At 69.4% G+C, this 228,659-nt stretch carries 207 protein-coding genes, 4 tRNA genes, 5 pseudogenes and 1 riboswitch (2 of these 217 only partly in view); of the genes and pseudogenes, 84 read left to right on the top strand and 132 right to left on the bottom strand.

The window, feature by feature from the left end:
• From rpsH to ACFVXA_RS03740, 17 genes are all read right to left on the bottom strand, one after another.
• Positions 1-136: the beginning of a 30S ribosomal protein S8 gene (rpsH, locus tag ACFVXA_RS03820; RefSeq protein ID WP_004984520.1), read on the bottom strand. The gene continues 263 nt to the left of window position 1, outside the view; the window shows 136 of its 399 coding nt (coding positions 1-136); it begins with the start codon at positions 134-136; its stop codon lies beyond the left edge, outside the window.
• Between the two features lie 211 nt (positions 137-347).
• Positions 348-533, bottom strand: coding sequence for a type Z 30S ribosomal protein S14 (locus tag ACFVXA_RS03815; protein ID WP_003956452.1), 186 nt, complete (start codon positions 531-533; stop codon positions 348-350).
• Positions 534-538: 5 nt separating this feature from the next.
• Positions 539-1,096 (bottom strand): 50S ribosomal protein L5, encoded by a 558-nt coding sequence (gene rplE / locus ACFVXA_RS03810; RefSeq protein WP_019329632.1) that lies wholly within the window; start codon positions 1,094-1,096, stop codon positions 539-541.
• The gene (gene rplX / locus ACFVXA_RS03805) at positions 1,096-1,419 is read right to left on the bottom strand and encodes a 50S ribosomal protein L24 (protein WP_362018956.1); all 324 of its coding nucleotides are present in this window, start codon (positions 1,417-1,419) and stop codon (positions 1,096-1,098) included. The genes rplE and rplX overlap by 1 nt, the downstream gene beginning before the upstream one ends.
• 2 nt (positions 1,420-1,421) lie before the next feature.
• Positions 1,422-1,790 carry a 50S ribosomal protein L14 gene (gene rplN / locus ACFVXA_RS03800; RefSeq protein ID WP_003998823.1) on the bottom strand — a complete coding sequence of 123 codons (369 nt, stop codon included), beginning with the start codon at positions 1,788-1,790 and terminating at the stop codon, positions 1,422-1,424.
• Positions 1,791-1,890: 100 nt separating this feature from the next.
• Complete coding sequence (gene rpsQ / locus ACFVXA_RS03795; RefSeq protein WP_362018953.1) at positions 1,891-2,175, bottom strand: 30S ribosomal protein S17; 285 nt, start codon at positions 2,173-2,175, stop codon at positions 1,891-1,893.
• Entirely contained in the window at positions 2,175-2,399 is a 225-nt protein-coding gene (gene rpmC / locus ACFVXA_RS03790; RefSeq protein WP_003998824.1) for a 50S ribosomal protein L29, read from the bottom strand. The genes rpsQ and rpmC overlap by 1 nt, the downstream gene beginning before the upstream one ends.
• Complete coding sequence (rplP, locus tag ACFVXA_RS03785) at positions 2,399-2,818, bottom strand: 50S ribosomal protein L16 (protein ID WP_099500627.1); 420 nt, start codon at positions 2,816-2,818, stop codon at positions 2,399-2,401. The genes rpmC and rplP overlap by 1 nt, the downstream gene beginning before the upstream one ends.
• Positions 2,819-2,823: 5 nt before the next feature.
• Complete coding sequence (rpsC, locus tag ACFVXA_RS03780) at positions 2,824-3,654, bottom strand: 30S ribosomal protein S3 (RefSeq protein ID WP_266700850.1); 831 nt, start codon at positions 3,652-3,654, stop codon at positions 2,824-2,826.
• Positions 3,654-4,001 carry a 50S ribosomal protein L22 gene (gene rplV, locus ACFVXA_RS03775; RefSeq protein WP_006604878.1) on the bottom strand — a complete coding sequence of 116 codons (348 nt, stop codon included), beginning with the start codon at positions 3,999-4,001 and terminating at the stop codon, positions 3,654-3,656. The genes rpsC and rplV overlap by 1 nt, the downstream gene beginning before the upstream one ends.
• Before the next feature lie 41 nt (positions 4,002-4,042).
• Positions 4,043-4,324, bottom strand: coding sequence for a 30S ribosomal protein S19 (gene rpsS / locus ACFVXA_RS03770; RefSeq protein WP_005481224.1), 282 nt, complete (start codon positions 4,322-4,324; stop codon positions 4,043-4,045).
• A gap of 12 nt (positions 4,325-4,336) precedes the next feature.
• Entirely contained in the window at positions 4,337-5,173 is an 837-nt protein-coding gene (rplB, locus tag ACFVXA_RS03765; RefSeq protein ID WP_362018944.1) for a 50S ribosomal protein L2, read from the bottom strand.
• A gap of 39 nt (positions 5,174-5,212) precedes the next feature.
• Entirely contained in the window at positions 5,213-5,629 is a 417-nt protein-coding gene (rplW, locus tag ACFVXA_RS03760) for a 50S ribosomal protein L23 (protein ID WP_362018941.1), read from the bottom strand.
• Positions 5,629-6,285: a 50S ribosomal protein L4 gene (gene rplD / locus ACFVXA_RS03755; protein ID WP_362018937.1), complete on the bottom strand. Its 657-nt coding sequence runs from the start codon at positions 6,283-6,285 to the stop codon at positions 5,629-5,631. Before rplD ends, rplW begins: the two co-directional genes overlap by 1 nt.
• Positions 6,286-6,290: 5 nt before the next feature.
• Positions 6,291-6,935: a 50S ribosomal protein L3 gene (gene rplC / locus ACFVXA_RS03750; RefSeq protein WP_362018934.1), complete on the bottom strand. Its 645-nt coding sequence runs from the start codon at positions 6,933-6,935 to the stop codon at positions 6,291-6,293.
• Between the two features lie 17 nt (positions 6,936-6,952).
• Positions 6,953-7,261 (bottom strand): 30S ribosomal protein S10, encoded by a 309-nt coding sequence (gene rpsJ / locus ACFVXA_RS03745; protein ID WP_003948644.1) that lies wholly within the window; start codon positions 7,259-7,261, stop codon positions 6,953-6,955.
• Between the two features lie 709 nt (positions 7,262-7,970).
• Positions 7,971-8,972 (bottom strand): hypothetical protein, encoded by a 1,002-nt coding sequence (locus ACFVXA_RS03740; RefSeq protein WP_383736012.1) that lies wholly within the window; start codon positions 8,970-8,972, stop codon positions 7,971-7,973.
• Between the two features lie 118 nt (positions 8,973-9,090).
• Between ACFVXA_RS03740 and ACFVXA_RS03735 the strand changes: the two are divergent.
• From ACFVXA_RS03735 to ACFVXA_RS03725, 3 genes and pseudogenes are all read left to right on the top strand, one after another.
• Positions 9,091-9,406, top strand: a pseudogene (locus ACFVXA_RS03735) (hypothetical protein); the annotation flags it as partial.
• Positions 9,407-9,625: 219 nt separating this feature from the next.
• Positions 9,626-9,942: pseudogene (locus tag ACFVXA_RS03730) on the top strand (helix-turn-helix domain-containing protein); the annotation flags it as partial.
• 341 nt (positions 9,943-10,283) lie between these two features.
• The gene (locus ACFVXA_RS03725) at positions 10,284-11,510 is read left to right on the top strand and encodes a cytochrome P450 (RefSeq protein ID WP_383736015.1); all 1,227 of its coding nucleotides are present in this window, start codon (positions 10,284-10,286) and stop codon (positions 11,508-11,510) included.
• A 165-nt stretch (positions 11,511-11,675) separates the two neighbouring features.
• Here ACFVXA_RS03725 and tuf read toward each other — a convergent pair whose 3' ends face one another.
• The 4 genes from tuf to rpsL form a co-directional block, all read right to left on the bottom strand.
• Positions 11,676-12,869, bottom strand: coding sequence for an elongation factor Tu (gene tuf, locus ACFVXA_RS03720; RefSeq protein WP_362018916.1), 1,194 nt, complete (start codon positions 12,867-12,869; stop codon positions 11,676-11,678).
• A 143-nt stretch (positions 12,870-13,012) separates the two neighbouring features.
• On the bottom strand, positions 13,013-15,142 hold the full coding sequence (gene fusA, locus ACFVXA_RS03715) for an elongation factor G (protein WP_362018913.1): 2,130 nt from the start codon (positions 15,140-15,142) through the stop codon (positions 13,013-13,015).
• Positions 15,143-15,181: 39 nt separating this feature from the next.
• Complete coding sequence (gene rpsG / locus ACFVXA_RS03710) at positions 15,182-15,652, bottom strand: 30S ribosomal protein S7 (RefSeq protein WP_003992340.1); 471 nt, start codon at positions 15,650-15,652, stop codon at positions 15,182-15,184.
• Between the two features lie 2 nt (positions 15,653-15,654).
• Positions 15,655-16,026 (bottom strand): 30S ribosomal protein S12, encoded by a 372-nt coding sequence (gene rpsL, locus ACFVXA_RS03705; protein ID WP_003948652.1) that lies wholly within the window; start codon positions 16,024-16,026, stop codon positions 15,655-15,657.
• Positions 16,027-16,452: 426 nt separating this feature from the next.
• Between rpsL and ACFVXA_RS03700 the strand changes: the two genes are divergently transcribed.
• The 6 genes from ACFVXA_RS03700 to ACFVXA_RS03675 all read left to right on the top strand — a co-directional run bounded on the left by ACFVXA_RS03700 (position 16,453) and on the right by ACFVXA_RS03675 (position 23,794).
• Complete coding sequence (locus ACFVXA_RS03700) at positions 16,453-17,154, top strand: Crp/Fnr family transcriptional regulator (protein WP_362018909.1); 702 nt, start codon at positions 16,453-16,455, stop codon at positions 17,152-17,154.
• A 281-nt stretch (positions 17,155-17,435) separates the two neighbouring features.
• Positions 17,436-18,323 (top strand): hypothetical protein, encoded by an 888-nt coding sequence (locus tag ACFVXA_RS03695; protein ID WP_390023704.1) that lies wholly within the window; start codon positions 17,436-17,438, stop codon positions 18,321-18,323.
• Positions 18,320-20,548, top strand: coding sequence for a hypothetical protein (locus ACFVXA_RS03690; RefSeq protein ID WP_390023702.1), 2,229 nt, complete (start codon positions 18,320-18,322; stop codon positions 20,546-20,548). Before ACFVXA_RS03695 ends, ACFVXA_RS03690 begins: the two co-directional genes overlap by 4 nt.
• Positions 20,549-20,551: 3 nt before the next feature.
• Positions 20,552-21,931 carry a PE-PGRS family protein gene (locus tag ACFVXA_RS03685; RefSeq protein ID WP_390023700.1) on the top strand — a complete coding sequence of 460 codons (1,380 nt, stop codon included), beginning with the start codon at positions 20,552-20,554 and terminating at the stop codon, positions 21,929-21,931.
• A complete protein-coding gene (locus ACFVXA_RS03680; RefSeq protein WP_390023698.1) occupies positions 21,928-22,461 on the top strand; it encodes a Pycsar system effector family protein in 534 nt (177 codons plus the stop codon). Before ACFVXA_RS03685 ends, ACFVXA_RS03680 begins: the two co-directional genes overlap by 4 nt.
• A 64-nt stretch (positions 22,462-22,525) precedes the next feature.
• A complete protein-coding gene (locus ACFVXA_RS03675) occupies positions 22,526-23,794 on the top strand; it encodes a M48 family metalloprotease (RefSeq protein ID WP_390023696.1) in 1,269 nt (422 codons plus the stop codon).
• A 67-nt stretch (positions 23,795-23,861) separates the two neighbouring features.
• Here ACFVXA_RS03675 and ACFVXA_RS03670 read toward each other — a convergent pair whose 3' ends face one another.
• The 10 genes from ACFVXA_RS03670 to ACFVXA_RS03625 all read right to left on the bottom strand — a co-directional run bounded on the left by ACFVXA_RS03670 (position 23,862) and on the right by ACFVXA_RS03625 (position 37,327).
• On the bottom strand, positions 23,862-27,761 hold the full coding sequence (locus ACFVXA_RS03670; RefSeq protein ID WP_362018891.1) for a DNA-directed RNA polymerase subunit beta': 3,900 nt from the start codon (positions 27,759-27,761) through the stop codon (positions 23,862-23,864).
• 116 nt (positions 27,762-27,877) lie between these two features.
• A complete protein-coding gene (rpoB, locus tag ACFVXA_RS03665; protein WP_362018889.1) occupies positions 27,878-31,363 on the bottom strand; it encodes a DNA-directed RNA polymerase subunit beta in 3,486 nt (1,161 codons plus the stop codon).
• A gap of 661 nt (positions 31,364-32,024) precedes the next feature.
• The gene (gene rplL, locus ACFVXA_RS03660; RefSeq protein WP_362018886.1) at positions 32,025-32,408 is read right to left on the bottom strand and encodes a 50S ribosomal protein L7/L12; all 384 of its coding nucleotides are present in this window, start codon (positions 32,406-32,408) and stop codon (positions 32,025-32,027) included.
• A gap of 113 nt (positions 32,409-32,521) precedes the next feature.
• Entirely contained in the window at positions 32,522-33,052 is a 531-nt protein-coding gene (gene rplJ, locus ACFVXA_RS03655; RefSeq protein WP_362018884.1) for a 50S ribosomal protein L10, read from the bottom strand.
• Between the two features lie 331 nt (positions 33,053-33,383).
• Entirely contained in the window at positions 33,384-34,295 is a 912-nt protein-coding gene (locus ACFVXA_RS03650; RefSeq protein ID WP_384018025.1) for a hypothetical protein, read from the bottom strand.
• 190 nt (positions 34,296-34,485) lie between these two features.
• Positions 34,486-35,211 carry a 50S ribosomal protein L1 gene (gene rplA / locus ACFVXA_RS03645; RefSeq protein WP_362018878.1) on the bottom strand — a complete coding sequence of 242 codons (726 nt, stop codon included), beginning with the start codon at positions 35,209-35,211 and terminating at the stop codon, positions 34,486-34,488.
• 77 nt (positions 35,212-35,288) lie between these two features.
• The gene (gene rplK / locus ACFVXA_RS03640; RefSeq protein WP_095748118.1) at positions 35,289-35,723 is read right to left on the bottom strand and encodes a 50S ribosomal protein L11; all 435 of its coding nucleotides are present in this window, start codon (positions 35,721-35,723) and stop codon (positions 35,289-35,291) included.
• A gap of 189 nt (positions 35,724-35,912) precedes the next feature.
• Positions 35,913-36,788, bottom strand: coding sequence for a transcription termination/antitermination protein NusG (gene nusG, locus ACFVXA_RS03635; protein ID WP_390023694.1), 876 nt, complete (start codon positions 36,786-36,788; stop codon positions 35,913-35,915).
• A 77-nt stretch (positions 36,789-36,865) separates the two neighbouring features.
• The gene (gene secE, locus ACFVXA_RS03630; protein ID WP_153289137.1) at positions 36,866-37,147 is read right to left on the bottom strand and encodes a preprotein translocase subunit SecE; all 282 of its coding nucleotides are present in this window, start codon (positions 37,145-37,147) and stop codon (positions 36,866-36,868) included.
• 107 nt (positions 37,148-37,254) lie between these two features.
• Positions 37,255-37,327, bottom strand: a tRNA-Trp gene (locus ACFVXA_RS03625).
• A 248-nt stretch (positions 37,328-37,575) separates the two neighbouring features.
• Between ACFVXA_RS03625 and ACFVXA_RS03620 the strand changes: the two genes are divergently transcribed.
• The gene (locus ACFVXA_RS03620; RefSeq protein WP_390023692.1) at positions 37,576-38,802 is read left to right on the top strand and encodes a pyridoxal phosphate-dependent aminotransferase; all 1,227 of its coding nucleotides are present in this window, start codon (positions 37,576-37,578) and stop codon (positions 38,800-38,802) included.
• A 185-nt stretch (positions 38,803-38,987) separates the two neighbouring features.
• Positions 38,988-40,016: an adenosine deaminase gene (locus ACFVXA_RS03615; RefSeq protein ID WP_362018869.1), complete on the top strand. Its 1,029-nt coding sequence runs from the start codon at positions 38,988-38,990 to the stop codon at positions 40,014-40,016.
• Positions 40,017-40,064: 48 nt separating this feature from the next.
• Here ACFVXA_RS03615 and ACFVXA_RS03610 read toward each other — a convergent pair whose 3' ends face one another.
• Entirely contained in the window at positions 40,065-40,682 is a 618-nt protein-coding gene (locus tag ACFVXA_RS03610; protein WP_383736245.1) for a TetR/AcrR family transcriptional regulator, read from the bottom strand.
• Positions 40,683-40,835: 153 nt separating this feature from the next.
• Here ACFVXA_RS03610 and ACFVXA_RS03605 point away from each other — a divergent pair, with 153 nt between their 5' ends.
• Positions 40,836-41,468 carry an NAD(P)H-binding protein gene (locus tag ACFVXA_RS03605; protein ID WP_362018864.1) on the top strand — a complete coding sequence of 211 codons (633 nt, stop codon included), beginning with the start codon at positions 40,836-40,838 and terminating at the stop codon, positions 41,466-41,468.
• Positions 41,469-41,549: 81 nt separating this feature from the next.
• Here the strand turns inward: ACFVXA_RS03605 and ACFVXA_RS03600 are convergent, their stop codons facing one another.
• From ACFVXA_RS03600 to ACFVXA_RS03565, 8 genes are all read right to left on the bottom strand, one after another.
• Positions 41,550-42,605 carry a UDP-N-acetylmuramate dehydrogenase gene (locus ACFVXA_RS03600; RefSeq protein WP_390023690.1) on the bottom strand — a complete coding sequence of 352 codons (1,056 nt, stop codon included), beginning with the start codon at positions 42,603-42,605 and terminating at the stop codon, positions 41,550-41,552.
• 202 nt (positions 42,606-42,807) lie between these two features.
• Positions 42,808-44,247 carry a DHA2 family efflux MFS transporter permease subunit gene (locus ACFVXA_RS03595; RefSeq protein WP_390023688.1) on the bottom strand — a complete coding sequence of 480 codons (1,440 nt, stop codon included), beginning with the start codon at positions 44,245-44,247 and terminating at the stop codon, positions 42,808-42,810.
• 170 nt (positions 44,248-44,417) lie between these two features.
• Positions 44,418-44,987: a TetR/AcrR family transcriptional regulator gene (locus ACFVXA_RS03590; RefSeq protein ID WP_390023686.1), complete on the bottom strand. Its 570-nt coding sequence runs from the start codon at positions 44,985-44,987 to the stop codon at positions 44,418-44,420.
• Between the two features lie 477 nt (positions 44,988-45,464).
• Complete coding sequence (locus tag ACFVXA_RS03585; RefSeq protein WP_390023684.1) at positions 45,465-45,923, bottom strand: MaoC family dehydratase; 459 nt, start codon at positions 45,921-45,923, stop codon at positions 45,465-45,467.
• A gap of 1 nt (position 45,924) precedes the next feature.
• Positions 45,925-46,377 carry a MaoC family dehydratase N-terminal domain-containing protein gene (locus ACFVXA_RS03580; protein ID WP_389937382.1) on the bottom strand — a complete coding sequence of 151 codons (453 nt, stop codon included), beginning with the start codon at positions 46,375-46,377 and terminating at the stop codon, positions 45,925-45,927.
• 127 nt (positions 46,378-46,504) lie between these two features.
• Complete coding sequence (gene rpmG / locus ACFVXA_RS03575; RefSeq protein WP_004571794.1) at positions 46,505-46,669, bottom strand: 50S ribosomal protein L33; 165 nt, start codon at positions 46,667-46,669, stop codon at positions 46,505-46,507.
• 88 nt (positions 46,670-46,757) lie between these two features.
• Positions 46,758-46,830 (bottom strand) — tRNA-Met (locus ACFVXA_RS03570).
• Positions 46,831-46,876: 46 nt separating this feature from the next.
• Positions 46,877-46,949: transfer RNA gene (locus ACFVXA_RS03565), tRNA-Thr, on the bottom strand.
• Positions 46,950-47,375: 426 nt separating this feature from the next.
• Between ACFVXA_RS03565 and ACFVXA_RS03560 the strand changes: the two genes are divergently transcribed.
• The gene (locus ACFVXA_RS03560; protein ID WP_383736259.1) at positions 47,376-48,626 is read left to right on the top strand and encodes an amidohydrolase family protein; all 1,251 of its coding nucleotides are present in this window, start codon (positions 47,376-47,378) and stop codon (positions 48,624-48,626) included.
• A gap of 315 nt (positions 48,627-48,941) precedes the next feature.
• Here the strand turns inward: ACFVXA_RS03560 and ACFVXA_RS03555 are convergent, their stop codons facing one another.
• Positions 48,942-50,051, bottom strand: a complete 1,110-nt coding sequence (locus tag ACFVXA_RS03555) for a hypothetical protein (RefSeq protein WP_390023683.1) — start codon at positions 50,049-50,051, stop codon at positions 48,942-48,944.
• 78 nt (positions 50,052-50,129) lie between these two features.
• Here ACFVXA_RS03555 and ACFVXA_RS03550 point away from each other — a divergent pair, with 78 nt between their 5' ends.
• Complete coding sequence (locus ACFVXA_RS03550) at positions 50,130-50,786, top strand: SDR family oxidoreductase (protein ID WP_362018841.1); 657 nt, start codon at positions 50,130-50,132, stop codon at positions 50,784-50,786.
• 67 nt (positions 50,787-50,853) lie between these two features.
• Here the strand turns inward: ACFVXA_RS03550 and ACFVXA_RS03545 are convergent, their stop codons facing one another.
• Positions 50,854-51,066, bottom strand: coding sequence for a hypothetical protein (locus ACFVXA_RS03545; RefSeq protein ID WP_362018838.1), 213 nt, complete (start codon positions 51,064-51,066; stop codon positions 50,854-50,856).
• A gap of 162 nt (positions 51,067-51,228) precedes the next feature.
• The gene (locus ACFVXA_RS03540) at positions 51,229-52,089 is read right to left on the bottom strand and encodes a polysaccharide lyase family 7 protein (protein ID WP_383736266.1); all 861 of its coding nucleotides are present in this window, start codon (positions 52,087-52,089) and stop codon (positions 51,229-51,231) included.
• Between the two features lie 607 nt (positions 52,090-52,696).
• Here ACFVXA_RS03540 and ACFVXA_RS03535 point away from each other — a divergent pair.
• Positions 52,697-53,341 carry a hypothetical protein gene (locus ACFVXA_RS03535; protein ID WP_390023681.1) on the top strand — a complete coding sequence of 215 codons (645 nt, stop codon included), beginning with the start codon at positions 52,697-52,699 and terminating at the stop codon, positions 53,339-53,341.
• 86 nt (positions 53,342-53,427) lie between these two features.
• Here the strand turns inward: ACFVXA_RS03535 and ACFVXA_RS03530 are convergent, their stop codons facing one another.
• The 3 genes from ACFVXA_RS03530 to ACFVXA_RS03520 form a co-directional block, all read right to left on the bottom strand.
• A complete protein-coding gene (locus ACFVXA_RS03530) occupies positions 53,428-53,640 on the bottom strand; it encodes a hypothetical protein (protein ID WP_390023679.1) in 213 nt (70 codons plus the stop codon).
• Between the two features lie 338 nt (positions 53,641-53,978).
• Positions 53,979-55,178 carry a glycoside hydrolase family 3 N-terminal domain-containing protein gene (locus ACFVXA_RS03525; RefSeq protein WP_390023837.1) on the bottom strand — a complete coding sequence of 400 codons (1,200 nt, stop codon included), beginning with the start codon at positions 55,176-55,178 and terminating at the stop codon, positions 53,979-53,981.
• A 1,220-nt stretch (positions 55,179-56,398) separates the two neighbouring features.
• A tRNA-Tyr gene (locus ACFVXA_RS03520) sits at positions 56,399-56,480 on the bottom strand.
• A 200-nt stretch (positions 56,481-56,680) separates the two neighbouring features.
• On the opposite strand from ACFVXA_RS03520, the gene ACFVXA_RS03515 reads away from it, so the two are divergent.
• Positions 56,681-57,169 (top strand): YajQ family cyclic di-GMP-binding protein, encoded by a 489-nt coding sequence (locus ACFVXA_RS03515; RefSeq protein WP_362018774.1) that lies wholly within the window; start codon positions 56,681-56,683, stop codon positions 57,167-57,169.
• A 156-nt stretch (positions 57,170-57,325) separates the two neighbouring features.
• Here the strand turns inward: ACFVXA_RS03515 and ACFVXA_RS03510 are convergent, their stop codons facing one another.
• Positions 57,326-57,592, bottom strand: coding sequence for a GlsB/YeaQ/YmgE family stress response membrane protein (locus ACFVXA_RS03510; protein ID WP_362018773.1), 267 nt, complete (start codon positions 57,590-57,592; stop codon positions 57,326-57,328).
• A 180-nt stretch (positions 57,593-57,772) separates the two neighbouring features.
• Here ACFVXA_RS03510 and ACFVXA_RS03505 point away from each other — a divergent pair, with 180 nt between their 5' ends.
• Positions 57,773-59,017 carry an APC family permease gene (locus tag ACFVXA_RS03505; protein ID WP_383736318.1) on the top strand — a complete coding sequence of 415 codons (1,245 nt, stop codon included), beginning with the start codon at positions 57,773-57,775 and terminating at the stop codon, positions 59,015-59,017.
• A 175-nt stretch (positions 59,018-59,192) separates the two neighbouring features.
• Here the strand turns inward: ACFVXA_RS03505 and ACFVXA_RS03500 are convergent, their stop codons facing one another.
• Together ACFVXA_RS03500 and ACFVXA_RS03495 are read right to left on the bottom strand one after the other, a co-directional pair.
• Positions 59,193-59,759 (bottom strand): SMI1/KNR4 family protein, encoded by a 567-nt coding sequence (locus tag ACFVXA_RS03500; protein WP_383736321.1) that lies wholly within the window; start codon positions 59,757-59,759, stop codon positions 59,193-59,195.
• A gap of 136 nt (positions 59,760-59,895) precedes the next feature.
• A pseudogene (locus ACFVXA_RS03495) lies at positions 59,896-60,198 on the bottom strand (YccF domain-containing protein); the annotation flags it as partial.
• Between the two features lie 118 nt (positions 60,199-60,316).
• Here ACFVXA_RS03495 and ACFVXA_RS03490 point away from each other — a divergent pair.
• The 4 genes from ACFVXA_RS03490 to ACFVXA_RS03475 all read left to right on the top strand — a co-directional run bounded on the left by ACFVXA_RS03490 (position 60,317) and on the right by ACFVXA_RS03475 (position 65,364).
• Positions 60,317-60,718 carry a YccF domain-containing protein gene (locus tag ACFVXA_RS03490; protein WP_362018769.1) on the top strand — a complete coding sequence of 134 codons (402 nt, stop codon included), beginning with the start codon at positions 60,317-60,319 and terminating at the stop codon, positions 60,716-60,718.
• A gap of 359 nt (positions 60,719-61,077) precedes the next feature.
• The gene (locus ACFVXA_RS03485; protein ID WP_389463177.1) at positions 61,078-61,356 is read left to right on the top strand and encodes a tetratricopeptide repeat protein; all 279 of its coding nucleotides are present in this window, start codon (positions 61,078-61,080) and stop codon (positions 61,354-61,356) included.
• Complete coding sequence (locus ACFVXA_RS03480; protein ID WP_390023835.1) at positions 61,357-62,037, top strand: tetratricopeptide repeat protein; 681 nt, start codon at positions 61,357-61,359, stop codon at positions 62,035-62,037.
• A gap of 2,250 nt (positions 62,038-64,287) precedes the next feature.
• Positions 64,288-65,364 carry a trypsin-like peptidase domain-containing protein gene (locus ACFVXA_RS03475; RefSeq protein WP_362018765.1) on the top strand — a complete coding sequence of 359 codons (1,077 nt, stop codon included), beginning with the start codon at positions 64,288-64,290 and terminating at the stop codon, positions 65,362-65,364.
• A 137-nt stretch (positions 65,365-65,501) separates the two neighbouring features.
• Here ACFVXA_RS03475 and htpX read toward each other — a convergent pair whose 3' ends face one another.
• From htpX to ACFVXA_RS03420, 11 genes are all read right to left on the bottom strand, one after another.
• On the bottom strand, positions 65,502-66,365 hold the full coding sequence (htpX, locus tag ACFVXA_RS03470; protein ID WP_362018764.1) for a zinc metalloprotease HtpX: 864 nt from the start codon (positions 66,363-66,365) through the stop codon (positions 65,502-65,504).
• Between the two features lie 227 nt (positions 66,366-66,592).
• Positions 66,593-68,092 carry an NADH-quinone oxidoreductase subunit N gene (locus ACFVXA_RS03465; protein WP_362018762.1) on the bottom strand — a complete coding sequence of 500 codons (1,500 nt, stop codon included), beginning with the start codon at positions 68,090-68,092 and terminating at the stop codon, positions 66,593-66,595.
• On the bottom strand, positions 68,089-69,666 hold the full coding sequence (locus ACFVXA_RS03460) for an NADH-quinone oxidoreductase subunit M (RefSeq protein ID WP_362018760.1): 1,578 nt from the start codon (positions 69,664-69,666) through the stop codon (positions 68,089-68,091). Before ACFVXA_RS03460 ends, ACFVXA_RS03465 begins: the two co-directional genes overlap by 4 nt.
• Before the next feature lie 6 nt (positions 69,667-69,672).
• A complete protein-coding gene (locus ACFVXA_RS03455; RefSeq protein WP_389463176.1) occupies positions 69,673-71,664 on the bottom strand; it encodes an NADH-quinone oxidoreductase subunit L in 1,992 nt (663 codons plus the stop codon).
• A complete protein-coding gene (nuoK, locus tag ACFVXA_RS03450; protein WP_383736336.1) occupies positions 71,661-72,035 on the bottom strand; it encodes an NADH-quinone oxidoreductase subunit NuoK in 375 nt (124 codons plus the stop codon). Before nuoK (ACFVXA_RS03450) ends, ACFVXA_RS03455 begins: the two co-directional genes overlap by 4 nt.
• Entirely contained in the window at positions 72,035-72,838 is an 804-nt protein-coding gene (locus ACFVXA_RS03445) for an NADH-quinone oxidoreductase subunit J (protein ID WP_390023676.1), read from the bottom strand. The genes nuoK (ACFVXA_RS03450) and ACFVXA_RS03445 overlap by 1 nt, the downstream gene beginning before the upstream one ends.
• Complete coding sequence (locus ACFVXA_RS03440) at positions 72,835-73,683, bottom strand: 4Fe-4S binding protein (protein WP_390023674.1); 849 nt, start codon at positions 73,681-73,683, stop codon at positions 72,835-72,837. The genes ACFVXA_RS03445 and ACFVXA_RS03440 overlap by 4 nt, the downstream gene beginning before the upstream one ends.
• Entirely contained in the window at positions 73,683-74,651 is a 969-nt protein-coding gene (locus tag ACFVXA_RS03435) for a complex I subunit 1 family protein (RefSeq protein WP_362018752.1), read from the bottom strand. The genes ACFVXA_RS03440 and ACFVXA_RS03435 overlap by 1 nt, the downstream gene beginning before the upstream one ends.
• A complete protein-coding gene (locus ACFVXA_RS03430; protein ID WP_390023672.1) occupies positions 74,648-75,961 on the bottom strand; it encodes an NADH-quinone oxidoreductase subunit C in 1,314 nt (437 codons plus the stop codon). The genes ACFVXA_RS03435 and ACFVXA_RS03430 overlap by 4 nt, the downstream gene beginning before the upstream one ends.
• Complete coding sequence (locus ACFVXA_RS03425; RefSeq protein ID WP_390023670.1) at positions 75,958-76,698, bottom strand: NADH-quinone oxidoreductase subunit B; 741 nt, start codon at positions 76,696-76,698, stop codon at positions 75,958-75,960. The genes ACFVXA_RS03430 and ACFVXA_RS03425 overlap by 4 nt, the downstream gene beginning before the upstream one ends.
• Complete coding sequence (locus ACFVXA_RS03420; RefSeq protein ID WP_362018747.1) at positions 76,689-77,102, bottom strand: NADH-quinone oxidoreductase subunit A; 414 nt, start codon at positions 77,100-77,102, stop codon at positions 76,689-76,691. Before ACFVXA_RS03420 ends, ACFVXA_RS03425 begins: the two co-directional genes overlap by 10 nt.
• 501 nt (positions 77,103-77,603) lie before the next feature.
• On the opposite strand from ACFVXA_RS03420, the gene ACFVXA_RS03415 reads away from it, so the two are divergent.
• The 5 genes from ACFVXA_RS03415 (at position 77,604) to ACFVXA_RS03395 (ending at position 84,949) form a co-directional block, all read left to right on the top strand.
• Entirely contained in the window at positions 77,604-78,803 is a 1,200-nt protein-coding gene (locus ACFVXA_RS03415) for a sensor histidine kinase (protein ID WP_383736351.1), read from the top strand.
• A 395-nt stretch (positions 78,804-79,198) separates the two neighbouring features.
• Positions 79,199-80,554, top strand: coding sequence for a sensor histidine kinase (locus ACFVXA_RS03410; protein WP_383736354.1), 1,356 nt, complete (start codon positions 79,199-79,201; stop codon positions 80,552-80,554).
• Between the two features lie 444 nt (positions 80,555-80,998).
• Positions 80,999-81,658 carry a response regulator transcription factor gene (locus tag ACFVXA_RS03405; RefSeq protein ID WP_362019020.1) on the top strand — a complete coding sequence of 220 codons (660 nt, stop codon included), beginning with the start codon at positions 80,999-81,001 and terminating at the stop codon, positions 81,656-81,658.
• Positions 81,659-81,945: 287 nt separating this feature from the next.
• Positions 81,946-83,877 (top strand): 2-oxoacid:acceptor oxidoreductase subunit alpha, encoded by a 1,932-nt coding sequence (locus tag ACFVXA_RS03400; protein ID WP_362018742.1) that lies wholly within the window; start codon positions 81,946-81,948, stop codon positions 83,875-83,877.
• The gene (locus tag ACFVXA_RS03395; protein ID WP_362018740.1) at positions 83,870-84,949 is read left to right on the top strand and encodes a 2-oxoacid:ferredoxin oxidoreductase subunit beta; all 1,080 of its coding nucleotides are present in this window, start codon (positions 83,870-83,872) and stop codon (positions 84,947-84,949) included. The genes ACFVXA_RS03400 and ACFVXA_RS03395 overlap by 8 nt, the downstream gene beginning before the upstream one ends.
• A gap of 55 nt (positions 84,950-85,004) precedes the next feature.
• Here ACFVXA_RS03395 and ACFVXA_RS03390 read toward each other — a convergent pair whose 3' ends face one another.
• Entirely contained in the window at positions 85,005-85,358 is a 354-nt protein-coding gene (locus tag ACFVXA_RS03390) for a helix-turn-helix domain-containing protein (RefSeq protein ID WP_362019017.1), read from the bottom strand.
• 201 nt (positions 85,359-85,559) lie between these two features.
• On the opposite strand from ACFVXA_RS03390, the gene ACFVXA_RS03385 reads away from it, so the two are divergent.
• Complete coding sequence (locus ACFVXA_RS03385; RefSeq protein WP_390023668.1) at positions 85,560-86,414, top strand: SDR family oxidoreductase; 855 nt, start codon at positions 85,560-85,562, stop codon at positions 86,412-86,414.
• Positions 86,415-86,587: 173 nt separating this feature from the next.
• Positions 86,588-87,706, top strand: coding sequence for an EamA family transporter RarD (rarD, locus tag ACFVXA_RS03380; RefSeq protein WP_384024789.1), 1,119 nt, complete (start codon positions 86,588-86,590; stop codon positions 87,704-87,706).
• Between the two features lie 80 nt (positions 87,707-87,786).
• Here the strand turns inward: rarD and ACFVXA_RS03375 are convergent.
• A pseudogene (locus ACFVXA_RS03375) lies at positions 87,787-88,881 on the bottom strand (MFS transporter); the annotation flags it as partial.
• A 198-nt stretch (positions 88,882-89,079) separates the two neighbouring features.
• Between ACFVXA_RS03375 and ACFVXA_RS03370 the strand changes: the two are divergent.
• From ACFVXA_RS03370 to ACFVXA_RS03360, 3 genes are all read left to right on the top strand, one after another.
• Complete coding sequence (locus tag ACFVXA_RS03370; RefSeq protein WP_390023666.1) at positions 89,080-89,586, top strand: winged helix-turn-helix transcriptional regulator; 507 nt, start codon at positions 89,080-89,082, stop codon at positions 89,584-89,586.
• Positions 89,587-89,677: 91 nt separating this feature from the next.
• Positions 89,678-90,151: a VOC family protein gene (locus ACFVXA_RS03365; RefSeq protein WP_362018733.1), complete on the top strand. Its 474-nt coding sequence runs from the start codon at positions 89,678-89,680 to the stop codon at positions 90,149-90,151.
• Between the two features lie 336 nt (positions 90,152-90,487).
• Positions 90,488-91,471, top strand: coding sequence for a M28 family metallopeptidase (locus tag ACFVXA_RS03360; RefSeq protein WP_362018731.1), 984 nt, complete (start codon positions 90,488-90,490; stop codon positions 91,469-91,471).
• Positions 91,472-92,007: 536 nt separating this feature from the next.
• Here the strand turns inward: ACFVXA_RS03360 and ACFVXA_RS03355 are convergent.
• A complete protein-coding gene (locus ACFVXA_RS03355; RefSeq protein ID WP_384024785.1) occupies positions 92,008-92,859 on the bottom strand; it encodes a hypothetical protein in 852 nt (283 codons plus the stop codon).
• A gap of 793 nt (positions 92,860-93,652) precedes the next feature.
• Here ACFVXA_RS03355 and ACFVXA_RS03350 point away from each other — a divergent pair.
• The gene (locus ACFVXA_RS03350; RefSeq protein ID WP_390023664.1) at positions 93,653-94,009 is read left to right on the top strand and encodes a hypothetical protein; all 357 of its coding nucleotides are present in this window, start codon (positions 93,653-93,655) and stop codon (positions 94,007-94,009) included.
• A gap of 337 nt (positions 94,010-94,346) precedes the next feature.
• On the opposite strand, the gene ACFVXA_RS03345 is transcribed toward ACFVXA_RS03350, so the two are convergent.
• Both ACFVXA_RS03345 and ACFVXA_RS03340 read right to left on the bottom strand, forming a co-directional pair.
• Positions 94,347-95,078 carry a hypothetical protein gene (locus ACFVXA_RS03345; RefSeq protein ID WP_384024781.1) on the bottom strand — a complete coding sequence of 244 codons (732 nt, stop codon included), beginning with the start codon at positions 95,076-95,078 and terminating at the stop codon, positions 94,347-94,349.
• Positions 95,079-95,146: 68 nt separating this feature from the next.
• Positions 95,147-96,157, bottom strand: coding sequence for a peptidoglycan DD-metalloendopeptidase family protein (locus tag ACFVXA_RS03340; RefSeq protein ID WP_362018726.1), 1,011 nt, complete (start codon positions 96,155-96,157; stop codon positions 95,147-95,149).
• A gap of 205 nt (positions 96,158-96,362) precedes the next feature.
• Here ACFVXA_RS03340 and ACFVXA_RS03335 point away from each other — a divergent pair, with 205 nt between their 5' ends.
• The 10 genes from ACFVXA_RS03335 to ACFVXA_RS03290 all read left to right on the top strand — a co-directional run bounded on the left by ACFVXA_RS03335 (position 96,363) and on the right by ACFVXA_RS03290 (position 105,924).
• Positions 96,363-96,917, top strand: coding sequence for a DUF6668 family protein (locus ACFVXA_RS03335; protein WP_390023662.1), 555 nt, complete (start codon positions 96,363-96,365; stop codon positions 96,915-96,917).
• The gene (locus tag ACFVXA_RS03330; protein ID WP_362018722.1) at positions 96,914-97,183 is read left to right on the top strand and encodes a hypothetical protein; all 270 of its coding nucleotides are present in this window, start codon (positions 96,914-96,916) and stop codon (positions 97,181-97,183) included. Before ACFVXA_RS03335 ends, ACFVXA_RS03330 begins: the two co-directional genes overlap by 4 nt.
• 398 nt (positions 97,184-97,581) lie before the next feature.
• Complete coding sequence (locus ACFVXA_RS03325) at positions 97,582-97,875, top strand: hypothetical protein (RefSeq protein ID WP_362018720.1); 294 nt, start codon at positions 97,582-97,584, stop codon at positions 97,873-97,875.
• A gap of 46 nt (positions 97,876-97,921) precedes the next feature.
• A complete protein-coding gene (locus ACFVXA_RS03320) occupies positions 97,922-98,701 on the top strand; it encodes a hypothetical protein (RefSeq protein WP_389463159.1) in 780 nt (259 codons plus the stop codon).
• A 1-nt stretch (position 98,702) separates the two neighbouring features.
• On the top strand, positions 98,703-99,848 hold the full coding sequence (locus tag ACFVXA_RS03315) for a hypothetical protein (protein WP_362018716.1): 1,146 nt from the start codon (positions 98,703-98,705) through the stop codon (positions 99,846-99,848).
• Positions 99,849-99,955: 107 nt separating this feature from the next.
• Positions 99,956-101,449 (top strand): SCO6880 family protein, encoded by a 1,494-nt coding sequence (locus ACFVXA_RS03310; RefSeq protein ID WP_362018714.1) that lies wholly within the window; start codon positions 99,956-99,958, stop codon positions 101,447-101,449.
• Positions 101,446-102,927 carry an ATP/GTP-binding protein gene (locus ACFVXA_RS03305; protein ID WP_362018712.1) on the top strand — a complete coding sequence of 494 codons (1,482 nt, stop codon included), beginning with the start codon at positions 101,446-101,448 and terminating at the stop codon, positions 102,925-102,927. The genes ACFVXA_RS03310 and ACFVXA_RS03305 overlap by 4 nt, the downstream gene beginning before the upstream one ends.
• 138 nt (positions 102,928-103,065) lie before the next feature.
• Positions 103,066-104,820 carry a TraM recognition domain-containing protein gene (locus tag ACFVXA_RS03300; RefSeq protein ID WP_362018710.1) on the top strand — a complete coding sequence of 585 codons (1,755 nt, stop codon included), beginning with the start codon at positions 103,066-103,068 and terminating at the stop codon, positions 104,818-104,820.
• On the top strand, positions 104,817-105,203 hold the full coding sequence (locus ACFVXA_RS03295; RefSeq protein WP_362018708.1) for a DUF4913 domain-containing protein: 387 nt from the start codon (positions 104,817-104,819) through the stop codon (positions 105,201-105,203). Before ACFVXA_RS03300 ends, ACFVXA_RS03295 begins: the two co-directional genes overlap by 4 nt.
• Before the next feature lie 169 nt (positions 105,204-105,372).
• Entirely contained in the window at positions 105,373-105,924 is a 552-nt protein-coding gene (locus ACFVXA_RS03290; RefSeq protein ID WP_362018706.1) for an NUDIX domain-containing protein, read from the top strand.
• Positions 105,925-106,177: 253 nt separating this feature from the next.
• Here ACFVXA_RS03290 and ACFVXA_RS03285 read toward each other — a convergent pair whose 3' ends face one another.
• A complete protein-coding gene (locus ACFVXA_RS03285) occupies positions 106,178-106,732 on the bottom strand; it encodes a hypothetical protein (protein WP_383904602.1) in 555 nt (184 codons plus the stop codon).
• A 44-nt stretch (positions 106,733-106,776) separates the two neighbouring features.
• On the opposite strand from ACFVXA_RS03285, the gene ACFVXA_RS03280 reads away from it, so the two are divergent.
• Together ACFVXA_RS03280 and ACFVXA_RS03275 are read left to right on the top strand one after the other, a co-directional pair.
• On the top strand, positions 106,777-109,644 hold the full coding sequence (locus tag ACFVXA_RS03280) for a hypothetical protein (RefSeq protein WP_390023660.1): 2,868 nt from the start codon (positions 106,777-106,779) through the stop codon (positions 109,642-109,644).
• Positions 109,645-109,839: 195 nt separating this feature from the next.
• On the top strand, positions 109,840-110,442 hold the full coding sequence (locus tag ACFVXA_RS03275) for a flavodoxin family protein (protein WP_383736391.1): 603 nt from the start codon (positions 109,840-109,842) through the stop codon (positions 110,440-110,442).
• 3 nt (positions 110,443-110,445) lie between these two features.
• On the opposite strand, the gene ACFVXA_RS03270 is transcribed toward ACFVXA_RS03275, so the two are convergent.
• From ACFVXA_RS03270 to ACFVXA_RS03250, 5 genes are all read right to left on the bottom strand, one after another.
• The gene (locus ACFVXA_RS03270; RefSeq protein ID WP_383904596.1) at positions 110,446-111,336 is read right to left on the bottom strand and encodes an ABC transporter permease; all 891 of its coding nucleotides are present in this window, start codon (positions 111,334-111,336) and stop codon (positions 110,446-110,448) included.
• On the bottom strand, positions 111,323-112,324 hold the full coding sequence (locus ACFVXA_RS03265) for an ABC transporter ATP-binding protein (protein WP_383904594.1): 1,002 nt from the start codon (positions 112,322-112,324) through the stop codon (positions 111,323-111,325). Before ACFVXA_RS03265 ends, ACFVXA_RS03270 begins: the two co-directional genes overlap by 14 nt.
• Positions 112,325-112,357: 33 nt before the next feature.
• Entirely contained in the window at positions 112,358-113,566 is a 1,209-nt protein-coding gene (locus ACFVXA_RS03260) for an outer membrane lipoprotein carrier protein LolA (RefSeq protein ID WP_390023658.1), read from the bottom strand.
• A 243-nt stretch (positions 113,567-113,809) separates the two neighbouring features.
• Positions 113,810-114,853 (bottom strand): CHRD domain-containing protein, encoded by a 1,044-nt coding sequence (locus ACFVXA_RS03255; protein WP_390023656.1) that lies wholly within the window; start codon positions 114,851-114,853, stop codon positions 113,810-113,812.
• A 271-nt stretch (positions 114,854-115,124) separates the two neighbouring features.
• Positions 115,125-116,135 carry a polyprenyl synthetase family protein gene (locus tag ACFVXA_RS03250; protein ID WP_362018690.1) on the bottom strand — a complete coding sequence of 337 codons (1,011 nt, stop codon included), beginning with the start codon at positions 116,133-116,135 and terminating at the stop codon, positions 115,125-115,127.
• Between the two features lie 426 nt (positions 116,136-116,561).
• Between ACFVXA_RS03250 and ACFVXA_RS03245 the strand changes: the two genes are divergently transcribed.
• The 3 genes from ACFVXA_RS03245 (at position 116,562) to ACFVXA_RS03235 (ending at position 120,968) form a co-directional block, all read left to right on the top strand.
• The gene (locus ACFVXA_RS03245; RefSeq protein WP_390023654.1) at positions 116,562-117,590 is read left to right on the top strand and encodes a hypothetical protein; all 1,029 of its coding nucleotides are present in this window, start codon (positions 116,562-116,564) and stop codon (positions 117,588-117,590) included.
• Positions 117,591-117,609: 19 nt separating this feature from the next.
• On the top strand, positions 117,610-119,607 hold the full coding sequence (locus tag ACFVXA_RS03240) for a CocE/NonD family hydrolase (RefSeq protein ID WP_390023652.1): 1,998 nt from the start codon (positions 117,610-117,612) through the stop codon (positions 119,605-119,607).
• A 451-nt stretch (positions 119,608-120,058) separates the two neighbouring features.
• Positions 120,059-120,221, top strand: a riboswitch (cyclic di-AMP (ydaO/yuaA leader).
• A gap of 3 nt (positions 120,222-120,224) precedes the next feature.
• Positions 120,225-120,968 carry a transglycosylase SLT domain-containing protein gene (locus ACFVXA_RS03235; protein WP_362018684.1) on the top strand — a complete coding sequence of 248 codons (744 nt, stop codon included), beginning with the start codon at positions 120,225-120,227 and terminating at the stop codon, positions 120,966-120,968.
• Here ACFVXA_RS03235 and ACFVXA_RS03230 read toward each other — a convergent pair.
• The 3 genes from ACFVXA_RS03230 to ACFVXA_RS03220 all read right to left on the bottom strand — a co-directional run bounded on the left by ACFVXA_RS03230 (position 120,962) and on the right by ACFVXA_RS03220 (position 124,724).
• Positions 120,962-121,861 carry an HAD family hydrolase gene (locus ACFVXA_RS03230; RefSeq protein WP_383736415.1) on the bottom strand — a complete coding sequence of 300 codons (900 nt, stop codon included), beginning with the start codon at positions 121,859-121,861 and terminating at the stop codon, positions 120,962-120,964. The two genes, ACFVXA_RS03235 and ACFVXA_RS03230, sit on opposite strands and share 7 nt — an antisense overlap.
• A 289-nt stretch (positions 121,862-122,150) precedes the next feature.
• Positions 122,151-123,392 (bottom strand): FAD-dependent oxidoreductase, encoded by a 1,242-nt coding sequence (locus ACFVXA_RS03225; RefSeq protein ID WP_383736417.1) that lies wholly within the window; start codon positions 123,390-123,392, stop codon positions 122,151-122,153.
• A 27-nt stretch (positions 123,393-123,419) separates the two neighbouring features.
• Complete coding sequence (locus ACFVXA_RS03220) at positions 123,420-124,724, bottom strand: ATP-grasp domain-containing protein (RefSeq protein ID WP_362018678.1); 1,305 nt, start codon at positions 124,722-124,724, stop codon at positions 123,420-123,422.
• Between the two features lie 275 nt (positions 124,725-124,999).
• Here ACFVXA_RS03220 and fahA point away from each other — a divergent pair, with 275 nt between their 5' ends.
• From fahA to ACFVXA_RS03185, 7 genes are all read left to right on the top strand, one after another.
• Entirely contained in the window at positions 125,000-126,223 is a 1,224-nt protein-coding gene (gene fahA, locus ACFVXA_RS03215) for a fumarylacetoacetase (RefSeq protein ID WP_390023649.1), read from the top strand.
• A 435-nt stretch (positions 126,224-126,658) separates the two neighbouring features.
• Positions 126,659-127,438: a GntR family transcriptional regulator gene (locus tag ACFVXA_RS03210; protein ID WP_362018674.1), complete on the top strand. Its 780-nt coding sequence runs from the start codon at positions 126,659-126,661 to the stop codon at positions 127,436-127,438.
• Positions 127,439-127,505: 67 nt separating this feature from the next.
• Positions 127,506-127,733 (top strand): ferredoxin family protein, encoded by a 228-nt coding sequence (locus tag ACFVXA_RS03205; RefSeq protein WP_362018672.1) that lies wholly within the window; start codon positions 127,506-127,508, stop codon positions 127,731-127,733.
• 15 nt (positions 127,734-127,748) lie between these two features.
• Positions 127,749-129,098, top strand: a complete 1,350-nt coding sequence (locus tag ACFVXA_RS03200) for an ABC transporter substrate-binding protein (RefSeq protein WP_390023646.1) — start codon at positions 127,749-127,751, stop codon at positions 129,096-129,098.
• The gene (locus ACFVXA_RS03195) at positions 129,095-129,952 is read left to right on the top strand and encodes an ABC transporter permease (protein WP_389747900.1); all 858 of its coding nucleotides are present in this window, start codon (positions 129,095-129,097) and stop codon (positions 129,950-129,952) included. Before ACFVXA_RS03200 ends, ACFVXA_RS03195 begins: the two co-directional genes overlap by 4 nt.
• The gene (locus ACFVXA_RS03190; RefSeq protein ID WP_390023644.1) at positions 129,936-130,829 is read left to right on the top strand and encodes an ABC transporter ATP-binding protein; all 894 of its coding nucleotides are present in this window, start codon (positions 129,936-129,938) and stop codon (positions 130,827-130,829) included. The genes ACFVXA_RS03195 and ACFVXA_RS03190 overlap by 17 nt, the downstream gene beginning before the upstream one ends.
• Positions 130,830-130,840: 11 nt before the next feature.
• Positions 130,841-133,582: a fumarate reductase/succinate dehydrogenase flavoprotein subunit gene (locus ACFVXA_RS03185; protein WP_390023642.1), complete on the top strand. Its 2,742-nt coding sequence runs from the start codon at positions 130,841-130,843 to the stop codon at positions 133,580-133,582.
• Between the two features lie 208 nt (positions 133,583-133,790).
• Here ACFVXA_RS03185 and recQ read toward each other — a convergent pair whose 3' ends face one another.
• Positions 133,791-135,785, bottom strand: a complete 1,995-nt coding sequence (gene recQ / locus ACFVXA_RS03180; RefSeq protein ID WP_390023640.1) for a DNA helicase RecQ — start codon at positions 135,783-135,785, stop codon at positions 133,791-133,793.
• Positions 135,786-136,123: 338 nt separating this feature from the next.
• Here recQ and ACFVXA_RS03175 point away from each other — a divergent pair, with 338 nt between their 5' ends.
• Positions 136,124-136,711, top strand: a complete 588-nt coding sequence (locus ACFVXA_RS03175) for a hypothetical protein (RefSeq protein WP_362018664.1) — start codon at positions 136,124-136,126, stop codon at positions 136,709-136,711.
• Positions 136,712-136,807: 96 nt separating this feature from the next.
• Here the strand turns inward: ACFVXA_RS03175 and nuoN are convergent, their stop codons facing one another.
• Genes nuoN through ACFVXA_RS03105 form a run of 14 tightly spaced genes read right to left on the bottom strand, consistent with a single transcriptional unit; the run spans position 136,808 to position 152,885 of the window.
• Positions 136,808-138,457, bottom strand: coding sequence for an NADH-quinone oxidoreductase subunit NuoN (nuoN, locus tag ACFVXA_RS03170; RefSeq protein WP_362018663.1), 1,650 nt, complete (start codon positions 138,455-138,457; stop codon positions 136,808-136,810).
• The gene (locus tag ACFVXA_RS03165) at positions 138,454-140,025 is read right to left on the bottom strand and encodes an NADH-quinone oxidoreductase subunit M (RefSeq protein ID WP_362018662.1); all 1,572 of its coding nucleotides are present in this window, start codon (positions 140,023-140,025) and stop codon (positions 138,454-138,456) included. The genes nuoN and ACFVXA_RS03165 overlap by 4 nt, the downstream gene beginning before the upstream one ends.
• A gap of 5 nt (positions 140,026-140,030) precedes the next feature.
• Positions 140,031-141,995 carry an NADH-quinone oxidoreductase subunit L gene (gene nuoL / locus ACFVXA_RS03160; protein WP_390023638.1) on the bottom strand — a complete coding sequence of 655 codons (1,965 nt, stop codon included), beginning with the start codon at positions 141,993-141,995 and terminating at the stop codon, positions 140,031-140,033.
• A 14-nt stretch (positions 141,996-142,009) separates the two neighbouring features.
• Positions 142,010-142,309, bottom strand: a complete 300-nt coding sequence (nuoK, locus tag ACFVXA_RS03155; protein ID WP_004927567.1) for an NADH-quinone oxidoreductase subunit NuoK — start codon at positions 142,307-142,309, stop codon at positions 142,010-142,012.
• Positions 142,306-143,157: an NADH-quinone oxidoreductase subunit J gene (locus ACFVXA_RS03150; protein WP_389463130.1), complete on the bottom strand. Its 852-nt coding sequence runs from the start codon at positions 143,155-143,157 to the stop codon at positions 142,306-142,308. The genes nuoK (ACFVXA_RS03155) and ACFVXA_RS03150 overlap by 4 nt, the downstream gene beginning before the upstream one ends.
• A complete protein-coding gene (gene nuoI / locus ACFVXA_RS03145) occupies positions 143,154-143,795 on the bottom strand; it encodes an NADH-quinone oxidoreductase subunit NuoI (RefSeq protein WP_362018656.1) in 642 nt (213 codons plus the stop codon). The genes ACFVXA_RS03150 and nuoI overlap by 4 nt, the downstream gene beginning before the upstream one ends.
• Entirely contained in the window at positions 143,788-145,161 is a 1,374-nt protein-coding gene (gene nuoH / locus ACFVXA_RS03140) for an NADH-quinone oxidoreductase subunit NuoH (RefSeq protein ID WP_362018654.1), read from the bottom strand. The genes nuoI and nuoH overlap by 8 nt, the downstream gene beginning before the upstream one ends.
• On the bottom strand, positions 145,158-147,662 hold the full coding sequence (locus ACFVXA_RS03135) for an NADH-quinone oxidoreductase subunit G (protein WP_390023636.1): 2,505 nt from the start codon (positions 147,660-147,662) through the stop codon (positions 145,158-145,160). Before ACFVXA_RS03135 ends, nuoH begins: the two co-directional genes overlap by 4 nt.
• Positions 147,659-149,041 (bottom strand): NADH-quinone oxidoreductase subunit NuoF, encoded by a 1,383-nt coding sequence (gene nuoF / locus ACFVXA_RS03130; protein WP_362018650.1) that lies wholly within the window; start codon positions 149,039-149,041, stop codon positions 147,659-147,661. Before nuoF ends, ACFVXA_RS03135 begins: the two co-directional genes overlap by 4 nt.
• The gene (nuoE, locus tag ACFVXA_RS03125) at positions 149,041-149,850 is read right to left on the bottom strand and encodes an NADH-quinone oxidoreductase subunit NuoE (protein ID WP_362019012.1); all 810 of its coding nucleotides are present in this window, start codon (positions 149,848-149,850) and stop codon (positions 149,041-149,043) included. The genes nuoF and nuoE overlap by 1 nt, the downstream gene beginning before the upstream one ends.
• A gap of 29 nt (positions 149,851-149,879) precedes the next feature.
• Complete coding sequence (locus tag ACFVXA_RS03120; protein WP_362018648.1) at positions 149,880-151,223, bottom strand: NADH-quinone oxidoreductase subunit D; 1,344 nt, start codon at positions 151,221-151,223, stop codon at positions 149,880-149,882.
• Positions 151,220-151,960 (bottom strand): NADH-quinone oxidoreductase subunit C, encoded by a 741-nt coding sequence (locus ACFVXA_RS03115; RefSeq protein WP_362018646.1) that lies wholly within the window; start codon positions 151,958-151,960, stop codon positions 151,220-151,222. The genes ACFVXA_RS03120 and ACFVXA_RS03115 overlap by 4 nt, the downstream gene beginning before the upstream one ends.
• Positions 151,957-152,511, bottom strand: coding sequence for an NADH-quinone oxidoreductase subunit B family protein (locus ACFVXA_RS03110; RefSeq protein WP_003998928.1), 555 nt, complete (start codon positions 152,509-152,511; stop codon positions 151,957-151,959). Before ACFVXA_RS03110 ends, ACFVXA_RS03115 begins: the two co-directional genes overlap by 4 nt.
• Before the next feature lie 14 nt (positions 152,512-152,525).
• A complete protein-coding gene (locus ACFVXA_RS03105) occupies positions 152,526-152,885 on the bottom strand; it encodes an NADH-quinone oxidoreductase subunit A (protein ID WP_007383963.1) in 360 nt (119 codons plus the stop codon).
• A 713-nt stretch (positions 152,886-153,598) separates the two neighbouring features.
• Between ACFVXA_RS03105 and ACFVXA_RS03100 the strand changes: the two genes are divergently transcribed.
• Positions 153,599-154,432, top strand: coding sequence for an NlpC/P60 family protein (locus tag ACFVXA_RS03100; protein ID WP_362018644.1), 834 nt, complete (start codon positions 153,599-153,601; stop codon positions 154,430-154,432).
• A 153-nt stretch (positions 154,433-154,585) separates the two neighbouring features.
• On the opposite strand, the gene ACFVXA_RS03095 is transcribed toward ACFVXA_RS03100, so the two are convergent.
• Both ACFVXA_RS03095 and ACFVXA_RS03090 read right to left on the bottom strand, forming a co-directional pair.
• Positions 154,586-156,394, bottom strand: coding sequence for an FAD-dependent oxidoreductase (locus ACFVXA_RS03095; RefSeq protein WP_390023634.1), 1,809 nt, complete (start codon positions 156,392-156,394; stop codon positions 154,586-154,588).
• 249 nt (positions 156,395-156,643) lie between these two features.
• Complete coding sequence (locus ACFVXA_RS03090) at positions 156,644-157,945, bottom strand: geranylgeranyl reductase family protein (protein ID WP_362018641.1); 1,302 nt, start codon at positions 157,943-157,945, stop codon at positions 156,644-156,646.
• A 98-nt stretch (positions 157,946-158,043) separates the two neighbouring features.
• Here ACFVXA_RS03090 and ACFVXA_RS03085 point away from each other — a divergent pair, with 98 nt between their 5' ends.
• Both ACFVXA_RS03085 and ACFVXA_RS03080 read left to right on the top strand, forming a co-directional pair.
• Positions 158,044-158,550: a GNAT family N-acetyltransferase gene (locus ACFVXA_RS03085; protein ID WP_362018639.1), complete on the top strand. Its 507-nt coding sequence runs from the start codon at positions 158,044-158,046 to the stop codon at positions 158,548-158,550.
• 241 nt (positions 158,551-158,791) lie between these two features.
• A complete protein-coding gene (locus tag ACFVXA_RS03080; protein WP_383736469.1) occupies positions 158,792-159,097 on the top strand; it encodes a PASTA domain-containing protein in 306 nt (101 codons plus the stop codon).
• Between the two features lie 159 nt (positions 159,098-159,256).
• Here ACFVXA_RS03080 and ACFVXA_RS03075 read toward each other — a convergent pair whose 3' ends face one another.
• The 4 genes from ACFVXA_RS03075 to ACFVXA_RS03060 all read right to left on the bottom strand — a co-directional run bounded on the left by ACFVXA_RS03075 (position 159,257) and on the right by ACFVXA_RS03060 (position 164,565).
• Entirely contained in the window at positions 159,257-159,949 is a 693-nt protein-coding gene (locus tag ACFVXA_RS03075; RefSeq protein ID WP_383736471.1) for a demethylmenaquinone methyltransferase, read from the bottom strand.
• A 199-nt stretch (positions 159,950-160,148) separates the two neighbouring features.
• A complete protein-coding gene (locus ACFVXA_RS03070) occupies positions 160,149-161,780 on the bottom strand; it encodes an acyltransferase (protein WP_390023632.1) in 1,632 nt (543 codons plus the stop codon).
• Positions 161,781-164,210, bottom strand: a complete 2,430-nt coding sequence (locus ACFVXA_RS03065; RefSeq protein WP_389511879.1) for a glycosyltransferase — start codon at positions 164,208-164,210, stop codon at positions 161,781-161,783. It lies immediately after the preceding gene.
• Positions 164,211-164,229: 19 nt separating this feature from the next.
• The gene (locus ACFVXA_RS03060; RefSeq protein ID WP_383736479.1) at positions 164,230-164,565 is read right to left on the bottom strand and encodes a hypothetical protein; all 336 of its coding nucleotides are present in this window, start codon (positions 164,563-164,565) and stop codon (positions 164,230-164,232) included.
• 391 nt (positions 164,566-164,956) lie between these two features.
• On the opposite strand from ACFVXA_RS03060, the gene ACFVXA_RS03055 reads away from it, so the two are divergent.
• Positions 164,957-166,000 (top strand): chitinase, encoded by a 1,044-nt coding sequence (locus ACFVXA_RS03055; RefSeq protein WP_390023630.1) that lies wholly within the window; start codon positions 164,957-164,959, stop codon positions 165,998-166,000.
• 170 nt (positions 166,001-166,170) lie between these two features.
• Here ACFVXA_RS03055 and ACFVXA_RS03050 read toward each other — a convergent pair whose 3' ends face one another.
• The 4 genes from ACFVXA_RS03050 to ACFVXA_RS03035 form a co-directional block, all read right to left on the bottom strand.
• Positions 166,171-166,812: a hypothetical protein gene (locus ACFVXA_RS03050; RefSeq protein ID WP_390023628.1), complete on the bottom strand. Its 642-nt coding sequence runs from the start codon at positions 166,810-166,812 to the stop codon at positions 166,171-166,173.
• A gap of 7 nt (positions 166,813-166,819) precedes the next feature.
• The gene (gene mqnC / locus ACFVXA_RS03045; protein WP_362018627.1) at positions 166,820-168,019 is read right to left on the bottom strand and encodes a cyclic dehypoxanthinyl futalosine synthase; all 1,200 of its coding nucleotides are present in this window, start codon (positions 168,017-168,019) and stop codon (positions 166,820-166,822) included.
• Between the two features lie 148 nt (positions 168,020-168,167).
• Positions 168,168-168,974, bottom strand: a complete 807-nt coding sequence (locus tag ACFVXA_RS03040) for a prepilin peptidase (protein WP_390023626.1) — start codon at positions 168,972-168,974, stop codon at positions 168,168-168,170.
• Positions 168,975-169,237: 263 nt separating this feature from the next.
• Positions 169,238-172,204: a BTAD domain-containing putative transcriptional regulator gene (locus tag ACFVXA_RS03035; RefSeq protein WP_390023624.1), complete on the bottom strand. Its 2,967-nt coding sequence runs from the start codon at positions 172,202-172,204 to the stop codon at positions 169,238-169,240.
• 323 nt (positions 172,205-172,527) lie between these two features.
• On the opposite strand from ACFVXA_RS03035, the gene ACFVXA_RS03030 reads away from it, so the two are divergent.
• The 7 genes from ACFVXA_RS03030 to ACFVXA_RS03000 all read left to right on the top strand — a co-directional run bounded on the left by ACFVXA_RS03030 (position 172,528) and on the right by ACFVXA_RS03000 (position 178,701).
• On the top strand, positions 172,528-173,181 hold the full coding sequence (locus tag ACFVXA_RS03030; RefSeq protein WP_390023622.1) for a hypothetical protein: 654 nt from the start codon (positions 172,528-172,530) through the stop codon (positions 173,179-173,181).
• Positions 173,178-174,245, top strand: coding sequence for a hypothetical protein (locus ACFVXA_RS03025; RefSeq protein ID WP_390023620.1), 1,068 nt, complete (start codon positions 173,178-173,180; stop codon positions 174,243-174,245). The genes ACFVXA_RS03030 and ACFVXA_RS03025 overlap by 4 nt, the downstream gene beginning before the upstream one ends.
• A 629-nt stretch (positions 174,246-174,874) precedes the next feature.
• Positions 174,875-175,189 carry a hypothetical protein gene (locus ACFVXA_RS03020; protein ID WP_390023618.1) on the top strand — a complete coding sequence of 105 codons (315 nt, stop codon included), beginning with the start codon at positions 174,875-174,877 and terminating at the stop codon, positions 175,187-175,189.
• On the top strand, positions 175,186-176,595 hold the full coding sequence (locus tag ACFVXA_RS03015) for a hypothetical protein (protein ID WP_390023616.1): 1,410 nt from the start codon (positions 175,186-175,188) through the stop codon (positions 176,593-176,595). Before ACFVXA_RS03020 ends, ACFVXA_RS03015 begins: the two co-directional genes overlap by 4 nt.
• Positions 176,596-176,654: 59 nt before the next feature.
• On the top strand, positions 176,655-177,452 hold the full coding sequence (locus ACFVXA_RS03010; RefSeq protein ID WP_390023614.1) for a hypothetical protein: 798 nt from the start codon (positions 176,655-176,657) through the stop codon (positions 177,450-177,452).
• A gap of 29 nt (positions 177,453-177,481) precedes the next feature.
• Positions 177,482-178,102 carry a hypothetical protein gene (locus tag ACFVXA_RS03005; RefSeq protein ID WP_383904521.1) on the top strand — a complete coding sequence of 207 codons (621 nt, stop codon included), beginning with the start codon at positions 177,482-177,484 and terminating at the stop codon, positions 178,100-178,102.
• Positions 178,102-178,701 (top strand): hypothetical protein, encoded by a 600-nt coding sequence (locus ACFVXA_RS03000; RefSeq protein ID WP_390023612.1) that lies wholly within the window; start codon positions 178,102-178,104, stop codon positions 178,699-178,701. Before ACFVXA_RS03005 ends, ACFVXA_RS03000 begins: the two co-directional genes overlap by 1 nt.
• Before the next feature lie 36 nt (positions 178,702-178,737).
• Here ACFVXA_RS03000 and ACFVXA_RS02995 read toward each other — a convergent pair whose 3' ends face one another.
• From ACFVXA_RS02995 to ACFVXA_RS02950, 10 genes are all read right to left on the bottom strand, one after another.
• Complete coding sequence (locus tag ACFVXA_RS02995; protein WP_362018612.1) at positions 178,738-179,175, bottom strand: pilus assembly protein TadG-related protein; 438 nt, start codon at positions 179,173-179,175, stop codon at positions 178,738-178,740.
• Between the two features lie 152 nt (positions 179,176-179,327).
• A complete protein-coding gene (locus ACFVXA_RS02990; RefSeq protein ID WP_362018611.1) occupies positions 179,328-179,759 on the bottom strand; it encodes a TadE/TadG family type IV pilus assembly protein in 432 nt (143 codons plus the stop codon).
• Positions 179,759-180,139 carry a TadE family protein gene (locus ACFVXA_RS02985; protein ID WP_362019006.1) on the bottom strand — a complete coding sequence of 127 codons (381 nt, stop codon included), beginning with the start codon at positions 180,137-180,139 and terminating at the stop codon, positions 179,759-179,761. The genes ACFVXA_RS02990 and ACFVXA_RS02985 overlap by 1 nt, the downstream gene beginning before the upstream one ends.
• Positions 180,140-180,242: 103 nt before the next feature.
• Positions 180,243-180,494, bottom strand: coding sequence for a hypothetical protein (locus ACFVXA_RS02980; protein ID WP_037627216.1), 252 nt, complete (start codon positions 180,492-180,494; stop codon positions 180,243-180,245).
• Positions 180,495-180,572: 78 nt separating this feature from the next.
• Entirely contained in the window at positions 180,573-181,496 is a 924-nt protein-coding gene (locus ACFVXA_RS02975; RefSeq protein ID WP_362018609.1) for a type II secretion system F family protein, read from the bottom strand.
• On the bottom strand, positions 181,493-182,422 hold the full coding sequence (locus tag ACFVXA_RS02970) for a type II secretion system F family protein (protein ID WP_362019003.1): 930 nt from the start codon (positions 182,420-182,422) through the stop codon (positions 181,493-181,495). Before ACFVXA_RS02970 ends, ACFVXA_RS02975 begins: the two co-directional genes overlap by 4 nt.
• Positions 182,423-182,562: 140 nt before the next feature.
• Positions 182,563-183,876: an ATPase, T2SS/T4P/T4SS family gene (locus ACFVXA_RS02965; RefSeq protein ID WP_362018607.1), complete on the bottom strand. Its 1,314-nt coding sequence runs from the start codon at positions 183,874-183,876 to the stop codon at positions 182,563-182,565.
• On the bottom strand, positions 183,873-184,727 hold the full coding sequence (locus tag ACFVXA_RS02960) for a hypothetical protein (RefSeq protein WP_362018605.1): 855 nt from the start codon (positions 184,725-184,727) through the stop codon (positions 183,873-183,875). The genes ACFVXA_RS02965 and ACFVXA_RS02960 overlap by 4 nt, the downstream gene beginning before the upstream one ends.
• 20 nt (positions 184,728-184,747) lie before the next feature.
• A complete protein-coding gene (locus ACFVXA_RS02955) occupies positions 184,748-185,476 on the bottom strand; it encodes a hypothetical protein (RefSeq protein ID WP_362018603.1) in 729 nt (242 codons plus the stop codon).
• 645 nt (positions 185,477-186,121) lie between these two features.
• Entirely contained in the window at positions 186,122-186,736 is a 615-nt protein-coding gene (locus ACFVXA_RS02950) for a hypothetical protein (protein ID WP_389511861.1), read from the bottom strand.
• Positions 186,737-187,098: 362 nt separating this feature from the next.
• Here ACFVXA_RS02950 and ACFVXA_RS02945 point away from each other — a divergent pair, with 362 nt between their 5' ends.
• From ACFVXA_RS02945 to ACFVXA_RS02925, 5 genes are all read left to right on the top strand, one after another.
• Positions 187,099-187,749, top strand: a complete 651-nt coding sequence (locus tag ACFVXA_RS02945) for a hypothetical protein (protein WP_384397619.1) — start codon at positions 187,099-187,101, stop codon at positions 187,747-187,749.
• Complete coding sequence (locus tag ACFVXA_RS02940; protein ID WP_390023610.1) at positions 187,737-188,777, top strand: hypothetical protein; 1,041 nt, start codon at positions 187,737-187,739, stop codon at positions 188,775-188,777. Before ACFVXA_RS02945 ends, ACFVXA_RS02940 begins: the two co-directional genes overlap by 13 nt.
• 114 nt (positions 188,778-188,891) lie before the next feature.
• On the top strand, positions 188,892-189,203 hold the full coding sequence (locus ACFVXA_RS02935; protein WP_390023608.1) for a hypothetical protein: 312 nt from the start codon (positions 188,892-188,894) through the stop codon (positions 189,201-189,203).
• Between the two features lie 7 nt (positions 189,204-189,210).
• Positions 189,211-193,620 (top strand): DUF6531 domain-containing protein, encoded by a 4,410-nt coding sequence (locus ACFVXA_RS02930; RefSeq protein WP_390023606.1) that lies wholly within the window; start codon positions 189,211-189,213, stop codon positions 193,618-193,620.
• A gap of 20 nt (positions 193,621-193,640) precedes the next feature.
• On the top strand, positions 193,641-194,150 hold the full coding sequence (locus ACFVXA_RS02925; RefSeq protein WP_390023604.1) for a hypothetical protein: 510 nt from the start codon (positions 193,641-193,643) through the stop codon (positions 194,148-194,150).
• A gap of 320 nt (positions 194,151-194,470) precedes the next feature.
• On the opposite strand, the gene ACFVXA_RS02920 is transcribed toward ACFVXA_RS02925, so the two are convergent.
• The 6 genes from ACFVXA_RS02920 to ACFVXA_RS02895 all read right to left on the bottom strand — a co-directional run bounded on the left by ACFVXA_RS02920 (position 194,471) and on the right by ACFVXA_RS02895 (position 198,192).
• Entirely contained in the window at positions 194,471-194,683 is a 213-nt protein-coding gene (locus ACFVXA_RS02920; protein ID WP_390023602.1) for a hypothetical protein, read from the bottom strand.
• 78 nt (positions 194,684-194,761) lie between these two features.
• Positions 194,762-195,325 (bottom strand): hypothetical protein, encoded by a 564-nt coding sequence (locus ACFVXA_RS02915; RefSeq protein ID WP_390023600.1) that lies wholly within the window; start codon positions 195,323-195,325, stop codon positions 194,762-194,764.
• Positions 195,322-195,990: a hypothetical protein gene (locus tag ACFVXA_RS02910; protein ID WP_383904498.1), complete on the bottom strand. Its 669-nt coding sequence runs from the start codon at positions 195,988-195,990 to the stop codon at positions 195,322-195,324. Before ACFVXA_RS02910 ends, ACFVXA_RS02915 begins: the two co-directional genes overlap by 4 nt.
• Complete coding sequence (locus ACFVXA_RS02905) at positions 195,987-196,565, bottom strand: hypothetical protein (RefSeq protein ID WP_383904495.1); 579 nt, start codon at positions 196,563-196,565, stop codon at positions 195,987-195,989. The genes ACFVXA_RS02910 and ACFVXA_RS02905 overlap by 4 nt, the downstream gene beginning before the upstream one ends.
• A gap of 50 nt (positions 196,566-196,615) precedes the next feature.
• The gene (locus ACFVXA_RS02900; protein ID WP_383904493.1) at positions 196,616-197,890 is read right to left on the bottom strand and encodes a putative T7SS-secreted protein; all 1,275 of its coding nucleotides are present in this window, start codon (positions 197,888-197,890) and stop codon (positions 196,616-196,618) included.
• Positions 197,887-198,192 (bottom strand): hypothetical protein, encoded by a 306-nt coding sequence (locus tag ACFVXA_RS02895; RefSeq protein ID WP_384397605.1) that lies wholly within the window; start codon positions 198,190-198,192, stop codon positions 197,887-197,889. Before ACFVXA_RS02895 ends, ACFVXA_RS02900 begins: the two co-directional genes overlap by 4 nt.
• A 265-nt stretch (positions 198,193-198,457) precedes the next feature.
• Between ACFVXA_RS02895 and ACFVXA_RS02890 the strand changes: the two genes are divergently transcribed.
• Positions 198,458-198,964, top strand: coding sequence for a hypothetical protein (locus ACFVXA_RS02890; protein WP_390023598.1), 507 nt, complete (start codon positions 198,458-198,460; stop codon positions 198,962-198,964).
• 69 nt (positions 198,965-199,033) lie between these two features.
• Here ACFVXA_RS02890 and ACFVXA_RS02885 read toward each other — a convergent pair whose 3' ends face one another.
• Positions 199,034-199,339, bottom strand: coding sequence for a WXG100 family type VII secretion target (locus ACFVXA_RS02885; RefSeq protein WP_383904484.1), 306 nt, complete (start codon positions 199,337-199,339; stop codon positions 199,034-199,036).
• A 256-nt stretch (positions 199,340-199,595) separates the two neighbouring features.
• Here ACFVXA_RS02885 and ACFVXA_RS02880 point away from each other — a divergent pair, with 256 nt between their 5' ends.
• Complete coding sequence (locus tag ACFVXA_RS02880; protein WP_390023596.1) at positions 199,596-204,200, top strand: FtsK/SpoIIIE domain-containing protein; 4,605 nt, start codon at positions 199,596-199,598, stop codon at positions 204,198-204,200.
• A gap of 167 nt (positions 204,201-204,367) precedes the next feature.
• On the opposite strand, the gene ACFVXA_RS02875 is transcribed toward ACFVXA_RS02880, so the two are convergent.
• Positions 204,368-206,722, bottom strand: coding sequence for a PQQ-binding-like beta-propeller repeat protein (locus ACFVXA_RS02875; RefSeq protein WP_390023594.1), 2,355 nt, complete (start codon positions 206,720-206,722; stop codon positions 204,368-204,370).
• A 201-nt stretch (positions 206,723-206,923) separates the two neighbouring features.
• On the opposite strand from ACFVXA_RS02875, the gene ACFVXA_RS02870 reads away from it, so the two are divergent.
• Entirely contained in the window at positions 206,924-207,442 is a 519-nt protein-coding gene (locus tag ACFVXA_RS02870; RefSeq protein ID WP_362018564.1) for a hypothetical protein, read from the top strand.
• On the opposite strand, the gene ACFVXA_RS02865 is transcribed toward ACFVXA_RS02870, so the two are convergent.
• Positions 207,435-209,246 (bottom strand): protein kinase, encoded by a 1,812-nt coding sequence (locus ACFVXA_RS02865; protein ID WP_390023833.1) that lies wholly within the window; start codon positions 209,244-209,246, stop codon positions 207,435-207,437. The two genes, ACFVXA_RS02870 and ACFVXA_RS02865, sit on opposite strands and share 8 nt — an antisense overlap.
• 330 nt (positions 209,247-209,576) lie before the next feature.
• On the bottom strand, positions 209,577-210,425 hold the full coding sequence (locus ACFVXA_RS02860; protein ID WP_362018563.1) for a menaquinone biosynthesis protein: 849 nt from the start codon (positions 210,423-210,425) through the stop codon (positions 209,577-209,579).
• Between the two features lie 345 nt (positions 210,426-210,770).
• Between ACFVXA_RS02860 and ACFVXA_RS02855 the strand changes: the two genes are divergently transcribed.
• Positions 210,771-210,974 (top strand): cold-shock protein, encoded by a 204-nt coding sequence (locus ACFVXA_RS02855; protein ID WP_010986243.1) that lies wholly within the window; start codon positions 210,771-210,773, stop codon positions 210,972-210,974.
• 238 nt (positions 210,975-211,212) lie between these two features.
• Here the strand turns inward: ACFVXA_RS02855 and ACFVXA_RS02850 are convergent, their stop codons facing one another.
• A complete protein-coding gene (locus ACFVXA_RS02850; protein WP_384019898.1) occupies positions 211,213-213,117 on the bottom strand; it encodes an AMP-dependent synthetase/ligase in 1,905 nt (634 codons plus the stop codon).
• Positions 213,118-213,506: 389 nt separating this feature from the next.
• Here ACFVXA_RS02850 and ACFVXA_RS02845 point away from each other — a divergent pair.
• From ACFVXA_RS02845 to ACFVXA_RS02835, 3 genes and pseudogenes are all read left to right on the top strand, one after another.
• Positions 213,507-213,785 (top strand): annotated as a pseudogene (locus ACFVXA_RS02845) (hypothetical protein); the annotation flags it as partial.
• Between the two features lie 20 nt (positions 213,786-213,805).
• On the top strand, positions 213,806-214,726 hold the full coding sequence (locus ACFVXA_RS02840; RefSeq protein WP_390023593.1) for a MaoC family dehydratase: 921 nt from the start codon (positions 213,806-213,808) through the stop codon (positions 214,724-214,726).
• A gap of 209 nt (positions 214,727-214,935) precedes the next feature.
• Positions 214,936-216,228 (top strand): DUF6716 putative glycosyltransferase, encoded by a 1,293-nt coding sequence (locus ACFVXA_RS02835; protein ID WP_390023591.1) that lies wholly within the window; start codon positions 214,936-214,938, stop codon positions 216,226-216,228.
• A gap of 127 nt (positions 216,229-216,355) precedes the next feature.
• Here the strand turns inward: ACFVXA_RS02835 and ACFVXA_RS02830 are convergent, their stop codons facing one another.
• The 8 genes from ACFVXA_RS02830 to ACFVXA_RS02795 all read right to left on the bottom strand — a co-directional run bounded on the left by ACFVXA_RS02830 (position 216,356) and on the right by ACFVXA_RS02795 (position 222,868).
• Positions 216,356-216,994, bottom strand: coding sequence for a TetR/AcrR family transcriptional regulator (locus ACFVXA_RS02830; RefSeq protein ID WP_383736557.1), 639 nt, complete (start codon positions 216,992-216,994; stop codon positions 216,356-216,358).
• 57 nt (positions 216,995-217,051) lie between these two features.
• Positions 217,052-217,360 carry a DUF4229 domain-containing protein gene (locus ACFVXA_RS02825; protein ID WP_362018556.1) on the bottom strand — a complete coding sequence of 103 codons (309 nt, stop codon included), beginning with the start codon at positions 217,358-217,360 and terminating at the stop codon, positions 217,052-217,054.
• 93 nt (positions 217,361-217,453) lie between these two features.
• On the bottom strand, positions 217,454-217,987 hold the full coding sequence (locus tag ACFVXA_RS02820) for a GNAT family N-acetyltransferase (protein ID WP_389745527.1): 534 nt from the start codon (positions 217,985-217,987) through the stop codon (positions 217,454-217,456).
• Positions 217,988-217,998: 11 nt separating this feature from the next.
• Positions 217,999-219,162 (bottom strand): aminofutalosine synthase MqnE, encoded by a 1,164-nt coding sequence (gene mqnE, locus ACFVXA_RS02815; RefSeq protein ID WP_362018552.1) that lies wholly within the window; start codon positions 219,160-219,162, stop codon positions 217,999-218,001.
• 85 nt (positions 219,163-219,247) lie between these two features.
• Positions 219,248-219,703 (bottom strand): Lrp/AsnC family transcriptional regulator, encoded by a 456-nt coding sequence (locus tag ACFVXA_RS02810; protein WP_362018997.1) that lies wholly within the window; start codon positions 219,701-219,703, stop codon positions 219,248-219,250.
• 87 nt (positions 219,704-219,790) lie between these two features.
• Positions 219,791-220,477 (bottom strand): UbiX family flavin prenyltransferase, encoded by a 687-nt coding sequence (locus ACFVXA_RS02805; RefSeq protein WP_362018550.1) that lies wholly within the window; start codon positions 220,475-220,477, stop codon positions 219,791-219,793.
• Positions 220,478-220,508: 31 nt separating this feature from the next.
• Complete coding sequence (gene mqnP / locus ACFVXA_RS02800) at positions 220,509-221,411, bottom strand: menaquinone biosynthesis prenyltransferase MqnP (protein WP_362018548.1); 903 nt, start codon at positions 221,409-221,411, stop codon at positions 220,509-220,511.
• Complete coding sequence (locus tag ACFVXA_RS02795; RefSeq protein ID WP_383904462.1) at positions 221,408-222,868, bottom strand: menaquinone biosynthesis decarboxylase; 1,461 nt, start codon at positions 222,866-222,868, stop codon at positions 221,408-221,410. Before ACFVXA_RS02795 ends, mqnP begins: the two co-directional genes overlap by 4 nt.
• Before the next feature lie 88 nt (positions 222,869-222,956).
• On the opposite strand from ACFVXA_RS02795, the gene ACFVXA_RS02790 reads away from it, so the two are divergent.
• Entirely contained in the window at positions 222,957-223,349 is a 393-nt protein-coding gene (locus ACFVXA_RS02790; RefSeq protein WP_383736565.1) for a PLD nuclease N-terminal domain-containing protein, read from the top strand.
• Positions 223,350-223,405: 56 nt separating this feature from the next.
• Positions 223,406-224,296 carry a LysR family transcriptional regulator gene (locus ACFVXA_RS02785; protein ID WP_390023588.1) on the top strand — a complete coding sequence of 297 codons (891 nt, stop codon included), beginning with the start codon at positions 223,406-223,408 and terminating at the stop codon, positions 224,294-224,296.
• Here ACFVXA_RS02785 and ACFVXA_RS02780 read toward each other — a convergent pair.
• The 3 genes from ACFVXA_RS02780 to ACFVXA_RS02770 form a co-directional block, all read right to left on the bottom strand.
• Positions 224,184-225,140, bottom strand: coding sequence for a DMT family transporter (locus ACFVXA_RS02780; protein WP_389751442.1), 957 nt, complete (start codon positions 225,138-225,140; stop codon positions 224,184-224,186). The genes ACFVXA_RS02785 and ACFVXA_RS02780 overlap by 113 nt on opposite strands.
• 106 nt (positions 225,141-225,246) lie before the next feature.
• On the bottom strand, positions 225,247-225,360 hold the full coding sequence (locus tag ACFVXA_RS02775; protein ID WP_383736706.1) for a DUF397 domain-containing protein: 114 nt from the start codon (positions 225,358-225,360) through the stop codon (positions 225,247-225,249).
• Positions 225,308-226,267 (bottom strand): Scr1 family TA system antitoxin-like transcriptional regulator, encoded by a 960-nt coding sequence (locus ACFVXA_RS02770; protein WP_384397593.1) that lies wholly within the window; start codon positions 226,265-226,267, stop codon positions 225,308-225,310. Before ACFVXA_RS02770 ends, ACFVXA_RS02775 begins: the two co-directional genes overlap by 53 nt.
• 112 nt (positions 226,268-226,379) lie before the next feature.
• On the opposite strand from ACFVXA_RS02770, the gene ACFVXA_RS02765 reads away from it, so the two are divergent.
• The gene (locus tag ACFVXA_RS02765) at positions 226,380-226,598 is read left to right on the top strand and encodes a hypothetical protein (protein WP_383736576.1); all 219 of its coding nucleotides are present in this window, start codon (positions 226,380-226,382) and stop codon (positions 226,596-226,598) included.
• Positions 226,595-227,008, top strand: coding sequence for a hypothetical protein (locus tag ACFVXA_RS02760; protein WP_390023586.1), 414 nt, complete (start codon positions 226,595-226,597; stop codon positions 227,006-227,008). Before ACFVXA_RS02765 ends, ACFVXA_RS02760 begins: the two co-directional genes overlap by 4 nt.
• Positions 227,009-227,018: 10 nt before the next feature.
• Here ACFVXA_RS02760 and ACFVXA_RS02755 read toward each other — a convergent pair whose 3' ends face one another.
• Positions 227,019-227,354, bottom strand: coding sequence for a helix-turn-helix transcriptional regulator (locus tag ACFVXA_RS02755; RefSeq protein WP_362018533.1), 336 nt, complete (start codon positions 227,352-227,354; stop codon positions 227,019-227,021).
• Between the two features lie 148 nt (positions 227,355-227,502).
• Between ACFVXA_RS02755 and ACFVXA_RS02750 the strand changes: the two genes are divergently transcribed.
• Positions 227,503-228,483, top strand: a complete 981-nt coding sequence (locus ACFVXA_RS02750) for a zinc-binding alcohol dehydrogenase family protein (RefSeq protein WP_384397589.1) — start codon at positions 227,503-227,505, stop codon at positions 228,481-228,483.
• Positions 228,484-228,574: 91 nt separating this feature from the next.
• Positions 228,575-228,659 carry the start of a class I SAM-dependent DNA methyltransferase gene (locus tag ACFVXA_RS02745; protein WP_390023584.1) on the top strand. 569 nt of this gene lie beyond the right edge of the window, so the window shows 85 of its 654 coding nt (coding positions 1-85); its start codon is at positions 228,575-228,577; its stop codon lies beyond the right edge, outside the window.

The following is a 228,659-nucleotide window of genomic DNA, read 5'->3' as shown; positions in this document are numbered from 1 at the left end:
TGAAGCCCTCCTGCTGGAGGATCTCCGCGATGTGCGACTTGATCTTGCTGTGCGGCATAGCCACGGAGTCGTGGTACGCCGAGTTCGCGTTACGCAGACGCGTAAGCATGTCTGCGATCGGATCAGTCATGGTCATGAATTGGCCTTCGGCCTCTCTCGCCGGGGTTTCCTGTATGCGCCATCCCTCTCCCCGCTCAGAGGCGGGACGGGTGCGGTGCGGGGACCTACGGCGTAGTAAGTCGTACGGGCGTCAGGGCGCCCAACCCTCCTAGCCTAAGCCATGAAGGGGTGGGCCCCTGACAGTGCCCTTTGCTTACCGAGAGCCTCTGGAATCCCGAAGTACGGGACTACCAGGAGCTCTTGGTCACGCCCGGCAGCTCGCCACGGTGAGCCATCTCACGAAGGCACACGCGGCACAGGCCGAACTTGCGGTACACGGAGTGCGGACGGCCGCAGCGCTGGCAGCGGGTGTACGCGCGCACACCGAACTTGGGCTTACGAGCAGCCTTGGCAATGAGAGCCTTCTTCGCCATCTCGCTTACGCCTCCTTGAACGGGAAGCCGAGGTGACGGAGAAGGGCACGGCCCTCAGCGTCGTTGGTCGCCGTGGTCACCACGGTGATGTCCATACCCCGGACGCGGTCGATCTTGTCCTGGTCGATCTCGTGGAACATGACCTGCTCCGTGAGACCGAAGGTGTAGTTGCCACGGCCGTCGAACTGCTTGGGGGACAGGCCGCGGAAGTCGCGGATGCGCGGCAGCGCGAGCGACAGGGTGCGGTCCAGGAACTCCCACATGCGGTCGCCACGGAGCGTGACGTGGGCACCGATCGGCTGACCCTCACGCAGCTTGAACTGCGCGATGGACTTGCGGGCCTTGGTGACGGCCGGCTTCTGACCGGTGATCGTGGTGAGGTCGCGGATGGCGCCCTCGATCAGCTTGGAGTCGCGGGCGGCGTCGCCCACACCCATGTTGACCACGATCTTGACGAGGCCGGGAACCTGCATGACGTTCTCGTAGGAGAACTCCTCACGCAGCTTGCCCGCGATCTCCTCGCGGTACTTCGTCTTGAGACGCGGAGTGGTGGTGGTAGCCATCAGATGTCCTCACCCGTCCGCTTGGCAACGCGGATCTTGTTGCCCTCGTCGTCGAAGCGGTAACCGACGCGCGTGACGACCTTGTTGCCGTCCTTCTCCACGACGAGCTGAACGTTGCTCACGTGAATCGGGGCCTCGGTCGTGACGATGCCACCGGCCTGCGAACCGCGAGCGGTCGGACCGGCCTTCGTGTGCTTCTTGACCCGGTTGACACCCTCGACCAGGACGCGCTCGTCGCGCGGGTAAGCGGCAATGACCTTGCCCTGCTTGCCCTTGTCCTTGCCGGTGATGACCTGAACCGTGTCACCCTTCTTGATCTTCATGCTTACAGCACCTCCGGAGCCAGCGAGATGATCTTCATGAACTTCTTCTCGCGCAGCTCGCGCCCGACCGGGCCGAAGATGCGGGTACCACGAGGGTCGCCGTCGTTCTTCAGAATGACGGCGGCGTTCTCGTCGAAGCGGATGTACGAGCCGTCCGGACGGCGGCGCTCCTTGACGGTGCGAACGATGACCGCCTTGACGACGTCACCCTTCTTCACGTTGCCACCGGGGATCGCGTCCTTGACGGTGGCGACGATGACGTCACCGATGCCCGCGTAGCGGCGACCGGAGCCACCGAGCACACGGATGCAAAGGATTTCCTTCGCACCAGTGTTGTCGGCGACACGCAGTCGCGACTCCTGCTGGATCACGTCTATCTCCTGTTTGTCTGCCGGTTCCCGGGGCGGGGCGCCTTACGGCGACCCCGCCCCGAGCCTGGCGGAACGAACCTGAGGGATACCCCTCAGGTGATTACTTGGCCTTCTCGAGGATCTCGACGATGCGCCAGCGCTTCGTCGAGGACAGCGGCCGGGTCTCCATCAGGAGGACGCGGTCGCCGACGCCGGCGGCGTTCTGCTCGTCGTGGGCCTTGAGCTTGCTGGTACGGCGGATGACCTTGCCGTACAGCGCGTGCTTCACGCGGTCCTCGACGGCGACGACGACGGTCTTGTCCATCTTGTCGCTGACGACGAGACCCTCACGGGTCTTGCGGAAACCACGAGCCTCAGCGGTCTCAGTCACGTTGTTCTCACTCATCAGGCGCTCTCCACCGTCTCGATGCCCAGCTCGCGCTCACGCATCAGGGTGTAGATCCGCGCGATGTCCTTACGGACGGCCTTCAGCCGACCGTGGTTCTCGAGCTGACCGGTCGCCGCCTGGAAGCGGAGGTTGAACAGCTCTTCCTTGGCTTCGCGAAGCTTCGCGAGAAGCTCCTCGTCACCCAGTTCGCGCAGCTCGGACGCCTTGGTACCGGCCGACATCACGCTTCACCTGCCTCGCGCTTGACGATCCGGCACTTCATCGGCAGCTTGTGGGCTGCGCGAGTGAGGGCCTCACGGGCGATCTTCTCGTTGGGGTAGGACAGTTCGAACATGACCCGGCCCGGGTGCACGTTCGCGACCCACCACTCGGGCGAACCCTTACCGGAACCCATGCGGGTCTCGGCGGGCTTCTTGGTCAGCGGGCGGTCCGGGTAGATGTTGATCCAGACCTTGCCGCCACGCTTGATGTGGCGGGTCATCGCGATACGAGCGGCCTCGATCTGGCGGTTCGTCACGTACGCCGGCGTGAGGGCCTGAATGCCGTACTCGCCGAACGAAACCTGCGTACCGCCCTTGGCCTGACCGCGGCGCTTGGGGTGGTGCTGCTTGCGGTGCTTGACCCTACGGGGGATCAGCATGTCGGTCAGGCCTCCGTTCCGGTGCTCTCAGCCGGAGCGGCAGCCGGAGCCTCGGCCTTGGGGGCCTCGGCAGCGGGAGCCTGCTGCGGCTTACGACCGCGACCGCCACGCTCGCCACCGCGGCCACCACGGCCGGCCGGGCGGTCGTTGCCACCACGGGCCGGGCGGTTGCCGGCGCGGGCAGCGGCGTTCTCGGCGCGGACCTCGGCGATGTTCTTGACGTCGCCCTTGTAGATCCAGACCTTCACACCGATACGGCCGAAGGTCGTCTTGGCCTCGAAGAAGCCGTAGTCGACGTTCGCACGGAGCGTGTGCAGGGGCACACGGCCCTCGCGGTAGAACTCCGAGCGGGACATCTCGGCGCCGCCGAGACGGCCACCGCACTGGATCTTGATGCCCTTGGCGCCCGCCTTCATCGCCGACTGCATGCTCTTACGCATGGCGCGGCGGAAGGAGACGCGGGAGGACAGCTGCTCGGCAACGGCCTGAGCAACCAGCTGAGCGTCCGTCTCGGGGTTCTTGACCTCGAGGATGTTCAGCTGGACCTGCTTGCCCGTGAGCTTCTCGAGGTCGCCGCGGATGCGGTCGGCCTCGGCGCCACGGCGGCCGATGACGATGCCGGGACGCGCGGTGTGGATGTCCACCCGCACGCGGTCACGGGTGCGCTCGATCTCAACCTTCGAGATGCCGGCGCGCTCCATGCCGGACGTCATCATCCGACGGATGGCGACGTCTTCCTTGACGTAGTCCTTGTACAGCTTGTCGGCGTACCAACGGGACTTGAAGTCCGTGGTGATGCCGAGCCGGAACCCATGCGGGTTAACCTTCTGGCCCATTACCGGGTTCCTTCCTTGCTGCTGACGACCACGGTGATGTGGCTGGTCCGCTTGCGGATCCGGTAGGCACGGCCCTGGGCACGCGGCCGGAACCGCTTCAGGGTCGGACCCTCGTCGACGTACGCCTCGGAGATGACGAGGCTGCCGGCGTCGGTGTGGTCGTAGTTGTGCGCGGCGTTGGCGATGGCGCTGTCAAGCACCTTGCCAACCGGCACGCTCGCGGCCTGCGGGGCGAAACGCAGGACCGCCTGAGCCTCCGTGGCATCCATGCCACGGATAAGGTCCACCACGCGGCGGGCCTTCATGGGCGTAACGCGGATGTACCGCGCCTGGGCCCTGGCTTCCATGGTTGTCCTTCCAGTGTCTGTCATGGTCATTCCACCCCGCGTTAGCGGCGCTTCGACTTCCGGTCGTCCTTGACGTGACCCCGGAAGGTGCGCGTCGGCGAGAACTCGCCGAGCTTGTGGCCGACCATCGACTCGGTGACAAACACCGGAATGTGGGTCTTGCCGTTGTGCACCGCGATCGTGTGGCCGAGCATGGCCGGGATGATCATCGAGCGACGGGACCAGGTCTTGATGACGTTCTTGGTGCCGGCTTCGTTCTGTACGTCCACCTTCTTGATCAGGTGGTCGTCGACGAAGGGCCCCTTCTTGAGACTGCGCGGCATCTAAACCCGCTCCTAGCGCTTCTTGTTCGTCTTGCGGCGGCGGACGATGTACTTGTTCGAAGCCTTCTTCGGCGAACGAGTACGACCCTCCTTCTGACCCCACGGGGAGACCGGGTGGCGACCACCGGAGGTCTTGCCCTCACCACCACCGTGCGGGTGGTCAACCGGGTTCATCGCCACACCGCGGACGGTCGGGCGAACGCCCAGCCAGCGCTTGCGGCCGGCCTTACCCCAGTTGATGTTGCTCTGCTCGGCGTTGCCGACCTCGCCGACCGTGGCGCGGCAGCGCTGGTCGACCAGGCGGATCTCACCGGAAGGCATACGAAGGTGGGCCATCGTGCCCTCCTTCGCGAGCAGCTGCACGGAGGCACCGGCGGAGCGGGCGAACTTGGCACCGCCACCGGGACGGAGCTCGATCGCGTGGATCGTGGTACCGACCGGGATGTTGCGGAGGGCCAGGTTGTTGCCCGGCTTGATGTCGGCCCCGGGACCGTTCTCGACGCGGTCGCCCTGCGACAGGTTGCGGGGGGCGAGGATGTAGCGCTTCTCGCCGTCCGCGTAGTGCAGCAGCGCGATGCGCGCGGTGCGGTTGGGGTCGTATTCGATGTGCGCGACCTTCGCCGGCACGCCGTCCTTGTCGTGACGACGGAAGTCGATCACTCGGTAGGCGCGCTTGTGTCCGCCACCCTGGTGGCGAACGGTCACACGACCGGCGTTGTTACGGCCGCCCTTGCTGTGCAGCGGGCGGACCAGCGACTTCTCCGGCGTGGACCGCGTGACCTCGACGAAGTCGGCGACGCTGGAGCCACGACGGCCCGGCGTAGTCGGCTTGTACTTGCGGATTCCCATTTCTCAGTCCTCGTCCGATATTCGGACCAGGGCGCTCCGTTAGGAGGCCTGGCCGAAGATGTCGATACGGTCGCCCTCAGCGAGGGTCACGATCGCGCGCTTGCTGTCCGCACGCTTGCCGAAGCCGGTGCGGGTGCGCTTGCGCTTGCCCTGACGGTTGATCGTGTTGACCCCGGTGACCTTGACCGAGAAGACCGCCTGGACGGCCTGCTTGATCTGGGTCTTGTTGGCCCGCGGGTCCACGACGAAGGTGTACTTGCCCTCGTCGAGCAGCGCGTAGCTCTTCTCCGAGACGACCGGCTTGAGGAGCACGTCACGGGGATCCGTGAAGGACTTGCTCAGCGGGGTCTCGACGGTGTTCTTGCCCTCGGTCTCGTGGCGCTTCGCCTTGGCGACGCGCGCGACCTTCTTGGCCTTGGCGGCCTTCGAGGCAATGCTCGGGTGACGCGTAGCCATCAGGCTTCGCTCCCTTCGGTGTCAGCGGCCTTGGGGCCAGACACGAAGGACTCGAAAGCGGCCTGGGTGAAGACCACGTCGTCCGAGACGAGAACGTCGTACGTGTTCAGCTGGCCCGGCTCCAGGATGTGGACCTGGGGCAGGTTGCGCGCGGAGAGCAGCGCGGCCTCGTCGGAGCGCTCGATGACCAGGAGCACGTTCTTGCGCTCGCTGACCTTGCCGAGGAAGCTCTTCGCGGCCTTGGTGGAGGGGGTCTCGCCCTCGATCACGCCGGTGATGACGTGGATGCGAGCGTTGCGGGCCCGGTCGGTGAGGGCGTGGCGCAGGGCCGCGGCCTTCATCTTCTTCGGGGTCCGCTGCGAGTAGTCACGCGGCGTGGGGCCGTGGACGACGCCACCGCCGGCGAACTGCGGCGCACGGGTCGAACCCTGGCGCGCGCGGCCGGTGCCCTTCTGGCGGTAAGGCTTCTTACCACCACCGCGGACCTCGCCACGACGCTTGACCTTGTGCGTGCCCTGACGGGCAGCGGCCAGCTGTGCGACGACGACCTGGTGAAGCAGCGGAACGCTGATCTTCTCTACGTCGAAGATCTCGGCCGGGAGCTCAACGGTCCCGGCGGTGTCGCCGGAGGGCGACAGAATGTCAATGGTGCTCATAGTCCTCAGGCCCCCTTGGCCGCGGTGCGGACCAGGACGAGGCCGCCGTTCGGACCAGGAACCGCGCCCTTGATAAGGAGCAGGCCCTTCTCCGCGTCAACGGCGTGAACGGTCAGGTTCTGGGTGGTGACCCGCTCGTTGCCCATACGACCCGCCATGCGGAGGCCCTTGAACACACGGCCCGGGGTGGCGCAGCCACCGATGGAGCCGGGAGAGCGGTGCTTGCGCTGGGTGCCGTGTCCGGCGCCGAGGCCCTTGAAGTTGTGACGCTTCATGACACCGGCGAAGCCCTTGCCCTTGCTCTTGCCGGTCACGTCCACCTTGACGCCGGCCTCGAAGGTCTCAGCCGTGATCTCCTGGCCGAGCGTGTACTCGCTCGCGTCAGAAGTCCGGATCTCGACGAGGTGGCGACGGGGAGTGACGTCGGCCTTGGCGAAGTGGCCCTTGAGGGGCTTGTTCACCTTGCGCGGGTCGATCTCGCCGAAGGCGATCTGGACCGACTCGTAGCCGTCGGAGTCATTCGTACGGACCTGGGTCACGACATTCGGCCCGGCCTTGACGACGGTGACGGGAACAACACGGTTGTTCTCGTCCCACACCTGCGTCATGCCGAGCTTCTCGCCCAGGATGCCCTTGATCTGCTTACCCATTCTCAGATCACCGGCCTTCAGAGCTTGATCTCGATGTCGACACCGGCCGGGAGGTCGAGTCGCATCAGAGAGTCAACGGTCTTGGGGGTCGGGTCGAGAATGTCGATCAGGCGCTTGTGCGTGCGCATCTCGAAGTGCTCGCGCGAGTCCTTGTACTTGTGCGGCGACTTGATGACGCAGTACACGTTCTTCTCAGTGGGCAGCGGCACCGGGCCCGCGACCGACGCACCAGTGCGGGTCACCGTCTCGACGATCTTCTTCGCCGAGGAGTCGATGACCTCGTGGTCGTAGGCCTTGAGCCGGATGCGGATCTTCTGTCCCGCCATGGCTACTCAGTAGTCCTTTGTCTCGTCAAACGCTCTGGTACCCGGGGGTTCGCGTCCTGCTCTCCGACCCACGCGGTCGGGTGTGTCGCGCTCCTGTCGCACAGATATCCGTAACGGATTTCCCTACGAGGGACGCGGCCCGCCCGAAAGCAACCGCAGGACCGGGGGCAAAACACCCACCGGGCGCCTGGTCTGCACCCCGCTGACACTTCCCGGAAGATTCCCGTACGTCCGCCCCAGCGCTGCCTTCCGACAGATTGGGCGACGAGTACTGTGGGACTCGCTTCCAGTCCTCCCGGCGGGAGGCGCGCAGCATCGGCACTCGACCGAGCAACCCCGTTAGTCTGCCATACGGGGCAGGGGCCTGGCCAATCGAGCCGAGGATCGTACCCCGAGGGTGACGCACGTCAAACCCTGGCCCGGACCGGATCGCGGGACTGGGCCGGCGAGGAGCCGCCCCCGGATCACGTCTGGCCCGTCACCCGCGCCTCGCGGGCCCCCAGGGACACCAGCACATAACGGGCCCTACCCGCGCAGGAGCGGCGCCCGCACGGGGCAAGCCGCGCATCCCTGACGGCGCCCTCGGACCTCAGCCACCAGCCCACCAGCTTGTTCCGCACAGTTGTCAGCACCCACTCGCCCTGTGAACCGTGGCGGCAGTGCCAGTCGCACGGGGGCCGTAGTACTCCACTGGCCTGCAGTTGGCGTTTCACTGCAGGACGATGCGGTGCGGATGCGACCAGTCGGAGGGGCAGACGAAGACCATGAGGCGGCCTCCACGTCCCACGACGACCTGTGTCGGGGTGTTCGCATCCGTGTCCGCCACACCGCGGTCCTCGATGGGAACCCAGCTGCGAGTTCCGCTGTCCCATTCCCTGCTGTCGATGGTCAGCAGAAGGTCCATCTGGTGACCGCACTGGCACACGATTTCCTGGGGGCCGGTGAGAGGCCAGGGGGCAAATCCGCCGACCTTCCAGCCGGGCGGAATGGAGAGGTCGGACTGATAGCTGACCGCGTCCTCGTCCTCCCAGTCCTCCCATTCGTCCAGCTGGGCACGGATCGCATAGGGCAGCAGGTCGCCCCACTGATGCTCCGTGACCTGCTCAGGGTGCAACACACAGGGAGCCGGTACGTAATCGTCTCGACCTACGACTTCCGGTTCTGGTTGTTCAGCCAGCACCTCAGAGACTTCGGAGGCCTTTCGCCAGTACAGGTGTACGGCGACATTCCGCTCTTCGCCGTGCGCGTTGAACGGACACCAGAAAACCTGCAGCAGATCCGAGCCACCAGGCAGACTCAGGCCGGGCACGTCACGTGTGTACAACTGGGCCACCCGCATGAGCGGGATCGGGTCCGTGTCGGCAAGCCAGGGCGCATGCCGTCCTCGCTTGAGGGAGCCGAGGGTCTCGAATTCCTCGTCCGTCGGCCCTTCGGGCTGGCCAGGGGCCGGCTGCCTGCTCCACGCCTCGGCAAGGATCTTCCGACGCAGACGGACATCGCTGAGGCGCTCGCCGAACCGTCGTTTGTGCGGTTCGGTGCACATGGGCCACGGCTCGTCCGCGGGCCACAGGAACGGCCCACCGACGGAGCTCTCTCCGGGACCGGGTGCACCTGGCCGTGGGTGCAGTCGGGTAGCGATTCCTCGGTATTCGGCCAGCTCAGGAATGACTTCCTCGATGTCCATGGGGCGCTCGGGGGTGGTACGAGTCATGGTCCTCCTCACGGTGTCCGCACGCCGGCCGCGGGGTTGTCCAGCCAACCGCTCAGCGAGAATCCCTTGTTGCCGAAGGCCTGGAATTCCAGCCGAGTGGGAATCGGGGACACCGAGTCACATCGTGGCCGAGCTCGCGGCCAACGCGGTGGTCCACGGGCGTGTACCCGGCCGCGACTTCCGGCTCACGCTGTACGTCGTGGGCGGCACCGGGTCTGGTTCTAGTCGAGGCGTTCGCGGACCGCTGGGCCGTGGACCTGGGTGCACCGCCGCGCAAGTCGCTCTGGGCCGAACTGGCCGTCACCGCTGCCGGAAACGCGGTCTACCGCGTCCCGGTGAACCGCGACGCGGGCGTTCGCGACATCAAAGCTATCCAATTCCCCAGGGAGAAACCCCTCCCAACTCCACCAGCCTTCCGCCACTCGCAAGGGTGACGATCACCAACTCGGCTGGATTTTCCGCCCGTTGGCACGCATATGCTCACCGCGACAAGCGCAAGAAGCACCACCACAACCGCAGACATGCGACGGCCCCCGGCCGGGTACGGACGATCCCGATCGAGGGCCTGACCACCGAGGAAGTTAAGGCTTTCTGACGGATACGCAGAACTCTAATGCCCTCCGTGCGCCCAACCCGCCCCCGATTCCGCGGGCATCACCCACATCAACGTCCGCCACACCACCCGCTTCACGGTGATCGGCAACCACCTTGCCCAGCACCGCGAGCTCTCCCTCACCTGATCGGCTTCACCGCCCACATCCAGTCGCCGCCCGCCGGTGCCCGCGTCGACATCAAGACGCTCGCGGCCCGATTCCCCGAGGGCGAGACGAGAATCGCTGCGGCGCTGCGGGAGCTGGAGGCGCACGGTCGTCTGTCCCGCAGGCGGGAGCGTCTCCCGAGCGGCCGCGTCGTCACCCGCACGGTGTCGTACAACCAGCCGAACGCGTTGCGCGACCCCGGCCCGCCCCCAGGAAGGAAGGGCCGAAGGAAGGGCCGAGGGAAGGCCGGAGGGAAGGCCGGAGGCATACTGCGCGTCCTGGACCGGGGTGGGATCGCCGTCTCGGACGAGGACCGCGAGCGCATCGCATCCTGCGACGACCTCGACACCCTGGACCGGCGGCTGAATCGGGCCATCACAGCCACATCGGCATCCGAGGTCTTCGCGGAGGGCTGAGGCCCGACGGAGGGCCGAGACCCGACGGAAGGCCGAGACCCGACGAAAGGCCGAGCGCCGGCGGAAGGCTGAGCGCCGGCGTCCGTCTGGAGCACTCCCCCGCGACAGCGCACCGGACGGCGCCCGATCGTGGACCCATGGCAGAAGACAGCATCACCCTGGCCGAGCAGTCCCCTCCCGCCGTGCGGGACTGGCCGGACGTCGGCGTGCCGGGGACCGAGTTCGATCCGGTGCTCGCGGACTTGATGCGGGAAGGGCCGTTGACGCGGATTCGGCTTCCGCACGGGGAGGAGGAGTGGGCGTGGCTGGCAACGCGGTACGACGACGTGAAGATGATCACGAACGATCCCCGGTTCAGCCGTAAGGAGGCCTCCGTACGGCAGTTCACGCGGCTGGCGCCGCACTTCGCGCCGCGCCCCGGTGCGCTGGCCTGGGCCGACCAGCCCGACCACAACCGGCTCCGCCGCGCCGCGTCGACCGCGTACACCGTGAGCGCCGTGAAGCGGCTGCGCCCCCGCGCCCAGGAGATGCTCGACGAGCTGGTCGACGCGATGGTGCAGGACGGGCCGCCCGCCGATCTGATCGAGCGGGTCCTCGAACCGTTTCCGGTCTCCGTCGTCTGCGAGGTCATGGGCGTGCCCGCCGACGAGCGGCAGAAGCTGCACGACTGGACGCGGGAGATCATCTCCACCGCGGGCGGTGCCGAGGCCTCGGAGCGTGCCAAGAAGGGCATGTTCGGGTGGATCGCGCAGGCCATCCGTGACCGGCGGGACAGCGAAGGGGACGACGTCCTGTCGTTGCTCGGCGGCGCGGTGAGGAGCGGGGAGCTCAAGGAGGAGGAGGCGATCAGCGTCGCCGGCCCGCTCCAGATCGGCGGTGAGGCCCTCACCAACAACAGCGGCCAGATGTTCTACCTCCTGATGACCCGGCCCGAGCTGATGGAGCGCGTCCGCGACGACCCCGCGTCACGGCCCGCCGTCATCGACGAGCTCCTGCGCTACATTCCGCACCGCACCGCGGTCGGGCTGCCCCGCGTCGCTCTCGAGGACGTGGTCGTCAAGGGCGTCCGTATCCGCGCCGGCGAGGTCGTCTACGTCTCCTACCTCGCCGCCAACCGCGACCCGGACGTCTTCCCCTGCCCCGACCGGATCGACGTCGACCGGGACTCCGGAGCGCACATGGCGTTCGGCAACGGAGCGCACTACTGCACGGGCGCCGTCTTCTCCAAGATGCAGATCGAGCTGCTGATCGACACCCTGCTGGAACGCCTTCCCGGGCTGCGTCTCGCCGTCCCCGCCGACCAGGTCCCCTTCCGGCAGCGCACGATGATCCGCGGCCCTGAGGCGCTGCCGATCACCTGGTAGCCCAGGAACCAAGGAGCCGGGAACAGCGAGCCTGCTGGCTCCGGAGCAGCGAGCGGAACGGCGAACCCGGTAGCTGCGGGAACAGCGAAAGGGCCCGTACGACCGAAGTCGTACGGGCCCTTTCTGGAGCTCTGTGGAGCTACCAGGCGATCAAGCCAACAAGACTTACTTGTTGATCTTGGTGACCTGGCCGGCGCCCACGGTCCGGCCACCCTCACGGATGGCGAACTTGAGGCCCTCTTCCATGGCGACGGGCTGGATGAGCTCGACCTTCATCTCAGTGTTGTCGCCCGGCATGACCATCTCCGTGCCCTCGGGGAGGGTCACAACACCGGTCACGTCAGTCGTACGGAAGTAGAACTGCGGACGGTAGTTGTTGAAGAACGGCGTGTGGCGGCCACCCTCGTCCTTGGACAGGATGTAGGCCTGGGCCTCGAACTCGGTGTGCGGGGTGACCGAGCCCGGCTTGATGATGACCTGGCCGCGCTCGACGTCCTCGCGCTTGATGCCACGAAGCAGCAGACCGACGTTCTCACCGGCCTGGCCCTCGTCGAGCAGCTTGCGGAACATCTCGATGCCGGTGACCGTGGTGGTGGTCTTCTCCTGCTTGATGCCCACGATGTCGACGGTCTCGTTGACCTTGAGGACACCACGCTCGATACGACCGGTGACGACGGTGCCACGACCGGTGATCGTGAAGACGTCCTCGATCGGCATCAGGAACGGCTTGTCGACGTCACGCTCGGGCTGCGGGATGTTCTCGTCGACGGCCTGCATCAGGTCGAGGACGGTCTGGCCCCACTCCTTGTCGCCCTCAAGGGCCTTGAGCGCCGAGACCTTGACGACCGGCAGGTCGTCGCCCGGGAACTCGTACTCGGAGAGCAGCTCGCGAACCTCGAGCTCGACGAGCTCCAGGATCTCCTCGTCGTCCACCATGTCGGCCTTGTTCAGGGCGACGACGATGTAGGGAACGCCGACCTGGCGGGCCAGGAGCACGTGCTCCTTGGTCTGCGGCATCGGGCCGTCGGTGGCGGCGACCACGAGGATGGCGCCGTCCATCTGCGCCGCACCCGTGATCATGTTCTTGATGTAGTCCGCGTGACCGGGGCAGTCGACGTGGGCGTAGTGACGCGTCTCGGTCTGGTACTCGACGTGCGCGATGGAGATGGTGATACCGCGCTGGCGCTCCTCAGGAGCCTTGTCGATCTGGTCGAAGGCCGAGGCCTCGTTCAGGTCCGGGTACGCGTCGTGCAGCACCTTGGTAATGGCGGCCGTGAGGGTCGTCTTACCGTGGTCGATGTGACCGATGGTGCCGATGTTGACGTGCGGCTTAGTCCGCTCGAACTTCGCCTTCGCCACTGGGTCCTCCTGTGGAGTGGTTCTGGTACGCCTTACTCATCGGCGCCAGGGTGATCTTTGCTGGGATGCCGCCCGCCGGGATTTTCCCTTGCCGGTAAGCCCCGGCGGTCGGTGTCAAGCCTAAAGCGTGTAAACGGTGTGTGTTACTCGCCCTTGGCCTTCGCGATGATCTCCTCGGCGACGTTCCGGGGAACCTCGGCGTAGGAGTCGAACTGCATCGAGTAGCTTGCGCGACCCGAGGTCTTGCTGCGGAGGTCGCCGACGTAGCCGAACATCTCCGAGAGGGGCACGAGGCCCTTCACGACGCGGGCACCGGCACGCTCCTCCATGGCCTGGATCTGACCACGGCGGGAGTTGATGTCGCCGATGACCTCACCCATGTAGTCCTCGGGCGTGGTGACCTCGACGGCCATCATCGGCTCGAGCAGCACAGGGCTGGCCTTGCGCGCGGCCTCCTTGAAGGCCTGCGAACCGGCGATCTTGAACGCCAGCTCGGAGGAGTCGACCTCGTGGTAGCCACCGTCGATCAGCGTCACGCGGACGCCGGTCATCTCGTAGCCCGCGAGGATGCCGAACTGCATGGCCTCCTGCGCACCGGCGTCCACCGACGGGATGTACTCCCGCGGGATGCGGCCACCGGTGACCTTGTTCACGAACTCGTACGCCGGACCGTCGGTCTCGGTGATGGGCTCGATCGCGATCTGCACCTTGGCGAACTGACCGGTACCACCGGTCTGCTTCTTGTGGGTGTAGTCCACACGCTCGACGGCCTTACGGATCGTCTCACGGTAGGCGACCTGCGGCTTACCGACGTTGGCCTCGACCTTGAACTCACGGCGCATACGGTCGACCAGCACCTCGAGGTGCAGCTCGCCCATACCACCGATGATGGTCTGGCCGGTCTCCTCGTCCGAGTGAACCTGGAAGGAGGGGTCCTCCTCCGCGAGGCGCTGGATGGCGACACCCAGCTTCTCCTGGTCACCCTTGGACTTGGGCTCGATGGCGACCTGAATGACCGGCGCCGGGAAGTCCATGGACTCCAGGATCACCGGGTTCTTGTCGTCGGACAGCGTCTCACCGGTGGTGGTCTGCTTCAGGCCCATGACGGCGACGATGTCGCCGGCGCCCACCGACTCGATCTCCTCACGCTTGTTCGCGTGCATACGGTAGATCTTGCCGATGCGCTCCTTCTTGCCCTTGACGGAGTTCAGCACGGCAGTGCCGGACTCCAGGCGGCCCGAGTAGACCCGGACGAAGGTGAGCTTGCCCAGGTGCGGGTCGCTCATGATCTTGAACGCGAGGGCGGAGAGCGGCTCGTCGTCGGACGGCTTGCGCTTGACGACCAGCTCCGGGTCCTTCACGTCGTGGCCCTCGATGGCCTCGACGTCAAGCGGAGTCGGCAGGTAGCGCACGACCGCGTCGAGCAGGGGCTGAACGCCCTTGTTCTTGAACGCGGTGCCACAGAACACCGGGGTGACCGTGGTGTCGTTGGACTTGCCGGACGCGATGGTGATGCGACGGATCGCGGCGTACAGCTGCTCCTCGGTGGGCTCCTGGCCCTCGAGGTACAGCTCCATGATCTCTTCGTCGTTCTCGGCGACGCCCTCGATGAGCTTGCCGCGGTACTCCTCGGCAGCCTCGGTGTGCGTGGCCGGGATGTCGACGACGTCGTACATCTCGCCCTTGGCGGCCTCGGCGGACCACACGAGCGCCTTCATGCGGACCAGGTCCACAACGCCCTTGAAGTCCATCTCGGCGCCGATCGGGAGCTGCATGACGAGCGGCTGGGCGCCCAGGCGGTCCGAGATCATGTCCACGCAGCGGTGGAACTCGGCGCCGGTACGGTCCAGCTTGTTCACGAAGCAGATGCGCGGCACGCCGTAACGGTCGGCCTGACGCCACACCGTCTCGGACTGCGGCTCGACACCGGCGACACCGTCGAACACCGTGACGGCACCGTCGAGGACGCGGAGCGAACGCTCCACCTCGACCGTGAAGTCGACGTGACCCGGGGTGTCGATGATGTTGATCGTGTAGTCGTTGTCCTCAAGCGGCCAGTGACAGGTGGTGGCAGCAGAGGTGATCGTGATGCCACGCTCCTGCTCCTGCTCCATCCAGTCCATGGTGGCAGCGCCGTCGTGGACCTCACCGATCTTGTAGCTGACGCCGGTGTAGAAGAGGATCCGCTCGGTGGTGGTCGTCTTGCCCGCGTCGATGTGGGCCATGATCCCGATGTTGCGGACCCTGGCCAGGTCAAGTGAAGTGGTAGCCATAAGGCTTCGGTCTTCTCTCGGTCTCGATGGGGGTAGCGACTACCAGCGGTAGTGCGCGAAGGCCTTGTTGGACTCGGCCATCTTGTGGGTGTCCTCGCGCTTCTTGACGGCCGCACCGAGGCCGTTCGAAGCGTCGAGAAGCTCGTTGAGCAGACGCTCGGTCATGGTCTTCTCGCGACGGGCGCGGGAGTAACCGACCAGCCAGCGCAGCGCGAGCGTGTTGGCACGACCGGGCTTGACCTCGATCGGAACCTGGTACGTCGCACCACCGACACGGCGGGACTTGACCTCGAGGGTCGGCTTGATGTTCTCCAGCGCGCGCTTCAGCGTGATGATCGGGTCGTTGCCCGTCTTCTCACGCAGACCCTCCATGGCGCCGTAGACGATGCGCTCGGCGGTGGAGCGCTTGCCGTTCAGCAGCACCTTGTTGATGAGGGAGGTCACCAGAGGGGAACCGTAGACCGGGTCGATGATGACCGGGCGCTTCGGGGCGGGGCCCTTACGAGGCATTTCTACTTCTCCTTCTTGGCGCCGTAGCGGCTGCGGGCCTGCTTGCGGTTCTTCACACCCTGGGTGTCAAGGGAACCGCGGATGATCTTGTAGCGAACACCCGGCAGGTCCTTCACACGGCCACCACGCACGAGCACGATCGAGTGCTCCTGCAGGTTGTGTCCCTCACCCGGAATGTAAGCGGTGACCTCGATCCCGCTGGTCAGACGCACACGCGCGACCTTACGCAGGGCCGAGTTCGGCTTCTTCGGGGTGGTCGTGAACACACGCGTGCAGACGCCGCGACGCTGGGGCGAACCCTCGAGTGCGGGCGTCTTGTTCTTCTCGACCTTGTCCTGCCGGCCCTTCCGGACCAGCTGCTGGATCGTAGGCACTACTTCTCCGGTTTCTGTGTGCCGAATGGTGAAGCTAACCTGGAACGTCGCCGACCCACGCGGTCGGGTGTGTCGAATGCTGCAGACTCCCGCCGCAAGGCGAAAAGGGCGCAGATTACGGTGGCCGCTTACGGATCCCCGTACGGTTCGAAGGCACGCACGAGGGCCAGGGCACACCCCAGGCACAAGGTCTGAGCGTACCTACCTCACGGACTTCGGTCAAAACAAATGCCGTGGGGCCCGACACGCCGGACTTGTCACCCTTCTCCTCGGCCCTTCCCGCCGGTCACCCTATGAATCTGTACGGTTTCGCAGCGGTGACGGCGAGCCGTTCAGTACGTTGATCCGTCGCTGTGCATCGGCGTCATCGGCCTCGGCCCATGACGCCGAGCGGGGGACGGTGGACGGGACGGTGACGGGGGGCTCATGGCGGTCGCACATTTACCCGGAGACGAGGGCCTGGACGACCGGGTGCCGTTCCTGGCGCGCCTGGAGACCGACGACCGCTCGGCGCTGCTGGCGCTCGGCCGTGAGCTCTCCTTCGCGCCCCGCATGGTGCTGCTGCACCAGAGCGAGCCGTCCTCGCACGTCCTGATCGTCACCCACGGCTGGACGAAGGTGACCGCGGCGGCCACCAACGGCTATGAGGCGCTGCTCGCGCTGCGCGGGCCCGGCGACATCATCGGCGAGTCGGCGGCGCTGACGGGGCGGCCGCGGTCGGCGACGGTCACCGCGCTGGAGCCGGTCCGCACGGTCGCCGTCGTCCGCGAACAGTTCACCGACTTCCTCGCCCGCTCCCCCGCCGTCTCCTTCGCCCTCCTCGGCCTCACCTCCGACCGCACCCGTGCCGCCGACCGCCGCCGCCTGGAATTCGCCTCCCTGAGCGTCCGCGAACGCTTCGCGGCCCTCCTCCTCGACCTGGCCCGCACCAACGGCCGGCGCACCGAGGAGGGCATCGAACTGTCGGTCCCCCTGAGCAAGCAGGAGCTGGCGGGTTCGGTGGGCGCGTCCCGAGAAATGGTCCAGCGCCTCCTGAAGGAGCTCCGGGAACGGGACGCCGTGGTGACGGGCCGACGCGCGATGGTGATCGTCCGGATGGACGTACTACGACAGATCGCGCGCCGCTGACGTCCAGGGGCGCGGGACCTGCGCGATCCCTTTCGGGGCGTCCGGGGGCGCGGGGAACTGCGCGATCTTTTGGCGGGGGTCTGGGGGCGGCAGCCCCCAGAGACGATGGGGGTCCCCCCTGCTCGAGCGAAGCCGAGAGCTTGGGGGAGGGCAGGGGCGGAGGGGGCGAAAGAAGCCCTCTGTGCACACGGTCACAGTTCAAGTGGGTCATCCGTCCTCACACCCCGGTCGCCGGGCCCGCCAACCTGCTCCCCAGGCGAGGCCCCCACCGAAAGGCGACCATGACCGACCCCGTGAGCCGCACGATCCTCCTGCTCGACATCGAGAAGTACAGCGACCGGGACGACGTCGAACAGGCCTACCTGCGGCGGATGCTGTACGACATCACCGACCGCGCCCTGGAAGGCGCCGGCATCGACGAACGCCTGCGCCTCCGCGCCGACCGCGGCGACTCGGTCATGGAGCTCATCGACGCAGGCGCCTCCGTCACCGCCCTGCTGCGCGCCCTGCTGACCGAGGTCCCCGCCCAGCTCCGCGCGGTCAACCGGATGGCGTCCAGCTCCGCCCAGATCCGCCTGCGCGGCGTCGTCGCGACGGGCTACGTCGCCGTCGACGACCTCGGCGGCTGGGTCGGCTCCGACCTCAACCACGCCTGCCGTCTCCTCGACGCCCAGCTGCTGCGCGCGGCCCTGCGCGAAAGGGCGGACGACTTCGCGCTGTGCGTCTCGGAGAGCGTGCACGCGGGAATCGTGCGACACGGCCACCCCGGGATTCCGGCGGAGGACTTCCACCCGGTGACGGTGCAGAGCAAGAACGGCCCCCTGCGGGCGTGGCTGCACGGCCCGGTACCGCAGGGCACCGACGACCACAGTGAAAAGGGGGGAACCCCGGCGCCGGGCGACTCGGGGGAGAGCCCGGCGCCGGGGGCGGCGGCAGCGGCGGAGCCGGGCAGGGCCGCCGGCCCCACCCGCCCTACTGTGCCCGCCGCCCCTGCCAGTCCCGCCCCCTCCACCAGTCCCACCGCCCCTCCCGGAGGCGTCGTCCTCAACTTCAACGGCGGCTCCCCCAGCTTCGGCGGCAGCCTCGTCACCGGCGACCAGCACGGCGTCTCCGGCGGCCAGGTCACCGGAGACGTGCACCTCGGCGGGTCCGGGGGTGAGTCGGCGTGACGGTGCCCCCATCCGCGCCGCCGGCCCCCGACGACGTACCGCGGCAAGAAGCGCACCCGGTCACCGAGGACGAGGAACAGGAGCGCACCCGGGAGGCCCGCGCCGCCCAGCGCGAACTCGTCGCGCACACCCCGGGGTTCATCTTCAACGAGGCCGCGTCCGTCGGCGGCAGCCTGGTCGGCGGCGCCCAGCACGGCGTGTCCGGCGGGGTCGCCCGTGATGTGTTCATGGGCAGGACGGAGATCCATCACCACGGAACGGCCGCGGCCACGGCGACGTACGCCTCCGGGGAGATCCCACGCCGGCGGCTCGACGCCCTGGCCACCGTCTTCGTCGAGACCCAGGCCTTCACGGCCGCGTCGGCGCGGCTGCGCGAGGAACGCGTCCTCGTCCTCGCGGGCGCCCACGCCACCGGCCGCAACGCCGCCGCGCTGATGCTCCTGCACCGCCTCGGCGTCCCCGCCGTGCACGCCCTCTCCTCGGAGACCAGCCCCGCGGCCCTGAGCGCCCAGCTCACCGCGCCCGGCGGCCACGTCCTGCGCGACCTGCCGCTGAGCCGCAACCGGCCGCTGCGGGAGGCCCAGCTGCTCGCGGCCCGCGACCAGCTGAAGAAGGTCGACGGGTATCTGGTGGTGACCGTCGAGAACTCCCCGTTCCTGCTGGGCGCCACTCCCACGCTCTGGGAGCCCCCGGAGACGGCCGCCGTCCTGCGCGCGCACCTGGCCGGCCGGCGGCGCGCCGAGGACCTCGACGGCCTCCTCTCCCTGGCCCCCGTACGGGACTTCCTCTCCCGCGGGGCCCACCACCCCGCCGAGACCGCCCGCTTCGCGGCGGAGGTGGCCGCCTACGACGGCAGCGAGCAGGCGGCGGCGCGGCTCGCGGACTTCGGGCAGGCCGCGGTGGCGCAGCAGTGCCGGGAGTGGCTGAGCGACCCCGAGACCGGCCTGCGGGACAAGGCCTTCCTCATCTCGCTGGCCGTCTTCGACCAGGCGCCGTACGTCCTCGCCGCCGAGCTCGCGGACAAGCTCTACGTGCACTTCCAGCGGCTCCAGCATCCCGAACAGCCGCCGGAGATCCCGGTGTTCGGGCTCGCCGCCGAGACCCGTCTGGAGCGGGCCCGGGCCGAGGGGGAAATGCGGGACGAGGCGACCGAGTGGGGCGCGGTACCGCAGTTCACCGCGTACTTCCGCAAGGAGACCACCCCGCGCGTGCTGCTCACCGAGGTGTGGACGGGCCATCCGTCGGCCCGGCCCGCGCTGGTCGCCTGGCTGAAGGAGCTGGCCCGCGACGGCCGCCCGGTGGTACGGACCCGGGCCGCCGCGGCCACCGCGCTGCTCGCGCACGCCGATCTGCCCTCGGCGGTGGCGCTGCTGATCGACGGCTGGGCGGTCTCGAAGTCCTTCGGCCCCCGGGTCACCGCCGCGAACACGCTCACGCTGGCCCAGCTCCTCGACGCGCCCGTGATCCTGCGCCTGCTCACGCAGTGGTGCACGGACGCCCACTGGGCCCGCCGCTGGACCGCGATCCGCGCCTTCGGGCTGCTCACACCGCTCCGCCCGGACCTGGTGGCCCCCGCGCTCAGCGCGCTCGCCGCGCGCGCCCGTGCCGGGGACAGCAGCCCGGCCGAGGCGGACAACCTGATCGAGTCGACGGCCCTGCTGCTCTCGGTCGGCGTCCGGCGCGGCGAAATGCTCTCCGAGCTGGTCCGCCTGCTCCACCACGACACGGCCTCGGTCCGCGCGCTCGCGCTGGCCGCGTTCGTCCGCGCCTGCGACAACGACGAGGAGGACGCGCTCGTCGACTGGTACGCCACCACGGGCATGTACGAGACGGACTCGGCCCGCGACCTCGCCGCCCTCTGGCGCACCGCACTCGGCGACCGGGCGCACACCCGCGGCGCCCTGACCGCCCTGCGCACCTGGGTGCACATGGCCGAGCGCCGGGCGGACACGGCCCAGGCCCTGGAGTTCCTGCTCCCCGCCCTGGTCGTGACGGCGGACGACCACAGACGCCTCAGCCACGAACTGCTCAATCTGCGCGCCCCCGACGGCGGCCCGCGCCCCCCGATCGCCGACCGGCTGCTCTGCGTACTGAACCCCTCCACCGCAGACCCAGCAGTCCCAGCAGATCCAGCAGATCCAGCAGACCGAGCACATCCAGCACGTCCAGCACGTCCAGCACGTCCAGCACGTCCAGCACGTCCAGCAGATCCATCGAGGAGTTGAACCATGGCGGAGTTCCGCCGTCAGCCGGAGTGGCAGCAGGACGCCGACTGGCACAGCACGCTGATCGACCCGGTGCTCACCGTGCGGCCCATCGCCCGCTTCGACTACACCGCCCGCAGACCGGTCGCCGCGATCGACCACGCGCTGGTCTTCGTCACCGCCAAGGGCTCGTACGACGTCTACGTGCCGCCGCACCGGCCGAGCCGCTCGGACGCGGCGACCCGCCGCTACACCTCGGTGTACGAGGTGGACATGGGCAGCCATCCGGTGCAGCTGAACCTGGAACTGCCCAGCGACGACGACGCGTTCTCCTTCGGCGCGACGGCGGACCTGACCTGGCGGGTGGCGGACCCGATCGCGTACGTGGCGAGCGGCGAACGGGACGTGCCCACGCGGCTGACCCGTGAGATCCAGCAGTGCGCGCGGCCGGTCAGCCGCCGCTTCTCCGTCGAGGACAGCCCGTCCGCCGAGCGCGCGGTCCAACAGGCCGTGGAGGCGGGCGGTTTCGCGGCGGGCACCGGCCTCGCCGTCACCTGTGTCGTACGCCTTCGTCCGGACGACGAGGCGATCGCGCACCGGCGGCGGCAGCGGGCGCTGCGCTACGAGTCCGAGATGCTGGACCCCGAGCACGAGTTCCGGCTGCGGCAGGCCCGCCAGCAGCACGAGCTGGAGGCCCTGCGCCAGCAGCACGACCACCAGCTGATCGCCGAGAAGATCAACTTCTACCAGTACCACCTCCAGCACGGCGGCGTCGGGGCCTGGGCCCTGCACCTCGCCCAGCACCCGGAGGACACCCGGCTCGTCGTCGGCTCCATCCAGAAGGACCAGCTGTCGCTCATCAAGAGCCAGTTGGAACTGATCGCCGGAGACACCCTGGAGGACTTCCAGCGAGCGGAGTCCGCCCGCTCGACCCTGCGGGCCGTCAACGACCTGATCGAGCAGCAGACACCGCCGGCGCAGGACGCCCAGGGGGCGCTGCCCGCGGGGGCGACGCCCGGACAGCCGTACGTCCCGCCGCAGCCGCCGTATCCGGGCCAGGCGCCGCAACCAGGGCCGCCGCAACCGGGGCCGCCGTCATACGCCGCTCAGCCTCCGTCTCCGTACGCCGGGCCGTCCCCGTACGCCGGCCAGGCGGCGCCTCCCGGGCAGCCGCCGTACGCCGGTCAGCCCGCATCGCCTCCCGCGCCCGTACAGCAGGCGTACGGCTCGGCACCGCCCTACCAGCCACCGGCCCCGCCGCACGGCCGGCCACCCGCCCCACAGACCCCGCCTCCGTACGCCGCCGCGGGCCCCGCCCCCGTCGTCCCCCGGGCGCCCGGCACGGGCGAGAGCGCCGCCCCCGGCGTACCGCCACAGGACTTCCCCGAGACGGGGTCCGCATGACCGCCCCCGGCACCCTGCCCACCCCCGGCACCCTGCCCACCCCCGGCACCCGCACCGCCGAGCGGCTGCTCGCCGAGTTGCGGGACGAGATCGCCCGGGCCGACAGCAAGGCATCCGTACTGGTGGCGGCGCTCGGGATGACCGCGGGGGTGTTCAGCGGGCTGCTGGCCGGGCGGGACTGGACGCCGAGGGACCTGTCCTGGGCCGGGACCGCCCTGTGGTGGGCCGGAGCCACCGCGCTGGCACTCTCCCTGTTCGCGCTGCTGCTCGCCGTGCTCCCCCGCTACCGCAGCGGCTCCTGGGCCCCCGGCCGGCCACTGTGCTACTTCGGCGACATCCAACAGGCCGCGAACGGGGGCCAGTTGGCCACCGCGCTCGCCGACACCGACCGTGACCCCGCCGCCGGACTCACGGCGGCCCTCACCGAGACCAGCCGTATCGCCGCCCGCAAGCACCAGTGGATCCGCACCGGCCTGATCGCCTTCTGCACCGGCACGGCCCTGCTGCCCACCGCGCTGCTCATCGGCTGACGTCCCCGCCACCGGCCGGCGTCCGCGGACCCGGCCGACGTCCCCACACTCGAAGGAGCCCTGCATGACCCAGCCCCCGGGCCCGGCATACCCGGAGCCCCAGTACCCGGGCGCACCCCAGTACTCGGGCACACCCCCGTACCCGGGCGCGGCCACGCCCGGGCCGCAGTACCCCGGTACCGGCACACCCCCGCCCGCGTACCCGAGTGCCGCCGCTCCCCCGCCGCAGTACCCGACCACTGCACCCGCCTACCCCGACACGGCCCCCCGGTACCCGGCCGCGCCCGCCCACCCAGGAGCCTCGGGCGCGGCCCCCCAGGACCCCTCCGCTCCCCCGCGGCCCGCCCCCTTCGTGCCGCCCCAGCCGGCCGCCGCCCCCGACGACCTCGACTACCGGCACCAGGGCTCCCGGATCCATGTCGCGGCCCACCAGCGGGGCGCCGATGCCACGGCCATCGGGCGGCTGGCGGTCCAGATACCGGGATTCCTGGTGAGCCTGGCGGTGGTCACCGCGATCGCGCGGACGCTGTTCGCCTGGCCGGTGGCATGGCTGATCATCCTCGCCTGGCTCGCCTCCGGCGCCCTGGTCTTCCACCGCCCCGCAGAGCGGGTGTTCGCCCGCCGGGTCCTGAAGCTGCGGCCCCCGCTGGAGCGGGAGCGGGCGCGTCTGGAGCCGATCTGGCGCGAGGTGACCGCCCGCGCGGGCGTCGAGGCCCACACATACGAGCTGATGGTGGAGAACAGCGAGGATCTGAACGCGGTCGCCGCCGCCGGCCACCTCGTCGGGGTCACGACGTACGCGCTCAACGAGGTGCCGACCAGCAACCTGGCCGCCGTACTCGCCCATGAGCTGGGGCACCACGCCGGCGGCCATTCCTGGGCCGGACTGCTCGGCTACTGGTACTCGCTGCCCGGCCGGATGGCCTGGGCCCTGATCCGCCGGCTCGCCCTGGCCGCCCTGTGGATCGCCGGCCTGTTCTCCACGGGCGCCTTCGTGATCCTCGCCCTGTTCATGGGGATCTTCCTGGTGGCAGGCATGCTGACCATCCCGTACATCACGATCCCGTTGCTCGTCGGCCCGTATCTGCTGGCCTACGCGGGCCGCCGGGGTGAGCTCCGTGCCGACCAGCACGCCGCGGCCCTGGGCTTCGCCCCGAAGCTCGCCGAGGTGCTGCACCACTTCCAGTACCAGGAGGACACGGCGAAGGCCCACGCCGCGGCGACGGGCCAACAGCTCAAGGAGCCGGGCGCGCTGGCCCGCCTGCTGTCCACCCACCCGGGCAACTACGAGAGGCTCCGGGCGCTGGAGCCGTATCTGGCACCGGACCGCTGAGAAACGCCGAAGGGCGGCCTCCCCGAACTCGGGGAGACCGCCCTTCAGTCACTGCGAAGCGACTCGCTTACTGGTTGTACGGACCGTAGTCGTAGTCCTCCAGCGGAACGGCCTGGCCGGAGCCCGTGCCGAACGGCGAGTAGTCGATGTCGTCGTAGCCGACGGCCGAGTACATCGCGGCCTTGGCCTCTTCGGTCGGCTCGACCCGGATGTTGCGGTAGCGGGACAGACCCGTACCGGCCGGGATGAGCTTACCGATGATGACGTTCTCCTTGAGGCCGATCAGGGAGTCGGACTTGGCGTTGATCGCCGCGTCCGTCAGAACCCTGGTCGTCTCCTGGAAGGACGCCGCCGACAGCCACGACTCGGTCGCCAGCGAGGCCTTGGTGATACCCATCAGCTGCGGACGGCCGGAGGCCGGGTGGCCGCCTTCCTGGACCACACGACGGTTCTCGGTCTCGAACTTCGAACGCTCGACCAGCTCGCCGGGCAGCAGCTCCGCGTCGCCCGACTCGATGATCGTCACCCGGCGCAGCATCTGTCGGATGATGATCTCGATGTGCTTGTCGTGGATCGACACACCCTGCGAGTTGTAGACCTTCTGGACCTCGCCGACCAGGTGGACCTGGACGGCACGCTGACCCAGGATGCGCAGCACGTCGTGCGGGTTGGTGGCACCCACGGTGAGCTTCTGGCCCACCTCGACGTGCTCGCCCTCGGACACCAGGAGCCGGGCACGCTTCGAGATCGGGAACGCCGTCTCGTCGCTGCCGTCGTCCGGGGTGACGACGAGCTTCTTGGTCTTCTCGGTCTCCTCGATCCGTACGCGGCCGGAGGCCTCGGAGATCGGGGCGACACCCTTCGGCGTACGAGCCTCGAAGAGCTCGACGACACGGGGCAGACCCTGGGTGATGTCGTCACCGGCCACACCACCGGTGTGGAAGGTACGCATCGTCAGCTGGGTACCGGGCTCACCGATGGACTGGGCGGCGATGATGCCGACCGCCTCACCGATGTCGACCAGCTTGCCGGTGGCCAGCGAACGGCCGTAGCACATGGCGCAGGTGCCGACGGCGGACTCGCAGGTCAGGACCGAGCGGGTCTTGACCTCCTCGATGCCGTGCTTGACGAGCTCGTCGATGAGGACGTCGCCCAGGTCGGTGTTGGCCGGGGCCAGCACCACACCGTCGACGACGATGTCCTCGGCCAGCGCACGTGCGTACACGCTGGTCTCGACGTTCTCCGCCTTGCGCAACACGCCGGCCGCGTCCCGCTCCGCGATGTGCAGCTTGAGGCCACGGTCGGTGCCGCAGTCCTCCTCGCGGATGATGACGTCCTGGGAGACGTCGACCAGACGACGGGTGAGGTAACCCGAGTCGGCGGTACGCAGAGCAGTGTCCGCCAGACCCTTACGAGCACCGTGAGTCGAGATGAAGTACTCGAGCACCGACAGGCCTTCACGGAAGGAGGCCTTGATGGGGCGCGGGATCGTCTCGTTCTTGGCGTTCGACACCAGACCGCGCATACCGGCGATCTGACGCATCTGCATCATGTTTCCTCGGGCACCCGAGTCGACCATCATGAAGATGGGGTTCGTCTTCGGGAAGTTCGCGTTCATCGCCTCGGCAACCTCGTTGGTCGCCTTGGTCCAGATCGCGATGAGCTCCTGCGTGCGCTCGTCCTTGGTGATCAGACCGCGCTCGTACTGCTTCTGGACCTTCTCGTCCTGCGCCTCGTAGCCCTTGACGATCTCCTTCTTCGCCTCGGGAACGACGATGTCGGAGATGGCCACGGTGACGCCGGAGCGGGTCGCCCAGTAGAAGCCGGCCGCCTTCAGGTTGTCGAGCGTCGCCGCCACGATGACCTTGGGGTAGCGCTCGGCGAGGTCGTTGACGATCTCGGAGAGCTGCTTCTTGCCGACCTCGTAGTCGACGAACGGGTAGTCCTCGGGCAGCAGCTCGTTGAAGAGCGCGCGGCCCAGGGTCGTCTTCAGGCGGAAGGTGTCACCCTGCTGCCACTCCGGCTCGCCCTCCTCCTGCGCCGGCGGGGTCCAGCCGCGCGGCGGCATGGTGCCCACCGGGAAGCGGATGTCCACGCGCGACTGCAGCGAGAGCTCGCCGGCGTCGAACGCCATGATCGCCTCGGCGACGGACGCGAAGGAGCGGTCCTCGCCCTTCACGTTGCGCAGCGCACCGTCCGTGGTCAGGAAGAACAGACCGAGGACCATGTCCTGGGTCGGCATCGTGACCGGGCGGCCGTCGGCCGGCTTGAGGATGTTGTTCGAGGACAGCATCAGGATGCGGGCCTCGGCCTGCGCCTCCGCGGAGAGCGGCAGGTGCACGGCCATCTGGTCACCGTCGAAGTCCGCGTTGAACGCGGTGCAGACGAGCGGGTGGATCTGGATGGCCTTGCCCTCGACCAGCTGCGGCTCGAAGGCCTGGATGCCGAGGCGGTGCAGCGTGGGCGCACGGTTCAGCAGAACCGGGTGCTCCGCGATGACCTCTTCCAGGACGTCGTACACGACCGTGCGGCCGCGCTCGACCATCCGCTTGGCGCTCTTGATGTTCTGCGCGTGGTTCAGGTCGACCAGGCGCTTCATCACGAACGGCTTGAAGAGCTCCAGCGCCATGGCCTTGGGCAGACCACACTGGTGCAGCTTCAGCTGCGGACCGACGACGATCACGGAACGCGCGGAGTAGTCCACACGCTTACCGAGCAGGTTCTGACGGAATCGACCCTGCTTACCCTTCAGCATGTCGCTGAGGGACTTCAGCGGACGGTTGCCGGGGCCCGTGACCGGGCGACCACGACGGCCGTTGTCGAAGAGCGCGTCGACGGCCTCCTGAAGCATGCGCTTCTCGTTGTTCACGATGATCTCGGGGGCACCGAGGTCAAGGAGTCGCTTCAGACGGTTGTTGCGGTTGATCACACGGCGGTACAGGTCGTTCAGGTCGGAGGTCGCGAAGCGGCCACCGTCCAGCTGCACCATCGGACGCAGGTCCGGCGGGATGACCGGCACGCAGTCGAGCACCATGCCCTTGGGGCTGTTGCTGGTCTGCAGGAACGCGGAGACGACCTTGAGGCGCTTGAGCGCACGGGTCTTCTTCTGGCCCTTGCCGGTGCGGATGATCTCGCGAAGGCGCTCGGCCTCCTCGTCGAGGTCGAAGGACTCCAGGCGCTTCTGCAGCGCCGCGGCACCCATCGAACCGTCGAAGTACGTGCCGAAGCGGTCACGCAGCTCGCGGTAGAGCAGCTCGTCGCCCTCGAGGTCCTGGACCTTGAGGTTCTTGAAGCGGGTCCACACCTCGTCGAGACGGTCGATCTCGCGCTGCGCACGGTCGCGCAGCTGCTTCATCTCACGCTCGGCACCCTCGCGCACCTTGCGGCGCACGTCGGCCTTGGCGCCCTCGGCCTCCAGCTCGGCCAGGTCGGTCTCGAGCTTCTTGGCGCGGGCTTCCAGGTCGGCGTCGCGACGGTTCTCGACCTGCTGACGCTCGACGGAGACGTGGGCCTCCAGCGAGGGCAGGTCGCGGGTGCGGCGCTCCTCGTCGACGTACGTGATCATGTACGCCGCGAAGTAGATGACCTTCTCCAGGTCCTTCGGAGCGAGGTCGAGCAGGTAGCCAAGACGCGACGGAACGCCCTTGAAGTACCAGATGTGGGTGACGGGAGCGGCCAGCTCGATGTGGCCCATCCGCTCACGACGCACCTTGGCGCGAGTGACCTCGACGCCGCAGCGCTCACAGATGATGCCCTTGAAGCGGACACGCTTGTACTTACCGCAGTAGCACTCCCAGTCCCGGGTCGGACCGAAGATCTTCTCGCAGAAGAGTCCGTCCTTTTCGGGCTTGAGGGTGCGGTAGTTGATGGTCTCGGGCTTCTTGACCTCGCCGTGGCTCCACTGACGGATGTCGTCAGCGGTGGCCAGACCGATCCGGAGCTCATCGAAGAAGTTGACGTCGAGCACTATGCGTCAATCCCTCTCAGGGTTGTAAGTCTTAGGGGTCTGATACGGGGGTCCTGGGGCCGGCGGGCCTTGATCGCCTTAATTTCAAAGACTTTCAAGGGCCCGCCGAACTCCCGTCAGACCTCTTCGACGCTGCTCGGCTCGCGCCGGGACAGGTCGATGCCGAGCTCCTCCGCCGCGCGGAAGACGTCCTCGTCGGTGTCACGCATTTCGATGGACATACCGTCGCTGGACAGCACCTCCACGTTGAGGCAGAGAGACTGCATCTCCTTGATGAGCACCTTGAAGGACTCGGGGATGCCGGGCTCGGGGATGTTCTCGCCCTTGACGATGGCCTCGTAGACCTTCACGCGGCCGGTCACGTCGTCGGACTTGATGGTCAGCAGCTCCTGGAGGGCGTACGCGGCGCCATAAGCCTCCAGCGCCCACACCTCCATCTCACCGAAGCGCTGGCCACCGAACTGGGCCTTACCACCCAGCGGCTGCTGGGTGATCATCGAGTACGGACCGGTCGAGCGGGCGTGCAGCTTGTCGTCGACCAGGTGGTGCAGCTTGAGGATGTACATGTAGCCGACCGAGATCGGCTCCGGGAACGGCTCGCCGGAGCGGCCGTCGAACAGCGGCGCCTTACCGGTCGGGAGCACCATGCGCTCGCCGTCCCGGTTCGGGATCGTGTGCTGGAGCAGACCCGCGAGCTCGTCCTCACGCGCACCGTCGAAGACGGGGGTGGCGACGTTGGTGCCCGGGGCGACCTGGTCGGCCTGGATGGCCTGCAGGCGCTGCGCCCAGTCGTCCGCGAGGCCGGAGACGTCCCAGCCGCGGCTGGCGAGCCAGCCGAGGTGGATCTCCAGGACCTGTCCCGGGTTCATTCGGGACGGGACACCGAGGGGGTTGAGGATGATGTCGACCGGGGTGCCGTCCTCCAGGAACGGCATGTCCTCGATCGGCAGGATCTTCGAGATGACGCCCTTGTTGCCGTGCCGGCCGGCGAGCTTGTCACCGTCCGTGATCTTGCGCTTCTGCGCCACGTAGACACGAACCAGCTGGTTCACGCCCGGCGGCAGCTCGTCGCCCTCTTCACGGTCGAAGACGCGGACGCCGATGACCTTGCCGATCTCACCGTGCGGCACCTTCAGCGAGGTGTCGCGCACCTCGCGCGCCTTCTCACCGAAGATCGCGCGGAGCAGGCGCTCCTCCGGCGTCAGCTCGGTCTCACCCTTGGGCGTGACCTTGCCGACGAGGATGTCACCGGCGACGACCTCGGCACCGATGCGGATGATGCCGCGCTCGTCGAGGTCGGCGAGGACCTCCTCGGAGACGTTCGGGATGTCCCGGGTGATCTCCTCGGGGCCGAGCTTGGTGTCACGGGCGTCGACCTCGTGCTCCTCGATGTGGATCGAGGAGAGGACGTCGTCCTGTACGAGGCGCTGCGACAGGATGATCGCGTCCTCGTAGTTGTGGCCCTCCCACGGCATGAACGCCACGAGCAGGTTCTTGCCGAGCGCCATCTCGCCGTTCTCGGTCGCCGGACCGTCGGCCAGAACCTGGCCGGCGATGACCCGGGCGCCCTCGTCCACGACGACCTTCTGGTTCACAGAGGTGCCCTGGTTCGAGCGGGAGAACTTCGCGAGGCGGTACGTGGTGTACGTGCCGTCGTCGTTGGCGGTGGTGATGTAGTCCGCGGAGACCTCCTGGACCACACCGTCCTTCTCCGACTTCAGGACGTCACCGGCGTCGACCGCACAGCGGTACTCCATGCCGGTGCCGACCAGCGGCGCCTCGGACTTGATCAGCGGCACGGCCTGGCGCATCATGTTCGCGCCCATCAGGGCACGGTTGGCGTCGTCGTGCTCGAGGAACGGGATCATGGCGGTCGCGACCGACACCATCTGGCGCGGCGAGACGTCCATGTAGTCGACGTCGTCACCGGGGACGTAGTCGACCTCTCCGCCACGACGGCGGACCAGGACGCGGGACTCCTCGAAGCGGAACTCGTCCGTCAGCGGCGCGTTGGCCTGCGCGATGACGAATCGGTCCTCTTCGTCGGCCGTGAGGTAGTCGACCTCGTCGGTGACGACGCCACCGGTGACCTTGCGGTACGGGGTCTCGACGAAACCGAACGCGTTGACCCGGCCGTAGGAGGCGAGCGAGCCGATCAGGCCGATGTTCGGGCCTTCAGGGGTCTCGATCGGGCACATGCGGCCGTAGTGCGACGGGTGCACGTCACGGACCTCGAAGCCGGCCCGCTCACGGGAGAGACCACCCGGGCCAAGAGCCGACAGACGGCGCTTGTGGGTGAGACCCGACAGCGGGTTGTTCTGGTCCATGAACTGCGACAGCTGGCTGGTGCCGAAGAACTCCTTGATGGAGGCGACGACCGGCCGGATGTTGATCAGGGTCTGCGGCGTGATCGCCTCGACGTCCTGGGTCGTCATGCGCTCGCGGACGACGCGCTCCATACGAGCCAGACCCGTGCGGACCTGGTTCTGGATGAGCTCGCCGACGTTGCGCAGACGACGGTTGCCGAAGTGGTCGATGTCGTCGGTCTCGACGACGATCGAGGTGCCGCTGTCACCAACGGTCTCGGTCTCACCGGCGTGCAGCTTCACCAGGTACTTGATCGTCGAGATGATGTCCTCGACGGTCAGGATGCCGGCGTCCAGCGGGGCTTCGCCGCCCAGCTTCTTGTTGACCTTGTAGCGGCCGACCTTCGCGAGGTCGTAGCGCTTGGGGTTGAAGTAGAGGTTCTCGAGCAGGGTCTGCGCGGCCTCACGCGTCGGGGGCTCGCCCGGACGCAGCTTGCGGTAGATGTCGAGCAGCGCGTCGTCCTGGCCCTGGGTGTGGTCCTTCTCCAGGGTGGCGCGCATGGACTCGTACTCGCCGAACTCCTCGAGGATCTGCTCGGTCGTCCAACCGAGAGCCTTCAGGAGAACGGTGACGGACTGCTTGCGCTTGCGGTCGATGCGGACACCGACCATGTCGCGCTTGTCGATCTCCATCTCCAGCCAGGCACCCCGGGACGGGATGACCTTCGCGGAGAAGATGTCCTTGTCGGACGTCTTGTCGATCGAGGAGTCGAAGTAGACGCCCGGCGAGCGGACCAGCTGCGACACCACGACACGCTCGGTGCCGTTGATGACGAAGGTGCCCTTGTTGGTCATGAGCGGGAAGTCGCCCATGAAGACCGTCTGGGACTTGATCTCGCCGGTCTCGTTGTTGGTGAACTCGGCGGTGACGAAGAGCGGGGCGGAGTACGTGAAGTCGCGCTCCTTGCACTCGTCGATCGAGTTCTTGGGAGGCTCGAAGCGGTGGTCGCGGAACGTCAGGGACATCGACCCACTGAAGTCCTCGATCGGGGAGATCTCCTCGAAGATCTCCTCCAGACCGGACTTGGTGGGGACGTCCTGTCCACTGTCCAGAGCCGCCTCGACACGAGCCTTCCACGCGGCGTTGCCGAGCAGCCAGTCGAAGCTCTCGGTTTGCAGCGCAAGAAGGTTCGGAACCTCGAGGGGCTCCTTGATCTTTGCAAAGGAGATGCGCAGCGGGGCGGTGCTGGCGCCGTTGTTCGTATTCGCGGTCGAGGCAGTGCGCGAGGCGGCCAAGAGGGGGTCCTTCCGAGGGCTCGGACTCACTACGCGCGTACCGGCCCCCCACTGTGGGCGCAGAGACGGTCCATTCCCGATATCAGCCAAAAGGCCAGGTCAGGGATGATCCGGTCATCGGTGCTCAAGCGAGGGCATGCCCCTGGTGACGGGCAGGAGGCAGCTAACAGGCAGCGCAAAGGGTCAGTGTAGCCACTAGGCCCACTGATGTCCAGTCCCGGTTTTTTGAGACCATCGTTGTTCTCAACACCTGCGGTAAGCCACGCCCTCAATGCACATCGATACTGCCCTCTTCGCCACCGATCCATGCCTCGGATCCGGATCGTTGTGACGACGCGTCCTGAGAATTGCGCGCTGCGTGCGGTTCGTCAAGGCCCCCCATGCCCTGAGCAAGTGCAGCGATCGTCACGTCCCGCCCGTCTTGCCACCCGCGTTGCAGCCCGTCACAGGGGCGGCTGGAGGCACAACGAAGATCACCATACTCGTCGCCACTCACAGTGCAAGGCAGCCGCTGCCGGACCCCCGGGAACGCCGAAGAGCGACCACCCAGTTGGGTGATCGCTCTTCAGTGCGTCAGCGTTACAGAGCTACTCGTAGCCCGTATCAGCTCGCGTACGAGTCCTCAGCGGACCCGTCGCACGGCCGTAGCCGTACGTCGTACTTACTTGACCTCGACGGAGGCGCCGGCGCCCTTGAGGGACTCGGCGGCCTTCTCGGCGGCGTCCTTGGCGACCTTCTCGAGGACCGGCTTCGGAGCGCCGTCCACGAGGTCCTTGGCCTCCTTCAGACCCAGCGAGGTCAGCTCACGCACGACCTTGATGACCTGGATCTTCTTGTCGCCGGCACCCGTGAGGATGACGTCGAACTCGTCCTGCTCCTCAGCGACCTCGGCGGCAGCGGCCGGGCCGGCGGGGCCGGCAACGGCGACCGCGGCGGCGGCGGTGACGTCGAACTTCTCCTCGAACGCCTTCACGAACTCGGAGAGCTCGATGAGGGTCATGTCCTCGAACTGCGCGAGCAGGTCTTCCTGGCTGAGCTTCGCCATGAGGGGCGATCCTTCCACTAATTCGGCTGGTGCCGGATGTACATGTGAGGCGGGCGTACTTTCGGCCCGCTGCGACCACTGCCTAGGCGGCAGCGATCAATGCGCGAGCCGAATTACTCGGCACCGCCCTGCTCGGCCTGCTTGGCACGAAGAGCGTCCACGGTGCGGACGAGCTTCGAGGGGAGCGCCTGGAAGAGCGAGGCAGCCTGGGACTGCTTGCCCTTGAACGCACCGGCCAGCTTGCTGAGCAGAACCTCGCGGGACTCGAGGTCCGCAAGCTTCTTGATCTCGTCGGCGGACAGCGCCTTGCCGTCAAGGACACCGCCCTTGATGACGAGGTTCGGGTTGTCCTTGGCGAAGTCACGAAGACCCTTCGCGGACACCACCGGGTCACCGGTGATGAACGCGACCGCCGTCGGCCCGTTGAACAGGTCGTCGAGCGTGTTGATCCCGGCCTCGTTGGCCGCAATCTTGGTCAGCGTGTTCTTCACCACGGCGTACTGGGCGTCTTCACCGAGCGAACGACGCAGCGTCTTGAGCTGCGCCACGGTGAGACCCCGGTACTCGGTCAGCACGGCGGCGTTCGAGCTGCGGAACTGGTCCGCGAGCTCGGCTACCGCGGCAGCCTTGTCGGGCCTTGCCATAGAGCGTCGGCCTCCTTCCGGGTGATGAGGACCGCTCGGAAGGGCTCTGACAAAACGAAACGCCCCGGCGCAGGCGCACGGGGCGTAGCTCGACCGGTTCGTCCGCAAGCGGGGCAAGCGAACTCCGGGAGCACATCCACAGTCACCTACGCGGGTCGTCCGCAGTTTCAGCGGATCCTTCGGCCACCACGTCCTCTTGCGAGCACACGGCAACGACCAGCGGTCTTTGGCTTCTGGGGAACAGTACGTGAAACGGACGCTGTCAAGCAAATCCGTGCCCTGCGCCGGGATCCGGGCCGCCCTGCGGGGGCGGACGTACGGAGGTGCGGGCTCAGGAAGTGGCGCCTCCCGTGGCGCCCTGCGACTTCAGCAGCTCCTTGAAGTCGGTGGTGTCGCTCGCCGGAGGCACCTGCGTCTGGACCTTCACGCCGTAGTCGCTGTAGTACGTAGTCGAGGACATCGTGCCGCTGGCCAGCTCGCCCTTGGAGGCCGCCTTGACGAGCAGGTCGTCTCCGTTGACCCAGATGTCGATCTGCTCCGTGGTGATGCCGGCCTGGGTGAACTGCTTCTTCAGATCGGCGAGTTGGCTCGCGGTGAGGTGGGAGCTCTTGGCGGCGAGGTCCGAGACGTTCACCGTGCCCGCGTAGTGGGTGGTCTGCTCGCCGCGCACCGACTCGGTGCCGACCTTCTGCACGTCGCCGGAGGCCAGCAGGAGCTTCACCGACTGGTTCGGCGAGTTGGTCTGCATCTGGTCCTTCAGCAGCGCGCCGGATCCGCCACCGAGCTTCGCCAGGTCGTCGTACCCGTACCTGATCCAGTGCTTGCCGCCGGCCTGCTGGGCGAAGGTCTCGCCCATCTTCGCGTAGTAGGCGTCGGACAGATAGCGCGCCTGCATGGAGGTGCTGCCGGCCTGGCGCATCGTCTCGGCCATCGTGCCGCCGGTGTAGGTGATGGTCATGTCGCCGACCAGCCCGTCGCCCCAGCCCATGGCGCCGGTCGACTTCATGGACATCAGTGAGCCCATGCTCGTCGTGGACTCGACCTTGGCGGAGTCGGCGCCGTCGGTGGACTTCTCGGCGGACCGCAGGGCCGCTACGGGGCTGAGGCGCGTCGTGCCCTTGTGCCCCGCCCTGTCGTCCTTCCCGGAGCTCCCGGAGGATCCCGAGGAACAGGCCGCCACCCCTGCCAGCGCTGTCACCAGCGCTATCGAGAGGGTCACACCGCGCACAGTCGTGCTCTTCATACGTCCCCACCCCTATGTGAATCCTGTGATCTGCACGCTAGCGCAGCCCACTGACACGCGTATCCGGATTACTTCCCCGGACGCGTCCCGGGAACTTCTCCGGACATGGGGACGGGCCCCGCACCTCAAAGGTTGCGGGGCCCGTCTCAGATACGCGTGCGCGACGCGGTCACCGGGGTGAGCGGGAGGCTCAGACGGCGGCCGGGTCCTCCTCGACGAGGAGGTTGCGGGTGCGGTTCGGGTCGACCGGAACGCCGGGGCCGATCGTGGTGCTGATCGCGGCCTTCTTGATGTAGCGACCCTTGGCGGCCGACGGCTTCAGACGAAGGATCTCGTCGAGCGCGGCGCCGTAGTTCTCCACCAGCTTGGTGTCGTCGAAGGACGACTTGCCGATGATGAAGTGCAGGTTCGAGTGCTTGTCGACGCGGAACTCGATCTTGCCACCCTTGATCTCGGTGACAGCCTTGGCGACGTCCGGGGTCACGGTGCCGGTCTTGGGGTTCGGCATGAGACCACGGGGACCGAGCACGCGGCCGAGGCGGCCGACCTTGCCCATGAGGTCCGGGGTGGCGACGACGGCGTCGAAGTCCAGACGGCCCTTCGCCACCTCGTCGATGAGCTCGTCGGAGCCGACGATGTCGGCGCCCGCGGCGGTCGCGGCCTCGGCACGGTCACCGGTCGCGAAGACCAGGACCCGGGCGGTCTTACCGGTGCCGTGCGGGAGGTTCACGGTGCCACGGACCATCTGGTCGGCCTTGCGCGGGTCGACACCCAGGCGGAAGGCCACCTCGACGGTTCCGTCGAACTTGGACGTGGAGGTCTCCTTGGCGAGACGGACGGCCTCGAGCGGGGCGTAGAGCTTGTCCCGGTCGATCTTGGCGTCCGCAGCGCGGAGAGACTTGCTGCGCTTGCTCACTACTGCTCCTGATGAGTTCTGAGGAGTCGTGGTACGGGCCGAGCAGGCCCTGCCACGGGGTGTCCTGAAGGTGGGTGTCAGCCCTCGACCGTGATGCCCATGGAGCGGGCGGTGCCGGCGATGATCTTCGCGGCGGCGTCCAGGTCGTTGGCGTTGAGGTCGGGCATCTTCGTGGTGGCGATCTCGCGGACCTGCGCCTGGGTGATCTTGGCGACCTTGGTCTTGTGCGGCTCGCCGGAGCCCTTCTCGACACCCGCGGCCTTGAGGATCATCTTGGCGGCCGGCGGAGTCTTGGTGATGAAGGTGAAGGAGCGGTCTTCGTAGACCGTGATCTCCACCGGGATCACCCAGCCACGCTGCGACTCGGTCGCGGCGTTGTAGGCCTTGCAGAACTCCATGATGTTGACGCCGTGCTGACCCAGCGCGGGGCCGACCGGCGGAGCCGGGTTGGCCGCGCCGGCCTGGATCTGGAGCTTGATGAGCCCCGTGACCTTCTTCTTCTTGGGAGGCATGTGCTCTCTCCGGGTCCTAGTGAGAGTTTTCAGCTTCCGTCCGGTTCATCCGGATGGAGGCATACCGCACAACGATAACGGGTATCTATGCGCGGCCAAAAACCGAGCAGGTCAGACGGGCTGCGAGAGCCGGTCTGACCTGGTCGGAGGCGTGTGTTCCAGAACGGGCCGGAAGGTGTGGCTTCCGAGCTAGTTCTTCTGGATCTGGTCGAACGACAGCTCGACCGGGGTCTCGCGGCCGAAGATCTCGACGAGGCCCTTGACCTTCTTCGAGTCGGCGTTGATCTCGTTGATGGTCGCCTGCAGCGTGGCGAACGGGCCGTCGGTGACGGTGACCGAGTCGCCGACCTCGAAGTCCAGCACCTGGACCTCGACCTTGCGCTGCGGAGCGGGCTTGCCCTCGGCCTCGGCGGCCTCGCGGGCGGCCTTCTCCTCGGCCTCCGGGGCGAGCATCTTGACGATCTCGTCCAGGGTCAGCGGGTACGGGTCATAGGCGTTGCCCACGAAGCCGGTGACACCGGGGGTGTTGCGCACGACGCCCCAGGACTCGTTCGTCAGGTCCATGCGGACCAGGACGTAGCCCGGGAGCTTGTTCTGCTTGATGGTCTTGCGCTCGCCGTTCTTGATCTGCGCGACCTCTTCCTGCGGCACCTCGGCCTGGAAGATGAAGTCCTCGACGTTCAGCGAGACGGCGCGCTGCTCGAGGTTGGTCTTCACGCGGTTCTCGTAACCGGCGTACGTGTGGATGACGTACCACTCGCCGGGGAGGCTGCGGAGTTCCTCGCGCAGGGCGGTGACGGGGTCGACGGGCTCGGCCTCTACTTCGGGCTCGGCCTCTTCGGCGTCCTCGTCCTCGACGGCGAGGGCTTCCTCGGAGACGTTCTCGTCCTCGACGTCCTCACCGGACTCGTCCTCGACGTGCAGGGCCGCTTCCTCGGCGGGCTCGCCGGCGGCGGCATCGGCAGCCTCGAACTCGTCCTCGACGTCCGCGCCCTCGACGATGTCGAGCTCGTCGTCAACGGACTCGACCGACTCGCTGGCATCGTTCAGGTTCGGGTCAGACACGGTGGCTGCTTCTTCCTGGATACATGGGGGTGGAACACGCGAAAGGGGCGCCGAAGCCGGCGCCCTTCGCTCTCGGCTCAGCCGAAGACGTACTTGGCGGCGTGGTTGAGCCCATAGTCAATCACGGTCACCAGGCCGATCATGATGACGACGAAGACAATCACCACTGTGGTGTACGTCGTCAGCTGGTTGCGAGTCGGCCAGACGACCTTGCGGAGCTCCGCGACGATCTGGCGGTAGAAGGTGGCGAGGCGCTTCAGCGGGCCCTTCTTGGCGCGCTTCCCGCCCTTGCGAGCCTTCTTCTTGGACTCGGGCGCCTCGGCATCAGGCATGTCGATGGAGCCCACGGCGTCCGTCACTCGTCCTCACCTGATTCCGGGTCGTGGCCGTGCCGCGCCCGGTTGAGCCGCACGGCGGTGCATTGCAGTACGTACATGCGCACACATCCTGGCGAAGGAGTGTGTAGCAGGGCCGGAGGGACTTGAACCCCCAACCGCTGGTTTTGGAGACCAGTGCTCTACCAATTGAGCTACGACCCTTTGATTTCCCCCAACGTACCGCATCCGCTCGGGTGCTCGGTGTGCACCGGGTGGGCGCGGCCGGTGAGGGCCAACGAGGTGAGAGTGTACGTGCTCCGCGGCCGGTCGTCGAACAGAAAGTGTCCGTACGGGCCTTGTCCGTCGAAGATCGACTGGTGAGGCGTCCGGATCCGGACGGATGTTCTGCCGATGTTCAGTCTGTGAAACCCGCGTGCCAGGGGCGTTTCCGGTCTGAAACGATGGGACTCATGAGCGCTGCAATCCCTCCCACCGAGCGCCGGGTCTCCGCCCGAGTCGGCGCGATCTCCGAGTCCGCCACCCTCGCCGTGGACGCCAAGGCCAAGGCCCTCAAGGCCGCCGGGCGTCCGGTGATCGGCTTCGGCGCGGGCGAGCCCGACTTTCCGACCCCGGACTACATCGTGCAGGCCGCCATCGAGGCCTGCTCGAACCCGAAGTACCACCGCTACACGCCGGCCGGCGGGCTGCCCGAGCTGAAGGCCGCGATCGCCACGAAGACCCTGCGTGACTCCGGCTACGAGCCCGACGTCTCGCAGATCCTGGTGACCAACGGTGGCAAGCAGGCCATCTACGAGGCCTTCGCCGCGATTCTCGACCCGGGCGACGAGGTCATCGTCCCGGCGCCGTACTGGACGACGTACCCGGAGTCGATCCGTCTCGCCGGCGGTGTGCCCGTGGAGGTCGTCGCGGACGAGACGACCGGCTACCGGGTCTCCGTCGAGCAGCTGGAGGCGGCCCGCACGGAGAGGACCAAGGTCGTCCTCTTCGTCTCGCCGTCCAACCCGACCGGCGCGGTCTACACCGAGGCCGAGACCGAGGCCATCGGCCGCTGGGCCGTCGAGCACGGCCTGTGGGTCATGACCGACGAGATCTACGAGCACCTGGTGTACGGCGACGCGGTCTCGGTGTCGCTCCCGGCCCTGCTGCCCGAGCTGCGCGACAAGTGCATCGTCGTCAACGGCGTGGCCAAGACGTACGCCATGACGGGCTGGCGGGTGGGCTGGATCATCGGCCCGAAGGACGTCGTCAAGGCCGCGACCAACCTCCAGTCGCACGCCACGTCGAACGTCTCGAACGTGGCCCAGGTCGCCGCGCTGGCCGCCGTCTCCGGCGACCTGGAGGCCGTCGCCGCGATGCGCGAGGCCTTCGACCGCCGCCGCAAGACCATCGTGCGCATGCTGAACGAGATCGACGGCGTGCTCTGCCCCGAGCCCGAGGGCGCCTTCTACGCGTACCCCTCGGTCAGGGCCCTGATCGGCAAGGAGATCCGCGGCAAGCGCCCCCAGGACACGGTCGAGCTGGCCGCGCTCATCCTGGAGGAGGCCGAGGTCGCGGTCGTCCCGGGCGAGGCCTTCGGCACGCCGGGCTACCTGCGTCTGTCGTACGCCCTCGGTGACGAGGACCTGGTCGAGGGCGTCAGCCGGATCCAGAAGCTGCTGTCCGAGGCGCGGGACTGACGTTTTCGTACGTCTCCGGGGGCGTCGTTTTCGTACGTCCCTGGGGGCGTCGTTCTGGTTTTCGCGCTCCACGCGCGTGTGCGGGCCGTTTCCCTTCGGGGAGGCGGCCCGCTTCTTCGTGCGAGCAAGACCACTAACGGGGAAAGCGCTACCGGGACGGTGGGAACGTGCGGCAGGATCCTCGAATGGAGCGCGTACGTGATCTCTCTGCACTGCCGAAGGCCCATCTGCATCTGCACTTCACCGGTTCGATGCGGCCGACCACCCTGCTGGAGCTGGCCGACAAGTACGGCGTCCGGCTGCCCGAGGCGCTGACCAGCGGGGAGCCGCCGAAGCTGCGCGCGACGGACGAGCGCGGCTGGTTCCGCTTCCAGCGGCTCTACGACGCGGCGCGGTCGTGCCTCAGAGAGCCCGAGGACATCCAGCGCCTGGTGCGGGAGGCCGCCGAGGAGGACCTGAGGGACGGCTCGGGGTGGCTGGAGATCCAGGTCGACCCGACGTCGTACGCGCCCCGGCTGGGCGGGCTCATCCCGGCGCTGGAGGTCATCCTGGACGCGGTCGACTCGGCCGTGCGCGAGACCGGGCTCGGGATGCGCGTCCTGGTGGCCGCGAACCGGATGAAGCACCCGCTGGACGCCCGTACCCTGGCCCGTCTCGCCGTGCGGTACGCGGACCGGGGGATCGTCGGTTTCGGGCTCTCCAACGACGAACGGCGCGGCCTGGCGCGGGACTTCGACCGGGCCTTCGCGATCGCGCGGGAGGGCGGGCTGCTGTCCGCGCCGCACGGTGGCGAGCTGACCGGCCCGGCCTCGGTCCGCGACTGCCTGGACGACCTGCACGCGTCGCGGATCGGCCACGGGGTGCGCGCCGCCGAGGACCCGCGGCTGCTCAAGCGCCTCGCGGACCGGGGCATCACGTGCGAGGTCTGCCCGGCCTCGAACGTCGCCCTGGGGGTCTACGAGAAGCCCGAGGACGTCCCCCTGCGCACGCTCTTCGAGGCCGGCGTCCCGATGGCCCTCGGCGCCGACGACCCGCTGCTCTTCGGCTCCCGGCTGGCCGCCCAGTACGAGATCGCCCGCCGCCACCACGGCTTCACGGACGCCGAACTGGCGGAGCTGGCACGCCAGTCCGTCCGCGCCTCGGCGGCTCCGGAGGACATCCGGGCGAAGCTGCTGGCCGGGGTCGACGACTGGCTCAGCGGCCCGGTCGCCTGAAACAGCCGTCGCCCGGGCGACGGGCCCCGTGCGGGGCGTGCGGGCGGCTCAGTTGGGGCCCGCGGCCAGGGAGAGACCGCGCAGGAGCGTGCGGGCCAGGGCCGGGGCGAAGGTGTCCAGGGGCGGGGGTGTGCCCTCCTCCGTCGCGTCGTACGCGAAGGCGCGCTGGGCGCAGGCGCCCAGGAGCAGGGACGCGGCCGCGAAGGTGTCGGCGTAGGGATGAACGCGCCCGGCCCGTTGTTCCGCACGCAGATACGCGGCGACACCGCGGATGGGCATGTGCGCGCCGGCACCCATCTGCCGCATGGCGTCGTCGTGCCGGCGCTTGAGCTGCGTCTCGGCATACAGGGAGGCGACGATCGGAAAGCTCTTCTCATAGAAGAGGGCCGCTTGGCGGGCGATCTCCGTGAGGTTCTCCTCGACGGTGTGGTCCTGCTCCCCCGGCTCGGCCATGAGTCGGCTCAGCAGGGGCCCCAGCGTGGGCAGCCGCTCCTCCAGGACGCGGATGAACAGCTCTTCCTTGCTCGCGAAGTACTTGTAGAGCGCCGCCTCGGAGCAGCCGGCCGCCTTGGCGATCTCCTTGGTGGTGGCGCGGGCGAGCCCGACGGTGAGCATGAGCTCGTATGCCGCGTCGAGGATGCGGATCCGGGCCGGTTTCTGCTGCATGGGGACCAAGGATTCCATGGCTGGGCATTTCGAGCTTGACGGGTGGGTGAGTACTTACTCACTCTAGAACCGCACAGGGGTGAGTGAATACTCACCCACCTGGTGGGGCAGGTCATGCCGGGAAGGGCAGGTCATGAACGAGAGGAGCAGGTCATGAAGCTCACCGTCTTCGGTGCCACAGGAGGCATCGGCCAGGAGATCGTCCGGCAGGCACTGGAGTCGGGGCACCAGGTCACGGCCGTCGTACGGGATCCGGCGCGGCTGACCGTCGAGGGCACGGGCCTGGAGGTGTTCCGCGCGGACCTCACCGACCCGGGGGTGCTGCGCCCCGCCGTCGCGGGCCGGGACGCGGTCCTGTCGGGGCTCGGCGCCCGCAGCCGGAAGGACGCCGGGATCGCCGGCCGGCTGACCCGTACGGTGCTGGGCGGCATGGAGGCGGAGGGGGTGCGCCGACTGCTCGTGGTGAGCGCGGGGCCGGTCGGTCCCGAGCCCGAGGGAGCCGGCTTCGCCGACCGTGCCGCGCGCGGGCTGATCTCGGCGATTCTCAAGGACGTCTACGCCGACCTGCGGGAGATGGAGGGCGAGCTGGCCCGCAGCGCGACGGACTGGACGGTCGTCCGGCCGCCCCGGCTGCAGAACAAGCCGGTCACCGGCTCGTACCGCACGACTGTCGGCGGCTTCCCGAGCAAGGGCCGCTTCATCGGGCGGGCCGATGTGGCCCACGCGATGCTCGCGATGATCGACAACCCCGCGACGGTGAAGCAGGGCGTGGGAGTGGCCTACTGAAGAGCGCCGGAGAACAGAGAGTCGCCGGAGGACAGAAGGGCTCCGGAGGACAGAGGGGCTCCGGAGGACACAAAGGCGCCGCTACAGCTGGACGCCGACGGTCACCGGCTCGTTGACCAGAGTGATCCCGAAGGCGTCGCGGACCCCGGCGACGACTTCACGGGCCAGCGCGAGAAGGTCCTCGGTGGTCGCCTGGCCCCGGTTGGTGAGGGCCAGTGTGTGCTTGGTGGAGATCCGGGCGGGCCCGCTGCCGTACCCCTTGGTGAAGCCCGACTTGTCGATCAGCCAGGCCGCGGAGGTCTTGGTGTGCCCGTCACCGGCCGGGTAGGCGGGCGGCGCGGCATCGACGCCGAGCCGGTCCCGCACGCGCGCGTGGAACGCGGCGAACTCGTCGTCCGTGAGGATCGGGTTGGTGAAGAACGAACCCGCGGACCAGGTGTCGTGGTCCTCGGGGTCGAGCACCATCCCCTTGCCGGAGCGCAGCTTCAGGACGGTCTCGCGGGCCTCGGCGAGCGGCACCCGGTCGCCGGGCTCGACACCGAGGGCACGGGCGGTCTCGGCGTATTTGATCGGCGCGCTCAGTCCCCGCGCGTCCTCCAGCTCGAAGCGGACGCGCAGCACGACATGGCGCTCCGGGTCGGACTTGAAGCGGCTGTGCCGGTACGAGAACCCGCACTCGGCGTTCGTCAGCGTGACCGTTTCGCGCGTCTTTCGGTCGTACGCGATCACCTCGGTGATGGTCGACGACACTTCCTGGCCGTACGCGCCCACGTTCTGGATCGGGGTCGCGCCCGCGGAGCCGGGGATGCCGGCGAGGCACTCGATACCGGCGAGACCGGCCTCGACGGTGCGGACGACCGCGTCGGTCCACACCTCGCCCGCCGCCAGCTCCAGCCGCGTACCGTCGAGCGAGAAGCCGCGCGTCGCGATACGCAGGGCGGTCCCGGCGAATCCCTTGTCACCGATGACCAGGTTCGATCCGCCGCCGATCACCAGCAGAGGCGTACCGGTGTCGTCGGCCTCGCGCACGGCGGCGATCACCTCGTCGTCGGTCGTGGCGGTGATCAGCCGGGTGGCCGGGCCCCCGAGCCGGAAGGTGGTCAGCGGGGCGAGCGGGGCGTCGTGGAGTTCCTGCACGGGCTCAAGAGTACGAGAAGGGGCGGGGGCGGCCGGCCACTGGTGCGTCGGCGGGGTGCCGACGGGGTGCTCGGGCCATGGGACGACCCGAGCACCAGCGCGCGGGAGCACGAGATGCGCCCTGCCAGGACGGTCCGGACCGTCCTGGCAGGGCGCTTCTCTGACTTCCTTGGCCGGGCTACCCGATTCCCTGACCGGGCTGCTACTTCGAGACGTTCTCCAGAACCCGGGTCTCGGCCGAGGCCGCCACCAGGGTGTCGGTCGCCGGGCGCCGCCGGGGCAGCAGCGCCGCGGCGACCGCCCCCACGCCGACCAGCGCCGCGCCCACCCACAGCGCGGGCGAGAGCCCGTCCACGAAGCGCTGAGCTGACTCGTAGCCGCCCTGGGCGGAGAAGACCGAGGCGAGGATCGCGATGCCGAGGGCGCCCCCGACTTCGCGAAGGGCGTTGTTGGCACCGGAGGCGATGCCCTGCTCGGAGGGGCGGACGCTGGACATCACGAGGCTCGCGGCCGGGGCGAAGTACAGGGCCATGCCGATCCCACTGATGATCAGGGCGGGGAGCTGGGCGGCGTACGACACGTCGGGGGCCACGACCAGGGCGAACCAGCCGAGTCCGACGGCCTGCAGGGCGAGGCCGGCGGTGACGACCGGGCGGCCGCCGATCCGGTCCGAAAGGTATCCGGCGACGGGGGCGACGATCATCGGCATCCCGGTCCAGGGGAGCATCCGCAGGCCCGCCTCGGTGGGCGAGTAGCCGACGACGCCCTGGAGGAACTGGCTGAGCAGGAAGATCGAGCCGAACATCCCGACGAACATCAGCAGGCTCGCCGCGTTGATCGCGGAGAAGGCGCGGCTGCGGAACAGCCGCATCGGCAACATCGGGTTCTTGGTGCGGATCCCGTGGTGGACGAAGCCGGCGAGGAGCGCGCCTCCCGCGATCAGGCCGGTGAGCACGGGGCCGCTGGTCCAGCCGTCGACGTTGCCGCGGATCAGGGCGTAGACGATGCCGAAGAGGCCGCCGCTGGCGAGCAGGGTGCCGCGGATGTCGAGCGGTGCGCCGGTGCCGTACGACTCGGCGAGCCGCAGCCGGGCGAGCGGCAGCACCCCCAGGCCGAGCGGAACGTTCAGCCAGAAGATCCACTGCCAGGACACGTGCTCGGTGAGACTGCCGCCGATGAGGGGCCCTGAGGCGACGGCGAGACCGTTCACGGCGCCCCAAATCCCGTATGCCATCCCACGCTTGGCGGCCGGGACGGCAGCCGTCAGCAGGGTCAGCGTCAGCGGCATCATGATCGCCGCGCCGACACCCTGGACCGCTCGGGCGGCGATCAGGGAACCGATGCCGGGCGCCATGGCCGCGGCGGCCGACGCACCGGTGAAGACGGTGAGCCCGACGAGAAAGAGCCGACGGCGGCCGAACCGGTCTCCCAGGGCCGCGCCGAACATCAGCAGCACGGCGAAGGTGAGCGTGTACGCGCTCACGGTCCATTCCAGATCGCCCAGCGCTCCCCCGAGGTCCTTGCGAATGGAGGGCAGTGCGGTGGTGACGACGAGATTGTCGAGCGCCGCCATGAATCCGGCGACGCTGGTGATGACGAGGGCCCAGGCCGCTCCCCCGCGACGTGCTGCCTGCTGTGACATCGCTCCCCCTGGAGTGATCGTTGTCGATTGGAGTGATCGTTATTGATGGTTAGTTATTGCTGACTAACTTTTGTGCCCATGAAAAGGCGCCGATCTCCGCCTTCTCCGTCCCGCTCCCCGCCTTGCTTTCTGCCTGCCTTCTGCGTTGCTTTCCGTCTTGCTTCCCTGCCCTACTTCTCCAGCCGGCCCGTGGTGCGCGCCGACGGATAGAGCCCCTCCCAGACCCGGTGCTCGGGCGGGAATCCCATGGCCACCAGGCTGTTGATCAGCATTCCGTACGCCATGAAGGTCGCGGTCTCGTCGACATCCGCCCCAAGCGGTACGTGAACGGTGTCCCAGAGCCGCATCCAGCCGGCCCGCACCGCCTCGCCGAGTTCATGGTCACCGGCCTCCTCGGCCGCCGCCACCGCCACGTACATCTGCATCTGCATGAGCAGCCGCTCCGGCTGCTCCGCGATGACCTTGACGTACGCGTTCGCCATGGCATGCAGGGCCTCCTCGCCCTCCAGCCCTTCGGAGGCCTCTTCGAAGGTGCGCCGGGCGAGCTCCATGCAGTGCTCCGCCGCCGCGAGGAAGATCGCTTTCTTGCCCGGGAAGAGCCGGAAGAGATACGGCTGCGAGACGCCCACCCGCTTGGCGATCGCCTCGGTAGAGGTCCCGTAGTAGCCACCACGGGCGAACTCGCTCATCGCCGCACGGATGACGCTCTCGCGCCTCTCTTCTGCGCTCATCCTGACCATGCGAGTAAGTTAGTACTCAATCACTAACTAGGTCAAGGGTGGGGGGTGGGCGGGATCACGGGGGGCTGGATCGGGGAGGGCGGGATCACGGGGGTGGCAACTGCTGGGATCGCGGGGCGGCGGGGGCCATGGGGGGTGGCGACTGGGATCGCGGGGCGGCGGGAGCCATGGGGGGTGGCGACTGGGATCGCGGGGCGGCGAGGGCCATGGGGGCGCCGACCGGGATCGCGGGGCGGCGGGAGCCGTGGGGGCGCCGGCCGAGCGGGCGCTGTGGGAGGGGCGGCGCACGAGCGGAGCCGGTACGACCGGAACGCCCTACGGGCGAAGAGCGTTGTCGCAGGCAGGGGGCCTCACGCCAGTAAGGGGCGCCCCACAGTGGAGGGCACCCCTTACTTCACGACTTCATGCTTCACGACTTCATGCTTGATGACCGCGCGCTTCATGACCTCGCGTTTCATGACTTCACGCGCGGCGGGTTCAGCCCAGCCGTACGACTGCCCGTGACATGCCCAGGACCTTCTGGCCCGCGCTGGTCGCGGTGAGGTCGACGCGGACGGTGTTGTCGTCGAGCTTGGCGCCGACCTTGGCGCTGACCTCGATGGTCGCGCCCTTGTCGTCGTTCGGGACGACGACCGGCTTGGTGAAGCGGACTCCGTACTCGACGACCGCGCCCGGGTCGCCGACCCAGTCGGTGACGACGCGGATCGCCTCGGCCATGGTGAACATGCCGTGCGCGATGACGTCGGGCAGCCCGACCTCGACCGCGAACTTCTCGTTCCAGTGGATCGGGTTGAAGTCCCCGGAGGCGCCCGCGTACTGCACGAGCGTGGCACGGGTCACGGAAAAGGTCTGGGCCGGCAGCTCGGTACCGACCTCGACGTCCGCGTAAGAGATCTTCGCGTGAGAGATCTGCGCGTGGGAGATCTTCGCCGTCATGTCAGCTCTCCTCCGCCGCGCGCGCCACGAGCTTGGTGACGGCCGTCACGACATGCTCGCCCGCCTCGTCGTGGACCTCGCCCCGGATGTCCAGGATGTCGTTGCCCGCCAGGGACTTGATCGACTCGATGGTCGAAGTGACCGTGAGCCGGTCGCCCGCGCGCACCGGGCGGGTGTAGACGAACTTCTGGTCGCCGTGCACCACGCGGTTGTAGTCGAGGCCCAGTTGCGGGTCCTGGACGACCTGCCCCGCGGCCTTGAAGGTGATCGCGAACACAAAGGTCGGCGGGGCGATCACATCGGGGTGCCCGAGCGCCTTGGCGGCCTCCGGGTCCGTGTACGCAGGGTTACTGTCCCCGACGGCCTCCGCGAACTCGCGGATCTTCTCCCGGCCGACCTCGTAGGGGTCGGTGGGCGGGTAGGACCGCCCCACGAAGGACTGATCGAGCGCCATGGGCTCGGCACCTCCTGGTTGTCGTCGCTGGACGGTCCTGACCGTCTTAGCCGGACGGACTGTCTTCGCTCTATAACGACGCGAGGCCGCCCCCCGCGAAGGGGACGGCCTCGTGTACGAGCCTGATTTATCGCGTTTCGCGGTGCGCGGTGTGCGCATTGCAACGCGGGCAGTGCTTCTTCATCTCCAGTCGGTCCGGGTCGTTACGCCGGTTCTTCTTGGTGATGTAGTTCCGCTCCTTGCACTCCACGCAGGCCAGCGTGATCTTCGGGCGGACGTCGGTGGCAGCCACAGGAGTGCTCCTTGACGAACGGATGGGACGATTAACGCATAGAAGAGTAGCCGATCGAAGGACCGACCCCACAATCGGCTACTGTCAGTAGCGGTGACCGGACTTGAACCGGTGACACAGCGATTATGAGCCGCTTGCTCTACCGACTGAGCTACACCGCTGTGATGCGATCGGATCCCGCCTTGCGACGGGAACCTCACACACCAGAGCCCCAATACGGAATCGAACCGTAGACCTTCTCCTTACCATGGAGACGCTCTGCCGACTGAGCTATTGGGGCGAGCGATGAAGACATTACACGGTAGGCCGCCGATCGCCCAAATCCGTTTCGCGGCACCCGCCCCGGCCTGTTCCCCGGGGTTTCCCCGGGCGTTTCCGTAGGCGCTCAGGAGCCTCTCGGGCACCATGCATCACCCCGGATCACAGCCACGCTGTTCCGATCCTGGCCGTGATCACAGCCCTGCCCGGGGCTTCCCTCCGGGACCGGCGAGCGATGGGGCGATCCGCACGACCCGAGTTTCCGAACCTCACCCGGCAGCCCGATACCGCCGCCAAGGACCACACCGGTACGACTATTGCGCTCCTCCCCGACGCCGGCGGACAGCCGTCCTAGGCTCGACTCACGCTGCGTGATCTTGCCTCCCACCCTTCTCGCCACCCTCCGCAGTCGCCCCTCCCGCAGCCGCCCCCGAACCCCAGGAGCGCGATGCCCGACAGTCAGCCGCAGCCGCCCCACTCCTCGTCGGGACAGACCGACAGGGCCACTCTCCTGCTGTGCGGGGCACGGCTCGCCGACGGCCGGACCGTGGACGTGCGGCTGGGCGGCGGACGCATCGAGGCGGTCGGTACCGCGGGGAGCCTGGCGACGGGCGCCCCCGGGGCTCTCGCCGGGAAGGTGGACCTCGACGGCTACCTCCTCCTGCCGGCCCCCGCGGAGCCACACGCGCACGGCGACACGGCCCTGACGGCCGACGAGGGCGGCCCTCTCACGTACGACACCGAGGAGGTCCAACGCCGCGCCACCGAGGCCGCGCTGCTGCAACTCGGGCACGGCGCGACGGCGGTGCGCTCCCACGTGCGTGTCGGCCACGTACAGGGGCTCGACGCGCTGGCGGCGATGCTCCAGGCACGCCGGTCACTGCGCGGGCTCGCGGAGTTGACGGCTGTGGCGATGCCCCGGCTGCTGACGGGGGTCGCCGGGGCCGACGGTCTCGCGATACTGCGGGACGCCGTGAAAATGGGCGCCTCCGTGGTGGGCGGCTGCCCGGACGCCGACCCCGATCCGACGGGGTACGTGGAGGCGATCCTGGAACTCGCCTCCGAACACGGCTGCCCCGTCGACCTCCACACGGACGGCGCCGACCCCGCCCGTCTCGCCCGGCTGGCGGCGATGGCCGGCGGCCTGCGCCCCGGGGTGACGCTCGGCCCGTGCGGCGGGCTCGCCCGGCTGCCCTCCCAGACGGCATCCCGGACCGCGGACCAACTCGCCGCCGCGGGCGTGACCGTGGTGTGCCTGCCACAGGGCGGCTGCGGGACGGTGGAACAGCGCGGGACCGCGCCCGTACGCCTGTTGCGGGCGGCCGGAGTGCGGGTCGCGGCGGGCAGCGGCGCCCTGCGCGACGTATCGAACCCGGTGGGCCGCGGCGACCCGCTGGAGGCCGCGTATCTGCTCGCCTCGCGATACGGGCTACGGCCCGAGGACGCGTACGACACGGTGAGTTGTGCCGCCCGGGCCGCACTCGGGCTGCCCGAGGTGCGCGTGGAGGCGGGCTTTCCGGCCGAGTTGCTCGCGGTACGCGGGGACGGGCTCGCGGGGGCGCTGTCGTTGGCGTACAGCCGGATCGTGGTGCACCGGGGGCGCGTGGTGGCGCGTACGAGCGCGGTGCGGGAGTACTGCAACTCGGCGGCCACGGCGGGACTGGACCTGCCTCGGCAGGGGCGGGGCGAGCTGTCGTAGGCCGGCTGCCTCAGCACGGGCGGGGCGCGCGGGACGGCGCCACGCGCGCGTGGGTGATCGCGTGGGTGCTTTTCGTACGTTCACGCGCGCGTGGGTGCCTTCCGTACGTTCACGCGCGCCTGGGTGCCTTCCGTACGTTCACGCGCGCGTGGGCGTGGGCCTGGGCGTTTCTGGACTTCCACGCGCGCGTGCACGGCGATTAGTGGCCGCTGCTCCCGGTTGGTGGCCGCTGTGCCCGATGGCTACGGGTGGCCGGCGCGCGGGGGCGCTCACGTGGTGCACCCCGCGCCCCACACACCCGCGCGCCCCCCGTCCTCAGAACTCGCCGCCGCCCAGCAACCCGCCACCCAGCGGGCTGCCGCCCGGCACCTTGTCCGTGGGAATCTCCGTGGCCCCCGACGGCGCGCTGACGTCGCCCGCCTCTGAGAACTTCAGGACCAGCGGCAGCTTGGCGGCCTTCGGGTCGTCGGCCAGGACGGCGAGGTCGACCTTGACCTGGGTCAGGTCGCCGTTCTTGAGCGTGAAGTCGACCGCGACCTGCTTGTTCGGAGCGTCCTTGAGAACCTTGTCCGAGGGGAGGTCCGCACCCGGCGGAAGGTCGGCCTCCAGGGGGCGGAGCTTGTCGAATACTCCCCTGATCAGGTCGCGGAAGTTGCCCTTGGCGACGACGTGTTCGGTGCCGTCGCTGCCGTTCTCGGCACGGAAGGTGATGTCGTCGGCGATGACACCGCGTACGGCTTCCAGGACCTTCCGCTGAGTCTTGGCGTCGAGTTCGCCGCCGGTCCCCTTCGCGGCTCTCTGGGACTTCCGGTCCTTGGCCAGCTTGCGGGTGTCGATCTTCACCCACTCGCCTTCCAGGACCTTCCTGAACTCCTTGGCGCTGTCCGGGATCTGGTCGGCGGTGGGCATGGGAACGCCCATCGTCTTGCCGAAGGCCTTCATGTCGGCGCGGTAGTACGTGAAGTCGCCGACGACCCGGTACTCGGCCAGGACGCCGTCGGACCCCGTGATCTTGAGGCTCGTACCGATGAGGTCCTTCTCACCCGAATCCGCAAGCGCCTTCTTCGACTTGACGGCGACATCGACGCGCAGCCCGCTGACGGCCTTCGCGAATTCGGGCGGGAGGGCCGCTTCGGCGCCTTGGCCGGATCCGGAGCCGGAGCCGCCCGCCAGCGCGGAAATCGCGTCGGGGTCGGCGTCCAGGTCCAACTGGAAGGCGAGCGACTTCTGTTCGCCGAGCCGGTTGACGGCGTGGTCCACCTTCTGTCCGGCGGTGAGGTTCTGGACCGTGCCGCAGGCGGCCGCCGTGGCGAGGAGGACGGCGGCGCAGCCGGCCGCGGTGACGGTCTTGCGTATGACGGTGATGGTGTTCTCCTCTACGACGTCGTGCGGGCCCGCACGACGTCCCCTCGTTCCCTCGTTCACAGTGATCACCCATGTGACACATGAGTTGTCCACAGGGTTGTGCGGCGAACGCGCGCATCCGGGCGTACGGTCGGAAACATGCGCATTGTCATCGCTGGTGGTCATGGTCAGATCGCGCTGCGGCTGGAGCGGCTGCTCGCCGCGCGCGGTGACGAGGTCGCGGGGATCATCCGCCGCGCCGAACAGAGCGACGATCTGCGGGCGGCCGGCGCCGAACCGCTCGTATGCGATCTCGAGTCGGCCTCGGTGGAGGAGGTCGCCGCGCATCTGCGGGGCGCGGACGCCGCCGTCTTCGCGGCGGGGGCGGGTCCGGGCAGCGGCGTGGAACGCAAGCGCACCGTGGACCGGGGTGCCGCCGTCCTCTTCGCGGACGCTGCGGAGCAGGCCGGGGTGCGCCGGTACCTGGTCGTGTCGTCCATGGGCGCGGACCCGGCGCACCCGGGCGACGACGTGTTCGACGCCTATCTGCGCGCCAAGGGCGAGGCCGACGAGTACGTACGCGGTCGTACGGCCCTGGACTGGACGATTCTGCGTCCCGGAACCCTGATCAACGACGCCGGCACCGGTCTCGTACGTCTGGAGGCCTCCACCGGTCGTGGCACGATCCCGCGGGACGACGTCGCCGCGGTCCTCGCGGAACTCGTGGACACCCCGGCGACGGCGCACCTCACCCTGGAGTTGATCAGCGGCTCGACACCGATCTCGGTGGCGGTCAAGGCGGTGGCGGGAAACTAGGGCCCGTCGCCGGTCTGCCTCGGCCAGGGGCGCGCTCGGCGGGTCAACGGGTCAGCGGATCAGCTGCTCAGAACAGCGGAAGCTGCCCGGGGAACTCCGCGACGGCGTACCCGTCCAGCGCGGGCTGAGCCGCCCCGAGCTGCGCCTGCCTGCGCGAACCGGGACACGACACCATCTCGCCACTCCCCCGAGCACCGGGCGGATCATGCCGCGCGAACCGCCCCGCGACGACGGCGATCTCCCGACGACACTCGGGACAGTTCCTACGACGCGATGACATGAGACCAGTGTGCCCGGCGTGCGGGCCCCTACCGCGTTCGGCGCCCGCCACACCCTGAGAAGCCCCCGCCCCAAGAACCCCCCTCCGAACTGCTCGTTCGCAGTTCGGAGGGGGGTTCCTCAGCCGTGGGCTGGTCGCGGCTCGCTCAACTGGTGGGTTCGCTCAACTGTGGGAGACGGTCAGGCCGTAGAAGGCGACCCGAGCACCCTTGGTGGTGCTGTCGGAGGACGACTGGTTGTAGGAGCCGGCCTTGAAGTACTGCTTGTAGGCGTCGAAGGACGACGGGATGGCGTAGTGCGTGGTGCTCCCGTTGACCGTCAGGTCGATGGTGTGTCCGCCCGAGACCGCGATCGTGTAGTTCCAGGTCTTGCCGACCGACACGTGGCCGACGGTGTGCAGTGTCTGCCCTCCGGAGGGCGAGTTCTCCGTGCCGAGGACGATGTCACCGCTCGACCGGTAGTACAGCTCCAGCAGCGGCTTGGTGGACGAGCCTCCCGTGCCGAGGTGGATCTGACCGACGCAGACGTTCGATGTCACGGACACGACCCGCAGCGTCGCCTTCAATTGATGCGCGCCGCTGAGCGACCAGTTGGCGGCGGTGCCGTTGCGGTTCATCTCCCGCAGTTCGGAGCGGGCGTAGTTCGAGTTCGGTGTGGTGACGCCCTTCTCCGGTGCCCAGAAGGTCATCGCGCCGTCACGGGTGTCCGTGTAGAAGTACGAGTCCTGGAACCCGTTGGCCCCCTGAAGCCGGGAGGACGGGATCGTCGTCGGCGAGCCGGGAGAGCCCACCGGCTCCTGAAGCTGCCATACCGACAGGTCGAAATTCCCACCCGGCGCGACGGACGGATCCGCCATGGGTGAGGAAACGACGTTGGTACTGCCCTGGCCGCTGGGCGCAGCGGCTACGGCCGCGGTCGCGGCGGTGGGAAGAGAACTGGCCGGCGCGGCGGGAGCCACAAGGGCCAGTCCGCCGGTGACGGCGGTGGCGGTGGCCAGGGAGGTGAGCAGCGTACGCATGCGCATGGGGGGTGCCTTCCTGTCGGCTCGGTGGACTCGGTTGGCGGACGCGCGTATTTCTCAGCGCCGAGATGTTCATGCTCGTTCATGTAGATGAACTTCATGTTTCAACATGAACGCTTGATGTCGCGACGGTAGGACTGTGGCGCGGCCACGTCAAGGCTGGTGGCGGATCAACTCGCTCGAACCTTTTGAACTCGTCAGAGACCAAGCCAGATACCAAGTCGGACACCAAGGCAGACACTCAGTCACCATGGCGGCGGCGCCCCGCTGGAGCACACCGGGCAGAGCTGGATGTCAATCTCATCCGCTCGCCCGCTCGCCCGCTCATTCACTCACCCACTCATTCGCTCATTCACATCGGTGAACTCGACTTGGAGGTCGTGTGGGTGAAACCGGCTCCCTCGGGCGGGAGGTCGTGGGCGCCGTGATCGCTGTTGCGGAAGGACCTCATCGGGTGGGTGAGTCGCTGCCGGACGCGACCACGCGTCGTCCACAGGCGAGAGAGAGTGCGCCCCCAGGCGGTTGGGGTTCCTGATGGGCGACAGCCCATGAGGGGCGTATCTATGCTGCTCCGACTGCGCAAGAACGCAGCTGACTTGGAGGGGGAGTTGTGGCGATAGCGCCGTTGAGCCATGAGGATCTGCTGCCTGGCGAAGGAATCATCCTGCGCAAGAACGCCAACGCCGTCATCGACGTCCGGGAGGCCGGCCTGTCCCGGTTCGCATTCGACGATCTGATGTGGTTGGTCGGCATGCGCGGGAAGGAGGCCATCGGGGGTCGCGTCTACCTGACGAACTATCGGCTCGTATTCAAAGCTCACCGCTTCAACCGTGTGCGAGGCGCGTTCAGCATCTTCCTGCCCTCCATCGAGGAGGTCCGGGATTCGTCGTTCGCGGTCACACGCCAAGCCACCGTTTCGACGGCGACGCAAGACCTCACGTTCGTCGTCTGGGGCGTCCCCCAGCTCATCGAAACCATCGACCAGTGCCGTGCCGAGTTCGACGACGCGTACATCACCGAGCTGGCCACACTCGTACTGGCCGAGCCCTGGAAGATTGGCCACGGCCTCCAGACTGTCGCCCGCTATGAAGCTCTGAACATGAGCCTGAGCGCCGCGCGCATGAGGGGTGACTTCTCAACCGCCGCAACAACCATCGCCAACATGATCGACAGCCGATTCAACCGAGCTGAGGTGGCCGGAGCTCTGCAAGTAGTCGACCTGCTGACCCGTGCTGGTGAGCGCCCATCCACCTAGCAGACCGCGAGCGAGCAGCCGACGAGCCGGCTTCGCCGACCTGAAGAACTGACGCATCCTCACCAAGGTTCGCATCAACGCCCGACTTACAGGTGCTCCGGCGGCATGGCGTCTTGGAACATGTCGTCGGGGTCGGTGCCGGTGGTAAAGCTGGCCGGCGCGTCGGTGGCGGTCATGCGGGTGTCGGAGGTCATGGAGGGCAGGGCGATGCCCTCGGGTTCTCCCATTCCGATGACGTAGAAAGCGTGGTTCAGGGTGGCCATTCCGGTGTATTCGTCCACCGGCAGGATCTCTGTCATCGGCGCGTCCTTCCTCCGTCATCCGGTGCCGTCGTTGCTCTGGTCGGTCGATGCTCTGGTCGGTCGATTCATCAAGACCCTCCGAGCTGCTCTGGTGGCGGCGCCAGGATTCGAACCTGGGAGGGCTGAGCACGGCAGATTTACAGGCCGCGCGGGAGCCTGCCCCTGACCTGCCGTTTCCCGGCCCGAGGGCGTCCCCGCCCCAGACCGCCCCTGCTCCCGCTCCCGCTCCCGCTCCCGCTCCCGCCGTGAACTGCGCTGCGACCGGGGCCGCAATGCCCTGCGGGTGTGGAGAGGCGTGGCCGGCCCAACCGGGCAAGGGCTGTGTCCGCTCGCGCTCACGAGCAGAGATTCACGTGCCGGACGGCCAGGACGTGCCCCGCCGCGTCGATGAGGCGGCTGCGGGCGAGGTGTCCGCCGGTCACCGCATTGGTGATCGCCGAGGCGATCGAGGACGTCTGGGAGCTGACATTGCCCCCCAGGTCGAACATGACCATGTCGGCACCAGAGCGCAGGGCCTGGACGGCGGCGGCGGGGACGCTGAAGCCGGCGGCGGAGATCGCCTTGGCACTGAGCGAGTCGGTGACCACGAGCCCCTTGAAGCCCAGCTTGCCGCGCAGCTCGTAGCTGATGACGGTGGGTGACAGGCTCGCCGGATTGGTGCCCAGGCCCGGCACGGTGTTGTTGGAGACCATGATGGCCGGAGCACCGGCCTCGATGGCCGCCGTGAACGGCGGGATGCCCACCTTTTGCAGGGTGGACCAGGGCAGGGTGTGGGCGGGGCCGAAGTCGGAGTTGTAGCTGGAGCCGCCAAGGCCCGGGAAGTGCTTGACGACAGGTATCACCTGTCCGGCGCGCAACCCGTTCATGTACGCGACACCGTCCTTGGAGACCACCGAGGTGCTGCCGCTGAAGGACCGCCATCCGTCGGGGTTGGTCCGGCTGGGGGCCACGTTCCTGCCGTCGACGTCGACCACCGGCGCGAGGTCCATGTTCACCTGGACGTCCACCATCTTGCCGGCGACCTTCGTGACGTTCTGCTGGATCTGAGCCGGGGTCCAGTGCGTGCCCATATACGCGGGCCAGGGCAGGGATCCGACGAGATTCGCCATGCGCTGGATGCCACCGCCCTCCTCGTCGGTCATCACCAGCAGACCCAGGTGGCCGGGTACATGGGACTTCAGGTCGGTCAGCCGGGAGCCGAGGTCGGACGGCGCCTTACTGCCGAACAGCAGCACACCGCCCGCACCGGCGCTCACCTCGGAGGTGACGCCGGACACCGAGGTCTCCGACACCGGGACGGCGATGGTCAGCATGGCCAGCCGGCTGTTCGACCATCCGGCCAACTTCGTGCTGTTCGTGCACGCGGTGGCGGCGGTGAAGTCCGGAGCGCGGGACGAAGGGGAGGGGGAAGACGAAGCGGAGAGGGAAGACGAAGGGGAGGGGGAAGGCGTGGCGGGCGGGGCGAGGGACACGCCGGAGCCACTGGAGTGCGGGGACGCCTTGGGGGTGCCCGTGCCACAGCCCGCGAGGAGCATCGCCGCCACAGCGGCAGCGGTACTCAGTCTGCGTGCGGTTGTGGCCCGGCCAGGGAGCCGCGGTGGTGCGGTCGCGCTTCTGCGGTCACGGTACGACGGGACATTCATTGCCCGGCCTCCTTCCGGAAGACGCGACGGTACCCGTCGCGCTGATGACCGTATGAGCCTGAGATGGGCTTCACGAAGCGTGAGATGCGCCGCAGCCCGTATTTGTTCGAAGCTCCGCGGTCGGCGTACCACCAGAATCCCGCGTCTCGGGGTCGGCGGCCCAGAGAGGCGACGGCCCCCGGCGAATTCCGGGATTCGATCGGCGTCTACAGCAAGGTGCCGGACGCGCACGTCGCCCTGGCGGAGCGAACCGGCGCCGGCGAGCAACTACTGGAGCCGGCCCGACACCTCGTAGCTCAGGCGTCGGCGGGCTCGGGATGCCGTACGGCCCGCTTCGCCGCCTGTCCGGCCGGGACCTCTCCCTGCATCCGGTCCTGGCCCGCCAGGGTGTCAAGTCCCGACATTCCGTGCCGTGCCCCGTGCGCCGGCCTGGGGCTGAATGGAGTCAAGGACGACGGCGAAACCAAGGCCGCCAGGCCGCTTGCCCACTCCTTCATCCAAGCCCCTCTGAACAGGTAAGGACCCCACTCCCATGACCATCACAAGGACCCGCCGCTTCGTCCTTCTCATGGCTGCGGCCGCCCTGACTGCCGGAGGAACCTCCCTGTCCACGACCGCATTCGCAGCCCCTGAGAGCCGGACCCCAAGATCCCCGACCGCTGTCGTTGGGTCCTGACCGACGAGGGCAAGAACCCCTGCTACACAAGGGCCGGCCAAGGCGACGGCAACGTCGTAGGCCCAGACCACGCCGGCGGCTACAACCCCCGGGCTCCTGAGGCTCCCGATCCCCACACCGAAGAGACTCCACAGGGTCCGGTGGCTCCCGGTGCTGATGGGGGGCCCGGGCCCAATGACCAGGTCCCCCAGGGTCCCGCTCCTGACCAGGTTCCCCAGGGTCCCGCTCCTGATCAGGGTCCCGGACCCAGCAACGACATCGACTACGACGGCTTGAACGGCGATTCGGCCAACAGCTCCGGTCCCGTCGTCAATTGATCCCGAGATGCCGAGACTCCCAGGGCGATGGAGCGTGAGACATCGCGCTGATCGCCAGGGCACACAACTAGGGCCCCGTGACCTGCTTACTCGCAGGTCACGGGGCCCTAGTTCCCGTGTGGCGGCGCCAGGATTCGAACCTGGGAAGGCTGAGCCGGCAGATTTACAGTCTGCTCCCTTTGGCCGCTCGGGCACACCGCCGGGGTTGCTGCCGTGAGCCCCGCTTTTCGGCGGTGCTCGCTGGCAACGACGTAAACGATACCTGATGCGCGGGGGTGCTTCGCCACCCGATTGATCGGCGCTCGGAGGGGAGGGGGTGGCTAGGCTTATGCGGATGCGGCCAGGGCCTACGCCGGGCTCGACGGCCGCCCCCACGCACCCGATACAAGGAGCCACAGGACATGGCCGACTCCAGTTTCGACATCGTCTCGAAGGTCGAGCGGCAGGAGGTCGACAACGCCGTCAACCAGGCCGCCAAGGAGATCTCGCAGCGCTACGACTTCAAGAACGTCGGAGCCTCCATCTCCTGGTCCGGCGAGAAGATCCTGATGGAGGCGAACTCCGAGGAGCGGGTGAAGGCCATCCTCGATGTGTTCGAAACCAAGCTGATCAAGCGCGGCATCTCGCTGAAGGCGCTGGACGCCGGGGAGCCCCAGCTCTCCGGCAAGGAGTACAAGATCTTCGCCTCGATCGAGGAGGGCATCTCCCAGGAGAACGCGAAGAAGGTGGCGAAGATCATTCGCGATGAGGGCCCCAAGGGCGTGAAGGCGCAGGTGCAGGGCGACGAGCTGCGTGTCAGCTCGAAGAGCCGTGACGACCTGCAGGCTGTGCAGGCCCTGCTCAAGGGTAAGGACTTCGACTTCGCGCTGCAGTTCGTGAACTACCGCTAGCGGTCGGCCGCCGGGAGCGCCAACGGCGTTCGGCGGTCGGTTCGTTGGGCGTTCGAGTTCGAGTACGCGCACGGGTACGAACGCGGGGAGGGTGGGCACCGGAGTGAGTGCCCGCCCTCCCCGCCGCCTGTCGGCTGCGGCCCGCGCAGTACGCGCTCAGCGGCGCGAGTCGCCGAACAGGATGCGGTAGAGGACCAGCAGGACGAGCGAGCCGCCGATCGCGGCGGCCCAAGTGGCGCCGTCGTAGAACTGCTTGGTGATCGGGTGGTCCAGCCAGCGCGCGGATATCCAGCCGCCGATGAAGGCGCCCGCGATGCCGATGAGGGTCGTGCCGATGAAACCGCCCGGGTCACGGCCCGGCAGCAGGAATTTGGCGATGGCTCCGGCCAACAGCCCCAGAATGATCCAGCTGATGATGCCCATGCCGTGAGCCTTCCTCTTCGTACTGTGCCTGTGCTGTGCTCCTGCTCCGGCCGGGCTGTGTCCATGCCTTCAGGCCGGCAAGTGGGAGCAGCCGGTGGTCGGGCTTGTGTTCGCGTCGTGTTGCCGGGAAGGACGCCTCGTCGGCGCCGGTCGGTTGCAGCGATCAGTAGGGTGCGGCGCATGACACAGTCCGCTTCCGAGTTGCGACGCACCCTGGGTGTCGGAGACGCCGTGATCATCGGGCTCGGCTCGATGATCGGTGCCGGGATCTTCGCGGCGCTCGGCCCCGCGGCGCGGGCGGCCGGATCCGGGCTGCTGCTCGGGCTCGCGGTCGCCGCCGTGGTCGCCTACTGCAACGCGATGTCCTCGGCTCGGCTGGCAGCGCTGTATCCCGCCTCCGGTGGCACGTATGTGTACGGACGCGAGCGGCTCGGCGCCTTCTGGGGCTATCTGGCGGGCTGGTCGTTCGTCGTCGGCAAGACAGCTTCCTGTGCGGCGATGGCGCTCACCGTGGGCGCGTACGTCTGGCCGGGGCAGGCGCACGCGGTGGCGGTCGCTGCCGTGGTGGCGCTGACCGCGGTGAACTACGGCGGCGTACAGAAGTCGGCCTGGCTGACGCGGGCGATCGTGGCGGTGGTCCTGGCGGTCCTCGCTTCCGTGGTGGTCGTGTGTCTCGGCTCGGACGCCTCCGACGCCGGGCGGCTGGACATCGGGCTCTCCGCCGGCGCGGGCGGGGTGCTTCAGGCGGCCGGGCTGCTGTTCTTCGCGTTCGCCGGGTACGCGCGGATCGCGACGCTCGGCGAGGAGGTACGGGATCCGGCGCGCACCATCCCGCGCGCGATCCCGCTGGCTCTGGGCATCGCGCTGGTGGTCTACGTGGCGGTCGCGGTGGCTGTCCTTTCCGTGCTCGGGTCGGGTGGGCTGGGGCGGGCCGCGGCGCCGCTGGCCGACGCGGTGCGGGCGGCCGGTGTGCCGGGGCTCGTGCCGGTGGTGCGGGCGGGGGCCGCGGTGGCCGCGCTCGGCTCACTCCTCGCCCTGATCCTGGGGGTGTCACGCACGACGCTGGCCATGGCCCGTGACCGTCATCTGCCGGGCGCCCTGGCCGCCGTACATCCGCGGTTCCAGGTGCCGCACCGGGCGGAGCTGGCTGTGGGCGCGGTGGTCGCCGTGCTGGCCGCGACGGTGGATGTGCGGGGCGCGATCGGGTTCTCCTCCTTTGGTGTGCTGGCCTACTACGCGGTGGCCAACGCGTCTGCCTGGACACTGAGTTCGTCTCCGGCATCGCGCGTGGTGCCGGTGTTCGGACTTGTGGGGTGCGTGACGCTGGCGTTCGCGCTGCCGGGGGTCTCCGTGGTCGTGGGGGCGGCTGTGCTGGCGGTGGGGGCGGCGGCGTATGGCGTACGACGGCGGGTGGCTTCGCGGTAGCCGACGACGCGCTTCGCGCTGCTCTCGATGCCCGCTGGGCTCTGCTTGGTGGGAGCGCGCCGCCGGTTACCTCGAGGGACGGGGCGGAACGCGTCACTCCCTCGGGCGGACGGTGTGGAAAGCCCATGGCTGCGCCCTCGCACCGCGCTCGCTCGTAGCAGGAACCGGGGGCGGGCTATGAGGCCCTCGCCGTCGCCGTACGTATGCGGAAGTCGGGCCAGGGGTCCAAGTCCGTGCCGTCGTCGGACTCCTCGTACCAGCCGGTGCCTTCGAGCCAGGTGTGCAGCCAGGTCGCGAGGTCGGGTGCGTCCACGAACCAGGCGTCGTCGGCCTCGTCGGCGTTCGGCTCGAAGAGCAGGACCGTGCCCTCGGGGCTGTGGCAGTCCACGCACGCGTACATCCCGCAGCCCCAGTGGGATATCGGCAGGATGCCCGAGGGCCAGGGCCAGTCAGGGTCCTTGCGGCCGCTCTTGCGGTTGGCGAGGTACTGCCGGACGGCGGCCGGCTCGCCTGACGGGGAGCCGTCGAGCAGGGGCAACAGGCCATAACTCGGGCCGAATCCGCCATCCCCTATACGCAGGTAGAGTGCCGCGAGCAGCGGAGGCAGGGCGAAGCCCAGGACGGCCTCGGCGCGGGTGATCGCGGCCGGGTCCACGGGTTCGGGGAGCGAAGGCCAGCCCCACGGTCGGGTGTTGCGGGCCTCCGTACCGACTCGTACCAGCAACTGCTCGATTTCGGTCATGGATTCATGATGCAGCGCGCCACTGACAATCGGGCGGCCTGTGGATAACCCTCGGGCGAGACGGACATCCCCGCGTTTTCGGCGAGGAAGGCCGACAGCTCTTCGAAGGTTCAGCGGGGAACGGCCGGCGTGCGGGCTTGAAGTTGGCGACGCCGAAGGGGATGCCGGTGATCGTGATGCCGGTGATCGTGATGCACAGGACGATGCCGGTGATCGTGATGCACAGGAGGATGCCGGGGACGGTGTGGTCGAGGGTGAGCCACCAGCCCGCGAGGGTCAGCCACAGGACGTTGCCGATGCAGGACGGCGCGCCCGCGTCGTAGCGCTCCACCGTCGTACAGCCGAACGGCCACAGGGCGTAGATCCCGATGCGGAAGGCGGCGACGGCGACGGCGACGGCGACGGCGACGGCGACGGCGACGGCGACGGCGAACAGGATCGTCTCGGAACGTTCCCGATCGCGCTACAACGCCCTTGCGGTTCCGCCGTGACGCATGACCAGCTGATACTTGTGGGGGCAGGCAGTGCCGGCGGAGCGACCTGGAGAGGTACCGATCATGAAGCTGTTCAACCTGCTGCTCAACATCCTGTGGCTAGTCTTCTGCGGCATCTGGATGGCCATCGGCTACTTGATCGCTGCGCTGGTCTGCTTCATCTTGATCGTGACCATCCCGTTCGGCATCGCGTCGCTGCGCATCGCCGGGTTCGTCCTCTGGCCGTTCGGCAGGACCACCGTGGAACGCCCGGACGCGGGAGCACCGTCCTTCATCGGCAACGTGCTGTGGGTGATCTTCGCCGGATGGTGGCTTGCGCTGGCACACCTGATCACGAGCATCCCTCTGTTCCTGTCGATCATTGGCATCCCGTTCGGGTGGGCGAACCTGAAGCTCATCCCGATCTCGCTCATGCCTCTTGGGCGAGAAGTGATTGCGACGGATCAGCAGTTCGGTAGGGCCTAATCCTGGGATTTCACGCTGCGAGGCATTGCCCGTCTGGCCACTGATCAACCAGCTCTCAGATCCATCCCAGTTCCGTCAGCGGCCGGAGTCAGCAAATAAATTCGCACCTCTTGCTCGCGACCGGGAAAAACCCTCCCACGGAACATGCAGCCGATTACTCCTCCGCCCGGTGAATTCCAAATTGCTTCCGGTCGACCGATCTTGTATTGCTTCATGCGGGCGAAGGCATATCGCGAAGTGGGGCACCGTCCGCTGTCGTCTCGGGCGACGGGCGAAGGGCGACCTCGGTATCGCCCGACTGGAGTAGGGCGATACACGAGCTGTCGCCACTGACCTGGGGTTACGACAGCATCAAGGGCATGCGATGGCCACGTAGGCGGAAGCAGGGCGATACGGGGAGAGCCCGGGACTGGTATGAGCGGGCTGCGGAGACCGGCGACTCCACCGCGATGTACAACCTTGGTGTCCTGCTGGAGGCGCAGGGGGATTCCGAGGGGGCCCGCGCCTGGTACCAGCGAGCCGCAGACGTCAGCCACCCCGACGCGGGCCCCGACGCCGGCCCCGACCCGGACCCCGACGCCAACCTCAGCTCCCAGGTACACGAGCAGGGGGATGCCACCGAGGAGGCACGCGCCTGACTGCAGCGGGCAGCCGACGCCGACGCCGGCCACCCCGGCGCCATGAACAACCTCGGTGTCCTGCTGTATCACGAGGGTGCGACCGAGCAGGCTCGTACCTGGTACCAGCGAGCCGCAGACGCCGGCGACCTCGACGCCATGGCCAACCTCGGCTCGCTGTTGCACGAGCAGGGAGATGCCGAGGGAGCCCGCACCTGGTGGCAACAGGCCGCAGAAGCCGGCCACCCCGGCGCCATGTTCAACCTCGGGATCCTGCTGCACGAGCAGGATCCCGAGGCTGCCCGCGCCTGGTACCAGCGAGCCGCAGACGCCGACGACCCTGACGCCATGGCCAACCTCGGCTCCCTCCTCCACCAGCAGGGCGACACGGAACAGGCCGCCATCTGGTACCGGCGAGCCGTAGAGACCGACGACAGTCAGACCGGCGCCATGTACTACCTCGGTCTCATCCTGGATGATCAAGGGGAGACCGAGGAGGCCCGCGCCTGGCTGCAGCGGGCAGCCGATGCCGGCCACCCCGGTGCCATGAACAACGTCGGTGTCCTGCTGTATCAGCACGGTGAGACCGAGCAGGCCCGTGCCTGGTACCAGCGAGCCGCAGACGCCGGCGACCACGACGCCATGGCCAACCTCGGCGCCCTGCTGCTCGAGCAGAGGGATGCCGAGGAAGGCAGCACGTGATGGCCACGGGACGCAGACGCCGGCCTTCCGGCGCAATGAACGGCCTCGGGGCGGATGGTGACGCATCCGGGGAAGCTCCCGTCTGAGGTGCGCCGCCTGTCTGGCTGTCTGCTTTCCGCCTGTGCGGCTGTCCCCCTGTGCGGCTATCCGGCTGCCCGGCTGCCCGGCTGAGCCTGTGACCAGCGAGACATCCAGGACAGTCCGCACTGCCCGCTCGGGGTGGAGCGGGCAGTGCGGAGGACGACGAATCCATCACTGACACACCCGGAGGTGATGAACGACGCAGGCGCAGCGCCTGCCGGCCGGTTACACAGGCAGCTGCGGACCGGACGGGATCCCGGGCGCAGGCGGCACCGGATGCGGGATTCCGGGCGCGGGCGGCACCGGATGCGGAATCCCAGGCGCAGGCGGCACCGGATGCGGAATCCCAGGCGCAGGCGGCACCGGACCCGGGTTCGGAATCCCAGGCGCAGGCGGCACCGGATGCGGAATCCCAGGCGCAGGCGGCACCGGACCCGGGTTCGGAATCCCGGGCGCAGGCGGCACCGGATGCGGAATCCCAGGCGCAGGCGGCACCGGACCCGGGTTCGGGGCCGGCGTATCGTGCGTGCCGCTACCGTGGTGCCCCCTCCCCTCCCTGTCACCGTCGTGCCTCTGGCTCGAGCCGCTGTTGCCGTGATCACCGTTGCCGCTGCCGCGATCACCGCTGCCGCTGCCGTGACCGCCGTGATCGGCCGGCGCCGCCGTGGCGGAGGCAGAGTGCTGCTGGGGTACGGCGGCAAACGCGCTGGAGGGAACCAGTGCGCCGCCTGCTGCGATGACGGCCGAGACCGAAAGCATCAAGAATGAGTGCGACTTGGATATGTGAGACATGGTGATTCCCTTTCTCGTGAAATAGGGTCAAACGATTTAGGGGCAGCCCGGTCGATTTATCGGTCTTCCGGCAGTGGCCTTTAGCCGAGCCTGCGGTTTCCCCGGGCGATTGTGGGCCGTACGTCTGCAAGCCCACGTCTCAAGTAAGACCTGACCGCCGGTTCGCGTCACGGCACTACATCTCGGGACTTGACATTTGCGCCCGCCGTGCGCCAGCGGTAATCTTCATCGTTGAAGCCCGTATAACTGACAGAGCATCCGGAAGCGGTCGTCCAGGAACGCACCCGGCGCAAGCAGCGGGTGGCGAAAAGCTCTGCAGGACGCACAGATGACGCACTGGTTGCCGGGGGACGCATCCCCCGCACCCTCGCCGACCTCGCCGACCTCGCGGACCTCGCGGACCTCGCCGAGGGCAACTTGTTCAGGAAGAAGGCAGCCCTCATCGACGCCCTGACCGGACAAGTTCGAAGACCATCACGCGCGTCTCCTACGTGTCCCGCCGGACGCCGCGGACCACCTCACCGCGCAGGTTCACGCACTCGGCGGGCCAATCGCCCAGACCCTGGACGAGATCACCGCCTCGCACGACGACGGCCGAGGGAACCGGGAACCGGTCCAGAACCACCCACCGGCAGTGGAGCGCGCGGGCCCCGGCCGAGAAGCTGGACGCAGCCCGTGGCCGAGAAGCTGGACGCGGTCCCCGGCGTCGGGCCGGCCACCACACAGATCATCCTCGCGAGATCGGTACGGGCATGAGCCGGTTCCCCACCCCTGAACGCCTGGTGTCGTGGGCGAAGTTGTGCGCCTGAACGATCCAGTCCGGAGCGAAAGAACGCCGCAGCTCAGCCAGCAGGGCAAGCCTCGGCTCAAGGGCCCTCGGCGAGGCCGCGCTAACGCCACCGCCCGCACTGACGTCTTCGCGCGCGGCACCAAGCCACCCTCGCACCCGTATCAGCCGGGCCACCCGCCGCCGGAGCTCGACATCCGGTCCGCAAGCGGCCCGGATACTGCCGCCTGCCCTCCGGATCCCGCCGCCTGCCCCCGGAAGACAGATTTTCCGTTCAGCCGCTCCCGCGCCGATGAGTTGGGACTCCCACCACCTCCCTCGACGGCACGGAAGCCTCGTGCGCTACGTGCCCGCCGACGTCCCCCGATCAGTTCAGTCCCGATCAGTGGCCACACTGAAAGAGCTCAGGAGACCGATTGCCGATTGAGTTTCAGATTCAATATCTGACGGGACGCGGACGCGGGCCAGTTGCCCGGCAACGGGAGGTCGTTCGCCGCGACAGGCACTTACCGGCGGGTTACGCTTGAGAAGAGTAGATCTTCTCCCCGGCCTGAGTGTAGACACCTTCGGTCGGGAGCTAGGAGGCCCAAATGAGGCTGATAGCGAGAATGGTCGTCACCGTCGCGTCAGCCATTGCCCTGGGTGGCGGACTCACGGCGCCTCAGGCGCGAGCGGACGACCTGCCGCCGAGTGAGATATTCAAGCGGGTGGCGCCCGCAACTGTGCAGGTACTGGCCGACAATCAGGCTGACGGCACAGGAGTGATCTACGACGCCGACCAAGGTCTCATTCTCACCAACGACCATGTGGTCGCCGGTCAGACAGCCCTCCAGGTCCGTATCGAGGACGGGAGTCCTGTTCCTGTCCGCGTATTGGGCAGTGACCCATGCGAGGACCTGGCCGTCTTGAAACTCGCGACACCACAAGAGGATCTCAAGCAGGTGGAGTTCGGCACCAGCGGGGACCTCAATCAGGGCGACGAAGTCACCGCGATCGGCTACCCCTTGGGAGCCGGAGACACCAGCCATGAGAAGGCCGTCCTCACCACCGGAGTGGTCCAGTCGCCCAACGTTGCCGAGACAGACCAGGTCAGTTCACCCAACCTGCCGTCCACCGTGCAGCATTCGGCGACCCTCAACGAGGGGAACTCCGGAGGTCCACTGCTCAACAGCAATGCGGAGCTGGTGGGAATCAACTCCTTCAGCCTCACCGGCATCGAGGGTCAGTACTACTCCATCAGCAGCGACCACGCCAAGGGTCTTCTCCAAGGACTCGCCGACGGGAAGAGCAAGAACAATCCCGGGTGGCAGGGACTGGTCGCGCTCAGCGACCCCGATTTCAGCTCCTACTTCCCCAGCGACGACCAAGCGGAAGCGCAGAAACTTCAAGACCGCCTCACCGCCAAGAAGATCGACGGTATCTTCGTGGGAAGTGTGGACAGCAAATCCCCGGCCAGTGCGGCGAATTTGGGGAGCGGTGACGTCATAACCGACATCAAGAACACCCCCGTCACAACTGTCGCGGAGGTGTGCGGCGTCCTCCAGTCGTCCGCACCGGGTGAGAAAATCACCGTCGACGGCGTGTACACGGCCCCGGGCGAGAACAACGACGGGACAACCTACGCGTTCGGCGACGCCTGGACCACCGATCTCACGCTGAAGCAATGACACCAGTAATCGGGATGCCGACGATGGTGATGCACAGCGGCTAGCGGCTCAGCGGCACAGCATCACACCGGCGGCCGGATACTCGAGGACCAGTCAGAAGCCGCTCAGGACGAACCGAATGACGTTCAGAATTGGCTTCACCGCTGGCGACCTGCCATCCGCTCGAGCCGGGCGATGCGCTCCGCCATCGGAGGATGCGTGGAGAACATCTTCGACATTCCCTGGCCCGGGCGGAAGGGGTTCGCGATCATCATGTGGCTCGCGGTCTCGATGCGCGGCTCAGGAGGCAACGGCAGCTGCTTGGTGCCCGCGTCGAGCTTGCGCAGCGCGCTGGCGAGGGCGAGGGGGTCGCCGGTGAGCTGGGCGCCGGACGCGTCCGCCTCGTACTCCCTGGAGCGGCTGATGGCGAGCTGGATGAGGGATGCGGCGAGCGGGCCGAGGATCATGATCAGCAGCATGCCGAGGATGCCGGGGCCTTCGTCGTCGTTCGACCGGCCGATCGGGATCAGCCCGGCGAAGTTGACCAGGAACATGATCACGGAGGCGAGTGCGCCGGCGACCGACGAGATCAGGATGTCGCGGTTGTAGACGTGACTGAGTTCGTGTCCGATGACGCCGCGCAGCTCGCGCTCGTCCAGGATGCGCAGGATGCCTTCGGTGCAGCACACGGCGGCGTTGCGCGGGTTGCGGCCCGTCGCAAAGGCGTTCGGCGCCTCCGTCGGCGAGATGTACAGGCGCGGCATGGGCTGGCGGGCCTGGGTGGAGAGCTCGCGGACCATGCGGTACAGGGCCGGGGCCTCGAACTCGCTCACCGGGCGTGCGCGCATCGCGCGTAGAGCCAGCTTGTCGCTGTTCCAGTACGCGTACGCGTTCGTCCCGATCGCGATGAACAGCGCGACGACGAGGCCGGTACGCCCGAAGAAGCTGCCGATGACGATGATGAGTGCGGACAGTCCCCCGAGGAGTACGGCGGTCCTGAGCCCGTTGTGCCGGCGGTGCACGGTACGCCCTCCAAGTGGTGCGGCAGGGGAACCCTTTGCTTACTGATGCTCTGCTTCCACTCTTCAGTGGACCCTCCCGTACTGGTCAACGCCAGACGGGGAGCACTAGTTCCCTTGTGCGCGCACCGGCGCGGGTGGCCGTTCGGGTGACGGCGCACGCCACCCACGCGCGCGCGTGCCCTACGACGCCGGGCTCAGGCCCTGGGAAGGCGCGGCCCCTACGAAGGTCAGAACAGGCCGGTGGCCGAGAAGCGCAGGACCAGCTGGGGTGCCCCCGAGAGAGCGATGCCCAGGACGGCCGTCAGGGCGATCGCCGCGGTGAGGGGGGCAGGGACGCGGTGCTTCGCGGGCTCGCCCTCGGGGGCGCGGAAGAGCAGGGTCGTCCACTGGAGGTAGTAGAAGAGCGCGATCACGACGTTGACGGCCATGACCACGGCCAGCCAGCCGAGCCCCGCGTCGACGGCCGCCGAGAACACGGTGACCTTGGCGAAGAGGCCGATGATCCCCGGCGGGAGGCCAGCGAGGCAGAGCAGAAAGAAGCCGAGGAGGAGCGCGGACAGGGGGCTCGCCGCGTACAGGCCCCGGTAGTCGCTGATGCGGTTCAGGGAGTTCGTGCGGCCGACCAGGGCGGCCACGGCGAAGGCGCCCAGGTTCACCGCCGCGTACATCAGGGCGTACGCCACGGTGGAGCCGATGGCCTTCTGGGCGTCCTTGGAGTAGGCGGCGGCCGCGATCGGCACCAGCAGGTAGCCGGCCTGTCCGACGGAGGACCAGGCGAGCAGCCGTACCGCGCTGTACGCGCGCGTGGCCTGCTGCCGCAGGGCGCCGACGTTGCCCACCGTCATGGTCAGGGCCGCCAGTGCGGCGAGCGCCGGGCCCCAGACGTTCGCGTACGACGGGAAGGCGACGACGGTGACCAGGATCAGTCCGGAGAAGCCGACCGCCTTGCCGACGACCGACAAGTAGGCGGCGATCGGCAAGGGCGCCCCTACGTAGGTGTCGGGTACCCAGAAGTGGAAGGGCACGGCGGCCGTCTTGAAGGCGAAGCCGACGAGGGTGAGGACGACGCCGGCCTGGGCGAGCGTGTGGAACTGTCCGTCGACGTGCTGGATCTTGTCCGCGATCTGGGTGAGGTACAGGGTGCCGGTCGTCGCGTAGACGAAGCTGACGCCCATCAGGCTCACGGCGGTCGCGGTGACGGAGGAGAGGAAGAACTTCAGGGCCGCTTCGGAGGACTTCTTGTCGCCGCGTTTGATGCCGACGAGCGCGAAGGCGGGCAGGGAGGCGACTTCCAGGGCGACGATGAGGGTGGCGAGGTCACGGGAGGCGGGCAGCAGGGCGGCGCCCGCGGCCGAGGAGAGCAGCAGGAACCAATACTCCCCTTCGGGGAGTTCCCTGTTGGCGTCCTTCAGGGCGGTGACCGACAGCAGGGCCGCCAGGAGCGCGCCGCCGAGGACCAGGAACTGGATGACGAGCGTGAATCGGTCCGCCGTATAGCTGCACGCATGCGCGTCGCCGGTCAGACAGAAGGTGGCGCGGTCGCCGTCCAGGATGGGCAGCAGGAGGAGCGCGGACGCGGCTAGTCCGGCGACCGACACCCAGCCGAGCACGGCCTTCTTCGCGTCGCCGAGGAAGAGGTCGGCGACGAGCACGACAAGTCCCACGACCGCGGTGAGGGTGGGCGGCGCGATGGCGAGCCAGTCGACGGACTGGACCAGGGAGCTCATCGGGTGCCTCCTGCGAGGAGCTGCTGAACGGCCGGGTCGGTCAGACCGAGGAGGGCCCTGGGCCAGAGGCCCCCGACGATGGTGAGGGCGACGAGCGGCGTCCAGGCCGCGAATTCGTAGCTCTGGACGTCGGCGAGCTTCGGGCTGCCCTGCTGCGGGGTGGCGCCCATGCAGACGCGGCGTACGACGACGAGCATGTACGCGGCGGTGAGCAGCGTGCCGAAGGCGGCGATCGACATGAACGTCAAGAACGCCGGGCGGCTGAGGTCGGCGGCGGGGTTGAACGCGCCGAACAGCGCCAGCATTTCGCCCCAGAACCCGGCGAGGCCCGGCAGCCCGAGCGAGGCGACCGCGGCGAAGGCGAGCAGGCCGCCGAGGCGCGGGGCCTTGCCGTACAGCGCGGCGCCGGTTCCCTCCGCGAGGGTGTCGAGGTCGGTCGTGCCGGTGCGGTCTTTCAGCGCCCCGACGAGGAAGAAGAGGAGGCCGGTGATGAGGCCGTGGGCGATGTTCGCGAACAGCGCGCCGTTCACGCCGGTCGGGGTCATCGTCGCGATGCCGAGGAGTACGAAGCCCATGTGGCCGACGGACGAGTAGGCGATGAGCCGCTTGAGATCGCCCTTGGCGCCCTGCTTGGCGAGTGCCAGGCAGGCGAGGGATCCGTAGATGATCCCGACGACGGCGAAGGCGGCGAGGTAGGGCGCGAAGGTGTGCATGCCGTCCGGCGCGATGGGCAGAAGAATCCGGACGAAACCGTACGTACCCATCTTCAGCAGCACGCCGGCCAGCAGGACCGAGCCGACGGTCGGCGCGGCGGTGTGCGCGTCCGGCAGCCAGCTGTGCAGCGGCCACATCGGCGTCTTGACCGCGAGCCCGATTCCGATCGCCAAAACCGCGATGACCTGCACGGATGTGCTCAGCGACCGGCCGTTGTCAGTGGCGAGTGCCACCATGTCGAATGTGCCCGCCTTGATTCCGATCAGGAGCAGGCCCAGCAGCATGACGACCGAACCGAGCAGTGTGAAGAGGATGAACTTCCAGGCAGCCGCCTGGCGTTCCGCACCGCCCCAGCGGGCGATGAGGAAGTACATCGGGATGAGCACCATCTCGAACGCGAGGAAGAACAGCAGCAGATCGAGGACGGCGAAGGTCGCGAGGGTGCCGGACTCGAGGACGAGCAGCAGTGCGACGAAAGCCTTCGGGGTCGGGCCCGCGGGCATCTTGAAATAGCTGTACAGCGCGCAGAGGAAGGTCAGCAGCGCGGTCAGGACCAGAAGGGGGAGGGAAATGCCGTCGATGCCGAGGTGGATGCGCACGTCGAGTGCGGGGATCCAGCTGATGTCCGTCGTGGCCTGCATCTTCGACGGGTGGTCGTGGTCGAAGCCGAGCGCGAGGACGATCGCGGCGATGAGCACCGCGCCGGTCACGGTCACGCCGTGCCGCAGCACGGCCTGCTCGGGCGACTTCCCCTTCAGCCCGGGCGGGGCCGGCAGGAGAGCGGCGGCGGCCCCGATGAGCGGGCCGACGACGATGAATGCCAGAAGGATCTGCATCACGGATTCACTGATATCGATCACGCCTGCTCACGCTCCCGTGGCGACGAGGAGGGCGGCGACCACCAGGACGACGGTGCCGGCGAGCAGCGCGCTCACATAGGTCTGCACATTGCCGGTCTGCGCGCGCCGTACGGCGGCGCCGAGCCAGCGGGGTAGGGCGCCCGCGCCGCGTACGTAGGTGTCGACGACCTCGCGGTCGAGGAACCGGACGAGTGCGGCTCCGGCCTGGACCGGGCGGACGAACAGCACGTCGTACACGGCGTCGAGGTGGAAGCCGACGGCCGCGTGGCGGTGCAGCGGGCCGAGCAGCAGCCGTCCCGGGTCCGCCGGATCGGCTGCGTAGGCCACGTCTCCGAAGGCCGGAGCGTGCATCGCGATCGCCTCGGCCTCGACCGTTCCGGCGTCGGCGTCGGGATGGGCCACGACCGCACCCAGGGGGACGCCCGCCGCCATCGCGCTGGTGTGCCGCCAGGCGCCGTAGGTGACGAGTCCGCCGACCAGGGCGAGCCCCGTGCCGAGGACGGAGGTGGTGAGGACCGGCGTCAGGTCGCGGCCGTCGAACCAGTCGGGCAGCGGGCCGTACGCCAGACCGAAGGCGAGCGACGGGACGGCGAGCACCCACAGCACGACCGTCATGGTGAGCGGCTGCCTGCCGTGGTCGGGGGCCTCGGCGCCCCGGCCGCGGAAGGCCAGCAGCCACAGGCGGGTGGCGTACGCGGCGGTGAGTACGGCGGTGATCAGACCGGCGACGAGGACGATCCAGCCCGCGGCGCCGGGGGCTTGCTCGGTGTGGCCGGTAGCGACGTGCTCGGCGGCGCCAAGGACGGCCTCCTTGGAGAAGAAGCCGCTGAACGGCGGGATCGCGACGAGTGCGAGCAGCGCCACGGTCATCGTCCAGTAGGCGTCGGGGACGCGGATCCGCAGGTCCTTCATGCGGGACATGACGGCCAGTGAGTTGGTGCCGGAGGCGTGGATGATCACGCCCGCGGCGAGGAACAGCAGCGCCTTGAAGGCGCCGTGGGACAGGAGGTGGAAGACGGCGGCACCGCGGTCGCCGACGGCGAGGGCGCCGGTCATGTAGCCGAGCTGGCCGATCGTCGAGTACGCGAGGACGCGCTTGATGTCGTCCTGGGCGAGCGCGGCGAGTGCCGAGCCGGCCATCGTGATCGCGGCCATGACGGCGAGGACCACCATCGCGGCCGAGGAGGCCTGGAAGACGGGGAGGAGCCTGGCGACGAAGTAGACACCGGCGGCGACCATCGTCGCGGCGTGGATCAGCGCGGAGACGGGCGTGGGGCCCGCCATCGCGTCGGGGAGCCAGGTGTGCAGCGGGAACTGCGCCGACTTGCCCGCCACACCGGCGAGGAGCAGCAGCGCGACCAGCGTCGGATGGTGCAGCCCGCCGCTCGCGACGGTGCCGAGGACCGTGGTGATGCGGAAGGACCCGGCGTCGGTGGCGAGGGCGAACAGGCCGATGAGGAAGGGGACGTCGCCGAGCTTGGTGACCAGGAAGGCCTTGATGGAGGCGGCGCGGGCCTCGGGGGTCTCCCAGTAGTGGCCGACCAGGAAGTACGAGCAGATGCCCATGATCTCCCAGCCGACCAGCAGCACGATCAGGTCGCCGGAGTAGACGACGAGCAGCATCGCGGAGGTGAAGAGGGAGACGAGAGCGGCGTACGAGGGGTAGCGCGGGTCGTCGCGCAGGTAGCCCGTCGAGTAGATCTGCACACAGGAGGCGACGACGCCGACCAGGACGGCGACGAGGGCGGCGAAGCCGTCGATGTGCAGGGCGAGCTCGATGGGGACCGAGCCGGTGGGAGTGAGCTCGGTGTGGGCGTCGATGGCCTGGTCGCCGCCCTGGTGTACGGCGACGAGCACGGCGAGGACGAGCGACGTGAGGGAAGGCAGAACAGCGAGGGGGCGGACGAAGCCGGGGGCCGCGTGGCCGAGGAGGAGTCCGGCCGCGGCGCCCAGGAACGGAATGAGGGGGACGAGGACGGCGAGGGTGGTCGTGGTCACGCGGTGGCCTCAGCCTTCTCGTCTGCCGTGACGGTGGCTCCTTCGGGGCCGTGCGGTTCGGCGCTGTCGCGGAGCTTGTCGATGTCCGAAGTGCCGCGGGCCCGGTACACGGCGAGGACGATCGCCAGGCCGATGCCGATCTCGGCGGCGGCGATGGCGATGGTGAACAGGGTCAGTGCCTGGCCGGAGTGGAGCGTGTCGCGGGCGGTCTTGGACAGCCACACGTCGAAGGCGACGAGGTTGAGGTTGACGGCGTTGAGCATCAGCTCGACGGACATCAGGACCAGGATCGCGTTGCGGCGCGCGAGGACTCCGTAAAGGCCGGTGCAGAACAGGAGGGAGGAGAGCACGGCGGGATAGGCGAGGTGCATCAGAGGGTCCCTTCCTTGTCGCTCCGGCCGCTGGGGGCGGGGGCAGCCTGGCCGCTCCGGGTGCTCGGCAGGGTCCGGCCGCTCTCGGTGCTCGGGAGAGTCCTGTCGGCGGGGGCGCCCTCGGTGGGCTCACCCGTAGTGGGCCTGCCCGCGATGGGCTCACCTGCGGTGGGCCTGCCCGCGGTGGGCCTGCCCGCGGTGGGCCTGCCCGCGGTGGGCGTCGCGTCCGTCTTCGCCTTGCGGGAGAGGACGATCGCGCCGACCAGAGCGGCGAGAAGGAGAACGGAGAGCGCTTCGAAGGGGAGGACCCAGCTCTGGAACAGGCTCGCTCCGGTCACCTCGGTGGAGCCGGCGGCGGCACCGCCCAGGTCGACCCACGTCGTGCGGAAGGCGTCGACGACGACCCAGACCAGGGCGGCGGCCGCGGCGACGGCCACGGTCAGGGCGGCCCAGCGGTTGCCGGAGTCGGCGTCCGGGGAGCGGCCGATGGGGGCCTTGGTGAGCATCAGACCGAACAGGAGGAGGACGACGACGGAACCGACATAGATGAGGACCTGCACCCAGGCGATGAACTCGGCCGTGAGCAGGAGGTACTCGACGGCGAGACCGCCGAGCGTCACCACCAGCCACAGGGCGGCGTGCACCAGCTGCTTGGTGGTGACGGTGACGATCGCGGCGCCGAAGGTCACCAGACCGACGAGGAGGAAGGCGATCTCGACGCCGGTCGGGGAGAGGAACCCGTGACTCCCGGCGGCGGCGGTCGTCGCCCGCGCCGCGGCGGCCGTTGCTGCTACGAGGGTCACGACTCACCTTCCTGCGGATCGGAGGGGGCGGCCGACGTGCCGGTGGCTGTCGGCTTGGGCTCAGCCGAGGGCTCGGGCTCAGCGGATGCCGAACCCCCGGGCTCTGCCGGTGCCGAGGGCTCGGGCTCAGCGGATGCCGAAGGCTTGCTCCGGGGTGCCTGTTCGGCGGCTTCGGTTGCTCCGGCCGGTCCGGCGGCGTCAGCCGCTCCGGCGACTCCGGCAGCCCCAGCAGCGCCGGCAGCCTTGGTGGCTCCCCCGGCCTCGGTGGCTCGCCCCGCTCCTGAAGTGGCGGCGGCTTCCGCGGCCTCGGACGTCTCCGCTGCCTCGGAGGCGAGTTTGTCGGCGGTTTTGCGGGCGGCGGCCAGTTCCTTCGGTTCCTCGGCGGCGGGGTCGAGGGCGGGCGGGGCCGGGACGGTCCACATCCACTCGCGGAGCCTGTCGCGTTCGTGGGTGAGTTCGTGGATGTCGGTCTCCGCGTACTCGAACTCCGGGGACCAGAACAGCGCGTCGAAAGGACAGACCTCGATGCAGATACCGCAGTACATGCACAGAGCGAAGTCGATGGCGAAGCGGTCGAGGACGTTGCGGCTGCGCTCGCGGCCACCCGGGGCGGCGGCCGGGACGGTCTCCTTGTGGGAGTCGATGTAGATGCACCAGTCCGGGCACTCGCGGGCGCACAGCATGCAGACCGTGCAGTTCTCCTCGAAGAGACCGATGACGCCGCGGGTGCGGGGCGGGAGTTCGGGCTGCGCTTCCGGGTACTGCGCGGTGACGGTCTTCTTCGTCATCGTGCGGAGGGTGACGGCCAGGCCCTTGGCGAGGCCGGAGCCGGGGATGGGGGCCATCAGGAGATCACGACCTTGACGACGCCGGTGAGGGCGATCTGGGCGAGGGAGAGCGGGACGAGGAGAGTCCAGGAGAGTTTCTGGAGCTGGTCCTCGCGCAGGCGGGGATAGGTGACGCGCAGCCAGATGACGATGAAGGCGAGCACGGCGGCCTTCAACAGGGTCCAGACCCAGCCGAGGCCGTCGGCGCCCCAGGGACCGTGCCAGCCGCCCAGGAAGAGGACGGTGGTCAGGCCGCACAGGACGACGATTCCGGCGTACTCGGCGAGGAGGAAGAGAGCGAAACGCAGGCCCGTGTACTCGGTGTACGCACCGAAGATGATCTCCGAGTCGGCGACGGGCATGTCGAAGGGCGGACGCTGGAGTTCGGCGAGACCCGCCACGAAGAAGACGATCGCGCCGACGATCTGCCAGGGCAGCCACCACCACTCGAAGGCGTCGACGATGCCGGGCAGCGAGACCGTGCCGGCCGCCATCGCGACGGAGGCGGCGGTCAGCAGCATCGGGAGTTCGTACGCGAGGAGCTGGGCGGCGGTGCGCAGACCGCCGAGGAGGGAGAACTTGTTGGCCGAGGCCCAGCCCGCCATGAGCGAGCCGAGGACGCCTACGCCCATGACGGCCAGGACGAAGAAGATGCCCGCGTCGACGACCTCCCCGACCGCGCCCTCGCCCGGGCCGATGGGGATGGCGAGGAGGACCAGGAGATACGGGAGGAGGGCTACGGCGGGGGCGAGTTGGAAGATACGGCGGTCCGCGCCCGCGGGTACGACGTCTTCCTTCTGGGCGAACTTCACGCCGTCCGCGACGAGCTGGGCCCAGCCGTGGAAGCCACCGGCGTACATCGGGCCGAGGCGGCCCTGCATATGGGCCATCACCTTGTGCTCGGTCTGACCGACGATCAGGGGGAACGTCAGGAAGACGACGAAGACGACAAGGAGTCGCAGGGCGACGTCGAGAGCGTCGTTCACTGCGTGCCTCCGGTGGGGTCGTCAGGAGTGGGCGTGGGAGTGGGCTCGGACTCGTCGGCCCCACCGGACTTACCGGCGTCGTCGGAGTCGTCGGATTCGTCGGAGTCGGGTGATGCTGGGGGCTTCGCGGTGGCTTCCGGTTTCGGGGCAGCCGCGGGCTCCGGCGTGGCCGCAGGATCCGGAGTGCCTTCGGAGGGCCGCTCCGGCTCCGCCCGCGACTCCGATTCCGGCTCCGGATCCGGCTCCGGATCCGATTCCGGCTCGTCGAAAGCCGGCCGGGCATGGTGCCACGGTGCGTCAGCGCTGCGCGGCGCGGTGCCCCTTGCCGGTGCGGCAGGAACCGCCGACTCGCCAGGTGCGCTCGGCTCGGCGGGAGCGGGCGGCTCGGCAGGTGCGCTCGGCTCGGTAGGAGCGGGCGGCTCGGCAGGTGCGCTCGGCTCGGTGGCCGCCGCGCGTTGGGTCGCCGAGCCCTGGCTCGCGCTGCGCGCACGGCGGGGTCCAGCAGGAGCCGTGGCCCCAGAAGCCTCAGAGGCCTCAGAGGCCTCCGCCTGCTGGCTTGCCGAGCCCTGGCTCGCGCTGCGCGCACGGCGCGGGGGTACCGGGGTCTCGGCGTCGGCAGGTGCGGGCCCGGTGCCGGTGGTCTGGCTCGTGGAGCCCTCCCCCGCCGTGCGGGCGCGGCGTACGGGACGGTCGCCGGCCGCGCGGGCCGCGCCGCGGGCGGGGCGGGCCGGGGCCGGTGGGAGTTGGCCCTTGAGGGGGCCCCATTCGTTGGGGTCGGGCACGCCGGGCGGGAGCATCTGGCGGCGCTTGGGTCCGCCGTGGTCGGACTCGCCGGGCTCCTTCGCGCCGGGCCAGGCCTTGACGACGCGGGCGGCCAGGACGAAGTCCTTGCGGAGGGGGTGGCCTTCGAAGCTCTCCGGCAACAGCAAGGGGGCGAGGCCCGGGTGGCCTTCGAAGGTCACGCCGAACATCTCGTGGGTCTCGCGCTCGTGCCAGGCGGCGCCCGCGTACACGGAGACCGCCGAGGCGAGTACGGGGGTCTCGTGCGGGACCGTCGTACGGACGAGCAGGCGGCGTACCGGGGACAGGGCGACGACGTGGGCCGCGACGCGGAAGCCCGTGCCGGGTTCGTCGACGGCGCTCAGCCAGTCGAAGTACGTGCAGCCGAGCACGTCACGGGCTGTTTCCAGGGCCGCGATCCAGGAGGTCGGGGGTACGTCGACGGTCAGGACCGCGTACGACTCCTCGGCCGTGGCGTCGGGACCGAAGAGTTCCTCGACGGGGGCGGGAAGCCAGCCGACGACGGTCATCGCTCCTCCCCCGGGACGCCCTGGATGCCCTGGCCACCGGGGACGCCCTGGACACCGGGGCCGCCCTGGACACCGGGGCCGCCCTCCCCGGACGACCCGGACGACCCGGACGACCCGGACGGGACCGGCGGCTGCACCAGGCCGCTCTGGAGCGCGGCAGCGGACGGACGCGTCGCGACGCTCCCGTACCGCTCGCCCAGCGACTCGCGCGCGATCTTCTCCTGGAGCTTGAGGATGCCCTGGAGCAGGGCCTCGGGTCGGGGCGGGCAGCCGGGGACGTACACGTCGACGGGGATGATCTGGTCGACGCCTTTGGTGACGGAGTACGAGTCCCAGTACGGGCCGCCGCAGTTGGAGCAGGCGCCGAAGGAGATGACGTACTTCGGCTCGGGCATCTGCTCGTACAGGCGCTTGACGGCCGGGGCCATCTTGTCCGTGACCGTGCCGGAGACGACCATCAGGTCGGCCTGGCGCGGGCCGGGCGCGAAGGGGATCACGCCGAGGCGGATGAAGTCGTGGCGGGCCATGGACGCGGCGATGAACTCGATCGCGCAGCAGGCGAGGCCGAAGTTGAAGACCCAGAGCGAGTAGCGGCGGCCCCAGTTCAGGACCACCTTCATCGGCTCGGGGGCCAGCCGGGCGAGGGCGCCGAGCCGCTTCGGCTCGGGGAGCGGCACCGGCTCCGGGGAGATCGGGAGGAGAACCGGCTGTGGGGGGTTCTCGGGGGTCACGTCCATGCCAGTACGCCCTTCTTGTACGCGTACAGCAGTCCGACGGCGAGGAAGCCGAGGAAGATGAACATCTCCACGAGCGTCGCGGCGCCGTAGCCGGGCGCGGCGAAGACCGTCGCCCAGGGGAAGAGGAAGATCGAGTCGACGGCGAAGATCACGTAGAGGAAGGCGTAGACGTAGTAGCGGACCTGGGTGTGGGCCCAGCCCTCGCCGACGGGGTCGACGCCGCACTCGTAGGTCAGGAGTTTCTCGGGGGTGGGGACCACGGGCCGCAGCAGGCGGCCGGCCCCGAAGGCGACGGCGACGAAGAGCACGCCGACGACGGCGAGCAGTCCGACGACCGAGTAGGACTGGAAGTAGCCCGCCGCGACGACGGCCCCGCTTGCCGTGACAACGGTCGGATCCGGCACGTCAGCCCCTCACTCCCTGACCTCGTACGCGCCCCGGAGTGCGCCGTCGCGCACTCTGTGATGCGCCATGTTCGACGATCTGTACGGACGGGAGTCTAGGGCCTGCTAAAGAGACCGTAAGCAGCCTGTCACGCCTCGACCATCGGGGAGGTGCCCAGGACCCGCCCGGCTCATGCGCCGCAGGGCCCCCTTCTTCACCTGGTCCAGGTACTCCCGCCCACCTCGGACGAGCTGCTCCCGCCCGCCTCGGGCAGCCGCTCCCCCCTTCGGACGGCCACTCCCCTCCGCCTCGGACGGCCGCTTGCGCCCACCTCGGGCAGCCGCTTCCGCCCACCTCGGACAGCTGCTCCCACTCACCTCGGGCGGGCTGTTCCCCTCCGCCCGGCCGGGGAGGTGCTCCGGTCCACCTGGCCAGGGGCCGGCGGGGGTGGGGTTATCCCCAGTGGTTCGTGGCGGTCCACCTCATGGCGCGGCGGCTCGCCGCCCGGCAGGCTGGCGGACATGACGGAACGCATCACGCTCACCGGTCCGTCGGACGAGACGTCCGACGGCGACCGGCTGCCTCCCGCACGCTTTGCCCTCGACCGGCAGACGTGGAAGGAGATCGCGCATCTGCTGGCCGATCTGCCGCTCTCGATCTTCGGTTTCGTGTACGTCGTGACGCTGATCGCCACCGGCGGGGGGCTCGCGGTGACGGTCATCGGGCTGCCGTTGCTGGCGGTTGGGCTGCGCGGGGCGCGTCAGCTGGGCAAGTTCGAGCGGGCGCGGGCACGGGCGCTCCTCGGGGTGCGGATCGACGAGCCGAGCCCGCTCCCGGTGCGCCGGACCGGCTTCTTCGGCTGGCTCTGGTCGAGTCTGAAGGACCCGGTGGGCTGGCGGACGGTGCTGTACGACTTCGTTCGGCTGCCGTGGGGCATCGTCACCTTCACGGTCACGCTCGTGTCGCTGTTTCTTCTGTGGCCGGTGCTGCCGTTCATCGCGCGGGGGCTGACGAATGTGGACCGGGCCATGGTGCGCGGGCTGCTGTCGCCCTCCGACGAGCTGGAGCGGCGGATCGCCGAGCTGGAGTCCGACCGGGGGGTCGTGGTCGACACGGCCGCCGCCGATCTGCGGCGCATCGAGCGCGATCTGCACGACGGGGCGCAGGCCCGGCTGGTCAACCTCGCGATGGGGCTCGGCCTGGCCAAGGAGAAGCTCCTGGAGGACCCCGACGCGGCGGCGACGATGGTCGACGAGGCGCACGGCGAGGTGAAGCTGGCGCTGCAGGAGCTGCGCGATCTGGCCCGCGGGATCCACCCGGCGGTGCTCACCGACCGGGGCCTTGACGCGGCGCTCTCGGCGATCGCCTCACGCTGCACCGTGCCGGTGAAGGTGACGGCCGAGCTGGAGACGAGACCGGCGGCAGCCATCGAGGGCATCGCCTACTTCACCGTCTCCGAGCTGCTGCAGAACGTGAGCAAGCACAGTGGGGCGAGGTCCGCGTCCGTCGATGTGTGGCGGGCGGACGACCGGCTGCTCATACAGGTCTGGGACGACGGGCGCGGCGGGGCCGGCCTCGACGGCGGTACGGGGATGGCGGGGCTCGCGGACCGGCTCGGTGCGGTCGACGGGATCTTCGTCGTCGAGTCGCCGACCGGCGGCCCGACGGTCATCACGGCGGAGCTGCCTTGGCGGGACGGGCAGGACGAGCCCGCGCGGTAGTGGCGACGGCCGGGGGCTTGCCGGCGGTCGCGCGGTCGCGGCGAGGGCCGGGGGCTTTCGGCGGCAGGGCCCTTTCGGCCCCGGTCCGCTCAGAGTTCCTTACGAGCCAGAGTCCGTACGAGCCAGAGTCCGTACGAGCCAGAGTCCGTACGAGCCAGGGTTCCGTACGAGCCAGAGTCCGTACGAGCCAGAGTCCGTACGAGTCAGGTTCCGTACGAGCCAGAGTTCCGTACGAGCGCGTCCCCTCGAGGTAGGGAAAACCCCCGCCTCAAGACGCCGACCCGCTCCATGGTCCGTGGGCCTCGCTGACAGCAGGCTTGAGGTACGAGCCAACGAGCTGGACGAGCTGGACGAGCTGGACGAGCTGGACGAGACGAGTAGAACGGACGGGACCGATGGCCACGGAGTACGGACAGGGATACGGGCACCGGAGCGGGTCCGGATCCCACGGGGCGGGCGCCGGTGAGCGGCGGCACCGTCTCCCGGCCCCGCTGCGAGCGCCGATCGAGGCCCGCAGCTGGCGCGAGTTCGGCTATGTGATGCTGAGCCTGCCGCTCGGGATCATGATGTTCAGCTACGCCGTCACGATGTTCGCGCTCGGCGCCGGCCTGCTGATCACCTTCCTCGGCGTACCGGTGCTCGCGGCGGCGCTGGCCGGCTGCCGTGGCTTCGGCGCGCTGGAGCGGGCGCGGGCGCGCCGGCTGCTGGGGCTCGAGGTCTCCGAGCCGGAGCCGCTGCGGATGAAGCGGCACGGGGCGATGGCATGGATGGGGGCGGTCCTCAAGAGCGGCGCGTCATGGCGGCATCTGCTGTACTCGGTGATCCAGTTCCCGTGGTCGGTGTTCTCCTTCGTGGTGGCGCTGAACTTCTGGGCGTACGGCTGGGCGCTGCTGACGTATCCGTTGTGGTTCTGGCTCTTCCCGATGTACGGCGGTCAGGGCGGCCTTCAGCTCTACGGCGATGAGACGCACGCCATCTATCTCGACAACCCGTTCGAGATCACGGTGACCGCGCTGGTGGGGCTGCTCTTCACGATGGCCACCCCGTGGATCGTGCGGGCGCTGACGACCGTGGACCGGCTGATGGTGCACGGGCTGCTCGGCCCGTCGCGGCTGGCGACGCGGGTGGTCGAGCTGGAGTCCGACCGGGGCGTCGTGATCGACACGGCCGCCGCCGATCTGCGGCGCATCGAGCGCGATCTGCACGACGGCGCGCAGGCCCGGCTGGTCAACCTCGCGATGGGCCTCGGCCTGGCCAAGGAGAAGCTGACCGAGGATCCGCAGGCCGCGGCGCGGATGGTGGACGAGGCCCACGGCGAGGTGAAGACGGCGTTGCAGGAGCTGCGCGATCTGGCCCGGGGCATCCACCCGGCCGTGCTGACCGACCGCGGGCTCGACGCGGCGCTGTCCGCGGTGGCCTCGCGGTGCACCGTGCCGGTGGGGGTCGACGTGGATCTGTCGACGCGGCCCGCTCCCGCGATCGAGGGGATCGCGTACTTCACGGTCTCCGAGCTGCTGCAGAACATCAGCAAGCACGCGCGGGCCACGCGCGCCACGGTGGACGTCTGGCGGGTCGACAACCGGCTGATGATCCAGGTCACCGACGACGGGGTGGGAGGCGCCGATGTCTCCGGCGGGTCGGGGCTGGCGGGGCTCGCGGAGCGGCTCGACGCGGTGGACGGGATCCTGGTGGCCGACTCTCCCGTGGGTGGACCCACACGCGTGACCGCGGAGCTGCCCTGGCGGGGGTGAACGGGGCGGTCGAGGGCGGGCAGGGGCGGCGGGGGCGGGCAGGGGCGGCAGGGGCAGCAAAGGCGGCAGGGGCGAAATAACCCGGCCCCCGGCCCCCGGCCCCCGCCGCCCCTACCCGCTCCCCTACCGCCCCCTACCCGTCCGTATCCGGCGGGCTCCGCCACCAGACACCCGTATCGGCCTGGATGATCTCGAGCGTCGGCCGCGGCGTCGAAACCGCCACCCGTGGCCCTTCGGCCCGTCGGGCGAGGCCGAAACCCCCCACAGCCTCGAACGCCGGACAAGCCGAAGCCGAAGCCGAAGAGATCCTCCACACCCCTATTCCCGCTCCCTGGGGCGCAGGGCGGCCCCAATGCTGGAATGCTGGGGGCTGCCGTACGAGCGGGGAGAAACCCGGCGCGAGCCGGGGAGGGCTGTGGGGGGCCGAACATCGTGGAGGACAGGGTGCGGGTGGTCATCGCCGAGGATTCAGTGCTGCTGCGGGAGGGCCTGACCCGGTTGCTGACCGACCGCGGGCATGACGTCGTGGCCGGTGTCGGCGACGGCGAGGCGCTGATCAAGACCATCACCGAGTTCGCGGCCCAGGACGCGCTGCCGGACGTCGTCGTCGCCGATGTGCGGATGCCGCCGACGCACACCGACGAGGGTGTCAGGGCCGCGGTCCAGCTGCGCAAGGCGCACCCCGGGCTCGGCGTGCTCGTGCTGTCGCAGTACGTGGAGGAGCAGTACGCCACTGAACTGCTCGCCGGTTCGAGCCGGGGCGTCGGCTATCTGCTCAAGGACCGGGTGGCCGAGGTGCGCGAGTTCGTGGACGCGGTGGTGCGGGTGGCCCAGGGGGGTACCGCCCTCGACCCCGAGGTCGTGGCCCAGCTGCTCGGCCGCAGCCGCAAACAGGACGTGCTGGCCGGGCTGACCCCGCGCGAACGGGAGGTCCTGGGCCTGATGGCCGAGGGGCGGACGAACTCCGCCGTCGCCCGCCAGCTCGTCGTCAGCGACGGAGCCGTCGAGAAGCACGTCAGCAATATCTTCCTGAAGCTGGGCCTGTCCCCGAGTGACGGGGACCACCGGCGTGTTCTGGCAGTGCTCACCTACCTGAACTCATGATCAGCTGACACTGTGTCAGTTGCAGTGGCTCAGAAACCAGTGGTTTCGGTAGCGGCCCTGAAACCAGCGATGGAGGCCCAGAAACCAGCGGTGGAGCGGAGAGCGTCTTTCACGGAAAGACCGGGGGGCGGGTAAATCATGACAAGTCAGGGCGTCCGGCCATCTCAAAATGGTGTCCATCATGCGAATGGCCACGGGAAGGCCACCCTTACCGACGTAGGGTTGAAAGTGGGAGGGCCTGCGGGAAGGCCGCTCCCAGACAGCCGCCTCGAGGGAGGTCCAGTTCAGTGACCAGCCAGGTCAGTAGCCCAGCGGAGCAGGCCGATGGAGCCGTCGTAGGAGAACAGCGCAAACCGGCGGGGGCGAAAGACGTCCGCCGGCTCGACCGGGTGATCATCCGGTTCGCGGGGGACTCCGGTGACGGTATGCAGCTCACCGGTGATCGCTTCACTTCCGAGACGGCATCCTTCGGCAACGACCTCTCGACCCTTCCGAACTTCCCCGCCGAGATCCGAGCGCCCGCAGGCACCCTGCCGGGCGTTTCGTCGTTCCAGCTGCATTTCGCGGACCACGACATCCTCACCCCCGGCGACGCGCCGAACGTCCTGGTGGCGATGAACCCGGCCGCTTTGAAGGCGAACATCGGCGATGTGCCGCGCGGCGCGGAGATCATCGTCAACACGGACGAGTTCACCAAACGGGCGATGCAGAAGGTCGGCTACGCCGCCAGCCCGCTGGAGGACGGCTCTCTGGACGGCTACAGCGTCCATCCCGTCCCGCTCACCACCATGACGGTCGAGGCGCTCAAGGAGTTCGCGCTCTCCCGCAAGGAGGCCGAGCGCAGCAAGAACATGTTCGCGCTGGGCCTGCTGAGCTGGATGTACCACCGCCCGACCGAGGGCACCGAGAAGTTCCTGAAGACGAAGTTCGCGAAGAAGCCCGACATCGCCGCCGCCAACATCGCCGCGTTCCGCGCGGGTTGGAACTTCGGGGAGACGACGGAGGACTTCGCGGTCTCCTACGAGGTCGCGCCGGCCGCCCAGACCTTCCCGACCGGCACCTACCGCAACATCTCCGGGAACCTCGCCCTGTCGTACGGCCTGATCGCGGCCTCCCGCCAAGCGGACCTGCCGCTCTACCTCGGCTCGTACCCGATCACCCCGGCCTCGGACATCCTGCACGAGCTCAGCAAGCACAAGAACTTCGGCGTACGGACCTTCCAGGCCGAGGACGAGATTGCGGGCATCGGGGCGGCACTGGGCGCGGCCTTCGGCGGCTCCCTCGCGGTGACCACGACCTCCGGTCCGGGCGTGGCCCTCAAGAGCGAGACGATCGGCCTCGCCGTGTCGCTGGAACTGCCGCTGCTCGTCATCGACATCCAGCGCGGCGGCCCCTCCACCGGTCTGCCGACCAAGACCGAGCAGGCCGACCTGCTCCAGGCCATGTTCGGCCGCAACGGCGAGGCCCCGGTCCCGGTGGTCGCGCCGCGCACCCCGGCCGACTGCTTCGACGCCGCGCTCGAAGCGGCCCGTATCGCCGTCACCTACCGCACCCCCGTGTTCCTGCTGTCCGACGGCTACCTGGCCAACGGCAGCGAGCCCTGGCGCATCCCGGAGACCGACGAACTCCCCGACCTGCGCGTGCAGTTCGCCCAGGGACCGAACCACACCCTGGACGACGGCACCGAGGTCTTCTGGCCCTACAAGCGCGATCCGCAGACCCTCGCCCGCCCATGGGCGATCCCCGGCACGCCGGGCCTCGAGCACCGCATCGGCGGCATCGAGAAGCAGGACGGCAGCGGCAACATCTCCTACGATCCCGCCAACCACGACCTCATGGTCCGCACCCGCCAGGCCAAGATCGACGGAATCGACGTCCCGGACATCGAGGTCGACGACCTCACCGGCGACGCCGACACCCTGGTTCTGGGCTGGGGTTCGACCTACGGCCCCATCACCGCCGCGGTACGCAGACTGCGCACCGCCGGCGAGCACATCGCCCAGGCCCACCTGCGCCACCTCAACCCCTTCCCGCGGAATCTGGGCGAGGTGTTGAGGCGTTACGACAAGGTGGTGATCCCCGAGATGAACCTCGGCCAGCTCGCCACGCTCATCCGCGCGAAATACCTGGTGGACGCGCACTCGTACAACCAGGTGAACGGAATGCCGTTCAAGGCTGAGCAGCTCGCCACGGCTCTCAAGGAGGCCATCGATGGCTGAGACGTCCACGGAAGGCACGGGCACGATCGAGTCGCTTTCGCTCGTTCCCAAGGCCGAGGCCAGGCAGTCCATGAAGGACTTCAAGTCCGATCAGGAAGTGCGCTGGTGCCCCGGCTGCGGTGACTACGCGATCCTCGCGGCGGTCCAGGGCTTCATGCCGGAGCTGGGTCTCGCCAAGGAGAACATCGTCTTCGTCTCCGGCATCGGCTGCTCGTCCCGCTTCCCGTACTACATGAACACGTACGGCATGCACTCCATCCACGGCCGCGCCCCCGCCATCGCGACCGGACTCGCGTCCAGCAGGCGCGACCTGAGCGTCTGGGTCGTCACCGGCGACGGCGACGCCCTCTCCATCGGCGGCAACCACCTCATCCACGCCCTCCGCCGGAACGTGAACCTGAAGATCCTGCTCTTCAACAACCGGATCTACGGACTCACCAAGGGCCAGTACAGCCCCACATCAGAAGTCGGCAAGATCACCAAATCGACGCCCATGGGCTCCCTGGACGCCCCCTTCAACCCGGTGTCCCTGGCCATCGGCGCGGAGGCGTCCTTCGTCGCCCGGACGATCGACTCCGACCGCCAGCACCTCACCGGCGTCCTCCGGCAGGCCGCCGCCCACCCCGGCACGGCCCTCGTCGAGATCTACCAGAACTGCAACATCTTCAACGACGGCGCCTTCGAAGCCCTCAAGGACAAGCAGCAAGCCGAGGAAGCGGTCATCCGCCTGGAACACGGGCAGCCCATCCGCTTCGGGACCGACGGGACACGCGGCGTCGTCCGCGACCGGACGACCGGCGACCTCAAGGTCGTCACCGTCACTCCGGACAACGAGAGCCAGATCCTGGTCCACGACGCCCACTCCGCGTCCCCGACCACCGCCTTCGCGCTCAGCAGACTCGCCGACCCCGACACCCTGCACCACACCCCCATCGGCGTCCTCCGCTCCGTCGACCGGCCCGTCTACGACACCCAGATGGCCGACCAGCTCGACACCGCCATCGAGCAGAACGGCAAGGGCGACCTCGCCGCGCTGCTGGCGGGCGGGGACACCTGGACGGTCGTCGGCTAGCCGAAGGACGGTCGACCGCCGGCCGCAGGACGGCCGAGGCCACCGAAGCGCTGGTTCACGAGGCCCGGGTGCTCGCCGCCCGGGCCTCGTCGTATGCGCGACGGGCCTTCTCGACGTCGTCCATCCGGTCCGAGGTCCAGATCGCGAGCGCCTTCACCTGCGCGGCGGCCTCGCGGCCGAGGTCGGTGAGCGAGTAGTCGACGCGGGGCGGGATGACCGGTTTGGCGTCGCGGTGGACGAGGCCGTCGCGCTCCAGGGTCTGCAGAGTCTGGGTGAGCATCTTCTCGCTGACCCGCCCGATGGCGCGGCGCAGCTCGCTGAAGCGGTACGGGCGCTCCAGGAGCTCGATCAGCACAAGCACGCCCCAGCGGCTGGTCACATGCTCCAGGACCAGGCGGTACGGGCACATCGCCTCGCCGGCGTCGTACTTGCCGATTGCTGTCTCACTGCTGACCGCTGTCTCACTGCTGACTGCCGTCTTACTGCTGACTGCTGCTCTGGTACTTACGGCCATGCCAGTACCTTACTTCAAAGTGGGTACTTTCAGAGAGTTAGTGCCACCCTTATGGTGAGTGACAGACCCGCCACCCCATAAGGAGTTGTTTCAGACATGAGCATCGTCGTCACCGGAGCCACCGGAAACCTCGGCCGTCTCGTCATCGAGGGGCTGCTGGAGAAGGTCCCGGCGGACCGGATCACCGCCGTGGTCCGCGACCGGGAGAAGGCCGCCGGTTTCGCGGCGCGCGGCGTGCGGATCGCGGTCGCCGACTACAACGCGCCCGAGACCTTCGACGGTGTCATCTCCGCCGGAGACAAGGTGCTGCTCATCTCCGGCAACGAGTTCCACCTCGGCCGCGTCGCCCAGCACCAGGTCGTCCTCGACGCCACCAAGGCCGCCGGGGCCGCGCTCCTCGCGTACACCAGCGCCCCCGGCAGCCTGACGGCCGCCCTGGCCGACGACCACCGGGCCACGGAGGAGGCCGTGCTGGCCTCCGGTCTGCCGTACTCCCTGCTGCGCAACGGCTGGTACAACGAGAACTACACGGAGAACCTCGCCCCCGTCCTCGAGCACGGCGCCGTCGTCCAGGCCGCCGGCGAGGGCCGGGTCGCCTCCGCCGCGCGGGCCGACTACGCGGCCGCCGCCGTGGCGGTGCTGACCGGCGAGGGCCACGAGAACACGACGTACGAGCTGAGCGGCGACACCTCCTTCGGCTTCGCCGAGTACGCCGCCGAGATCGCCGAGCAGTCCGGCAAGGAGATCGTCTACAACGCCGTTCCCGTCGAGGTGTACACCGGCATCCTGACCGGCGCCGGACTGCCCGAGGGCCTCGCCGCCATCCTGGCGGGCGTGGACACGTCCATCGAGCAGGGCGAGCTGGCCGTCACCACCGGCGACCTGTCCCGCCTGACCGGCCGCCCGACCACCCCGATCACCGAGTCGATCAAGGCGGCGCTGAAGGGCTGACCTTCCGGAGGGGGCCGGGCCCACTCCCCCCGGGCCTCGGGCGCCTCCCTCCGCCCCCTCACTTGTCATGACCGTATGGCGATACGGGCATGACAGGCGGGGGTGCTCGGCGCTACCTTCTTCCAGGCTGCTCCGCCGCACGGGAGCGGCCGTCGCACGAGAGGGAGACGCCGGTGGCCGGGAAACCGAAGGGCGAACAGCACATAGGTCTGTTGAACGGCTTCGCGGCGTACGGCATGTGGGGGCTGGTCCCTCTCTTCTGGCCGCTGCTGAAGCCCGCCGGCGCGGCCGAGATCCTCGCCCACCGGATGGTGTGGTCCCTCGCGGTGGTCGGTGTCGCGCTGCTGGTGATGCGGCGCTGGGCCTGGGCCGGCGAACTGCTGCGCCGGCCGCGCAAGCTGGGTCTGATCACGATCGCGGCGGCGGTCATCACGGTGAACTGGGGCGTCTACATCTGGTCCGTGAACAGCGGCCACGTGGTGGAGGCGTCGCTCGGCTACTTCATCAACCCCCTCGTCACCATCGCGATGGGCGTGCTGATCCTGAAGGAACGGCTGCGGCCGGTGCAGTGGGCGGCCGTCGGCGTCGGCTTCGCCGCCGTCCTCGTCCTCACGGTCGGTTACGGCCGCCCGCCGTGGATCTCCCTCTGTCTCGCCTTCTCCTTCGCCACGTACGGACTGGTGAAGAAGAAGGTCAACCTCGGGGGCATCGAGTCGCTCGCCGCCGAGACCGCGATCCAGTTCCTGCCCGCGCTGGCCTATCTGCTGTGGCTGGGATCGACCGGCGACGCGACCTTCACCACGGAGGGCTCCGGGCACGCGGTGCTGCTTGCCGCGACGGGCCTGGTGACCGCCGTCCCGCTCGTCTGCTTCGGCGCCGCCGCGATCCGCGTCCCGCTCTCCACCCTGGGGCTCCTCCAGTACCTGGCCCCCGTTTTCCAGTTCCTGCTCGGCATCCTCTACTTCCACGAGGCCATGCCGCCCGAGCGCTGGGCCGGGTTCGCGCTGGTGTGGCTCGCCCTGTCGCTGCTCACCTTCGACGCGCTGCGCACCGCCCGCCGCACGGCCCGCACGCTCAGGGCCGCGACCAGGGCCCCCAGGACGACCATCGCCACCGGCACCGTCAGCGCCGCGCGGAACGCCAAGAGCGTGACGTCAGGATCCACCCCCGCCACGGCGGGACCGGCCCCCGAGACGGCCGGAGCCGAACCCGTCACGGCGGAACCCGAACCCGTGACAGCCGGCCCTTCCCCCGTACCGGCCGGCCCCGACCCCACGGACGCCAAGCCGTAGACAGCGGTCACCGCCGAGATCCCGATCGCCGAGCCGAACTGCGTGGCCGTGTGCAGCAGCCCGCTCGCCAGGCCCTGCTCCTCCTCCGCCACCCCGTCCGTCGCCGCGATCGTCAGCGGCCCGTAGGCGAGGGCGAACGCGGTCCCCGCGATGATCAGCGTCGGGAACATCGCCGCGTACGACCAGTCCGCGCCGACCGGCAGGAACAGCCCGTACGCGACGACGGCGAGCACGAAGCCCCCGAGGACCACCTTGGCGTTGCCGTACCGCCGTACGAGCTTCGGGGTGAGCGTGGGCGCCAGTACCGCGTCGCAGCCCATCACGATCAGCGCGACCGCCGTCTGGAGCGCCGACCAGTCGCGCAGCTCCTGCAGGTAGAGCGTCACGATGAACTGGAATCCGAAGAAGGCGCCCACGAAGAGCAGCGCACCGAGATCGGCGCGGACCACCGAGCCCGTACGGAGGATGCCGAGGCGTACGAGGGGTGCGGGGCTGCGCCGCTCCACGACCACGAAGGCGAGGCCGAGGAGCAGCGCCGCGAGCGCCGTCCCCGCCGTCGACGGCCAGCCACGCAGGCCGTGTTCGAGGCGGATCACCGCGTAGGCGGCGAGCAGCATGGCGCCGGCGGCGGTGACGGCTCCGGTCAGGTCGAATGCCTTTCCCTCGGCGGTACGGGGACGGGGGCGCCCCTGCGACACGGGGATGAGCCTCGTCGCCGTGAGCAGGAGGGCGCCCGCCAGCAGGACCGGGGCGAAGAACACCCAGCGCCAGCCGAGTTGGGTGAGCAGGCCACCGATGACCAGGCCCAGCGAGAAGCCGCCGGCCGCGGTGCCCGCGAAGACCAGCAGTGCCTTGTCGCGCTGGGGGCCCTCCTCGTACGAGGTGGTGATGAGGGACAGCGCGGCCGGGGTCATGAACGCGGCGGAGACGCCCGTCACGAAGCGGGCGAGGATCAGCGTCCAGCCCTCCGTGGCGAAGCCGCCGAGGCCCGAGAAGGCGAGGAAGACCGTCAGCGAGGTCAGGAACATCCGGCGGCGGCCGAGCAGGTCCGCGGCGCGACCGCCGAGGAGGGTGAACCCGGCGTAGCCGAGGACGTACGCGCTCATCACCCAGGCCGCCGTGCCGGTCGGCAGATCGAGGTCGGCTCTGATGGAGGGGATGGCCACGGCGAGCATGGCGACGTCGGTGCCCTCCAGGAAGATCGTTCCGCACAGGACGAGGAGGAGGGCCCGGTCCCGGGCGCCCATGCGGATATCCGTGCCTGCGGGCAGGCGGGTGCCCATGGTGAACTCCCTTGGATCGGGGGGAGGTTACGCGACCGAGGGTCAGTTCCCTCTTGTAACCGCCCTCAGCCTGCGGCAGCATCGGCAGGCATGGAAGAAGGCACTTCTAAGTCACCGAGTAACTGCGCGAGCACCGTGGGCGTGGACTACGGGGACGCGGATCCCTTCCAGTGGGACGTCCGCGAGGACTGCCAGGTGAGGCAGATCCTGGATCGCGTCGCCGACAAGTGGTCACTGCTGGTGATCGCCCTGCTGGAGCGGCGCGTGCTCCGCTTCACGGAGTTGCGGCGGGAGATCGACGGGATCAGCCAGCGGATGCTGACGGTCACCCTGCGGCAGCTCGAGCGGGACGGGCTGGTGAAGCGGACGGTGCATCCCGTGGCCCCGCCTCGGGTGGAGTACGAACTCACCGCGTTGGGCGGCACGTTGCATCACACGATCCAGGCGTTGGTGACGTGGACGGAGGAGCACCAGGGGGAGGTCGCGGCGGCGCGGGCCGCGTATGACGCGCGCGAGTCCGAGGAGCCTCTCGCCCCCGCCGCCCCCGCCCCTTCCCGTCATCTGGCGGCACCGCCCCCCAACCCTTCAACGGCCTGAACGGCCTTGCCCCCGGACGCGGGACAGGCCGGAAATCCGCCCGGGCGATTCCCTTGCCCGCCCGCTCACGCAAGCACTACAAGTGGTCACCATGACGCCCACGAACCTCCCGCCCACTCCCCTGCACTGGAAGCTCGTCATCGACGCGGCCGACCCGCACGCCCAGGCGGACTTCTGGGCCGCCGCGCTCGGTTACGAGGCCGAGGACAACAGCACGTTCGTCGAGCGGCTGCTGAGCCTCGGCGCGCTGCCCGCCGAGGCCACCGTCGACTTCCACGGCCGCCCGGCCTTCCGGGACCTGATCGCCGTACGGCATCCGGACGACCCGTACGACAAGGAGCGCGGCACCGGCCTCGGGCGACGGCTCCTCTTCCAGCGCGTACCGGAGCCGAAGACCTCCAAGAACCGGATCCATCTCGATCTGCACCCGGGCGAGGGCCGGCGCGCGGACGAGGTCGAGCGGCTGGAGGGGCTGGGGGCGAGCGTGCTCCGGCGGGTGACGGAGCCGGCGGGCGAGTGGGTGGTGATGGCGGATCCGGAGGGCAATGAATTCTGCGTGCACTAGAGAGGCCTGAGGGGGCCAGGCACTGGGGAGGCCTGACGGGACCAGGCGGCGGCGAGGCCCGAGGGGGCCAGGCACTGGGGATCCCTGACGGACCCAGGGGCGGCGAGGCTGAGTGGGCCAGGCGGCGGCGAGGCCTGAGGGGGTCGGGCGACGGCGAGGCTGAGGGGGCCAGAGAGGCCTCCCCACTCTGGAGGCCACGACCACTAGACCCATCCGATATACGAACCCCCTGTCCAAATACCGCTCTTGACGGAGAGTTAGTCACACGTTCACCATCCAGGCACCCCATTCACTGTGGAATCCCTGTGACTCCCCATGGAATTCGGAGCCCCCCACATGAAGCTCTCCGTTCCCGTGCGTGCGATCGGCGCTGCCGGTGTCGCCTCCGTCGTCGCTGCCGCCGCGCTCGTCACCTCCGGTGCGACAGCCGACGCGGCGCCCGGGTCTGCTCCCGCGCGCATGCCCGCCCCCGCGTCCGCGGCCGCCGCGCCCGATATCCCGGTGGCCAACGTCAAAGCCCATCTCGCACAGCTGCAGTCCATAGCCACCGCCAACGGTGGCAACCGGGCGCACGGCCGCGCCGGTTACAAGGCCTCCATCGACTACGTGAAGGCGAAGCTGGACGCCGCCGGGTTCACCACGACCCTCCAGCAGTTCACGTCCTCCGGCCGCACCGGGTACAACCTGATCGCCGACTGGCCCGGCGGCGACACCGGCCGGGTCGTCATGGCGGGGTCGCACCTCGACAGCGTGACGGCGGGGCCCGGTATCAACGACAACGGGTCCGGATCGGCGGCGATCCTGGAGACCGCGCTGGCCGTCTCCCGAGCGAAGTACCAGCCCACCAAGCATCTGCGATTCGCCTGGTGGGGCGCGGAGGAGCTGGGCATGGTCGGCTCGAAGTACTACGTGAACAGCCTGGCCACCGGGGACCGTTCGAAGATCAGCGGCTATCTGAACTTCGACATGATCGGCTCGCCGAACCCCGGCTACTTCGTCTACGACGACGATCCCGCCATCGAGAAGACCTTCAAGAACTACTTCGCGGGCCTCGGTGTCGCGACGGAGCCGGAGACCGAGGGCGACGGCCGCTCCGACCACGCGCCCTTCAAGAACGCGGGCATACCCGTCGGCGGCCTGTTCAGCGGCGCGGACTACATCAAGACCACGGCCCAGGCCGCGAAGTGGGGCGGTACGGCGGGCAAGGCCTTCGACGCCTGCTACCACTCCTCCTGCGACACGGCGTCGAACATCAACGACGTGGCGCTGGACCGGAATGCGGACGCGCTGGCGTATGCGGTGTGGGAGCTGTCCTCGTAGCTTGCCCTTGCCCCTGCCCTTGCCCTTGTCGTTGCCCTTGTCCTTGTCGTTGCCCGCGCTGGGCCAACTCGCGTGCGGCGGACGAGCGTTCCGCCGTGAGGGCGTGTGCGGCGGCCGGTGTGGCGCCCGAGCGCATACGGGCCGCCACGGCCGTCGGCACCCGCGCACCCACGGCGACGTCGGCCGCGACGCGGGAGCGCAGGGCGCCGACCGTGGCCAGGTGATGCCGCAACTGCTCCGGGGTGAGCGTCTCGACCGGGACGCTCACCGCGGCGCGTACGGCGGCGGGGTGGGCCGGGAGGGGAGCGGCGCCCCGGGGCGCGGTGCGGAGCGTGGCGCGGGTGCGGGGGCCGCCGGGCCGGCGTGTGCGCCAGCTCATCGTGCCGGTGAGCTCGTTGACGTACACCTCGACGCGCGTACGCGGTTCTTGGGGACGCGGTTCGCCGGGACGCGGTCTCCTGGAACGCGCCGATCGACTGCGGGCCGCTTCGGCCCGGTCGCGCCCGCGGGCACGGGCGCCGGTGTGGGCGTGATGGTCACTGTCCATGGGCTCGGGGGCTCTGGTGGTAGGGGTTGTCGGCCAGGACGCGGGCGCGTTCGGCGAGGCGGCCCATGCGGGTGCGGGCCGACTCGAGCTGCTCGATGTCGTCGGCGGCGGGGCCGCCGTCGGCTGTGAGCTCGGTCCACACGCCGATCAGGTCGCGGCCGAGGTGCAGGCCCTGCAGGGGGTCGCGGACGGCGCGCCAGGCCGCGGCCGCGCTCTGCACGTTGCCGTACGCGGCGCGCGGGTCGCGGTGGCGCCGGCGGACTCTGGCGAGGTCGAGGGACAGATGGAACGACCTGAGCGCGTCTCCGGCCAAGTACGCGATGTACGCGGTCAGTTCACGCAGCTTGAGCACCTCCGGGTGCTCCTCGCCCAGCGATCGCGCCGCCTCCGCGACGGCCCGCTCCGCCATGCCCGCGGCCGCTTCGATCCGGCCCATCTTCACGGCCTCGTTGATCTGCGCCACCGGCTCCGCCAGGAACACCGCCGCGCCCTCGTTCTCCTCGGCCGGACTCGGCGCCAGCACCGCTTCGGCGACCGCGTCGAAGCCCCGAACGGGAGCGGGCTTCGGCTCCGGCTCCGGTTCGGGCTCCGAATCCATCAGGAACATGGCCTCCGTCGCGGGGGCCGCCTTGCGCACGGGAGCGGGTTCGGCCACCGGAGCCGGCCCGAACTCCCCCGTCGGAGCCGCCGCGCCCCCGGCCGCCGACTCCGGCACCGCCCGCAGCACATGCGTCGCCGCACCCCCAGGCAGAGGCTCGGCCTCCGGCACCGCCCGCAACACGAAGGTCGACGGAGTGGGTGTGCCGGGCTCGGGGGCGACGGGGGGTGCCGGGTGGCGCACCGGCTCCGTGGCCGGAGCGGGGGGCGCGGGCGGGCGTACGGGCTCGGGTGGCGGGCTGGTGTGCGCCGGGGCACCTACGTGCCCAGGTGCTGGGGCCGGGGGCTCCGGCGCCCGCACGGGTTCTGGTGCCGGGGGCTCCGGCGCCCGCACGGGTTCCGGTGCCGGGGGCTGGACGGCACTCGTGGGAACCGGTGCCGGGGTGGCGGACGCTCCGGCACCCGTCGGCGCAGGCGCCGGCCCAGCGGACGCTGCCGGGCTCACCGACTGCGGCGCGGGCGCGGACGCGGGTGCGGGGGCGGGCGCCTGCAGAGGCGCGAACTCCGGGTTCGGGCCGGACGCAGGCCCGAACCCCGACTCCGCTACAGGGGCGACCGCGGGTGCAGGCGCAGGCGAGGCCGCGGGCGGCGACGCAGGTACAGGCGCGTGCCGGGGCTCAGCCGCCGGCTCCGCAACAGTCATGGGCGCAGGTGCGGGCGCGGACGCGGACGCAGGTGCGGGCGCGGACACAGGTGTCGGCGCGGGCGCGGGCGCGGACGCAGGTGTCGGCGCGAGCGTCGGCGCAGGCGCAGGCGCGGACACAGGTGTCGGCGCGAGCGTCGGCGCAGGCGCAGGCGCGGACACAGGTGTCGGCGCGAGCGTCGGCGCAGGCGCAGGTGCGGGTGCGGGAGTCGGCGCGGGCGCGGGCGCAGGTGCTGGCCCAGGCGCGGGCACGGGCGCGGGCTCCGCGACAGGCCCCGGCGGAAGCTCCGGCTGAGGCGTTGATTCCGGTACCGCCCGCAGCACGTACGTCGCCTTGTCCCGACGCCGAACCGGCGGAGTCTCGGGCGCCGCCGGCACTCCGGCCGCCGGCCCCACGGGCGCCCGCTCACCGGATGCGGGAGCGGCGACGGAAGCAGGCGGAACCGGCGCGGTCGGCGGCACCGACGGCTGCGGCGACCGCTGCGGCTGCGGCGACTGCTGCGGCGACTGCTGCGGCTGCTGCGGCTGCGGCGAGCGGCGAAGCTCGGGCTCGCGCGGTTGCGGCTGCGGCTGCGGCGCACTCCCCGCAGCCCACGCCCCCGGCACCACCGACGCGGCGGCCGCCGCCGAGGTCCCCGCACCCACAGCTGCGCCCGCGTCCGTCCCCACCCGCACCGGCTCCCCCGCGTAACGGCTGGAGCCGTCCACGTACACCTGGAGCGGTACGACGAAGCCGATGCGTTCGTCGTGGATGGTGGCGAGGACGGGGTGACCGGTGGCGAGGGCGAGGCGGTGGAGGTAGTTCAGGACGGCGGCCTGGACGGTCTCGCCGGGCGCGGCGACGACCGGCATGCCGCCGACCGTGGCGCTACCGGCGGCGCCGGCCGTGGCACCTCCCGTGGACACCGGCACCCGCACCTCGATCGGTGTCACCCCGGCGGCCGGCTGCCCCCCGGGCGCGACACCGGCCGAGCGCTGCCGCTTGAGTTCGCGCTTCTGTTCGCGGCTGAGTCGAGACATCGGTTCCCTCACGAAGGGGTGGACGGGGAGGAGGACAAAGAGGACGGGGCGGCCGGGGAGGACGAGGCAGACGGGGACGGGGGCACCGCAGCCTCCACCGCGGTCACCTCGGCGACATGCCACGGCTGCCCGCGACCCGTACGGGTCAGTTTGAGATAGACGTTCGCGCGTGGACCCGTGCCCGTCCAGCCGTCGCGGCCCTGGGCCGTGCCCTCGACGAAGAGGGCACGGTAGGCGAGGACGGCCGTGTCCGTGGGGCCGTCGCCGTCGTCGTCCGCGGTCACGTCCACCGTGGTCCACGCCTGGTGACCGGCCCAGGTGTTCCAGTCGTTGCCGGCGCCGCTCGCGGGCCGGTACGACCGCTCGGCGGCGGCCTTCTTCGCCGTGAGCCAACGGGCCGACCGCAGCACGGCATCGTGCGGACCGGAGTCGTACTTCGTGTCATAGCCGTACGCCACCTCCGCCCACGCCTCCGATACCTCTGTCGCGTCCGTCCCGTCGACGCCCGACGGGCTCGGCACCCGCGCGTCCGCTCCCAGCGGCTTGCCCGACGGCAGTGGTGCCTTGGGCGCCACCGACGGGGCCGCGGAGGGCGACGAGCCGGGTACGCCCACCGTGTCACGGTGGTCCCGCAAGCCACAGCCCGTCAACGCCAACAGCCCGGTGACGGACACGACCGCCACGGCGATCACCCTCGCAGGCGTCGCCGCACGCACCGCCGTACGCGTCTCCGTACCCATCGTCGTGCCTGTCCTCGCGCCTGCCCTCGTGCCCCTCGTCGTACGCGTCCTCATCCTCGCCTCCCTCCTCACTTCAGTCCCAGCCAGGGTGCCGGATCCACGTACTTGCCGTTCTGCATGACCTCGAAGTGCGCGTGCGGTCCGGTCGAGTAACCGGTGGAGCCCACCGCGCCGACCTGCTGGCCGACCTTCACCTTCTGTCCGACACTGACGTCGATCGCGGACATGTGGTTGTAGGTCGTCGAGATCTGGTCGCCGTTGATGGTTCCGTGGGAGATCACCACACGGTTTCCGTACCCGTTGGCCCAGCCGGCGGAGGTGACCGTGCCGTCCCGGGCCGCCTTGAACGGCGTACCGGCCGCAGCGCCGAAGTCGATGCCGGTGTGCAGCTTGTAGACGTGCAGGATCGGGTGCATGCGCATGCCGTACGGGGAGGTGACGGGCGGATTGCCGGGGATCGGCATGGCCATCTGCTGCCCGTCCGGGAGCTTGCCCGGCGTGTCGTCGATCGACTCGTACTTGGATATCAGCGACTTGATGCGGGCGACGTAGTTCTGGGTCTCGGTGTACGGAGGCATGCCGCCGTACTGGTGCACCGCGCCCGGGCCCGCGTTATACGCGGCGAGTGCGAGGTCGAGTGTCTCGCCGTGCGCCTCGCCGCGGTTCTTGTAGCCCTCGACCTGCTTGGCGAGGGCGCAGTCGTAGCGACCCTGCGCCATGATCGCGTCCCCGGGGTCGTACGGGGACACGCGGCCGTTGCCGTCGTCGTCCTGGCCCCAGGTCGTCCAGGTGCCGGGCATGAACTGCGACAACCCCTCGGCCCCCACCGGTGACCGGGCGTTGGGGTTCCAGCCCGACTCGGCCTCGATCTGCGCGGCGATCACCGCGGGCTTGATGACGTCGCACAGTGCGCCCGCCTTGAGGACCCAGGGCACGTACTGCTGCGGCACGGTGCCGTCCTTCAGCCCGCCGCCCGCGCCCGACCCCGTATCCGCCTCGCTCGGCGATCCGCTCACCGCGACCATCATGACCACCGGCATGATCACCGCGGCGAGACAGCCGCCGACCACCCAGGTCATGGTGGATCCACCCCCGTTGGACATCGGCTCCCCTCAGCCTCAAGATCCGGTCGTGTACATGCAGTTGAGTCTCTCGGCTCCCACCCGCTCCATGCGTCACCACGACGTCACAGACTCGTCCCAGGAACTCACGCCCCGTTACCTAACCTGTTCGGGCGCCGTGAAGATCGGTGAGCCGATGGTCCGACGACGGAGGAGAGTGGCGATGCAGGGGGTGGCGATGCGGGGGAACGAGCGGCGCGGGCCGGACGGGCCCGAGATCTGGATTCGCGGTCCGGTCGGCGACCCGGAACCGCGACAGCGACAGGAAGAGGACCCGGAGTCCCGTCAACTCCCGGTGAGTGCACGACGGTTCGCCTGGGTCGCCACCCATGGCGGGGCCGGCGCATCCACGCTCGCCGCCCTCTTCGGCGGCCATGACGCGGGCCGCAACTGGCCCCGGCCCGACCAGGGCGAGCCGGGATCCGTCCTCCTCGTCGGGCGTACGCACGCGGGCGGTCTGGACGCGGTCTCGCACACCCTCGACATCTTCCGGCGCGGCGACGCGCCCCCGGGACTCGACCTCGACGCCATCGTCCTGGTCGCGGACGCGCCGGGGCGCCTGCCTCGTCAACTCACCCAGCGCATCAAGGTGATCGGTTCCGTCATCGACGTCTACCGGGTGCCGTGGGTGCCCGCGTGGCGCACCGGCGACCTCACGGGACCGCTGCCGCGCGAGATCGCCTCACTGGCCCGACTGACCGGAAGGACCGCCCCATGAGCACCCTCTACGCGATGACGACCGCCACGCTGGCCGAGGGAGACGGCCCTCCGGCCGGTGTCGCCACCCAGCTGAACTACGTCCTGAACATCATCGCCTGGCTGGTCACCGCAGCCGGCGTGGCGGGCCTGATGATCGTGGGCTCGCGCATGGCGATCGCCGTCAAGACCGGTGACGGAGACGAGCACTTGAGTCAGTTCCTGACGGTCATGGGGGCGTGTGTCATCGGTGCGACGGCCGGTCCGATCGTCGGCTTCCTTCTCTGACGCACCCGTCCGCCGGCTCTTCTCGCGTGAGGCACCCTCGGATCCGAGGGTGCCTCTGCTCATTTCTGAGAGTGCCTCAGCTCACTTCTGAGGGTGCCTCAGCTCGCTTCGGAGGGCGCATCGATTCGCCCTGAGGGTGTCTCAGATCGTTCTGAGGGCTTCGCAGGTCATCTCGGCACCCATCTCATCTGGTACTTGATGACGATCTCTTCCCGTCTGTCACGGACACGTCACCGACAGGTGCTGGATCACTACATCGCTTGGCCGGACCTCACAGGAGTCGCCAAGCTCACTGTGCAACCGGGAACTCGGGCGCCACACCGCCCCTCAAGGACCCTCAAGCACCGCTCACATCAAGCAGGTTGTCGGCCGGCAGCCGACCACATCGGGGAGAAGCCATGTTCAAGGCGATAGCAGCCAAGGCCCACATCTACCTGGCGGACGGCAAGGTCCCCAACCCCAAGAGCGACGCACCCGACCAGCTGACCGGCAAGGTCGACACCGTCCTCGGCATCCTCGCCTGGGCCGGTACCGCCGCGGGCGTCGCGGGTGTGCTCATCACCGGCGCCATGATGGCGATCTCGATGCGCCGCGGCGAGGGCTCGGAGCACATGGGCCGCCTCGGCATGGTCCTCGGCGGCTGTGTCCTGGTCGCGACCGCGGGCCCCGTCGTCACCTTCGTCTTCGCGTGAGCTGATCCACCTCTCATCAGAACGTGATTCGAAGGGAGCGCAAACCATGCTGAACTCCGGCCGGTCCCAAGGGGGCAGCGGGGAGTGGGAGCAGCCGTTCTGGCAGCAGCGAGGCTGGATCCTGTCGGCCGGGTTCCTGCTGGTGCTGCTCGTGCTCGCCGGCTTCACCATGATGAGCGGCGGCGACGGGCGGCAGGCGAACGCCTCGGGCGACCCGGATCCGCAGCCGACCTCGTCCGCGGACCCGAACTCGGGCGGCGGCAAGGGCGGTTCGGACGCCCGGCCGGCCGGCTGCCGCACCGACGACAGCGACCAGGCCAAGCCCACACGGGCCCCGAAGGACTTCACCTGGAAGGCCAACGGCACGGGTCTCGTGCCGGTCTCCAGGACGGTGGGCCCGCTGAAGTACGACGGTCCGGTCTGGTCCTGCTTCGCACACACGCCGATCGGCGCGGTCATGGCCGCCCACTCCATCACCGACCACCTGAGCTACCGGGGCTGGCGCGAGGTCGTCGACCGGCAGGTCGTTCCCGGTGCGGGCCGCGACGCGCTCGTCAGGAGCCGTACCGCGGAGGGCGACAAGCCCACCTCGGGCGCGCCCGACGCGGGGGGCTACGCCGGGTTCGCCGTCCTGTCGTACGACAAGGAGAAGACGACGTTGATGGTCGTGGTCCGCGTCGCAGGCAAGGACGCCTACGGCACCGCGTCGGTGACCATGCGCTGGCAGGACGGCGACTGGAAGCTCGCGCCCGACGCCGACGGCACCGTCTACTCGGGCATGTCGCAGGTCAGCGGCACCTCGGGCTTCGTCACCTGGGAGGCGTGACATGGCTTGCTCCTGGCGCATATACGACTGCGTGATCGACGAGGTCGGCACCCAGTTCACCCAGGGCGCCGTCGTGGTCTTCGCCAAGGCGATCGGCGACGCCGCGTCGGAGGTGCTCAAGGCGCTCAACGGCGTGTGGATGAACGTCGACGTGGACGACCCCTCGAAGCCCATCGGCCTCATCGACAAGGAGGTCGACTGGATCGTCGCCTATGTCGCCGTGGCCTCGCTGCTGATCGCCGCGATCAGAATGGCCCTCGACCGCAAGGGCCAGCCGATGAAGCAGGCGTTCCTCGGGATGTGGAAGGTCATCCTCGTCGGCGCGGTCGCCGTGCCGGTGGTCCAGGCGCTCACCAAGGCCTCGGACCTGTACGCCCAGCACGTGTACGAGAAGTCCGACCTCGGCGACACCGCGTCGACGATGCTCGGCGTACTGACGCTCAACCAGCCGGGCCTGGTGCTCATCTTCGGTCTGCTGGTGATGCTGTCGAGCTTCGTACAGATCTGTCTGATGTACATCCGCATCGGCGTCATGATCATGCTGGTGGGCACGCTGCCGCTGGCCGCCGCCTCCTCGATGACCGGGTGGGGCGAGGGCTGGTGGAAGAAGCACGTCGGCTGGCTCGCGGCCTGGCTGCTCTACAAACCGGCGGCCGCCCTGATCATCTATTCGGCCACGTCGATGACCCAGGACACCAAGAACCTCGACCAGACCATCGCGGGTCTGGGCATGCTGATCATGGCGGTCTTCGCACTGCCGGCCCTGCTCAAGCTGATCGTTCCGGCGACGGCGGCACTAGGCGGCACCTCCGGCGGCACGGTCGCGCTCAACGCGGCCAACAACATCGCCACCGGCGCCGTCAGCATCGCCGCGGGCGGTGCCGGAGGGGGCGGCGGAGGCGGGGGCGGCGCGGCCGGCCCGAAGGGCTCGCCGTCCTCGGGCGCCGGTGCTCCGGCCGGCGGAGGTGCGGGCGGCGCGGGCGGCGCGGCCGCCGGAGGGGGTGCCGCCGCCGCGGGTGCGGCCACGGGTGGCGCGGCCCTCGCGGTCCAGGCCGCCGCGGTCGCCGTACAGACCGGTGTCGCGGCCGCCACGGAAGTCGCCAACTCCCTTGACGACAACGACGGCATGAAGGGCCACAACCAGTAGGCAGGCCCACGGTCCACGCCTCCGGGGGTTGGGGCGGCTTCCAAGGCATCCACCCCGACCCCCGTACACCCGAAGCACTTTGAGCCGAGCCGGAAGAAGGAAACCCCATGTCCACCGACGCCATGACGCGTCCCACGTACGGGAACTGGCGCAGGCCCCGCCGTCCCGGACTCGGTCCGCTGGGTCTGCTCGGCACCGTCGTCGCCTTCGGCGGGCTGCTGGTGGCGCTGCTGGCGTCGCTGGTCTCGCTGATGGCCGCGATCGCCGTACTGGTGCCGGTCGGGCTGTTCCTCGCCCCGCTGGCGCTGCGCACGGTGGACGGCCGCAACGTCTACCAGGTCCTCGCGGTCCGGATCGGCTGGATGAAACGGAAGGCGAACGGCTCGCACACCTATGTCTCCGGGCCGCTGTCCAAGCGCCCCGGCGGCCGCTACCAGCCGCCGGGCCTGCTCGCGCGCACCAAGATGCACGAGGGCCGCGACGCCTACAACCGCTCCTTCGGCGTACTCCACCACCCGGGCCGCGGCCTGTACACGGTGGTCCTGGCCTGCGAGCCGGACGGCGGTTCGCTGGTCGACCCCCAGCAGGTCGACATCTGGGTGGCGTCCTGGGGCGACTGGCTCGCGCGGCTCTCGCACGAGCCCGGCCTGCGCGGCGCCCAGGTGGTCGTCGAGACCGCCCCCGACACGGGTACGCGCCTGGCGGCCGAGGTCCTCCCCCGCATCTCGCCGGACGCTCCGGCCGCGGCCCGCGCCGTGATGGAGGAGGTCGTCGAGCGCTACCCGTCGGCGTCCTCGGAGATGCACACGTACATCGCGTTGACGTACGGCCCGACAGGCGGCCCCAAGCGCGATGTCGACGACATCATCACCGACCTGTCCATGCGGCTGCCCGGACTGCTGTCCGGCCTGGTGGCCGCCGGCGGCGGCAGCGCCTACCCGCTGTCCGCCGAGCGGCTCGCCGAGATCGTACGGGTGGCGTACGACCCCGCCATCGGCCCCGACGTGCTCAGCGCCCGCGCCGAACACGCCACCACCGGGCTGGAGTGGAGCGACGCGGGCCCGGCCGCTGCCGTCGAGACCGTCACGTCGTACCAGCACGACTCGGGTGTCTCGCGCACCTGGATGCTGACGCTCGCGCCGCGCGGCACGGTCCGGTCGAGCGTCCTGCGCGGCCTGCTCGAACCCGCGCCGGGCACCCGGCGCAAGCGGGTCTCCCTCATCTACCGCCCCATCGACCCGGCGACCTCCGCCCGCATCGTCGAGTCCGACCGGCGTTCCGCGCACTTCATGGCGGGCTCGCGGCGCGGTCTCGTACAGGCGCGGGCCAGTTCGGAGATGCAGGCCGCCGAGCAGACCGCGGCCGAGGAGGCGGCGGGTGCCGGGCTCGTGGAGTTCTCGCTGATGGTGACCGTCACCGTCGACGACGAGGAGCGGTTGCAGGACGCGGGCATCACCGTGCGCAACCTCCAGGCCTCGTCCCGCATCCTGATGCGCCCCGCGGACCGTATGCAGGCCTCGGCCTTCACCTGCACGCTGCCGGTCGGCCTGCTGCCGTGGGAGCACACCCTCGTTCCGTACCAGATCAGGGAGGCGCTGTGAGCGTCACGAAACCGTCTGTCGCCCCGCCGCGCGGCTGGTACGGCCCCGGTGGCGGCCAGGTCGGGCACGTGGACCCGCCCTCGTTGTGGCGGGCGACCACGGTGCAGGCGTGCGGGCTCTGGCCCTTCGCGGCGGGCTCCGGCGCGCCCATGACCGGCGTCCCGCTCGGCCAGCACCTGCACACCGGCGCGACGGTGTGCGGCGACCCCATCTCCTGGTTCACCCGGGCCCGTTACATCTCCAACCCGTCCCTGTTCATGCTCGGCATGCCGGGCCTGGGCAAATCGACGCTGGTCAACCGCATGCTGATCGGCATGTCCGCGACGGGCATCACTCCGCTGGTCCTCGGCGACCTGAAGCCCGACTACGCCGACACCGTACGGGCGTTGGGCGGCCAGGTGATCTCGATCGGCCGAGGCGTCGGGGGCATCAACGTCCTCGATCCCGGCGCGATGGGCGAGGCGGCGGTACGCATCGGCGGCGAGCGCGGCCGGGTGCTGGCCGCGGAGGCCCACGGCCGCGTACTGAACATGGTCGCCGCGCTGATCACGATCGTGCGGGGCCGCCCGATGGACGACCACGAGCAGTCCGTTCTCTCCGCCTGCCTCCACCACCTCGCGGAGCGTACGAAGCCGGGGCGGGCACCGCTGCTGCCGGATCTGCTGAAGGTGCTGGACGAAGGCCCCGACCGGGTCCGGGCGGTGACCCTGGACCGAGGCGACGTCGCCCGCTACCAGGAGGCGGTGGACCCGCTGCACCGCTCCCTGCTGGGTGTGCTGGACGGACCGCTCGGCGACACGTTCGCGTCCGAGACGTCGACGCGGATCAACCCGGCCTCGCCGGCCGTGTGCGTCGACATCTCCCGGATCGGCGAGGCGGACACGCAGCTGACGGCGGCCGCGATGCTGGCCGCCTGGTCCGACGGGCTCGGCACGGTGGCCGCCGCGCACGCGCTCGCGGATGCGGGACTGGCCCCACAGCGGTGGTTCTTCACCGTCCTTGACGAGCTGTGGCGCCCTCTGCGGGCCGCCTCCGGCATCGTCGAACGGATCGACGCGCTGACCCGCCTGAACCGCTCGCTGGGGCTGGGCGACGCGAAGATCACGCACACCCTGAAGGACGCCGAGGCCCTGGGCAGCGAGTCCGACCGCGCCAAGGCGCGCGGGTTCGTGGAGCGGGCGGGGATGGTGGTCTGCGCCGGGCTTCCCCGTACGGAGATGAAGGAACTCGGCGAGATCGTCGGCATGTCCGAGCGCGAGATCGAGCTGGTGTCGTCGTGGTCCTCGCCACCGGGGTGGGCGAGCACCGGCGGCAACGAGGAGCCGCCCGGGCGCGGCCGCTTCCTGATCAAGGTGGGCGGCCGCCCCGGAATCCCGATCAAGGTGTCCATCACGGACACCGAGCGGGCGCTGCACAACACGAACACACGGTGGTCGGAGGCGGGGAAGCCGAACCTTTCCAAGGGGGCCGGCCGATGAGCGTCGGCACGTCGACGTTCCTCGCGCCCCTGAAGGGGGCGCGGGGAACTGCGCGATCTTTTGGGGGCCGGGGGGCGCGGCCCCCAGGTAGGGGACGGACAGGGGCGGCGGGGGCGAAAAACGTACGGGGGACCACAGATGAGCAGCGCACGTAAGAATCACAGCAGCGGGGAGGACTTCCTCCCCTGGATCGTGCCGGGGGCCGCCTTCCTCGTCGGCACCCTGTTCTTCGGGGCGTGGCTGGGCGGCACGCTCGGCGCAGCGGCGGGCGGCGCCGGCTGGAACCCGCCGCCGTTCGGGCTGTCCACCCTGTCCACGCTGGTCAAGGACGGCCCGGCCACGGTGTGGCCCACGGCGTCGCCGACCGCGGTCGCGGCGGGGATGGCGGTCGTGTTCGGCGCGGTCGTGGCCCTTGTCGCCGTGCTCGTCGTGCTCGTACGGCGAAAGGTCTCCAGGCCCAGCGGACTCGCCGGGCGGAAGGAGCTGGCCGGCCTCCTGCCCAAGGGCGCAGCCGAGCGCGCACGCCAACTCAGGCCGTCCTTGGCCAAGTCGGGGAAGATCACCCCGGACGACACCGGGAACCTGCTCGGCAACCTGGAACCGCGCGGCCCGGAGCTCCGCTCCAGCTACGAGGATGTGGAGCTGGACCTGATGGCCCCCCGGGCCGGCAAGTCCACCGGCATCGCGGCACCGCGCGTCCTGCGGGCGCGGGGCAGCGTACTGCTGACGTCCAACAAGGCGGACGTCTACAGCGTGACCCGCGCCGAGCGCGAACGCGTCGGACGGGTGTGGACGTTCGACCCCCAGGGCATCGCGCACACCTCCCGCACCCTGTGGTGGGACATGCTCGCCGACGCCGCCACGATCGAGGGCGCCCGCCGCCTGGCAGGCCACTTCGTCGGCGCCGTCAACGACGACGCGTCCAGGCGCGACTTCTGGATCTCGGCCGCCCAGAACACCCTGACCGCCCTCTTCCACGCCGCCCACCGCGGCGAACGCCGGATCGGCGAGGTACTCGCCTGGCTGGCCGATCCGGCCGACCGCACCCCGGTGGATCTGCTGCGGGACGCCGGAATGACGGCCCTCGCGGACCAGTTGCAGGGCACCGTGCAGGGCGCGGTGGAGACCCGGGACGGCATCTACGAGACGGCCCGCCAGTGCGTGGCCTGCCTGCTCGACCCCGGCATCGCGGCGTGGGTGACGCCGGACCCGGATCTGCCGCAGTTCCTGCCGGAGCGGCACGTGCTGTCCACCGACACGCTGTACCTCCTCTCCAAGGACGGCGGCGGCTCGGCGGCCGGAGTCATCGCGGCGGCCGCGGACTCCGTCCTGCGTGCGGGAGTCGTGGCCGCGGAGCGGATGGGCGGACGCCTCGACCCGCCCATGACGGCGGTGCTCGACGAGGCCGCCAACGTCTGCCGGATCTCCGATCTCCCCGACCTGTACTCGCACTTCGGCTCGCGCGGCATCAACATCGTCACGCTGCTGCAGAGTTACCGGCAGGGCGCGCGGGTGTGGGGCGAGGCGGGCATGGACGCGCTCTGGGGAGCCGCCACCATCAAGCTGCTGGGCGCGGGCCTGGACGACGCGGACTTCGTGGAGAAGATCTCCCGGCTGGTCGGCGAGCACGACGTGTCGACCGTCAGCTGGTCCAAGAGCAAGGACGGGCGGTCCCGTTCGACCTCGTACCGCCTGGAACGCATCCTGCCCGCCGACCGTATCCGCGCCCTGCCCAAGGGCACCGCGCTGCTCCTGGCCACCGGCATCAAGCCCGCGCTGGTCAGGCTGCGCCCCTGGTACGCCGAACCCGGCGCCGACCGTATCGCGACCGCGGCGCAGGCCGAGGTCAAGGCCATCACCGCCCGCGCCGCCGAAGGGATCACCTTCAGATGACCACTGAAGCCGAACTGCCCGCCGCCCCGCCGTTCATCCTCTACCTCGACGGCCCGGAGTACGCCGAGGAGATGCGCCAACTCGCCGTCTGGGTCACCGACCTGCTGCTCCCGGTGTACGGCCGTGAGGTCACCTCGCAGCAGCCGTGGTGCCCGCGCTGGTGGGAGCATCTGGAGGCGGTGGCCCGGCTGCACGGGCTGTGGCTCGCCTGGCAGGAGTGCACGGACCCGGCGGCCGGCGCGTCGGGTCCCGCGGTGTGGCACCGGGACCACCTGGGGCCCGTACTCTCCGAACTGCGGTCCCCCAGCGGGCCGTTCGCGGGCTGCAAGGAAGGCAGCCACCGACCGAAGACGTCGCCGGTGGCGGAACCGTACAAGGGCTGAGTACGCGGGCTGCGTACGAGGGTTGAGTACGAGGATTGAGCACGTGGACTCACGACGAGGGCTGAGCGCCAGGGCTCAGCACCGGGATCGAGTGCGCGGCCTGAGGGCACGGACTGAGGTCACGGACTGAGGGCACGGCGTGAGGGCACGGACTGAGAGGAGGCACCCGATGCGATGGACCGTCCACGGTGAAAGCACCCTGCACGACACGCCTTGGGTCCGGCTGCGCTCGCTGGACGTCGAGCAGCCCGACGGCACCCGCGGCGCCTATCACGTGGTGAGGCTGCGGGACGTCGCGGTCACGGCGGCCGTGGACGATCAGCGGCGCGTCCTGATGATGTGGCGGCACCGCTTCGTCACCGACACCTGGGCCTGGGAGCTGCCGATGGGCCTGGTCGAGGACGGCGAGCGGCCCGTCGAGGCCGCCGCGCGGGAACTGGAGGAGGAGACGGGATGGCGCCCGGAATCGATGCGGGAGCTGATTTACGCGCAGCCGGCGAACGGGATCACCGACTCCCAGCACTTCGTGTTCCGCGCGGCCGGAGCGAAACGGATCGGCGAGCCCACCGAGCGCAACGAGTCCGACCGGCTGGAGTGGATCCCGCTGGCCGAGATCCCCGGGATGATCGCCCGGCGGGAGATCGTGAGCAGCGCGACGCTGGTGGGGGTGATGGCGTTGCTGCTGGACCTTGGCGCGTGGGCGACCCTGCTGGGCGCCTGACCGCGGCCGCCGAAAACGTCGGCGGGCCGTGCGGTTGCGTCCGCCAGCAGTGCGCCGGCGCCTTTCAGGCCTGCGGCAGCATCCGCAAGCGGTACGCCGACGCCTGCCAGACCTGCGGCAGCATCCGCCAGCTGAACGCCAGCGCCCGTCAGACCTCCGGCAGCATCCGCCAGCGGTACGCCAGCGCCCGTCAGACCTGCGGCAGCGTCCGCCAGCAGTGCGCCGGCGCCTGTCAGTCGTGCGGCAGCGCCTGTCAGCCCTGGGGCGGGCTGAACCGGTCGATGTCCGCGAGGATCTTCCGCTTCAGCTCCAGCGCCGCGTCGATCTCCTTGCGGGTGAAGCGTGTCGGGTCCTTGGCGTACACCTCACGCCCGCGCTCCGAGGTGAACCGGTCCTCGGGGATGCGATCGGCGCCGTCCGGGAGGAACTTGGCGACCTCCTCGAAGGCGGCGATCGCGTACGCGGTGGCCGGACGGATCTCGCGGTGCTCGGCGAGCGGCGTGTTCAGCAGCCTGAGCCCCGACTCGGTCGACACCCGGTCGCCGATCCACAGGAACTCGCCCGGGTCGATGATCCGCGAGGGCTCCGGACCGCCGAACGCCGGGGGCGCGGGCGGCTCTTCGTCGAGCAGCGCGAACTCGAACGAGCGCGGGCGACCGCACTGCGGGCACCCGCCCTCGTACACGGTGACCAGGACACCGTCCCGGTCCTCCAGACGGTGCTGTCGATCGAACTCCTCCGCGCCGCACACACAGGCGTGGAGGTCCATGTAGAGGTGCGCTTCCTGCATCGAACGAGCGATCAACATGTCATGATCCTACGGGAATCACGACACTGGACGGGGGAACGTCAGTGAACCTGAGCACCGACGAGAGACGGCTGCTCGCCGAGGCCGAGGCCGCGCTGCCCGTCGTGCTGCGGGAGCAATACGCCGACCGGCTGCGCGACGGCGGCGGCCTCGTCGAACAGGACGGGCGGCGCTTCTTCGCGCTGAGCGACACCGCGGGCAGACCGGTCGAGATCCGCCTGGACACGGCCCCGCTGCCCGAGCGGAGCCTGTCGCGGACCTTCACCAACACCACGTACGACCGCTATGTCGTCCAGCTCTCCGACCGGCTGCCGCCCGAGCGGATCGGCCAGGTGCTGAGCCGTGAGGTGGGCGAACTGCTCGCCGTACGCGACCGGGCCGCCGTCAACGGCACCGCGCCGCGGGAGAACCTGCTGGCGGCCGGCACCGCGCTGCCCGCGCGCCCGCGGCTGTCCGAGGAGGACCTGGGCCGCGTCGGCGAGTTCAACTACCTGGCGACGCGCATGATCGAGCCGTCGGTGAGCGCCCCCGAGCGCCAGGAGTCCCGCGACCGGTTCTCCGCGCTGATCGACGACTCGGGCCTGCGGCCCGGTTCACCGGCCCACGACACCGCCACGCACGCCGTCGAGCAGTACGCGGCGAACGTACGCCTGGACATCGCGCGCCCGCACCTGCGGGAGGAGGCACGTGACGCGATGGCCGAACTGGCCCTCCCCATCGAGCGGTTGAGCGCCGCCGACGCCCGGGCACTGGGCGAGGTTCGCGCTCGGGCGCGGGAGACGCAGGCCTCCGCGCTGGGCGCGAACCCGTCGGTCCCCCTGCCGGGTCTGAACCCCGACGGCACGCCGATCCCCCGCGAGGAGCTGGGGCGGGCCGCGGCCGCGGTGGCCGAGCAGCGCACCGCGCTCAGCGGCCGGACGCTGGACGAGCTGCGCGCGGAGCAGGCCGCGTTGCCCGAGGGACGGTATCCGCAGCGCCAGGTCATGATCGGCGGCGGTGCCGCACTCGCCGGACGCGACCCAGACGTACTGCTGGTGGACGGACGGGGGCGGTGGCACGTGGACCCCATCGAAGCGATCGTGCAGTCCGCCGATCAGGTACGGCATCTGCGGCAGAGCGGGATGGGCGACCCGTACCAGTTCGCCGACCCCCAGCAGCGGGTGCCGTTGCCGGCCCTGCAGCTGTGGGAGGACACCGCGGCGGCCCGCGGTCCGCTCGTCGACGGGCGCGCCGACCTCGCCGTCGGGGCGGAGGGCCGCATGATCGCCCAGATCACCCCGGCCGACGGCTCGGCACCGGTCAAGGTCGAGGTGCTGGGGTCCCCGCTCGTCGCCACCGGTATCCCGCCCGAGATCATCCCCGGGGCCAACCGCCAAGTGCCGACCGTGCCGGAGGCCACCGGGGTCCTCGCGGAGCACCTGACCGCCGCGGGTACGCCCGAGGCGCTGCGGGCGCGTGACCAGTTGCTCGGGCTGCCCGAGGGCGAGGGCCGCGCCGCGGCGTCGCTCGACGTGCTCGCCGGTCCACAGGTGGCCGACGCCCTCCGCTCCGCCGGCGACCCGCGCGTGGCCGGAGCCGCCGAGACCCTTCGGGCGACCGCGGCCTGGGAACGCGCGCGCGCCGCCGCGCCGGGCCGCGTCCTCATGGGCGACGAGGTCGGCGACGGCGACTACGACCCGCGGGCCGCGAACGACTGGCTGATCGCCGGGGTCGGTGGCGCGGCCATCGCCAACGCGGAGATCATCCTGCAGGCCAACCCGGACGCGAAGGTGTCCATGGTCGGCAAGGACGCGCCCTTCGTGCTCAAGAACGACGCCCAGTACACGGCGCTGCAGCGCGCGCACGACGCCGAGTACGGCGGTGACGGCCGGCTGGTGACCTACTCCGACCGGCGCCTCGGCGAGGTCGGGACGGTGCCGGGGCCCGACGGCGCGGTGCGGCTCGCGGCCCTCGACGACCAGGGCCATCCCCTCGGTATCGAGGGTGACGCGTACGTCGCCTGTCTGGGCCGGGTCTCCCGGCTCCCGCAGACCCTCGACTCCGTCGAGTCCTGGGCACGCGAGGCGGGCGGCCAGGTCCGCGGGGAGCTTCTCTTCGACAAGGACCGCCAGTACCTGGGCTACCGCCTGGAGTTCGAGGCGGAGGGCCGGAAGCAGACGGTCGACGTGACCGGCGCCGCGTCCCGCATGCTGCCCGGCAACGTCTTCGGCCAGGACGACATGGCGCGCCTGAGCGCCCTCGACGCCAAGACGGCCCCACCGGAGAGCGGCAACGTCTCGGCCGGCTTCATGGCGACGGCCCTACAGGGCTCCCACCTGGCCAGACACCGCGCGACGGAGGGCGGCCCGGGGGACCCGGGCACCACACCCCCGGAACCGAACCCGACGGGGCCCACGCCGGCTGGCGCGACACCGGCGGGTCCCACACCGGCGGGCGCGACATCAGCGGGTCCCACACCGGCGGATCCCACGCAGACGGGTCCCACGCAGACGGGCCCGACACCAGCGGGGCCCACACCGGCGGGCGCGACATCAGCCAGCCCAGCGCCGGCAGCTCCGCCTCCCACGGCCACCTCATCGGCAGGGCCGGCACCAGCACCAGCACCGGCACCGGCACCGGCGGGCAAGACGTCCACGGCCGCCACCCCGACGGGCCCGACACCGGCAGGTGCGCCCCCCACGGCGAACCCCTCGGCGCCGAACCCCCCGAAACCCGGCACCCCTTCCGCAAGCCCCGGCTCCGGTGCCCCTTCGGCCAACCCCCTGGCCGGTGCCGCCCGGCTCCAGTCCGGTCGTCGTGCCGCCGCGCCCAAGGGCGGTCCGGCCTCCGGTCCCACGCCCGGAGGTGCCGCGCCCGCGCCCCGGGTTCCGCGGCCTCAGCAACCGGGCGGCGGTGGCGCGCCCGGCCGATGACCCCACGGGCGGATGGACCCCACTGGACGACTACATGCGTACGCATATATTGTGCACGCATGTAGTCGCCGTTCGCCGCGCACACATGCGGAGGCGGACGCACGCACACGGACGCACGCACGCACGCGGGTGGACGGACACACGCGGACGCACGCGCGTGGACGGACGCACGCACGCGCACTCAAAGGGGGACCCATGAATCACGACCGCCGCTTCCTGTTCCTGCTCGGCAGCAGCCGTTCCGAGGGCAACACCGAGATACTGGCCCGCAAGGCCGCCGAGCAGCTGCCCGCGGACGTCGAGCAGCGCTGGCTGAGCCTCGCCGAGCATCCGCTGCCCGACTTCGTGGACCTGCGACGCGACAGCGACCACGTGCGTTCTCCCGACGGGAGCGGCCCGGCGCTGCTGCTCGACGCCACGCTCGCGGCCACCGACATCGTGATCGCCTCGCCCCTGTACTGGTACTCGGTCTCCAGCCTCACCAAGCGCTACCTGGACTACTGGTCGGGCTGGCTGCGCACCCCCGGTGTCGACTTCAAGGCGACCCTGGCCGGTCGCACGCTCTGGGGCGTCACCGCGCTCGCGGACACGGAGCCGGCGGTCGCCGAGCCGCTGATCGGCACGCTCAACAACTCCGCCGCGTACCTGAAGATGCGCTTCGGCGGGGTGCTGCTCGGCAACGGCAGCGCGCGCGGCGACGTACTGAACGACACCGAGGCGCTGGCGCGCGCGAAGACCTTCTTCGCGCAGGAGCCTCCGCTCGCCCGCTTCCCGCACGAGCGGGCGACCACGCTGTAGTGGCTACGCGGTGATGTCCTTCGCCGTGAACCGTGCCCACGCCGCCGACCCGAACACGACGGCGTACAGCCCTTGAAGCCCGAGGTCGCGGACCAGGTCGTCCCAGTACACCGGGTCGCGCATGAGGTCGGCGAAGGACAGCCAGTAGTGCGAGAAGAAGTACGGCTGGAGGGCGTGCAGCTGGGGGATCTGGTCGAGGATCTGGATGGTGATGAGCAGGCCGACGGTCGTCGCCATCGCCGCGATGCCGCTGTTCGTCAGGGTGGAGATGAACAGGCCCAGCGCCGCGACGCCGATCAGTGACGCGGCGACGACCAGCGCGATGAGCAGGGCGCGCCCCAGCCCCTCGGCGAAGCTGATCCGGGTCCCGGAGATCGTGGTCAACTCGCCCAGCGGAAACAGCAGCGCGCCCACGATGAGCGCCGACGCCGCCACGACCAAGGTCGCGACCAGGCAGAACGTCATCGTGGTCGCGTACTTGGTCAGCAGCAGGCGGCTACGGCCCGCGGGCGCGACCAGCAGATAGCGCAGCGTCCCCGCGTTCGCCTCGCCCGCGATCGCGTCGCCCGCGATGACACCGATCGCCATCGGCAGGAAGAAGGGGAGGGTCGCGGCCAGCGCCGTGAACACCAGGAACAGGCCGTTGTTGGTGATCTGCGAGATGAACGCGGGCCCTTCGCCGCCGCCACCGCCCGCCGTCGAGCCGTCGCCCGTCTCGATCTTGACCGCGATGCCGATGAGGATCGGCACGGCCGCGAGCACGCCGAGCAGCGCGAGCGTCCGCCAGCGCCGGAAGGTGGTGACGAGCTCGCTGCGGAAGAGTCCGAAAGTCCACAGCGGGCTCGGCGCCCGCCTGACCTGAGCCTCGGCCGCCACGATTTCACCCCGCGACATCGAACCCCTCCCCCGTCAGCGCCACGAACGCGTCCTCCAGCGAGGCCCGTTCGACACCGAAGCCGCGGACCCGGACGCCCGCCGTGACCAGCGCGGCGTTCAGCTCGGCGAGCTCGCGGTCCGGAGGCTCGGCGGTCACACCCGTCTCCGTCACGACGAGGTCCACGACGCCCTGGTCCTTCAGTACGCGCGCCGCGTCCCCGGGATCGGGGGTGGTCACGACCAGCCGTCCCCGCGCACCCGCCGCGAGTTCGGCCACCGGACCCTGGGTGATGAGCCGGCCCTGCGCCATCACGGCCGCGTGCGTGCACACCTGCTCGATCTCGTCGAGGAGGTGCGAGGAGAGGAAGACGGTCGTGCCGTCCGAGGCCAGCTCCCTGACCAGGGAACGGATTTCACGCATTCCCTGCGGATCCAGGCCGTTGGTGGGTTCGTCCAGGACGAGCAGACGGCGGGGCTGGAGCAGCGCGGCGGCGAGCCCGAGCCGCTGCTTCATGCCCAGCGAGTACGCCTTCGCCTTCTTGGCCGCCGCGGCGGTGAGCCCGACCCGGTCGAGGGCGGCCGCGACGCGCGCACGCCGGGTGCGCGGGTCGGCGGTGGGGTCGGCGGCGTCGTAGCGGATGAGGTTGTCGCGTCCGGAGAGGAAGCCGTACAGCGCGGGGCCTTCGATGAGGGCGCCCACATGCGGAAGCACGGCGCGGGTGGCCCGGGGCATGGGCTGCCCGAGCACGCGCGCCGTGCCGGAGGTCGGCTCGATCAGGCCCATCAGCATGCGGATGGTGGTGGTCTTGCCCGAGCCGTTCGGCCCGAGGAAGCCGAAGACGCTGCCCGCCGGGACCGTCAGGTCCAGGCCGTCGACGGCGAGCTGCCCGCCGCGGAAGCGCTTGGTGAGCGCACGGGTGGCGATCACCGTGTCCTCGTCGGGCACGGTGATCGCGCCTCCCGTGGCGTCCACCAGGCCGGGGTCCGCGGCGGACAGTTCCTCCATGGGCTCCCTCAATCCAGCTCGCTCATACCGTGGTCACCTGCCTGCCGCGTCGGCCGCCTTCACCAGCGCGTCCTTGGTGACGGCACCGGCGTACACCTTGCCGTCGTCCGTGATCAGCGCGTTGACCAGGCGGGTGGAGAAGACCGTGCCCGAGCCGAACTTGCCGGTGACGTGGTCGCCGAGGGAGTTCAGGAACCCGTCGACGTTGCTGTTGCCGGACGAGCCCGACGGGGCGCCCTTGCCGCCCGTGTCGAACTCGGCGATCGAGTTCCAGCCCTTGCCGATGGTCTTCAGGCCGTCGAGGCCCTTGGTGAGGTCATCGCCGGACTTCGGGGCGTCCTTCGACGCCTTGTCGCCGCTGTCCCCCTCGGTGACCTTCGCACCCTTCGGCGGAGTGAAGTCGAACGTCGAAGCGGCCGGCTTGGCGAAGTCGACCTTGGTGAAGCCCGCGTCCACGACGGCCGCGCCGCCGCTCGTCGGGGTCAGCGTGAACTTCAGCGGCAGGCCCGTCTTCGCGTCCACCGCGATACTGATCGCGCCGACCGTGGAGCCGGACTGCTTCGGCTTGATGAGCAGCTTGTACGCGTCACGGCCGGCGACGTGCGCGGTGCCGTCGACGGTCACCGAGGTCGTGTCGTCGACCGACTTCAGGGCCTCGTCGGCCAGTTCCTTGGGCGTGGCCGGGACGTCCTTCGGCGCCTTCTCCTTCGTCCCCTCGGACTTGGGGGCCGTCGAGTGGTACACCTCGTTCGACTTGCTGTCGTACGCCCATACGTCGTTGCCGTTGTGGATGACGCTGTACTCGGCGGCGCTGTCCAGGAGGGAGATCTTGCCCTTGTCCGGGCCGTCGGCGGCGACACGCAGCGTGTGCGTGCCGGAGGCGAGCTCCAGGAGCTTGCTCTGCGGGTCGGCGGAGGAGCCGCCGTCGCCCTTGGTGGCGCCGGACATCAGGCCGCTCTCCAGACCGCCCAGGTCGGGCAGTCCGAGATCGGTGGTGATCTTCACCGTGCCGGACACCTGCTGGACGTTCGACGTGGCGATCTTCTCGATGAGCTGCTGTGCGGTGATCTTCGGCAGACTGGGGTCTCCGGAGTCGGCGAGCGCCGGGACGAGCCCGATGGTCGCCGCCGCCACCCCCACCACCGCGACCGGGACGACGTATCGCGCGGCCTTGCGTCGCCCGGCGCGCACGTCCTCGGCCTCGTCGGCCTTCGTGCTGTCGTCGGATTCGTACGGTGCCATGTGTGCCTTACCTCCGTCGTCGGCGGCGGCCTACCGTCCTCACGCTCTTCCACCCCTGTGCCGCCATTCTCACCCGAACCGGTGAGGAGTGGTGCTCTCAATCTGACCAAATCGGCCCGGAAGAAGCGTCAGACCCCGGACCCAACTCACGTACTCCTGCGGTATGACATGAAGAGGCGGTGCCTCCCCCGACCCGTAGGGGTCGTGTACGGAGACACCGCCCGTGCGGCCCGAAACCGCTGATCAGCGCTGCACGAACACGTAGTCCGCCTGGTACGGAACTCCCGCGATGGCGCCCGGCGAGCAGGACCCGGCCGGGGCGACGCCGCCCACGGTGTTGAGGCGCAGGATCTCCTGCGTCCCGGCCAGCAGGCCGCGGTGCTTGCCGGACTGGGTGGCCTTGAGGTCCAGCTCAGGGATGTTCTTGTCGCCGTTCGGGGTCTTGGAGAGCACGGCCCCGGTGACCGCGCTGTGGTCGGGCGCGATCCACTGCGGCGTACCGGAGTTGGGCTTCACGAACGAGTGTGCGATATCGCCGCCGAGCAGGGCCTCGACGTCGCGCTGTGCGAAGGCGTAGCCGCCGCCCTCGACCGGCTTGCACTCGTAGATCTGCTTGCCCTTGACCACGGACGCCTGGAAGTTGTTCAGGGCGTGCCGGAAAGCGAAGGTGCCGGTCACCTTGTGGAGCTGGCCGCGGACGGCGCCACCAGGGAACTCGGCCGTGTGCAGATTGGCGTAGAACGAACCGGGGTCGGACTTCAGGGCGTCGAGCAGCGCCGCGTCCTCGACCTTGACGGTCCCGACGACGCTGTGTCCCTTGATCTTGTCGAGCAGCTTGCTGAAGTCGACCTTGACGCCGCCGTTGGTGCCCTTGGCGCCCTGGTGGATGTGGAGCAGGGTCGGCTTACCGGTGCCGCGCCAGGTCACGGCGACAGACACCTTGTTGCCCTTGACCTTGATGAACTCCAGCGCCGCGCCGTCCTGGTCGCCGACGGCGGGGCCGCCCTGGACGGGCACCTCGTTGGCGCCGCGGAGGCTGGTGGCGAGCAGGGTGCCGCCGGCGCCCCCCATGTCACCACTCTGCGTGACGATGGTCCGGTCGCCCTCCGCGGAGTGGTTCACACCGCTGTGGCTCGCACTGCGGCTCGCGCTGTGGCCCTTGCTCCGGCTGCCGCTGTCGGCGACCGCCGGAATGACGGCGGCGGCCACACCGGCCGCGGCGGCCACCGCGACACCGGTCAGGATCAGGCTCTTACGACGCGTGCTGAACGTGGCGTTCGATCCCATGATTCTGTTTTCTCCCCGTATCTCAGCTGACACCCCCTGCGTCAGCTTCCGACCACGAGTACGGACAGAATCCGACCCTGGACTCAATCCAACCATGTGGCGTGGGTCACATGCGTGAAGGTGACTGTGGGCACGGGTGCCGCGAGGGGCGGCATCCGTCCCGAAGAAAGAAGAAAGCGGCACCTGCCGACGCCGGCGAGCGCACCCACGCCGCCCCCAACCCCGGGGCGCCGAGGAAGCCCCCGGGCGCCCGGGAAGCGAGCCCCGGACCTCATCCGGCCCGGTGCACCACCGCGTCCACGAGCTCCACCAGCGCGGCCTTCGCATCGCACTCCGGCAACGGAGCAAGCGCGGCCCGCGCCTCCTCCGCATACCGCACGGTGTCCCGCCGGGCCTGCTCGAGCGCGGGGTGGGCCCGCAGCCGGGAGAGCGCCTCGGCATGCCGGGCGTCATCGGTCAGGTCGGAGTCCAACAGCTCGCAGAGCGCGATGTCCTCGGCGAGTCCGAGCCGCTCCACCCGCTCCCGCAGCCGCAGCACCGGCAGCGTGGGGATTCCCTCCCGAAGATCCGTCCCCGGCGTCTTCCCGGACTCGTGCGAGTCGGACGCGATGTCCAGTACGTCGTCCGCGAGCTGGAAGGCGACCCCCAGCCGCTCCCCGTACTGCGTCAGCACGTCCACGACCGTCTCGTCGGCCCCGGACATCATCGCCCCGAACCGGCACGCGACGGCGACCAGCGACCCGGTCTTGCCGCTCAGCACATCGAGGTAGTGGTCGACGGGATCGCGACCGTCGCGCGGCCCCGCGGTCTCCAGGATCTGCCCGGTGACGAGCCGTTCGAACGCCTCGGCCTGGATCCGCACGGCCTCGGGCCCGAGGTCGGCCAGGATGTACGAGGCGCGCGCGAAGAGAAAGTCACCGGTGAGGACGGCCACCGAGTTCCCCCAGCGGGTGTTGGCGCTGGGCACCCCGCGCCGCACCTCCGCCTCGTCCATCACGTCGTCGTGGTACAGCGTGGCGAGATGGGTCAGTTCGACGACCACCGCCGAGGGCACGACACCCGGCGCGTACGGGTCACCGAACTGCGCGGCGAGCGTGACGAGCAGCGGCCTGAACCGCTTCCCGCCGGCCCGCACGAGATGTTGGGCGGCTTCCGTGATGAAGGGGACCTCGCTCTTGGTGGCTTCGAGCAAACCCTCCTCGACAGCCGCCAATCCGGCCTGGACATCGGCTTCGAGAGCCTGGTCCCGCACGCTCAGCCCGAACGGCCCGACGACGGTCACGAGAGGTTCTCCTGTCTGCTGACGATCACATGGCGAACTCGGTCGATCATTCGGTCGATGACACGGTTTGTCGATGTGTCGCTGCCATCACTCAAGTCAGCGTATCCGGTCACGTTTCGATCACCACGAGCGCCCACCGTCCCTCGCGCGACTTCGCTCCGGCGGCAGGTACCCCGCACCCGACCGGCAGGTACCCCCGCGTGCGCCCGGTAGGCACATCACACCCGATCGGCAGGCACCCTTCCGCACCCGGGCGGTAGGCACATCACACCCGACCCGCAGGCACCCCCACGTCCGCCCGGCAGGCACATCACACCCGACCCGCAGGCACCCTTCCGCACCCGGGCGGTGCCGGATTACGAACGGTATGTTCGTGATCAGCCGATACGAACGTATATGTACCCACTGGCAAAGAGGCAGACCCCCGTGTCCCGAAGCGCCGTCGACACCGAGCCCGGCAGCCGGCCGCCCCCGGCCGACGACCATGCCTTCCTCGGCCGGCCCCGGGGCCTGCTCACCCTCTCCGGCCTGGAGGTCTGGGAGCGCTTCTCGTTCCTCGGCATGCGGGCGATCCTGGTCCTCTACTTCGCCGACACCGGCGGCCGAGACCGACGCCGCCGCGCCCGCGGCCATGCCCGTGTCGCCGTGGGCGAGGCGGTCCCCACGGCCGCCATGACCTGGGCCGGCCCGGGTCTGATCAGCGCGGGCACCGGCCTGCTCGAGCCCTGCGAAGCCGGCGTCGCGGCGGTCGTCGTCGGTGGCGTAGAGCTTGCCGACCATGCGATCGACATCGGCGCCTTCGCGGGCCCCCTGATCACCGGCCGGCTGGGCGACCACCAGGGCCGGGACCGGGGGTTCTCCGCCGCCGCGATCGGCATGACGTCCGGTCCGATCCCGTACGCGGCGGCCCGTCGTCACCTGGCCGGACGCAGGAACGCGGCGGAATTCGCCCTCGCGCCGGTGGTCGCCGCGCTCCGGGTCCGGATGGGCCACAGCCGGCCGCACGCCTCGATCGGGGTCGGGGTCGGGGTCGGGGTCGCGATCGGGGTCGCCCTCGGCTGCCTGTCCTTCCTCCTGATGGCGCTGCGGACCAGGGGCCACAGCGGCCAGAGCGGCCAGAGGGGTGACAGCGACGACGACCTGATGTCGGCCTGGTGGATCGTCGGCCCGTATCCGCTGCTCGGCCTCGGCGACGTCCTCCTGGAGACCTCCGGTATGTCCGCCACCACGAAACTCGCCCCCGCCGCCTTCGCCGGCCAGACCATGTCCCTCTGGTTCCTGTCCCTCGCCCTCGCAGGCGGCATCCAGGCCCAGACGGTGAAGCGGTACGACGACGTCTCCGAGCCCGCCTGCTCCGGCGTCAACGGTGCGATCGCGGTGGCCGCGGGCCTGGCCGTGATGGCCCTCGTGGCCCTCGCCCCGTGGCTGCGCCGCACGATGCACCCGGTCCACTGAAGCCACTGGGGTGACGCTCATGCACATCCGTACGTCCTTCCCGTACGAGACCACTCACGAGGACATCTGGATCCCGCTCGCGGACGGCACCCGCCTGTACGCCCGCGTCTGGCGCCCGCTGACCGACGAACCCGTACCCGCGCTCCTCGAATACCTCCCCCACCGCCTCACGGACTGGACCGCGCCCCGCGACTGGCAACGCCACCCCTGGTACGCGGGCCATGGCTATGCCTCCGTGCGCGTGGACGTGCGCGGGCACGGCAACTCGGAGGGCATGCCGACCGACGAGTACTCGGCGGTGGAGCTGGCCGACGGGGTGGAGGTCGTCAACTGGCTCGCGTCCCAGCCCTGGTGCACCGGCAAGGTCGGCATGTTCGGCATCTCCTGGGGCGGCTTCAACTCCCTCCAGATCGCGGCCCTCGCGCCCGAGCCGCTCAAGGCGATCGTCACGGTCTGCTCGACGGACGACCGCTACGACAACGACGTGCACTACATGGGAGGTTCCGTCCTCGCCGTCGACATGCACGCCTGGGCGGCCACCATGCTCGCCTTCGTCTCCCGCCCGCCGGACCCGGTGCACGTGGGCCAGGTGATGTGGCGCGACCTGTGGGTGAAACGCCTGGAGGCCGTGGCCCCGTACGTCCACACCTGGCTCTCCCACCAGACCCGGGACGCGTACTGGCGGCACGGCAGCGTCTGCGAGGACTACGGCGCGATCCGGGCGGCGGTCCTCGCGGTCGGCGGCTGGCACGACCCGTACCGGGACACCGTGCTGCGCCTGGTCGAGAACCTGCCCTCCGATCGGGTACGAGGCCTGATCGGCCCCTGGTCTCACCAGTACCCCGACCGGGGCCTGCCGCCCGGCCCGGCGATCGGCTTCCTCCAGGAGACCCTGCGCTGGTGGGACCACCACCTGAAGGGCATCGACACAGGAGCCCTGTCCACCCCCGTCCTCCGCTCGTACGTGATGGACGCGCATCCCCCGGCGACGGTGTACCCGGAGCTTCCGGGCCGCTGGGTGGGCGACCCCGGCTGGCCCTCGCCCGCCGTGAACCCCGTCTCGTACGCGCTCCGGGGGGCGCCGGTCCTGGTCCGTTCCCCGCAGCACACGGGGGTGGACGCGGGCCGCTTCACCCCCTTCGGGAACGACGCGGATCTGCCGCCGGACCAGCGGGAGGAGGACGCGAGGTCCGCGTGCTTCGAATTCGAAGTGCCTGAGGAAACCTGGGTGTTGGGCCGACCTCAGGTCCGTCTGCGGCTGACGTCGCCGGTCCCGCGGGGCCAGGTGATCGCCCGCCTCTGCGACGTGGCCCCCGGCGGAGCCTCCACACTCGTCACCCGAGGTGTCCTGAACCTGTCAGCACGCCATGGCCGCGACCAGGCGGTTCCCTGGAAACCGGGCACTACGGAGGACGTGGTTTTCGATCTGAACGCCATCGGGTACGCGTTCCCGCCGGGCCACCGCATCCGCCTCGCCGTCTCCTCCGCGTACTGGCCCTGGATCTGGCCCCAGCCGGGCTCCGAGGCCGGCTTCACGCTGGACCCGACGGCCAGCAGCCTCGAACTCCCGGTAAGGGCACGGGAGTCGACGCCCACCCTCACCTTCGAGGAACCGGAGGAGGCCGAACCCCTCGGCGTGGCCGTCCCGGCGACGCTGGACGAACCCCGACCGGAACGCCTGGTCGTCCGCGACGTGGCCGCCGGCACCTGGCGCCTGGACGTCGACCCGCGCTACGGGGGCACCCACGTGCACCCCGACGGCCTCGAATACACCGAGGACGCCCAGGAGACGTACACGATCGACGAGTCGGACCCCCTCTCGGCCCGCGCCCGCTCGACCTGGTCGATCCGCCTCCACCGCCCCGACCTGCCCTGGGACGCGCACATCACGACAACATCCGAAATCACCTGCGACGCCGAGCACTTCATCACCTCCGACGAGGTGATCTGCAAGGACGGCGGCGAGGTGGTCTTCCATCGGACGTGGGAGAAGAGGATCCGGCGGACGGCGGGCTAGGACCCGCTGGGGCCGACTGGGCGCCGGCCAGGACCTACCGGGGGCCGACCGGGAGCCGGCCAGGACGCATCCGGGGCCGACTGGGCACCCGATAGACCTGCCCGGGGTCGACTGGGCGCCGGCTGGGAGCCAGCCGGGAGCCAGCCGGGAGCCGGGGAACCGCCCGAAGGCTCGAACCGTAATGCCCGAATTGGCCGACTCGCCGCTTTGATTGGGCTTGGTCGCGTGAATTGGGTCACGCCGGGAATAAGTAGGGCTTTTCAGCACCCCCATCGACTCCCCCTTTGCTAAAGGCAAGTTGAGGATCGAATTCCGGCACAAACGGACCTTTTACCCTGCCCTTATGCAGGCGAAAGCGATCTTCGCCGCGAAATCAGACCTTGTTCCCGACATGTGCTCTCGCATACGTTCGCCCCGATCCGAGCGGATCGCCGAATCCTGCCGCCGCCCGGAAACCCACCCACCCATGCACGCACGGCAGGAGCGGGGGACCCAGGTAAGCCGCCGTCCCGGGACACCGGAACGGCTTGGGGTGAAGCCGCGCCCCCCAGCGCGGCCGGGCACCTCCCGCCCGAACCCGACAGCTCACCTCGCAGGCGCCGGAGAGGAAATACGTCATGCCCGCACGAGGCAAGCACCGCCGCCCCAGAACCAGCCCTCTCACCCGCGGCATGGTCGCCGCAGGCACGAGCGGAGTCGCGCTCGCACTTCCGCTCGTGAGCGCCACCGGCGCGCACGCCGCTCAGCCCACACAGGCGCCGGCACAGGTCGCGAAGACCGCCACGGCCACGATCCCCGACGTCCAGCTCATCACCTACAAGGTGGTCGCGGGCGACACCCTGACCAAGATCGCCCAGAAGAACCCCACGAGCGGCGGCTGGAAGAAGCTGTACGAGGCGAACAGAGCGGTCATCGGCAGCAACCCGGCACTGCTCCGCCCGGGCCTGACACTGACGGTGGGCACGAAGACCCTCAAGTCGACCGTGGCGAGCAAGACGACGAACGCGACCACGGCCACCCAGGCCTCCGCCAAGACGTACGCCAACAACCTCGACGGCTGGATCAGGCAGTCCCTGGACATCATGGCCAAGGCGGGCATACCGGGCACCTACAACGGCATCCACCGCAACGTCATGCGCGAGTCGTCGGGCAACCCCCGGGCCATCAACAACTGGGACTCCAACGCCGCCGCCGGTATCCCGTCCAAGGGTCTCCTCCAGGTCATCGACCCGACCTTCGCCGCCTACCACGTCGCCGGCACCGCGATGGACCCCTACGACCCGGTCGCGAACATCACGGCCGCCTGCAACTACGCGGCGGCGAAGTACGGCTCGATCGACAACGTCAACGGCGCCTACTGAGACACGTTCCCCCCGGCCGTCGCCCGGGCCTTCTCCCAGGCTTTCGGCCGGGCCGTCTCCTGGACCGTCTCCTGGCCCATCGCCCGGGCTCCGAAGAGGCGCTCGAGCACGACCGCGATTCCGTCCTCCTCGTTGGACAAAGTCACCTCGTCGGCCACCGCCTTGAGTTCGGGGTGGGCGTTGGCCATGGCGACACCGCGGGCGGCCCAGTCGAACATGGGGATGTCGTTGGGCATGTCACCGAAGGCGAGGGTGGCGGCGGGGCTGAGCCCGAGGTACTCCGCGGCCAGGGCGAGCCCCGTCGCCTTGGTCACGCCACATGGCTGGAGTTCGACGGTGCCCGGCCCCGACATGGTGACCGTCGCCAGCGAACCGACCACTCCCCGCGCCGCCGCCGCCAACTCGTCGTCGGACAAGGACGGGTGACGCAGCAACACCTTGCTGATCGGCTCCGTCCAGAGGTCGTCGCGCCGCCGCACCCGTACCGCCGGAAGCGTCGGGTGCGGCATCACATACCCCGGCTCGATCAGCGTCAGGCCGTCCACGCCGTCCTGGTCGACCGCCGCGTAGAGCATCCCGACCTCCGCCTCGATCTTGCCGAGCGCGGTCTCCGCCAGCTCCCTGTCCAGGGTCACCGACCACAGCAGACGGTGCGCCCCGGCGTCGTACAACTGCGCCCCCTGCCCGCACACCGCCAGTCCCTCGCCGCCGAGTTCGTCGAGGAGCGGCCGGACCCTCGGCGCCGGCCGTCCCGTCACCACCAGATGCCGGGCTCCCTCGGCCGTGGCTCTCGCCAGCGCGGCGCGCGACCGGTCGGAGAGTGTGTCGTCGCCGCGCAGCAGCGTTCCGTCCAGGTCAGTGGCGATGAGTGAATATGCAGTCGGAGCGGCCATGATCCGAAGAATACGGATCGAACGCCTCATCGGCCCGGCGTGAACCGGACGACGTCCGGTATCCCGTCCGCAACGCCGTTCACCGCACGGGCGGCAGCGGCCGTACGGCATCCACTTCGACCCATACCGACTTACCCGGAGCGGTTTTGGGCGTGACGCCCCACCGAGAAGCTCGGGCGCCTGGACCCTCTCCAAGGAGTCCTGACTCCCAAGGACGGCCGACGGCCGGGGCGCTGACCGGAGATCAGGGGGCGCACCCGCATCGCAAAGGGCGCCCCCTGGCCCCACCTCACCTGTGCGCGGCGACCAAGTGCTTCGCCAACCGCGGTGAGGCGAACTCCGTCCCGCACACGAACCGCATCACCGGCCCGTACGAGGCCGCCGCGGGCAGCCCCGTGAAGTACAGCCCGGGCACGGAGGACCGATAGCCCGCGCCGAGTTTCGGCGTACCCCGGCTGACCGCAAGCTCGGTGCGCAGCTCATGCCCGAGGAAGTCCATCGCGGCGAGGTCGACGCGATAGCCGGTGGCGGCTATGACGTGGTCGGCGGAGAGCTCCTCGACCCGGCCGCCGTGGGTCCGGACGGAGAGGACGGGGCTGCCCTCCGGGGCCCCGGCGCCGACGATCCGGTCGATCTCGCGAACGGTGACCTTGCCCTCGAACCGGTCGCGCAGCCACCAGGCACCGAGCGGACCGAGCACCCGGCGGACCAGGTAGTGCCGGGCTTGGGCGGGCAGGTAGCGGTAAGGCTGCGGGTAGTAGCTGAGCGCCCACAGGGACCAGGCGCGCCCGAAGGGCGACTCGGGGCGCAGCTTCGGCTGCTGCCACGGGGCGGCGCCGAAGGCGACGGCACCCTTGCCGCGGGACACCACCCGCACCTGGGCACCCGCCTCCGCCGCGAGCGCCGCCGTCTCCAGCGCCGACTGCCCCGCTCCGACGACGATCAGTTCTTTCCCGGAGAACCGGGTCAGGTCATGGTTCTGGGAGCTGTGGGAGACCGGCCCCGTGGGGGTGGGTCCGTCGGCTGCCGCACCCGCGAGCTCGGGAGGCAGGTGGGCGAACCCGGACAGCCCGGTGGCCACCACCACCGCCCGCGCGGTGAACAACTCCCCCGAGTCCAGCTTGAGTTCAAACCCCTCGAAGCCGCCAGAGCCGCCAGAGGCGCTGGAGGCGCCACGGCCGCCCTTGCGGTCGACCGAGACGACCCGCACCCGCTCCAGCTCGGGCACCAGCTTCTGCTGGAACCACTCCCCGTACGCGATGAACGTCTCGATCGGGATGATGTCCTCATCCGTGACCAGCCGCGGTATCCCCGCCGCGTCGCAGTAGTCGAGGAGCGTGTGCCCCGCCTGCGGGGCGTCGATACTGGAGGCGGCCGGGGTCGACTTGAGAATCATGCCCTCGGGCATGTGATCGCGCCAGCTCACCATGGGCTCGCCGAAGACACGCACCGGGACACCACGCGCCCGCAGATGGGCGGCGGTGGACAGGCCGAATGGCCCGGCACCGATGACTGCTACCGGATGGTTCACGAAGTCCCTCCCCAGGACGTACTACGTCTACTTCGCGTTGGAACTGCTGGAACTGCTGGAACTGCTGGAACTGCTGGAACTGTCGTAGCTGGTGTAACTGTTGCTGCTGCCACGGCGGTTGGTCCGCCACAGCTGATACAGGTGCTTCGCGCCCGGCCGCACGAAGCGCGCGAGCATCGTGAAGAACGGCCGCAGGTCGTCACCCGCGAGCCAGGCCAGCTCCGTACCGCTCGCGCGAGCCGGCGCGTGCGGGGTCGTATAGCCACTGCGCCGGTAGGCGAGCAGGGCCGGCAGGTCGATGTTCTCCACGATGTACCGGTGGCCGGCGCGCTGTTCCCCCTCTGGAACGGTGCGCCCGGTCAGGTCCAGATGCATGGCACGGACGACGTCGATCCCCGACTCGCTCTCGAAGAGCCGGAACTGCGCGCCCATCCGTGGGTTGAAGTCAAGGAGCTTGTACTGCCCGTCGCGCCGATCGAAGCGCAGGTCCAGGTCGATGACGCCGCTGAAGCCGATCTGTTTGATGAAACGCGCGGCGAGGTCCGCGAGTTCCGGATTGTCGACGACGTACGCATTCGCCGTCATTCCCGCGTGCGGCGGCCAGGAGCGGACTTTCACGCCCGTGAACATCGCGAGCGGCGTCGATTCCGCGTCGAAGTACGCGTGCACGATCCAGTCCTCCGCCTCCTCCCTCGGCAGGTACTCCTGGAGAATCACGCCCGGTCGCGGCCCCCAGTCCCGAGCGAGTGTCAGAAGCCCCTCGCGGGTCGCGATCTTCGTCGTTCCGTTCACCGCGGGGCGGCTGCGGCGCACGAAGGCCTCGCGGTTCTTGGCGACGACCGGGAAGCGCGCCTTCTCGGCGAACGCCGCGATCTCCTCGTACGACTGCGGAAAGGCCGCCGCGGGGCTCGGGATGCCGTGTTCCACGCAGAGTTCGTGCAGCCCCTGCTTGCTGGCGAGGCGGCGCGGGAGCTTTGCGTCCACCCGCGGGAAGAGGAAGCGGTCCCGGAGCTCGTCCTCGTGTTCGGCGATCAGCACGGCGGCCTCTTCGTCCGTCGGGACGAGGACCGTCGGCCGGCCGATCCGGCGACCGATGCGCTGCAACCCCTCGACGAGCCGCTCCGGTTCCTCCGTCCCGGTGGTCGGCCAGACGAAGGCGCGACGCAGATAGCGCGAGGACGCGGCGGGCGTGTAACGGTCCTCCGTGATCGCATACATCGGTATGCCGAGCCGGCCCAGGCTGCGGATGGCTCCCACTCCGCCGTGGTGCAACGGGTAGTCGCCGAACTTCACGATGAGCCCCGGAACGTCCCGGTCGGCGTCGACCGGCACACTGCTGGAGCTCCTGGCCACGGGTCCCCCCACGCGTCCCCCCTACGGACCGGACCCACCCCGTCCGTGTCCCCCAAAGGACGCTAAGCCGGAATTGCCACGTCCGACAAGGCTATTTCGGACATTGCAAACTCTTTAGGCACTGCCACAGCACGGTCACTCCCCCGTAACGTGTGCCCCGACCACACGGAACACATGGATCACTCGGCGCGTACGAATTCCAGTACGAACCGAGCAGGAAACCGAGCACGAGACCGAAAGCGAGGCACCACCCGATGCCCCCCTTCGATGTTCCCGAGGGCGATCCCTTCGGCCCGCACAATCTTCCGTACGGCGTGTTCTCCCGGGCCGGCTCGTCTGAGCGAACCATCGGCGTCAGGCTCGGCGACCACGTACTCGACGCGGGCGCGGCGGCCCGGGCGCTCGGCTCCCCGTACGCCGAGTTGCTGGCGCAACCGACCCTGAACCCGCTGCTCGCGGCGGGCCGCACCGCCTGGTCCGACGTCCGGCGCGCGCTCACCGGCTGGGTGACGGTCCCGGCCCACCGGGAGACCCTCGCACCTCATCTCCACCCCCTCTCCGAGGTGACCCTGCACCTCCCCTTCGACGTGGCGGACTACGTCGACTTCTACGCCTCCGAGAACCACGCCAGGAACGTCGGCCAGATCTTCCGCCCCGACGCCGCCGACTCCCTCACCCCCAACTGGAAGCACCTGCCGATCGGCTATCACGGCCGCTCGGGCACGGTCGTGGTGTCCGGCACGGAGGTCGTCCGTCCCTCGGGCCAGCGCAAGGCGCCCGCCGACCCCGCCCCCCTCTTCGGCCCCTCCGTCCGCCTGGACATCGAGGCGGAGGTCGGCTTCGTGGTCGGCACTCCCTCGGCCATGGGCACGCCCGTCCCGCTCGCCGCCTTCCGCGACCACGTCTTCGGCCTCTGCCTCCTCAACGACTGGTCGGCACGCGACATCCAGGCCTGGGAGTACGTCCCCCTCGGCCCCTTCCTGGGCAAGTCCTTCGCCACCTCGGTGTCGGCGTGGATCACCCCTCTCGACGCCCTGGACGACGCCCGGGTCGCACCCCCGGCCCGCACCCACCCCCTCCTCCCCTACCTCGACGACTCCTCCGACGACCCCGGCGGCTACGACCTCCGCATCTCCGTAGCGATCAACGGCCACGTCGTCTCCGAACCCCCCTTCTCCACCATGTACTGGACGGCCGCCCAGCAACTGGCCCACATGACGGTCAACGGCGCCTCCTTGCGCACCGGCGACCTCTACGGCTCGGGCACCGTCAGCGGCCCCTCGGAGTCCGAACGCGGTTCCCTCCTCGAACTCACCTGGAACGGCCGCGACACCCTCGAACTCCCCGACGGCAAGCGCACCTTCCTGGAGGACGGCGACGAGGTCACCCTGACGGCATGGGCCCCGGGCCCGGGCGGGACACGGGTGGGCCTGGGCGAGGTGAGGGGCCGAATTCTCAGCCCGGCCGGAGAGTCCTAGGCCGGCCGGAGAGTCCTAGCTCGTACGGAGCGTCTTGCGCCGGCCGGAGAGTGTTGCGCCGGCCGGAGAATCTTGCGCCGGCCGGAGAGTCTTGCGCCGGCCGGCGCGTCTTGGGCTGGCCGGCGTTTGAGGACGAGCGCGAAGCGCGATACGGGGGTCTGGGGGCGCAGCCCTCAGACCGCGCCCCCCTGCTCGAGCGAAGCCGAGAGCCTGGGGGAGGGCAGGGGCGGAGGGGGCGAACACCCCCCAAGCCCCACCCACCCGCACGCGCTCCCGCGAGCCACCCCCACTCCCCATCACCGGATCGCCCCAGCGGTGGCAGATCTTGCGGGCGGCGCCGGAAAAACCCAGGTCAGAACGGCCTCGACCGCCCCCACAGGTGGCGCAACACTCCGGCAACACCACGCCAGACCCCCCGTCGGTATCGTCCGACGCATGCCCACCGACCGCATCCGAGACCACGCCGGCCAGGGCGCGACCACCGTCGCCGCCCACCGGCGTCGACTGCGCGCCGACCGGGCCCGGCAACTCGCCGACCTGCTCCGCCACCAGGTGCTGACCGGCGGCTTCCCGGACGGCACCCTGCCGCACGAGGCCGCCATCGGCACCGACTACCGCGCCTCGCGCAACACCGTCCGCCAAGCCCTCGACCTGCTCCGCGCGGAGGGCCTGGTGGAACGGCTCCCCGGCGTCGGCACGGTCGTCGTCGCCCAGAAGTACCCGCACGGACTCGACCGATTGATGGGACTCGCGGAGACCCTGCGCGAACACGGCCAGGTCACCAACGAAGTCCGCACCGTCGGCCCCGTGGCCGCGCCCGCCCCGGTGGCCGACCGCCTCCGCATCGCCCCCGGCTCCGACGTCCTGTACATCGAACGTCTGCGCCGCCTCGACGGCCTCCCCCTCTCCCTCGACCTCACCTACATCCCCCTCGACCTCGGCGCCGCCCTGCTGGGTGCCGATCTGGAGAACACCGATGTCTTCCGCCTCCTGGAAGCCATCGCCGGGCAGCCCCTCGGGCACGCCGACATCACCCTGGAGGCCGTGAACGCGGACGTGCACTCCGCTGCCGTACTGCAGGCCCCGCGCGGCACCGCCGTACTCATGCTGGAACGCCTGACGCACCTCGCCGACGGCCGCCCCGTCGACCTGGAGTTCATCCGCTTCCGCGGCGACCGCATCACGATGAGCGGTCAACTCCGCCGCGCGCGCTGACCCCACCCCGCCCGACCCCACTCCGCCCGACCCCACCCTTCCCCGCAGGACCTTCCTGGAGACAGCCATGCCCTTGGTGCCCCAGCGGGCCGACGTGCCCGTGACCATCGACGAGTCGAAGTGCATCGACGGCTGCACGCTCTGTGTGGACATGTGCCCGCTGGACTCCCTCGCCATCGACGAGAACAACGGCAAGGCGTACATGCACATCGACGAGTGCTGGTACTGCGGCCCGTGCGCGGCCCGATGCCCCACCGGGGCGGTCACGGTCAACATGCCCTATCTCCTCCGGTGAGAGGTTCGAACTCCCATGACGCACAAAGCACTTGCCGCTCTGGTCACGGCAGCCCTCGTACTCCCCCTCACCGCCTGCGGCGCAGACACCGGGTCCGGCGGCGGCTCCACGGTCACCGTCACGATCGGCTACCAGTCCAAGACGATCAACACCGTGACGGCGGGAACCCTGCTGCGCACGCTCGGCTACTTCGAAAAGGAGTTGAACTCTCTCGGAGACGGCACCACCTACAAGGTGAACTGGCAGGACTACGCGACCGGCGCGCCGATCACCGCCCAGATGACCGCCGGAAAGATCGACATCGGCTCGATGGGCGACTTTCCGCTCCTCATCAACGCGGCCCGCGGCAAACAACTCGGGCGCCCCACCCACCTGGTCTCCGTCACCGGCTACAACCTCCACGGCGGCCTCAACACCATCGTCACCGCGCCGGGTTCGAAGCTCCGTTCGCTGAATGACCTGCGCGGCAAGAAGGTGTCGACCAGTGTCGGCTCGGCCGCCGACGGCACCCTCGTACGGGCCCTCCAGCGCGCCGGAATCGACCCGGACAAAGGCATCGAGAAGCTCAACCAGCAGCCCGCGGTGGGCACTTCGGCCCTCGCGGCGGGCAGCACGGACGCGCTCTCCCAGTTCGTCGCCTGGCCCGGTCTGCTCGCCTACCAGGGCAAGGCGAAGGCCCTGTACGACGGCGCCGAACTGAACCTGCCGACCTTCCACGGCGTCACCGCCCGCGAGGACTTCGCGAAGAAGCACCCGGCCGTCCTCGAGGCCTTCCTGAAGGCCCAGTCGGACGCGACGACCTATCTCCACGACCACCCGGTGGCCGCAGCGGAGAAGGTCGCGAAGGCGACCGGCCTGCCCGCCGAGGTCGTCTACCTCTACAACGGCGCTCATGGCATCGCCACCTTCGACCCTGCGCTGCAACCGAGCCTGGTCTCCGCCCTCAAGAAGGACGTCGCCGTCCTGAAGTCGGCGAAGCTCGTCGGCGACGTGGACGTGGACGCCTTCGTCGACGACCAGTACGTCAAGCGCGCCCTCGGCCCGACCGCGTACGCCGACCAGCTCGCCGCGACGCCCCCACCGGCCGCCGGCGAGGCATGGTCCAAGGGCTCCACCACGACTCGTACCTTCAACTCCCCCGTCTCCCTTCTCCGTTACGTGGCCGCGCATCGCACCTCCCTCCGTGCCGCGTACGTCCCCGACGCCACCACCGGCACCCTCTGGTTCGCCGACAAGGCGGTATGGGTGGCCGACGGCGACGACCTGCGCCCGTTCGTCACGGCGGCGACCGCGCAGAAGTACATCGCCGGCCACCAGGGCGCGCGCACGATCTCGTACACCGCCGCCCTGGAGCGGGCGTCATGACCCGGTATCTCGTCAGGGCCGCGTCGCTCGCCGCGGCCCTGACCGCCTGGCAGCTGCTGACCAGCCTGAACGTCGACCTCTGGCTGCGCTTCTCGCAGTTCCCGACCGTCGCCGACGTGGCCCGCGCCTTCGGCGACCGGCTCGGCGGCGACGACTACTGGACGGATCTCACCGACAGCCTCACCCGGATCCTCACCGGCTTCCTGCTGGCAGCCATGCTCGGCGTGGCCACCGGCGTGACCGTGGCACGCTCCCGCCTCGCCGAGGACCTGATCGGTCCGGTCCTGGAAGTGGTCCGCCCGATCCCGGCCATCGCGCTCGTCCCGGTCGCGATCCTCCTCTTCCCGAGCAACGAACAGGGCATCGTCTTCATCACCTGCACCGCCGCCTTCTTCCCTGTCCTGGTCTCCACCCGGCACGCGGTGCGCGCGCTGACTCCCGTGTGGGAGGAGGCGGTGCGCACGATGGGCGGCGGCCGCTGGCGGGTGCTCGGCTCGGTGGTCCTGCCGGGCGCCCTCCCTGGGATCTTCAGCGGCCTCTCGGTCGGCATCGGCGTCTCGTGGATCTGTGTCATCTCCGCCGAGATGATCTCCGGGCAGTACGGCGTCGGCTATCGCACCTGGCAGGACTACACCGTCGTCGACTACCCCGGTGTCTTCGTCGGCATGGTCACGATCGGGGTGCTCGGCTGGGTCACCTCCACGGCCGTCGAACGCGTGGGGCGGTGGCTCACCCGCTGGCTGCCGCGCACGGAGTACGTCACCGGCGCGCCCGTACGCAAGGCTGCGGCCCCGGTCTCCCCCACGCCGGCACCGGTACGCCCCGAGGGGGTGCGCGATGAGCACCTCGTCTGAGACCGGGACGTCCGTCGCCGAGACGGAGTCGCCGGTCGCCGGGACCGGCGCACCCATCGCCACGCGCGGCACCCGCCTCTCCCTCGGGAACGCCTCGCTCGGCCGCCCCGGCGCCCCCGTCCTCGAAGGAGTCGACCTCGCCATCACCCCTGGCGAGATCATCACGGTCGTCGGCCCCTCGGGCTGCGGCAAGTCGACCCTGTTGCGCACCCTCGCCGGACTGTTGCCCGCCCTCGCCGGAACGGTCACCCAGGACGGCCGCCCCCTGGTGGGCCCCGCCGCCGACCGAGCGCTCGTCTTCCAGGAGGACGCCCTCCTGCCTTGGCGCACCCTGCGCGCCAACATCGAACTCCCTTTGGTCATCAAGGGGTTGCCGCGGACCGAGCGCCGCGCCCAGGCCGACTCCTGGCTTGCCCGTGTCGGACTCACCGGCCGCGAACGGCAGTTGCCGCACCGCGTCTCCGGCGGCCAGCGCCAACGAGTCCAACTCGCCCGCGCCCTCGCCGGAGCACCCCGCGCCGTCCTCATGGATGAGCCCTTCGGTGCCCTCGACGCCCAGACCCGCGCCGGCATGCAGGACCTCCTCGTCGAGGTACTGCGCGGCACCGGTGCGACCGTCGTCTTCGTGACCCACGACGTGGACGAGGCGCTGTTCCTCGGCGACCGGGTCGCGCTGCTCGGCTCCGGACGCCCGCTCGTCGGAGGCGGGACCGGCGCGCCCGATGGCTCCGGCAGCCCCGGCGGCTCCGGGAGCCCCAGCAGCCCCGGCAGGCTTCTCGCCGTACGCGAAGTCCCGCGCCCCCGTGAGCGATCCGCACTCGACGACCCGGCGACGCTGTCCCTGCGCCGCGAGGTCCTCACGTCCCTCAGCACCTGAAAGGCACCCTCGTGGACACCCCCGTGCAGATCCCCTCGCTCGCGAACGCCGAAGAACTCTCCTGCGACGTCCTCGTCATCGGCGGCGGCACGGCCGGCACCATGGCGGCCCTCACCGCCGCCGAGCACGGGGCCGACGTCCTCCTCCTGGAGAAGGCACACGTGCGCCACTCCGGTGCCCTCGCCATGGGCATGGACGGAGTCAACAACGCGGTCATCCCCGGCCGCGCCGAACCCGACGACTACGTCGCCGAGATCACCCGCGCCAACGACGGCATCGTCGACCAGTCCACCGTCCGCCAGACCGCGACCCGCGGCTTCGCGATGGTGCGGCGCCTGGAGTCGTACGGCGTGAAGTTCGAGAAGGACGAGCTCGGCGAGTACGCGGTCCGCCAGGTCCACCGCTCCGGCTCGTACGTGCTGCCGATGCCCGAGGGCAAGGACGTCAAGAAGGTGCTCTACCGGCAACTGCGGCGCCGCGAGATGCGCGAGCGCATCCGCATCGAGAACCGCGTGATGCCGGTGCGGGTCCTCACGGCGGACGGCCGCGCGGTCGGGGCCGCCGGCTTCAACACCCGCACAGGCGGCTTCGTCTCGGTCCGCGCCGGTGCCGTCATCCTCACGACCGGCGCCTGCGGCCGCCTCGGCCTGCCCGCCTCCGGCTACCTCTACGGGACGTACGAAAACCCCACCAACGCCGGTGACGGCTACGCCATGGCCTACCACGCCGGCGCCGAGCTCACCGGCATCGAGTGCTTCCAGATCAACCCGCTGATCAAGGACTACAACGGCCCCGCCTGCGCGTACGTCGCCAACCCCTTCGGCGGCTACCAGGTCAACCGGCACGGCGAACGCTTCGTCGACTCCGACTACTGGTCGGGCCAGATGATGGCGGAGTTCGCCGCGGAGATCGCCTCCGACCGGGGCCCGGTGTACCTCAAGCTCAGCCACCTTCCCGAGGAGTCGATCAGCGCCCTCGAATCCATCCTGCACACCACGGAACGCCCCACCCGTGGCACCTTCCACGCCGGGCGCGGTCACGACTACCGCACCCACGACATCGAGATGCACATCTCCGAGATCGGCCTGTGCGGCGGCCACTCCGCTTCCGGCGTACGGGTCGACGACCACGCCCGTACGACCGTGCCGCGCCTGTACGCCGCCGGGGATCTGGCCTGCGTCCCCCACAACTACATGATCGGCGCGTTCGTCTTCGGCGACCTCGCGGGCGCGGACGCGGCCCGATACAAGCCCTACGAGGGCGAATTGCCGCAGGACCAACTCCGCGACGCGCACGAGCTGGTCTACCGCCCGCTGCGCAACCCGGACGGCCCCCCGCAGCCCCAGGTCGAATACAAACTCCGCCGCTTCGTGAACGACTACGTGGCCCCGCCGAAGTCCGGCGCCCGGCTCTCGCTCGCCCTGGAGGCGTTCGAGCGGATGCGTACGGACATCGCGGAGATGGGTGCCCGCACTCCGCACGAGCTGATGCGGTGCGCGGAGGTCACCTTCATCCGCGACTGCGCGGAGATGGCCGCGCGTGCCTCGCTCGCCCGCACGGAATCGCGCTGGGGTCTCTACCACGACCGCACCGACCATCCCGCGCGCGACGACGCCTCCTGGTTCCACCACCTCGACCTGCACAAGTCCCCCTCCGGCTCCATGGAGTTCACGGCCCGACCCGTGGCCCCCTATCTCGTCCCCGTCCCCGACTTCACCCCGACCGGCGGCCCCTCCCGGCACCTCGGCGAGGTCCACCCCGAGGGGGTGGCCACGGCGGGTGCACGTGATGCGGCACCGGTGGCTTCTCAGCCGGCGGTCACCGACGTCCCCGACGCCACCACCAGCAGCCACCCGGACGCGGACGCCGACTCCTCCCCCCGCCTGCTCCAGCTCCTCACCCTCTCCGAAGAAGAATCCGAACTCTCCGCCCTGCGGCCCTACTTGGACGACCCCGCTCCCGCCGTCCGGCGGGCGGCCGTCGCCGTACTCACCGAGACCGTGCCGCCCGGTACCGGTCCCGCCCTCGCCGCCGCGCTCCGCGACCCGCACGGCGACGTACGGGCCGCCGCGGCGGCCTCGCTGCGCGAGCTGGTCGAGACGCTGCCGCCCGAGGGCGAACTGCGCGACGGCCTCGCCTCCGCCCTGGTCGAGGCCGACCCCGTCGTGCGCGCCGCCGCCCTGGACGTCCTGCGGGCGCTGCGCCTGGGTGACGCGGCGCTGTTCGCGGACGCCCTGGCGGATTCCGACATCGCGGTCCGAATCGAGGCCGTACGCGCCCTCGTCTCGGTCGACGCCGCGGAGCACCTGGCCCGGGCGGCGGCGGACCCCTCCCGCGAGGTCCGCGTCACCGTCGCCAAGGCGCTGGCCAACGTGACCCCTGGAAGGCCCGTCGAGGACACCCTCGATCAACTCACCGAGGACCCCGACGCCCTGGTCCGGGCGGCGGCCTTCGAGTCGCTTGCGGTCACAGGGTGCTCGGCCCTGCTGGCCGCACGCGCCGTCGCCGCTCAGGCCGACCCCGCCTGGCAGGTACGGGCCGGCGCCGCCACCGCACTGTCCGGCACCGCTGCCGACGTGGCCGTCCCCTCCCTGGCCAAGGTCCTCGGCGATCCGAACGCCGACGTCCGCAAGGCTGCCGTACTCGCACTGGTGCGCCACGCCGCTGCCGACGAGGACGCCCGCACAGCGCTGGCCACGGCCGTGGCGGACCCCGACGCGGACGTCAGGGCGTATGCGTCACGGGCGCTGTGACGCCGCGCCGCGCGCCACTGCCACCGTGTCCAAGGGCATCCGGCGTGGATGCCGGCGGCGGGGTGGGCCGCGCAGCCAGACGCCTACCGGGTGCCGCTGTGCCCACCCGTGCCGCCGTGAGCGGCACGCATGACCGCAGCTACGACGGCCGCGACGGCACCCGCCCCTCTATCCAGTCCTCCGCCTCCGGCTCCACGTCCATCCCGCCCTATATCCAGTCCTCCGGCTCCGGCTCCGCGTCCATCTCGGGCCAGTCCGGATCCGGGGCCTCGTCGGGGGCGGCGTCCGCCACTGCTCCGGGGGCGCCCAGCGAGGCAAGCACCCCCAGCACCCCCTCCCCGTACGTCGCCAGCTTCTTCTCACCGACACCACCGATGGTGCCCAGCTCGGCCACCGAGCCGGGCCACACCGTGGCGATCTCGCGGAGCGTGGCGTCGTGGAAGATGACGTACGCCGGGACGCCCTGCTCACGGGCCTGTTCGGCCCGCCAGGCGCGCAGGGCCTCGAAGGCGGGGACGAGCTCCGGTGAGAGCTCGGCCACGGCGGTCTTGGCCTTGCGCTCGCCCTTGGCGGACGAGGAGGACGACGAGCGGGACACCGTCGGCTTCGCCGGCTCCTTGCGCAACGGCACGTCCCGCTCGCGCCGCAGCACCGTCCCGCTGGCCTCGGTCAGCACCAGCGTCCCGTACTCCCCCTCGACCGCGAGCAGCCCCTGGGCCAGCAACTGCCGCACGACGCCCCGCCATTCGGCCTCGGACAGCTCCTCGCCGATACCGAAGACGGACAGCTGGTCGTGGTCGAACTGGATCACCTTGGCGGTCCGGCGCCCCAGCAGGATGTCGACGATCTGCACCGCGCCGAACTTCTGCCCCCGCTCCCGCTGCAACCGCACCACGGTCGACAGCAGCTTCTGCGCCGCCACCGTGCCGTCCCAGGTCTCGGGCGGCGCCAGGCACGTGTCACAGTTGCCGCAGGCGGGGGTGTGCGGGTCCTGGCCGAAGTAGGCCAGGAGCTGGGAGCGCCGGCACTGGACCGTCTCGCACAGCGCCAGCATCGAGTCCAGGTGGGCGGCCGCCCGGCGGCGGAACGCCTCGTCGCCCTCCGAGCCCTGGATCAGCTTGCGCTGCTGGACGACGTCCTGAAGGCCGTACGCCATCCAGGCCGTGGACGGCAGTCCGTCGCGGCCCGCGCGCCCTGTCTCCTGGTAGTAGCCCTCCACCGACTTCGGCAGGTCGAGGTGGGCCACGAACCGTACGTCCGGCTTGTCGATGCCCATGCCGAAGGCGATGGTGGCGACCACCACCAGGCCCTCTTCGCGCAGGAAGCGCGACTGATGGGCGGCGCGGGTGCCCGAGTCCAGGCCCGCGTGGTACGGCACCGCCTCGATGCCGTTGCGGGAGAGGAACTCGGCGGTCTTCTCCACTGAGTTGCGCGAGAGGCAGTAGACGATGCCCGCGTCGCCCGCGTGCTCGTCGCGCAGGAAGGACAGCAGCTGCTTCTTGGGGTCGGCCTTCGGGACGATCCGGTACTGGATGTTGGGCCGGTCGAAGCTCGCCTCGAAATGGCGGGCCTTCGGCATGCCCAGGCGCTGGGTGATCTCCTTGTGCGTCGCGCGTGTGGCCGTGGCCGTCAACGCGATCCGCGGGACCTCCGGCCAGCGCTCACCCAGCAGCGAAAGGGCCAGATAGTCAGGGCGGAAGTCATGACCCCACTGGGCCACACAGTGCGCCTCGTCGATCGCGAAGACGGAGATCTTCGCGCGGGAGAGCAGGTCGAGGGTGGTGTCGAGCCGCAGTCGCTCAGGGGCCAGATAGAGCAGGTCCAGCTCTCCGGCCAGGAACTCCGCCTCAACCGTCCGCCGCTCGTCGAAGTCCTGCGTGGAGTTCATGAACCCGGCGCGCACGCCCAGCGCGCGCAGCGCGTCCACCTGGTCCTGCATCAGCGCGATGAGGGGGGACACCACGACGCCCGTACCCGGTCTGACCAGCGCCGGAATCTGGTAGCAGAGCGACTTGCCGCCACCCGTCGGCATCAGGACGACGGCGTCACCGCCCGTCACCACATGCTCGATGATCGCTTCCTGCTCGCCGCGGAATGCGTCGTACCCGAAGACCCGGTGGAGCGTGGCCAGTGCCTCGCTGTCACCCAGGGGCTCCGTCATGTCCGCTCCGGTCATCACACCTGTCCCGCCCGTCCCGCTCATCGCCCGTCGTCCCCCGTATGTCGCGCTTCGCCCACGACAGCCACCATAGGGCTCCGCACCGACAGCCTCAGAGTTATCCACAGGCTGCGACCGTACGGCTTCGGTACGCACCGACGCCCGGCTCTCCCCGCGCTCCCCCGGACGGCGCACTCTGTCGGCGTTCAGCCCGTTGGCCCCTTCCGCATGGCGACCCCTCGAGACCACGGGACATGCTGCTCGGGCGGGAGGCGGGGGCCCGTGCCCGACGGACCGGCGCCGGCCCGTACGCCGCTCGTACCTCTCGTACCTCTCGCACCCCTCGCGCCTCTCGCGCCTCTCGCGCCTCTAGGAGTCATCGCATGACCCAGCGCCCCCTCAGGACCGCCATCGCCCTCGCGACGGCCGCTGTCGCCTCGCTCTCCCTGGCCCCCGTCCCCGCTCACGCCGTCGCGGACGACTCCGCCGACCCGAGAGTCCAGGTGCAGCTGGCCGAGGCGTACGCCGCGACGGCGAAGTACCTCTATGAACCGAACGCCGTCGCCGACGGATACGTCCCCGACCGGTGCTCCGACGACCCCATGGGCCACGGCAGCATGGGTTACCACTACTTCAAGGAATCCCTTTACGGCTCGACCGACCCGGCGAAGCCCGCGGCTCTCCTCTACGAGGACGGCGCGGGCGGGAAACGCAGGCTCGCCGGAGTGGAGTGGATCGTTCCGGACCACGACCAGAACCTGAAGACGGACGACGACAGGCCCTCGATGTTCGGCGGCCGGAAGTTCGACGGTCCGATGCCCGGCCACACCCCCACCATGCCGATCCACTACGACCTGCACGTCTGGCTCTACAAGGACAACCCCAACGGCCTCTTCGACCGGTGGAATCCCACGGTGAAGTGCACACCGAGCACAGCCACTTCGACGCACTCCGCCCACGCAGCCCAGTGAACACGCCGCGGGCCTCGCTCCCGAGGAGGGAGCGAGGCCCGGCACTTTCGTGGTTCGCAGGCCCGGCACTTTCGTGGTTCAGCGGACCTTCGTGGTTCAGCGGACGAAGACTCCCGCCTGGCCCGCCAGGTCGAGGAAGTACTGCGGCGCCACACCCAGCACCAGCGTGACCGCCACGCCCACCCCGATCGCCGTCATCGTCAGCGGCGACGGCACGGCGACGGTCGGGCCCTCCGGCCGCGGCTCGCTGAAGAACATCAGCACGATCACGCGGATGTAGAAGAACGCCGCGATCGCCGAGGAGATCACACCGACCACGACCAGCGCGCCCGCGCCGCCCTCCGCCGCCGCCTTGAACACGGCGAACTTTCCGGCGAAACCTGAGGTCAGCGGGATGCCCGCGAAGGCCAGCAGGAAGACCGCGAACACGGCCGCCACCAGCGGGGACCTGCGTCCGAGACCGGCCCACTTGGAGAGGTGTGTGGCCTCGCCACCCGCGTCCCGTACGAGCGTGACGACCGCGAAGGCACCGATCGTGACGAACGAGTACGCGCCCAGGTAGAAGAGCACGGACGAGACTCCGTCCGGCGAGGTCGCGATGACACCGGCGAGGATGAATCCGGCGTGCGCGATCGACGAGTACGCCAGGAGCCGCTTGATGTCGGTCTGGGTGATCGCGACGATCGCACCGCCCAGCATGGTGACGATCGCGACGGCCCACATCACCGGCCGCCAGTCCCAGCGCAGGCCCGGCAGGACGACGTACAGCAGGCGCAGCAGCGCGCCGAAGGCGGCCACCTTCGTCGCCGCGGCCATGAAGCCGGTGACCGGTGTCGGCGCGCCCTGGTAGACGTCCGGCGTCCACATGTGGAACGGCACCGCGCCGACCTTGAAGAGCAGGCCCATGACGACCATGGCGGCGCCGATGAGCAGCAGCGCGTCGTTGCCCATGGTGCCGGCGAGGGCCGGGTCGACGTTCGTGATCGTGCCGTCGACGACCTGCGCGATCGTCGCGTACGACACGGAGCCCGCGTAGCCGTACAGCAGGGCGATGCCGAAGAGCGTGAACGCGGAGGCGAAGGCGCCGAGCAGGAAGTACTTGACCGCGGCCTCCTGCGACATGAGCCGCTTGCGGCGGGCCACCGCGCACAGCAGATACAACGGCAACGAGAACACTTCCAGCGCGACGAACAGCGTCAGGAGGTCGTTGGCCGACGGGAAGACCAGCATGCCGCTGATCGCGAAGAGCAGGAGCGGGAACACCTCGGTGGTGGTGAACCCGGCCTTCACGGCGGCCTTCTCGCTGTCGCTGCCGGGCACGGACGCGGCCTGCGCGGCGAACGAGTCGACGCGGTTGCCGTGCGCCTCCGGGTCCAGGCGCCGCTCGGCGAAGGTGAAGACACCGAGGATGCCCGCCAGCAGGATCGTGCCCTGGAGGAACAGGGCCGGCCCGTCGACGGCGATCGCGCCCATCGCCGCGATATGCGCCTTGGTGGTGCCGTATCCGCCCGCCGCGAGCGCGACGACCGCGGCGAACGCGGCGGCCAGCGCGACGACGGAGACGAACACCTGCGCGTAGTAGCGCGACTTGCGCGGCACGAACGCCTCGATCAGCACCCCGACGATCGCCGCGCCGATGACGATCAAGGTGGGCGACAATTGCCCGTATTCGATCTTCGGCGCGTCGATCTTGGAGATCGGGTCGGCCGCGGTTGTCCACAGGCTGTGGACGGCTGCTGCGCTCACTTGGCCGCCTCCACCTCGGGCTTGGGGTCCGTCTTGTGTACGTCTGACATGGTCTGCTTGACCGCCGGGTTGACGATGTCGGTGACCGGCTTCGGGTAGACGCCCAGGAAGATCAGCAGAGCGATCAGCGGGGCGACCACCAGGAGCTCGCGCACCCTGAGGTCGGGCATCTCGGCGACCTCGGCCTTCACCGGGCCCGTCATCGTCCGCTGGTAGAGGACGAGCGTGTAGAGCGCGGCGAGGACGATGCCGAAGGTGGCGATGATGCCGACGACCGGGTAGCGCGTGAACGTGCCCACCAGGACGAGGAATTCACTCACGAAGGGCGCGAGCCCGGGGAGCGAGAGGGTCGCGAGACCGCCGATCAGGAAGGTGCCCGCGAGCACCGGGGCCACTTTCTGCACCCCTCCGTAGTCGGCGATCAGGCGCGAACCGCGCCGCGAGATCAGGAAGCCCGCCACCAGCATCAGGGCGGCGGTCGAGATCCCGTGGTTGACCATGTACAGCGTCGCGCCCGACTGGCCCTGGCTCGTCATCGCGAAGATGCCCAGGATGATGAACCCGAAGTGCGAGATCGACGCGTACGCGACCAGCCGCTTGATGTCCCGCTGGCCGACCGCGAGCAGCGCACCGTAGATGATGCTGATGAGCGCCAGTACGAGGATGACCGGCGTCGCCCACTTACTCGCCTCCGGGAACAGCTGGAGGCAGAAGCGGAGCATCGCGAAGGTGCCCACCTTGTCGACGACCGCCGTGATCAGTACGGCGACCGGGGCGGTGGCCTCACCCATGGCGTTGGGCAGCCAGGTGTGCAGCGGCCACAGCGGCGCCTTCACCGCGAACGCGAAGAAGAAGCCGAGGAAGAGCCACCGCTCCGTGCTGGTCGCCATGTGCAGCGAACCGTTGGCGCGGGCCTGCGCGATCTCCTGGAGCGAGAAGTTCCCGGCCACTACGTAGAGACCGATCACCGCGGCCAGCATGATCAGGCCGCCGACCAGGTTGTAGAGGAGGAACTTCACGGCGGCGTACGACCGTTGCGTCGCGGCCGCCTCGTCACCGTGCTCGTGGGCGCGGTCTCCGAAGCCGCCGATGAGGAAGTACATCGGGATGAGCATGGCTTCGAAGAAGATGTAGAAGAGGAAGACGTCGGTGGCCTCGAAGGAGATGATCACCATCGCCTCGACGGCCAGGATCAGGGCGAAGAAGCCCTGTGTGGGCCGCCAGCGCCTGCTTCCGGTCTCGTGCGGGTCGGCGTCGTGCCAGCCCGCGAGGATCACGAACGGGATGAGCAGCGCCGTGAGCGCGACGAGCGCCACCGCGATGCCGTCCACCCCCAGCTCGTACCGCACCCCGAAGTCCTTGATCCAGGAGTGCGATTCGGTGAGCTGGTAACGGTCGCCGCCGGGCTCGAAGCGGACCAGGACGATCGCGGCGAGCACCAGCGTGGCGAGCGAGACGAGCAGCGCCAGCCACTTGGCGGCGACACGCTGCGCGGCCGGCACGGCGGCCGTGGCGATCGCCCCGAGGGCCGGGAGCGCCGCTGTCGCTGTCAGCAGTGGAAAGGACATCGGTATCAGACCGCCCTCATCAGCAGGGTCGCGGCGATGAGGATCGCCGCACCGCCGAACATCGAGACCGCGTAACTGCGCGCATAGCCGTTCTGCAGCTTGCGCAGTCGCCCGGAGAGGCCGCCCATCGAGGCGGCCGTGCCGTTGACGACCCCGTCGACCAGGGTGTGGTCGACGTACACCAGGGAGCGGGTGAGGTGCTCGCCTCCGCGCACCAGCACGACGTGGTTGAAGTCGTCCTGGAGCAGGTCGCGCCGGGCTGCCCGGGTGAGCAGCGAGCCGCGCGGGGCGACCACCGGGACGGGACGGCGCCCGTACTGGGCGTACGCGATTCCGGCGCCGACGACGAGCAGCACCATGGTGGCCAGCGTGACCGTGAGGGCGCTGACGGGCGAGTTGCCCTCCGCGTGGCCGGTGATCGGCTCCAGCCAGTGCAGGAAGCGGTCGCCGATGCTGAACAGGCCACCCGCGAAGACCGATCCGAAGGCCAGCACGATCATGGGGATCGTCATCGTCTTGGGCGACTCGTGCGGGTGCGGCTCCGTGTGCTCGCCGTGCGACTGCGCGGCGGGCTCCACGCTCGGCTCAGCCGGAGAAGCGGTCGGTTGGTTCCTCCAACGCTCCTCTCCGAAGAACGTCATCAGCATCACGCGCGTCATGTAGTACGCGGTGATCGCCGCGCCGAGCAGGGCCGCGCCGCCGAGGATCCATCCCTCGGTGCCGCCCTTGGCGAAGGCCGCCTCGATGATCTTGTCCTTGGAGAAGAAGCCGGACAGGCCCGGGAAGCCGATGATGGCCAAGTAGCCGAGGCCGAACGTCACGAAGGTGACCGGCATGTACTTCCTGAGGCCGCCGTACTTCCTCATGTCGACCTCGTCGTTCATGCCGTGCATGACCGAACCGGCGCCGAGGAAGAGCCCGGCCTTGAAGAAGCCGTGTGTCACCAGGTGCATGATCGCGAAGACGTAGCCGATGGGGCCGAGGCCCGCGGCGAGCACCATGTAGCCGATCTGCGACATGGTCGAGCCGGCCAGTGCCTTCTTGATGTCGTCCTTCGCGCAACCGACGATCGCACCGAACAGGAGCGTGACGGCGCCGACCACGGTGACGACCAGTTGTGCGTCGGGCGCGGCGTTGAAGATCGCGCCGGAGCGGACGATCAGGTACACGCCCGCGGTCACCATCGTCGCGGCGTGGATGAGGGCCGAGACCGGGGTCGGGCCCTCCATCGCGTCGCCGAGCCAGGACTGCAGCGGCACCTGGGCGGACTTGCCGCAGGCGGCGAGCAGCAGCATCAGGGCGACGGCGGTGAGCTTGCCCTCGGTCGCGCCACCGACGAGCCCCGGGTGCCCCTCGGTACCGAGCACCGGCCCGAAGGCGAAGGTTCCGAACGTCGTGAACATCAGCATGATGGCGATCGACAGGCCCATGTCGCCGACGCGGTTGACCAGGAAGGCCTTCTTCGCGGCGGTGGCTGCGCTGGGCTTGTGCTGCCAGAAGCCGATCAGCAGGTACGAGGCGAGGCCGACGCCTTCCCAGCCGACGTACAGCAGAAGGTAGTTGTCGGCGAGGACGAGCAGCAGCATCGCCGCGAGGAACAGGTTCAGATAGCCGAAGAAGCGGCGCCGGCGCTCGTCGTGCTCCATGTACCCGACCGAGTACAGGTGGATGAGCGAGCCGACGCCGGTGATCAGCAGCACGAACGTCATCGACAGCTGGTCGAGCTGGAAGGAGACGTCGGCCTGGAAGCCGGCGACCGGGACCCAGCTGAACAGGTGCTGGCCGATCGCCCGGTGCTCCGCGTTCTTCCCCAGCATGTCGGCGAAGAGCACGATGCCGATCACGAAGGAGGCGGCCGCGAGGACCGTACCGATCCAGTGGCCGACGGCGTCCAGCCGCCTTCCGCCGCACAGCAGTACGGCCGCTCCGAGCAGAGGCGCCGCTACCAGCAGCGCAATCAGGTTCTCCACGATTCAGCGACCCCTTACAGCTTCATCAGGCTGGCGTCGTCGACCGAGGCCGAGTGGCGGGAACGGAAGAGCGACACGATGATCGCGAGCCCGACCACGACCTCCGCGGCGGCGACGACCATCGTGAAGAAGGCGATGATCTGACCGTCGAGATTGCCGTGCATACGGGAGAAGGCGACGAACGCGAGGTTGCAGGCGTTGAGCATGAGCTCGACGCACATGAACACCACGATCGCGTTCCGTCTGATCAGCACGCCGGTGGCGCCGATCGTGAACAACAGGGCGGCGAGATAGAGATAGTTGACCGGGTTCACTTCGACGCCTCCCCTGAATTCCCTGAATTCCCTGAATTACCTGAGTTGCCTGAATTCGTGCGCTCCAGGCGCTCCTCGGCGCGCTGCTCCAGAGCCTTCAGATCGCTCAGCGCCTCGGCCGACACGTCACGGATCTGCCCGCGCTGGCGCAGCGTCTTGTTGACGGTCAGCTCGGACGGGGTGCCGTCGGGCAGCAGGCCCGCGATGTCCACCGCGTTGTGCCGGGCGTACACGCCCGGTGCCGGCAGCGGCGGCAGGTGCTTGCCCTCACGTACGCGCTGCTCGGACAGCTCGCGCTGGGTCTTGGCGCGCTCGGTGCGCTCGCGGTGCGTGAGCACCATGGCGCCGACGGCGGCCGTGATGAGCAGGGCGCCGGTGATTTCGAAGGCGAACACGTACTTCGTGAAGATGAGGGCGGCGAGGCCCTCCACGTTGCCGTTCGCGTTGGCCTTGGCCAGGCCGTTGAAGTCCTTGATGGACGCGTTGCCGATGCCCGCGATCAGCAGGACGCCGAAGCCGAGGCCGCACACCAGGGCCAGCCAGCGCTGCCCCTTGATGGTCTCCTTCAGGGAGTCCGCCGCGGTGACGCCGACGAGCATCACCACGAAGAGGAACAGCATCATGATCGCGCCGGTGTAGACGACGATCTGGACGATGCCCAGGAAGTACGCGCCGTTGGCGAGGTAGAACACCGCCAGGACGATCATGGTCCCGGCGAGACAGAGCGCGCTGTGCACGGCCTTCTTCATGAAGACGGTGCACAGGGCGCCGATCACGGCGACGGTGCCGAGGACCCAGAACTGGAAAGCCTCTCCGGTGGAGGTGGAGTAGGCGGCGAGAGCGGTCATCGGCCGACCACCTTCCCGGACGCCGGCTCGCCCTCGCCGAAGGTCGACTCCGCCTCCTGCGGAACCTCTCCCTTGGAGACGGCCACTTGGCGCTCCGTGCCGGGCGCCGCCTCGGTCACCAGGCCCCGGTAGTAGTCCTGCTCGTCCGTGCCGGGGAAGATCGAGTGCGGTGTGTCGACCATGCCTTCCTCGAGGCCGGCGAGCAGCTGCTCCTTGGTGTAGATGAGGTTGGCGCGGCTGGAGTCGGCCAGCTCGAACTCGTTCGTCATCGTCAGCGCGCGCGTGGGGCACGCCTCGATGCACAGGCCGCAGAGAATGCAGCGGGCGTAGTTGATCTGGTAGACGCGCCCGTACCGCTCGCCCGGCGAGTAGCGCTCCTCGTCGGTGTTGTCCGCGCCCTCCACATAGATGGCGTCCGCGGGACAGGCCCAGGCGCACAGCTCACAGCCGATGCATTTCTCCAGGCCGTCCGGGTGACGGTTGAGCTGGTGCCGGCCGTGGAACCGCGGGGCGGTGGTCTTCTGCTGCTCCGGGTACTGCTCGGTCAGCCGCTTCTTGAACATGGCCTTGAAGGTCACGCCGAAGCCGGCGACGGGGTTCTGGAAACCGGGCTTGGTCTCCTTCGGCTCCTCAGCCATCGGACCCCTCCTTTCCGTCACGAGTTCCGCCATTCGATCCGTCACTCGCAGTATCGGACCCACCACTGACAATCAACTCCCGCTCGCGGCGCGGGCGGCGCCTCGGCACCGGCGGAAGCTCCTGCCCCGGCAGCGGCGGTACGGGGAACCCGCCCGCCATCGGGTCGAAGGCGGCGGGTTCGGCGGGCGCCTCCTGCGCGCCCTGCTTGTCGCGGAAGATGTCCGCGGCGAACGAGAGCAGCAGCAGGACGAGGACGCCGCCACCCACGTACAACGCGATGTCCGCGAAGTCGTAGTTCTCGTTCCGCAGGGTCCGTACGGTCGCGACGAGCATCAGCCAGACCACGGAGACCGGGATGAGGACCTTCCAGCCGAGCTTCATCAGCTGGTCGTAGCGGACGCGCGGGAGCGTGCCGCGCAGCCAGATGAAGAAGAACAGCAGCAGCTGCACCTTCACCACGAACCAGAGCATCGGCCACCAGCCGTGGTTGGCGCCCTCCCAGAAGGTGCTGATAGGCCAGGGTGCCCGCCAGCCGCCCAGGAAGAGCGTCGTCGACACGGCCGAGACCGTCACCATGTTCACGTACTCGGCGAGCATGAACAGCGCGAACTTGATGGACGAGTACTCGGTATTGAAGCCGCCGACCAGGTCGCCCTCGGACTCCGGCATGTCGAAGGGTGCGCGGTTGGTCTCGCCGACCATCGTGATGATGTAGATCAGGAACGAGACCGGCAGCAGGATGATGTACCAGCGGTCGTGCTGCTGTTCCACGATCGTCGAGGTCGACATCGACCCGGAGTAGAGGAACACCGAGGCGAAGGCGGCGCCCATGGCGATCTCGTACGAGATCATCTGCGCGCAGGAGCGCAGACCGCCCAGCAGCGGATAGGTGGATCCAGAACTCCAACCCGCGAGAACGATCCCGTAGATGCCCACCGAGGCGACCGCCAGGATGTAGAGCATCGCGATCGGCAGGTCGGTGAGCTGCATCGTGGTGCGGTGGCCGAAGATCGAGATCTCGTTGCCGGAGGGCCCGAAGGGGATCACCGCGATCGCCATGAAGGCCGGGATGGCCGCGACGATCGGTGCGAGAACGTAGACCACCTTGTCCGCGCGTTTGACGATGACGTCTTCCTTCAGCATCAGTTTGACGCCGTCGGCGAGCGACTGGAGCATGCCCCAGGGGCCATGCCGGTTGGGGCCGATGCGCAACTGCATCCAGGCGACGACCTTGCGCTCCCACACGATGGAGAAGAGCACGGTCACCATCAGGAAGGCGAAGCAGAAGACCGCCTTGACGACGACCAGCCACCAGGGGTCGCGGCCGAACATGGAGAGGTCTGCAGCGGCGAGGTACGGGCTCATGCCTCCACCTCCTTGGGGGCCTCGGCGGCGAGGGTCGCCGGGCCGATGCGGACGAGTGCGCCGGGCAGCGCCCCGGTGTCGGAGGCGACGCCCCCGCCGGCGGAGTTCAGCGGGAGCCACACCACGCGGTCGGGCATCTCGGTGATCTGCAGGGGGAGTTCGACCACTCCGGTGGGGCCGGTCACGGCGAGGAGGTCGCCGTTCTTGACACCGGACTCGGCGGCCGTGGCGGCCGACACGCGTGCGCGTGCGGCGTGCCGGGTCCCGGCGAGCGCCTCGTCGCCCTCCTGGAGGAGCCCCTGGTCGAGCAGCAGCCGGTGCCCGGCGAGCACGGCCTCTCCGGCGGCCGGCCGCGGCAGCTGGGCCGCGACCTCCAGGGGTTCGGTGGCTCGCGGCCCGTCCCAGGCGCCGAGCCGGTCCAGCTCCCCGCGCGCGGTGCGCAGATCCGGCAGACCCAGGTGTACGTCCATGGCGTCGGCCAGCATCTGCAGGACGCGCGCGTCGGTGGGCGCCAGGCGGCGGGTCATCTGGTCGGGCTTGAGCGCGGCCTCGAAGAAGCGGGCCCGGCCTTCCCAGTTGAGGAAGGTGCCCGCCTTCTCGGCGACCGCGGCGACCGGGAGGACGACGTCCGCGTGCTCGGTGACCTCACTGGGCCGCAGTTCGAGCGAGACCAGGAAGCCCACGTCGGAAAGTGCCGCACGCGCGCGTGCCGGGTCGGGAAGGTCGGCGACCTCCACGCCCGCGACCACCAGCGCCCGCAACTCACCGCCCGCGGCGGCCTCGACGATCTGGCCGGTGTCGCGTCCGTAGCGGTGCGGGAGCTCGGAGACGCCCCAGGCGACCGCGACCTCGTCCCGCGCGCGCGGGTCGGTGGCCGGCCGTCCGCCGGGCAGCAGCGACGGCAGCGCGCCCGCCTCGATCGCCCCGCGCTCCCCGGCCCGGCGCGGAATCCACACCAGCTGGGCGCCGGTCGCGGACGCGGCCCGTACGGCGGCGGTGAGGCCGCCCGCCACGGCGGCGAGGCGCTCGCCGACGGCGATCACCGCGCCCTCGGTGCGCAGTGTCTCGGCGGCCTCGGCTCCGTCGCCCTCAAGGCCGACGCCGCTCGCGAGCGCGTCCAGCCACTCGGTCTCGGTGCCGGGCGCGGCCGGCAGCAGCGTGCCGCCCGCCTTCTCCAGGCCGCGCGTGGCGTGCGTGGCGAGGGAGAAACTCTTCTGTCCGTGCCCGCGCCATGCCTTGCGCAGCCGCAGGAAGACGCCGGGCGCCTCCTCCTCGGACTCGAACCCGACAAGCAGAACGGCGGGCGCCTTCTCCAAAGAGGTGTACGTGACGCCCGTACCGTCGAGGTCCCGTCCGCGTCCGGCGACCCGGGCCGCCAGGAAGTCGGCCTCCTCGGCGCTGTGCACGCGCGCGCGGAAGTCGATGTCGTTCGTGTCGAGGGCCACGCGCGCGAACTTGCTGTACGCGTAGGCGTCTTCGACGGTGAGGCGGCCACCTGTCAGGACACCGGCCCTCGATCGCGCGGCCAGGAGCCCCTGAGCCGCCGCCTCCAGGGCCTCCGGCCAGGACGCGGGCTCCAGCTCACCGGACTCGCCGCGCACGAGAGGCGTGTCCAGCCGGTCACGCTGCTGCGCGTACCGGAAGCCGAACCGCCCCTTGTCGCACAGCCACTCCTCGTTGACCTCGGGGTCGGGAGAGGCGAGGCGCCGCATGACCTTGCCGCGCCGGTGGTCGGTGCGGGTCGCGCAACCGCCGGAGCAGTGCTCGCACACGGAGTGGGAGGAGATGAGGTCGAAGGGGCGCGAGCGGAAGCGATACGCCGCCGACGTCAGCGCGCCCACCGGGCAGATCTGGATCGTGTTCCCGGAGAAGTACGACTCGAAGGGGTCGCCCTCTCCGGTGCCGACCTGCTGAAGCGCACCGCGCTCCAGCAGCTCGATCATCGGGTCGCCCGCGATCTGGTTGCTGAACCGGGTGCAGCGGGCGCACAGCACGCACCGCTCGCGGTCGAGCAGCACCTGGGTGGAGATCGGGACGGGCTTCTCGTACGTCCGCTTCTTGCCCTCGAAGCGGGACTCGGCGTTGCCGTGCGACATCGCCTGGTTCTGGAGCGGGCACTCACCGCCCTTGTCGCAGACCGGGCAGTCCAGCGGGTGGTTGATGAGGAGCAGCTCCATCACACCGTGCTGGGCCTTCTCGGCGACCGGGGAGGTGAGGTGCGTCTTGACGACCATCCCGTCCGTACAGGTGATCGTGCAGGACGCCATGGGCTTGCGCTGGCCCTCGACCTCGACGATGCACTGGCGGCAGGCGCCGACCGGGTCGAGGAGGGGATGGTCGCAGAAGCGGGGGATCTCGATCCCGAGTTGCTCGGCGGCGCGGATGACCAGGGTGCCCTTGGGCACGCTGATCTCCACGCCGTCGATCGTCAGCGAGACCAGATCCTCCGGCGGAACCGCCGCCTCTCCCCCGCCCGAGGGAGCGCTGGTGGTCACCGTCATGCGTTCACCTCCGTGCGGTCGGCCCAAGCCGTCGACTTGGCCGGGTCAAAGGGGCAGCCGCGGCCCGTGATGTGCTGCTCGTACTCCTCGCGGAAGTACTTGAGCGAGGAGAAGATCGGCGAGGCGGCGCCGTCGCCGAGGGCGCAGAAGGACTTGCCGTTGATGTTGTCGGCGATGTCGTTCAGCTTGTCGAGGTCGGACATGACGCCCTTGCCGGCCTCGATGTCGCGCAGCAACTGCACGAGCCAGTACGTCCCTTCGCGGCACGGCGTGCACTTGCCGCAGGACTCATGGGCGTAGAACTCGGTCCACCGGGTGACGGCGCGGACCACGCAGGTCGTCTCGTCGAAGCACTGCAGAGCTTTTGTGCCGAGCATGGAACCCGCGGCGCCCACTCCTTCGTAATCAAGAGGGACGTCGAGATGCTCGTCGGTGAACATCGGTGTCGAGGAGCCGCCCGGCGTCCAGAACTTGAGGCGATGCCCGGGTCGCATGCCGCCGCTCATGTCGAGGAGCTGACGGAGTGTGATGCCGAGCGGCGCCTCGTACTGGCCGGGGTTGGTGACATGGCCGCTGAGCGAGTAGAGCGTGAAGCCCGGGGACTTCTCGCTGCCCATCGACCTGAACCATTCCTTGCCTTTGTGGAGAATTGCGGGAACTGACGCGATCGACTCGACGTTATTCACAACAGTCGGGCACGCGTAGAGGCCCGCGACGGCAGGGAAGGGGGGACGAAGCCGCGGTTGACCACGGCGGCCTTCGAGCGAGTCGAGCAGCGCGGTCTCCTCACCGCAGATGTACGCGCCCGCGCCCGCGTGCACGGTGAGCTGGAGGTCGAGTCCGCTGCCCAGGATGTTCTCGCCGAGGTAGCCCGCCGCGTAGGCCTCACGCACGGCCTCGTGCAACCGCCGCAGAACAGGGACCACTTCACCGCGCAGATAGATGAAGGCATGCGAAGACCGGATGGCATAACACGCGATCACAATGCCCTCGATGAGGCTATGCGGGTTCGCGAAGAGGAGCGGGATGTCCTTGCAGGTTCCCGGCTCCGATTCGTCGGCGTTGACAACTAGATAGTGAGGTTTGCCATCACCTTGAGGAATGAACTGCCACTTCATTCCGGTGGGGAATCCCGCGCCGCCTCGGCCGCGCAGCCCGGAGTCCTTGACGTACGCGATCAGGTCGTCCGGCGACATGGCGAGCGCCTTGCGCAGGCCCTCGTACCCCTCGTGCCTTCGGTAGACGTCGAGCGTCCAGGACTTGTCCTCGTCCCAGAAGGCCGACAGCACGGGTACGAGCAGCTTTTCCGGACTGGTCTCTCCCCCACGCTCGAATTCGCTCGGGCGGGCGGTGCCACCGTCCTCGGGTGCCAAGGTCATCACTCCCCCTCCTCGGCTACGGGACCCGCCGGGTGGGACGGGTCGGAGGCCGATGTGTCCTGCGGCGCGTCGTGTGAACTCAGGTGCTCCGAAGGCGGCTGGTCCTGAGGTGCCCCTTCGCCGCGCGGATGCACCACGCGCGCGGGGGCGGTCTCGCCCTTGGCCAGACGCAGGCCGATCAGTGAGGCGGGGCCCGCGCTGCCGCCCGCCTCTACCGCGCCCGCACGCTCGTCGGGGAAGCCCGCCAGGATCCGGGCGGTGTCCTTGAAGGTGCACAAGGGGGCGCCGCGGGTGGGCTCGACCTGTGCTCCCGCGCGCAGATCGTCGACGAGACGCTTCGCGGAGTCCACGGTCTGGTTGTCGAAGAACTCCCAGTTGACCATCACGACCGGAGCGAAGTCGCAGGCCGCGTTGCACTCGATGTGCTCCAGGGTGACCTTGCCGTCACCGGTGGTCTCGCCGTTGCCGACACCCAAGTGGTCCTGGAGGGCCTCGAAGATGGCGTCGCCGCCCATGACGGCGCACAGGGTGTTGGTGCAGACACCCACCTGATAGTCGCCGCTCGGCTTGCGCCGGTACATCGAGTAGAAGGTCGCGACGGCGGCGACCTCGGCCGTGGTCAGGCCGAGCATGTCCGCGCAGAACTGCTGTCCCGTGCGCGTGACATGGCCCTCCTCCGACTGCACGAGATGCAGCAACGGAAGGAGCGCCGAGCGGGAGTCCGGGTAGCGCGCGATGATCTCGCGCGCGTCGGCTTCGAGCCTGGCTCGAACGTCGTCCGGGTATTCGGGCGCGGGCAGCTGGGGCATGCCCAGGCTGACGCCCTCGGGAGTGGTGGTCACCGGTCGACGCCTCCCATCACGGGGTCGATGGACGCGACGGCGACGATGACGTCGGCGACCTGGCCGCCCTCGCACATCGCCGCCATGGCCTGCAGGTTGGTGAAGGACGGGTCCCGGAAGTGGACCCGGTAGGGGCGGGTGCCTCCGTCGGACACGGCGTGCACCCCGAGCTCGCCCTTGGGCGACTCGACCGCCGCGTACGCCTGCCCCGGCGGGACGCGGAAGCCCTCGGTCACCAGCTTGAAGTGGTGGATCAGGGCCTCCATGGAGGTGCCCATGATCTTCTTGATGTGATCGAGGGAGTTGCCGAGACCGTCGGGGCCGAGCGCGAGCTGGGCGGGCCAGGCGATCTTCTTGTCGGCGACCATGACCGGCCCTGGCTGCAGCCGGTCCAGGCACTGCTCGACGATCCGCAGCGACTGGCGCATCTCCTCCAGGCGGATCAGGAAGCGCCCGTAGGAGTCGCAGGTGTCTGCGGTCGGGACCTCGAAGTCGTACGTCTCGTAGCCGCAGTACGGCTGGGACTTGCGCAGGTCGTGCGGCAGGCCCGCCGAGCGGAGGACCGGGCCGGTGGCGCCGAGGGCCATGCAGCCGGCCAGGTCGAGATAGCCGACGTCCTGCATACGGGCCTTGAAGATGGGGTTCCCGGTGGCGAGCTTGTCGTACTCGGGAAGGTTCTTCTTCATCTTCTTCACGAACTCGCGGATCTGGTCCACCGCGCCCGGGGGCAGGTCCTGGGCGAGTCCGCCGGGGCGGATGTACGCGTGGTTCATCCGCAGGCCGGTGATCAGCTCGTAGATGTCGAGAATGAGTTCACGATCACGGAAGCCGTAGATCATGATCGTGGTGGCGCCCAGCTCCATGCCGCCGGTGGCGATGCACACCAGGTGGGAGGAGAGCCGGTTCAGCTCCATCAGGAGCACCCGGATGATCGAGGCGCGGTCGGGGATCTGGTCCGTGATGCCGAGGAGCTTCTCGACGGCGAGACAGTACGCCGTCTCGTTGAAGAACGGCGTCAGGTAGTCCATGCGCGTCACAAAGGTGGTGCCCTGGGTCCACGTGCGGAATTCGAGGTTCTTCTCGATGCCCGTGTGGAGGTAGCCGATGCCGCAGCGGGCCTCGGTGACCGTCTCGCCGTCGATCTCCAGGATGAGCCGGAGGACACCGTGCGTGGACGGGTGCTGCGGCCCCATGTTGACGATGATGCGTTCGTCGTCGGACTTCGCCGCGGACTGGGCGATCTCGTCCCAGTCGCCGCCGGTGACCGTGTAGACGGTGCCTTCGGTCGTCTCGCGCGCCGAAGCGGCGGATGCGCCCGGAGAAGGGGTCTGCGTGCTCATGAGTACGACCTCCGCTGGTCCGGAGCCGGGATCTGGGCGCCCTTGTACTCGACGGGGATGCCGCCGAGGGGGTAGTCCTTGCGCTGCGGGAAGCCTTGCCAGTCGTCGGGCATCATGATCCGCGTCAGGGCCGGGTGCCCATCGAAGATCAGCCCGAAGAAGTCGTACGTCTCGCGCTCGTGCCAGTCGTTCGTCGGATAGACGGAGACGAGCGAGGGGATGTGCGGGTCGGCGTCGGGGGCGCTGACCTCCAGGCGGATCAGCCGGTTATGGGTGATCGAGCGCAGGTGGTAGACGGCGTGCAGCTCGCGGCCCTTGTCACTGAGGTAGTGCACTCCGCTCACGCCCGTGCACAGTTCGAAGCGGAGGGCCGGGTCGTCGCGCAGGGTCTGGGCGACGCGGACCAGGTACTCGCGTTCGATGTGGAAGGTGATCTCGTCACGGTCGACGATCGTCTTCTCGATGGCGTTCCCGGGGACGAGCCCCTGTTCCTCCAGGGCGCCCTCCAGCTCGTCGGCGACCTCGTCGAACCAGCCGCCGTAGGGGCGGGTGGCCGGGCCGGGGAGCCGGATGGAGCGGACCAGGCCGCCGTAGCCGGAGGTGTCACCGCCGTTGTTGGCGCCGAACATGCCGCGCTGGACGCGGATCTCCTCGCCCTTGTCGCCTCGCTGACCCGGGAGGTTGGAGGCGCCGAGGTCCTTCTCGGGGTTGACCCCGTTGCCGTTCGCGTCGCTCACCGCAGCAGGCCCTTCATCTCGATGGTGGGGAGCGCCTTGAGCGCCGCTTCCTCCGCCTCGCGGGCCGCCTCCTCGGCGTTCACGCCGAGCTTGGAGGTCTGGATCTTCTGGTGGAGCTTGAGGATCGCGTCCATCAGCATCTCGGGCCGCGGCGGACAGCCGGGCAAATAGATGTCGACCGGGACGATGTGGTCGACGCCCTGCACAATGGCGTAGTTGTTGAACATTCCACCTGATGAGGCGCAAACCCCCATGGAGATCACCCACTTGGGGTTGGGCATCTGGTCATAGACCTGCCGCAGTACCGGCGCCATCTTCTGGCTGACCCGGCCGGCCACGATCATCAGATCCGCCTGGCGCGGCGATCCGCGGAAGACCTCCATACCGAAGCGGGCCAGGTCGTAGCGCCCGGCGCCGGTCGTCATCATCTCGATGGCGCAGCAGGCGAGTCCGAACGTGGCGGGGAAGACGGACGCCTTGCGCACCCAGCCCGCGGCCTGCTCGACGGTGGTCAGCAGGAATCCGCTCGGCAGTTTTTCTTCGAGTCCCATGTCTTAAAGGCCCCTCAGTCCCATTCCAGGCCGCCGCGCCGCCATACGTACGCGTACGCGACGAAGACGGTGAGCACGAAGAGCAACATCTCCACGAGCCCGAAAACACCCAGGGCGTCGAAGGTGACGGCCCAGGGGTAGAGGAAGACGATCTCGATGTCGAAGACGATGAAGAGCATCGCCGTCAGGTAGTACTTGATGGGGAAGCGCCCGCCGCCGGCCGGCGTGGGGGTCGGCTCGATCCCGCACTCATAGGCCTCGAGCTTGGCCCGGTTGTACCGCTTCGGACCGATCAGCGTGGCCATGACCACGGAGAAGATCGCAAAGCCTGCCCCGAGGGCTCCCAGTACGAGGATCGGCGCATACGCGTTCACGCTCCTCGCTCCTCTCAGTCGGCACTGACTGCTGGCGGTTGCGTCGGACGAGCTCACCCGCCTCACTCGTCCCACGAGCCCCGTGCGTCCCGACGAAGATCGCGTACATGTGAAGCAGGTCACAAGCCCAACTGCCACGCATCTTATGCCCGGCGGTCTGTGATCTGCGACACGGGGTATTGCACAAGCTTTGTGATCTCCACCACCTGACGAACGATCATGAAGTCGGATGAGCAGTGATCTTCACACCCGAAGCGTCCGGTCGATCACCAGAGGTGACATTTCCGCTCGTCATCGCAGCTCCGAGGCGGCGTCTCCATATCAAGAGAATTCCCCTGCATGCAAATTGGTGCTGGACGCGGTGCCTTGATAGAGGGCGCGTTCACACCTCCGTGGGAGGTGCGGGGACGGATGTGGACGCGTGCACGCGTTCACGAGCGGAGGCGGGGCGGACTCCCGCGCGAGACGCCATCACCGAGGTGACCGTTCCGTGACCTGCGCCACATCTACCTATGGGTCAGATAAGCCGGGCTTGGCCACCGGCTTCAACCAGTGGTAAGCGGCGGGCAATCCGGACGTAATACCGAAAGGCCATGATCACGGGCTTGGTGGACCGTGTCCGCAATGCCCGTTACGGCGTCAATAAAGAGTGACGCGCGTTGAATTCGGCCGCGGATTGAACAACTGTGGCGCAGCACACGTTTCTTGAAGGTATGGAGGAGCCCCTGGTACCGCTTGTACCCATGTCCCACACCGCACACATACGAAGCCACCGGAAACCTCGCCGCAACGCGTCGTCGCTCGCGGTGCGCGCCGGAGTTGCCGGTGGCGTTCTCAGCACCCTGGCAGTGGCCGGGGCGTCGGGTTCGGCGTACGCCGACGAGCCCGTGACGCAGACCCTCGAACTGCCCACGCTGACGGCCGACCTGGCCACTCAGGTCGCGCAGTCCGCGGACGCCACCCAGCAGGCCGCGGCCAACTACGAGCTGCAGGCCGAGCGTGACGCGGCCGCCGCAAAGGCCGCGAAGCAGGCCAAGGCGGACCTCGCGGACGCCAAGAAGAAGGCGGAGGCCAAGAAGAAGGCCGAGGCCGCGCGCAAGGCCGCCGCCGCCCAGGCCGCCTCGCGTTCCTCGGAGCGGACCACCCTGTCCGCGTCCGCTTCCCCGTCCACGACGGTCTCCGCCCCGGCCAGCGGCAGTGTCGCGACCGTCATCGCCTTCCTCAAGGCACAGGTCGGCGACGCGTACGTCATGGGGGGCACCGGACCCAACGCGTGGGACTGCTCGGGTCTGGTGCAGGCCGCGTTCAAGCAGGTCGGCGTCGATCTGCCGCGCGTCTCGCAGGACCAGTCGACGGCCGGTACGCCGGTGTCGCTGTCCAACGTCCAGGTCGGCGACATCCTCTACTGGGGTTCGGCCGGTTCGGCGTACCACGTGGGTGTGTACATCGGTAACGGCCAGTACCTGGACGCGGCCAACCCCTCCAAGGGTGTGGTGATTCAGGACCTTTCGGGCTACCCCGCGACGGGCGCGGTGCGAGTCCTCTGACACGTACGGCGTGAGGGCCGCCGCCTCGGGGGCGGGGGCCCTTTCGCCCTACCTTGGGCCGGGTTCGCCCTCCCTGGGGCCAGGTTCGCCCTCCCTGGGGCCAGGTTCGCCCTACCCTGGGTCGGGTTCGCCCCAGACTGGTACGGATTCGCCCTATCCGAGGTCGAATGTGTTGGGCAAGCCCAGCTTGTAGCGGAGTTCGTCCACGCGCTTGAGGGATTCCATCTCCGGCGGCCGGTACAGCTCCCAGATCTCACAGCGCTCGGCGCCCGAATTGTCCGCGTCCAGGAGTGCGTTGACGGCCCGGCGTGCGGACTCGTTGGCGCCTTCCATGGTGGCCAGGTCCACGTCGGTGCGCACGTAGTCGCCGGCGAGGAAGAAGTTCGGCACCGCGGTGCGGGCCGAGGGGCGGTTGTAGAGGGTTCCCGTCGGGTGCACGAGGAGCGGCTCGCGGTTCTGCGGGGCCGGGCCGCCGAGCCCCGTCACCGCCGGGTCCATGAACCAGCCGATCCGGTCGGCGTCCGTGAGCGTGGTCTTCCCGGAGTCGTTGAGGCCGTCCTTGAGCTGCGCCCAGGTCTCGGCGACGATCTCCTCCTTCGTGCACTCCCGGGCCGTCTTGCCGTAGAGGATTCCCGGCTTGTCCCACTCCGAGACGATCGCCGAGAGGCAGTCATGGGCTCTGCCGTCGCCGTAGTCGGCCGAAAAGTCGCGTACGTCCCAGAATTGGGCCTGGCCGATGCCCGTCACCGACCACGGTGAGTCGAGGCAGTTGATGTGCCCGTGCACCACGGGCGTCGGCGTGCGCAGATAGAACTGGATGCCCACCATCCAGTCCGTCTTCAGGGCATCGCACTTGGCGAGCTGCGGGTCGGCGGCGCGCAGGGCCCGGCCCCAGGTCCCCCGCGCATGCTCCACCGGCATCGCCGAGACGTAGTGGTCGGCGGTGACCGTGCGTTCCTGACTTCCGTCGGCGGCCGAGACCCGCACGCCGGTGACGCGCCCGCCCGCGTACAGGACCTCGCGCACCTGGGTACGCATCACGAACTCGACGTCCAGCGAGCGCAGATACGCCTCCCAGGGGGCGATCCACGCCTCACTCGTCGGGGCGTTGAGCACGCGGTCGATGTCGGCGTCGCCGTCCATGCCGCGGCCGAGCAGGCCCCACAGCAGCAGGGCCTCGATGATGACGCGGCCGACCGTGCGCGTGGAGGCCACTTCGGCGCGGGTGGCGACGAGGTTGCGGGTCTGGCCGATGCCGAGGAGCGTCCGGTACTCCTCGCTCATCTCCTCGGCGCGGATGAAGTCCCACCAGGAGGTCTTCTCCCACTGGTCCTCGCGGCGGGCGTCGCAGCTGGTGAGGTGGACGAGGAGGCGGTCGGCGAAGTACGCGGCCTCGTGGGCGGGCAGCCGGGTGCCCAGGTCGAGGACGGACAGCAGTTGGTCGCGGATCCACGAGGTGGTGATGTCGCCGGGCGCGGGCGGGGTGGTCACCCGCCGCAGAGGGAAGTGCAGGTCGGGCCGGCCACCGGCGCGGGCGAAGAGGGCCTCGGTGCCGCCGCGCAGGTTGTCGTGGACGCCGTTCGCGTTGCCGGGGAAGGGAATTCGCCGCATCACGTCGGGGAGATTCCGGTAGAAACCGGGGAAGAACCGGAAGCCGTGTTCGCCGGGGAGCGGCTTACGGCCGCCGTCGGCCGTTCCGGGGACGTCCATCGAGCGGGCCTTGCCGCCGAGGACGTCGTAGTACTCGTAGACGGTCACCGCGTAGCCCCGCTCGGCGAGTTCATGGGCGGCGCTGAGGCCGGAGACGCCGCCCCCGAGGACGGCGACACGCTTGCCCGAGGCCGCGTTCGCGCTTCCGGGCCATAACGCGACGGCGCCGAGAGCGCCTCCGGCACCGGCCAGGAAGCGTCTGCGTGAGTGTCCGATGTGGTCCTGGGACTGTTCCGAGTGTTCTGTTGTCATGAGTACGGGAGGGTAGGGAGCGGCGCCGGAGGCCGGAAGGCCGCCGACCGGCCACCCACAGCATCCACACACCGGCTGAAGGAGAACCAGCCACGCCACGTGGGCCCGCCCGGGGAAAGCCCGTCACATCGGCAACGGGCCCGCCGCCGCCCTGGCTCAGCCGGTTGGCGCCGTCACGCCGCCAAGGGCACGTCGGCTATGCCTTCGGGGCCACCTTGGTAGGACCGAGTCAAAGGTGGTCCCGCATGATCAGGCTTTCGGTGCAACCTTCGACAGACCGTTGATGATGCGGTCCATGGCGTCGCCGCCCGTCGGGTCGGTCAGGTTCGCGAGCATCTTCAGCGTGAACTTCATCAGCAGCGGGTGGGTCAGGCCGCGCTGGGTGGCGATCTTCATGACCTTCGGGTTGCCGATGAGCTTCACGAAGGCGCGGCCGAGGGTGTAGTAGCCGCCGTAGGTGTCCTTGAGGACCTGCGGGTAGCGCTGGAGGGCCAGTTCGCGCTGGCCCGGGGTGGCGCGCGCGTGGGCCTGGACGATGACGTCGGCGGCGATCTGGCCGGACTCCATGGCGTAGGCGATGCCCTCGCCGTTGAAGGGGTTCACCAGGCCGCCGGCGTCGCCGACGAGCAACAGGCCCTTCGTGTAGTGCGGTTGGCGGTTGAAGGCCATGGGGAGGGCGGCGCCGCGGATCGGGCCGGTCATGTTCTCGGGGGTGTAGCCCCAGTCCTCCGGCATGGACGCGCACCACGCCTTCAGGACCTCCCGCCAGTCCAGCTCCTTGAAGGAGTCGGAGGTGTTGAGCACGCCGAGGCCGACGTTCGAGGTGCCGTCGCCCATGCCGAAGATCCAGCCGTAGCCGGGCAGAAGACGGTCCTCGGGCCCCCGGCGGTCCCACAGCTCCAGCCAGGACTCCAGGTAGTCGTCCTCGTGACGCGGGGAGGTGAAGTACGTACGGACCGCGACGCCCATCGGGCGGTCCTCGCGGCGGTGCAGGCCCATGGCCAGGGAGAGGCGGGTGGAATTGCCGTCGGCCGCCACCACCAGCGGGGCGTGGAAGGTCACCTCTCGCTTCTCCTTCGAGTCGGTGTCGCCCAGCTTCGCGTGCACGCCGGTGATGCGGCCGGTGCGGTCGTCGAGGATCGGGGCGCCGACGTTGCAGCGCTCGTACAGCCGCGCGCCCGCCTTCTGCGCCTGCCGGGCCAGCTGCTCGTCGAAGTCGTCCCGCTTCCGTACGAGTCCGTAGTCGGGGTAGGAGGCGAGATCCGGCCAGTCCAGCTGAAGCCGGGAGCCGCCGCCGATGATGCGCAGCCCCTTGTTGCGCAGCCAGCCCGCTTCCTCGGAGATGTCGATACCCATCGAGACGAGCTGCTTGGTGGCGCGCGGGGTCAGCCCGTCGCCGCAGACCTTCTCGCGCGGGAACGCGGTCTTCTCCAGGAGCAGCACGTCCAGTCCCGCCTTCGCCAGGTAGTAGGCGGTGGTGGAACCGGCTGGCCCGGCCCCGACGACGATGACATCGGCGGTGTTTTCGGAGAGGGGCTGGGGCTCGGTCACGGCGGGTTCTCCCCAAGATGCGAAATCAACGTGCTGACGGGCGGTGGACATGGGCAGTCTATGCAGCGGTACTGATCACCTGGTTGAAGGGCTGCCCCGTGAACCGAGCTCTCCCCGACGTACAGCTCCGAGTCCCCACCGACGAGGACGCGTTCGCCTGGCACCGGATCTTCGCCGACCCCGAGGTCATGGAGTTCCACGGGGGCCGGGCGGCCGAACTGTCGGTGTACGAGGAGCTCACCGCGCGGCAGCGGCGGCACGACGCCGAGCTCGGGTTCTGTCTGTGGACCATGGTCGGGTCGGACGGTGAGGTGCTGGGCTTCACGGGCGCGCAGCCGTGGCCGCGCGACTGGGGGCCCCAGGGAGAGATCGAGATCGGCTGGCGGCTCGGGCGGGCGCACTGGGGCAAGGGGTACGCCACGGCGGCTGCTCTCGCCACCCTGGAGAAGGTGCGCGCGGCGGGCGTCTCCCAGGTCGTCGCCATGGTCAGAGCTGACAACGCCCGGTCCATCGCCGTGACCCGACGGCTCGGGATGGAACTGTCCGAGCACTTCCCCCACCCGGAGCTGGAGCAGCCCGCGCACTGCTACCGGCTGGCCCTCTGACGGCTTCCGGCGCCCCGGCCGACCGGCCCTCTCCCGCACGCCACCGGTCGGCTCCCGCACACCCACCTGTCGGCTCCCGCACGCCACCGGTCGGCTCCCGCACAGCGTCCGACGGCTCCGGCACACCACCCGACGGCTCCGGGCAAGCCCCCTGACAGCTTCCGAAAGGGCCCGGCGGAGGCTTACCCTTCCGGTACCGCTGGGGGTGACGTCTGTGTACATACCGCCCGAAACACCCGAAGTGCGCGTACCGCGACTGGTGGGCCTGATGGCCGTGGACGCGCGCGAGACGGCCGAGGCCAGAGGGGTGCTGCTCGTGGCACCCGACCGGCCCGACTTCCCTCACACGGTCGTCGATTACGTCGTACGCCAATTTCCGCCGGCCGGCGCCGAGGTCCCGCGAGGCGCCGTCGTGACCGTGTGGTTCGACCTCGGTGACGCCGAGGGCGGCGCGGGGGTGCGCGAGCCACGGCTGCCCCGTCCGCCGTCTGGCGGGATGCGCCGCGAACTGGACGAACCGGGCGACCCGTTCGAGGTCCTCAGGTAATCGGTGCCAATGCCGCGTGTGCCGGGGCCGCATGTGCTGGGACTGCGTGTGCCGGGACCGCATGTGCCAGGGCCCCGTATGCCGCGGCCCCGTGTGGCGCGACCCCGTGTGGCGCGGCCCTGCGTACCGCGGCCCTGCGTGCCGGGGCCTGTGTCTCGGTCAGGCCTTGAAGCCCCGGTGCAGTGCCACCACGCCGCCGGTCAGGTTGCGCCAGGCCACCTTCGACCAGCCCGCCTTGCGCAGCCGCTCGGCCAGCTCGGGCTGGTTCGGCCAGGCGCGGATGGACTCGGCGAGGTAGACATACGCCTCGGGGTTGGAGGAGACCGCGCGGGCGACCGGCGGCAGCGCGCGCATCAGGTACTCGGTGTACACCGTGCGGAACGGCGCCCAGGTGGGGTGCGAGAACTCGCAGATCACGACACGTCCGCCGGGCTTGGTCACCCGGTACAGCTCGCTCAGCGCGGTGTCGGTGTCCTGCACGTTGCGCAGCCCGAAGGAGATCGTGACCGCGTCGAAGGTGTCGTCCTTGAAGGGCAGCTTCGTAGCGTCGCCCGCCGTGAGCGGCAGCCAGGGGTTGTTCCTCTTGCCGACCCTGAGCATGCCGAGGGAGAAGTCGCAGGGCACGACGTACGCGCCGGTGCGGGCGAAGGGGAGGGACGAGGTCGCCGTACCGGCCGCCAGGTCCAGGATCTTCTGCGCGGGCCGGGCGTCGACCGCCTTCGCGACCTCCTTGCGCCACAGCCGGGCCTGGCCGAGCGACAGCACGTCGTTGGTCAGGTCGTACCGTTCCGCCACGTCGTCGAACATCGAGGCGACTTCGTGCGGCTGCTTGTCCAGGGATGCGCGGGTCACGGACCCATTGTGGCAGTACGGACTGTGGCAGTACGGACCGGGCGACTCTCCAGCGCCCGGCCCGTACGCCGGTCTTCATCCGGACGCCTTACGGCAGCTCGTACGCCCATACGCCGCTCTCCGTCCGGACGCGTCACGGCAGCTTCTCCTTCTACGCCGATCTTCATCCGGGCGCCTTGCTGCAGCCCGTACGCCGCTCTCACGTGCCCCCTGAGGGGAGCAGCTTCGGCTTCTTCTTCGCGGCCACGTCCTCGACCCAGCCGAACAGCGGGATCGCGATCCAGATCAGCACCCAGCCGATGCCGAACATGAACCACTGGCTCTCCAGTGGCAGCCACTTCTCGAAGGCGGGCACCTTCCAGAACTGATCGATCAGCGGAACCGCGAGCACCAGCGCGATCTCGTGCCAGAGGTAGATCGTCACGGCCCGCCCGTTGAAGATCGTCACCGTCCGGTCCAGCCGCTTGAAGCGGGCGAGCCAGGCGAAGTCGACGTCGTAGTACGCCTTGAAATACATCAGCAGCGTGACGAAGCCGGCCGACCAGAAGGTCTGGGCGAGCGGGATGTCGTCCATGTCGTACGACCCGGTTTCGGCCTGGTGGGTCAAGGCGTACCAGCCGCCGTAGGCCAGCGCGGCCAGCGACAGCAGGATCACCGCGGCGGGCTTCAGCCGCTGGAGCACGCCCTCACGGTGCGCGAATCCGACCAGCCAGCAGAACAGGAAGGTGGCCAGGTCCGTCAGGCCGCTGCCGAAGCGGTTGTCCGGCGGCTGCCACCCGTACTGGAAGACCACGATCGGCACGAGGGAGAGCAGCAGCACCGGGACCGGCGCCTTGCGGAACACCTTCAGGAGCACCGGCGACAGGAGGACGAACCAGAGGTATGCCCGCAGGTACCAGAGGATCTCCCAGGCCTGCATCCCCCACTGGTTGCCCGGCGGGTCGCCGACGGGCACGACCCAGAAGACGATCTGCCAGCCCGGCATCCAGCCGTGGATCAGCATCGCCAGCACGACGAAGAATCCCCAGAACCAGAAGGGCGGCAGCAGTCGCCGCATCCGGCTCTTGACCACCTTGAGCGCGGGGCGCTCCAGGGACCTGGCCATCAGGGTGCCGGCGAGCGCGAACATCACGCCCATCGACGGGAAGATCATGCTTGCCCAGGGCCAGCCGAAGGTGTGGTAGGCCACGACGCGGACGAGCGCGATGGCGCGCAGCGCGTCGAAGTAGCGGTCGCGACCGCCCCTCGGCTTCGCCTTCGTCGCGGGGTCGGAGGGCAAGCCCTCTGGCTTCCCGGCGCCGGGGCTGGGGCTGGGGTTAGGGCTGAGGCTGGGGCTGAGGTCGGGTTCCACGGCGCCGTCCGCTGTGAGATGTGCCCACCCTCCCCCGAGCTCTCGGCCTTGCTCGACCAGGGGGGACCCCCATCGCCCTGCGGGACGTTCGCCCACGGCCGTGGCTGCAACGGTGGCGGCACCGGGCTCCGGTTCCACCGGCGGCAGGGGGGCCGTGCTGTCGGGGTACCGCAGGCCCTCGTCGGCGTACCCCTGGCCGTGGTCGGGGTACGGCTGGGTGTACTGGGTGTGCTGGGTGGGCTGGGTGGGCTGGGTGGGCTGGGTGGACTGGGGATATGCCTGGCTGTACTGCTGGGGCTGCTGTCCGTAGCCGTACGGATCCTGCTGACCCCCATACCCGTAGCCGTACTCCTCTTGTCCCTGCCCCTGCCCCTGCCCGTGCCCCTGCCCGTGCCCCTGTTCCTGCCCGTGCCCCTGTTCCTGTCCGTGTCCCCGCTCGTGCCCCTGCCCCTGCCCCTGTTGTTCCGCGCCCCAGCTCATCTAGCTCACTCCTGCCGGGGTTCCGACCTCACCCGTGCGCTTGAGCTTCTGCCAGCGGAGGCGTCCGCCGGTCAGGGCCGTGACGCAGGAGTGGATCAGAACCAGGTACATCATCTGGCGGTACGCGAGTTGCTGCAGCGGCAGCATCGCGAGGTAGCGGTACTTCTCCCGGTCGAGTCGGAACGCGTAGGCCGCGCAGACGAGTTGGACGGCGAGGACACCCAGCCAGGCGAGCAGTGCCGCCTGGAAGTCCACGAAGATCATCGAATAGACGGTGAACACGTCGATGAGCGGTGCGAAGACCGGCGTGACGATCTGGAAGAGCACGACCAGGGGCATGCCCACGCGGCCGAAGCGGCCCGAAGGACCCTTGTCAGTGAGGGACTTGCGGTGCTTCCAGAGCGCCTGCATGGTGCCGTAGGACCAGCGGTACCGCTGCGACCACAGCTGCTTCAGGGAGCCCGGCGCCTCCGTCCAGGCCCTCGCGTGCTCCTGATAGACGACCCGCCAGCCCGCGCGGTGCATGGCGATGGTGATGTCCGTGTCCTCGGCGAGCGTGTCCTCGCTCATGCCGCCGACTTCAAGGACCGCGTCCCGGCGGAACGCGCCGATCGCGCCCGGGATGGTGGGCATGCAGCGCAGCAGGTCGTACATGCGACGGTCGAGGTTGAAGCCCATCACGTACTCGATGTGCTGCCAGGCGCCGATCATGGTGTTGCGGTTGCCGACCTTGGCGTTGCCCGCGACCGCGCCGATCTCCGGGTCCGCGAAGGGCTGCACGAGCTGGTGCACGGCGTCCGGTTCGAAGACGGTATCGCCGTCCATCATCACGACGATGTCGTAACTCGCGTTGCGGACACCGTTGTTGAGGGCGGCCGGCTTGCCCGCGTTCTCCTGCCGGATGACGCGGACGTTCGGCATACCGAGCGACTCGGCGATCTCGGACGTGTTGTCCTCGGAACCGTCGTCGACGACGATGATCTCGATCGGATGGGTGCTCTTCGCCAGCGACTTGAGGGTGTTGGCGATGCACTCCTTCTCGTTGTACGCGGGCACGATCACGGTCACCGGCCGGGTGACCGTCGGCCCCCAGCTGAACTTCCCGCCCTTCCCGTCCTTGCCGGCCTTGCCGCGCTTTCTGTTGCGCTGTCGGTAGTGGCGACGGGCGAGGATCAGCATCATCCCGAAACGGCCCATCACGGCGACGCCGACGACGAGGAGGAGCCAGGACAGCACCGGCACGACCCACTCGGCGACCGCGACCGCCCAGATGAGGGCCCTGCCCTCGTAGAGGGTGGCACCGGTGGCCTTGCTGTGGGCGGCCTGCTCGACGCGCTTCGAGGAGACCGCGTTACCGGCCGCCTGCCCGCCGGCCTGACCGGTCGCCACCCCACCAGCCTGCCCCGTCGCCTCCCCATCGGCCTGACCGGTCGCCACCCCACCAGCCTGACCTGTCGCCTGACCTGTCGCCTGACCTGTCGCCTGACCGGCGGTCTGCCGGCCGGCCGTCGCGCCGGCCGCCCGCTGGGCGTTCTGCGGGGCGTTCTGCCGCGCGAGTTTGGCCTCGGCGCCGCTCACGGTCGTGAACGTGTACCCCTTGGCCTTCATCTTCTTGATGTACGTGCCGAGCGCCTGCACCGTCTGCGCGCGGTTGCCGCCCGCGTCGTGCATGAGGACGACGGCGCCCTCGTTGTTCTTCGGCGTGGCCCACTGCACGATCTTCGAGACGCCGGGCCGCTTCCAGTCGTCGCTGTCGGTGTCGACGAACACGCTGGTGTAGCCCAGGTTGCCGATCTCCTTGTAGACCGGCCAGCTGTAGTTGTCGACGGCGTTGATTTCCGAGGAGTACGGGGCCCGGAACAGCGTGGTCTGGATCCCCGCGGCGCCCGCGAGGGCCAACTGGGTCTGCTTCAGCTCGCGCTGGAGCCGCGCCGTGCCCTGGTAGGAGAGGTCGACGTGGGTGAAGGTGTGGATGCCCACCTCGTTGCCCTGGTCCACCAGGTCCTTCACCACGCCCGGGTCGCGGGTGACCATCGAGCCCACCATGAAGAAGGTGGCCTCGACGTCGTTGTCCTCCAGGACCTTGAGAATCTGCGGAGTCCACGTCGGGTTGGGGCCGTCGTCGAAGGTGAGCGCGATGGTCTTCGCCGGGATGGACTGGGTTTTCGCCGTGCCGTTGTCGAACGTGAGGATGGGACCGCCGTCGAGGATCTTCTGCGGCACCTTGTCGTAGGCGGCTCCGTCACGCACCCGCGAGTCGTTGCCGATCTCGGAGCGCAGATAGCCGTCGAGCAGCATCACGCTGATGAGCCCGAGCAGGAGCAGCAGGGCGAGGATGACACGCGGTTTCTGCAGCGCCGCGGCCCTGCCGGCCGCCCGCTCCATCTTGGAGGGGGCTCGCCGACGGCCGCGCGCGGGCGTCGTAGTCATAAGGGTCGGTGCGTCCAGGTCAGTTGGAGCCGGTGGAAGCCGAGGCTGCGGCGGAGGCGGGCGCGGAGCCCGTGGGCACGCCCGACGGCGGGGTGCCGGTGGGGCTGCCGGTCGGGGCGCCGCTGGGCGCGAGGCCGCGGCCGCCCTGTGGCTGGAGGCGGTAGCCCTCGCCGGCGCCGGGAGCGGAACCGGCCCGGCCACCGCCGAAGGGGAAGAGTGAGGACGGCGTGAGCGAGGTGCCCCAGCCCATGAAGGCCATTCCGAGCACGACCGCGTAACCGAGGCAGACGACCCCGACGAGCATGCCGATTCTGCGCAGCAGACGGGCCCGGCGCCCAGAGTTGTCAACGAACACGGGACCCTCTACAGGCCCGTTGCCGCGTTTGCGGCGGCGGCCGCGCACTGGAGCGCGGTTTTCGATGGCTGACTCGGATTGCATTCCCCGGATATTAGGGCGCCTCTATGTGGCCAATTCTCTGGTTCTCATGTGAGAGACCCATGAGAAATGACCCAACCTGTCCATTCCCTGAGAGAATGCAAAAACATCCGCGCAGCTCAGGCCCGGCGCACATGTACCTTACGTCCCATTTTCACGCCCGAATCATCCCCTCTGAGCACGCTTTCCCATGCGCTTCTTCTGCGCTCGCTGCAGTCATGAATCACCGCCGGATGTGCCACCTTTGAACTCCGGAATCGCACTTTGTTTCCGTCCTGAGACAGAAATCACGAGAGCGGGTGCATGCGCAATGAGGAGTTTCCTGAAGCCGGTCGCCGGGCTCGTCTGCCTGGTGGCTCTGGCCTGTGCGGGGTGCTCTTCGGGCGGCGACGGCACGTCGGACGCGGCGCCCACCCAGACCTCGCGGACCAATACGGCGCCCGCCGATGAGGGCTCATCGTCGACCACCTCGTCGACCCCTTCGTACGCCCCGTACGTGAGCGCCACCACCGCCTCCGGCACCGACTCCACCGGATCGCCGGCGACGTACAACCTGGCCTTTGTGATCTCGGACGGCAGCAGCTGTACGCCGAAGTGGAACGGGACGTACGCCATCGGCAACTCGGCGGTGAAGTCCCGCATCTCGACCCTCAAGGAGTCCGGCGCGAGCGTGCGCGTCTCCTTCGGCGGGGCTTCCGGCAAGGAGCTGGCGGAGAGCTGCGACAGTGCGAGCGCGCTCGCCGCGGCCTACGGGGAGGCGCTCGACGCCGCCGGATCGACCCAGGCGGACTTCGACATCGAGGGCGACGCGCTGACCGACTCCGCCTCGGTCGCGCTGCGCTCCCAAGCGATCGCGCTGCTCCAGAAGGAGCGCACCGACCTCGAGGTCTCCTTCACACTGCCGGTCATGCCGTCCGGCCTCGACTCCGACAGCATCGCGCTGCTGGAGTCCGCCAACGACAACTCCGTGCAGGTCTCCACCGTCAACATCATGACGATGAACTACGGCAGTTCGTACACGGGCGACATGGGCGACTACGCCGAGACGTCCGCCAAGGCGGCCCACGACCAACTGAAGGAAGTCTTCGGGCTGTCGAGCGCGGGCGCGTGGCAAGGGCTCGCGCTCACCTCGATGATCGGCGAACAGGACGTCAAGGGCGAGACGTTCACCCTCGCGGACGCGGCCCAGGTACGGGCGTTCGCGGACGAGAACGAGATGGCCTGGGTGTCCATGTGGTCGACGTTCCGGGACCAGCAGTGTTCCAGCGACAACGCATCCGCGGACAACGCGGCGACCGACTGCAGCGGGGTGACGCAGAGTTCGGGGGCGTTCGCCGAGGCTATGGCGGGGTGACGCAGAGTTCGGGGCGTTCGCCGAGGCTATGGCGGGGTGACGCAGAGTTCGGGGCCTTCGCCAAAGCTTTGGCGGGGCACGCAGAGTTCGGGGCATTCGCCAAGGCTATGGCGGCGTGACGCAGAGTTCGGGGCATTCGCCAAGGCCTTGGCGGCTGAGCGGACGGCTGTCTACCGGCGCCGGTACACCAGTCGTCCGGCGAGGACCGTCGCCACGCAGGTCGCGGCTCCGCGAGCCGCGAGCGCTGCCTCGTCCGGCACGTCGAACACGGCGAACGTCGCGTCCACGCCCTCCGGCGGGAGCGGCAGCAGGGTCGCCTCCGCCAGGGTCCGCCCGGCGAGCGGATCGAGCGACGGCGTGCCCTCGGGCGGCGCGAACCGCTGCTCTTCGGTCAGCCCCGCGCGGGCCACGGCATCCGCCACCGCGGTCCGCCGCAGGGTGCCCGCGACGGCGACCGTGCCGTGTGCCAGCATCCGCTGCACACCACGCCGCGCGCTCGCGCCCCATCGGGCGTCGGCCATCGCGAGCGCGGCGAGTGCGCCGCCCGTGACGGGTTCCGTGCCCAGCTCGTCCGCCTCACGCGGGTCCGGGTGGTAGGCCTGCTCCAGCAGTTCGGGCCCGTACGGGTTGCACAGCCCCGGGGCCAGCAGCCCGGGCCACCGCCTGACCCGAGCCGTCGGACAGGCGGCCGCCAGCTCCTCGAACGGTCCGAGCGCCGCCAGCTCACGCCCCCGCACGAGCACCGCCCCGCCGGGGACGGACGGCCGCGAGTCCCCCGTGATCAGGAGGTCGGCGGCATGAATCGTCAGCACGGCAACGCTAGTTGGAGGCCAGCAGCTTCAGCTCGGGGTGGGCGGTGCCGCCCTCGATCGCGGTGGACGAGATGTGGGACATGACCCGCTCGTCGACCGGGTCGTTCGCCGGGTCGTCGTGGACCACGATGTGCTCGTACGTCGTCGTCCGCTGGGCGGGTACGCGGCCCGCCTTCCGGATCAGGTCGATGATCTCCATACGGTTGGAGCGGTGCTTGGCACCGGCCGAGGAGACGACGTTCTCCTCCAGCATGATCGAGCCGAGGTCGTCCGCGCCGTAGTGCAGGGAGAGCTGGCCGACCTCCTTGCCGGTGGTGAGCCAGGAGCCCTGGATATGGGCGATGTTGTCCATGAACAGCCGCGCGATGGCGATCATCCGCAGGTACTCGAAGAGCGTGGCCTGCGTACGGCCCTTCAGGTGGTTGTTCTCGGGCTGGTAGGTGTACGGGATGAAGGCGCGGAACCCGCCCGTCCGGTCCTGTACGTCACGGATCATCCGCAGGTGCTCGATGCGCTCGGCGTTGGTCTCGCCGGTGCCCATGAGCATGGTGGACGTCGACTCCACGCCCAGGTTGTGCGCGGCCTCCATGATCTCCAGCCAGCGCTCACCGCTCTCCTTCAGCGGGGCGATCGCCTTGCGCGGCCGCTCGGGGAGCAGCTCGGCTCCCGCGCCGGCGAAGGAGTCGAGCCCGGCCGCGTGAATGCGCTGGATGGCCTCCTCCACCGACACCTTGGAGATACGCGCCATGTGCTCGACCTCGGACGCGCCGAGGGAGTGGATGACGAGCTGCGGGTAGGCGGCCTTGATCGCGGCGAAGTGCTTCTCGTAGTACTCGACGCCGTAGTCCGGGTGGTGGCCGCCCTGGAACATGATCTGCGTGCCGCCGAGCTCGACGGTCTCCGCACACCGGCGCAGGATGTCGTCCAGATCCCTGGTCCAGCCCTTGTCGGTGTCCTTCGGGGCCGCGTAGAAGGCACAGAACTTGCACGCCGTGACGCACACGTTCGTGTAGTTGATGTTGCGCTCGATGATGTACGTGGCGATGTGCTCGGTCCCCGCGTACCGACGGCGGCGTACGGCGTCGGCGGCGGCGCCCAGCGCGTGCAGCGGGGCGTCGCGGTAGAGGTCGAGCGCCTCTTCCGGGGTGATCCGCCCACCCGCGGCGGCACGGTCGAGGACGGACTGAAGGTCGGCCTTCTCGGTCACCGGGAGCGTCCCTTTCGTAAGGGTTGTGGACGGACCGAACCAGCCTACGCCAGCCGGTTCCGTCACCCGACGTCAGGCCGCGCACGCCGGTCGACACGGCCCTGCTCAGGGCGCGTACGCCGTCTGATCGGGCCCTGCGCCCCCCGGCTCAGGCCGCGTACGCCCCGATCAGGAGCCCGACGTACGCCCCCGCGATCAAAAACGGCCCGAACGGGATGGACGTCTTCCGCCCGGCACGCCGCACGACGACCAGCCCCATCCCGTACAGCCCGCCGAACAGAAACCCGGCGAAGGTCCCCAGGAACACCACGCTCCACCCGTACCAGCCGAGCACCGCCCCGAGCCCGAGCGCGAGTTTCACGTCCCCGAACCCCATCCCGTTCGGGCTGATGAGGAAGAGCACGAAGTACGCGCCTCCGAGCGCGAGCGCCCCGAACAGCGCCGTCATCCAGTGCCCCGCGTGCCCGGGCGCGAACGCGGCCACGCCCAGGAGGGCGAGCGCGGCGGCGGCGAGCGGCAGCGTCAGCACATCGGGCAGCCGCTGCACCGTGAAGTCCACGACGGCCAGCAGCACCCCGAGGGGCGCGAGCAGCAGCCAGACCGCGAGCTCGGGCCGGGTACCGGTCGTGAGCGCGAGCCCGGCGCAGACGAGGGCAGTCGCGAGGGAGATGAAGAGGGTACTGGGGCCGTACGAGGCGGGAGTACGGCCGGGGACCACGCGTCCCGCGTCGCCGTGCACGGCCTCCGCCGTACGAACGGAGCCGGCGCATCGGGCACACCGGGCAAGCCCGAGCCACCCGGCCGCGACTCCGGTGATCACGTGCCCCTCCGGACACCGCTCCCGCCACGCCTCATCCGGCTCAACGGAAAACCGATACGCGGCTCGCGGGACGAGTGCCCCCGCTACGGCCCCCCACAGGGCACCTACGCCGGCCGACCAGAGCTCGAGATCCACGCGCCCACCCTAGCCAGACCATCGAAAGCCACCGCTGTGAGCTACCGCTATCGCCACCGCTGAGAGCTACCGCTATCACCACCGCTGAGAGCTACCGCTATCAACACCGCTGAGAGCTACCGCTGTGGGCAGTCGTGTTCCGCAGGGCGATGGGCGTTCCCTGCTCCAACGAAGCCGAGAGCTTGCGGGTGGGTGGGCACAGCCCGCAGCGCCGGGCCCCGGACAACGAGGTCCAGGCCCAGCGCCGGGAAGGCCGCGCTCACTCACCCGACGGCGGCCACGCCGCTCCGCCAAGCAGGCAGCAACTCATCCAGCAAAGCCTCCGTCCGCGGAGGAACCCCCCGCGCCCCACTGCGGGCGACAAGATCGGCGGCAAGCCGCTTCAGCCGGTCGGTGTCCCCCGTGGCATGCGTCGCGCGAAGCAACTCGTTCCACAGCCGCTCGTCCCCCGGGGCGGAGCCCAGCGCCGCGGTCAGCGCCTCGATCGCCTTCTCCGCCCGGTCCTTCTCCAGATGGAAGGCGGACAGCGCGAGCCCGATGTCCGCGACGAGAAGCGGAAGCTGCGCGTCGATGATCTCGTGCGTGAGCCACCCGTACCGCCCCTGCGGCCGATCGGCGAGCAGCGGCCCGCGCACCAGCACCAGCGCGTCCGTGAGCAACCGCCCGCGCACCGCACGGCTGTTGACGCCCTTGCCCTGCGTCGCCTCGTGGTAGAGCGACCGCAGCACATCCAGGTCGGACACGACCGACTTGGCGAGCGTGAGCCGCCCGGTCGCGTCGGTGCCGAGGCGGGGCGTGCCGTCGGGGTCGCTGCCCAGCCAGCCGCGCAGCCGCTCGACGAGCGCGTCGCGGACGTCCTCGGTGACACCGCGTGGCCACAGCGCGGAGGACAGCACCCGCGGGTGCACGCCCTCGCGGTGCAGGAGCAGCAGCGCCAGCGCCTCGTGCATCAGCGGGCTGCGCTCGCCGTCGGGCGTCTCCAGACCGATGATCTCGTACGGCCCCACGAGCCGCGCGTACACGGCGGGCCGCCCCTGCTCGCTGATGTCGACGAGGAACGGCGGTGTGGTCGTCGGCCCGTCCGGACTGCGCTCGGGGTCCGCCTCGGCGAACAGCTCCACGATCGCCTGCTGCTGCGCCACCGGCAGCAGCTGCGCGTCGAGTTCGAGCCCGAGCAGCGGGGCGAGCAGCTTGCCACCGCTGGTGATCTCCATCTCCCAGGCGGCGCCCGGCAGATCGCCGCTCTCGGTGCCGACGAGGTAGCCGATGCCCAACCGGCTTGCGTCGGAGGCGAGTTCGGCGAGCTTGACGGCGTCCTCGGCGGACGGTTCGGCGGCGAGCAGGACGAGGTGGGGGGCCCAACGGGTGTGCTGGGCGGGCCCGGTGCGACCGGTGAGTACGGAGTCGTGCCCGGCGGCCCCCAGCGCGCCGCGCCGCTGCCGCGTCTCCGCCTCCATGGTCTCGACGAGCGCCTCGACGTCGTCGAGGTGACGCAGCCGGTTGGGCGCGAGCGGCGTCAGATCCTGCCCGAAGCCGACGAGCGTGATCGTCATCCGGTCGGACCACCCGTTGGTCGCCAACTCGGCGGCGACCGAAGCGAAGACACCCGCGCGGTCGCGCGCGCTGCCACTGAGCGAGACGATGCCGGGAACGGACTCCAGGTTGAGCAGCAGCCGCGAGTCGTCCATGGTCCCGAGGCTGACGAGGCCGGGGTAGGGCGCGGCGGTGTCCACATTCTCGTACCGCTCCGCGTCCGTCCGCGCGAGCATCCAGAACGTCTGGTCCTGCCCGAGCTGCCACGGCGCGGGCGGCTTGCCGGCCGGCTGGGCGAGTTGCAGATGCAGATCGCCGTTGCCGCTGAGCCAGGCCGCGTAGACGGTAGGCAGCGGGCGGGACTCGGCCGCGAGCGCGGCCGCGAGTCCGCGCAACGACAGGTCCAGCAGTCTTACGCCCTCGGGGTCGGCGCCCACCAGCAGCGCGTCCTGCGCGTCCGCGGCGGACCCGGTCGGGACCGGCGGCTCCATGCCGCGCCGTCCGCCGACGGCACCGAGCGCCGACTGCCACAGCGCCTGGCGACGCCGGCGCCCGAGCGCGCCGAGCAGTCCGGCGGCGAGCAGCGGCGCGCCGACGAGGGCTTCGGGAAGCCCGAAGGAGAACCCGGACCCGCTCTCCTCGGAACCGGCCTGCTGCGGGTGCTGCTGGTCACCACCGCCCTGCTCACCGCTGGGCCGCTGCTGCGGCACGTGGATGTGCGCGGTGTCCCGGTCCCCGGTGCCCTGTTGGTAGTTGGCGCCCTGCTGATGATCCCCGGTCCTGGCGTAGTCGTGGATCTGCTGCTGGAGCTCCTCGGAGACCTTGGGTGCCTCGTCGGGCATCTCGACGAGTTCGCCGCCGTGGGCGTCGCCGGGCATCTCCAGGATCCACCCGGGCCGGATCAGGCTGGCCTCGGAGAGCTTGGACCCGTCGGGCTGCGTCCGGTCCTTGTTGAGCTGGTAGATCTCCTTGTAGCGGCGCCCGTCGCCGAGATGCCGCTGGGCAACCTCCCAGAGCGAGTCGTGGTGGCGCCCCTCGGGAGGCTGAATCCGGTAGTACTTGGTGTCCGCTTCCTTGGCCGTACCGCCGCTGACCGTGTGGGAGGCGGCGTTGGCGGCCTGTTCGGCGATCGCGGCGGCCGCGTTGGAGGCGGCCTGCTCCTGCTGCTGCCCGAACAGCCCGCCCGGGGTCTGCTGCGCGACGGCGACGCTGCCGCGCTGGTTGCCCTCCAGGTTCTGCCCGAGCTGCGAGAGCCCCGGCGTGAAGCTGGCCGCGGTGGCGCCCACGAGCAGCAGCGCGGCGACGAGCTGCCGCGCGAGCAACTGGCTGGGCCCGGCACCGGGCACCCGGTTCGGCAGGCCCACTCCCGACAGCGCGGCCTTCACCTCGACGAGCACGCAGGCGGTGAACTGGGCCCAGGCGAACCAGACGATCACGGTCAGCACGTTGATGAACGTGTTGACGGTGATCTCCTGCTGCAACCAGTCCAGCGTCGGCTTCCCGCTGGGCAGCGGCCATCCGATCTGCGTCGCCAGCGCACCCGGCACCCCGACCAGCAGCACGACCAGAGCGACGAACGCCCCGAACGCCTTCACCCAGTCCCCGAACGTCCGACGACGCCGGGGCAGCGGCTGCGGCGTCCGATTCCTCGGACCCGGCGAGCTGCCCGTCGAGCTGGAAGTGGTGCGTCGCGCCATGGCGGGTGTCCTGGGGTCGTGTGGGGAGGGAGTGGGAGTTGGGGGTGTGCTGAGCCTACCGAGATCTTAAGGAGAGAGTCGAAGGTCAGGCAGGGGAGGAGGACCTTCCATCCGCCCGATTCCTCACCACCCGCCCCCTAAGCCCGAGTTGCCCGTCGGACCTCGTCCCCCATGACGCCCAGCCTCCACACCATTCGCAACCGTCACGTCACACTTCTCACGGCCCCCACACAATCCCCCTCTGGCGCCCCCCTCCCCTTTACGGGACCCTGCTAGCTTCGTTCTCTGTTGCATACATGCCTTACACCAGGGGGAGATCGATCGTGGCCCGCCGCACCCTGACCAGCGCCGCCGCGTTCGCCACGACGGCGACCCTGCTGCTCACCGCCTGCGGCGGCAGCAACGACTCGTCGTCAGGCGACATCAAGGGGGCGGACACGGGGTCCAGTACGCCGTCGGCGTCGGCATCCGCGTCAGGGACCTCGAACGTGAAGCGTCCAGAGATCACGCTCCCCAAGAACTTCGAGTTGACCTTCCAGGACTGGACGAGCAGCGACCCCGTCGAGCAGGCAATCCTCAACGACGCCAGGGAGCAGCTCCGGGCGGGATACGCGGCGATCATCGCGAGCGAGCCCGACGGCGGGGAGGCCCTCGCCTTCTACGACACGTCATCGGGCCTCTCGCAGGACCGGCAGTGGATCAAGACCTACACGGACAAGAACCTCACGGTCTTCGGCAAACTGCCCGCTTTTGACGCCAAGACCACCCTCCTCGGCGACAACAAGACGCGGGCGGCCCTCACCTACTGCACAGACGAGAGCAAGGCGTACACGAGAGACCGCAAGACGAGCAAGGTCGAGGGAAACCCTGCAGGCACGAACCCCGAGGTGTTCTACACCGTGACGCTCCGCAAGAACGCCAAGGGCGTCTGGCAGAACGTCTCCACTCAGTCAACGAGGGGCGGTTGCCAGTCATGAGGCCCCTGCACGGAATACCTGCCCTGACGACGGCGTCACTTGCCGCGCTCTTCCTCGCCACGGCGCCGGCCGGCGCCGTGGGAGGAGGGGGTACCAACCACACCGGCGGCAAGACCGACAACAAGGGCAACGTCTCGGCGTACGCCTCCGCCACCCACTCCCAGATCAAGGTCCGTCAGGTGAAGGGCCCGACGAGCGGGAAGCGGGGGAACGTCGCACCGACGAACACGACCTGGAAGCCGCCCGCCTGCTGGTACGAGCCCGTCTTCACGCCCGAGGGGCTGAAGGCGTTCGTGGACAAGACGGACGGCAGCGGTGACGTCGGTATCCACGAGGCCTGGATCGGCAAGGGTCTCTGGACCGACCACTACCAGGACGGCAAGCCGGAGAACAACTTCGACGACGAGAACAGCACCGCCGAGGGCTACAAGAACTACAACATCGGCAAGGGCGGCTACTTCTGGCGCAGCGTTGCGCCCGACGACGCCGATCCCGACTCCTGGGACTGCGGCCGGATCATGTTCTGGGAGCCCGCCCGGCAGATCCCGAAGATCCCGCACGCGCCGACACCGGAGACGCTTGCGGGTTACGCGTACAACCAGGTCAAGGTCCCGGAGACGGAGATCGAGCTGAAGCCCGAGGGCAAGTCCACGGTCAACCTGCCCACTTGGATCTGGCTGGACAAGGGCACCTTCCAGGAGGTCACGGTCCGCGCCGAGCTCCCGAACACCGGCCTGTGGGCGGAGACCACCGCCAAGCCTGTCTCGCTGCACCTCGCACCCGGCACGGACGACGCCGAAACCTACCCCGCCTCCGGCGAGTGCAAGATCGACGACGACGGCTCCATCGGGACCCCGTACGAGAAGGGCGACTCCGACAAGACCCCGCCCTGCGGAATCACCTACCTCCACGCCACGGACGGCAAGCCGTACCAGCTGAAGGCCAGCGTCACCTGGCAGATCACCTGGGAGGGTACGGGCGGCACCGGCGGCGACCTCCCCGACGGCACCTTCGAGACGACCCAGGACATGAACGTCCAGGAGATCCAGTCGATCAACCGATAGCGCTCCGGCGACGTCGGCAAGGCCGTGGTGGACGACCTCGGATCAACGATGGCCGTTCGCCGGGGACTCGGGCCGACGTCGCGGGGGCGGTGCCCAGCCCCGTGGGAAGCCGGAATCGCTCAGCAAGAATGACGACGGCGAAACCGTCCGGGCGAAGGGGCGGGAGGTGCACTCGGCCGAGACCCTCACCAGACACCTGAACCCCAGGGGACAGCGATGCCGACCTCGGGCCACTTCGGCAGCAGTTCCACAGCTGACCCAAGGGGGGTCTGAAAGAGGTGATGGTGATCGACGGTGGGGGTAATGCAGTTCGCCTCTATCACCCCGTCGTTACTGATCTCGGGTTCACTCCGACGGTCGATGTGGGTTTCCGTATGGGCAAGGAAACGGATACCCGGGATCAGACGGAAAAGGGGGAAGGGCGGGAGGGGAACATCGGCGGTAAGACGTGCGGCGGGGAGTAAGAGCCTCTGCGCCCGGCTCCGGACTGTGCGGTCCGCTGTGCGTCAAGGATGCACTCCCTTTGCGTTCCGTTGGTTGCAGGAGCGAAATCCGGTCCAGGAGAGTAGGCGGGGCTGCCCTGAAACAGATGTGGCGGCCGGAGGAAAAGTACGCGTACGGGGGTCGGAGTGGCGGATCACGTCAAGGTGTCCACGTCGGAACTGAAGGAGATCAGCCGGTCGGTGGCGAAGCTCAAGTCGCACTTCGAGCATGCCAAGGACCTCGTCGACTCCTACGACGCCGAGATCGGTTCCGGCGAAGTCGCCTCTGCGCTCCACGACTTCGCGGACGACTGGAAGAAGAAGCGGAAGCAGCTCTGTGACGGGCTGGAGTTCCTCGGGAAGACCGCCGGTGCGGCGGCGAAGGCATACGACGGGCTTGATCAGCATCTTGCCGACGCTCTGCTGAAGTCCCGGCCGGGGGACGGTGGCAAAGCCAAGTGAGCGACGACTTCTCCGGTGTCGACTGGCAGAGCGCGCGTTACGACGACAAGAAGTTCACGCCGGGCGACCCCTACGAGGTGGCCCGGCTCGGCAAGCGCATCTCCGACACCGCCAAACTGATCCAGGAGCAGGCGACCAAGCTTCACAACCTGGTCGACGGCAACGGGTGGGACTCGGACGCCGGCCGTGAGTTCACGAAGAAGACCGCGGAAACAGTCGGGCTGCTCACCAAGTCGCACAAGCGGTACGCAGCCGCCGGTGCCGCCCTCGGCTCCTCGGTGCCCGACGAACCCATCGCCGACCAGGCGCGGGGGAATTGGGCCACCGCCCTCCACCATGCGCAGAACCTGGTTCGTACGGCACTCAAGAAGGCCAAGGCCGCGGATGCGGACGGCAGTAATTACCAGAAGCAGATCGACCAGCATCCCGGCCCTGACGACCATCCCGACAAGCAGAAGCTGAAGAGACAGAAGGACGCGGCGGACGGGGATCTGGACGCCGCCAAGAAGGACCTCCGGCACGCGCTGGAGTACCGGGACGCCCAGGCCGGTTATGCCAAGGCGGCCATTCGCGACGCCCTGGACCATGACGGGCTGAAGGATCCCAAACACCACTGGTGGGACAACTGGAAGGACTGGGTCGCGGAGATCGGGCACTGGGCCGGGGCGATCGCCGGTGTGCTCTGTGTCCTGGCCCTCCTGCTGAGCTGGGTCCCCATCCTCGGCGAAGTGCTAGGCGCGCTGGCCCTGTTGGCCTCCGTGGTCGCTCTGGTCTGCGACACGGTCTCCGCCCTGGACGGCAAGGGCACCTGGCTGGACGTCGCCATCGACGCGATCGGCGTGTTGTCCTTCGGAGCCGGGCGGATCCTGGGGACGACGGCGAAGGAGGCGGCTATTGCCGCGCGGGGGTCGTCCGCGCTGAAGCAATTCCTAACCCTGCGGGAGCTGGGTGTGAGCGCGAAAGTGGCCGCTAAAAGTGCCGAGGCGCTCACGGGAGTCAAAGCGGGCAAGATCGGCGAAGCCCTGGCGAAGGGTCCGAGCAGCCTCCTGCCGAGGATGCGGTCGATCGTCAAGGAGTCCTTGGACTTCAAGGCGTACGCCAACGACGTTCGCGTCGCCGTGACGAAGGCGGCCGAAGACGACGGAATCCTCGCCAAGGGCAAGCTGCCCAAGTTGGGCGAGCTTTCCGACTCCGCGTTCAAGGGCATGGCCCACTCGGCCAATCGCCTTTACCTGGCGAGCCAGACGCTGCCGACGGCCGCGGGCATCCTGAATCTGTCGCCCCTGGAGAGCTGGGAACCGAGCACGCTCGAGCCCAACTTCTTCGACGGTCTGAAGCACACTCCCGGTCTGGGTGCGAATGGAATCCCCTTCTACAACGGGCACCTGAAGGTTTCCGGAGGCTAGATGCCGGCCGGGGCCGGACCACCCGCGAGGCCCGTAAGGGCGAGGAGAGAATCAAGAACGTGGCAAGTGGAGACGGTCAGACCGCCGACGAACTGTTCGCGCGACTCCCGAAAGGCAAGCAACGCGCGCTCGAGGAAGTTGGGTTGGGCCTGCCGGAGCTGCGCCGGATCGCCGCGGAGGACGGCAGCGTGCGGCGCGTGCGGAACATCCTCGACTTCGACGGTGATCGCCCGAAAGAAGACAGCTCGACGGTGTGGCCGTGGATCCGGCTGCTGTTGATGGCTGTCGCGGGTGTGGTCATCTGCCTGTTGTCCACATACCTGATCAACGATTCCGCGCTACTCGTCGGTGCGGTATGTGGACTGGCCGTGATCTGGGCAGGGGTCAAGGCCCCCTCGTCGCGCGGTGGTCTCACCGTACGTTGTCTGGTCGGGGCCGCCTATGTCGTCCTGATCTGGGTGGGATCCCTGTCGGCCGACAAGTGGTATCTGCAGGTGCGCGGGCAGGAGACCACGGTCACGTACGCGAAGCCCGTGAATTTGGGGTCACACGGCGTTCGCACCCTGTACTGCCGCGTCAAGCTCCCGGACGGATCCGTCCGTCAGGTGTTCCACAACGACAAGTGGTGCACGGATACGAACATGGTCGGCACACGAGTGGACGCGGTGATCGATCCGGCAGGCCACTACCGGCCGGTCCTGGGGCACAAGTCGGACATCGGCAACGATGTTTTCGACTATCTCTGCCTGGGCGCCGCCGCTGTACTCGTTGTCGCCCCACTGGCCGCTGCGGTCATGGGCGGGGTGGCTGAGGCGCGGGGCAGTCGACGCGGGCCGGCGAACGGAACCGCGGCGTGACCGACGAGACGAACGAGACAAACACGAACATGGCTACGGCAAGCGACGCCACCAACGCCCACCCCGCACCTCCCTCCGACTACCGCCTCGCCGTCCCCGAGGGCTGGGAACGCGTCGTCCTCGAGCCCGATCGCTGGCCCCACCGCATCGACAAGCTGGTCAGCCGCAGCCTGCGACGGACCAAGGCCACCCCGCAGCTGAAGGCGGCCATCGCCGAGCGGGTCAAGTCGCAGGCGGAGGCCGCGCACGCGAACGGCGGCGTGGAGATGTACCTCGTCAACCAACTCATCGGGCAGGTGCCGGTGTCCGCCGGACTGGTCGTCACCGTCCTGCAGCCGCCGCCCGGCACCGCGCCAGGAGACCTCTCCGACATCGCCCTGTCCCTCGGGACACGCGGCACCGCCGACGACGAGGTCACCATGGCCGACCTGCCCGCCGGCCCGGCCGTACGCCACCTCTACCGCCGCCGGCCCGCGCCCGACGATCCGGACGGCAACAAGCTCCTGGTCACGCATCTGGACGTCTACCTGGCGGTACCGCACAGCGGCCAGCGCCTGCTGCTCTCCTTCTCCACACCGATGGAACCGCTGGCGGAAGCGCTGGTCACGCTCTTCGACTCCATCGCCCGCACTCTGCAATGGATGGCCTGATGCCCGCCTTCTCCGCGTCCACCGTGCGCATGCAAGCGCCGGACGACGCCGTCTCCCTGCCCGTGCGTGAACCGCTCGACCTGGACTCATGGGCCATGGACGCGGCCGGACTGCGCGTGGGCTCCGACGGGAACCGGCAGCTGATCGCGGCACTCGCCACCGAACTCCGTGGGGCCGCCGCGGACTCCCGCGAGCGCGGGCCGGTCACCGCGATGTCGTACGTCCCCGAGCCGGAGTTGGGCGAGCTGGCCCGCATCGAGCTGTCGGCCCTGGTCGCCGACGAGACATACCCCACGGTGACCGTCGAACTCCTGCTCCACTACCTGACCATGCCCACGGACATCTCGTTCCGGCCGCCCGAGGCCGAGCTGCGGACGTTGCCCGTCGGCCCGGCGGTCCGGGTGCGTCACGCGTACGTCCAGGATGCCGACCGCGACGGCACGGGCACCATCATGGAGACCTGCGCCTACGGGATCTGCCCGGACGAGAAGTGGGGCCTCGTGCTGCTCACCTCGTGGCGTGCCCTCGCGCACACCGACGCACTCTGTGACCTGACGGACCGCGTCGCCCGCACGGTCACGGTGACCTCAAGCAGCTGATGGCCTCGGCCCGCCCGCACGTCCCCCGGCCGGACCTCAGCCGACCTCGTTCTGCGCCACAGCCTGGCCGTGGACGACCACATCGCCGCCGTAGAACATTCCCGTGAAGACCGGGGAGTACGTGAGCTGGACCTCGACCTCGACCTGTTCGGCGTCGGCGGCGACGCAGTGGGTCGCCGCGATGTCCGCGCCGGACATGCCCATCTCGCGGGCGAAGGCCTTCACCCGGGCGCCGCAGTTCTGGTAGTTGATGGGGGCGGGGCCGTTCTGGTTCTGGTACAGGGCCTCGCGGTCGATGTCCTGGGCGGCGTAGCGGGCGGCCTGTTCGGCGATGTCCGCGGCGCGCTCCCGCTTGGAGATGGACATGCCGCCGTCGATGACGAAGGCGGCGAGGGAGAGGAAGACGATCGCGAAGATGATGACCGCGCCGGCACCCGAGCCCCGGTCGTCGAGCCGGGCACGGCGGGTCGACACCCAGGAACCTCGGGTCGACACCCAGGAGCCTCGTGTCGCCCCCCAGTCAGCTCTGGTCGCCACCCAGCCGGCTCTGCTCACCATCCAGGACTCTCCCGCCGACACACAGTTACCTCGGGTCGCCACCCGCCCCCGTACAGCGGAACGCAGCGTCATGCCGTCCTCCGGAACGGGTCAAGGGGCGAGCTGAAGGTGGCCGAGAGCGTCGTCGGCACGTCGAGACCGATCATCGCCAGACCCCGCACCTCGCAGCTCACCTCGACCGAGAAGAGGGTGTCGGGCACGAAGCCGGAGCTGGTCTGGTTCACGGTCACGGGGCCGGAGCAGACGTCCGCGAGATCCGCCTCCGCCGCCTTGCGCGCCTCGGCCATGGCCGTCGCGTGGTCCTTCTGGATCGAACCGGCGCGTGCCGCGTCCCGGGCCGCACCGTCGAGCGCGCCCCGCCCGTCCACCAGCTGCCCGAAGGCCACCAGCACGAGGATGAAGAGAATCATCACCGGCGCGAGGATCACGACCTCGATCGTGGACAGCCCCCGGTCGCCCTGACCGGAGACCCGGTCCCGCAGGGCGGAGAAGAAGCTCATCAGTTCTCGCCCTCCTTCACGAACCTCTCCACCGGCCCCGACGACTGCGCGTGCACCGTCAGGTCCAGGCCCGGGAAGACCGTCGGGACCTTCGCCGTGATCTCCACACCCACCGTGTGCTGCTCGGGCTGGAGCATCGTCACGTTCGGGGACAGGACGAGCTGCGGGCCGAGCTGGCGGATGTAGCTGTCGACGACGTCGCGGGCCTCGCCGCGCCATGCGCCGGGCTGTTGGTCGGCCGTGGCGCGGGCCTTGCGGGCGCCCGCCTGGGCTGCCGCCTGGGCCACGTGGTCGGCGAAGAAGTACAGCGCGAACTGCACCGTCGCGAAGATCATGAAGAAGAGCACCGGCGTGAGCAGCACGAACTCGATCGCGGTCATGCCGGAGTCGCCGCGGGCGGAGGCGGCCTCCACCCGGCGGCGCACCCAGCGACGTACGCGCACCCGTAACCCCGTAAGAGAAAGAGAAGGTTGGAAAGAGAGCTCAGCAGGTCTTGCCGGCGTCTGCACCCTTGATGCAGTTGCCCACCTTGTTGGCTCCGTCGCTCAGCGCGGCGTTGATGATCGCGGCGACCACGCCGACGATCGCGACGACGACGGCGGAGATGATGACCCACTCGACCGCGGACGCGCCCCGGTCGAGCTCGCCGGAGCGGGCGCGCTGCACCCGGCCCTGGAGGAAGGTGATCAGGAAGTCCACCCCCGGGATCCCGGTGCTGAAGTTCCGTCCGTTCATGGTGGGTTGTCCTCTCGAAAGAAGTAGGAGTAGGTGTCTGCCGCGGAGGCCACCGCGGCTTCGGCGGCCGCGGAGGCGTCAGACCTGGAACACGCGCATCGCCGCCGGGAAGATCAGGAAGACCAGGAAGCCCGCGCACAGCAGCAGCTGCGCGACCAGCATCGACTGCGATTTCTCGCCCGCGCTGCCCTCGATCTCGGAGAGCTCGCGGTGCCGCATCGTCTCGGCGCGCGAGGCGAGCGACTCGCGCACCTTCGCGCCGTCGTCCGCGACCAGCGCCAGGGAGGCCGACAGGTCCTTGAGCTCTTCCACGCCCAGCTCCTCGCCGAGCGAACCGAGCGCCTGCCACTGGCTGATGCCGGTGATCCGGGCGTCGGCGAGCGCGTTGCGGATGCGCTGCGTGGCCCAGCCGTCGGAGACCTCGGCAGCGGCCATCAGCGCCTCCGGAAGACCCCGGCCGCCGGCCAGGCTCATCGACACCAGGTCCAGATACGCGCCGATCACGCGCCGCAGGTCGCGCCGCTTGGCCGCCGCGTCCCGCCGTACCTCCACGTCCGGGAGGAAGAAGAAGACGAGCGCGAAGAGCAGCGCCAGCCAGACCGGGATGATCGGGCTGCTGCCGAAGCCGAGCGTCCAGACGACGGCGAAAAGGAACGGTCCGAAGAAGACACCGGCAGCGGCCAGCAGGACCTTCGTCGCGAGGAACTTCTCCCAACTCCGGTCCAGAACCGCCAGATCGGCCCGCAGCGAGCGCTGTTCCCAGCCCTGCTGGAGGTAGAACTCGGCGACACGGGCCCCCACTTGGGCCCGTACGCTGCCGAGCCGTCCCGCCTCCTGCTGGGCATGGTGCGCGGACTCGTACGCCGCTCCGCGCGCCCGCATCGCGTCGATGCGCGCGACCTGCGCGACCGCGCTGCGCTTCGACGGCATCAGGGCGCGTACGAGGGCGTAGATCCCGAGGCCCAGAACGGCGCCGATCAGGATCGGCATGGTCAGGTTCATCGGCGTACCGCCTCATCCCCAGAAGCCGGCGTGCGCGGACGTACGAACTGCACCGACGACTCGTCCCGCACCAGGAACCGCTCCGGCGTCTCGATGGTCGACAGCTTGCGCAGCCACCAGAATCCGAGGGCGAACAGGCCGCAGACACAGGCGAGTACGAGCTGCCCGACCGCGGTGCCGTACGGCTTGACGAAGTCGCGGTTGAAGATCGACAGGCCGAGAACGAAGGCGATGGAGACCGCGACGACGATCTGGACCGAGCGCCGGGTCGAGGCGCGCTGGGCCATCACGCGCTGCCGCATGTCGACCTCCTCGCGCGCCGACTTCGCGAGCGCGCCGAGCACCTGGCGCAGACCCGGGCCGCGCAGCCGCGCGTTGAGGATGAGCGCGGCGACGATGATGTCGGCCGAGGCGTCGTTGATCTCGTCGGCCAGGTGCTGCAAGGCCTCGGGAAGAGGTGTGCGGGAGCGCAGGCGGTCCACCAGCGCGTCGAGGTGCGGCCGCAGGACGGGTGCGGAGGCGCGCGCCGAGGCGGGGATGGCCTGCTCCAGGCCGACCGCGCCCGCGATGGTGTCGCGCAGCGACTCGGTCCAGGAGGCGAGGGCCTCGACGCGGCGCATGGCGGCCCGCTCCTCCCCGGCGCCGCCGAAGAGCTTGTCCCAGAAGAAGACGAGGATCCCGGCCGCGATACCGGCGACGGCCCAGCGAGTGAGCAGGAGGACGACGAGACCGGCGATGGCGGCGATCGAACCGCGCTGTCCGGCGAACCGGACCAGCTCACTGGCCCGTTCGCTCGCCTTCTGCTTCTCGTGCTCGGGCTTGGCGGGCAGCCCGCGCACCGCGACGGCGAACAGCGCGAGGCCGCCACCGACGGCGACACCGGACGCGAGCGCGTACAGGACGGTCGTGGAGAACAGGCCCCCCATGGAACCGAGCGAGTCGAGGGCCGCGAGAGAGGTCGAGTCATGAGTCGCCGTCAGCGCATGGCTCATGGACATCTCACGGGTCACGGACATCGCATGGCTCATGGACATCGCATGGCTCATGGTCATCTCATGGGTCATGGTCATCCCCAATTCCCGCCGCCGGGCAGCCGATAGCCCTGTGCGACGAGGTCGTCGAGGCAGGCGATCGGCGCGTGCGGGACGATCCGGCCGTCCGGGGCCTCGGCGAACACCTCGCTGGACAGCACACGTCCGTCGACGCCGTTGACCTCGCGGACGGAGGTGACCATGCGCTGAAGGCGGCCGCCGGTCTCGTAGTTGTTGCGCCGTTGGATGAAGACGACGAAGTTCACCGCGCCCGCGATGAGCATCTGGCTGGCCTCGATGGGCAGCCGCTCGTTCGCCTGGAGCGCGTAGGTGGAAATGCGGTTGAAGACCTCGCTGGAGCTGTTCGCATGGATCGTGGACAGCGAACCGTCGTTGCCCTGCGACATCGCGTTGAGCATGGTCACGATCTCGTCGCCGAGCACCTCACCGACGATGACGCGGGAGGGGTTCATACGCAGCGACCGGCGCACCAACTCGGCCATGGAGATGGTGCCTTGGCCCTCGGAGTTGGGCAGTCGCTCCTCGAACGCCACCACATTCGGGTGGAGGTCGGCGAAGGTGTCGAGCCCGAGTTCCAGGGCGCGTTCGACGGTGATGAGGCGCTCGTGCGGCGGGATCTCGTTGGCGAGGGCGCGCAGCAGCGTCGTCTTACCGGCGTTGGTGGCGCCCGCGATCATGATGTTCTTACGGGCCCGGACCGCGCAGGCGAGGAAGTGGGCGACCTCGGGCGTGATCGTCCCGTTGCCCACCAGGTCGGAGACGAAGACCTTGCCCATGCGCGCGCGACGAATGGACAGCGCGGGCCGGCGCGTCACGTCCATGACGGCGGAGAGCCGGGACCCGTCCGGCAGCCGCAGGTCGAGCTGGGGATTGGCGGAGTCGAAGGGCCGGGACGAGAGGCCGGAGTACGCACCGAGGATCTGGATGAGCTCGATCAGCTCTTCGTCGGTCTCGGCGACGGGATCCCCCTTCTCCTCCCGCCCGTCGGCGTATCCGATGAAGACCTGGTCGTACCCGTTGATGTCGATGTTCTCGACTTCGGGGTTGTCGAGCAGCGGCTGGAGACGGCCGACGCCGAAGAGCGCGGCGTGCACGGCGGCCGCGTACTGCTCCTCGGTCTCGGCGTCGAGGGGGGTGCGGCCGAAGTTGATCTCGGTCCGGGCGTAGTCCTCGAGTATCTGGGCGATGACGGCCCGCGCGTAGTGCCGCTCGTCCTCGTTGGACATCGGCGTGACACCGCGGACCTGGTCCTCGCGGCGCTGCTCGGCGATCCGGTCACCGGCGTCCTGCCGGAACCGCTTGACCAGCTGGTGGTCGACGGCGGTCATCGTCCGGCTCCCGCGGCGGGCTGACCGTGATGGCCACCGTTGGCCGGTACGGCCCAGGCGGCGCCGTACTGCTGGTACAGGTCGCCGGTCACCTTGCGGGCCGAGCGGATGAGCAGCGACTTGTCGAGCCGCCCGCGCTTGCGCCCGGCCAACTGGTCGGCGCCGGCGGGGTCGTCGGCGAGCGTGCCCACGACGCGCGCACCGGTCTGCGCCGCTACGAGCATGTCGTTGACCTGGTGGACCAGCTTGGCGGAGTCGCTCGGGTCGGCGATGAGGATGACGCCGATGAGGGGCGTGGCGAGGCTGGCGGCGCCGCGCGGGCCGCCGTGCAGCTTGGCGGAGAGGGCGGCGGCGCGGTCGCGGACGCGCGCGATGGACTCCGGCTCGGTGCGGGAGATCAGCAGCACGAGGGCGGCCTGCGAGAACATCTCGACGGCCGGGGTGTCGCCGCTGATCCGCCCGCAGTCGGCGATGACGTCGGCGGGCGCGTGCGGGGAGTCGGCGAGCTGCGCGAAGGCGCGGCCGAGGGTGGGCCACAGCCCGGCGAGCCCGGCGGCCTGCTCGGCGACACCGAGCCCGACGAGGACTTCGAGCCCACCGCTCAACGGCTGGACGTGGTCCCAGAGTTGATCGGGTACGAGGCCGCGGCGGGCGGTCGCGGCTATCGACAGCATGCCGGTGTTCGGGTTCAGCGGACCGCCGTGGGCCGCCGCGCTCCGGTACACCAGGTCGCCGCCGGCGGGGTCCGTCTCGGCGAGCAGGACTCTGCGGGGCCAGACCGCCGAGAGAGCGACCGCGGCGGTGGTGACGCCGGGGGAACCCTTGTCCGCGGCGAGGGCGATGAGCGCCATTTCTGTTTACTCACTCGCCTTTAGTTGCCGGGGACGAGAACGACGGCGACCTCGCCCGCGGAAGCGGCCTGGGTGAGGGCGGCGATGTCGGAGGAGTCGACGGTCAGCGTGACCGGCAGGTTGGTGCTGCTGATGGTGTCGCCGCTGTCGGTCTTGACGTCGCTCACGACCGCACGCTCGACCAGCAGCGAGTTGTCGCCGCTGCCCGAGGTACCCGAGGAAGAGGAACTGGAACTGCCCTTGCTCGTGCCGCTGTCATTGCCCACGAGGTACGCCGAGACGATGTCACCGGCCTTCAGATTGGCGGGGTACTGCCCCTCCTTGAGGGAGAGGCCGACCGTGGCCTTGCCCGCGGCGAGCGACGTCTTCTTCGCGAACATCTGGCCGACGACGACAGTGCCCTTGAAGAGGGTGGCCTTGGCCTGCAGGCTCTTCAGCCCCTGCCGCTGGGACCAGGGGACGTAGTCCACGCCCGAGTCCTGGGCCACCATCACCGAGGTGATCTTGCTGTCGGTGATGGACTCACCGGCCTGTACGTCGCCCGTCAGCTTGATGACCTCGATACGATCCCCGGCGCGCAGCACCAGCATGGTGGCACCGAGCGCACCGACCAGAATGAGAAGCACCGCGAGAGCGGCGAGCGCGGGTTTGCGCTCGCGAGGCGGCGTGGGAAGACGCTCACCCATCGCCGGCTGGGCCGACGTGGCGGAACGGTGGTTGCCCGCCCCCGGACGCTCTTGGATCTTCACGCAACCGCTCCCCGTACACCCAAGAAGATTTCTGCCAATTCACATGCCAATTGGGACACTTCGCCCCGGTCCGCCCGAGCCGGACGTTCCGCCCGACCTGGCCAAATAGCCAGCGCTGAAGCGAGTGTCAAGCCATGGCACCGTATCAGCCGCACATAAGCCCCTCAAGGCGCGTTCCGGATCGCCGACCTCAGGGGGCACGACGTTATCCACGGGCAACGGGGGGTGGGTGGTTCCCTGTTGGGGGTGGGGATGTGTGTGGAGACATGCCTGTGCAGGCGCGAATCCGTTGCCGGGCCGATGCCGGGCGTTCGTCACGGGGTGTGCACCAGGCCTGCACGAGGTGCTCACCGTCGGGGGTGACCAGCCTGCGCGCTGCTTCAGCCGTGAGTGTGACGCGCCCGCCCCGCAGAAGCACTTGGTCACCCGCACCCCCTCCCCCACCACCGACACAGGGAGCCCATCGGTCACCAAGGCGGACATCGACGCCCGCTGCCGTGGTCGAGGCGCAGAACGCTGAAGCGCGGCCGACTGCCGCGGGTGCGCGGTGACCGGGCGGGCAACTACCGCCCAGGCACACTCGGCCCCGAACATCTGGGGCGATGTCCGGGACCGGATGAAGGGATGCGGCAGACAGGCGGACGCCTACTTGCCGGGGAACGTCCAGATGTACGGCTCGCCGTCCTCCTCCGACCAGTGAACCTCCACGGACTTGGCGTTCGCGGGGATCAGGTAGGACTCGCACAGCACATGGCTCTCGCCCTGCTTCCAGCCCTCGATGTCGTACGGGTCCTCACAGCCGGCCGCATCGTCGGAGGCACCGAGCAGCAGTGCACCACGCTTCCCGTCGGCCCAGATCGTGGTCGAGTCGTTGGCGTCGGGGGAATCGGTGAGGGGCGCGCCGGCCTTGTGCGTGAACTTCACGTGGGCGACGGCAAGCACCATCCCCTTGGCGTCCGCCTTGTCCTGCACCAGCGCCTGCGCCTCGGCCTCCGTGCCGAGGTCGACCTTCTGCGCCGCGATGTCGTAGGTGACCTCGGCGTCGCCTTCCTTGACCTTCCCCGTGGCGCTCTCACCAGTGGCGAGCTTGCCACCCGAGGTCGCTTCGGCCGGGGGCTGGGACGCCCCGGCCGTCGACTGCGACCCCGACTGCTTCGGCTTCGCGTCCGCGTTGTCGTCCCCGCCACCGCACGCGGTCAGCGAAAGGGCAAGGACAGCGACGGGCACGGCGGCACGCAGCACGGTCTTCCTGTAAAGCACAGAAACTCCTGATAGATGTGTTCCCCTGAGCGATCCGCCAGACTAAGGGACCGCCGCACGACACAACGGAGCAAGGAACGTTTCGTCCACGCTGCTTCACACCATCCACATATCTTTGCGAACGCGCCTCGCACACGGTCGCAGCAGCAAGGTTGACCGCGGGCGCCGTACATCAACCCGAGCATGCTTCCGGGGTCAAGCGACCCTGAGTCAGACACGATCCGGGTACAGACAGCGACCGATTTGCCACACTGGATCCATAATTACCCTCCTCTTGAGTCAAGTTCAGCCTGGCGAAACCATCGGCCCCACCGATACCGTCATTGCTCTTGACTGAACATTTGTCTCACGGGGAGTCCACTGTGAAGCGCCGCTCTTTGCCCGTTGCTGCCGCGCTCACCGCGACCGCAGCCCTGCTGCTGACGGCATGCGGCAGCGGGGACAACAAGTCCAGCGACAACGACAAGATCGCCGGGGCCGACGCCGGCGCCACGAAGACATCGGCTTCGCCGAGCGCGACTGACGCGGCCAGTCGCCCCAAGGTCACCCTTCCGGACGACCTCAGCGACACCTTCGAGAGCTGGAAGACCGGCGACGCGACCAAAGACGCCGTTCTCGCGGACGTGGCCCGAAGGGTCGACGCGACGAACTACGCCATCACTGAGGGGGACGCCAAGTCGCCTGTCCTCAGCTTCTATTACAGCGGCACGGCGCTGGCCGACGCCAGGGACTGGGTCCAGTCCATCGTGAAGGACGGTTACTCGATCACTGGCGCAAACCGCTACTACAACGCCAAGATTGACGTCTTCGACGCCTCATCGGCGGGAGTCGTGTACTGCGAGGACCAGTCGAAGGCTTTCGCAAAGGACCGCAAGTCGAAGAAGGTCTACAAGACCGCGGTGACCAACAAGTCCTACGTCCTCTACACAGGACGACTCGAAAAGAGCAAGCAGGGCGTCTGGCAGACGACGAAGCTCACCTCGCAGAGGGGACACAAGTCGTGCACGCCGTAGCCGCCCGCGGCCGATTCCTCACGGTCGCGCTCCTCTCGGGAGCACTCGTCCTGGCACCTGGGACCGCCTTCGCGGACTGGCCGCCGAGCGCGGGGACCCAGGGCGACACCAAGCAGAGCGCAAGCTCCGACGCCGGCCGCCTGGTCTCGAAGGTGACGTATTCGGGCTCCGTACGCTCCGCCGGCAGCAACAGCGTCATCCGGCCGGTCAGTGACTGGACCCCGCCTGCATGTTGGTACGAGCCCCGTTCGGTCGCGGAGTTCAAGAAGTATGTCGAGTCGATGTACGAGGAAACGATCAACACCCCCGGCCAGGCCAACTACGCCAAGGCCGCGGTCGGCCAGTTTCGAGACATCTACAAGGACGGCGAGTACAAGGACTACAACGGGGACAAGGCCGACGAGGGAAACTGGTGGGTCGCGGTCCAGAACCCCGACCGCGTCGACGACCCCGCCAGCTGGGAATGCAGCAAGCTGCCGTTCTGGGTCAAGAACAACGACGATCCTGGCGTCGACCAGGCGGTCACGCCGAAGGTTCTCGCCGAAGCCGCCTATAACGCGATTCAGCTCCCGGACACCAAAGTCACCCTCGCCCCCGAGGACGCCACGAAGGTAAATCTTCCGACTTGGGCCTGGCTCGACAAGGCGAAGTTCAAGGAAGTCTCGGTGACCGCGGCACTCAACGTCGCCGGACTCAACATCCAGGCGACGACGACGGCGAAGCCCCTGTCCCTCAAACTTGAGCCGGGCACGAGAGACGCCGAGACCTACCCGGCGTCCGGCGTCTGCAAGATCAACGGCAACGACTCGATCGGTGAGCCCTACGCCAAGGGCAAGTCCGACCAGACACCGCCGTGCGGGATCAGGTACCTCCGCTCGTCGGGCAATGGAACGTACAAACTCAAGGCGACCATCACCTGGCAGATCGACTGGACCGGCACAGGTGGCGCGGGCGGCGATCTCCCTTACGGCACCTTCGGGAGAACGCAGGACATCACCGTCCAGGAGATCCAGTCCGTCAACCGGTGACGGAAGCAACCTTAGTCAGCACGGGCAGTCTCCGCCGATCACGCGATCACGGCGACTGAGGCTACGGTCGTTGGGTTGGCATGTGCACAGAGTGAAGTACGGGGGCGGACTCGCATGTCGGATCTGAAGAAGGAAGCTGCGTCGCTGCACAAGGCGGCGACCGCGTTGCGCAAGGTGGGTCATCACACGACGAAGCCGTTGCAGGAGTTCAAGGCGGAGGCGGATGACCTGGGCGCGCTCGGCAAGCTCGGCTCGCTGCTGGGCGCGACGGAGGACATACGCGAGGGCATGCACACCCTGGCCAAGCTGACCAAGCAGCTGGATGAGGAGTGGGATGCCGAGGCGAAGCTGATGGGCGACGTGTCCGACGCCTTCGACCTGCTGGATGTGCTGCTGGCCGTGGCGGCTCGCGGGAAGAAAGGCTGAGGCTCTCGTGGTCGACCTCAACCCGCTGCATTACATCAACAAGTTCAACCACATGTTCGGCGACAGTGTCGCCAGCGGTCTGGAGTTCCTGGGGATCTCCGATCCGGCGGTCGACCCGGACGGCGTGCGGGAGATCGCGAAGAAGTGGCGGCATCTGGCCACGGGCCTCGATGACGCGGCCGCCGCTGCGGGGCGGGCGTTGTCGGACGTGGAGTGGGAGGGCAAGACCGCCAAGGCCTTCCACAAGCGGGCCAAGGCGACCCGCAAGAACGCGACCGACATGGCCCACTCCCTGCGGGAGGGTGCCAAGGCGCTGGACGATTTCGCCGACAAAGCGCACGAGCTGCTCTCCGAGATCGGCGTCATCCTCGCGGAGATCGTCGAGTTCGAGATAGCGGGCCTGGCCCTGTCCGTGCTGACCGCCGGGGCGTCCGAGGTGGCCTCCAACCTGATGGCCGGCGAACGCGCCCTGAAGGTCGTCGCGTTGATCGCCCGGATCGAGGAGGAGGGCACCGCGCTGGGCACGGCCGTGCGCGCGGTGATGGAGGTCATCCGTGGCGTGGAGCGGGCGCTGAAGGCGCTCAAGGAGATCAAGGCCATCGCGGCGGTGGGCAAGATGGCCAAGGAGGGCATGGAGTTCTCCGCGTTCGCCACTGCCCTGGAGGACCCGTCGGCGTTCAAGGACCCGGAAAAGCTGGCCGGGATTTTGACCGAGGGCGCCATCATGGGTGTCGGTTTCGGCGTCCTCGCCAAGGGCCTCGGCAAGGGCCTCAAGGCTCTCAAGCCCAGTGAACTGGCCAAGCTTGGCAAGGCGTTGAAGCTGGACGGATCGGGACTGTCTCGCCTGAAGCTGCGGCCCGGCGAGTGGGAGAAGCTACCCGCCTCCATCCGGTCCCTGTTCAAAAAGTGCGTGGGCGACCCGATCGACGTGGCCACCGGCGACATGCTGCTGCAGCAAACCGACGTCCAACTGCCGGGCTCCCCGCCCCTGGTCCTGGAGCGCACCCACCTCTCCTCCTACCGCTGGGGCGGCTGGTTCGGCCCGACCTGGGCCTCCACCCTTGACCAGCGCCTGCAGGCGGACGACAACGGCATCATCTACGCCGCTCCCGACGGCGCCCGCCTGGTCTATCCGATGCCGTCCCCCGACTCTGCCGAGCCCGTCTACCCCGAGACCGGTCAGCGGTGGCCGCTGAGCTGGGACGACGAAGCGGACGGCGCGCTACGCGTGACCGACCCGGACGGCGGGCTCAGCTATCTCTTCCACAGCCCGCAAGCCACCGACGACGGTGACGCCGTCGACCTACCGCTCCAAGCGATCGTGGACCGCAACGGTCAGCGCATCACCGTCCGCTACGCCGACGACGGCACCCCGACCGAGGTCGCCCACAGCGGCGGCTATCGCATCGCTGTCGTCCGCCACCCTGACCAGCCCCGCATCGCCGCCCTGCGTCTCCTCGACCCCGAGCACCCGCATGCCGAGGGCACGCGGCTCGTTTCCTACGGCTACAGCGAGGACGGGCACCTCAGCGAGGTCACCAACTCCTCCGGTCTACCCATGCGGTTCGGCTACGACGAGGTGGGTCGGATCACCTCCTGGACCGACCGCAACGACACCTCGTATGCCTACACATACGACGAGCGTGGCCGAGCCGTCTCCACCGAGGGCAGCGATGGCTTCCTCTCCGGCACCTTCGCCTATGACGACAGCACCCGCACCACAACTGTCACCGACTCGCTGGGAAACAAGTCCCGCTACGAACACAACGAGGCACTCCGCCTTGTCCGCGAGACAGACCCCCTCGGGTTCACCACCCACCAGGAATGGGATGCCGACCATCAGCTGACCACCGTCACTGACCCGTTGGGCCACACCACCCGGTTCTCCTACGACGAGAACGGGCGAGTCGTGTCGGTCGTGCGCCCGGACGGCCCGGAAGCCACCGCCGAGTACAACCACCTCGGTCTGCCCACAACGGTGACCGGACCGGACGGTGCCGCGTGGCGCCAGGAATATGACGAGCGCGGCAACCGCGTCACCGTGACGGATCCGGCAGGAGCCAGCACCCGTTTCTCGTACGACAAGAACGGGCACCTGACGTCGGTCGCCGACACACTCGACTGCACGACTCGCGTGAGGTGCAATGCCGCCGGACTGCCGGTTGAGATTACCGACCCCCTGGGGGCGACCACCCGCTACGAGCGGGACGCCTTCGGCCGAACCACCGCCGTCACCGACGCGATCGGGGGCACCACTCGCCTGGAGTGGACGATCGAAGGCCGACCGCTCCGCCGCACCGCCCCGGACGGCACCACCGAGTCGTGGACATACGACGGCGAAGGCAATGGCATCAGCCACACCGACCCCACAGGCGCCGTGTCGCACTTCGAGTACACCCACTTCGACCTGGCCGCGGCCCGCACCGGGCCGGACGGAGTCCGCTACACCTTCACCCACGACACCGAACTGCGCCTCACCCAGGTCACCAATCCCCAGGGCCTGACCTGGCATTACGCCTACGACCCTGCTGGGCGCCTGATTTCCGAAACGGACTTCGACAACCGGACGGTGACCTACGCCTACGACCCGGCCGGCCGCCTCGAAGCCCGTACCAACGCACTCGGTCAGACCATCCGGTACGAGCGCGACGCCATCGGTCAGACCATCCTCAAGGATGCCGACGGCACAGTCACCACCTACGACTACGACGTCGTCGGCCAACTCGTCCAAGCCGTCAGCCCGGACGCGACCCTCAACGTGGAACGGGACGTCCTCGGCGCGGTGCTGTCCGAATCCGTCAATGGCCGCACCATCGCGTACGCATACGACGCCGCAGGACGGCGCACGAGGCGCACCACGCCCAGCGGTGCGACCAGCGAATGGAGTTACGACGCCGCAGGACGGCGCACAGCGCTCACCACGGTCGGGCGCACAATCGCCTTCGACCACGATCCGGCCGGGCGTGAACTGGCCCGCCGGATCGGCGACACCCTCACCCTGACCAACGCCTTCGACAGGAACGGCCACCTCACCACTCAGTCCGTCAGCGACACCACCGGACGCAGTCTCCAGCAGCGCACCTACACCTACAGGTCCGACGGCGTCCTGGTCCGTCTTGACGACCAACTCAACGGCACCCGCCGTTTTGACCTGGACGCGGCGGGCCGCGTCACCGCCGTCCACGCCGAGCAGTGGACCGAGCAGTACGCCTACGACGAGGCCGGCAACCAGACCGAGGCCTCCTGGCCGAGTACTCACCCGGGGCACGAAGCCACCGGCAGCCGCGCCTATGAGGGCACCCGCATCACCCGCGCGGGAAACGTGCGCTACGAACACGACGGGCTGGGCCGGATCACCCTGCGCCAGAAGGCTCGTCTGTCCCGCAAGCCCGACACCTGGCGCTACGGCTGGGACGCCGAAGACCGACTGACGTCTGCGATCACCCCGGACGGCACCCACTGGCGCTACTCCTACGACCCCCTCGGCCGCCGCATCGCCAAAGAGCGTCTGGCAGCGGACGGTGAGACGGTCCTGGAGCACACCGACTTCACCTGGGACGGCACGACCCTCTGCGAACAGACCACCACCGCCGCCGAGCTGCCCAACCCCGTCACCCTTACCTGGGAGCACCAGGGGCTGCGTCCGATCACCCAGACCGAACGGATGACGGCCGCAGACGCACCCCAAGAAGAGATCGACACCCGTTTCTTCGCGATCGTCACCGACCTCGTCGGTACCCCCACCGAACTCGTCGACGAGTGCGGCCACATCGCCTGGCGCACCCGGACCACGCTCTGGGGCACAACTACATGGGCGTCGGACAGCACCGGCTACACGCCACTGCGGTTTCCGGGCCAGTACTTCGACCCGGAAACGGGCCTGCACTACAACCACTTCCGCCACTACGACCCCGAGACCGCCCGCTACCTCAGCCCCGACCCGCTCGGCCTTACCCCGGCTCCCAACCCCGTCGCATACGTCCACAACCCGCACACCTGGATCGACCCTCTCGGACTGAAGTGCACCCCGCCCAGGGGGCACACCTCCCAGCCGGCATTCAAGGACGACCCGTACCACCCGGACCAGGTCGAGCAGCGGATCCTGGACATGCGCAACCTGTACGGGATCAAGGAGCCCCTTCCAAGCGGCATGATCGGGTCCAACGGCACCCAGGTGACGAGCAAGACCCTGTGGAACCACGGCCCCTACCGGATCGACGTCGAGAACCCGAACCCGGGACAGCGGGCCGGACAGCTGCACTTCCAGGACCAGAGCAATCCCACCGCGAAGTACCAGTACAATTTCGACACCGGAAAATTCGAAGGACTGCCTCGATCGGTCGAGCGAGAAGTCAGCAAGAACCAAGGCTTCCAGGCGGGTATTCGCAAGGGACTCAGGTTCTTGGGAGAAGGCTGAACATGAGGATGAACGCCAGAATGTCCGAACTCATCGGAACGGAGCCGCCGTTCGTTCGTGAGGACGACATACCCGCTGCCTTTCGCGCGATTGTGGCAGAAGGCTGGATCGTGGATGAGTGCGGGGCGCAACTGCTGAAGTCCCTTCGGGCTGGATACTCCGGTGCTACTTGCGATGAAGCCGGAGATGTCGTCCACTTCGAGGCCACAGTCAACGGCCGGGGGATGATGGACTACGACCTTCCGCAATCCGGACCCGACAGGCAGAACCAGCTCATGCGACGGTCGTTGGCCTATGCATGTGCAGCTTTGCAGGCCGCCCCCGCGAACCACGAGTGGCCTGTTCTCGGGTACGTCTCGCTGTCCGAAGGCGGTTTGGATGACGACCTCCAGACGGCTCACGTGACCTTCTGCTCCAGCCGCCCAAGCGTTCCGCGCTATGTGGAAGACCTTGATGCCTATACGCAAGAGGCCCTACTGGAAGTCTCCCGAGAGGACGCGGCGGCCCTGCTGTCAGGCAGCGAGAATTAGAATGCAATGATCAACAATGGGGAGTTCAATCGGTCCGGGCTGGCAAGGGGTACTTTCGCGCTGCATTCTGCAGGTCACAGGTGGAACGTCACACCGGTTCAAAATGCCATCCACGCGGTGCCCGGAGTGGACGTGGAGCCTGTCATTTCCATTCCAACGTCTTCCCCCTCGCCCAGGGGTGAGCTGGACCGTCAATGGCACCATCACACCTCTCGGATCTCGCTCTGCTCCGAAAGCGGTGAATTCCTCATCCTCCCTACAGCACGGGAGGGCAGCACGCCCTGGGACGCCGACGACGGGTCCGGCGGCGACCGCTCCGGTCACACATCGGCGGACAGGCACCGCCCCGCCAGTTCGTCCACCGCCAGACCGAGGGTGCCGGCCTGCGCTTCCCCCATCGGACTCCCAGCGGTCGCCACTGGGCCGGGTCCTTTCGGGACGGGGCGTTCAGGAGCGTCGGGGAAGAACATCCGGGACGTGGCGTACATCCCGTAGTAGGGGTAGAGGCACAACATGATCTCCTCGTCGGTCATCGCCGCCGTCCTGCCCTCTGGTGGCGACTTACCTGGCCGGTGTCTGGGAGAGGGACTCCGACCCGCCTGGGCGCAGAGTCACACGATCCAGCGCAGCGATTCCGCAATCGAGGTGCAGAGCCGGAGCATGGGGCCCGGGACCCCCGCTATGGGTACCGCGAACGCGAGGACGAGGTAGCCGACCCCTCCGGGCATCTGGACGTACAGGTCCAAGGTGGTCGGCGTGAGGACGCGTACCGTTTCGCCGGCCGGGAGGCCCACCGTCGATACCTCGGAGTCGCGTCCCTGCTGCCGCTCCTTCACCTCGAACGACGACACGAGGTCCTGGGGCGCCAAGGATCCGGTCCGGGGGATCAGGGAAACGATGAGCGAGGCCGGCATGATGCTGCCGTCGTCCAGCTCCGGCCTCAGGAAGAACTCCAACGCGCCGCCCCTGACACCGGCTTCAGCGGTGTTGCGCAGGGTCGCCCAGGCCTCCTGCTTCGCCTCCGCCCGTACGTTCTTTCCTTCCGCCTGCCGATCCACGAAGGTCTTCAGCTGCCCGCGCCACCGGTCCTGCGTCAGGTCGATCCGGAACCAGTCACGGGGGACCAGCAGTCGATAGTCCTTGGGCGGTGACGAGGCACCCTGCCCGGCCGTCATCCCGGCATCACCATCGGCTTACCCGCGTCATTGAACAGGCGCACGCTCTTCACGACGCCGGCGAACATGGACGAGAACACATCCCACCCCTCCGGGGTCGGCGTGCTCATCTCCAGCACCAGAACAGTCCCGTTGGTCAGCGGCACCTGGACCTGGATGAAGGACGTCCAGAACACTTCGTCCGTCCCCGACGCGGTAAGGCTGCCATCCACGCTGGCTTTCCTGTTTCCGATACAGGAAACGGCGGGACCGCACGGGAGCTCGATCTCGCTGACCTCACCGATCCCGAGGTGCCGCATCGCGGAACCTATGAAGCCGACAGGCTTAGGGCCGGCCTGACTGTCCAAATCGATCAGGCTGATGGTGACCGTGGCCGTGCAACGTGTGCCGTCCACCTCAGTGACACAGAAACCCGTGTACTGGACTCCTGCCTCCACGAACGAGTCGTAATTCGCGGCGCACATGGCGGCCCACTGCAACTGAATCTCGAACTCGGCACCCGGCAAGGCCCTCCGGGCCAACTCGATCAATTGCTCGGCTGTTTCGTCGAGATCCTCAGCGTCCAACGGGATCTCGAAGAACCCTTCTGGCATGATCCAACGGACATCAATTCCATAGCTCCCGGCCGAGCTTTGGTAATCGTTCTTGACTCTGAGATCGGTCATGGTCGGCCCTTGAGGTCGGGAAGCGTCAATTCTTCGGCATCGGGATGGAAGGTGGCCGCGAACGGATACGGGCCGTAGTGCGGGTAGTGGACAGGGATGTCCGCACCGCCCCTACGCGCGGCATGCGCAACATCCCGGTACCTCTTGGCACGCGCTCGAAGACTCTGCCGACTCCGGTCTCCCCAGTGCGACACGGCGCTGCGTACAAAGAGGGTCAGGAGGAGCAGAACAACAGCCGCCATCGCGGCAAGGTAAATCGTCTGGGCGCTGCTTGATTCCCAGTACTGGGCCACGCCGCCCCAGTACACCCCGCCACCGAACCCGATGATCGCGAGCGGGACTCCAAGAGCGAACCCCGCGTTGAACATCTTCTCCTCGTCGAGATGCCGAAGCCTCAGCATTCCCAAGACAGCTGTGTCGTCCAGGAAGTCGAAGCGCAGCTCTCGACCCGCCTGCTCCGCCAGGGACCTGGCCTCGGGGACTGCAGCAATCACTTCACCCGGCACCAGTCGAACTGGATCACCGCCCCTGCGTCCGATGAACTCCCACTCTCCCAGTTCAGTCGGCTCGTCCACGAAGTCCGTTCTCCTCTCGCTCGGTTCCCGGAAGGGGCCGGCCATCCCTCTTATGCGGCCAGAGCGGCATGGAACGGCTTCGGTGAAGGACCCGGGGAGGGGCTGGGCGTCGGAGTGGGCGCGGGCTTCTCAGGAGGAGCCTGGTATCCGGTGCGCTCCCCGTTCTCTCCGCTGAACATCCTGTGCAGCGCGCTGCCCAGGCCACCCCCCTTGATGACCGCCGTGATCTGTTTGCCGCCGATGGGGGTGAATTCCTTCGGAAGGTTGGGGATCTTGGTTTTTGCACCGATCTTGAGACCCCAGGAAAGCACTTTGTTCGTGAGGGTGACGCTGAGACCGTTGAGGAAATTATGGCCGACTCCACCAAGAGCACCGGCACCGACCGATCGTAGATTTCCGAGCTTGCCCAGACCCCGGAGTTTGGCGAGCCCCTTGAGGCCCGACAGCGCCTTGAATCCCTTGAGGGCACCCAGTCCCGGAAGAATACCGAGAGTATCGGTCCCCAGTTTCAACCAGTTGACCTTGCCACCTCGTACGGACATGTCGTACGCATGGCCGGCCAGAGCGGCCGCACTGGAGAGCACGGCGAGCGCAGCAAAGATAGGTGCGAGGAACTGCAAGGGCGGGACGAATGCGCAGATTACCGCCAGCACCGAGAGAATAGCCGAGATGTTGGAAAACGTGTCCGCCCAGTCGGCGAGCCAGTTCATGAACCCGCCCGGGTCGCGGACGGCGTCATGGTGCACCACGTTCTTGATGTGCCTGGCGGCGCGATCCCCGGCATCGTCGAAGATGTCCCTGGCATCCTTCACATCCTTGCGCGCCTGCCCGATGCCGTGCAGCGCTTCGTTTTGCTTCTTCTTCCAGCGCTCGTACTCGGGTCTTTCCGCCTCGGGAATATCGGTGACGAGGTACTTGTCCGTGAACTTCTTCACTTCCCGTTCGGCGAGGTCGTGATCGGACTTGGCATCCTGGTAGTCCGCCAGCGCTTTGTCCGCCTTCTTCTGGGCCCGGTGCAACTCGCCGGCGAATTCCTTCGACTCGCCGTCGGCAACCTTGGTGCCCAGCGCGTTGGCCGCCTCGTCGTACCGCTCGAACGCCTTCTTCAGCCGGTCACCGGCGCCGTCGGCTATCTCGTTGAAGGCGCGCCCGGCGTCACTGTCCCAGCCGTCCACGGAGGACAACGCCTTGATCGTCCTTGCCTGTTCATCGATCATCTCGGCCATCTTGCGCAATTTGCGCCCGAGTGCGGCGACTTCATTGGGATCGCCAGGAGTGGGGTCCTCGTCCCACAGCGGCGGCCAGTCGCTCGATCGCCTGCTCACTTCTTGCCCTTCCCCTTGGCACCGGAAATGGCCTTCGCCAGCTCATGGTCAATCTCTTCGTACTTCTCGGCCGCGGCCGCGGTGTACTCAGCCAGCTTCTTGATTTCCTTCGTGAGCTTCTTACGCGTCTTCTTCCACGTGCTGCCGAACTCGTCGAAGGCGTCCTTCAGACCGCCGTGCCCCAGTTCGTCGTTGTAACCGTCCGCGGGATTCCCGTGATGCTCGAACTCACGGTGGATCTTGCCGAGGGATCGTGAACAATCCTTGATCATGTCGAGGTCATATCTGGTTCTGTCAGCCATGGATCAGTTCCCCCATCATGAGATATGAGACAGTCGGGCACGCGGAACCCGCAGTAGACAAGGAAGGTGGAAGAGGTTGTCAAGCAGCACTGAGAGCACCACGCGAACCCGCCTCGGCATCACTCCGGACGCCGAAGCCTGGTGCCAGCTCGGCAAGATCCCCAAGCCTCCCTCGGACATCCATCAGGCAGCCGGGGCCGGCCCACTACGGCCTGCGTTCATCAGGCCGCTCGGCATATTCGGTGTCACGCTGGGCGCCCCGCTGATGTTCATCGCCTGGCTGTTCAGCCTGCTCGCGTCAGGCGAAGAAGCCCTGAAAGTGCTTCTGTCGACGAAGGAGGAGCAGGAGCGTGCCCGGGCAAAGCGTCTCGAACCAAAGCAGCGCGACGAGGCCATCGTCGAGCACGGTCTCGACAAGACCTTCGACGGCGACTGGAACAAGGCGGCCGGCCAGCTCCTGCTTCGCTGGTACGGCCATTCCTCCCACCACCAACGGTTCGTCGTCCTGGCCGAGGGCCGCATCGTTCTCGCAGGACCGCCCAAGCGTGTGTCCATCCGCAGGGAGAGCCTCATGCGCGTCCTAGCCGAGATTCCCGCCGGAGAGGCGGTCATTGAGGATCCCCTCCTCGGTGCGTACGACAGCGACAGACTGCGTGTCCGCTTCGTCGACGGCTCCTGGCTGACCCTGATCACGGAAGAGCGGCGCGGCGATCTCCACATGTACCTGATGCGCCACCCACAGGACAGTGAGGTCCGCGATACCGGCGCCTGAAACCACGGGTGCGATGGGGAGTGGCACACGCCCCATCGCACCCGAGCAGCACACAGACCGCCGACTTTACTAACCCTTGGTGCTCTGGGCCAGCTGGTGGTCCAGGTCCTCGTAAGCCTGCTTGGCCTTCTTCAGGAACTCGGACAGCCCATGGAGGCCATGGATGGTCTTCACGGCGCCCTTGGCGAAGTCCCGCATGGAGTCCTCGTAGGCCCCGGAGGCCTTCTGCGTGGTGAAGCCCTGCTCCACCAGCGCCTTGACCCGCTTCTCGACGGAGTTGATCTGGTCTTCCAGGTGGTGCATGTCCTTCAGAAGGTCGCCCGCGACCTTCTCCATCTCTGCATAAGTAAGGTCTGCGTCTTTGCCCTTGCCCATGACGGCTGTCCCTCCCGTTTCGGTCGCCGCAGGGCCTGCCCCCGTGGCTCTGTTGTGCGAGTCAACCGGCAGTCCACCGGCCGTCCGCACGCGCAAAGATCCTACGGGGGTGACTGTTGGGATCACATCCCTGTTGTGTGACGGAACCGTAAGCGAGTGCACATCCCGTTACGGCAGGGAAAGGCGGGGCGGCTAAGGTCACTTCCACTGTATTCAGCGTTCCGGGGGCGGCCTCTGCCCAGCGAGGAGGACGAACGTGCGCCTGAGTCTGACCGTCGTCGACCCGATCGGCGGTGCCAGCGCCGACGTGATGCTCGACGCCGATCCGGAGTCGTCGGTCGGCGACATCACCCGGGAGTTGGCGCGGCAGGTCGGTCTGGGCGACGGTGCGCAGATCATCCCTATAGGGGGTCAACGGAGCTCCGGCGGGGCGCCGCAGGCATTCGTCGACGGCTACGCCCTCGACCCGAGCGCGACCATCGTCGGATCGCCGCTTCGAGAAGGAGCCGTCGTCAGCCTTCACGATCCGGCGGGCTGCCTCCCCGGGGAGCCGACCGGTGTCGTGGAGTTCCGGGTGGTCAGCGGTCCCGCGGCCGGTGCCGTGCACCGGCTCGGTGTGGGGCGGTACGACATCGGCAGCGGCCCGTCCGCACACCTGCGCATCGACGATCCCGAACTGGCCGCGCGCGCCGCGACCTTGTCGATCGCCATAGACGGCACCTGCCAAGTCGCCCTGCACGGGGCAGACATACGGGACAACAAGGGCAAGAAGGGGGGAAAGGCCGACGGAAGTGACGAGCCCGACGCGCACGCCCCCCGTCTCGACGGCGAGGCGTTCGACGGCGGCACCTGGGCCCTCGGCACTCAACTCGCCCTCGGCAACAGCCTCCTGGAGATCACCGGGTACGCCCCGCCCAACGCGGCCCTGAAGTGGTCGGACGACGGAGCCGGGCTCGACTACAACAGGCCGCCCCGACTGCGTCCGGCGGAGCGTAAGACGGATTTCTCGCTGCCCAATCCGCCCGGGGAGTACGAAGCTCGGCCGCTGCCCTGGCTCATGGCCCTGTTCCCGCTCGTCGGTGCCGTCGTCTCGGTGGTGATCTTCGGCCGCTGGTACTACCTGATCATGGCTGTAATGAGCCCGATCATGCTCTTCGGCAACTACTTCATGGACAAGAAGCACGGCCGCAAGTCCCACTCCAAGCAGGCCAAGGAGTATAAGGAGCACAAGGAGCGGATCGAGAAGGACGCCCAGGACGCCCTGGCCACCGAACGCTCGGACCGACGCCAGGCCATCCCCGACCCGGCCGCCGTCCTGACCTTCGGCACCGGGCCCCGTACTCGGCTGTGGGAGCGAAGGCGGACCGACGCCGACCATCTGCTCGTGCGTGTCGGTACCGGGCGGGTCCCCTCCGAGGTCGTCCTCGACGACCCGGAGCAGGACGAGCACCGGCGCAAGGTCACCTGGTACATCGAGGACGCGCCCGTCGCACTGCCGCTCAAGGACCTGGGTGTCATCGGCATCGCCGGGCCCAGCGACTCCGCGCAAGCGCTGGGGCGATGGGCGGTCGCCCAGACCGCGGTCCTGCACAGCCCCATGGACGTGCAGTTCTGCGTGCTGACCGACAACGACGCACATACCCGCTGGGACTGGATGCGCTGGCTGCCGCACGCCCGGCCGTCGGGCGGCCAGGACGTCAACGTCCTGATCGGCACGGACTCCGAGACCGTGGGCACCCGCGTCGGTGAGCTCACCCAACTGCTGGACGCGCGCCAGAAGGCCCTGAAGGAGGGCAACCGCGGAAACGGTCCGGCGTTCTCCGACCCAGACATCGTGGTCGTATGGGACGGCTCGCGTCGGCTGCGCTCGCTGCCAGGTGTCGTACGGCTGCTGCGGGAAGGCCCGGCCGTCGCCATGTACGCGATCTGCCTGGACGAGGAGGAGCGGTTCCTGCCCGGCGAGTGCCAGGCCGTCGTCGTTGCCGAGCCCCGGAGCAGCGATGACAGCCCCACGGCCTCGTCGACCACGGCACCCCAACCCGCCGCCGGTGGCTTCCCGTCCTTCCACGCCTGGCACCAGTCCGCCCAGCAGCCGCAGCAAGCCACCGGACAAGCCCTTGAGCTGCGGCTGCGGGTCGAGCAGAGCGGCGCCCGGCGCAGGCTCGACGTACGGCCCGACTTCGTCTCGCCCGCCTGGTGCGCTCGCCTGTCCCGTTCGCTGTCCCCCCTGCGCGACATCAGCGGCGAGACCGAGGACTCCGCGCTGCCCGGCTCGAGCCGGCTGCTGGACGTGCTGCAGTTGGAGCCGCCGACGCGCGACGCGATCGCCGCGCGCTGGCGCATGGGCGGGCAGTCGACGATGGCGGTCATCGGTGAGTCGTACGACGGGCCCTTCGGTATCGACATCCGCAAGGACGGCCCGCACGGGCTGATCGCCGGTACAACCGGTTCGGGTAAGTCGGAGCTGCTGCAGACCATCGTGGCGGCGCTCGCGGTCGCCAACACGCCCGAGAACATGACGTTCGTGCTGGTCGACTACAAGGGCGGCTCGGCGTTCAAGGACTGTGTGAAGCTGCCGCACACCGTCGGCATGGTCACCGACCTCGACGCCCATCTCGTCGAGCGTGCCCTGGAGTCGCTCGGCGCCGAGCTCAAGCGGCGCGAGCACATTCTCGCGGCGGCTGACGCCAAGGACATCGAGGACTACCAGGACCTGGCGCGCCGGGATCCGTCCCACGCGCCCGTGCCCCGGCTCCTCATCGTCATCGACGAGTTCGCGTCCATGGTGCGCGACCTGCCCGACTTCGTCACCGGCCTGGTCAACATCGCCCAGCGAGGCCGGTCCCTCGGCATCCACCTGCTGCTCGCCACCCAGCGGCCCAGCGGTGTCGTCTCGCCCGAGATCCGCGCCAACACCAACCTGCGCATCGCGCTGCGCGTGACGGACGCCGGCGAGTCCACCGACGTCATCGACGCGCCCGAGGCCGGCCACATCTCCAAGAACACCCCTGGTCGCGCCTACGTCCGTCTGGGCCACGCCTCCCTGATCCCCTTCCAGTCCGGCCGCGTCGGAGGCCGCCGACCGGGAGCGGCCGACCCCCAGGCCCTGGCGCCGTGGGCCGGGCCGCTGTCCTGGCAGGACCTCGGGCGGGCCGCGCTGAGCAAGCCCAAGTCCGAGGCGCGCGAGGACGACGAGGTCACCGACCTCAAGGTGCTGGTGGACGCCGTGCGGGAGGCCAATCAGGCACTGGGCATTCCGGCCCAGCACTCCCCGTGGCTGCCCGCCCTGGACGAGACCCTGCTGCTGGACGACATCCCGCAGGTGCGCGGACAAGGGGCGCTGCCCGTCGCCCCGTACGGCATCGAGGACCTGCCGGCCTCCCAGGCACGCCGTCCGGTCGTCGTGGACTTCGCCACCTTCGGGCACCTGATCGTCGGCGGCGCCCCGCGCTCCGGACGCTCGCAGGTGCTGCGCACCATCGCCGGTTCACTGGCCCGTACGCACTCGGTGGCCGACCTGCACCTCTACGGCATCGACTGCGGTAACGGCGCCCTCAACGCGCTGACCCGCCTGCCGCACTGCGGCGCGGTCGTCGGACGGAACCAACTGGAGCGCATCGAACGGCTCTTCGCCCGGCTCTCCGGTGAACTCACCCGGCGCCAGGAGCTGCTCGCCGACAAGGGCTACGCCGACATCGGCGAGCAGCGGGCAGGCGTCACGGAGGACGAGCGGCTGCCGCACATCGTGTTGCTGCTGGACCGCTGGGAGGGCTGGCTGCCCACGCTCGGCGAGCACAACCACGGTGACCTGACCGACCAGCTCATGGCGATGATGCGCGAGGGCGCGAGCGTCGGCATCCACGTCATCATCACCGGTGACCGGCAGCTCCTCGTCGGGCGTATCTCCTCTCTCACCGAGGACAAGTACGGCCTGCGGCTCGCCGACCGCGGCGACTTCTCGACGCTGGACATCAACGCCCGCAAAATCCCCGAGGAGATCCCGCCGGGCCGGGCGTTCCGCAACGAGACGGCCGCCGAGACGCAGTTCGCGCTGCTCTCCGAGGACACCACGGGTCAGGGTCAGGCCGCCGCACTGGTGGCGATCGGCGAAGCGGCGGCGGCCCGCGACGCCGAAGTCCCGCGCTCCCGGCAGCCGTTCCGGGTCGACGTCCTGCCGAGCCGCATCTCCTTCGCCGATGCCTGGGCGATGCGCGCCCCGGCCACGACGGCCTCCCCGCTGTGGGCGCTCGCCGGCGTCGGCGGCGACGAACTCACCGCCTTCGGCCCCGATCTCGCCCAGGGCGTCCCGGCGTTCGTGATCGGCGGGCCGGCGAAGTCCGGTCGCAGTACGGTCCTGATGAACTTCGCCCGCTCCTACCTCTCCCGCGGGGTCCGTCTGATCGTCGCGGCCCCCCGGCAGTCCCCGCTGCGCGAACTGGAGGGCCAGGAGGGCGTGTTGAAGGTCTTCACGGGCCGCGACATCGACGAGGACGAGCTTGAGGAGGCGGTCGGCCCGGCTTCGCCCGAGCAGCCCGTCGTCGTTCTCGTCGACGACGCCGAGGTGCTGGACGACTGCGATGCGGAGGACGTCTTCAAGCGCATCCTGCAGAGCGGCACCGAGGAGGGGCTCGCGCTGGTCATCGCCGGTGACGAGGAGGAGATCTGCGACGGCTTCTCCGGGTGGCAGGTCGACGCGAAGAAGGCGCGCCGTGGCATCCTGCTGTCGCCGCAGGACACCTCTGCGGGTGAGCTGATCGGGATCCGTACGACGCGGAGCATGGTCGGCGGGCCGGTCGCGCCCGGCAAGGGCATGCTGCACCTGGGCAGCGGGGAGCACATCACGGTCACGACGCCGGTGTAGGACGCGCGACCGCCGCCCAGCGAGGAACACGTGGGGGAACGGTCAGTGGGGTCGGCCGGACCCCACTGACCGTTCTGCCGGGTGACAGGCAGCCAGGAGATCGGCGGCTGCGTGACAGGAAGCTCCTCGACCGGCGGCTCCGCGCAGGAACCTCCGCGTGTTCTTCGCTACACCGCGGGCAGCGCGTAGATCTCGTAGCCATGGGTCACCAGGAGGCGGTTGCCTTCGAGCGCGACCTGCCAGGGCTCGCCCGACTCCTTGTTGTCGTCGTACATCCAGCGGGCCTTGCCGGTCCTGGCGTCGAGCGCGACGATGCCGCCTCCGTCCAGGGGGCCCGATGCCCCGTAGAGCGTCCTCCCGGCCCGCAGGAACGTCTCCGGAGCCTCATCCGCCCCCGGGTCCTCGCAGAGCCAGATGCGCTTGCCGGTCTTGACGTTCACGGCCCAGACACCGTCGTCGTAGTCGCTCGTGTAGAGCACTCCGTCGATGACCGTCGGATTCACGAAGCCACGGCGGCCGTTGGGGGAGAGCGTCCAGCGGGTCGCGCCCGTCTCCGCGTCGACGGCTGTCAGCTTCTCGCCGGGCAGGAAGACGAGTCCGGCGGCGACCGTGGGCTGCCAGCTCCAGTCGTCGCCGACCTTCTTGGTCCAAAGCTGCTCGCCGGTGGCGGTGTCCCGAGCCGTGAGGTTGTAGCTGGAGTCCGCGTAGACCAGGTACTTGCCGGAGACGGTGCCCTGGACGTCGTAGTCCTTGGTGCCCCAGTCGCGCTTCTGCAGCCACACCTTCTTTCCGGTGGTGTGGCTGATGGCGGCGACGGCCGTGCGGTCCTTGGTGGCGCTCTGCGTGTCGCTGGAGTCGGACACCGTGACGTACACGTTCTTGTTGTCGATGGCGATCGTGTCCTGGACGGTCAGCGTCTTTCCGAGCCGGCTGCGCCACGCCTCCTCGCCGGTCGACACGTCCCGAGCGACGAGGACGCCGTCGTACTCGCCGTCGGAAAGGAACAGCTTGCCGCCGTGGAAGAGGAGTTGGGCACCGGGACGGCAGACCCCCTTCTTCGACCAGCGTGCCCTGCCCGTCTTCACGTCGTAAGCGACAAGCGGATCGCCGCTGATCAGGAGCAGGCCGTCGTGCGTGAGGAGCGCCAGGTCGGGGCTGATGCTGTCCTCCGCGACCGACTTGTGCCACAGCGGCTGCGGGGCGGTCCCCGCCGGAGGGGTCGTGAAGTTCTCCTCGGCCGGTGCGGCCCCGCCTCTCGCGCCGCCGTCGGCCCCGGTCGTGGCGTCGGAGGAGCCGCCGCCGTCCCGGGAGAGCCACCAGGCGGTGCCGCCGCCCAGCACCGCGACACCGGCGACGCCTGCCGTCAGGCCCAGGAATCGGCGGCGGGAAGGCGCGGCGGGTGCGGTCGCCGACGGGCCGAGGTGAACCGTGCCGGGGAGGGGGCTTCCCCCGCCGTAGGCGGGGGCCGGGGTGCCGCCCGGCGGAGTGCCGTAGGCCGGGGCGGGTGTGCCGTAACCGGGCGTGCCCCCGGACGGAGTGCCGTACCCGGGGGCCGGTGTCGTGCCCGGAGCGGGTGTGCCTTCCGGCATCGTCGGTGCCGGGCCGAAGACCGGCGCCTGATCGTCCGGTGCCTCCAGGTCCAGGATCCCCGCCGCATGCGTGGCGATCGTCGAAGCCACCGCCGACGGGAGCCAGTTCGTCAGTACGGTCGCCACGCCGCCCGGGGCGAGGGCCGTCACGAGTTCGCCCGGGGCGGGCCGCTGGGACGGGTCCTTCAGGAGGCAGGCGCGGATCAGGCCGAGGAGGGACTGGGGGACGCCGGTGAGGTCGGGTTCGCCGTGGACGATCTGGTAGAGCATCGCCGCGTGGGACACGGCATCGTCGCCGAAGGCGTTGCGGCCGGTCGCGGCGAAAGCCAGGACGGCACCGAGGGAGAAGACGTCGCCCGGCGTGCCGACATCCCGGCCCAGGGCCTGTTCCGGAGGCATGTAGCCGGGCGAGCCGACCACAACTCCGGTCTGGGTCATGCGGTTTCCGTCCACCGCACGCGCGATGCCGAAGTCGATGACACGGGGGCCGTCGGCGGCCAGCAGGACGTTCGAGGGCTTGAGGTCGCGGTGGATCAGGCCCGCCGCGTGGATCTCCTGGAGGGCGGCCGCCAGACCGGCCCCCAGGGCGCGGACCGTGTGTTCGGGGAGCGCGCCATGGGCGTCGACCACGTCGGTGAGGTCCGGGCCGAGCACGTACGCCGTGGCCAGCCACGGCAGCGCCGCGCCCGGGTCGGCGTCGACGACCGGGGCGGTGTAGCGGCCCGAGACCGCGCGGGCTATCTCGACCTCGTGCTCGAAGCGGCGGCGGAAGTCGCCGTCCGCCGCCAGGTCCGGGCGTACGACCTTCACCGCGACCGTGCGTCCGCCGGGCGAACGGGCCAGGTACACCCGGCCCATGCCGCCCGCACCCAGTCTTCGCAGCAGCCGGTAACTTCCCAACTCTCTTGGATCGTCGGGCTGCAGTGTCTCCATGGTCGGGCCTTCCCCGTTGTCGCCTGAACAGATTGCGGTGCGCGCGGTGCGCGTGATGGTGTTCGCTATCGCAGACACAGTAGTGACGGGTGGGGCGGGCGAGGAGGGCAGGTTCCGGTGAGTGGTTCGGCGAGGCCGAAGCGGCGTAGGGCGGCGGGGCCCTCTCTCCGGTACGCCCGCCTGCCTGGTCGGAACCCCTCGGTGCCCGGACGCCGCTGGAGGCGCACGCGGGCCTCCGGCTTCGCCTTCCTGGTGCTCCTGATCGCCGTGGGGGTCGTGATCGCGCTGGTCGCGGGGCCGCTCGCGTGGGCGGGTGACCTCTGGCACGAGGTCGCACCCGGCTGGCCGGGCGGCGGTTACGGCTTCGCCGTCTCGGCCGGACTGGCCTTCCCTGTCTCGCTGCTCCTCGTCGGGGCGCCGCTGACGCGGGTGAAGTGGAAGACGGACAAGGTCCGTTCACTTCCGTGGGTCGCACTGTCCCTGCCCGGCGCGGCACTGGCCGTCATCATCTCGGCTGTCGCCATGCAGACCTGGCATCCCAAGCGCAGTCACCGGTACGGCTTCTGCTCGTCGGCGGGCGAGTACTGCTGGATCAGCGGCCGCTACCCGTACGTCTCCCTCGTGGGCCTGGCCGCGTCCGTCGCCGGCGCGGTGCTGTTGATCGCGGCCTGCGACTGGTACGGAAAACGGCGTCGAGCAGCCGGCCCGGCGACTACTTGACCTTCGTCATCCGCGCCACCGGATCCCCCGCCTCCGCGTTGTCCGTCTCGTACTTGAGGTCGCTGCCGACGGGTGTCAGCCGTACCTCGTGCTCGCCCTTGGTGCACACGTCGCGGTTGGACTCCTTGGCCACGCTCGTGGCGACGAGCTGCTTCTTCGTCACCTTCTTCAGGATGAGTACGTCGTCGCAGATCCCGCCGATCTGGTCGGTCTGGCGGAAGGTGCCCAACTCCTTGCCCACGGCGGCCTGGTGGACGGTGACGCGGAAGGTGCCCATGGGAAGGGTGCCGTTGAGGGCCAGCGCGTCGCCCTCCCAGGTGCCGAGGTACGACGCCGGGATCGTGGACGGCTGCCCCCCGGCGTCCGGAGAGCTCGCCGTGGCCGAGGGGTGCGTGTCGCCGGCCGAACTGCCCCGGTCCTCCGACGCGTTGCCGCCACCCGGCAGCAGGTCGAACAGGAACGCCGAGCCCACCGTCACCGCCGCCAGCGCTCCCGCGACGGCTAGGGCGACCGTACAACTCATCCTGCGGCCACGGCCGTTCGTCCCGGGGGCGGAGGTCGCGGCCACGCTGACCGAGACCTTGCCCGGGTGGCGGGGAGACGATGGCACCGCGTCCCTCGGCTCCCGCTGATCCGGCTCCCGCTGATCCGGTACGGCCGGTCCGTACGCCGGCATCACGGGCGGCGGCCCGAACGCCCCGCCGGACACCGGCTCCCCTGTCCCGGACCCCGCCCCGACCCCGGAACCCACCCCCACCGAAGGACCGCTGAACCCCACCGACGCACCGCTGAGACCCGCTGAAGGACCGCTGGACCCCGCCGACGGACCGCTGAGACCCGCTGAAGGACCGCTGAACCCCACCGAAGGGCTGCTGAACCCCACCGGCCCGGACGGCGCCCCTTCCACGGTCTCGAGGTTCAGCAGCTGTACGGCACTTCGACTCACCTGCTCCACCAGGGCGCCCGGCAGCCACCCCGCCGTCACCAGCCGGGCCGCGCCCTGCGGAGCGAGCCGCGCCGCCACCTCCTGCGGGGCCGGTCGGCCGTTCGGGTCCTTGGTCAGGCACGCGGCCACCAGCTCGCGCAACTCCCCTTCGACCGCACCCAGTTGGGGTTCCTCGTGCACCACCTTGTAGAGGAGGGACGCGGAGGAGTCGCCGGGGAAGGGGGGCTCGCCCGTGGCGGCGTACACGAGGACCGCGCCCAGCGAGAAGACGTCCGCCGCCCCCGTGACCCCCTTGCCGAGGATCTGCTCGGGCGACATGTAGCCGGGTGAGCCGACGGAGACGCCGGTCGAGGTCAGTGACGCCGTCCCGTCCGAGGCCCGCGCGATGCCGAAGTCGATGAGCAGCGGGCCGTCGAGGGTGAGCAGCACGTTCGAGGGCTTGACGTCACGGTGGACCAGGCCGAGCGAGTGGACCGCGGTGAGCGCCTCGGCAAGGCCCGCGCCCAGCACGCGTACCGAATGGGCCGGAAGCGGACCGCCACCGTCCGCGACGGCGGCGGCGAGCGAGGGGCCGGCCGCGTACCCGGTGGCGACCCAGGGGACCGAGGCCTCCGGGTCCGCGTCAAGGACCGGCGCCGTCCACGCGCCGCCCACCCGCCGCGCCGCCTCGACCTCGCGGCGGAAGCGGGCGCGGAACTCCTCGTCGAGCGCGAAGTGCGGGTGCACGATCTTGACGGCGACCGTGCGGCCGCCCGCGCTGCGGCCCAGGTACACGCGTCCCATGCCGCCGGAGCCCAGCCGGCCGAGCAGCCGGTAGGGCCCCACGACCGTGGGTTCGTCGACTCCGAGCGGCTGCATGGCGCTCACAGCTCATCCCTCCCCCGTACGCACTGAACGCAGTGGACGCACTGCCCAGCAGCGTAGTGCCGTAAGCGCCGCCGCGGCCGCCCCAAGCCCGAGGACCCGCAAGGCCCGCGGCCGCCCCAAGCCCGAGGACCCGCAGGACCCGCAAGGCCCGCGGCCGCCCCCAGCCCGAGGACCCGCAAGGCCCGGCAATCCCTGCGAGGACCCGCAGGGAGCGCAGGACCCACAGGGACCACAGGGACCACAGGAACCACAGGAACCACAGAATCCCCAGGACCCGCAGAACCCACAGAACCCACAGAACCCACAGAACCGAAAGGACCCTCACGCCTCCAGCAGGCGCACGTTGACATCCCTCGGGAACCCGGTCGTCGCGCCGACCCTGCGCGCGAACTCGCGGACGGCTTCCAGCTGCGGGCGGCCGAAGCGGAAGTCGAGCGTCGTGAAGTACTGCTCCAGGACCCTCTCGTCGAAGGCCTCCCAGCGCGCCGCCTGTTCCGCGACCTTCCCCACCTCGTCCAGGGAAAGGTCCCGGGACGCGAGGAACGCCTCGTGCACCTTGCGGGTGACGGCCGGCTCGCGCTCCAGATAGTCGCGCCGGGCCGCCCACACGGCGAAGACGAACGGCAGCCCCGTCCACTCCTTCCACAGGGTGCCGAGGTCGTGCACCTCCAGACCGAACTTCGGGCCGTCGAGCAGATTGGCCCGCAGTGCCGCGTCACCGATGAGTACGGCGGCGTCGGCCTCCTGCATCATCAGGCTGAGATCCGGCGGGCACGTGTAGTACGACGGCTGGACTCCCACCCGCTCGGCCAGCAGCAGCTGCGCGAGCCGGACGGACGTACGAGACGTCGAGCCGAGCGCGACCCTGGCGCCGTCCAGCCGGTCCAGCGGGACCTGGGAGACGATCACGCAGGACATCACCGGACCGTCGCAGCCGACCGCGATGTCGGGGAAGGCGACCAGCTCATCGGCGTGCCTGAGGAACTCCACGAGCGTGATGGGCCCGATGTCGAGGTCACCTCGCACCAGCTGCTCGCTGAGCTTCTCGGGGGTGTCCTTGGTGAGCTCGAAGTCGAGGAGCGTGCCCGTTCTCGCGAGCCCCCAGTAGAGGGGCAGGCAGTTCAGGAACTGGATGTGGCCGACGCGCGGCCGGTTGCGAGAATTGTCCACATCGCGAGGCTAGCCCCCATGCGGTACCGTGCAGGCTCCAGGGTCCCGGAGTGGTTTTGGAAACGATCCCGACCCCCTGTGTCAACCCTTGCGACACCGCTACGTCAACCCATCCCCGACGGGGTTCAAACATTCGGGTGACGTGATCTTGCCCTCTATTGCTTTCGGCTGCCTGCGTGCTAGGCTCGCCGCAAGTTGCAGTTTGGTTTCCCTTGCAGTACAGAGCCTGCGGAGCATGTGACCGCGGGCTCTCGTCGTTTTCAGATGAATGCAGTTGTTTACACGCAGTTGTTTACACCTTGCAGGTTCTGGAGCAGGGCAACCCTTTGGGCCCAAGGAGGGCTTATGGCTACCGGAACCGTGAAGTGGTTCAACGCCGAAAAGGGCTTTGGTTTCATCGCCCAGGAAGGCGGCGGCCCGGACGTCTTCGTCCACTACTCCGCGATCAACGCGAGCGGCTTCCGCTCTCTCGAGGAGAACCAGTCGGTCTCCTTCGACGTGACGCAGGGGCCGAAGGGCCCGCAGGCGGAGAACGTCACCCCGCTCTAAGCCTTCGGCTCCATGAGCCCAAAGCTTTGATCCGGAACGAATAGCAGTACCCAAGGAGCCCCACGCCAGCCGGTCGTGGGGCTCCTGCCTTTGCGTTCACATGCGCTGCATGACGAGCACGAACGTCGACTGCCCATCATGGAGAACATGTGTTCGACTCACCGAACACCCGTCGTGCGGGACCCCGAGCTCCTCGATCGGGACCCCGAACTCCCCGATCGGGATGCTGGTGGGCGGGCTAGCCGGCCCGCTTCGCGTACAGGGTCTCGATCTCCTTGCTGAAGTCCTTCTCGATCGCGGCCCTCCTGAGCTTCATGGAGGGGGTGAGGTGGCCGGCCTCCTCGGTGAAGTCCACGGGGAGGACGGTGAAGCGGCGGATGGACTCGGGGCGGGAGACGAGTTTGTTGGCCTCGTCGACGGCGCGTTGCAGGACGGACAGCAGTTCGGGGTCGTCCAGGAGGAGTTCGGCGGGAACCGCGTGCTTGCCGTTCATCTGACGCCAGTGGGTGATGCCCTCGGGGTCGAGGGTGATGAGGGCGGAGACGTACGGGCGGCGGTCGCCGACCACCATGCACTGGGCGATCAGAGGGTGGGAACGGAGCCAGTTCTCCAGCGGGGCCGGGGCGACGTTCTTGCCGCCCGCGGTGATCAGGATTTCCTTCTTGCGGCCGGTGATGGTGAGGTAGCCGCCGTCGTCCAGCTCGCCTATGTCGCCGGTCGCGAACCAGCCGTCCGGCGAGGCGTCGACCACGCCGCCCGCACACGGATCCCAGTACCCGCGGAACACCTGCCCGCCGCTCAGCAGCACCTCGCCGTCGGCCGCGATCCGCACCCGGGTGCCCGGCAGGGGCCGGCCCACCGTGCCGAGCCGGGGTTTCCGCGGCGGGGTGACGGTCGCGGCGGCGGTGGACTCCGTCAGCCCGTACCCCTCGAAGATCTCGATGCCGGCGCCCGCGTAGAAGGCGGCGAGACGGCGGCCGAGCGGGGAGCCGCCGCAGATCGCGTAACGGACCCTGCCGCCCAGGGCGTTGCGGATACGGCGGTAGACGAGCGGGTCGTAGAGGGCGCGGGCCGCGCGGAGGCTGCGGCTCGGACCGGGGCCGGTGCCGTGCTGCCGGGCCTCGACCGCCTCGCCGTACTTCGTCGCGATGCCCGCCGCGCGGTCGAAGGACGAGCCGCGGCCCATCCGTTCGGCCGTCGCGCGGCCGGTGTTGAAGACCTTCTCCAGGACGTACGGGATGGCCAGGAGGAAGGTCGGTCTGAAGGAGGCCAGGTCCGCGAGCAGGTCCTCTGTCTGGAGGCTGGGCGCGTGGCCCAGCTTCACCCGGGCGCGCAGACAGGCGACCGCGACCATCCGGCCGAAGACGTGCGAGAGGGGGAGGAAGAGGAGCGTGGAGGCCGGGTCCTGGGCGCGGGACTTGAAGATCGGGTAGAGGAGTTCGATCGCGTTGTCGATCTCGGCGAAGAAGTTGCCGTGCGTGAGGGCGCAGCCCTTGGGGCGGCCGGTCGTGCCCGAGGTGTAGATGAGGGTGGCGAGGGTGTCGGGGCCGAGCACCCCGCGTCGTACGGCGACTTCCTGGTCCGGGACGTCCTGCCCGAGTTCCGCGAGACGCTCCACGTGGCCCTTCTCGAAGACCCACATATGGCGGAGGTCGGGGATGCGGTCGCGCTCGGGGCCGAGCATGGCCGCCTGCGCCACGGACTCCACGGCGAGCGCGACGGCGCCCGAGTTCTGGAGGATCCAGCGGACCTGGAAGACGGAGGAGGTGGGGTAGACGGGGACGGTGACGAGGCCGGCGGCCCAGGCGGCGAAGTCGAGGAGCGTCCACTCGTACGTCGTGCGCGCCATGATGGCGATACGGTCGCCCGGGACCAGGCCCTCCGCGATCAGTCCCTTCGCCACCGCGTGCACCTGCGCGGCGAACTCCGCCGCGGTCACGTCCGTCCAGCCGCCGTCCGGTGTCCTCCTGCTGAGGACCGCCTCCTGCGGGGCCGCGGTCGCGTTGTCGAACGGGATGTCCGCCAGGGAGCCGTGCGTCACCGGTGCGACGAGCGGGGGGACGGCCACTTCGCGCACCACGCCGTCCAGCCGCCTGATCTCGGGCTCCGTGGAGGGAGGTTCGGGGGTGTACGGGCTGGACACGGGGCGGCTCCTTGTGGGCGCGGGCAGTCTCGCGGGCGCGAACCCTCATACGGCCCTGGGGGGTGGGGAGTTCACCGGGGAGGGACGGGGCGGCGGCAACCGGGGTGAGACCGGGATCCTACGGCGCCCGAGTGTGGGGTTTGTGGGGCTTTGGGGCGGGCGCGGTGCGAGTTACCCCGGGTATCGGGGGGTTTCCTTCACCCCTCCCCCCTTGCCCTCCCGGCGCTCTCGGCCGCCCTCGATCAGGGCTCCGGGAGACTCATCTCGACCTGCCCCTCACCTTTGGCTTCGATCCGAGTCGGCAAGGGCTTACCTACGGTAACCTTACTCCAGAGTAAGCAGCGGGGTAAGCAGGCAGGATCAGCAATCCGAGGGGCAGGGAGCCGCACATGGCCGACCGCTATCCGAGCTTCGCCGGCAGCGCGCCCGGCCGGTTCCTGACCGGGCGGCCCGGGCTGCCGCGACCGGCGGCGCTCAAGCGCCGGTCAGCCGAACAGCCCGCGCCGGCAGGCGACTTGCTCCACCTCACGGCAGGCAGGTCGGACCTCGACTTGCTCCACCTCACGGCAGGCAAGTCGGACCTCGACCTCGCGCCCCGGCCGGCCCGCACGGCATTGCGCCCGGGCCACACCCCGGAGAAGACCGCCGTCGTCCTCGACGTCTGCGGCCAGAGTCTGCTGGGGGCGTAGTGGCCGACACCCTCGCGAGCTCCCCCGCGCTCGGCCCGCTCCTCGCCCGCGGCGCCCTCCGCTCCCCGTTCAAGCGCCCCCGCCCGGACGCCCCCGCCCCACCGACCCGGCTCGTCCTCCCGGGCGTGCGTGTCGACCTCGCGCGGCTGGCCGCCTACGAGCGGGTGTGCGGGTTCGCGACGGGGGCGGAGGCGCTGCCCGTCACCTATCCGCACGTTCTCGGATTTCCGCTGGCCATGCGGATCATGACGGCCCGTTCGTTCCCGCTGCCGCTGCTCGGCCTTGTCCATACCTCGATCGAGATCACTCGGCGGAGAGAGCTCGCGGCCATGTCGGCGTACGAACTCACCGTGTACGTGGCGGGCTTGGCGCCGCACCGGCGGGGCACGGAGGCGACCGTCGTGACCGAGGCGCGGGCCGACGGCGGCCTCGTATGGGATTCGCGGAGCACGTACCTCGCACGGCACCGCCGCAAGGACCGGAACGAGGGCCCGGCCGACGCCGGGACGCCCCACGCCGGCCCGGCCGAGGCACCCGCCGCCCCGGAGAGCTCCCCGCGCCGGCCCCGCCCGCTCCCCGCCCTCGCCGAGTGGCGTCTCGCCGCGGACGTCGGGCGGCGTTACGGGGCCGCTTCCGGGGACCGTAACCCCATTCACCTGCACCCCCTCACCGCCCGGCTCTTCGGCTTCCCCCGTGCCATCGCCCACGGCATGTGGACCGTCGCCCGCTGTCTCGCCGAGTACGGACCCCGGGACGCGGTGACCGTGCGCGCCGAGTTCAGGGCACCGGTGCTGCTGCCGGGCACGGTCACGTATGCCGCCGAGGCGGGCGACTTCGAACTCCGTGGGGGTGACCGCGTCCATCTGACCGGGCGAGTGCGGCCCCTGCCCGCGCACAGCGGCCGACCGGGAAACGGGTGAACAGCGGGCGAACAGATCATGGCGCCCGGTCCCTCCCGGGGGTGTACATGCTCGACAACTCGCAGGTCAGGCAGCCAAGTTGAGAAGGTTCTCACAGTCCACCCCCAGCCCGCCAAGGTCCCTTCAAGCAGGCGCTCATCCCACCCTCAGACACCCTTCCTAGCCTCGGCTCACCCCGCCGCACCCCCGCCAGGAAGGGCTCCTGAGCCATGCCCCTCAGACGAATCGCCGTCATCGCCGACTCGGACACCCGCTGGAAGTGGGGCGCCTCGGTGGCCCGGCAGATCGCTCCCGAGCACGCGCTCGACGCCGTCTTCCCGCGCACCCGGGCCACCCCGACGGAGCGCCAGCTCGCGGAGATCGGGATCGAGCCCGACACCCGTCGCGACGTCACGGCGGCCGAGCTGGTGGACGACGAGGAGCTGGCCGGGGCCGACGTCGTCGTCATGGCCACCGCCGGCGGTACGACGCTGGCGCTCACCCACAGCCTGGGGATCGCCTGGCGGACACGGGAGCGGCGGCCCGTCACCGTCACCGGATACGTCGGAGTCGTCTACGAGAAGATGGTCGACGGGCTGCTCACCCGCGCCGGCACCGATCTCGTGCTCGCCAACAGCGCGTACGACGCCGACCGGTTCCGCGCCGCCTTCGCGAGCGTCGGTGTCGATCCGGACGCGGTGGTGGAGTGCGCGCTGCCCTTCCTCGGCGGCGATCCGTACGCGCCCTCCCCGGACCGGCCCTTCACGCTCACCTTCGCCGTCCAGCCGTCCGTGCCCAAGGGCCGGGAGTCCCGGCTGAAGGTGCTGGAGCGCGCGGCCGCGCACGCCCGGCTCCATCCCGACCGGCTCGTCCTGATGAAGTTGCGCAGTCTCCCCGGCGAGCACACGACCCATGCCGAGGCCGACCCGTACCAGGTGCTCATCGAGGAGCTGGCCGAGGACGCCCCGCCCAACCTCCGGCTCGTCTACGGCAACATGGGCGAAGTCCTCGACCGCACCGACCTGTTGGTGACTGTCAGCTCCACGGCCGCGCTGGAGTCGATGCACCGGAACATCCCGACCGCGATCCTCACCGACTTCGGGGTCCGCGAGGCGCACGGCAACCACTACTTCGTGCATTCCGGCTGCCTCGCCTCCTGGGACGACCTGGACGCGGGCGCGCTGCCGCGGCCCGAGCCGGGGTGGGCGGCGCGGCAGGGGATCGGCAAGACCGATCCGTACGCCGCCGCGCGGGCCCGGCTCGCGGCGCTGCGGGCCGGCGGTCCGCTGCCGCCGCTGCGGCCGTACTACTCGCCGCAGCGTGCCGGGGTCTATCTCTCCGGGATCCTTGAGCGCAACGGGCTGGACGTCCGGGGGAGGCCGTTGCCCGTCCCCCTGGGCGGGGGCGGAGCGGGCCCGCTCCGGGCGGTCGTCCGCCGGGCCGCCCGCAGCGGCGCCAAGTCCCTCTACCGCGTGGGCCGCGAGAGGGTCGCCCCCACCCTCCGCCGCTGGGGCCAGGCCTGACCCGAGGGTTTTTCACCCCCTCCGCCCCTTCCCTGTCCCCTGCCTGGGGGCTGCCGCCCCCGGCCCCCCAGACCCGCTTCGGCCTGAATGGCCTCGTCCTCGAACGCCGGACGGGCTGGGGCGGGGGCTACGGCGGTGACCACGGCCGGCCCTCCATGAGGTTGCCGAGGCCGGCCCAGGCGAAGTTCATCAGGGTCGCGGCGGCCTGCTTGGCAAAGACGCCCGGGGTGACGTTGGCCCAGGCCGCGAGGGACTCGGCGGCACCGACCAGCGCCTCCGCGAGCCCGGCGACCTCACGCTCGGGGAGGGACGGGTCACGGTGCGCCTCGCGCGCGGCGACGACGATCAACTGCGTGACGAACGCGACGAGTTCCTCACGCATCGCGGAGACCTCGGCCGCGAACGGCTCGCCGTGCGTACGGGCCTGGAGGTGCAGGACCGACCAGCCGTCGGGGTTCTCGGCGGTGTGCGAGAAGAACGCCCGCAGCCCTTCCCAGAGTTGCCGGTCGGCGGCCAGCCCGGGCCGCACGCCCGCCCGGACGGCGGCGGTGAGCGCCTTGGCCTCACGCCGGATGCAGGCGGTGAAGAGGTCTTCCTTCGAGTTCAGGTACAGATACACCAACGGCTTGGACACGCCCGCCAGATCGGCGATCTCGTCCATCGACGCGGCCCGGTAGCCCCGCTGCCCGAAGGTCCGTACGGCGGCGTCCAGCATCTGCTGTTCACGCACCGCACGCGGCATCCGCTTGTTCTTCACAGCACCCATGCGGGCAAGCGTACGATCGCCTGCCGCCGGGCCGGGCCGTGAGGCGCGCGAGGAGGGTTACGAGGTCTGGCCCTGCGCGCCACCGCGGGCCGCCTCGTCCACGGCGGCGTCCTCCTGGCTGCGGTTGCTCTCCAGGTTGGCCTTGATGCGGTCCACGCGCGCGACGACCTGCGCCGAGGCGCGGTCGCGCTCCTTGCGCAGCGCGATGAAGCTGATCGGTGCGGAGATCAGCAGGGAGAGCAGGACGACCCACATGTAGTTGGAGTCGCCGAGTCCGCGCGGGGCGATACCGGAGTAGACGAGGCCCCAGACGACCACGAGGCAGCCCGCGAAGATACCAAGGCGCATCAGTGTGTAGCGGCCCATGTCAATCCACTCTTCCGTTTCGAACCGTTTCGAACGTTCCCAAAGGGCACCGTCCAGTGAAGCACGCCCGGGCGGCGATCTTGGAGGCGGGCCTCAGCCACGGAGGGCAAGAGGCAGCAGCATGGTGATGTCGTCCCGGTCGTCGCCGGGCCCGACGCGGATCGCGTCGGGCACGCGGCCGACCTCCTTGTAGCCGCACGAGGCGTAGAACCGTTCCAGCCCCTCGCCGCCCCGGCAGGTGAGCCGTATCGCCTCGATCCCCTCGAAGGAACCGGCGGCCTCCTCGGCCGCGGCGAGCAGATCGCGCCCGTATCCCTTGCCCTGGTGTCTCGGATGGACCATGACCGTGTAGAGCCACACCCAGTGCTTCATCAGGCGGTGCGTGTTGAAGCTGAGGAACGCGGTGGCCGCGACGGCGCCCTCGTCGTCGAGTGCCACGAGCAGCCGGGTGCGTCCCTCCGTCATCGCCGCCAGGTGCTTGAGCCACTCGGGACGTATGTCCTCGACGGTCACGGGCGGTATGAAGCCGACCGAGCCGCCCGCGTTGGAGACGTCCGTCCACAGCGTGAGCACGCCGTCGCGGAGCTCCGGACCGACGGGCGGGTCCAGTAGAAAGGTGAGTGACATCGCGCGCTCGCTCAGACCCGCATCGGCTGAGGCGACTCCCGGCGCGCCGGGTCGGGGCCGTCGTACTCGCGGATGATCTCGTACCGCGTGTTCCGCTCGACCGGCCGGAAGCCGGCGTCGCGGATCAGGTCGAGCAGGTCCTCGCGGGTCAGCTTGTTCGGCGTGCCGTAGTTGTCGGCGTCGTGCGTGATCTTGTACTCGACGACCGAGCCGTCCATGTCGTCGGCGCCGTGCTGGAGCGCGAGCTGCGCGGTCTGCACGCCGTGCATGACCCAGAAGACCTTGACGTGCGGGACGTTGTCGAACAGGAGACGGGAGACCGCGAAGGTCTTCAGGGCCTCCGCGCCCGTGGCCATCTGGGTGCGCGCCTGGAGGCGGTTGCGGACCTTGCCGTCCTTCATGTCCACGAAGTCGTGCTGGTAGCGCAGCGGGATGAAGACCTGGAAGCCGCCGGTCTCGTCCTGGAGCTCACGGAGCCTGAGCACGTGGTCCACGCGGTGACGGGGCTCCTCGATGTGCCCGTACAGCATCGTGCACGGGGTCTTGAGACCCTTCTCGTGCGCGAGGCGGTGGATGCGCGACCAGTCCTCCCAGTGGGTGCGGTGGTCGACGATGTGCTGTCGGACCTCCCAGTCGAAGATCTCGGCGCCGCCGCCGGTGAGCGACTCCAGGCCCGCGTCGATCAGCTCGTCGAGGATCTCCGAGGCACTGAGCCCGGAGATCGTCTCGAAGTGGTGGATCTCCGTCGCCGTGAAGGCCTTCAGCGAGACGTTCGGAAGCGCCTTCTTCAGCTCGCTCAGCGAGCGCGGGTAGTAGCGCCACGGGAGGTTCGGGTGCAGGCCGTTGACGATGTGCAGCTCGGTGAGGTTCTCGCCCTCCATCGTCTTGGCGAGGCGGACGGCCTCCTCGATGCGCATCGTGTACGCGTCCTTCTCGCCCGGCTTGCGCTGGAAGGAGCAGTAGGCGCAGGACGCGGTGCACACGTTCGTCATGTTGAGGTGACGGTTGACGTTGAAGTGGACCACGTCGCCGTTCTTGCGGGTGCGCACCTCGTGGGCGAGACCGCCGAGCCATGCCAGGTCGTCCGACTCGTACAGCGCGATGCCGTCCTCGCGGGTCAGCCGCTCACCGGCCCGGACCTTGTCCTCCAGCTCGCGCTTGAGCCCGACATCCATGCGATTACCTCTCCCTGTGACGAACCCTGACAACCGTACTCCCCCGCTCTCCGGCGGCATCGGCCCCCACCAGGCGCTTCGCGCCCTACTCCTCTTCCGGCAGTGCGCCGACCCGGTTCTCCCACTTCGTGGAGAGCACGATCGTCGTCCGCGTACGGGAGACGCCCTTCGTCCCCGACAGCCGCCGGATGGTCTTCTCCAGGCCGTCCACGTCGCTCGCCCGCACCTTGAGCATGAACGAGTCGTCGCCCGCGATGAACCAGCAGTCCTCGATCTCGCCGAGGTCGCGCATCCGGCGCGCCACGTCCTCGTGGTCGGCCGCGTCGGAGAGCGAGATGCCGATCAGGGCGGTCACGCCGAGGCCGAGCGAGGCCGAGTCGACCGTCGCGCGGTAGCCGGTGATGACGCCGGCCGCCTCCAGCCGGTTGATGCGGTCGGTGACGCTGGGTCCCGACAGACCGACGAGGCGCCCCAACTCCGCATAGGAGGCCCGGCCGTTCTCCCTCAGGGCCTGGATGAGCTGCCTGTCCACCGCGTCCATGCGATCGAAGCCTTCCACTGAAAAAGTCTGGAGAGTTCCTGAAAGTGAAGTGCGGGTACTGCGAGTTGCTCAGGTGGTGCCGGTGGTTCAGGTCGTGCCGCGCGAGCCGCCGCCCAGCTCGCCCTCCCACCGGCGGTACAGGCCGTGCTCGACGCCCGCCGCGTCGAGGACCCGCCCGGCGACGAAGTCCACCAGGTCCTGGATGTGCGTGGCCCCCGCGTAGAACGCCGGTGAGGCGGGCAGTACGGTCGCGCCCGCGTCGTCCAGGGAGACCAGGTGCCGCAGCGTCTGCCCGTTCAGCGGGGTCTCGCGGACGGCGACGACCAGCGTGCGCCCTTCCTTGAGCGTGACGCTCGCGGCCCGCTGCAACAGGTCCTTCGACAGCCCGAGGGCGACTCCGGCGACGCACGCGGTGGAGGCGGGCACGATGAGCATGCCCTTCGTGGGGTACGAGCCCGAGGACGGGCCGGCCGCCAGGTCACCGGCGCTCCAGTGACGTACGGCGTCGAGACGTCCCTCGAAGGCGTCGAAGGTGCCCGGCTTGCCGTCGGCGCCCCGCGCCAGCCACTCCCGCAGGTCGCCCCGCCAGTGGGCGTCGCGGAAGGTCAGGCCGGTCTCGTCGAGCAGGGTGAGCCGCGAGGCCCTGCTGACGACCAGGTCGACGCTCTCCCCGGCCGCCAGAAGCGCACGCAGCACCGCGGCCGCGTACGGCGTACCGGAGGCACCCGACACCCCCACGATCCAAGGCCGGCGCTGCGTCTGTCCTGGCTTCATGGTGTCGAGCCTATCCGGCCACCGCCGGGATTCAGACCGTGAGCCCGCGCACCAGCAGATCGAGCAGCGCGCAGACGAACAGGGCGATGCCGATGAATCCGTTGACGCTGAAGAAGGCGCGGTTCAGGCGGGACAGGTCGTGCGGCTTGACGATGGAGTGCTCGTAGAGGAAGGCGCCCGCGACGATCACCAGGCCGAGCCAGAAGAAGGCCCCGGCGCCGGTGCTCGCGCCGTACCAGACGAAGAGGGCGGTCGTGACGGTGTGGCAGCCGCGCGCGCCCCAGATCGCGGCCGGGATGCCGAAGCGCGCGGGCACCGACAGCACGCCGATCTCGCGGTCCGTCTCGACGTCCTGGCAGGCGTAGATCAGGTCGAAGCCGCCGATCCAGACGCCCACCGCGAGACCGAGGACGACGGCGTCCCAGGACCACTCACCGCTGATCGCCAGCCAGCCGCCGACCGGGCCCATCGCCTGGGCGAGACCGAGGATGGCCTGCGGGAAGTTCGTGAACCGCTTGCCGTACGGGTAGACGACCATCGGGATGACCGCGATGGGGGCCAGGGCGAGGCACAGCGGGTTCAGGAGCGCGGCGGCGCCGAGGAAGAACACCAGGGCGACCAGCGCGCCCGTCCAGGCGTGCTTCACCGACATGGCGCCGGTGACCAGCTCACGGTGGGCCGTACGGGGATTGCGGGCGTCGATCTCACGGTCGATGATCCGGTTCGCGGCCATCGCGAAGGTGCGCAGGCCGACCATCGCGACGGTGACGAGGAGCAGCCGGACCCAGTGGATGTTCTTGTCCCACTGGAACATCGCGGTGAGGGCGGCGATGTACGCGAAGGGCAGCGCGAAGACCGAGTGCTCGATCATCACGAGTCGGAGGAAGGCCTTGGTGCGCCCCGGCTGCGGGATCGCGGCTGATGCGCTGGTCACGAGAGTCCGTACTCCTTCCACCGGCGGTCGACCTTCGCCGCCGTCTCCGGGTCGGAGAGGACCATCTCGGGCCAGCCCCCGTCCCGGGTGTAGCCCTCCTCGGGCCACTTCCTGGTCGCGTCGATGCCTGCCTTGCCGCCCCAGAACTGCTGGTAGGAGGCGTGGTCGAGATGGTCGACCGGGCCTTCGACGACCGTGAGATCGCGGCCGTAGTCGGTGTTCCCGAGCGCCCGCCAGGCGACCTCGTGCAGATCGTGCACGTCGCAGTCCGCGTCGACGACCACGATGAGTTTCGTGAGGGACATCATGTGTGCCCCCCAGACGGCGTGCATCACCTTCTGGGCGTGCTTGGGGTACTTCTTGTCGATCGCGACGATCGCGCAGTTGTGGAAACCGCCCGCCTCGGGCAGGTGGTAGTCCACGATGTCCGGCACGATGATCTTCAGCAGGGGGAGGAAGAACCGCTCCGTCGCCCGGCCGAGGGGTCCGTCCTCCGTCGGAGGCCGGCCCACGACGATCGACTGGAGCAGTGGCCGCTTCCGCATGGTGACGCAGTCGATCGTGAGCGCCGGGAAGAGCTCCTGCGGCGTGTAGAACCCGGTGTGGTCGCCGAACGGCCCCTCGGGCAGCATCTCGCCCGGCTCCAGCCACCCCTCCAGCACGACCTCGGCCTGCGCCGGCACCTGGAGCGGCACGGTCTTGCAGTCGACCATCTCGATCCGCTTGCCCTGGAGGAACCCGGCGAAGAGGTACTCGTCGATGTCACCGGGCAGCGGGGCGGTGGAGGCGTAGGTCACGGCGGGGGGGCAGCCGAAGGCGATCGCGACGGGCAGTCGCTCTCCCCTCCGCGCCGCGACCTGGTAGTGGTTGCGGCTGTCCTTGTGGATCTGCCAGTGCATGCCGATGGTGCGCTTGTCGTGGCGCTGGAGGCGGTAGAGCCCGAGATTGCGGATGCCGGACTCGGGGTCCTTGGTGTGGGTGAGCCCGAGGTTGAAGAAGGAGCCGCCGTCCTGGGGCCAGGTGAAGAGGGCGGGCAGCGCGTCGAGATCGACGTCGTCACCGCGCAGCACCACCTCCTGCACCGGCGCGTTGTCGGATTTCACCTTCTTCGGCGGCACGTGGGTCATCGCGCCGAGCTTCCCGAAGGCCTCGCGCACGCCCACGAATCCGTGCGGCAGCTCGGGCTTGAGCAGCCCGCCGATCTTCTCGGAGATCTCGCCGTACGACTTCAGGCCGAGGGCCTTCAGCAGCCGCCGGTCGGTCCCGAAGACGTTCATGGCGAGCGGCATCGCGGACCCGCGCACGTTCTCGAAGAGCAGCGCGGGCCCGCCCGCCTTCTGCACCCGGTCGACGATCTCCCCGACCTCCAGACACGGGTCCACCTCGGCCTTGATGCGCTTGAGGTCACCCTCGCGCTCCAGCGCCCTGAGCAGGGAGCGAAGATCGTCGTAAGCCATGTGTCCAAGTATCTGCCACCGGCTACCCTGTGCCCGTCACCGGGGCCCTGTGCCGCCCCGCCGTCGCTCACTGGGGGAACGTTCGGCCATGCTCAGGTATCTGCCGTTTCTGCTGGTCCTGGCGCTGTGGATCTACGCCTTCATCGACTGTCTGAACACGCCGGAGGAAGAGGTCCGGGGCCTGCCCAAGGTGGTGTGGGTCATCATCATCCTGCTCTTCGGCGAGGTGCTGGTCGGCCCGGTCGCCTGGCTGGTCGCCGGCCGCGACCGGCGCGGGCCCGCGGGCGGCTCCACCCCCTCCGAGTGGCACCGCAACCACCGCACCCCGTACGTCGCGCCCGACGACAACCCCGAGTTCCTCAACTCCCTCAAGGCCGAGAACCGCAAGGACGAGGCCCTCCTGAAGGACTGGGAGGCCGACCTGCGCCGCCGCGAGGAGGAACTGCGCCGGCGGGAGCGGGGCGAGAACGGCGGCGAGTGACGGTGTAATGGAGGCGCGGGCGGGAGCCTGTCGGATCTGCGGAGGGGCGTGCGCTGATGGAACTGCGGCTGCTGGTCACCTTCGAGAAGGTCGCGACCGTGCTGAGCTTCACCCGGGCCGCGGCCGAGCTGAAGTACGCCCAGTCCAGTGTGACCAGCCAGATCCGCGCCCTGGAGACCTCCCTCGGTACGGAGCTCTTCGACCGGCTCGGCAGCCGCATCCGCCTGACCGAGGCGGGCGAACGGCTCCTCCCCTACGCCCGGCGGATCATCGACCTGGGCGAGGAGGCGCGCGCGGCGGTCGTCGGCGCCGAGGAACCGGCCGGTCCGCTCGCCGTCGGCACCATGGAGTCGCTGACGTCGTACCGCCTGCCGCCCCTGCTGGAGTTCTTCCACCACCGCTATCCGAAGGTACGGCTGTCGTTGCGCACGACCATCGGCGACGAGACCCGGCAGGCGCTGCGCCAGGGGACGTACGACCTCGGATTCCTGATGGAGGAGGAGACGGAGCACGTCGGCCTCGAGTCCGAGGTGCTGGCCGTGGAACCGCTGGCGCTGGTGGCGGCGCCCCGGGATCCGCTGTCCGGGAGACCCGTCGTGACGGCCGATCTCGTACGCCGGCCCCTGCTCGCCACCGAACCCGGCTGCGCCTACCGGGACCTGTTCGAGCGGGAGCTCGCCTCCCATGCCTCCGTGGACTTCATGGAGTTCGGCACGATCGAGGCCACCAAACGCGCGGCGGCGGCCGGTCTCGGGATCTCGCTGCTGCCCGAGGTGACGGTCGCCGCCGAACTCGCGGACGGGACGCTGGAACGGCTGCTGTGGGAGCCGCCGTTCACGCTTCGCACCCAGCTGGCGTGGCGGTCCGGGAAGCGGCTTCCAGCGGCTGCGCGGCTGTTCGTGGAGCAGGCGCGGCGGCTGGTGTCCGAGGACTCCTCGGCAGGGTGACCTTCAGGCTCGCGAGGACGATCAGCGGAACGCCGAGCGCCTGCACGAGGCCGATGTGGTGGCCGTACACCGCCCAGTCCATGACCATCGCGACGGCCGGGTAGACGAAGGCGAGCACGGCGATCTTCGCGGTCGGGAGCTTGGCGTAGGCGGCGTACAGGAGGACGTACATCACCCCGGTGTGGATGACCCCCAGGCCGACCAGCCAGCCCCAGTCGGCACCCTCCCCGCGCATCGCGCCGAAGTCGGCGAAGGGCAGCAACAGCGGTATCCCGACGAGGACTTGGACGAAGGCGATGAGGTGCGGGCGGACGCCCGTCACGCGCTTGGTGACCACGGTGGACAGGCCGTAGAGGAGCGCGGCGAGGAGAGCCTGGCCGACGCCGACGACGTACGAGCCGCCGCTCGTGAAGTCGCCGGGTGTGATGCCCGAGACGAGGATCAGCCCCGCGAAGGCGACGGCCACCCAGCCGACCTTCGCGGCCGTCAGCCGCTCACGGAACAGGAGCGCGCCCAGCAGCACCACGTAGAACGGCTGCGTGTGGTAGACGACCGTGGCGACGGAGATCGACGTGTTCTCGTACGACTGGAAGAGCAGCAGCCAGTTGAAGACGATGAACACACCGCCGAGGACGGTCAGGCCCAGGGTGCGCGGGGTGAAGCCGTGGCCGCGCAGCCAGCCGCGGGCGACGACGTACGAGCCCAGCGCGAGGGCGCCGAACAGGACGCGGAAGAAAACGACGTTGAAGGGCGAGGCGCCCGACTCGACGACGAAGACGCCGAGGGTGCCGGAGAGCATCATGGCGGTCGTCAGCTGGGCCGCGCCCTTGTTCTCTGAGGTCATGCCGACGAAGCTACGAGCGGGAGGCGCGGGCGGTCCACGGGCCAGTGGGGCGTCCTGCCGATGGGGGGCATCGCCACCGTCGATAGGGCGTGCTGTCCCCGGTCGGTCAGCGCAGGGACGACGTGAACGCGGCCCAGGCGGAGCGGGTGACGACGAGGACCGGGCCGTCAGGGTTCTTGCTGTCCCGGACGGGGACGATGCCGGGGATAGCGGGGGCTATTTCGATGCAGTCGCCGCCGTTGGATCCGCTGTAGCTGCTCTTGATCCACGTCGCCGCGTTCAGGTTGTCCTTGTCCATGGTGGCCGTAACCTTCCATCAATTCGCTGACCAGAGCGGCGGACTCGGGGGCCGACAAAGCGTCCGCCCTGAGCACATCATAGGTCTGGCTGTGGCGCGCGTAGGCGGCTGGATCGTCGTTGAAATGGCCCCGGTCGAGCGATTCGGAATAGACCCACTCATGCCCGTCGGGCAGCCTGATCAGGGACATGGAAGCATTGGGCCGGTCAAGCCCTGGACGGTCGGCACGGACCACCTGAATACGGATGTTGGGACGCCGACCCACGGTCAGCAGATGGGCGCATTGGTCACGCATGACAGAAGGACTGCCCACCACGTTACGCAGACAGCTCTCGTCCAGTACGGCGACGTACAACGGGCCCTCAGCACCCAGGAAGCGCCGCTGGCGGCTCATTCGTGCCCGAACCCTCTCCTCGACCTCGCCGCCACTCGTGACCGGCGAGAACAGCGCCCGCGCATAGTCCTCCGTCTGCAACAGCCCCGGAATGACGCGCTCTTGATATGCCCGCACCGCCACCGCCACCGCGTCCATCTCGGCCCTGCGCCGGAACCAGTCCGGATGCTCCACCTGCGGATACCAGTCGATCCGCCCCCACAGCCGCCCCAACACCCCACCTGTGACGAGCAGTTCGTCGCACTTCTTCGCGAACGTGTCCTGGGGAACCCGGGCACCCGCCTCAACGCGGGCCACATGTGAACGGTCGCAAGGGATCTCGCGTGCCAGCCCCTCCTGAGTGAACAGCGCGGCCTCGCGGAAGTGCCGTAACACCTCGCCGAACAGCGCCGCGTTACTGACCGCCGATCCCGCCTCGGCATTGCGTCGCGTCACAGCCTCCCCCTCCGTGCCAATGGGCCAGTCGCACGCGTCGAGCGTTGATACCGACCGTTCCCCCGGGCGAGGCTTGGTACACCCAGAGTGACGAAGAGTGTGCGGAGTGAGCATGACCGAGCAGTGGGAGACGGGGACGTTGGTCTACGACCCGCAGGCGCGCAAGGTGGGCGAGTACCGGGACAAGGCGGGCCCGTACGCGATGCTGCGCCCCGTGGGCGGCGGCCGGGAGTGGCAGGCGGACCCGGCGCTGATCCGCCCGGCGACGCCCGAGGAACGGCTCAGCGCCGAGGTGAAGGCGGTCAACCATCGTTCGGGGACGCCGCTGTGACGAAGCGTCAGGGGGATGACGTGACCCGCCCGCCCGAGCCGGTTCCCGGTTGCCCGGCGTGCGCGGAACTCGCCGTGCGGCGGGACGACGCCCGCGTCCGGCGCGACGGCACCGAGGAGACCGACGCGAACGTGCTGCTGCGCCGCCACCTCAGGGCGCAGCACGGCGCACCGGTGCGCCGCCGGATCTTCCGGTACGTCCCGTACACGATCGTGCAGGACGCGACGGCGGAGCCGGAGTACGCGGCGCGGTGCGTCTCGGGGGACGAGGCCGACTGCGGTGCCGGATCAGGCCCGCGCAGCGACCCGGCGGAGGTCGAGGAGTGGCAGCGCAGGCACACCCAGGAGACCCGGCACACGCGTTACCGCCGTGACTTCGCGGACTACGCGGTCATGGAGCCCCCGCGCTGAGCGCTCGGTCTCAGCGCTCCCGGTCCTCGCGCAGCACGAGCGCGAGCAGCCCCGGGAAGCGGGCGTCGAACTCCTCGCGGCGGAGGCGGTTGACGCGTTTGGGCCCCTCGTCGCGCTGCTCGACGAGGCCGGCGCCGCGCAGCACGGTGAAGTGGTGACTGCGGGCCGCCTTGCCGACGGGCACGTCGAAGCTGCCGCAGCTGCGCGTCCACTCGGGGGATCCCGCCAACTCCCGTACCAGGGCGATCCGTACGGGATCGGCGAGGGCCGCGAGCGCCGTCTGCACGGGGACGTCGTCGGGGTGGGTGTGCTCGGGAGCCGCCCGATGGCTGGTGCGCTCCGTCACGCCGGCCTCCCTGGGTCCCTTGCGTCCGCCTGTGCGTCCGCTTGTGTGTCTGCTTGTGTGTCCGCTTGCAGAGTGTTCGATGAAAACCATACACTCCCGAGTGTTCGCTTTTCATTGAACAGTCGAGCGGTCGGTAAGGGTGGGTGCCATGCGCGCGGTGGAATTCCAGGAGTTGGGCGGTCCCGAGGTTCTCCAGGTCGTGGAGGCGAAGGTTCCCGAGCCGGGCCCGGGGCAGGTGAGCATCGACGTGGCCTACGTCGGCGTGAACTTCGCCGACCTGAAGGCACGCTCGGAGGGCTACCGCGTACCAGGTCTTCCCTTCCGCCCCGGACTTGAGGTCTCCGGCCGGGTCCGGGCCATCGGCGCGGATGTCGAAGGGCTGGAGGCCGGTCAGGAGGTCGCCGCCCTGACGGAGGGCGGGGCCTATGCGGACATCGTGGTGGCCGAAGCGGTGACCGTCTTCCCGCTCCCGGAGGGCGTCGGTCTGCGCACCGGTGCCACGCTCCCGACCGTCCTGCCGACGGCGTACGCCCTCCTGCACACCGTGGGCCGGCTCCAGCCCGGCGAGACGGTCCTGGTGCAGGGCGCGGCGGGCGGAGTCGGCACGGTGGTGGGGCAGTTGGCGAGGTCGGCGGGGGCCGGGACGGTGTACGGCGTCGTGTCGGCGGCACCCAAGGCCGAGTACGCCCTCGGCCACGGTTACGACGAGGTCTTCGTGGGCTCCTCCTTCGTGGACGAGGTCAGGGCCGCGACGGACGGCCGCGGAGTGAACCTGGCCCTGGACCCGGTCGGCGGGGAGACCCTGCGCGGCAGCCTCGCCTCCCTGTCCCCCTTCGGCCGCCTGGTCTCGTTCGGCAACGCGAGCTCGGCGGAGCCGTGGACGGTCGGGCAGCCGGAGCTCTACCCGACAGGTCTGTCGGTCGCCGGCTTCTCCATCCTCGGCCTGGCCAGGACGGCACCGGGCGAGCTGCGCGCGATCGCCGAGCGGGCGTTCCGGACGGTGGTCGAGGGAGTCGTGTCCCTCCCGGTGACCGCGGAGTTCGGGCTCGAGGAGGCGGCGGAGGCGCATCGCCTGATGGGGAGCCGGAGCAGCACGGGGAAGTTGCTGCTGCGAGTGGGTCAGCGGTGAGGTCCTGGTGACCGCGGTCTCCTCGACGAGTGCGCCCGAGGCCGGGGCCTGTCCGGCGGATCATGCCTGACGGGCCCTAGTGTTTCCGGCCATGACCTCCCGCCAGGACACCACCCGGGCGTCGTACGACATCGTCGCCGTCGACTACGCCGCGCTGCTCAAGGACGAGTTGGGGA

Source organism: Streptomyces sp. NPDC058246 (genome assembly GCF_042881985.1).
Lineage (GTDB): Bacteria > Actinomycetota > Actinomycetes > Streptomycetales > Streptomycetaceae > Streptomyces.
This window is presented reverse-complemented; position numbering and strand designations above follow the sequence as displayed.

Coding starts and splice junctions, on each gene's coding strand:
- ACFVXA_RS03815 (WP_003956452.1), bottom strand. CDS start 533: ATGGCGAAGAAGGCTCTCATTGCCAAGGCTGCTCGTAAGCCCAAGTTC.
- rplE (WP_019329632.1), bottom strand. CDS start 1,096: ATGGCTACCACCACCACTCCGCGTCTCAAGACGAAGTACCGCGAGGAG.
- rplX (WP_362018956.1), bottom strand. CDS start 1,419: ATGAAGATCAAGAAGGGTGACACGGTTCAGGTCATCACCGGCAAGGAC.
- rpsQ (WP_362018953.1), bottom strand. CDS start 2,175: ATGAGTGAGAACAACGTGACTGAGACCGCTGAGGCTCGTGGTTTCCGC.
- rpmC (WP_003998824.1), bottom strand. CDS start 2,399: ATGTCGGCCGGTACCAAGGCGTCCGAGCTGCGCGAACTGGGTGACGAG.
- rplP (WP_099500627.1), bottom strand. CDS start 2,818: ATGCTGATCCCCCGTAGGGTCAAGCACCGCAAGCAGCACCACCCCAAG.
- rpsC (WP_266700850.1), bottom strand. CDS start 3,654: ATGGGCCAGAAGGTTAACCCGCATGGGTTCCGGCTCGGCATCACCACG.
- rplV (WP_006604878.1), bottom strand. CDS start 4,001: ATGGAAGCCAGGGCCCAGGCGCGGTACATCCGCGTTACGCCCATGAAG.
- rpsS (WP_005481224.1), bottom strand. CDS start 4,324: ATGCCGCGCAGTCTCAAGAAGGGGCCCTTCGTCGACGACCACCTGATC.
- rplB (WP_362018944.1), bottom strand. CDS start 5,173: ATGGGAATCCGCAAGTACAAGCCGACTACGCCGGGCCGTCGTGGCTCC.
- rplW (WP_362018941.1), bottom strand. CDS start 5,629: ATGGCTACGCGTCACCCGAGCATTGCCTCGAAGGCCGCCAAGGCCAAG.
- rplD (WP_362018937.1), bottom strand. CDS start 6,285: ATGAGCACCATTGACATTCTGTCGCCCTCCGGCGACACCGCCGGGACC.
- rplC (WP_362018934.1), bottom strand. CDS start 6,935: ATGGGTAAGCAGATCAAGGGCATCCTGGGCGAGAAGCTCGGCATGACG.
- rpsJ (WP_003948644.1), bottom strand. CDS start 7,261: ATGGCGGGACAGAAGATCCGCATCCGGCTCAAGGCCTACGACCACGAG.
- ACFVXA_RS03740 (WP_383736012.1), bottom strand. CDS start 8,972: ATGACTCGTACCACCCCCGAGCGCCCCATGGACATCGAGGAAGTCATT.
- ACFVXA_RS03725 (WP_383736015.1), top strand. CDS start 10,284: ATGGCAGAAGACAGCATCACCCTGGCCGAGCAGTCCCCTCCCGCCGTG.
- fusA (WP_362018913.1), bottom strand. CDS start 15,142: ATGGCTACCACTTCACTTGACCTGGCCAGGGTCCGCAACATCGGGATC.
- rpsG (WP_003992340.1), bottom strand. CDS start 15,652: ATGCCTCGTAAGGGCCCCGCCCCGAAGCGCCCGGTCATCATCGACCCG.
- ACFVXA_RS03700 (WP_362018909.1), top strand. CDS start 16,453: ATGGCGGTCGCACATTTACCCGGAGACGAGGGCCTGGACGACCGGGTG.
- ACFVXA_RS03695 (WP_390023704.1), top strand. CDS start 17,436: ATGACCGACCCCGTGAGCCGCACGATCCTCCTGCTCGACATCGAGAAG.
- ACFVXA_RS03685 (WP_390023700.1), top strand. CDS start 20,552: ATGGCGGAGTTCCGCCGTCAGCCGGAGTGGCAGCAGGACGCCGACTGG.
- ACFVXA_RS03680 (WP_390023698.1), top strand. CDS start 21,928: ATGACCGCCCCCGGCACCCTGCCCACCCCCGGCACCCTGCCCACCCCC.
- ACFVXA_RS03675 (WP_390023696.1), top strand. CDS start 22,526: ATGACCCAGCCCCCGGGCCCGGCATACCCGGAGCCCCAGTACCCGGGC.
- rplL (WP_362018886.1), bottom strand. CDS start 32,408: ATGGCGAAGCTCAGCCAGGAAGACCTGCTCGCGCAGTTCGAGGACATG.
- rplJ (WP_362018884.1), bottom strand. CDS start 33,052: ATGGCAAGGCCCGACAAGGCTGCCGCGGTAGCCGAGCTCGCGGACCAG.
- ACFVXA_RS03650 (WP_384018025.1), bottom strand. CDS start 34,295: ATGAAGAGCACGACTGTGCGCGGTGTGACCCTCTCGATAGCGCTGGTG.
- rplK (WP_095748118.1), bottom strand. CDS start 35,723: ATGCCTCCCAAGAAGAAGAAGGTCACGGGGCTCATCAAGCTCCAGATC.
- ACFVXA_RS03620 (WP_390023692.1), top strand. CDS start 37,576: ATGAGCGCTGCAATCCCTCCCACCGAGCGCCGGGTCTCCGCCCGAGTC.
- ACFVXA_RS03615 (WP_362018869.1), top strand. CDS start 38,988: ATGGAGCGCGTACGTGATCTCTCTGCACTGCCGAAGGCCCATCTGCAT.
- ACFVXA_RS03610 (WP_383736245.1), bottom strand. CDS start 40,682: ATGCAGCAGAAACCGGCCCGGATCCGCATCCTCGACGCGGCATACGAG.
- ACFVXA_RS03605 (WP_362018864.1), top strand. CDS start 40,836: ATGAAGCTCACCGTCTTCGGTGCCACAGGAGGCATCGGCCAGGAGATC.
- ACFVXA_RS03595 (WP_390023688.1), bottom strand. CDS start 44,247: ATGTCACAGCAGGCAGCACGTCGCGGGGGAGCGGCCTGGGCCCTCGTC.
- ACFVXA_RS03590 (WP_390023686.1), bottom strand. CDS start 44,987: ATGGTCAGGATGAGCGCAGAAGAGAGGCGCGAGAGCGTCATCCGTGCG.
- ACFVXA_RS03585 (WP_390023684.1), bottom strand. CDS start 45,923: ATGACGGCGAAGATCTCCCACGCGCAGATCTCTCACGCGAAGATCTCT.
- ACFVXA_RS03580 (WP_389937382.1), bottom strand. CDS start 46,377: ATGGCGCTCGATCAGTCCTTCGTGGGGCGGTCCTACCCGCCCACCGAC.
- ACFVXA_RS03560 (WP_383736259.1), top strand. CDS start 47,376: ATGCCCGACAGTCAGCCGCAGCCGCCCCACTCCTCGTCGGGACAGACC.
- ACFVXA_RS03550 (WP_362018841.1), top strand. CDS start 50,130: ATGCGCATTGTCATCGCTGGTGGTCATGGTCAGATCGCGCTGCGGCTG.
- ACFVXA_RS03545 (WP_362018838.1), bottom strand. CDS start 51,066: ATGTCATCGCGTCGTAGGAACTGTCCCGAGTGTCGTCGGGAGATCGCC.
- ACFVXA_RS03540 (WP_383736266.1), bottom strand. CDS start 52,089: ATGCGCATGCGTACGCTGCTCACCTCCCTGGCCACCGCCACCGCCGTC.
- ACFVXA_RS03530 (WP_390023679.1), bottom strand. CDS start 53,640: ATGACAGAGATCCTGCCGGTGGACGAATACACCGGAATGGCCACCCTG.
- ACFVXA_RS03525 (WP_390023837.1), bottom strand. CDS start 55,178: ATGCTCCTCGCGGGCTGTGGCACGGGCACCCCCAAGGCGTCCCCGCAC.
- ACFVXA_RS03515 (WP_362018774.1), top strand. CDS start 56,681: ATGGCCGACTCCAGTTTCGACATCGTCTCGAAGGTCGAGCGGCAGGAG.
- ACFVXA_RS03510 (WP_362018773.1), bottom strand. CDS start 57,592: ATGGGCATCATCAGCTGGATCATTCTGGGGCTGTTGGCCGGAGCCATC.
- ACFVXA_RS03505 (WP_383736318.1), top strand. CDS start 57,773: ATGACACAGTCCGCTTCCGAGTTGCGACGCACCCTGGGTGTCGGAGAC.
- ACFVXA_RS03500 (WP_383736321.1), bottom strand. CDS start 59,759: ATGACCGAAATCGAGCAGTTGCTGGTACGAGTCGGTACGGAGGCCCGC.
- ACFVXA_RS03490 (WP_362018769.1), top strand. CDS start 60,317: ATGAAGCTGTTCAACCTGCTGCTCAACATCCTGTGGCTAGTCTTCTGC.
- ACFVXA_RS03485 (WP_389463177.1), top strand. CDS start 61,078: ATGCGATGGCCACGTAGGCGGAAGCAGGGCGATACGGGGAGAGCCCGG.
- ACFVXA_RS03475 (WP_362018765.1), top strand. CDS start 64,288: ATGAGGCTGATAGCGAGAATGGTCGTCACCGTCGCGTCAGCCATTGCC.
- ACFVXA_RS03465 (WP_362018762.1), bottom strand. CDS start 68,092: ATGAGCTCCCTGGTCCAGTCCGTCGACTGGCTCGCCATCGCGCCGCCC.
- nuoK (WP_383736336.1), bottom strand. CDS start 72,035: ATGCACCTCGCCTATCCCGCCGTGCTCTCCTCCCTCCTGTTCTGCACC.
- ACFVXA_RS03440 (WP_390023674.1), bottom strand. CDS start 73,683: ATGGCCCCCATCCCCGGCTCCGGCCTCGCCAAGGGCCTGGCCGTCACC.
- ACFVXA_RS03430 (WP_390023672.1), bottom strand. CDS start 75,961: ATGACCGTCGTCGGCTGGCTTCCCGCCCCCGTCGAGGAACTCTTCGGT.
- ACFVXA_RS03425 (WP_390023670.1), bottom strand. CDS start 76,698: ATGGACGTGACCCCCGAGAACCCCCCACAGCCGGTTCTCCTCCCGATC.
- ACFVXA_RS03415 (WP_383736351.1), top strand. CDS start 77,604: ATGACGGAACGCATCACGCTCACCGGTCCGTCGGACGAGACGTCCGAC.
- ACFVXA_RS03410 (WP_383736354.1), top strand. CDS start 79,199: ATGGCCACGGAGTACGGACAGGGATACGGGCACCGGAGCGGGTCCGGA.
- ACFVXA_RS03395 (WP_362018740.1), top strand. CDS start 83,870: ATGGCTGAGACGTCCACGGAAGGCACGGGCACGATCGAGTCGCTTTCG.
- ACFVXA_RS03390 (WP_362019017.1), bottom strand. CDS start 85,358: ATGTGCCCGTACCGCCTGGTCCTGGAGCATGTGACCAGCCGCTGGGGC.
- ACFVXA_RS03385 (WP_390023668.1), top strand. CDS start 85,560: ATGAGCATCGTCGTCACCGGAGCCACCGGAAACCTCGGCCGTCTCGTC.
- ACFVXA_RS03370 (WP_390023666.1), top strand. CDS start 89,080: ATGGAAGAAGGCACTTCTAAGTCACCGAGTAACTGCGCGAGCACCGTG.
- ACFVXA_RS03365 (WP_362018733.1), top strand. CDS start 89,678: ATGACGCCCACGAACCTCCCGCCCACTCCCCTGCACTGGAAGCTCGTC.
- ACFVXA_RS03360 (WP_362018731.1), top strand. CDS start 90,488: ATGAAGCTCTCCGTTCCCGTGCGTGCGATCGGCGCTGCCGGTGTCGCC.
- ACFVXA_RS03345 (WP_384024781.1), bottom strand. CDS start 95,078: ATGGGTACGGAGACGCGTACGGCGGTGCGTGCGGCGACGCCTGCGAGG.
- ACFVXA_RS03340 (WP_362018726.1), bottom strand. CDS start 96,157: ATGACCTGGGTGGTCGGCGGCTGTCTCGCCGCGGTGATCATGCCGGTG.
- ACFVXA_RS03335 (WP_390023662.1), top strand. CDS start 96,363: ATGCAGGGGGTGGCGATGCGGGGGAACGAGCGGCGCGGGCCGGACGGG.
- ACFVXA_RS03330 (WP_362018722.1), top strand. CDS start 96,914: ATGAGCACCCTCTACGCGATGACGACCGCCACGCTGGCCGAGGGAGAC.
- ACFVXA_RS03325 (WP_362018720.1), top strand. CDS start 97,582: ATGTTCAAGGCGATAGCAGCCAAGGCCCACATCTACCTGGCGGACGGC.
- ACFVXA_RS03320 (WP_389463159.1), top strand. CDS start 97,922: ATGCTGAACTCCGGCCGGTCCCAAGGGGGCAGCGGGGAGTGGGAGCAG.
- ACFVXA_RS03315 (WP_362018716.1), top strand. CDS start 98,703: ATGGCTTGCTCCTGGCGCATATACGACTGCGTGATCGACGAGGTCGGC.
- ACFVXA_RS03310 (WP_362018714.1), top strand. CDS start 99,956: ATGTCCACCGACGCCATGACGCGTCCCACGTACGGGAACTGGCGCAGG.
- ACFVXA_RS03300 (WP_362018710.1), top strand. CDS start 103,066: ATGAGCAGCGCACGTAAGAATCACAGCAGCGGGGAGGACTTCCTCCCC.
- ACFVXA_RS03295 (WP_362018708.1), top strand. CDS start 104,817: ATGACCACTGAAGCCGAACTGCCCGCCGCCCCGCCGTTCATCCTCTAC.
- ACFVXA_RS03290 (WP_362018706.1), top strand. CDS start 105,373: ATGCGATGGACCGTCCACGGTGAAAGCACCCTGCACGACACGCCTTGG.
- ACFVXA_RS03285 (WP_383904602.1), bottom strand. CDS start 106,732: ATGTTGATCGCTCGTTCGATGCAGGAAGCGCACCTCTACATGGACCTC.
- ACFVXA_RS03275 (WP_383736391.1), top strand. CDS start 109,840: ATGAATCACGACCGCCGCTTCCTGTTCCTGCTCGGCAGCAGCCGTTCC.
- ACFVXA_RS03270 (WP_383904596.1), bottom strand. CDS start 111,336: ATGTCGCGGGGTGAAATCGTGGCGGCCGAGGCTCAGGTCAGGCGGGCG.
- ACFVXA_RS03265 (WP_383904594.1), bottom strand. CDS start 112,324: ATGGAGGAACTGTCCGCCGCGGACCCCGGCCTGGTGGACGCCACGGGA.
- ACFVXA_RS03260 (WP_390023658.1), bottom strand. CDS start 113,566: ATGGCACCGTACGAATCCGACGACAGCACGAAGGCCGACGAGGCCGAG.
- ACFVXA_RS03255 (WP_390023656.1), bottom strand. CDS start 114,853: ATGGGATCGAACGCCACGTTCAGCACGCGTCGTAAGAGCCTGATCCTG.
- ACFVXA_RS03240 (WP_390023652.1), top strand. CDS start 117,610: ATGCACATCCGTACGTCCTTCCCGTACGAGACCACTCACGAGGACATC.
- ACFVXA_RS03235 (WP_362018684.1), top strand. CDS start 120,225: ATGCCCGCACGAGGCAAGCACCGCCGCCCCAGAACCAGCCCTCTCACC.
- ACFVXA_RS03230 (WP_383736415.1), bottom strand. CDS start 121,861: ATGGCCGCTCCGACTGCATATTCACTCATCGCCACTGACCTGGACGGA.
- fahA (WP_390023649.1), top strand. CDS start 125,000: ATGCCCCCCTTCGATGTTCCCGAGGGCGATCCCTTCGGCCCGCACAAT.
- ACFVXA_RS03210 (WP_362018674.1), top strand. CDS start 126,659: ATGCCCACCGACCGCATCCGAGACCACGCCGGCCAGGGCGCGACCACC.
- ACFVXA_RS03205 (WP_362018672.1), top strand. CDS start 127,506: ATGCCCTTGGTGCCCCAGCGGGCCGACGTGCCCGTGACCATCGACGAG.
- ACFVXA_RS03200 (WP_390023646.1), top strand. CDS start 127,749: ATGACGCACAAAGCACTTGCCGCTCTGGTCACGGCAGCCCTCGTACTC.
- ACFVXA_RS03195 (WP_389747900.1), top strand. CDS start 129,095: ATGACCCGGTATCTCGTCAGGGCCGCGTCGCTCGCCGCGGCCCTGACC.
- ACFVXA_RS03190 (WP_390023644.1), top strand. CDS start 129,936: ATGAGCACCTCGTCTGAGACCGGGACGTCCGTCGCCGAGACGGAGTCG.
- recQ (WP_390023640.1), bottom strand. CDS start 135,785: ATGAGCGGGACGGGCGGGACAGGTGTGATGACCGGAGCGGACATGACG.
- ACFVXA_RS03175 (WP_362018664.1), top strand. CDS start 136,124: ATGACCCAGCGCCCCCTCAGGACCGCCATCGCCCTCGCGACGGCCGCT.
- ACFVXA_RS03165 (WP_362018662.1), bottom strand. CDS start 140,025: ATGTCCTTTCCACTGCTGACAGCGACAGCGGCGCTCCCGGCCCTCGGG.
- ACFVXA_RS03150 (WP_389463130.1), bottom strand. CDS start 143,157: ATGACCGCTCTCGCCGCCTACTCCACCTCCACCGGAGAGGCTTTCCAG.
- nuoI (WP_362018656.1), bottom strand. CDS start 143,795: ATGGCTGAGGAGCCGAAGGAGACCAAGCCCGGTTTCCAGAACCCCGTC.
- nuoH (WP_362018654.1), bottom strand. CDS start 145,161: ATGAGCCCGTACCTCGCCGCTGCAGACCTCTCCATGTTCGGCCGCGAC.
- ACFVXA_RS03135 (WP_390023636.1), bottom strand. CDS start 147,662: ATGACGGTGACCACCAGCGCTCCCTCGGGCGGGGGAGAGGCGGCGGTT.
- nuoF (WP_362018650.1), bottom strand. CDS start 149,041: ATGACCTTGGCACCCGAGGACGGTGGCACCGCCCGCCCGAGCGAATTC.
- nuoE (WP_362019012.1), bottom strand. CDS start 149,850: ATGCCCCAGCTGCCCGCGCCCGAATACCCGGACGACGTTCGAGCCAGG.
- ACFVXA_RS03120 (WP_362018648.1), bottom strand. CDS start 151,223: ATGAGCACGCAGACCCCTTCTCCGGGCGCATCCGCCGCTTCGGCGCGC.
- ACFVXA_RS03110 (WP_003998928.1), bottom strand. CDS start 152,511: ATGGGACTCGAAGAAAAACTGCCGAGCGGATTCCTGCTGACCACCGTC.
- ACFVXA_RS03100 (WP_362018644.1), top strand. CDS start 153,599: ATGGAGGAGCCCCTGGTACCGCTTGTACCCATGTCCCACACCGCACAC.
- ACFVXA_RS03095 (WP_390023634.1), bottom strand. CDS start 156,394: ATGACAACAGAACACTCGGAACAGTCCCAGGACCACATCGGACACTCA.
- ACFVXA_RS03070 (WP_390023632.1), bottom strand. CDS start 161,780: ATGAGCTGGGGCGCGGAACAACAGGGGCAGGGGCAGGGGCACGAGCGG.
- ACFVXA_RS03065 (WP_389511879.1), bottom strand. CDS start 164,210: ATGACTACGACGCCCGCGCGCGGCCGTCGGCGAGCCCCCTCCAAGATG.
- ACFVXA_RS03055 (WP_390023630.1), top strand. CDS start 164,957: ATGAGGAGTTTCCTGAAGCCGGTCGCCGGGCTCGTCTGCCTGGTGGCT.
- ACFVXA_RS03035 (WP_390023624.1), bottom strand. CDS start 172,204: ATGGCGCGACGCACCACTTCCAGCTCGACGGGCAGCTCGCCGGGTCCG.
- ACFVXA_RS03025 (WP_390023620.1), top strand. CDS start 173,178: ATGAGGCCCCTGCACGGAATACCTGCCCTGACGACGGCGTCACTTGCC.
- ACFVXA_RS03005 (WP_383904521.1), top strand. CDS start 177,482: ATGGCTACGGCAAGCGACGCCACCAACGCCCACCCCGCACCTCCCTCC.
- ACFVXA_RS03000 (WP_390023612.1), top strand. CDS start 178,102: ATGCCCGCCTTCTCCGCGTCCACCGTGCGCATGCAAGCGCCGGACGAC.
- ACFVXA_RS02990 (WP_362018611.1), bottom strand. CDS start 179,759: ATGAGCTTCTTCTCCGCCCTGCGGGACCGGGTCTCCGGTCAGGGCGAC.
- ACFVXA_RS02985 (WP_362019006.1), bottom strand. CDS start 180,139: ATGACCGCGATCGAGTTCGTGCTGCTCACGCCGGTGCTCTTCTTCATG.
- ACFVXA_RS02980 (WP_037627216.1), bottom strand. CDS start 180,494: ATGAACGGACGGAACTTCAGCACCGGGATCCCGGGGGTGGACTTCCTG.
- ACFVXA_RS02975 (WP_362018609.1), bottom strand. CDS start 181,496: ATGAACCTGACCATGCCGATCCTGATCGGCGCCGTTCTGGGCCTCGGG.
- ACFVXA_RS02970 (WP_362019003.1), bottom strand. CDS start 182,422: ATGGGGGGCCTGTTCTCCACGACCGTCCTGTACGCGCTCGCGTCCGGT.
- ACFVXA_RS02965 (WP_362018607.1), bottom strand. CDS start 183,876: ATGACCGCCGTCGACCACCAGCTGGTCAAGCGGTTCCGGCAGGACGCC.
- ACFVXA_RS02960 (WP_362018605.1), bottom strand. CDS start 184,727: ATGGCGCTCATCGCCCTCGCCGCGGACAAGGGTTCCCCCGGCGTCACC.
- ACFVXA_RS02935 (WP_390023608.1), top strand. CDS start 188,892: ATGTCGGATCTGAAGAAGGAAGCTGCGTCGCTGCACAAGGCGGCGACC.
- ACFVXA_RS02925 (WP_390023604.1), top strand. CDS start 193,641: ATGTCCGAACTCATCGGAACGGAGCCGCCGTTCGTTCGTGAGGACGAC.
- ACFVXA_RS02920 (WP_390023602.1), bottom strand. CDS start 194,683: ATGACCGACGAGGAGATCATGTTGTGCCTCTACCCCTACTACGGGATG.
- ACFVXA_RS02915 (WP_390023600.1), bottom strand. CDS start 195,325: ATGACGGCCGGGCAGGGTGCCTCGTCACCGCCCAAGGACTATCGACTG.
- ACFVXA_RS02910 (WP_383904498.1), bottom strand. CDS start 195,990: ATGACCGATCTCAGAGTCAAGAACGATTACCAAAGCTCGGCCGGGAGC.
- ACFVXA_RS02895 (WP_384397605.1), bottom strand. CDS start 198,192: ATGGCTGACAGAACCAGATATGACCTCGACATGATCAAGGATTGTTCA.
- ACFVXA_RS02890 (WP_390023598.1), top strand. CDS start 198,458: ATGTTCATCGCCTGGCTGTTCAGCCTGCTCGCGTCAGGCGAAGAAGCC.
- ACFVXA_RS02885 (WP_383904484.1), bottom strand. CDS start 199,339: ATGGGCAAGGGCAAAGACGCAGACCTTACTTATGCAGAGATGGAGAAG.
- ACFVXA_RS02875 (WP_390023594.1), bottom strand. CDS start 206,722: ATGGAGACACTGCAGCCCGACGATCCAAGAGAGTTGGGAAGTTACCGG.
- ACFVXA_RS02865 (WP_390023833.1), bottom strand. CDS start 209,246: ATGCAGCCGCTCGGAGTCGACGAACCCACGGTCGTGGGGCCCTACCGG.
- ACFVXA_RS02855 (WP_010986243.1), top strand. CDS start 210,771: ATGGCTACCGGAACCGTGAAGTGGTTCAACGCCGAAAAGGGCTTTGGT.
- ACFVXA_RS02835 (WP_390023591.1), top strand. CDS start 214,936: ATGCCCCTCAGACGAATCGCCGTCATCGCCGACTCGGACACCCGCTGG.
- ACFVXA_RS02830 (WP_383736557.1), bottom strand. CDS start 216,994: ATGGGTGCTGTGAAGAACAAGCGGATGCCGCGTGCGGTGCGTGAACAG.
- ACFVXA_RS02825 (WP_362018556.1), bottom strand. CDS start 217,360: ATGGGCCGCTACACACTGATGCGCCTTGGTATCTTCGCGGGCTGCCTC.
- ACFVXA_RS02820 (WP_389745527.1), bottom strand. CDS start 217,987: ATGTCACTCACCTTTCTACTGGACCCGCCCGTCGGTCCGGAGCTCCGC.
- mqnE (WP_362018552.1), bottom strand. CDS start 219,162: ATGGATGTCGGGCTCAAGCGCGAGCTGGAGGACAAGGTCCGGGCCGGT.
- ACFVXA_RS02810 (WP_362018997.1), bottom strand. CDS start 219,703: ATGGACGCGGTGGACAGGCAGCTCATCCAGGCCCTGAGGGAGAACGGC.
- ACFVXA_RS02805 (WP_362018550.1), bottom strand. CDS start 220,477: ATGAAGCCAGGACAGACGCAGCGCCGGCCTTGGATCGTGGGGGTGTCG.
- ACFVXA_RS02795 (WP_383904462.1), bottom strand. CDS start 222,868: ATGGCTTACGACGATCTTCGCTCCCTGCTCAGGGCGCTGGAGCGCGAG.
- ACFVXA_RS02790 (WP_383736565.1), top strand. CDS start 222,957: ATGCTCAGGTATCTGCCGTTTCTGCTGGTCCTGGCGCTGTGGATCTAC.
- ACFVXA_RS02785 (WP_390023588.1), top strand. CDS start 223,406: ATGGAACTGCGGCTGCTGGTCACCTTCGAGAAGGTCGCGACCGTGCTG.
- ACFVXA_RS02780 (WP_389751442.1), bottom strand. CDS start 225,140: ATGACCTCAGAGAACAAGGGCGCGGCCCAGCTGACGACCGCCATGATG.
- ACFVXA_RS02765 (WP_383736576.1), top strand. CDS start 226,380: ATGACCGAGCAGTGGGAGACGGGGACGTTGGTCTACGACCCGCAGGCG.
- ACFVXA_RS02750 (WP_384397589.1), top strand. CDS start 227,503: ATGCGCGCGGTGGAATTCCAGGAGTTGGGCGGTCCCGAGGTTCTCCAG.